The sequence below is a fragment of the Streptococcus cuniculi genome, assembly GCF_001921845.1.
Taxonomy (GTDB): Bacteria; Bacillota; Bacilli; order Lactobacillales; family Streptococcaceae; genus Streptococcus; species Streptococcus cuniculi.
The window spans coordinates 1-230,686 of the sequence record NZ_MSJM01000003.1 but is presented as its reverse complement, the minus strand read 5'-3'; the positions used below and the strand labels follow the sequence as shown (position 1 = coordinate 230,686).

The 230,686-nt window shown below is 44.0% G+C and carries 225 protein-coding genes, 1 pseudogene and 1 riboswitch (1 of these 227 cut by a window edge); of the genes and pseudogenes, 192 read left to right on the top strand and 34 right to left on the bottom strand.

The features are described from left to right. From ftsL to der, 15 genes are all read left to right on the top strand, one after another. A protein-coding gene (ftsL, locus tag BU202_RS04465) for a cell division protein FtsL (protein WP_075104602.1) crosses the window boundary here: on the top strand, nucleotides 1-19 show its 3' portion. 305 nt of this gene lie to the left of the window's left edge; the window shows 19 of its 324 coding nt (coding positions 306-324); the start codon falls outside the window, past its left edge; the stop codon is at nucleotides 17-19. Beyond that, entirely contained in the window at nucleotides 19-2,277 is a 2,259-nt protein-coding gene (gene pbp2x, locus BU202_RS04460) for a penicillin-binding protein PBP2X (protein WP_075104601.1), read from the top strand. Before ftsL ends, pbp2x begins: the two co-directional genes overlap by 1 nt. A gap of 1 nt (nucleotide 2,278) precedes the next feature. Further along, complete coding sequence (gene mraY / locus BU202_RS04455) at nucleotides 2,279-3,277, top strand: phospho-N-acetylmuramoyl-pentapeptide-transferase (RefSeq protein WP_075104600.1); 999 nt, start codon at nucleotides 2,279-2,281, stop codon at nucleotides 3,275-3,277. 78 nt (nucleotides 3,278-3,355) lie between these two features. Further along, nucleotides 3,356-4,699: a DEAD/DEAH box helicase gene (locus BU202_RS04450; RefSeq protein ID WP_075104599.1), complete on the top strand. Its 1,344-nt coding sequence runs from the start codon at nucleotides 3,356-3,358 to the stop codon at nucleotides 4,697-4,699. Nucleotides 4,700-4,727: 28 nt separating this feature from the next. Next, nucleotides 4,728-4,952 (top strand): DUF4059 family protein, encoded by a 225-nt coding sequence (locus BU202_RS04445; RefSeq protein WP_075104598.1) that lies wholly within the window; start codon nucleotides 4,728-4,730, stop codon nucleotides 4,950-4,952. A gap of 16 nt (nucleotides 4,953-4,968) precedes the next feature. Further along, the gene (trxB, locus tag BU202_RS04440) at nucleotides 4,969-5,886 is read left to right on the top strand and encodes a thioredoxin-disulfide reductase (protein ID WP_075104597.1); all 918 of its coding nucleotides are present in this window, start codon (nucleotides 4,969-4,971) and stop codon (nucleotides 5,884-5,886) included. A 9-nt stretch (nucleotides 5,887-5,895) separates the two neighbouring features. Next, the gene (locus tag BU202_RS04435) at nucleotides 5,896-6,432 is read left to right on the top strand and encodes a YceD family protein (RefSeq protein WP_075104596.1); all 537 of its coding nucleotides are present in this window, start codon (nucleotides 5,896-5,898) and stop codon (nucleotides 6,430-6,432) included. A gap of 87 nt (nucleotides 6,433-6,519) precedes the next feature. Continuing rightward, nucleotides 6,520-7,944: an NADP-dependent phosphogluconate dehydrogenase gene (gene gndA, locus BU202_RS04430; RefSeq protein WP_075104595.1), complete on the top strand. Its 1,425-nt coding sequence runs from the start codon at nucleotides 6,520-6,522 to the stop codon at nucleotides 7,942-7,944. Nucleotides 7,945-7,947: 3 nt separating this feature from the next. Beyond that, nucleotides 7,948-8,640 carry a response regulator transcription factor gene (locus BU202_RS04425; protein WP_075104594.1) on the top strand — a complete coding sequence of 231 codons (693 nt, stop codon included), beginning with the start codon at nucleotides 7,948-7,950 and terminating at the stop codon, nucleotides 8,638-8,640. Nucleotides 8,641-8,918: 278 nt separating this feature from the next. Next, nucleotides 8,919-10,052 carry an AI-2E family transporter gene (locus BU202_RS04420; RefSeq protein WP_075104593.1) on the top strand — a complete coding sequence of 378 codons (1,134 nt, stop codon included), beginning with the start codon at nucleotides 8,919-8,921 and terminating at the stop codon, nucleotides 10,050-10,052. 99 nt (nucleotides 10,053-10,151) lie between these two features. Then, entirely contained in the window at nucleotides 10,152-10,619 is a 468-nt protein-coding gene (gene nrdR, locus BU202_RS04415) for a transcriptional regulator NrdR (RefSeq protein WP_075104592.1), read from the top strand. A gap of 8 nt (nucleotides 10,620-10,627) precedes the next feature. After that, the gene (locus BU202_RS04410; protein WP_075104591.1) at nucleotides 10,628-11,776 is read left to right on the top strand and encodes a replication initiation and membrane attachment family protein; all 1,149 of its coding nucleotides are present in this window, start codon (nucleotides 10,628-10,630) and stop codon (nucleotides 11,774-11,776) included. Continuing rightward, entirely contained in the window at nucleotides 11,777-12,676 is a 900-nt protein-coding gene (dnaI, locus tag BU202_RS04405; RefSeq protein WP_075104590.1) for a primosomal protein DnaI, read from the top strand. Continuing rightward, nucleotides 12,673-13,386 carry an NADPH-dependent oxidoreductase gene (locus tag BU202_RS04400; RefSeq protein WP_075104589.1) on the top strand — a complete coding sequence of 238 codons (714 nt, stop codon included), beginning with the start codon at nucleotides 12,673-12,675 and terminating at the stop codon, nucleotides 13,384-13,386. Before dnaI ends, BU202_RS04400 begins: the two co-directional genes overlap by 4 nt. 13 nt (nucleotides 13,387-13,399) lie before the next feature. Next, nucleotides 13,400-14,710: a ribosome biogenesis GTPase Der gene (gene der, locus BU202_RS04395; protein WP_075104588.1), complete on the top strand. Its 1,311-nt coding sequence runs from the start codon at nucleotides 13,400-13,402 to the stop codon at nucleotides 14,708-14,710. A gap of 62 nt (nucleotides 14,711-14,772) precedes the next feature. Here the strand turns inward: der and BU202_RS04390 are convergent, their stop codons facing one another. Next, a complete protein-coding gene (locus tag BU202_RS04390; RefSeq protein WP_244149019.1) occupies nucleotides 14,773-15,081 on the bottom strand; it encodes a TM2 domain-containing protein in 309 nt (102 codons plus the stop codon). A 161-nt stretch (nucleotides 15,082-15,242) separates the two neighbouring features. Between BU202_RS04390 and BU202_RS04385 the strand changes: the two genes are divergently transcribed. The 6 genes from BU202_RS04385 to greA all read left to right on the top strand — a co-directional run bounded on the left by BU202_RS04385 (nucleotide 15,243) and on the right by greA (nucleotide 23,064). Beyond that, entirely contained in the window at nucleotides 15,243-18,332 is a 3,090-nt protein-coding gene (locus BU202_RS04385; RefSeq protein ID WP_075104587.1) for a pilus expression-regulating Snf2 family helicase, read from the top strand. Nucleotides 18,333-18,437: 105 nt separating this feature from the next. After that, nucleotides 18,438-19,112, top strand: coding sequence for a divisome accessory protein ZapJ (zapJ, locus tag BU202_RS04380; protein WP_075104586.1), 675 nt, complete (start codon nucleotides 18,438-18,440; stop codon nucleotides 19,110-19,112). Next, complete coding sequence (gene murC, locus BU202_RS04375) at nucleotides 19,109-20,440, top strand: UDP-N-acetylmuramate--L-alanine ligase (RefSeq protein WP_075104585.1); 1,332 nt, start codon at nucleotides 19,109-19,111, stop codon at nucleotides 20,438-20,440. Before zapJ ends, murC begins: the two co-directional genes overlap by 4 nt. 55 nt (nucleotides 20,441-20,495) lie before the next feature. Continuing rightward, nucleotides 20,496-20,981, top strand: a complete 486-nt coding sequence (locus tag BU202_RS04370) for a GNAT family N-acetyltransferase (RefSeq protein WP_075104584.1) — start codon at nucleotides 20,496-20,498, stop codon at nucleotides 20,979-20,981. 73 nt (nucleotides 20,982-21,054) lie between these two features. Continuing rightward, a complete protein-coding gene (mltG, locus tag BU202_RS04365; protein ID WP_083605754.1) occupies nucleotides 21,055-22,494 on the top strand; it encodes an endolytic transglycosylase MltG in 1,440 nt (479 codons plus the stop codon). 87 nt (nucleotides 22,495-22,581) lie between these two features. Next, nucleotides 22,582-23,064 carry a transcription elongation factor GreA gene (gene greA, locus BU202_RS04360; RefSeq protein ID WP_075104583.1) on the top strand — a complete coding sequence of 161 codons (483 nt, stop codon included), beginning with the start codon at nucleotides 22,582-22,584 and terminating at the stop codon, nucleotides 23,062-23,064. 143 nt (nucleotides 23,065-23,207) lie between these two features. Here greA and yidC read toward each other — a convergent pair whose 3' ends face one another. Next, nucleotides 23,208-24,128 (bottom strand): membrane protein insertase YidC, encoded by a 921-nt coding sequence (gene yidC, locus BU202_RS04355; RefSeq protein ID WP_075104582.1) that lies wholly within the window; start codon nucleotides 24,126-24,128, stop codon nucleotides 23,208-23,210. Between the two features lie 65 nt (nucleotides 24,129-24,193). Beyond that, nucleotides 24,194-24,478: an acylphosphatase gene (locus BU202_RS04350; protein ID WP_075104581.1), complete on the bottom strand. Its 285-nt coding sequence runs from the start codon at nucleotides 24,476-24,478 to the stop codon at nucleotides 24,194-24,196. Nucleotides 24,479-24,549: 71 nt separating this feature from the next. Here BU202_RS04350 and BU202_RS04345 point away from each other — a divergent pair, with 71 nt between their 5' ends. The 4 genes from BU202_RS04345 (at nucleotide 24,550) to BU202_RS04330 (ending at nucleotide 27,278) form a co-directional block, all read left to right on the top strand. Further along, nucleotides 24,550-25,290, top strand: a complete 741-nt coding sequence (locus tag BU202_RS04345) for a TrmH family RNA methyltransferase (RefSeq protein ID WP_075104580.1) — start codon at nucleotides 24,550-24,552, stop codon at nucleotides 25,288-25,290. A 46-nt stretch (nucleotides 25,291-25,336) separates the two neighbouring features. Next, a complete protein-coding gene (locus BU202_RS04340) occupies nucleotides 25,337-25,816 on the top strand; it encodes an HDIG domain-containing metalloprotein (protein WP_075104579.1) in 480 nt (159 codons plus the stop codon). 29 nt (nucleotides 25,817-25,845) lie between these two features. Continuing rightward, nucleotides 25,846-26,541 carry a Bax inhibitor-1/YccA family protein gene (locus BU202_RS04335; protein WP_075104578.1) on the top strand — a complete coding sequence of 232 codons (696 nt, stop codon included), beginning with the start codon at nucleotides 25,846-25,848 and terminating at the stop codon, nucleotides 26,539-26,541. Nucleotides 26,542-26,621: 80 nt separating this feature from the next. Next, nucleotides 26,622-27,278 carry a CBS and ACT domain-containing protein gene (locus tag BU202_RS04330; protein ID WP_075104577.1) on the top strand — a complete coding sequence of 219 codons (657 nt, stop codon included), beginning with the start codon at nucleotides 26,622-26,624 and terminating at the stop codon, nucleotides 27,276-27,278. A gap of 624 nt (nucleotides 27,279-27,902) precedes the next feature. On the opposite strand, the gene BU202_RS04320 is transcribed toward BU202_RS04330, so the two are convergent. Further along, complete coding sequence (locus tag BU202_RS04320; RefSeq protein ID WP_075104575.1) at nucleotides 27,903-28,766, bottom strand: YitT family protein; 864 nt, start codon at nucleotides 28,764-28,766, stop codon at nucleotides 27,903-27,905. Between the two features lie 165 nt (nucleotides 28,767-28,931). Here BU202_RS04320 and tmk point away from each other — a divergent pair, with 165 nt between their 5' ends. From tmk to BU202_RS04265, 11 genes are all read left to right on the top strand, one after another. Then, complete coding sequence (gene tmk, locus BU202_RS04315; protein WP_075104671.1) at nucleotides 28,932-29,564, top strand: dTMP kinase; 633 nt, start codon at nucleotides 28,932-28,934, stop codon at nucleotides 29,562-29,564. A 3-nt stretch (nucleotides 29,565-29,567) separates the two neighbouring features. Next, nucleotides 29,568-30,473, top strand: a complete 906-nt coding sequence (locus BU202_RS04310; protein WP_075104574.1) for a DNA polymerase III subunit delta' — start codon at nucleotides 29,568-29,570, stop codon at nucleotides 30,471-30,473. A 3-nt stretch (nucleotides 30,474-30,476) separates the two neighbouring features. Beyond that, complete coding sequence (yabA, locus tag BU202_RS04305; RefSeq protein ID WP_075104573.1) at nucleotides 30,477-30,794, top strand: DNA replication initiation control protein YabA; 318 nt, start codon at nucleotides 30,477-30,479, stop codon at nucleotides 30,792-30,794. A 2-nt stretch (nucleotides 30,795-30,796) separates the two neighbouring features. Next, entirely contained in the window at nucleotides 30,797-31,663 is an 867-nt protein-coding gene (gene rsmI / locus BU202_RS04300; RefSeq protein ID WP_075104572.1) for a 16S rRNA (cytidine(1402)-2'-O)-methyltransferase, read from the top strand. 153 nt (nucleotides 31,664-31,816) lie between these two features. After that, nucleotides 31,817-32,908 carry a 3-phosphoserine/phosphohydroxythreonine transaminase gene (gene serC, locus BU202_RS04295; RefSeq protein ID WP_075104571.1) on the top strand — a complete coding sequence of 364 codons (1,092 nt, stop codon included), beginning with the start codon at nucleotides 31,817-31,819 and terminating at the stop codon, nucleotides 32,906-32,908. Further along, complete coding sequence (locus BU202_RS04290) at nucleotides 32,908-33,468, top strand: GNAT family N-acetyltransferase (protein ID WP_075104570.1); 561 nt, start codon at nucleotides 32,908-32,910, stop codon at nucleotides 33,466-33,468. Before serC ends, BU202_RS04290 begins: the two co-directional genes overlap by 1 nt. 56 nt (nucleotides 33,469-33,524) lie before the next feature. After that, complete coding sequence (locus BU202_RS04285; protein WP_075104569.1) at nucleotides 33,525-34,706, top strand: phosphoglycerate dehydrogenase; 1,182 nt, start codon at nucleotides 33,525-33,527, stop codon at nucleotides 34,704-34,706. Nucleotides 34,707-34,708: 2 nt separating this feature from the next. Then, on the top strand, nucleotides 34,709-34,912 hold the full coding sequence (locus BU202_RS04280; RefSeq protein ID WP_075104568.1) for a DUF6440 family protein: 204 nt from the start codon (nucleotides 34,709-34,711) through the stop codon (nucleotides 34,910-34,912). After that, nucleotides 34,899-35,411 carry a methylated-DNA--[protein]-cysteine S-methyltransferase gene (locus BU202_RS04275; RefSeq protein WP_075104567.1) on the top strand — a complete coding sequence of 171 codons (513 nt, stop codon included), beginning with the start codon at nucleotides 34,899-34,901 and terminating at the stop codon, nucleotides 35,409-35,411. The genes BU202_RS04280 and BU202_RS04275 overlap by 14 nt, the downstream gene beginning before the upstream one ends. Next, a complete protein-coding gene (locus BU202_RS04270; RefSeq protein ID WP_075104566.1) occupies nucleotides 35,395-35,748 on the top strand; it encodes an arsenate reductase family protein in 354 nt (117 codons plus the stop codon). The genes BU202_RS04275 and BU202_RS04270 overlap by 17 nt, the downstream gene beginning before the upstream one ends. Before the next feature lie 20 nt (nucleotides 35,749-35,768). Beyond that, complete coding sequence (locus tag BU202_RS04265; protein ID WP_244149017.1) at nucleotides 35,769-36,257, top strand: GNAT family N-acetyltransferase; 489 nt, start codon at nucleotides 35,769-35,771, stop codon at nucleotides 36,255-36,257. A gap of 215 nt (nucleotides 36,258-36,472) precedes the next feature. Here BU202_RS04265 and BU202_RS04260 read toward each other — a convergent pair whose 3' ends face one another. Then, on the bottom strand, nucleotides 36,473-37,300 hold the full coding sequence (locus BU202_RS04260; protein WP_075104565.1) for an exodeoxyribonuclease III: 828 nt from the start codon (nucleotides 37,298-37,300) through the stop codon (nucleotides 36,473-36,475). Between the two features lie 195 nt (nucleotides 37,301-37,495). Between BU202_RS04260 and metG the strand changes: the two genes are divergently transcribed. The 13 genes from metG to BU202_RS04195 all read left to right on the top strand — a co-directional run bounded on the left by metG (nucleotide 37,496) and on the right by BU202_RS04195 (nucleotide 51,348). After that, nucleotides 37,496-39,490 carry a methionine--tRNA ligase gene (metG, locus tag BU202_RS04255; RefSeq protein WP_075104564.1) on the top strand — a complete coding sequence of 665 codons (1,995 nt, stop codon included), beginning with the start codon at nucleotides 37,496-37,498 and terminating at the stop codon, nucleotides 39,488-39,490. Between the two features lie 391 nt (nucleotides 39,491-39,881). Next, nucleotides 39,882-40,841: a competence protein CoiA gene (locus BU202_RS04245; protein ID WP_075104562.1), complete on the top strand. Its 960-nt coding sequence runs from the start codon at nucleotides 39,882-39,884 to the stop codon at nucleotides 40,839-40,841. Nucleotides 40,842-40,897: 56 nt separating this feature from the next. Then, the gene (gene pepF, locus BU202_RS04240; RefSeq protein ID WP_075104561.1) at nucleotides 40,898-42,703 is read left to right on the top strand and encodes an oligoendopeptidase F; all 1,806 of its coding nucleotides are present in this window, start codon (nucleotides 40,898-40,900) and stop codon (nucleotides 42,701-42,703) included. Between the two features lie 89 nt (nucleotides 42,704-42,792). Continuing rightward, complete coding sequence (locus BU202_RS04235; RefSeq protein WP_075104560.1) at nucleotides 42,793-43,512, top strand: O-methyltransferase; 720 nt, start codon at nucleotides 42,793-42,795, stop codon at nucleotides 43,510-43,512. 61 nt (nucleotides 43,513-43,573) lie between these two features. Continuing rightward, nucleotides 43,574-44,569, top strand: coding sequence for a peptidylprolyl isomerase (locus BU202_RS04230; protein WP_075104559.1), 996 nt, complete (start codon nucleotides 43,574-43,576; stop codon nucleotides 44,567-44,569). A 683-nt stretch (nucleotides 44,570-45,252) separates the two neighbouring features. After that, nucleotides 45,253-45,747, top strand: a complete 495-nt coding sequence (locus BU202_RS04225; protein ID WP_075104558.1) for an LURP-one-related/scramblase family protein — start codon at nucleotides 45,253-45,255, stop codon at nucleotides 45,745-45,747. A 21-nt stretch (nucleotides 45,748-45,768) separates the two neighbouring features. Continuing rightward, nucleotides 45,769-48,387 carry an alanine--tRNA ligase gene (gene alaS, locus BU202_RS04220; RefSeq protein ID WP_075104557.1) on the top strand — a complete coding sequence of 873 codons (2,619 nt, stop codon included), beginning with the start codon at nucleotides 45,769-45,771 and terminating at the stop codon, nucleotides 48,385-48,387. Nucleotides 48,388-48,545: 158 nt separating this feature from the next. After that, nucleotides 48,546-48,749, top strand: coding sequence for a helix-turn-helix transcriptional regulator (locus BU202_RS04215; protein ID WP_075104556.1), 204 nt, complete (start codon nucleotides 48,546-48,548; stop codon nucleotides 48,747-48,749). Between the two features lie 38 nt (nucleotides 48,750-48,787). After that, entirely contained in the window at nucleotides 48,788-48,988 is a 201-nt protein-coding gene (locus BU202_RS04210) for a hypothetical protein (RefSeq protein ID WP_075104555.1), read from the top strand. Next, complete coding sequence (locus BU202_RS10545; RefSeq protein ID WP_167364741.1) at nucleotides 48,985-49,161, top strand: hypothetical protein; 177 nt, start codon at nucleotides 48,985-48,987, stop codon at nucleotides 49,159-49,161. Before BU202_RS04210 ends, BU202_RS10545 begins: the two co-directional genes overlap by 4 nt. Nucleotides 49,162-49,174: 13 nt before the next feature. Further along, nucleotides 49,175-49,381, top strand: a complete 207-nt coding sequence (locus BU202_RS04205; RefSeq protein ID WP_075104554.1) for a hypothetical protein — start codon at nucleotides 49,175-49,177, stop codon at nucleotides 49,379-49,381. Then, nucleotides 49,378-50,121, top strand: a complete 744-nt coding sequence (locus BU202_RS04200) for a DUF3169 family protein (RefSeq protein ID WP_075104553.1) — start codon at nucleotides 49,378-49,380, stop codon at nucleotides 50,119-50,121. The genes BU202_RS04205 and BU202_RS04200 overlap by 4 nt, the downstream gene beginning before the upstream one ends. Nucleotides 50,122-50,679: 558 nt before the next feature. Next, nucleotides 50,680-51,348, top strand: a complete 669-nt coding sequence (locus tag BU202_RS04195; protein WP_075104552.1) for a CPBP family intramembrane glutamic endopeptidase — start codon at nucleotides 50,680-50,682, stop codon at nucleotides 51,346-51,348. Nucleotides 51,349-51,390: 42 nt separating this feature from the next. On the opposite strand, the gene nrdF is transcribed toward BU202_RS04195, so the two are convergent. The 4 genes from nrdF to nrdH form a co-directional block, all read right to left on the bottom strand. Beyond that, on the bottom strand, nucleotides 51,391-52,350 hold the full coding sequence (gene nrdF, locus BU202_RS04190; RefSeq protein ID WP_075104551.1) for a class 1b ribonucleoside-diphosphate reductase subunit beta: 960 nt from the start codon (nucleotides 52,348-52,350) through the stop codon (nucleotides 51,391-51,393). A gap of 30 nt (nucleotides 52,351-52,380) precedes the next feature. Continuing rightward, nucleotides 52,381-52,767, bottom strand: coding sequence for a nuclear transport factor 2 family protein (locus BU202_RS04185; RefSeq protein WP_075104550.1), 387 nt, complete (start codon nucleotides 52,765-52,767; stop codon nucleotides 52,381-52,383). A gap of 118 nt (nucleotides 52,768-52,885) precedes the next feature. Continuing rightward, entirely contained in the window at nucleotides 52,886-55,045 is a 2,160-nt protein-coding gene (nrdE, locus tag BU202_RS04180) for a class 1b ribonucleoside-diphosphate reductase subunit alpha (protein WP_075104549.1), read from the bottom strand. 45 nt (nucleotides 55,046-55,090) lie between these two features. Continuing rightward, nucleotides 55,091-55,309: a glutaredoxin-like protein NrdH gene (nrdH, locus tag BU202_RS04175; protein WP_075104548.1), complete on the bottom strand. Its 219-nt coding sequence runs from the start codon at nucleotides 55,307-55,309 to the stop codon at nucleotides 55,091-55,093. A gap of 334 nt (nucleotides 55,310-55,643) precedes the next feature. Between nrdH and BU202_RS04170 the strand changes: the two genes are divergently transcribed. The 7 genes from BU202_RS04170 to BU202_RS04140 all read left to right on the top strand — a co-directional run bounded on the left by BU202_RS04170 (nucleotide 55,644) and on the right by BU202_RS04140 (nucleotide 64,144). After that, nucleotides 55,644-55,907 carry a phosphocarrier protein HPr gene (locus BU202_RS04170; RefSeq protein WP_018378296.1) on the top strand — a complete coding sequence of 88 codons (264 nt, stop codon included), beginning with the start codon at nucleotides 55,644-55,646 and terminating at the stop codon, nucleotides 55,905-55,907. 4 nt (nucleotides 55,908-55,911) lie between these two features. Beyond that, a complete protein-coding gene (ptsP, locus tag BU202_RS04165) occupies nucleotides 55,912-57,642 on the top strand; it encodes a phosphoenolpyruvate--protein phosphotransferase (RefSeq protein ID WP_075104547.1) in 1,731 nt (576 codons plus the stop codon). Between the two features lie 125 nt (nucleotides 57,643-57,767). Then, nucleotides 57,768-59,417, top strand: coding sequence for a sensor histidine kinase (locus BU202_RS04160; protein ID WP_075104546.1), 1,650 nt, complete (start codon nucleotides 57,768-57,770; stop codon nucleotides 59,415-59,417). Next, complete coding sequence (locus BU202_RS04155) at nucleotides 59,410-60,189, top strand: response regulator transcription factor (RefSeq protein ID WP_075104545.1); 780 nt, start codon at nucleotides 59,410-59,412, stop codon at nucleotides 60,187-60,189. The genes BU202_RS04160 and BU202_RS04155 overlap by 8 nt, the downstream gene beginning before the upstream one ends. Nucleotides 60,190-60,351: 162 nt before the next feature. Next, entirely contained in the window at nucleotides 60,352-61,392 is a 1,041-nt protein-coding gene (locus BU202_RS04150) for an ABC transporter substrate-binding protein (protein WP_075104544.1), read from the top strand. A 12-nt stretch (nucleotides 61,393-61,404) separates the two neighbouring features. Then, the gene (locus BU202_RS04145; protein ID WP_075104543.1) at nucleotides 61,405-62,484 is read left to right on the top strand and encodes an ABC transporter ATP-binding protein; all 1,080 of its coding nucleotides are present in this window, start codon (nucleotides 61,405-61,407) and stop codon (nucleotides 62,482-62,484) included. Between the two features lies 1 nt (nucleotide 62,485). Then, a complete protein-coding gene (locus tag BU202_RS04140) occupies nucleotides 62,486-64,144 on the top strand; it encodes an ABC transporter permease (RefSeq protein ID WP_075104542.1) in 1,659 nt (552 codons plus the stop codon). Nucleotides 64,145-64,676: 532 nt separating this feature from the next. Here BU202_RS04140 and BU202_RS04135 read toward each other — a convergent pair. Then, nucleotides 64,677-66,164: a DUF1846 domain-containing protein gene (locus BU202_RS04135; protein ID WP_075104541.1), complete on the bottom strand. Its 1,488-nt coding sequence runs from the start codon at nucleotides 66,162-66,164 to the stop codon at nucleotides 64,677-64,679. Between the two features lie 270 nt (nucleotides 66,165-66,434). On the opposite strand from BU202_RS04135, the gene BU202_RS04130 reads away from it, so the two are divergent. The 19 genes from BU202_RS04130 to BU202_RS04045 all read left to right on the top strand — a co-directional run bounded on the left by BU202_RS04130 (nucleotide 66,435) and on the right by BU202_RS04045 (nucleotide 80,769). Continuing rightward, nucleotides 66,435-67,691, top strand: a complete 1,257-nt coding sequence (locus tag BU202_RS04130; protein ID WP_075104540.1) for an MFS transporter — start codon at nucleotides 66,435-66,437, stop codon at nucleotides 67,689-67,691. A 9-nt stretch (nucleotides 67,692-67,700) separates the two neighbouring features. Continuing rightward, nucleotides 67,701-67,865, top strand: coding sequence for a hypothetical protein (locus BU202_RS10540; protein ID WP_167364740.1), 165 nt, complete (start codon nucleotides 67,701-67,703; stop codon nucleotides 67,863-67,865). A 4-nt stretch (nucleotides 67,866-67,869) separates the two neighbouring features. Next, on the top strand, nucleotides 67,870-68,736 hold the full coding sequence (locus tag BU202_RS04125) for a winged helix-turn-helix transcriptional regulator (RefSeq protein ID WP_142354763.1): 867 nt from the start codon (nucleotides 67,870-67,872) through the stop codon (nucleotides 68,734-68,736). Nucleotides 68,737-68,972: 236 nt separating this feature from the next. Continuing rightward, nucleotides 68,973-70,220: a diaminopimelate decarboxylase gene (locus tag BU202_RS04120; RefSeq protein ID WP_075104539.1), complete on the top strand. Its 1,248-nt coding sequence runs from the start codon at nucleotides 68,973-68,975 to the stop codon at nucleotides 70,218-70,220. 117 nt (nucleotides 70,221-70,337) lie between these two features. Next, the gene (locus tag BU202_RS04115; RefSeq protein ID WP_075104538.1) at nucleotides 70,338-70,919 is read left to right on the top strand and encodes a hypothetical protein; all 582 of its coding nucleotides are present in this window, start codon (nucleotides 70,338-70,340) and stop codon (nucleotides 70,917-70,919) included. Between the two features lie 132 nt (nucleotides 70,920-71,051). Next, nucleotides 71,052-71,288, top strand: coding sequence for a YneF family protein (locus BU202_RS04110; protein ID WP_075104537.1), 237 nt, complete (start codon nucleotides 71,052-71,054; stop codon nucleotides 71,286-71,288). Nucleotides 71,289-71,407: 119 nt separating this feature from the next. Beyond that, nucleotides 71,408-72,202 carry a glutamate racemase gene (gene racE, locus BU202_RS04105; RefSeq protein ID WP_075104536.1) on the top strand — a complete coding sequence of 265 codons (795 nt, stop codon included), beginning with the start codon at nucleotides 71,408-71,410 and terminating at the stop codon, nucleotides 72,200-72,202. Then, the gene (locus BU202_RS04100) at nucleotides 72,199-72,579 is read left to right on the top strand and encodes a hypothetical protein (protein WP_075104535.1); all 381 of its coding nucleotides are present in this window, start codon (nucleotides 72,199-72,201) and stop codon (nucleotides 72,577-72,579) included. The genes racE and BU202_RS04100 overlap by 4 nt, the downstream gene beginning before the upstream one ends. A 33-nt stretch (nucleotides 72,580-72,612) precedes the next feature. Then, the gene (locus tag BU202_RS04095; RefSeq protein ID WP_075104534.1) at nucleotides 72,613-73,602 is read left to right on the top strand and encodes a nucleoside-triphosphate diphosphatase; all 990 of its coding nucleotides are present in this window, start codon (nucleotides 72,613-72,615) and stop codon (nucleotides 73,600-73,602) included. Further along, nucleotides 73,572-74,102: a metallophosphoesterase gene (locus BU202_RS04090; protein ID WP_075104533.1), complete on the top strand. Its 531-nt coding sequence runs from the start codon at nucleotides 73,572-73,574 to the stop codon at nucleotides 74,100-74,102. Before BU202_RS04095 ends, BU202_RS04090 begins: the two co-directional genes overlap by 31 nt. Further along, nucleotides 74,099-74,545 carry a cyclic-di-AMP-binding protein CbpB gene (cbpB, locus tag BU202_RS04085; RefSeq protein WP_075104532.1) on the top strand — a complete coding sequence of 149 codons (447 nt, stop codon included), beginning with the start codon at nucleotides 74,099-74,101 and terminating at the stop codon, nucleotides 74,543-74,545. Before BU202_RS04090 ends, cbpB begins: the two co-directional genes overlap by 4 nt. Nucleotides 74,546-74,554: 9 nt before the next feature. Continuing rightward, on the top strand, nucleotides 74,555-75,289 hold the full coding sequence (gene xerD, locus BU202_RS04080) for a site-specific tyrosine recombinase XerD (protein ID WP_075104531.1): 735 nt from the start codon (nucleotides 74,555-74,557) through the stop codon (nucleotides 75,287-75,289). Then, nucleotides 75,279-75,998 (top strand): segregation/condensation protein A, encoded by a 720-nt coding sequence (locus tag BU202_RS04075; RefSeq protein ID WP_075104530.1) that lies wholly within the window; start codon nucleotides 75,279-75,281, stop codon nucleotides 75,996-75,998. Before xerD ends, BU202_RS04075 begins: the two co-directional genes overlap by 11 nt. Then, a complete protein-coding gene (gene scpB, locus BU202_RS04070) occupies nucleotides 75,982-76,557 on the top strand; it encodes an SMC-Scp complex subunit ScpB (protein ID WP_075104529.1) in 576 nt (191 codons plus the stop codon). The genes BU202_RS04075 and scpB overlap by 17 nt, the downstream gene beginning before the upstream one ends. Beyond that, the gene (locus BU202_RS04065) at nucleotides 76,544-77,275 is read left to right on the top strand and encodes a pseudouridine synthase (protein ID WP_075104528.1); all 732 of its coding nucleotides are present in this window, start codon (nucleotides 76,544-76,546) and stop codon (nucleotides 77,273-77,275) included. The genes scpB and BU202_RS04065 overlap by 14 nt, the downstream gene beginning before the upstream one ends. After that, nucleotides 77,272-77,514, top strand: a complete 243-nt coding sequence (gene yidD, locus BU202_RS10665; RefSeq protein WP_425274621.1) for a membrane protein insertion efficiency factor YidD — start codon at nucleotides 77,272-77,274, stop codon at nucleotides 77,512-77,514. The genes BU202_RS04065 and yidD overlap by 4 nt, the downstream gene beginning before the upstream one ends. Before the next feature lie 912 nt (nucleotides 77,515-78,426). Continuing rightward, nucleotides 78,427-78,969 (top strand): tRNA (cytidine(34)-2'-O)-methyltransferase, encoded by a 543-nt coding sequence (locus BU202_RS04055; protein ID WP_075104527.1) that lies wholly within the window; start codon nucleotides 78,427-78,429, stop codon nucleotides 78,967-78,969. Nucleotides 78,970-79,310: 341 nt separating this feature from the next. After that, a riboswitch (FMN riboswitch) is annotated at nucleotides 79,311-79,423 on the top strand. A 114-nt stretch (nucleotides 79,424-79,537) separates the two neighbouring features. Beyond that, complete coding sequence (locus BU202_RS04050; protein WP_075104526.1) at nucleotides 79,538-80,095, top strand: ECF transporter S component; 558 nt, start codon at nucleotides 79,538-79,540, stop codon at nucleotides 80,093-80,095. Nucleotides 80,096-80,118: 23 nt separating this feature from the next. Continuing rightward, nucleotides 80,119-80,769 carry a phosphatase PAP2 family protein gene (locus BU202_RS04045; RefSeq protein WP_075104525.1) on the top strand — a complete coding sequence of 217 codons (651 nt, stop codon included), beginning with the start codon at nucleotides 80,119-80,121 and terminating at the stop codon, nucleotides 80,767-80,769. 45 nt (nucleotides 80,770-80,814) lie between these two features. On the opposite strand, the gene BU202_RS04040 is transcribed toward BU202_RS04045, so the two are convergent. The 3 genes from BU202_RS04040 to BU202_RS04030 all read right to left on the bottom strand — a co-directional run bounded on the left by BU202_RS04040 (nucleotide 80,815) and on the right by BU202_RS04030 (nucleotide 83,565). Continuing rightward, complete coding sequence (locus tag BU202_RS04040; protein WP_075104524.1) at nucleotides 80,815-82,644, bottom strand: acyltransferase family protein; 1,830 nt, start codon at nucleotides 82,642-82,644, stop codon at nucleotides 80,815-80,817. Further along, nucleotides 82,634-83,062: an MORN repeat-containing protein gene (locus BU202_RS04035; RefSeq protein WP_075104523.1), complete on the bottom strand. Its 429-nt coding sequence runs from the start codon at nucleotides 83,060-83,062 to the stop codon at nucleotides 82,634-82,636. The genes BU202_RS04040 and BU202_RS04035 overlap by 11 nt, the downstream gene beginning before the upstream one ends. A gap of 83 nt (nucleotides 83,063-83,145) precedes the next feature. Next, entirely contained in the window at nucleotides 83,146-83,565 is a 420-nt protein-coding gene (locus BU202_RS04030; protein ID WP_075104522.1) for a low molecular weight protein-tyrosine-phosphatase, read from the bottom strand. A 166-nt stretch (nucleotides 83,566-83,731) separates the two neighbouring features. Between BU202_RS04030 and BU202_RS04025 the strand changes: the two genes are divergently transcribed. The 16 genes and pseudogenes from BU202_RS04025 to BU202_RS03950 all read left to right on the top strand — a co-directional run bounded on the left by BU202_RS04025 (nucleotide 83,732) and on the right by BU202_RS03950 (nucleotide 97,067). Continuing rightward, nucleotides 83,732-84,247, top strand: coding sequence for a Dps family protein (locus BU202_RS04025; protein WP_075104521.1), 516 nt, complete (start codon nucleotides 83,732-83,734; stop codon nucleotides 84,245-84,247). A 193-nt stretch (nucleotides 84,248-84,440) separates the two neighbouring features. Beyond that, on the top strand, nucleotides 84,441-85,325 hold the full coding sequence (locus BU202_RS04020) for an ABC transporter ATP-binding protein (RefSeq protein WP_075104520.1): 885 nt from the start codon (nucleotides 84,441-84,443) through the stop codon (nucleotides 85,323-85,325). Further along, nucleotides 85,322-86,050, top strand: a complete 729-nt coding sequence (locus BU202_RS04015; RefSeq protein WP_075104519.1) for an ABC transporter permease — start codon at nucleotides 85,322-85,324, stop codon at nucleotides 86,048-86,050. The genes BU202_RS04020 and BU202_RS04015 overlap by 4 nt, the downstream gene beginning before the upstream one ends. A 1-nt stretch (nucleotide 86,051) precedes the next feature. Continuing rightward, a complete protein-coding gene (locus BU202_RS04010; RefSeq protein WP_142354762.1) occupies nucleotides 86,052-87,158 on the top strand; it encodes a sensor histidine kinase in 1,107 nt (368 codons plus the stop codon). Then, nucleotides 87,139-87,736: pseudogene (locus BU202_RS04005) on the top strand (response regulator). Before BU202_RS04010 ends, BU202_RS04005 begins: the two are co-directional and overlap by 20 nt. Nucleotides 87,737-88,316: 580 nt before the next feature. Beyond that, nucleotides 88,317-89,657, top strand: a complete 1,341-nt coding sequence (gene xseA, locus BU202_RS04000) for an exodeoxyribonuclease VII large subunit (RefSeq protein WP_075104517.1) — start codon at nucleotides 88,317-88,319, stop codon at nucleotides 89,655-89,657. Then, entirely contained in the window at nucleotides 89,635-89,847 is a 213-nt protein-coding gene (locus BU202_RS03995; protein WP_075104516.1) for an exodeoxyribonuclease VII small subunit, read from the top strand. The genes xseA and BU202_RS03995 overlap by 23 nt, the downstream gene beginning before the upstream one ends. After that, on the top strand, nucleotides 89,844-90,719 hold the full coding sequence (locus BU202_RS03990; protein WP_075104515.1) for a polyprenyl synthetase family protein: 876 nt from the start codon (nucleotides 89,844-89,846) through the stop codon (nucleotides 90,717-90,719). Before BU202_RS03995 ends, BU202_RS03990 begins: the two co-directional genes overlap by 4 nt. After that, nucleotides 90,712-91,527: a TlyA family RNA methyltransferase gene (locus BU202_RS03985; protein ID WP_075104514.1), complete on the top strand. Its 816-nt coding sequence runs from the start codon at nucleotides 90,712-90,714 to the stop codon at nucleotides 91,525-91,527. Before BU202_RS03990 ends, BU202_RS03985 begins: the two co-directional genes overlap by 8 nt. Then, nucleotides 91,520-91,951, top strand: a complete 432-nt coding sequence (locus BU202_RS03980) for an arginine repressor (protein ID WP_075104513.1) — start codon at nucleotides 91,520-91,522, stop codon at nucleotides 91,949-91,951. Before BU202_RS03985 ends, BU202_RS03980 begins: the two co-directional genes overlap by 8 nt. A gap of 6 nt (nucleotides 91,952-91,957) precedes the next feature. Next, the gene (gene recN / locus BU202_RS03975) at nucleotides 91,958-93,619 is read left to right on the top strand and encodes a DNA repair protein RecN (RefSeq protein WP_075104512.1); all 1,662 of its coding nucleotides are present in this window, start codon (nucleotides 91,958-91,960) and stop codon (nucleotides 93,617-93,619) included. Between the two features lie 7 nt (nucleotides 93,620-93,626). Next, nucleotides 93,627-94,358: a metallophosphoesterase gene (locus BU202_RS03970; RefSeq protein ID WP_075104511.1), complete on the top strand. Its 732-nt coding sequence runs from the start codon at nucleotides 93,627-93,629 to the stop codon at nucleotides 94,356-94,358. Nucleotides 94,359-94,461: 103 nt separating this feature from the next. Continuing rightward, a complete protein-coding gene (locus tag BU202_RS03965; protein ID WP_075104510.1) occupies nucleotides 94,462-95,295 on the top strand; it encodes a DegV family protein in 834 nt (277 codons plus the stop codon). Continuing rightward, nucleotides 95,288-96,130: an SGNH/GDSL hydrolase family protein gene (locus tag BU202_RS03960; protein WP_075104509.1), complete on the top strand. Its 843-nt coding sequence runs from the start codon at nucleotides 95,288-95,290 to the stop codon at nucleotides 96,128-96,130. Before BU202_RS03965 ends, BU202_RS03960 begins: the two co-directional genes overlap by 8 nt. Then, nucleotides 96,099-96,701 (top strand): YpmS family protein, encoded by a 603-nt coding sequence (locus BU202_RS03955; RefSeq protein ID WP_075104508.1) that lies wholly within the window; start codon nucleotides 96,099-96,101, stop codon nucleotides 96,699-96,701. The genes BU202_RS03960 and BU202_RS03955 overlap by 32 nt, the downstream gene beginning before the upstream one ends. 90 nt (nucleotides 96,702-96,791) lie before the next feature. Then, nucleotides 96,792-97,067, top strand: coding sequence for an HU family DNA-binding protein (locus BU202_RS03950; protein ID WP_067086181.1), 276 nt, complete (start codon nucleotides 96,792-96,794; stop codon nucleotides 97,065-97,067). Between the two features lie 130 nt (nucleotides 97,068-97,197). Here the strand turns inward: BU202_RS03950 and BU202_RS03945 are convergent, their stop codons facing one another. Continuing rightward, nucleotides 97,198-97,470 (bottom strand): YiaA/YiaB family inner membrane protein, encoded by a 273-nt coding sequence (locus BU202_RS03945; RefSeq protein WP_075104507.1) that lies wholly within the window; start codon nucleotides 97,468-97,470, stop codon nucleotides 97,198-97,200. A gap of 144 nt (nucleotides 97,471-97,614) precedes the next feature. On the opposite strand from BU202_RS03945, the gene BU202_RS03940 reads away from it, so the two are divergent. Next, entirely contained in the window at nucleotides 97,615-98,076 is a 462-nt protein-coding gene (locus tag BU202_RS03940; protein WP_075104506.1) for a GNAT family N-acetyltransferase, read from the top strand. Nucleotides 98,077-98,092: 16 nt separating this feature from the next. Here the strand turns inward: BU202_RS03940 and BU202_RS03935 are convergent, their stop codons facing one another. From BU202_RS03935 to BU202_RS03925, 3 genes are read right to left on the bottom strand one after another with little or no spacing between them, the layout of a single operon-like run. Next, a complete protein-coding gene (locus tag BU202_RS03935; protein WP_075104505.1) occupies nucleotides 98,093-99,370 on the bottom strand; it encodes a hydroxymethylglutaryl-CoA reductase, degradative in 1,278 nt (425 codons plus the stop codon). A 55-nt stretch (nucleotides 99,371-99,425) separates the two neighbouring features. Further along, the gene (locus BU202_RS03930) at nucleotides 99,426-100,586 is read right to left on the bottom strand and encodes a hydroxymethylglutaryl-CoA synthase (RefSeq protein WP_075104504.1); all 1,161 of its coding nucleotides are present in this window, start codon (nucleotides 100,584-100,586) and stop codon (nucleotides 99,426-99,428) included. A 3-nt stretch (nucleotides 100,587-100,589) separates the two neighbouring features. Further along, on the bottom strand, nucleotides 100,590-101,774 hold the full coding sequence (locus BU202_RS03925; protein ID WP_075104503.1) for an acetyl-CoA C-acetyltransferase: 1,185 nt from the start codon (nucleotides 101,772-101,774) through the stop codon (nucleotides 100,590-100,592). A gap of 433 nt (nucleotides 101,775-102,207) precedes the next feature. On the opposite strand from BU202_RS03925, the gene BU202_RS03920 reads away from it, so the two are divergent. The 4 genes from BU202_RS03920 to BU202_RS10655 all read left to right on the top strand — a co-directional run bounded on the left by BU202_RS03920 (nucleotide 102,208) and on the right by BU202_RS10655 (nucleotide 105,339). Next, nucleotides 102,208-102,900, top strand: a complete 693-nt coding sequence (locus BU202_RS03920) for a phosphoglycerate mutase (protein ID WP_075104502.1) — start codon at nucleotides 102,208-102,210, stop codon at nucleotides 102,898-102,900. Nucleotides 102,901-103,101: 201 nt separating this feature from the next. Next, entirely contained in the window at nucleotides 103,102-103,182 is an 81-nt protein-coding gene (locus tag BU202_RS10770; protein ID WP_279626015.1) for a putative holin-like toxin, read from the top strand. Between the two features lie 283 nt (nucleotides 103,183-103,465). After that, nucleotides 103,466-103,849 carry a lactoylglutathione lyase gene (gene gloA, locus BU202_RS03915; protein WP_067086165.1) on the top strand — a complete coding sequence of 128 codons (384 nt, stop codon included), beginning with the start codon at nucleotides 103,466-103,468 and terminating at the stop codon, nucleotides 103,847-103,849. 92 nt (nucleotides 103,850-103,941) lie between these two features. Next, a complete protein-coding gene (locus tag BU202_RS10655; RefSeq protein ID WP_075104501.1) occupies nucleotides 103,942-105,339 on the top strand; it encodes a polysaccharide deacetylase family protein in 1,398 nt (465 codons plus the stop codon). Nucleotides 105,340-105,527: 188 nt separating this feature from the next. On the opposite strand, the gene BU202_RS03905 is transcribed toward BU202_RS10655, so the two are convergent. After that, nucleotides 105,528-106,610: a DEAD/DEAH box helicase gene (locus BU202_RS03905; RefSeq protein ID WP_075104500.1), complete on the bottom strand. Its 1,083-nt coding sequence runs from the start codon at nucleotides 106,608-106,610 to the stop codon at nucleotides 105,528-105,530. Beyond that, nucleotides 106,588-107,589 (bottom strand): Gfo/Idh/MocA family protein, encoded by a 1,002-nt coding sequence (locus BU202_RS03900; RefSeq protein WP_075104499.1) that lies wholly within the window; start codon nucleotides 107,587-107,589, stop codon nucleotides 106,588-106,590. The genes BU202_RS03905 and BU202_RS03900 overlap by 23 nt, the downstream gene beginning before the upstream one ends. 130 nt (nucleotides 107,590-107,719) lie before the next feature. On the opposite strand from BU202_RS03900, the gene udk reads away from it, so the two are divergent. The 20 genes from udk (at nucleotide 107,720) to BU202_RS03800 (ending at nucleotide 126,833) form a co-directional block, all read left to right on the top strand. After that, nucleotides 107,720-108,349 carry a uridine kinase gene (gene udk / locus BU202_RS03895; protein WP_075104498.1) on the top strand — a complete coding sequence of 210 codons (630 nt, stop codon included), beginning with the start codon at nucleotides 107,720-107,722 and terminating at the stop codon, nucleotides 108,347-108,349. A 280-nt stretch (nucleotides 108,350-108,629) separates the two neighbouring features. Then, nucleotides 108,630-110,186, top strand: a complete 1,557-nt coding sequence (locus BU202_RS03890; RefSeq protein WP_075104497.1) for a 2-isopropylmalate synthase — start codon at nucleotides 108,630-108,632, stop codon at nucleotides 110,184-110,186. A 14-nt stretch (nucleotides 110,187-110,200) separates the two neighbouring features. After that, the gene (gene leuB / locus BU202_RS03885) at nucleotides 110,201-111,235 is read left to right on the top strand and encodes a 3-isopropylmalate dehydrogenase (protein ID WP_075104496.1); all 1,035 of its coding nucleotides are present in this window, start codon (nucleotides 110,201-110,203) and stop codon (nucleotides 111,233-111,235) included. Next, nucleotides 111,232-111,501 carry a DUF1294 domain-containing protein gene (locus tag BU202_RS03880; RefSeq protein WP_075104495.1) on the top strand — a complete coding sequence of 90 codons (270 nt, stop codon included), beginning with the start codon at nucleotides 111,232-111,234 and terminating at the stop codon, nucleotides 111,499-111,501. The genes leuB and BU202_RS03880 overlap by 4 nt, the downstream gene beginning before the upstream one ends. A 1-nt stretch (nucleotide 111,502) precedes the next feature. Then, nucleotides 111,503-112,885: a 3-isopropylmalate dehydratase large subunit gene (gene leuC, locus BU202_RS03875; protein ID WP_075104494.1), complete on the top strand. Its 1,383-nt coding sequence runs from the start codon at nucleotides 111,503-111,505 to the stop codon at nucleotides 112,883-112,885. Between the two features lies 1 nt (nucleotide 112,886). Next, complete coding sequence (leuD, locus tag BU202_RS03870; protein ID WP_075104493.1) at nucleotides 112,887-113,534, top strand: 3-isopropylmalate dehydratase small subunit; 648 nt, start codon at nucleotides 112,887-112,889, stop codon at nucleotides 113,532-113,534. Nucleotides 113,535-113,573: 39 nt separating this feature from the next. Beyond that, nucleotides 113,574-114,071, top strand: a complete 498-nt coding sequence (locus BU202_RS03865) for a GAF domain-containing protein (protein WP_075104492.1) — start codon at nucleotides 113,574-113,576, stop codon at nucleotides 114,069-114,071. Then, nucleotides 114,071-115,747 carry a DNA polymerase III subunit gamma/tau gene (gene dnaX, locus BU202_RS03860; protein ID WP_075104491.1) on the top strand — a complete coding sequence of 559 codons (1,677 nt, stop codon included), beginning with the start codon at nucleotides 114,071-114,073 and terminating at the stop codon, nucleotides 115,745-115,747. Before BU202_RS03865 ends, dnaX begins: the two co-directional genes overlap by 1 nt. 179 nt (nucleotides 115,748-115,926) lie before the next feature. Then, a complete protein-coding gene (locus BU202_RS03855; RefSeq protein ID WP_167364739.1) occupies nucleotides 115,927-116,847 on the top strand; it encodes a nucleoside hydrolase in 921 nt (306 codons plus the stop codon). A 27-nt stretch (nucleotides 116,848-116,874) separates the two neighbouring features. Then, the gene (locus BU202_RS03850; protein ID WP_075104490.1) at nucleotides 116,875-117,735 is read left to right on the top strand and encodes a carbohydrate ABC transporter permease; all 861 of its coding nucleotides are present in this window, start codon (nucleotides 116,875-116,877) and stop codon (nucleotides 117,733-117,735) included. After that, nucleotides 117,735-118,553, top strand: a complete 819-nt coding sequence (locus BU202_RS03845) for a carbohydrate ABC transporter permease (RefSeq protein ID WP_075104489.1) — start codon at nucleotides 117,735-117,737, stop codon at nucleotides 118,551-118,553. Before BU202_RS03850 ends, BU202_RS03845 begins: the two co-directional genes overlap by 1 nt. Nucleotides 118,554-118,601: 48 nt before the next feature. Beyond that, nucleotides 118,602-119,981, top strand: coding sequence for an ABC transporter substrate-binding protein (locus BU202_RS03840; RefSeq protein WP_075104488.1), 1,380 nt, complete (start codon nucleotides 118,602-118,604; stop codon nucleotides 119,979-119,981). 49 nt (nucleotides 119,982-120,030) lie between these two features. Next, nucleotides 120,031-120,837, top strand: coding sequence for an HAD family hydrolase (locus BU202_RS03835; protein ID WP_167364738.1), 807 nt, complete (start codon nucleotides 120,031-120,033; stop codon nucleotides 120,835-120,837). A 10-nt stretch (nucleotides 120,838-120,847) separates the two neighbouring features. Next, the gene (locus BU202_RS03830) at nucleotides 120,848-121,723 is read left to right on the top strand and encodes a sugar phosphate isomerase/epimerase family protein (RefSeq protein ID WP_075104486.1); all 876 of its coding nucleotides are present in this window, start codon (nucleotides 120,848-120,850) and stop codon (nucleotides 121,721-121,723) included. Beyond that, on the top strand, nucleotides 121,724-122,728 hold the full coding sequence (gene add, locus BU202_RS03825; protein WP_075104485.1) for an adenosine deaminase: 1,005 nt from the start codon (nucleotides 121,724-121,726) through the stop codon (nucleotides 122,726-122,728). Nucleotides 122,729-122,800: 72 nt separating this feature from the next. After that, nucleotides 122,801-123,592 carry a DeoR/GlpR family DNA-binding transcription regulator gene (locus tag BU202_RS03820; RefSeq protein WP_075104484.1) on the top strand — a complete coding sequence of 264 codons (792 nt, stop codon included), beginning with the start codon at nucleotides 122,801-122,803 and terminating at the stop codon, nucleotides 123,590-123,592. Between the two features lie 27 nt (nucleotides 123,593-123,619). Beyond that, the gene (locus tag BU202_RS03815; protein ID WP_075104483.1) at nucleotides 123,620-125,077 is read left to right on the top strand and encodes a hypothetical protein; all 1,458 of its coding nucleotides are present in this window, start codon (nucleotides 123,620-123,622) and stop codon (nucleotides 125,075-125,077) included. Nucleotides 125,078-125,088: 11 nt separating this feature from the next. Further along, the gene (locus tag BU202_RS03810) at nucleotides 125,089-125,865 is read left to right on the top strand and encodes a hypothetical protein (RefSeq protein ID WP_075104482.1); all 777 of its coding nucleotides are present in this window, start codon (nucleotides 125,089-125,091) and stop codon (nucleotides 125,863-125,865) included. Between the two features lie 31 nt (nucleotides 125,866-125,896). Further along, on the top strand, nucleotides 125,897-126,574 hold the full coding sequence (locus BU202_RS03805; RefSeq protein ID WP_075104481.1) for an MgtC/SapB family protein: 678 nt from the start codon (nucleotides 125,897-125,899) through the stop codon (nucleotides 126,572-126,574). Between the two features lie 64 nt (nucleotides 126,575-126,638). After that, nucleotides 126,639-126,833 (top strand): DUF3272 family protein, encoded by a 195-nt coding sequence (locus BU202_RS03800; protein WP_075104480.1) that lies wholly within the window; start codon nucleotides 126,639-126,641, stop codon nucleotides 126,831-126,833. On the opposite strand, the gene birA is transcribed toward BU202_RS03800, so the two are convergent. Then, on the bottom strand, nucleotides 126,772-127,749 hold the full coding sequence (gene birA, locus BU202_RS03795) for a bifunctional biotin--[acetyl-CoA-carboxylase] ligase/biotin operon repressor BirA (protein WP_075104479.1): 978 nt from the start codon (nucleotides 127,747-127,749) through the stop codon (nucleotides 126,772-126,774). The two genes, BU202_RS03800 and birA, sit on opposite strands and share 62 nt — an antisense overlap. Nucleotides 127,750-127,829: 80 nt before the next feature. On the opposite strand from birA, the gene BU202_RS03790 reads away from it, so the two are divergent. Continuing rightward, complete coding sequence (locus BU202_RS03790) at nucleotides 127,830-128,864, top strand: M42 family metallopeptidase (protein ID WP_075104478.1); 1,035 nt, start codon at nucleotides 127,830-127,832, stop codon at nucleotides 128,862-128,864. An 81-nt stretch (nucleotides 128,865-128,945) separates the two neighbouring features. On the opposite strand, the gene BU202_RS03785 is transcribed toward BU202_RS03790, so the two are convergent. Continuing rightward, nucleotides 128,946-129,788: a DUF975 family protein gene (locus tag BU202_RS03785; protein WP_075104477.1), complete on the bottom strand. Its 843-nt coding sequence runs from the start codon at nucleotides 129,786-129,788 to the stop codon at nucleotides 128,946-128,948. Between the two features lie 233 nt (nucleotides 129,789-130,021). On the opposite strand from BU202_RS03785, the gene tgt reads away from it, so the two are divergent. Further along, nucleotides 130,022-131,161 (top strand): tRNA guanosine(34) transglycosylase Tgt, encoded by a 1,140-nt coding sequence (gene tgt, locus BU202_RS03780; RefSeq protein ID WP_075104476.1) that lies wholly within the window; start codon nucleotides 130,022-130,024, stop codon nucleotides 131,159-131,161. Nucleotides 131,162-131,163: 2 nt separating this feature from the next. Next, a complete protein-coding gene (locus tag BU202_RS03775; RefSeq protein ID WP_075104475.1) occupies nucleotides 131,164-131,802 on the top strand; it encodes a uridine kinase family protein in 639 nt (212 codons plus the stop codon). A 321-nt stretch (nucleotides 131,803-132,123) separates the two neighbouring features. Here the strand turns inward: BU202_RS03775 and BU202_RS03770 are convergent, their stop codons facing one another. Continuing rightward, entirely contained in the window at nucleotides 132,124-132,891 is a 768-nt protein-coding gene (locus BU202_RS03770) for a MerR family transcriptional regulator (RefSeq protein ID WP_075104474.1), read from the bottom strand. A 150-nt stretch (nucleotides 132,892-133,041) separates the two neighbouring features. Then, a complete protein-coding gene (locus tag BU202_RS03765) occupies nucleotides 133,042-133,683 on the bottom strand; it encodes a TetR/AcrR family transcriptional regulator (RefSeq protein WP_075104473.1) in 642 nt (213 codons plus the stop codon). A 134-nt stretch (nucleotides 133,684-133,817) separates the two neighbouring features. Here BU202_RS03765 and BU202_RS03760 point away from each other — a divergent pair, with 134 nt between their 5' ends. Then, nucleotides 133,818-134,909, top strand: coding sequence for an NADH-dependent flavin oxidoreductase (locus BU202_RS03760; protein WP_075104472.1), 1,092 nt, complete (start codon nucleotides 133,818-133,820; stop codon nucleotides 134,907-134,909). Between the two features lie 175 nt (nucleotides 134,910-135,084). Here the strand turns inward: BU202_RS03760 and icd are convergent, their stop codons facing one another. Genes icd through acnA form a run of 3 tightly spaced genes read right to left on the bottom strand, consistent with a single transcriptional unit; the run spans nucleotide 135,085 to nucleotide 140,069 of the window. Then, entirely contained in the window at nucleotides 135,085-136,266 is a 1,182-nt protein-coding gene (gene icd, locus BU202_RS03755) for an NADP-dependent isocitrate dehydrogenase (RefSeq protein ID WP_075104471.1), read from the bottom strand. Next, nucleotides 136,259-137,386 (bottom strand): citrate synthase, encoded by a 1,128-nt coding sequence (locus BU202_RS03750; RefSeq protein ID WP_075104470.1) that lies wholly within the window; start codon nucleotides 137,384-137,386, stop codon nucleotides 136,259-136,261. The genes icd and BU202_RS03750 overlap by 8 nt, the downstream gene beginning before the upstream one ends. Before the next feature lie 16 nt (nucleotides 137,387-137,402). After that, nucleotides 137,403-140,069: an aconitate hydratase AcnA gene (acnA, locus tag BU202_RS03745; protein ID WP_075104469.1), complete on the bottom strand. Its 2,667-nt coding sequence runs from the start codon at nucleotides 140,067-140,069 to the stop codon at nucleotides 137,403-137,405. Nucleotides 140,070-140,315: 246 nt separating this feature from the next. Here acnA and BU202_RS03740 point away from each other — a divergent pair, with 246 nt between their 5' ends. The 6 genes from BU202_RS03740 to BU202_RS03715 all read left to right on the top strand — a co-directional run bounded on the left by BU202_RS03740 (nucleotide 140,316) and on the right by BU202_RS03715 (nucleotide 144,345). Next, nucleotides 140,316-140,768 carry an Rrf2 family transcriptional regulator gene (locus tag BU202_RS03740; RefSeq protein ID WP_075104468.1) on the top strand — a complete coding sequence of 151 codons (453 nt, stop codon included), beginning with the start codon at nucleotides 140,316-140,318 and terminating at the stop codon, nucleotides 140,766-140,768. Continuing rightward, nucleotides 140,765-140,971 (top strand): hypothetical protein, encoded by a 207-nt coding sequence (locus tag BU202_RS03735; RefSeq protein ID WP_075104467.1) that lies wholly within the window; start codon nucleotides 140,765-140,767, stop codon nucleotides 140,969-140,971. The genes BU202_RS03740 and BU202_RS03735 overlap by 4 nt, the downstream gene beginning before the upstream one ends. A 148-nt stretch (nucleotides 140,972-141,119) precedes the next feature. Beyond that, the gene (locus BU202_RS03730) at nucleotides 141,120-141,749 is read left to right on the top strand and encodes an NAD(P)-dependent oxidoreductase (RefSeq protein ID WP_075104466.1); all 630 of its coding nucleotides are present in this window, start codon (nucleotides 141,120-141,122) and stop codon (nucleotides 141,747-141,749) included. Between the two features lie 230 nt (nucleotides 141,750-141,979). Beyond that, entirely contained in the window at nucleotides 141,980-142,411 is a 432-nt protein-coding gene (locus tag BU202_RS03725; RefSeq protein ID WP_075104465.1) for an Rrf2 family transcriptional regulator, read from the top strand. A gap of 80 nt (nucleotides 142,412-142,491) precedes the next feature. Continuing rightward, nucleotides 142,492-143,499, top strand: coding sequence for an NADP-dependent oxidoreductase (locus tag BU202_RS03720; protein WP_075104464.1), 1,008 nt, complete (start codon nucleotides 142,492-142,494; stop codon nucleotides 143,497-143,499). Between the two features lie 9 nt (nucleotides 143,500-143,508). Next, the gene (locus BU202_RS03715; protein WP_075104463.1) at nucleotides 143,509-144,345 is read left to right on the top strand and encodes an alpha/beta fold hydrolase; all 837 of its coding nucleotides are present in this window, start codon (nucleotides 143,509-143,511) and stop codon (nucleotides 144,343-144,345) included. A 499-nt stretch (nucleotides 144,346-144,844) separates the two neighbouring features. Here the strand turns inward: BU202_RS03715 and BU202_RS03710 are convergent, their stop codons facing one another. Beyond that, entirely contained in the window at nucleotides 144,845-145,369 is a 525-nt protein-coding gene (locus BU202_RS03710; RefSeq protein WP_083605752.1) for a GNAT family N-acetyltransferase, read from the bottom strand. After that, on the bottom strand, nucleotides 145,362-146,444 hold the full coding sequence (locus BU202_RS03705) for a M24 family metallopeptidase (protein ID WP_075104462.1): 1,083 nt from the start codon (nucleotides 146,442-146,444) through the stop codon (nucleotides 145,362-145,364). Before BU202_RS03705 ends, BU202_RS03710 begins: the two co-directional genes overlap by 8 nt. Nucleotides 146,445-146,688: 244 nt before the next feature. Here BU202_RS03705 and ccpA point away from each other — a divergent pair, with 244 nt between their 5' ends. The 9 genes from ccpA (at nucleotide 146,689) to BU202_RS03660 (ending at nucleotide 155,448) form a co-directional block, all read left to right on the top strand. Then, the gene (ccpA, locus tag BU202_RS03700; protein ID WP_075104667.1) at nucleotides 146,689-147,690 is read left to right on the top strand and encodes a catabolite control protein A; all 1,002 of its coding nucleotides are present in this window, start codon (nucleotides 146,689-146,691) and stop codon (nucleotides 147,688-147,690) included. A 99-nt stretch (nucleotides 147,691-147,789) separates the two neighbouring features. Beyond that, nucleotides 147,790-148,788, top strand: a complete 999-nt coding sequence (locus BU202_RS03695) for an LTA glycolipid anchor biosynthesis glycosyltransferase, IagA/BgsA family (protein WP_075104461.1) — start codon at nucleotides 147,790-147,792, stop codon at nucleotides 148,786-148,788. Then, entirely contained in the window at nucleotides 148,789-150,105 is a 1,317-nt protein-coding gene (locus tag BU202_RS03690) for a glycosyltransferase family 4 protein (RefSeq protein ID WP_075104460.1), read from the top strand. A gap of 50 nt (nucleotides 150,106-150,155) precedes the next feature. Continuing rightward, on the top strand, nucleotides 150,156-150,497 hold the full coding sequence (locus tag BU202_RS03685; RefSeq protein WP_075104459.1) for a hypothetical protein: 342 nt from the start codon (nucleotides 150,156-150,158) through the stop codon (nucleotides 150,495-150,497). A 292-nt stretch (nucleotides 150,498-150,789) separates the two neighbouring features. After that, the gene (locus tag BU202_RS03680; protein WP_075104458.1) at nucleotides 150,790-151,203 is read left to right on the top strand and encodes a hypothetical protein; all 414 of its coding nucleotides are present in this window, start codon (nucleotides 150,790-150,792) and stop codon (nucleotides 151,201-151,203) included. 73 nt (nucleotides 151,204-151,276) lie between these two features. Further along, the gene (locus BU202_RS03675; RefSeq protein ID WP_075104457.1) at nucleotides 151,277-151,870 is read left to right on the top strand and encodes a DUF1349 domain-containing protein; all 594 of its coding nucleotides are present in this window, start codon (nucleotides 151,277-151,279) and stop codon (nucleotides 151,868-151,870) included. A 47-nt stretch (nucleotides 151,871-151,917) separates the two neighbouring features. Then, nucleotides 151,918-153,867 carry a threonine--tRNA ligase gene (gene thrS, locus BU202_RS03670; protein WP_075104456.1) on the top strand — a complete coding sequence of 650 codons (1,950 nt, stop codon included), beginning with the start codon at nucleotides 151,918-151,920 and terminating at the stop codon, nucleotides 153,865-153,867. A 137-nt stretch (nucleotides 153,868-154,004) separates the two neighbouring features. After that, entirely contained in the window at nucleotides 154,005-155,024 is a 1,020-nt protein-coding gene (locus BU202_RS03665; protein WP_075104666.1) for a DUF3114 domain-containing protein, read from the top strand. A gap of 55 nt (nucleotides 155,025-155,079) precedes the next feature. Continuing rightward, on the top strand, nucleotides 155,080-155,448 hold the full coding sequence (locus BU202_RS03660) for a nuclear transport factor 2-like protein (RefSeq protein WP_075104455.1): 369 nt from the start codon (nucleotides 155,080-155,082) through the stop codon (nucleotides 155,446-155,448). A 173-nt stretch (nucleotides 155,449-155,621) separates the two neighbouring features. Here BU202_RS03660 and adhP read toward each other — a convergent pair whose 3' ends face one another. Then, entirely contained in the window at nucleotides 155,622-156,638 is a 1,017-nt protein-coding gene (gene adhP, locus BU202_RS03655) for an alcohol dehydrogenase AdhP (RefSeq protein ID WP_075104454.1), read from the bottom strand. Between the two features lie 484 nt (nucleotides 156,639-157,122). Here adhP and BU202_RS03650 point away from each other — a divergent pair, with 484 nt between their 5' ends. The 5 genes from BU202_RS03650 to BU202_RS03630 all read left to right on the top strand — a co-directional run bounded on the left by BU202_RS03650 (nucleotide 157,123) and on the right by BU202_RS03630 (nucleotide 163,606). Further along, entirely contained in the window at nucleotides 157,123-157,698 is a 576-nt protein-coding gene (locus tag BU202_RS03650; protein ID WP_075104453.1) for a restriction endonuclease subunit S, read from the top strand. A 1-nt stretch (nucleotide 157,699) separates the two neighbouring features. Beyond that, nucleotides 157,700-160,759, top strand: coding sequence for a type I restriction endonuclease subunit R (locus BU202_RS03645; RefSeq protein WP_208604245.1), 3,060 nt, complete (start codon nucleotides 157,700-157,702; stop codon nucleotides 160,757-160,759). 66 nt (nucleotides 160,760-160,825) lie between these two features. Beyond that, entirely contained in the window at nucleotides 160,826-161,455 is a 630-nt protein-coding gene (locus BU202_RS03640; protein WP_075104452.1) for a restriction endonuclease subunit S, read from the top strand. Between the two features lie 16 nt (nucleotides 161,456-161,471). Then, nucleotides 161,472-163,091: a type I restriction-modification system subunit M gene (locus BU202_RS03635; RefSeq protein ID WP_075104451.1), complete on the top strand. Its 1,620-nt coding sequence runs from the start codon at nucleotides 161,472-161,474 to the stop codon at nucleotides 163,089-163,091. After that, on the top strand, nucleotides 163,067-163,606 hold the full coding sequence (locus tag BU202_RS03630) for a restriction endonuclease subunit S (RefSeq protein WP_083605751.1): 540 nt from the start codon (nucleotides 163,067-163,069) through the stop codon (nucleotides 163,604-163,606). The genes BU202_RS03635 and BU202_RS03630 overlap by 25 nt, the downstream gene beginning before the upstream one ends. Nucleotides 163,607-163,627: 21 nt before the next feature. Here the strand turns inward: BU202_RS03630 and BU202_RS03625 are convergent, their stop codons facing one another. Next, on the bottom strand, nucleotides 163,628-164,560 hold the full coding sequence (locus BU202_RS03625) for a site-specific integrase (RefSeq protein ID WP_075104449.1): 933 nt from the start codon (nucleotides 164,558-164,560) through the stop codon (nucleotides 163,628-163,630). Next, nucleotides 164,554-165,018, bottom strand: coding sequence for a restriction endonuclease subunit S (locus BU202_RS03620; protein ID WP_244149015.1), 465 nt, complete (start codon nucleotides 165,016-165,018; stop codon nucleotides 164,554-164,556). Before BU202_RS03620 ends, BU202_RS03625 begins: the two co-directional genes overlap by 7 nt. Nucleotides 165,019-165,216: 198 nt before the next feature. On the opposite strand from BU202_RS03620, the gene yycF reads away from it, so the two are divergent. From yycF to BU202_RS03550, 13 genes are all read left to right on the top strand, one after another. Continuing rightward, the gene (gene yycF, locus BU202_RS03615; RefSeq protein WP_075104447.1) at nucleotides 165,217-165,921 is read left to right on the top strand and encodes a response regulator YycF; all 705 of its coding nucleotides are present in this window, start codon (nucleotides 165,217-165,219) and stop codon (nucleotides 165,919-165,921) included. Beyond that, a complete protein-coding gene (gene vicK, locus BU202_RS03610) occupies nucleotides 165,914-167,263 on the top strand; it encodes a cell wall metabolism sensor histidine kinase VicK (RefSeq protein WP_075104446.1) in 1,350 nt (449 codons plus the stop codon). The genes yycF and vicK overlap by 8 nt, the downstream gene beginning before the upstream one ends. Nucleotides 167,264-167,269: 6 nt before the next feature. After that, entirely contained in the window at nucleotides 167,270-168,073 is an 804-nt protein-coding gene (locus tag BU202_RS03605) for an MBL fold metallo-hydrolase (protein WP_075104445.1), read from the top strand. A gap of 151 nt (nucleotides 168,074-168,224) precedes the next feature. After that, nucleotides 168,225-170,300: a penicillin-binding protein PBP2B gene (pbp2b, locus tag BU202_RS03600; protein ID WP_075104444.1), complete on the top strand. Its 2,076-nt coding sequence runs from the start codon at nucleotides 168,225-168,227 to the stop codon at nucleotides 170,298-170,300. Between the two features lie 240 nt (nucleotides 170,301-170,540). Then, on the top strand, nucleotides 170,541-171,137 hold the full coding sequence (gene recR, locus BU202_RS03595; RefSeq protein ID WP_075104443.1) for a recombination mediator RecR: 597 nt from the start codon (nucleotides 170,541-170,543) through the stop codon (nucleotides 171,135-171,137). 52 nt (nucleotides 171,138-171,189) lie between these two features. Then, entirely contained in the window at nucleotides 171,190-172,236 is a 1,047-nt protein-coding gene (locus tag BU202_RS03590; RefSeq protein WP_075104442.1) for a D-alanine--D-alanine ligase, read from the top strand. Nucleotides 172,237-173,152: 916 nt separating this feature from the next. Beyond that, nucleotides 173,153-174,226 (top strand): FtsX-like permease family protein, encoded by a 1,074-nt coding sequence (locus tag BU202_RS03580; protein ID WP_075104441.1) that lies wholly within the window; start codon nucleotides 173,153-173,155, stop codon nucleotides 174,224-174,226. A gap of 10 nt (nucleotides 174,227-174,236) precedes the next feature. Beyond that, nucleotides 174,237-174,905, top strand: coding sequence for an ABC transporter ATP-binding protein (locus BU202_RS03575; RefSeq protein WP_075104440.1), 669 nt, complete (start codon nucleotides 174,237-174,239; stop codon nucleotides 174,903-174,905). A gap of 113 nt (nucleotides 174,906-175,018) precedes the next feature. Then, nucleotides 175,019-176,386: a UDP-N-acetylmuramoyl-tripeptide--D-alanyl-D-alanine ligase gene (locus BU202_RS03570; RefSeq protein ID WP_075104439.1), complete on the top strand. Its 1,368-nt coding sequence runs from the start codon at nucleotides 175,019-175,021 to the stop codon at nucleotides 176,384-176,386. Nucleotides 176,387-176,410: 24 nt separating this feature from the next. Further along, complete coding sequence (locus BU202_RS03565; RefSeq protein WP_075104438.1) at nucleotides 176,411-177,106, top strand: YwaF family protein; 696 nt, start codon at nucleotides 176,411-176,413, stop codon at nucleotides 177,104-177,106. Between the two features lie 124 nt (nucleotides 177,107-177,230). Then, nucleotides 177,231-178,775 (top strand): peptide chain release factor 3, encoded by a 1,545-nt coding sequence (locus tag BU202_RS03560; RefSeq protein ID WP_075104437.1) that lies wholly within the window; start codon nucleotides 177,231-177,233, stop codon nucleotides 178,773-178,775. Between the two features lie 25 nt (nucleotides 178,776-178,800). Further along, a complete protein-coding gene (locus tag BU202_RS03555) occupies nucleotides 178,801-180,342 on the top strand; it encodes an SEC-C domain-containing protein (RefSeq protein ID WP_075104436.1) in 1,542 nt (513 codons plus the stop codon). Nucleotides 180,343-180,381: 39 nt separating this feature from the next. After that, nucleotides 180,382-180,762, top strand: a complete 381-nt coding sequence (locus tag BU202_RS03550) for a PH domain-containing protein (RefSeq protein WP_075104435.1) — start codon at nucleotides 180,382-180,384, stop codon at nucleotides 180,760-180,762. Nucleotides 180,763-180,792: 30 nt separating this feature from the next. On the opposite strand, the gene BU202_RS03545 is transcribed toward BU202_RS03550, so the two are convergent. Beyond that, the gene (locus BU202_RS03545) at nucleotides 180,793-181,575 is read right to left on the bottom strand and encodes a hypothetical protein (RefSeq protein ID WP_075104434.1); all 783 of its coding nucleotides are present in this window, start codon (nucleotides 181,573-181,575) and stop codon (nucleotides 180,793-180,795) included. Nucleotides 181,576-181,706: 131 nt separating this feature from the next. Between BU202_RS03545 and BU202_RS03540 the strand changes: the two genes are divergently transcribed. The 6 genes from BU202_RS03540 to BU202_RS03515 all read left to right on the top strand — a co-directional run bounded on the left by BU202_RS03540 (nucleotide 181,707) and on the right by BU202_RS03515 (nucleotide 187,287). Beyond that, on the top strand, nucleotides 181,707-182,615 hold the full coding sequence (locus BU202_RS03540) for a magnesium transporter CorA family protein (RefSeq protein WP_075104433.1): 909 nt from the start codon (nucleotides 181,707-181,709) through the stop codon (nucleotides 182,613-182,615). 263 nt (nucleotides 182,616-182,878) lie between these two features. Further along, entirely contained in the window at nucleotides 182,879-184,438 is a 1,560-nt protein-coding gene (gene cshA, locus BU202_RS03535; protein ID WP_075104432.1) for a degradosome RNA helicase CshA, read from the top strand. A gap of 657 nt (nucleotides 184,439-185,095) precedes the next feature. After that, entirely contained in the window at nucleotides 185,096-185,374 is a 279-nt protein-coding gene (locus BU202_RS03530; RefSeq protein ID WP_075104431.1) for an autorepressor SdpR family transcription factor, read from the top strand. Then, complete coding sequence (locus BU202_RS03525) at nucleotides 185,361-185,963, top strand: DUF1648 domain-containing protein (RefSeq protein WP_075104430.1); 603 nt, start codon at nucleotides 185,361-185,363, stop codon at nucleotides 185,961-185,963. The genes BU202_RS03530 and BU202_RS03525 overlap by 14 nt, the downstream gene beginning before the upstream one ends. Nucleotides 185,964-186,103: 140 nt before the next feature. Then, a complete protein-coding gene (locus tag BU202_RS03520) occupies nucleotides 186,104-186,619 on the top strand; it encodes an isoprenylcysteine carboxyl methyltransferase family protein (protein ID WP_089503438.1) in 516 nt (171 codons plus the stop codon). Nucleotides 186,620-186,876: 257 nt separating this feature from the next. After that, complete coding sequence (locus tag BU202_RS03515; RefSeq protein ID WP_075104428.1) at nucleotides 186,877-187,287, top strand: GNAT family N-acetyltransferase; 411 nt, start codon at nucleotides 186,877-186,879, stop codon at nucleotides 187,285-187,287. An 8-nt stretch (nucleotides 187,288-187,295) separates the two neighbouring features. Here the strand turns inward: BU202_RS03515 and BU202_RS03510 are convergent, their stop codons facing one another. After that, nucleotides 187,296-187,607, bottom strand: a complete 312-nt coding sequence (locus BU202_RS03510) for a GIY-YIG nuclease family protein (RefSeq protein WP_075104427.1) — start codon at nucleotides 187,605-187,607, stop codon at nucleotides 187,296-187,298. Next, complete coding sequence (locus tag BU202_RS03505; RefSeq protein ID WP_075104426.1) at nucleotides 187,558-188,307, bottom strand: tRNA1(Val) (adenine(37)-N6)-methyltransferase; 750 nt, start codon at nucleotides 188,305-188,307, stop codon at nucleotides 187,558-187,560. Before BU202_RS03505 ends, BU202_RS03510 begins: the two co-directional genes overlap by 50 nt. A gap of 95 nt (nucleotides 188,308-188,402) precedes the next feature. On the opposite strand from BU202_RS03505, the gene BU202_RS03500 reads away from it, so the two are divergent. The 33 genes from BU202_RS03500 (at nucleotide 188,403) to BU202_RS03340 (ending at nucleotide 230,493) form a co-directional block, all read left to right on the top strand. Beyond that, nucleotides 188,403-189,149, top strand: coding sequence for a lysophospholipid acyltransferase family protein (locus BU202_RS03500; RefSeq protein ID WP_075104425.1), 747 nt, complete (start codon nucleotides 188,403-188,405; stop codon nucleotides 189,147-189,149). A 177-nt stretch (nucleotides 189,150-189,326) separates the two neighbouring features. After that, nucleotides 189,327-191,216 carry a BglG family transcription antiterminator gene (locus BU202_RS03495; protein WP_075104424.1) on the top strand — a complete coding sequence of 630 codons (1,890 nt, stop codon included), beginning with the start codon at nucleotides 189,327-189,329 and terminating at the stop codon, nucleotides 191,214-191,216. Further along, nucleotides 191,203-191,661 carry a PTS sugar transporter subunit IIA gene (locus tag BU202_RS03490; RefSeq protein ID WP_075104423.1) on the top strand — a complete coding sequence of 153 codons (459 nt, stop codon included), beginning with the start codon at nucleotides 191,203-191,205 and terminating at the stop codon, nucleotides 191,659-191,661. The genes BU202_RS03495 and BU202_RS03490 overlap by 14 nt, the downstream gene beginning before the upstream one ends. An 11-nt stretch (nucleotides 191,662-191,672) precedes the next feature. Then, nucleotides 191,673-191,987 carry a PTS fructose transporter subunit IIB gene (locus BU202_RS03485; protein WP_075104422.1) on the top strand — a complete coding sequence of 105 codons (315 nt, stop codon included), beginning with the start codon at nucleotides 191,673-191,675 and terminating at the stop codon, nucleotides 191,985-191,987. 19 nt (nucleotides 191,988-192,006) lie between these two features. Next, a complete protein-coding gene (locus BU202_RS03480; RefSeq protein WP_075104421.1) occupies nucleotides 192,007-193,053 on the top strand; it encodes a PTS fructose transporter subunit IIC in 1,047 nt (348 codons plus the stop codon). Nucleotides 193,054-193,063: 10 nt separating this feature from the next. Then, nucleotides 193,064-194,341 carry a class II D-tagatose-bisphosphate aldolase non-catalytic subunit gene (locus tag BU202_RS03475; protein ID WP_075104420.1) on the top strand — a complete coding sequence of 426 codons (1,278 nt, stop codon included), beginning with the start codon at nucleotides 193,064-193,066 and terminating at the stop codon, nucleotides 194,339-194,341. Nucleotides 194,342-194,746: 405 nt separating this feature from the next. After that, nucleotides 194,747-196,477 (top strand): ABC transporter ATP-binding protein, encoded by a 1,731-nt coding sequence (locus BU202_RS03470; RefSeq protein WP_075104419.1) that lies wholly within the window; start codon nucleotides 194,747-194,749, stop codon nucleotides 196,475-196,477. Further along, the gene (locus tag BU202_RS03465) at nucleotides 196,474-198,216 is read left to right on the top strand and encodes an ABC transporter ATP-binding protein (RefSeq protein WP_075104418.1); all 1,743 of its coding nucleotides are present in this window, start codon (nucleotides 196,474-196,476) and stop codon (nucleotides 198,214-198,216) included. Before BU202_RS03470 ends, BU202_RS03465 begins: the two co-directional genes overlap by 4 nt. Before the next feature lie 228 nt (nucleotides 198,217-198,444). Then, the gene (locus BU202_RS03460; RefSeq protein ID WP_075104417.1) at nucleotides 198,445-199,842 is read left to right on the top strand and encodes a glycoside hydrolase family 1 protein; all 1,398 of its coding nucleotides are present in this window, start codon (nucleotides 198,445-198,447) and stop codon (nucleotides 199,840-199,842) included. Nucleotides 199,843-199,850: 8 nt separating this feature from the next. Continuing rightward, nucleotides 199,851-200,945 (top strand): DUF871 domain-containing protein, encoded by a 1,095-nt coding sequence (locus tag BU202_RS03455; RefSeq protein WP_075104416.1) that lies wholly within the window; start codon nucleotides 199,851-199,853, stop codon nucleotides 200,943-200,945. A gap of 229 nt (nucleotides 200,946-201,174) precedes the next feature. After that, nucleotides 201,175-203,157, top strand: coding sequence for a BglG family transcription antiterminator (locus BU202_RS03445; RefSeq protein WP_075104414.1), 1,983 nt, complete (start codon nucleotides 201,175-201,177; stop codon nucleotides 203,155-203,157). A gap of 15 nt (nucleotides 203,158-203,172) precedes the next feature. Then, nucleotides 203,173-203,484: a PTS sugar transporter subunit IIB gene (locus BU202_RS03440; RefSeq protein WP_075104413.1), complete on the top strand. Its 312-nt coding sequence runs from the start codon at nucleotides 203,173-203,175 to the stop codon at nucleotides 203,482-203,484. Between the two features lie 3 nt (nucleotides 203,485-203,487). After that, a complete protein-coding gene (locus tag BU202_RS03435) occupies nucleotides 203,488-203,817 on the top strand; it encodes a PTS lactose/cellobiose transporter subunit IIA (protein WP_075104412.1) in 330 nt (109 codons plus the stop codon). Next, nucleotides 203,818-204,258, top strand: coding sequence for a DUF3284 domain-containing protein (locus tag BU202_RS03430; protein ID WP_075104411.1), 441 nt, complete (start codon nucleotides 203,818-203,820; stop codon nucleotides 204,256-204,258). After that, nucleotides 204,259-205,602, top strand: a complete 1,344-nt coding sequence (locus BU202_RS03425; protein WP_075104410.1) for a PTS sugar transporter subunit IIC — start codon at nucleotides 204,259-204,261, stop codon at nucleotides 205,600-205,602. It abuts the gene before it with no gap. Nucleotides 205,603-205,689: 87 nt separating this feature from the next. Then, the gene (locus BU202_RS03420) at nucleotides 205,690-206,403 is read left to right on the top strand and encodes an HAD family hydrolase (RefSeq protein WP_075104409.1); all 714 of its coding nucleotides are present in this window, start codon (nucleotides 205,690-205,692) and stop codon (nucleotides 206,401-206,403) included. 71 nt (nucleotides 206,404-206,474) lie between these two features. Next, entirely contained in the window at nucleotides 206,475-206,972 is a 498-nt protein-coding gene (ybeY, locus tag BU202_RS03415) for an rRNA maturation RNase YbeY (RefSeq protein WP_075104408.1), read from the top strand. Next, nucleotides 206,953-207,354: a diacylglycerol kinase family protein gene (locus BU202_RS10650; protein ID WP_244149014.1), complete on the top strand. Its 402-nt coding sequence runs from the start codon at nucleotides 206,953-206,955 to the stop codon at nucleotides 207,352-207,354. The genes ybeY and BU202_RS10650 overlap by 20 nt, the downstream gene beginning before the upstream one ends. A gap of 9 nt (nucleotides 207,355-207,363) precedes the next feature. After that, complete coding sequence (gene era / locus BU202_RS03410; protein ID WP_244149013.1) at nucleotides 207,364-208,263, top strand: GTPase Era; 900 nt, start codon at nucleotides 207,364-207,366, stop codon at nucleotides 208,261-208,263. Nucleotides 208,264-208,408: 145 nt separating this feature from the next. Next, nucleotides 208,409-208,840: a GNAT family N-acetyltransferase gene (locus BU202_RS03405; protein ID WP_075104407.1), complete on the top strand. Its 432-nt coding sequence runs from the start codon at nucleotides 208,409-208,411 to the stop codon at nucleotides 208,838-208,840. A 10-nt stretch (nucleotides 208,841-208,850) separates the two neighbouring features. After that, entirely contained in the window at nucleotides 208,851-209,675 is an 825-nt protein-coding gene (mutM, locus tag BU202_RS03400; protein ID WP_075104406.1) for a DNA-formamidopyrimidine glycosylase, read from the top strand. Next, entirely contained in the window at nucleotides 209,672-210,268 is a 597-nt protein-coding gene (gene coaE, locus BU202_RS03395) for a dephospho-CoA kinase (protein WP_075104405.1), read from the top strand. Before mutM ends, coaE begins: the two co-directional genes overlap by 4 nt. A 4-nt stretch (nucleotides 210,269-210,272) precedes the next feature. Further along, entirely contained in the window at nucleotides 210,273-211,475 is a 1,203-nt protein-coding gene (locus BU202_RS03390) for a multidrug efflux MFS transporter (RefSeq protein ID WP_279626013.1), read from the top strand. Then, nucleotides 211,475-211,624: a 50S ribosomal protein L33 gene (rpmG, locus tag BU202_RS03385; RefSeq protein ID WP_075099873.1), complete on the top strand. Its 150-nt coding sequence runs from the start codon at nucleotides 211,475-211,477 to the stop codon at nucleotides 211,622-211,624. Before BU202_RS03390 ends, rpmG begins: the two co-directional genes overlap by 1 nt. Before the next feature lie 45 nt (nucleotides 211,625-211,669). Beyond that, a complete protein-coding gene (secG, locus tag BU202_RS03380; protein ID WP_075104403.1) occupies nucleotides 211,670-211,903 on the top strand; it encodes a preprotein translocase subunit SecG in 234 nt (77 codons plus the stop codon). A gap of 320 nt (nucleotides 211,904-212,223) precedes the next feature. Then, a complete protein-coding gene (rnr, locus tag BU202_RS03375) occupies nucleotides 212,224-214,557 on the top strand; it encodes a ribonuclease R (protein ID WP_089503433.1) in 2,334 nt (777 codons plus the stop codon). Nucleotides 214,558-214,559: 2 nt separating this feature from the next. After that, the gene (gene smpB / locus BU202_RS03370) at nucleotides 214,560-215,027 is read left to right on the top strand and encodes an SsrA-binding protein SmpB (RefSeq protein WP_075104402.1); all 468 of its coding nucleotides are present in this window, start codon (nucleotides 214,560-214,562) and stop codon (nucleotides 215,025-215,027) included. 202 nt (nucleotides 215,028-215,229) lie between these two features. Beyond that, entirely contained in the window at nucleotides 215,230-222,030 is a 6,801-nt protein-coding gene (locus BU202_RS03365; RefSeq protein WP_075104401.1) for a YPDG domain-containing protein, read from the top strand. 125 nt (nucleotides 222,031-222,155) lie between these two features. Then, a complete protein-coding gene (gene tehB / locus BU202_RS03360; RefSeq protein ID WP_075104400.1) occupies nucleotides 222,156-223,016 on the top strand; it encodes an SAM-dependent methyltransferase TehB in 861 nt (286 codons plus the stop codon). Between the two features lie 137 nt (nucleotides 223,017-223,153). Beyond that, nucleotides 223,154-225,631 (top strand): heavy metal translocating P-type ATPase, encoded by a 2,478-nt coding sequence (locus BU202_RS03355; RefSeq protein WP_075104399.1) that lies wholly within the window; start codon nucleotides 223,154-223,156, stop codon nucleotides 225,629-225,631. A gap of 209 nt (nucleotides 225,632-225,840) precedes the next feature. Next, nucleotides 225,841-226,332, top strand: coding sequence for a thiol peroxidase (gene tpx, locus BU202_RS03350; protein ID WP_075104398.1), 492 nt, complete (start codon nucleotides 225,841-225,843; stop codon nucleotides 226,330-226,332). A gap of 90 nt (nucleotides 226,333-226,422) precedes the next feature. After that, nucleotides 226,423-227,124 (top strand): ABC transporter ATP-binding protein, encoded by a 702-nt coding sequence (locus BU202_RS03345; protein WP_075104397.1) that lies wholly within the window; start codon nucleotides 226,423-226,425, stop codon nucleotides 227,122-227,124. 9 nt (nucleotides 227,125-227,133) lie between these two features. Continuing rightward, nucleotides 227,134-230,493, top strand: coding sequence for an FtsX-like permease family protein (locus tag BU202_RS03340; RefSeq protein ID WP_075104396.1), 3,360 nt, complete (start codon nucleotides 227,134-227,136; stop codon nucleotides 230,491-230,493). The last annotated feature ends 193 nt before the right edge of the window (nucleotides 230,494-230,686 follow it).

Here is a 230,686-nt window from a genome sequence, read left to right as displayed (position 1 = left end):
TGTTGGAGTAGCAGAATAATGTCAAAACGCAAACAACAATTGTTACGGTATGTTTTAAAGAAACGCTATATTCCGTCACAAAATCGTCGCAGAGTGGGGCAAAGTCTCATTCTGCTGACGGTTTTCATCTTTTTCATCTTCTTGATTAATTTTGCCATTATTATCGGAACAGATAAAAAATTTGGGGTTGATTTGTCAGAAGGGGCAAGAAAAGTTCACCAGACCGAAGTGACAGTCCAAGCTAAGCGGGGGACGATTTATGACCGTACGGGTTTGCCGATTGCTAAGGATTCGACGACCTATACGGTTTACGCCATTATTGACAAGGAATATGTTTCTGCTCTGAAAGAGATTTTATATGTTGAACCTCGTCAATTTAATCAGGTCGCACAGATTTTTAATAAACATTTGGGGCTGGAGACAGACTATGTGTTGCAGCAATTAAATCAGCCTAAGCTCAAGCAGGTCTATTTTGGAACATTGGGAAAGAATATTTCCTACAGCACCATGACGGCGATTCAGCAGGAGATGGAAGCTGCAGGTATAAAAGGGATAGCCTTTAACACCAACCCAGGTCGCCTTTATCCAAATGGGAATTTTGCATCGAGTTTTATTGGATTAGCCAATCTGGTCGAAGACGAGAATGATGGTAGCCAGCGCTTGGAAGGTCAACGGGGGATGGAGTATGCCCTCAATAGTATCTTGGCTGGTCAAGATGGAAAAATTGTCTATGAAAAAGATAGCCGCGGACGAATTGTTCCGGGAACAGAAAATGTCAAAGAAGCACGAGTAGATGGTCAGGATATTTATACCACGATTTCGGCGGATCTCCAGCGTTCCCTTGAAACCAATATGGATATTTTCTTTGGCAAAACCAAAGGAAGATATGTCAATGCGACCCTCGTTGCTGCTAAGACAGGTGAGATTTTAGCCACTACGCAACGACCGACCTATAACCCAGATACCAAGGAGGGGGTTGACGACAAGGATATCTTGCAACGCTCGCTCCTCTATCAAGAAAACTTTGAGCCTGGTTCTACTATGAAGGTTATGACCGTGGCTGCCGCCATTGATAATGGAACTTTTTCACCAAATGAATATTACAACCGCTCTGAAATCAAGATTGTCGATGCCACTATCCGGGACTGGGACGTCAATGCGGACGACCTATTTGCTCCGTTGAGTTTGACCCATGCCCAAGGTTTTGCCCTTTCAAGTAACGTTGGAATGGTCATTCAGGAACAAAAAATGGGAGATGAGCGTTGGTTGAATTATCTGGAGAAATTCCGCTTTGGCTACCCAACCCGTTTTGGAATGGAGGGGGAAGAAGCAGGGCTTCTGCCAGAAGATAATGTGGTGTCTGTCGCCATGACCTCCTTCGGTCAAGGGATTCTGGCCACTCAAACCCAGATGTTACGCGGCTTCGGTGCTATTGCTAATGATGGCATCATGCTAGAGCCGAAGTTCATCACAGCTCTCTATGATGGGAATACGGATTCGGTGCGCCTGTCGCAGCCAGAAGTAGTTGGAAAGCCTGTCTCGGCCAAAGCTGCTGCGGATACCCGCCAATATATGATTGGGGTTGGAACAGACCCGCAATTCGGAACCTTGCGAGCATCTGATGGTCCTTTGATTCAGGTAGATGGGTACAACATTGCTGTGAAGTCAGGGACTGCTCAGATTGGTAAGGAAGATGGAACCGGATATATGGAAGGACCCAACGCCACCATCAACTCTGTTGTCGCTATGATTCCCGCTGAAGACCCAGAATTTATCATGTATGTGACGGTTCAACAACCAGAAAGTTGGACAAGTGCCTACTGGAAAGATATTTTCAATCCAACCCTCAAAGAAGCTATGCAATTAAAGGATAGCCTCAATCTGACGACACCGGCTCCAACTCTTGCTGCTGTTTCAAAAGAAACAGAGTATAAGTTGGGTAAGATTATCGGCAAACAGCCAGGAGTGACGGCTGGAATCTTGCGTCAGCAATTGGTGCAACCGATTATTTTGGGAAATGGAGCAGAGATTAAGAAAGTCTCTGTTGAGATTGGCTCAAATCTCTCTGCCAATCAGCAGATTTTGCTCTTGACAGATCGTTTTACAATGGTGCCTGATATGTATGGCTGGACGAAAGAGAATGTGGATATTTTTTCTGATTGGACAGGAATTGAGATTGAATATAGTGGTTCTGGAACGAAGGTCGTCAGCCAGAATGTTGCAATCGGAAGCGATTTAGAAAAGACGAAAAAAATAAGAATTAACCTAGGAGACTAATATGTATTCTGTAATCATAGCAGGACTGGTAGCCTTTGTGGCGACTGTCCTATTGATTCCAAGATTTATCAGATTTTACCAAGCAAAGCGCATCGAGGGGCAACAGACCCATGAAGATGTCAAGCAACATCAGTTTAAAGCAGGAACCCCAACCATGGGAGGAACCGTCTTTCTAGCTGTTGCCATTGTGGTGACCTTCTTTGCTGCCCTATTTTCAAATAGACTGACAGGGGCGGTTCTTGCCATCCTCTTCATCCTCTTGCTATATGGAATTGTCGGCTTTTTGGATGATTTTTTAAAGATTTTCCGCAAGGTCAATGAAGGATTGAATCCCAAGCAAAAATTAGCCTTGCAGCTTCTAGGTGGGGTTGTCTTTTATCTCGTTCACATGCAGGGGACAGGAAATGGTACGCTGAATGTACTGGGGTATCCACTGCATCTAGGGATTTTCTATGTCGGCTTTGTCCTTTTTTGGCTGGTTGGTTTTTCCAATGCGGTCAATCTGACCGACGGAATTGACGGGTTGGCTTCGATTTCAGTGGTGATTAGCTTGTCAGCTTACGCAGTCATTGCCCTTGTGGATAGTAAATTTGATATTTTATTGGTCTGTGTGACCATGATTGGAGCTTTGCTCGGATTTTTCTACTACAATCACAAACCAGCGAAAATCTTCATGGGAGACGTGGGGAGCTTAGCGCTCGGAGGAATGCTCGCGACCATTTCTATTACTCTTCACCAAGAATGGACCCTGCTTTTGATTGGCTTGGTCTATGTGGTGGAGACCTCTTCTGTCATGCTTCAAGTCAGCTACTTCAAATACACCAAGAAAAAGTTTGGCGAAGGCAAACGCATTTTCCGCATGACCCCTTTCCATCACCATTTGGAATTGGGCGGTCTAACTGGTCAGGGTGAAAAATGGAGCGAATGGAAGGTCGATTTCTTCCTGTGGGTAGTTGGGCTCATCATGAGCTTGCTGACTCTTGCTATTTTATATCTTTAATCTTTAGTGAGTATCAAACAGCAGTCAAATGCTGTTTTTTCTGATATAATAAAAGGAAGTAGAAAAAAAGAGGATGCTATGAAATTTACAGAATTTACCTTAAAACCTTATATTCAAGAAGCATTGAAGGAGATAGGCTTTGTCACGGCGACAGAAGTTCAGGAACGCTTGATTCCGATTGTCTTGTCAGGGCGTGATTTGGTCGGTGAATCAAAGACAGGATCTGGCAAGACCCACACGTTTTTGATTCCGATTTTCCAGCAGTTACAAGAAGAAGTCGAACAGGTGCAGGCAGTGATTACCGCTCCGTCGCGTGAGTTGGCAACGCAGATTTACCAAGCAGCGCGTCAAATAGCCATGTGTTCCAGTACGGAAATTCGTGTGGTCAACTATGTCGGAGGAACGGACAAACAGCGTCAGATTGACAAGTTGCAGACTAGTCAACCCCACATCGTGATTGGAACCCCAGGCCGTATCTATGACCTCGTCAAATCAGGTGATTTGGCTATTCACAAGGCGACAACCTTTGTAGTCGATGAGGCAGACATGACCCTTGACATGGGCTTTTTGGAAACGGTGGACCGCATCGCGTCTAGCCTGCCCAAGAATTTGCAGTTCCTCGTCTTTTCAGCTACCATTCCGCAGAAATTACAGCCATTTTTGAAAAAATATCTGACCAATCCTGTCATCGAGCAGATTAAGACGCAGACCGTGATTTCAGATACGATTGATAACTGGCTCATTTCTACCAAGGGACGGGATAAAAATGCCCTCATCTTGGACATTACCAAGCTGATGCAGCCTTATTTGGCCATGATTTTCGTCAATACCAAGACGCGGGCGGATGAATTGCACAGCTACTTGAGCGCAAATGGCTTGCGGGTAGCGAAAATCCATGGAGATATTCCACCGCGGGAACGCAAACGGATCATGAACCAGGTCAAGAATCTGGAATTTGAATACATTGTTGCGACCGACTTGGCGGCGCGGGGGATTGATATTGAGGGCGTCAGCCATGTCATCAACGATGCCATTCCGCAGGACTTGTCCTTCTTTGTCCATCGTGTCGGACGGACAGGGCGCAATGGTCTAGCAGGTACAGCGATTACCCTCTATCAACCGAGCGATGATGCCGACATTCGCGAGCTTGAAAAACTCAATATCCGCTTTGTTCCAAAGATGATGAAGGATGGAGAGTTCCAAGATACCTATGACCGAGACCGCCGTGTCAACCGGGAAAAATCAAGGGAGAAATTGGACCTTGAGATGATTGGTCTGGTCAAGAAGAAAAAGAAAAAAATCAAGCCGGGCTACAAGAAGAAGATTCAGTGGGCTGTCGATGAAAAACGGCGCAAGACGAAGCGGATTGAGAATCGGGCCAAGGGACGGGCAGAGCGAAAAGCCAAACGCCAGACCTTCTAGGCTGATGGAGAGATGAATAGGAAAACAGATGTTACAAACGATATTAGGTCTTTATGTGAAGAGCCTGTTGATTGCAGCAGTCGTGGTGGTTTTTCTCAGCATCAGTTGGTTTTTACTCCGTCTGGTGAAGAAAAAAGACAAGACCATCCAAGAACGCCAAGAGGTTCTCTTTGATTTGTTGATTATCAATGTGATGACCATTCCCATTTTGTCTTTTGGGATTGTGGGCATTTTACTCATGTTAAGAGTATAAGAAAGAAGGAAGAAAGATGTACGATACCATTATTATTGGAGCAGGTCCTGCTGGAATGACCGCAGCTTTATATGCTGCGCGTAGCAATCTAAAAGTTGCGCTTTTAGAACGAGGTATTTACGGTGGTCAGATGAACAACACCGCAGAGATTGAAAACTATCCGGGCTATGACCATATCAGCGGTCCTGAATTAGCTGAAAAAATGTTTGCGCCACTCGATAACTTTGGGGTAGAACACCTCTTTGGTCAGGTGGTGCGCGTGGAGACAGATGGTCCTGTCAAACGGGTGGTGACAGAAGATGAAACCTTAGAAGCTCATACTGTTGTGCTTGCCATGGGGGCAAAACACCGCTTATTGGGAGTGCCTGGAGAAGATACCTATAACAGCCGTGGAGTTTCTTACTGCGCGGTCTGCGATGGTGCTTTCTTCCGTGGTCAAGATTTGCTTGTCGTGGGTGGTGGCGATTCTGCCGTTGAAGAGGCGCTCTTTTTGACCCAGTTTGCGAATACCGTGACCATCGTGCACCGCCGTGATGAATTGCGTGCCCAAAAGGTAATTCAAGAACGCGCCTTTGCCAATGAAAAAATTCGCTTCATCTGGGATAGCGTGGTCGAAGAAATCAAGGGAGACGACATCAAGGTGCAGGAAGTCTTGATTAAGAATGTCAAGACAGGTCAAGTAACAGCCCATGCCTTTGGCGGTGTCTTCATCTACGTAGGGCTTGATCCGATGACAGATGCAGTCGCAGACCTAGGCATTACCGATGAGCAGGGCTGGGTGGTGACCGATGAGCAAATGGCGACCAGCCAAGCGGGTATCTTTGCTATCGGTGATATCCGTCAAAAGCAATTGCGCCAAATCACGACTGCGGTAGGTGACGGAGCAATCGCTGGTCAGCAGGTCTACCATTATCTAACGGAACATCTGAATTAAGGAGAAGCCATGTTTCATATCAATGATATTCAGAAAAAATCAGACGGCATTTCCTTTGAAGAGACTCTTCAACTCTCTGATGAGTTAATGGCTCGCAATGCAGATATTCTAGCGGTTTCACCGATTCAGGTAGCAGGTCGGGTCAGCTTTGAAGCAGGATTCTTCCTCTTAAATTATCAAATGACCTACGACATTACCCTCGCCTCCAGTCGTTCGATGCAACCTGTCGTACTTTCAGAAAGCCTCCCAGTCCATGAAATTTTCGTAGCAGACGAGCAGGCCTTGAAAGACCAAGACATGGTCGAAGAAGACTTGGTGCTTGTCGTCGAAGAGGATGTGATTGTTCTTTCAGAAAGCGTGGCGGACAATATTCTCTTGAATATTCCCCTCAAGGTCCTGACACCAGAGGAAGAAGCAGGACAGGACTTGCCGTCAGGTAATCATTGGACCGTGCTGACAGAAGAGGGTTATGCAGCCGCAGCTCAAGAGAAAAAGGAAGCAAACAGTCCCTTTGCCCAATTACAAGGACTTTTTGAGGAAGAATGAAATTGACAGAAAATTGGAAAAATCTTGTCAATAGGGCGATTTCATTGTATAATGAAAAGGATATTAAGAAATAGGAGTAGAACATTCATGACAAAAGCAAATTTTGGTGTTGTAGGAATGGCCGTTATGGGGCGCAACCTTGCGCTTAACGTAGAATCAAGAGGCTACACTGTTGCGATTTACAACCGTTCAGCAGATAAGACAGAAGATGTCGTTGCAAGCAACCCAGGTAAAAAATTAGTTCCAAGCTACGATGTAGAAAGTTTTGTACAATTCATTGAAAAACCACGCCGTATCATGCTCATGGTGCAGGCAGGTCCTGGTACAGATGCGACCATTCAAGCCCTCTTGCCACACCTTGATGAGGGAGATATCTTGATTGACGGTGGAAATACCTTCTACGAAGATACCATTCGTCGTTCTAAGGAATTGGCAAACTCTGGCATCAACTTCATCGGAACAGGGGTTTCTGGTGGTGAAAAAGGAGCGCTCGAAGGCCCATCTATCATGCCAGGTGGACAAAAAGAAGCCTATGAATTAGTGGCAGATGTTTTAGAAGAAATCTCTGCCAAGGCTCCTGAAGACGGTGCACCATGTGTGACCTATATCGGTCCAGACGGTGCAGGTCACTATGTGAAAATGGTCCACAATGGTATCGAATATGGTGACATGCAGCTGATTGCAGAGAGCTATGATTTGATGCAACACTTGCTCGGTCTTTCTGTGGACGAAATGGCTGAAATCTTCACCGAATGGAACAAGGGCGAGCTGGATAGCTACTTGATTGAAATCACGGCAGACATCTTGAAACGCAAGGACGATGAAGGTCAAGACGGACCGATCGTTGACTACATTCTTGATGCCGCTGGCAACAAGGGAACTGGTAAATGGACCAGCCAATCCTCACTTGATTTGGGTGTGCCATTGTCACTCATTACAGAGTCGGTCTTTGCCCGCTACATCTCAACCTACAAAGAAGAGCGTGTACATGCCAGCAAGGTCTTGCCAAAACCAGCTGCCTTCCAATATGAAGGAGATAAGGCAGAGTTGATTGAAAAAATCCGTCAAGCCCTTTACTTCTCAAAAATCATGTCATATGCCCAAGGATTTGCCCAATTGCGCGTAGCGTCTAAGGAAAACAACTGGAATCTTCCGTTTGGCGAAATCGCAAAAATCTGGCGTGCAGGTTGTATCATCCGCGCTCGTTTCTTGCAAAAGATTACCGATGCCTACGGTCGTGACGAAGATCTTGCCAACCTCCTCTTGGATGAATACTTCCTTGATGTGACTGCCAAATACCAACAAGCCGTGCGCGATGTGGTGACCTTGGCAGTACAAGCAGGTGTTCCTGTGCCAACCTTCTCAGCAGCGATTACCTACTTCGATAGCTACCGTGCTGAAAATCTGCCAGCCAACCTCATCCAAGCACAACGTGACTACTTTGGAGCCCACACCTACGAGCGTAAAGACAAAGAAGGAATCTTCCATTACTCATGGTACGATGAAAAATAATCTATGGTAAAAAAAATCTTAATTGCAGGCCGAGAGCGCAATCTATCTCACTTTGTGTCCATGGAGTTGCAAAAAAAAGACTACTTGGTCGACTATACTTCTACGGGAAAAGAAGCGCTTCAGCTTGCCCATGAGACAGATTTTGATTTGATTCTCATGAGCTTTCAGCTGTCGGATATGTCTAGTAAGGATTTGGCGGCAGAACTGATAAAAATCAAGCCGACAACCGTCATGATTGTGGTGGTAGATAGTGAGGACGCGGCAACCTACGGTGCTGACATCCAGCGCTATGCGGTTTCCTACATCATCAAACCCTTTGTCATCAGCGACTTGGTCGATCAGGTGACCTCTATCTTTAGAGGGCGGGATTATATCGACGAGCATTGTAAGCAGGTCAAGCTCCAAGCGGCCTACCGTGATTTGAACATTGATTTTCAAAATCGGACGGTCACCCGTGGACCTGAGTTGATTAACCTGACCCGCCGTGAGTATGACCTCCTTGCGACCTTGATGAACAGTCAGGAAACCTTGACGCGGGAGCAGCTCTTGGATCGGGTTTGGAAATACGAAGCAGGCGCTGAAACCAATGTTGTCGATGTCTATATCCGTTATCTGCGTGGGAAATTAGACTTGCCAGGTCAAGAATCCTATATCAAAACCGTCCGCGGCGTAGGCTACGCCATGCGGGAGGAATAACATAAAAAGAGTGAGATGCAAGTGCTTCACTAGGCGTGCATATTCTCACTTTTTTTGTTGAGTTTGGGCAATCAATGTGGTTGCTAAATAAGAAGGCAAAAAGAAAGTAGTATGTGCGAATCTCTTTTCTCGTGAATAAGGGCATCTCTTTTTTAGGGATAGGGAAGAATGGGGTCTGCCTATTCTTTTTTTGATAGAATGATAGGGCTACCATTTTTTGACTTTTTCTCTCAATTATGCTATCATAGATAGAGTTAGAATGAAAAGGAGATGAGAAGATGAAGAAAAGTTCGTTTAAAGAGAAACTCTTGCTGATTAGTTTTGCGGCCGTGGTCTTGCTTGCGGTATTGAATTATTCAGATATTTATAGTACGCTCAAGGTCTTGCTGTCCAGTATGAATGCCTTGTTTATCGGGGCGATTTTTGCCTTTATTTTGAACGTTCCGATGAAGAAGTTGGAAGATTTGATTGAAAAGGTGCCCTTTTTACGCAAAAGCAAGCGTTCCTTAGCGATTTTTGGTGTCTTGATTGCCTTTGCTTTGATTGTCACGGGAGTGGTCGTGATTATCCTGCCGACCTTGGTATCAACAGTGTCTGAATTGGTATCGGTGACCAATCAAGCCATTCCTAAGCTGATTCGGACCTTGCAGGATAGTGGCTTCTTGTCTAGTAAATTAGGCAGTCGCTTGAACAGCTATGTGAGCCAGTTTACAGATTGGTCGAAGCTGTCAAGTTTTGCGACAGCCTTCCTTGCGGGGCTAGCCACTAATGTGACAGGAATCTTTTCAAATGTTTTGACCTTGGTCATGGCCTTCTTTTTCACCTTGAGCATTCTTGGGAGCAAGGAGCATTTGCAGAGCATGACGGGTAAGCTCCTCCGTGCGACTTTCCCGGAAAAAGTGGTGCGGGTCATTGCCTATATCGGTGAAGTCATCATTGAGACCTACGATCGCTTCTTGATGAGCCAGATTGTAGAAGCGGTCATCATCGGTGTGTTGGTCTTTGTCAGCTACTCGCTCTTCTCCATTCCTTATGCTGGGATGGCAGGGATTTTATCAGGGGTCCTATCCTTTGTTCCTTACATTGGTCCTCTTTCTGCTTGTATCATCAGCGCCCTTTTTATATCGGTGCATAATCCTTGGTTGGCCTTGTGGTCCATCGTCTTGTTCCAGATTCTCCAGTTGATTGAGGGCAATGTCATCTACCCTCGTGTAGTGGGACAATCTGTTGGTCTGCCAACGCTTTTCACCTTGGCTGCAGCCTTAATCGGTGGGAATTTATTTGGCTTGCTGGGCATGGTCTTCTTTACACCCATTTTTGCGGTCATTTATCGCTTAGTGCGGGAATGGACTTACGCACGGCTTGCAAAGAAACAGAAGTTGTACAGCGATACTAATCAAGAGCAGAACTAGTTCTGCTCTTTTCTTTTGCGCTGCTCCGATCATGCTCCCTTTTATTCTCCTCTGAAATATGGTACAATGAAGTGATAATGATAGAATGGGAGAAATAGTATGCGTTGCCCCAAATGTACCAGTATAAAATCAAGTGTGGTCGATAGTCGTCAGGCTGAAGACGGAAATACCATTCGCAGAAGAAGAGAGTGTGAAAACTGTGGTCATCGCTTTACCACTTATGAACGTGTTGAAGAAAAAACCTTGGTGGTCGTGAAAAAAGACGGCACTCGGGAACAGTTTTCTCGTGAGAAAATTTTCAACGGGATTATTCGTTCTGCCCAGAAACGTCCAGTATCTAGTAGTGAGATTGAAGAAGTGGTCAATCGGATTGAGCAAAAGGTTCGGGCCCATAGCGATAGCGAGGTCGAAAGTGATTTGATTGGCAATTTGGTCATGGAAGAATTGGTCGAATTAGATGAGATTACCTATGTCCGCTTTGCCTCTGTCTATCGTTCCTTTAAAGATGTGGGCGAATTGGAAAACTTGCTCAAACAAATCACCAAGGGCAGCAAGACCAGGAGATAGAACAAGACATGAAACCAAACGATCTCTATTCTTATATGCGAAAGAATGCTCTCAGTCCCAACTGGCTTAGCTTTATTCTCTGTTACCAACCGATTATCGGACAGGATGCGGCTGCGGTCTATCAATTCTTGTGGGCTGGCTATGACCATGGTTCGGGGCAGTATGCCATTAGCCGTATTTTAAATCATGTCAATATGGGCATGGGGCGCTTGGAACAGGCGCTTGATGTACTCGGTGCTATGGGCTTGCTTGCCATTTATCAAAAGGACGAAAAAATCGTGTTTCGCTTGGCAGAACCCTTGTCAAAAGAGGCTTTTTTGAGCAATCCCTTATATCAAAAACTGTTGACCAAGAAAATTGGAGAACCGGCAGTTGAGGAATGGACCGTTGCAAAACCAGTATCAGACACCGAAGTGACGAAGAAATTTTCAGATATTTTTACTAGCCTAGGTGAGGTTCCGCTTGCTCCTCTAGCAGCTCCGAGCTTTGATTTGCAGGCCTTTCAGACCATGATGGCACGTGACCGTCTGCGCTTTCAGAATGAGACGGACGATGTCATTGCTCTCTATCATCTGGCGGAAAAAAATGGCTGGGATTGGATGCAGGCCTATAAGGTCGCAAAAGAAACAGCCAGCGGTCAAGTGATTTTAGTCAAGCGCATGGAACAAAAGGTGGCAGCAAGACCTGTCACCGCTAGTTTGACCAAGCAGGAGCAAGCCATCGTTCGGGAAAGTCAGTCCAAGACAGCACTTGAATTTTTAACCCTTTTAAAAGAAGCCCGCAAGGCGACTGTCACCATGTCAGAACGCAAGTGCTTGCAACAGTTGGTGGACTTGGGCTTGCTTGATGAGGTCATCAATGTGATTGTCCTTTATACCTTCAACAAGGTGGACTCGGCCAATTTACAAGAAGCCTACGCTTTGAAATTGGGGAATGATTTTTCCTACAAGGAGATTCGAAGTGCAGAGCAGGCAGTCTATCACTTACGAGATAGCAAGGCCGTGAGCCGTAAGAAAGACAGCAGTCAAGCTAAGAAGAGCAATGTACCTGAGTGGAGTAAGCAGGAAGTCAAGACCGAGCAAACCGAAAAAGGTCAGGCAGAACTGGCTGCGCTCTACCGTGAATTAGAAGCTATGGAAACGAAAGGAGAGGGATAGATGAAAGCTGTAGAAAGCAAGGTGCCACAAGGCGCTGCATCAGGAAGAAAATCCTATCAAGAACTCTATCAGGAAATCGTTCAAGATAAGGAAGTAGCTGATTTTATCCGTCAGCACCAATTGACAGAAGAAGAAATGACCCGCTCCATTTCCAAGTTTTTTGAATATGTGACCGAGCGCAAGAAATTTCTCGACCAAGATGAATCCTACATCGCAGTGGGCTATCAGCCTGTTCTCATCATGAATGAGGGCTACGCCGATATCTCTTATTTAGAGACGGCTGAATTGATTGAGTACCGCAAGGCAGAAGCGATTAAAAATCGTATCCAGCTGATTAATCTGCCGGCTAATCTGAAAAATATTACGATTGCAGATGTCGATCTCAATGATGAAAATCGGGTAGAGGTCATGAAAGCCATTACTGAATTTGTCAAGCAGGCAGGTCAGGACAATAAGGGCTTGTATCTCTATGGCAATTTTGGGGTTGGAAAGAGCTATCTCATGGCCTTTTTAGCCAATCTCTTATCCAAGACCCACCAGATGTCAACTACCCTGCTTCATTACCCAACCTTTGTCGTTGAAATTAAAAATGCCATTGGCGAAGGTCTAGTCAAGGAAAAAATCGATGCCATCAAGACAGCACAAGTCTTAGTCTTAGATGATATTGGTGCGGAGCAACATAGCTCTTGGGTACGCGATGATGTCCTACAGGTCATCTTGCAACACCGCATGCAGGAAAATCTGCCGACCTTCTTTACGTCGAATTTTTCCTTTGCCGACTTGGAACGCCATTTTGCGGCGGGTCGTTCAGGTGATGAGACTTGGCAGGCTAAGCGGGTCATGGAACGCATTCGATTTTTAGCTACTGAATTACAGTTAGGAGGAGTGAACCGTCGATGAATGAAACCATTGAGCTAATGCTCTCTCACAGCTCTGTCCGCAGATTTACCGAGGAGCCGATTGCGGACGAGGATTTGCAGGCGATTATTAGCGCAGGGCGCGCAGCTTCGACTTGGAAGAATTTCCAGTCCTATTCGATTATCGTTGTGCGTTCAACAGAGAAAAAAGAAGCGCTACATGCCCTAACACCGCAACCTGCTATTTTACAAGCAGATACGATTTTGCTTTTTGTAGGAGATCACAACCGAGCGAGCAAGGCCGCTGAACTACATCAGGCACATTTTGATGCCAAAGGGACAGAGAATCTCTTGATTTCGTCTGTTGATGCCTCACTTGCGGGACAAAATGCCATGCTAGCAGCGGAGAGTCTGGGCTATGGTGGTGTCTTTATCGGTATGATTCGCCATGCAGCAAGAGAGATTGCTGACTTGTTTAGACTTCCAGACTACACCTATCCACTCTTTTGTATCGCTTTAGGCAGACCCAACCAGCATTTTCCGGTCAAGCCGCGCCTGCCTCATGAAGCAGTAGTCTTTGAAGAGGAATACCAAGAGCAAGGTGTGGAGACCATTATCGCCTATGACCAAGTTCAGTCCGATTATGCGGGAGCTAGACAGAAAGAAACGTGGTCTGAGCGCTTAGTTGCCCAATTTGGTCAGGCAGAATATCCAGAAACCAAAGCACTTTTGAAAGAAAAACAGTTACTATAGAAAAGGAGGAGCAATGGCTCTACCAACTATTGCCATCGTGGGGCGTCCCAACGTTGGAAAATCAACCTTATTTAACCGGATTGCGGGCGAGCGCATTTCCATCGTAGAAGATGTGGAGGGTGTCACTCGTGACCGTATTTATGCCACAGCTGAATGGCTCAACCGTCATTTTAGCATCATTGATACAGGGGGGATTGATGATGTTGATGCGCCCTTTATGGAGCAAATCAAACATCAGGCAGAGATTGCCATGAGTGAGGCAGATGTCATCGTCTTTGTCGTATCAGGAAAAGAGGGCGTGACTGATGCTGATGAGTATGTGGCAAGGATTCTCTACAAGACCAACAAGCCCGTCATTTTAGCGGTGAATAAGGTCGATAACCCTGAGATGCGTAGCGATATTTATGATTTCTATGCCTTGGGCTTGGGCGATCCTTACCCAGTATCGTCTGTCCACGGGATTGGAACAGGAGATGTGCTGGATGCGATTGTGGAAAATCTGCCGGCAGATGTCGAAGAAGAAAATCCAGATATGATCAAGTTCAGCTTGATTGGTCGCCCCAATGTTGGGAAATCAAGCCTTATCAACGCTATTTTGGGTGAGGAGCGCGTGATTGCCAGTCCCGTTGCAGGAACGACTCGCGACGCGATTGATACGGTCTTTACCGATAGCGATGGGCAAGAATTCACCATGATTGATACCGCTGGGATGCGCAAGTCTGGGAAAATCTATGAAAATACCGAGAAATATTCCGTCATGCGTGCCATGCGTGCCATTGACCGTTCCGATGTGGTGCTGATGGTCTTGAATGCCGAAGAAGGCATCCGCGAGTATGACAAGCGGATTGCAGGATTTGCCCACGAAGCAGGAAAAGGGATGATTATTGTCGTTAACAAGTGGGACACCCTTGAAAAAGACAATAAGACCATGCAGAATTGGGAAGCAGACATCAGAGATCAATTCCAGTATCTCGCTTACGCACCGATTATCTTTGTGTCAGCTCTGACCAAGCAACGCCTGCATAAGTTGCCTGCCATGATTAAGCAGATTAGCGAAAGTCAGCAGACACGGATTCCATCTGCGGTCTTAAACGACGTGATTATGGACGCAATTGCAATCAATCCAACGCCGACCGACAAGGGCAAACGTCTCAAGATTTTCTATGCGACCCAAGTGGCGACCAAGCCTCCAACCTTTGTCGTCTTTGTCAATGAAGAAGAACTCATGCACTTCTCTTACCTCCGTTTTCTTGAAAATCAAATCCGCAAGGCCTTTGTCTTTGAAGGAACACCGATTCACTTGATTGCCCGTAAGCGGAAGTAGGTTTTCGAGTATTTTCTGACAATTACTAAAACCGAGCTGGTTTCGACCAACTCGGTTCTTTTTTATAGATAGAGGATATCGCCGTGACGACTAGGTTTGCTAAGAACCATCAAGCCTTCAATGATGGCAAGGATAGAGGGAATGCCCGTCCAGCACAAGAAGAGGTAGGCTAGCCCTAGGGCAGTCCGCTGGCTGTAGAATTTATGGGCACCAAGTCCGCCTGCAAAGAGAGCTAAGAGGAAATAGTAGACCTTGTTTACAGGAACAGGAGTTGTCGTTTTTTTGCTTTTTTGATACCCAACAAAGCGGCAGCAGATTGAGGTAATGATTAGCATCATCATGATAAATGGAATACCACTCAATAGTGCCATGAGCTTCCCTCCTTTTTATAAAAACACTTTCTTTTATGATTAGTATACTGGATTCTGATAGGCTAGGCAAGTAGAACGAGGGCTATTGTAAAAGAAAAACACTTCCATTTCGGTATCTAAAAAAATATGCTATAATGAAGAGATAAGGTAAAGGAGTATGTATGGGTCGATTAATGCCGGGGCGGATTCGCCAAGAGGGAATCCTGCTCTATGAAAGAGGACAAGTAGAGGTCAAACAGCTAAAGGATAGACAGCTCTTTTTGACGATTGAAGAAGAGGAATTTTGCTATGCGCTAGAAGAAGCTAGCCTGGCTTGTAGCTGTCAGGTCTTTTCACAGAAAGGCTATTGTAAACACCTAGCTGCGGCTGAATATTTTTTGAAAAATGATGCAGAAGGCAAGGTCTTAGAAGAGCAGCTTTCTGCTGATGAAGAAGAACACGAGGAAACAGTGCGCAGAACCTATGCTGGTGGGTTATTTCTTGATGATTTGTTAGAGAGCAGGAAGGAAGTCGGTATCCGTTACCGTCTGGCTGCGGAAGGGCAGATGATGCTCTTTGACCATAATATCGACTGGACCTTGAAAATTCAGCGTGGCGCTGATCCACGGACCTATGTCATCCGCGATATTGGCGCATTTTTACAGATTTTGAAAAAGGGTGGCTACTTTCAAATTGGCAAGCAATACTATGAGCGGATTTCCTTTGAGCAGTTTGATGTGGCCAGTCAAGAGCTGGTGGCCTTTTTGTGGCGGTTAATTCCTGATAAGAAGGTGGGCGATTTGGAGATTCTACTCCACTATGGGCGTCATCTGCGCTTGCCGCTTGCTAATTTTGAAGAAGGGCTAGATGTCTTAATGCAGCTAGAATCCTTTGAGTTTCAGTACGATATGAATACCTATACGAATCTGCAATTACTGGCTTTTGATGCTCGGGCTGAGCGTTATTTCTTTGAAGTCGTGGTCCACCAATACATGATTGAGTTACGGGTGGAAGAGCGGCCTTTTCGCGAACTCTTTAACGGTCGTTATCTATTAGTAGACAATCGTCTTTACTATCTGGACAGGAAACAGGAGCAGATTATAGCTGCGCTTAAAGGGCTTGTTCCAAATGAGAGAGGAGAAAAAGCAGTCCAATTTGACTTTCAAGATCAAGAACGCTTGGCACTTAGTTTGTTGGAGCTGGAATTGGTTGGAAAGGTCAAGGCGCCCAAGCGTTTTGTCATTTACGATTTCCGTCCTCGGTTTGACTTTTTCTTGCGAGCTGAAGGGGAGATTGAATTGCGTCTCACGCTGGAATTTGACAAGAGACAGGTAGCGAGTAGGGAAGACTTAAACCTTTTACCATTTTCGTATCATTTTCAACATTTGGAGCAGGTCGAGCAGGTCATCCGAGAAGCAGGCTTTAGAGGAGACTTTATTGCGTATCACCCACCGCTTGCACCAGCAGAATGGTATGGATTTTTCAGCCAGACCTTGGCAAGATTTCGCACCTTGGGTCAGGTGGAGTTGTCCAAAGAATTAGAGGACATGCTCATCGAGGTTCAACCAAGTATCACCGTTGAGACAAGGGGTTCTCTGCTAGATATCTCCTTTGACTTTGCAGGGATTGGTGAGGACGAGATTGACCAAGCTATGACGGCTCTCTTAGAGGACGCCACGCATTTTACTAGTCAGACAGGAAAGGTTTTGGTCTTTGATGAGGAAACGAGACGACTTAGCAAGACCTTGCAGGAGTTGCGGGCTCGCTATCAATCATCAGGTCATCTGTCCCTTGACCGCCTAGCCTCTTACCAACTAGCCGAGACTTGGGCTGGCAACGATTCGGTGCAATTTTCCAAGGATTTCCAGCAGTTGGCCTATGATTTGGCACATCCAGAATCATTTGAGTTACCGGAATTGCGAGTGACGGCTGCCTTGCGTGACTATCAGCGCCTCGGTGTGAAATGGCTGTCCATGCTTGACCACCATGGTTTTGGTGGGATTTTGGCAGATGACATGGGACTGGGGAAGACCCTCCAAACCATTGCTTTTTTGAGCAGTCATTTGGAAAAAGATGCTAAGGTCTTGATTTTAGCACCATCCAGCCTGATTTATAATTGGCAGAGCGAATGCCAGACCTTTGCGCCTGATTTAGATGTGGCCGTAGCCTATGGAAACAAGGAGAAGCGGGAGGAGCAGATTCTTGCAGGACATCAGATCATCATTACCAGCTACCACTCCTTCAGGCAGGATGTAGAGCTCTATCAGCAACAGCGCTATGACTACCTGATTTTGGACGAAGCGCAAGTTATGAAAAATGCCCAGAGCAAGATTGCACAGCTCTTGAGAGAATTTGAAGTGGGCAATTGCTTTGCCCTTTCGGGAACGCCAATTGAAAATCGTCTGTCAGAATTATGGTCGATTTTCCAGATTGTGCTACCAGGGTTATTGCCAGGAAAGACAGAATTTGCCAAGTTGTCAGCAGGCGAAGTCGCACGGATTATCAAACCCTTCGTTTTACGCAGGAAAAAAGAAGATGTGCTACTAGAATTACCGGATTTACTGGAAGTCAATGTCCTAAACGAATTGACCGATGAGCAGAAGGTCGTCTACCTAGCCCAGCTCAAACAAATGCAGTCAAGTATTATGGATGCAAGCGATACCGAAATTCAGCGCAAGAAAATGGAAATTCTCGCAGGCATTACCCGTCTCCGTCAAATCTGTGACACACCGAAACTCTTTATGCCAGACTACAAGGGAGAAAGTGGGAAGTTTGAGAGTTTGAGAGAATTGCTGGTTCAGCTAAAAGAAGGGAACCACCGCATCTTGATTTTCTCTCAATTCCGCACCATGCTTGACATGATTGAGGAAGAGTTGGAAGTGTTGGGATTGACCAGCTACAAATTGACAGGCTCGACCCCAGCCAATCTCCGTCAAGAAATGACGACCGCCTTTAATGCAGGAAGCAGGGATGCCTTTCTGATTTCGCTGAAAGCAGGTGGCGTGGGACTCAATCTGACCGGGGCAGACAGTGTGATTCTGGTCGACCTCTGGTGGAATCCTGCCGTAGAAGCCCAGGCCATCAGCCGCGCCCACCGTATGGGGCAGACCGAGAAAGTCGAGTGCTACCGCCTGATTACCCGAGGCACGATTGAAGAGAAAATCCAAGCCCTACAAGAAAGCAAGAAGCATCTGGTGACGACCGTGCTTGACGGTAATGAAAGCAGGGCCAGCATGACGGTCGATGATATCCGAGAGATTTTGGGTATTTAACACTCTCAAATCAGTTGTTAGAGGCCTTTGCCAGCTGGCTCTAAGGAAAAATGATAGTCAAAGCGCGCAAGGTATGGTATAATAATCGTTTGAAAGGAAGATCGTATGGTGAGAATGCAGACAAGATTTCCCCTAGTAGCTGATGATGAGTTAATCGTGGGAGAAAATCCTGAAATGAGATTATACGATGAGGGGGACTTGATTAGTAATATCAAGGGGCCTTATCAGGACAGAGAATTTGGGCAAGAAGTAGCGAACCCAGCTGCTCCTCAATATCGAGAGGAACGTGGGGCAGAAGAGGCCCTCTTGCCACCGCTTTTTAAAGCAACTCCGAGTCCGTACTCTCGCAAGGAACGCTATCAAAAGCTAGCATCTCCTGTTCCTCCCGCTCCGCAAGTGAAAACACAGGGGCAGTTGGCACGAGAGATAGCGCGTGAAGACTTGAAGAAAAAACGTTCGGCCTCTTATCTTCACCAAGAGAAGAAGCGCCCTATTCTACCAGAACAGCATCAGGTGACCGCACCCTTGGTCAAAAAGCCAGTGCCTCACTTGACCGCCTTGGCCAATCGCTTACAACAGACAGACTATATTTTGGCGGACATGCCAGCAGTTTATTCACTGCAAAAAGAAGATCGGGAACAAGAACAACCAGTCAAGAAAAATTCCTATGACTTTTTGAAGAAAAGTCAGGTCTACAATTACCCAGAGCGCAAGGTACAACGTGAGCGTCGTCTGGCACAAGAATTAAATCTAACACACATGGAAGAGGGATTGGAATGACAAAAACCTATCATTTTATTGGAATTAAGGGCTCAGGAATGAGTGCCTTGGCTTTAATGTTGCATCAAATGGGGCACAAGGTACAAGGAAGTGATGTGGAGAAATACTATTTCACGCAACGTGGGCTTGAGCAAGCAGGGATTGAAATTCTCCCTTTTAGTGAAGCAAACATTACGACAGATGTCGAATTGATAGCAGGAAACGCCTTCCGTCCAGACAACAATGTCGAGATTGCCTATGCGGATACAAATGGCTTCACCTATAAACGCTACCATGAATTTCTCGGCCAATTCATGCGTGATTTCACGAGTTTTGGTGTAGCAGGAGCGCATGGAAAAACATCGACAACTGGACTCCTTGCGCACGTGATGCGCAATATTACGGATACCAGCTACTTGATTGGGGATGGGACAGGTCGTGGTTCGGAAAATGCCCAGTATTTTGTCTTTGAATCAGACGAATACGAGCGCCATTTCATGCCGTATCACCCAGAATACAGCATCATTACCAATATTGACTTTGATCACCCAGACTATTTCACCAGTTTGGAGGATGTCTTCCATGCCTTTGATGACTATGCCAAGCAGGTGCAAAAGGGCTTGTTTGTCTACGGTGAAGATGAGCAACTCCGCCATATTACAGCAACTGCACCGATTTACTACTATGGTTTTAATGAGGACAATGACTTTGTAGCTTATGATTTGCAGCCGTCAACGACTGGTTCGCAGTTCAAGGTCCGCCATGCAGGGCAGGAATTAGGTCAGTTCCAAATCCCGACCTTTGGTCGTCACAATGTTCTCAATGCGACAGCAGTTATCGCCACTCTCTTTATCGCAGGGTTTGATTTGAACTTGGTAGCCGAACACCTCAAGACCTTTGGAGGCGTGAAGCGCCGTTTCACGGAGAAGATTGTCAATGACACGGTGATTATTGATGACTTTGCACATCATCCGACAGAAATTATTGCAACCATTGACGCTGCTCGTCAAAAATACCCAAGTAAAGAAATCGTGGCTATTTTCCAACCGCATACCTTTACACGGACCATTGCCTTGTTAGATGAATTCGCCCTCGCCTTGAGTGATGCAGATGCGGTCTACCTGGCACCAATTTACGGATCAGCCCGCGAGACAGACAATGGTCAGGTTAAAGTTGAGGACTTGGCAGCCAAAATCAGTAAAAAAGGTGGGATCGTATCGCTTGAAAATACATCGCCACTCCTTGACCATGACAATGCAGTTTATGTCTTTATGGGAGCAGGAGACATTCAATCCTACGAATATTCATTTGAACGCCTACTTTCAAACTTATCCAATAACGTTCAGTAAGAAGGACAGGAGACAGCGGATTTTCCACTGTCTCTGCTAATTTTAAGGAGAACACATGCAAATTCGACACGCACGATTCGCAGACCTTGAAGCGGTTAATCGCATTGAACAAGACAATTTCAGCCAGGAAGAACAGATTGCAAAAGAAGTGCTAGCTTTTTATTTAGAACATGAGCAGAAGACCTGTCTGGTGATAGAAGATGAGGGAGTCGTGGCAGGTTACATCTTGGCACTTCCAACAGAGCAAGCGACAGTTACGGACGACTTGTTTGAAAGACTTGAGCAGGTGGATGGTCCCCGACCATATCTAGCAATTGTCAGTCTATCCGTAGCGGATGCCTATAAGGGTCAGGGTGTGGGAACTTTGCTGCTTGCCGCAATCAAGGAAATCGCAGTCCAAGGAAACTATCAGGGCATCAGCCTAACCTGCAAGGATTATCTCCTGTCTTACTACGGCATGTATCAGTTTGAAGAGTTGGGTGTTTCAGAATCCCAGTTCGGAGGCAAAATTTGGTACGATATGTACTGGAAATGTCCTTGACATAGTAACCCTGCTTGATTTTGTAACACTTTTAAGATATAATGGCTTGTAACTGTTTGAAAGGAGCTTTATTGTGACAAAAGATGCACGTGAAAAGGATGGGAAGCCTTCTAGTTTTCGTGATAAAATTTTACGCGATTTAGAAGACATCAAAGCAACATCTGCTTCAGAAAAAGCTGATTTTCTTTCTGACACTTCAGACCATCAATGGATGGAAGAGGATTTAACCGATACGGTTGCTCTTCATCGCCCATCATTGACTGAAACTGTTAGCGAAGACGAAGGATTATTGGAAGATACGATTATCTCTCCTGATACTAGTAGAATTTCTAGGGATATGCAACCTAACATGCGACAAAGACGAAACCGAAATCGGAAAACGCAAGACAATGTGGCAAAACGGATTGTCAAATTTGTGATGACAGCCGTTATCCTCTTGTTAGTGATAACAGGAATTTCCGTCTGCTTCTATATCAAATCAAGTTTAGAACCAGTCAATACGCAGGCAACGGAAATGGTTCAAGTAGAGATTCCAGAGGGCTCTTCGACAAAAGAGATTGCGCGCATTCTCGAGAAAAATCATTTAATCAAAAATGCAACGGTTTTCAATTATTACGCAAAACTAAAAAGCTATAACAATTTTCAAAGTGGATTCTACAATTTGAGCCAGTCTATGTCAGTAGACGAACTTGCAAAAGCCTTGCAAGAAAGCGGAACGCCGACAGCGCAAGAGCCAGTTGCAGGAAAAGTCCTTGTCGTAGAAGGACTGACAATCAAACAAATCGCTCGGGCAATCACAGACAATGTTCACACAGCTGATAAGGAAGATAAAACCCCATTCACGGAAGAGGCCTTTCTTGAAACTGTTCAAAATGAGGACTTCATTAATCGAATGGTAGCAGCCTATCCAAAATTATTGGGCAGTCTGCCTGCGGCAAATAGCGGGGTCAAGTACCGCTTGGAAGGTTATCTCTTCCCAGCGACGTATGACTATTCAACAGAGACAACGATGGAAGAGCTGATTGAGCAGATGCTTGCAGCCATGGATAATCGCTTGCAGCCTTACTATGAACAATTAGCGGCAAAAGGCCTCAACGTCAACGAGCTTTTGACCTTGGCATCACTGGTTGAGAAAGAAGGTTCAACTGACGAAGATCGACGCAACATTGCAAGTGTATTTTTCAACCGTCTCAATATTGGTATGCCACTCCAGTCGAACATTGCGATTTTATATGCAATGGATAAGCTGGGTGAAAAGACGACCTTGAAAGAAGACACAACGATTGACACCAACATTGCTTCTCCTTATAATATCTATGTCAACACTGGCTTGATGCCTGGTCCAGTAGATAGCCCAAGTCTCTCTGCAATTGAAGCAACCTTCGCTCCAAACAAAACAAACTATTATTACTTTGTAGCAGATGTTACGACAGGTGCGGTCTACTTTGCCCAGACAGGTGAAGAGCACAATCAAAACGTTGAAAAATATGTCAATAGCAAAGTAAACAATTAGAGCAATAGCTCGGATAAAATTATGTGGTTTTCCGCATAATTTTGTTTTCATCACAGAATTTTAAATGTAAAGGAAGAAAAAAAGAACATGGCTGAAAAAACATATCCAATGACGATTGAAGAAAAGGAAAAATTGGAAAAAGAATTAGAAGAGTTAAAACTCGTTCGTCGTCCTGAAATTGTTGAGCGTATCAAGATTGCTCGCTCTTACGGAGACTTGTCTGAGAACTCTGAGTACGAGGCAGCAAAAGATGAGCAAGCCTTTGTCGAAGGTCAAATCTCAATGATTGAGACCAAAATTCGCTATGCAGAGATTGTCAACAGTGATGCAGTAGCAGCAGACGAAGTCGCAATCGGTAAAACTGTGACGATTCAAGAAGTGGGTGAGACCGACGAAGAAGTCTACATGATTGTAGGAGCGGCAGGAGCCGATGCCTTTGCTAATAAAGTCTCAAATGAAAGTCCAATTGGTCAAGCCCTTATCGGCAAGAAAACAGGCGACATTGCGACTGTTCAGACACCTGTTGGTAGCTACGATGTCAAGATTTTGAAGGTTGAAAAAACCAAATAACGGATTATAGTATCATGATTCCATTTTATCGAGAGATAAAGTAGATTTTTTTGGCACTTTGTCACCCACTACAGTTGACAAAGTGCCAAAAAGAAAACTCTATTTCTAGTATGAGGCTTCATACCAAGAAATAGAGTTATTTTTTATCTCGAACGTTGTTTTCCAGCGTTGCGGTTTTTCTTTTTCGATGATGAGGTTGTAATGGCGCTATCCATCGTAGGGGTCACATCTTTGACACGGGTACTTGTGTGGAGTGGTTTGGGTGGGTTTTGCTCAAACTCTTCTGCAATCTGTCTGCGGAGTTTTGGTTTGAGGAAGAAGTTGGTAATCACTTGTTGAATGATTCCGACAACTCCACCGACTACCCAGTAGAGGGTCACACCAGCTGGAGAGCTCCATGAGAAGAAGACAATCATGAGCGGGTTCATCAGCATCATGGACTTCATCTGTTTCTTTTGCTCTTCTTCCAGACCAACTTGCATGAGAAGGGACTGGAAGAAGTAGAGGACACCAGCTACAGCTGTTAGGATGAGGCTTGGTTTACCAAGAGCAATGCCCATAAAGCTAGCATCAGCAATCCCTTCTGTATAGCGAGCTGCGTAGAAGAGGGCTGAGAAGAAAGGCATTTGAATCAGTAGTGGAAGACATCCAAATCCACCAAACATGCTGACACCATACTCTTTTTGAGTAGCAAAGAGTTCTTGCTGGGCAGCGAGTTGTTCTTCTTGCGAGCTAGCATTTTTCATCCGTTCTTGGATAGGTCCAAGAATCGGTTTGAGATAGTGCATCTTCTCAGATTGGTAGGTTGCTTTCCAAGACTGGTAAATACCCAGTGGCAAGATGAGCAAGCGGACACAGATGGTCACAACGATAATGGCAACCCCAAATCCGAGTCCCTGATTTTCAGCAAAGAACTGGATAACATTTCCCATCGGTTCAACGAGGAGTTTATAGACCCAACCTTCTCCAGTTGGGACACCATTTTTGGTCTCTACACAGCCCGATAGGAAGAAGAGCATAGAGAGGGCAAGCCCTGACAATAATATACGGTTTGATTTTTTCACGTTCTCATTTCCTTTTTTACATGATACACTCTATTTTACTTGTTTTGGAGAAAATATACAAGTCTTTAATGCCACTGTTTGACCTGAAAATCACTAAAGGTTTCAAAGTTGGCAAGGGTGACATCCAGATAGGTGACCTTGGCCATACGTGATGGTCCTTTTCTGATTTCTTGGATAAACTGGCTAAGTTTGGCAGAGTTCTCAGACTGAGCGAGAATGGTGACGGTTCCGTCCTCGTTGTTCCAGACCCGGCCATAGATACCTCCGATTTCTGCTGCTAGATATTGGACGGACCAGCGAAAACCAACTCCCTGTACCCGACCAGAGGCAATCATTTTGACTTTTTGCATGCGCTTCTCCTTTTGACAAGACCTTTACTTTATTATATCATTGATGGTAATGAAAGAAAATGGGGAATCATATGGAAGTTATTCGTTCCAAGTCCAATCGACTGATAAAGGACACAAAAAAATTACACCAAAAGAAATACCGCAAGCAGTCCTATCTGATTGAGGGCTGGCATTTGTTTGATGAAGCCTGTCAGGCTAAGGCTGGCATTGAGCGGGTTTTTATCCTAGAAGAATATGTGGATAGGGTAGTAGGAGATGTTCCTGTGACGGTGGTTAGCCCAGAGATTTTGCAGGAGTTGGCAGACAGCCAGACCCCGCAGGGGATTGTCGCGCAGCTAGCCCTGCCACAGGCCACCATTCCTGATACTGTGACGGGGAAATACTTGGTGCTAGAAGATGTTCAAGATCCAGGCAATGTCGGGACCATGATTCGGACGGCAGATGCCGCAGGTTATGATGCTGTCTTTATTTCGGACAAGTCCGCAGACATTTACAGTCTAAAAACCCTACGTTCTATGCAGGGCAGCCATTTTCACCTTCCTGTCTATCGGGTGGCCATGGAAGAATTGCTAGCGCAGTTGAAAGAGCAGGGGATACGAATTTTAGCGACCACCTTGTCAGCACAGTCCATCGACTACAAGGAGGTGGAAGTCACAGGCTCATTTGCCCTGATTATGGGCAATGAAGGGCAAGGTATTTCACCCCTAGTCGAGAGCCAGGCAGATGACTTGGTCCACATTTCTATGCCAGGTCAAGCAGAGAGTTTAAACGTTGCGGTGGCAGCGGGGATTCTTCTCTTTAGCTTTATTTAAGCTAGAAAGGCTAAACTGTGATATAATAGAAAAACGAGGTGATTGAATGACAGTTTATACAGAAGATGAAGAGTACATGGCCTATGTGGGGCATTTGATTGAAAAGCCCAAGGTGCAAAAACTCGGGACAATCCCTCATCACTATCACTCGACCCGTCTGGAACACTCAATCAATGTATCCTACACCAGCTACAAGATTGCAAAGAAATTGGGCTGGGATGCGAAATCAACGGCTAGGGGCGGTCTCTTGCATGATTTGTTTTTTTATGATTGGCGCAATACCAAATTTAAAAAGAGTCATGCTTGGGTTCATCCACGGATTGCCAAGCGCAATGCGGAGAAGTTGACCACGCTTAACAAGGTCGAAGAAGATATTATTGTCAAGCACATGTTCGGTGCAACCATTGCACCACCGCGCTACAAGGAATCGTGGATTGTAACCTGTGTGGACAAGTATTGGGCGGTAAGGGAGGCAACCCTGCCCTTACAAAAAATGTGGAAACAAGGCAGTTTTTACTTTCGTTAACATCGTTTATATATTAAAGGAGGATTAGGATGAATCAAGAACCTTATATTATCAATCAAGTGGACAATACCGCTTTGAATCGTTTCTTTGGTAAAATTTATGGCTTTGTGGCAGCAGGAATTGGACTTTCTGCCTTGGTAGCTTATCTGTCATTGACTACCTTTTGGGAAATGACGCGTAGTCTCTTGCTAGGTGGCTCATTCGCCATCTGGCTCGTCATGTTGGCTGAAATTGGTCTGGTATTTGCGGCGTCTCGTATGGCAGCGCAAAATAGCCCCTTGGCCTTGCCCATGTTTTTAGCTTACTCGGTCATGAATGGTTTTACGATTAGTATCGTCCTTCTGGCCTACACTCGGGAAACTGTCTTTACAGCCTTTCTGACAGCAGCCTTGATGTTTGGTGTAATGGCTGTGATTGGGATGACTACGAAGAAAAATCTTTCAGGCATGGCGCAGGCCCTCTACGCAGCCTTGATTGGTGTGATTATTGCAAGTGTGGTCAATCTCTTTCTCGCAAGTTCAGGCATGAGTTTTATTATTTCAATCATCTCTGTCTTCATTTTCTCAGGCTTGATTGCCTATGACAACCAACGTATCCGCTATGTCTTTGAAGAAACAAATGGCGAAGTTGGGCAAGGATGGGTCGTTTCAATGGCCTTATCTCTCTATCTCGATTTTGTCAATCTATTCTTGAATCTGTTGCGTATCTTCGGCTCAAGAGATTAAGAAAGAAAATAACTCGCTGCTATAGTGAGTTTTTTTCTTTTGTGGTATAATAACCTTACAATAGACTAGGAGGATTGCACATGGCAGTTAAAGATTTTATGACCCGAAAGGTGGTCTACATTTCACCAGATACAACGATTGCGCATGCAGCTGAATTGATGCGTGAGCAAGCGATTCACCGTCTACCTGTTATTGAAGATGATAAATTGGTCGGTCTTGTGACAGAAGGGACCATTGCAGAAGCGAGTCCTTCAAAGGCAACGAGCTTATCCATCTATGAGATGAATTATCTCTTGAATAAGACCAAGGTTCGGGATGTGATGATTCGTGATGTCATTACCGTTTCTAAATTTGCCAGCCTAGAAGATGCCGTTTATCTGATGTATAAAAACAAGGTCGGTATTTTACCTGTTGTGGACAATGACCAAATGGCGGGTGTCATTACGGATCGTGATGTCTTTGCAGCCTTCCTCCATGTCTCTGGCTATGGTGAGGCTGGTGTTCGTGTCCGCTTCTTGGTCGAAAATAAGGCTGGTGAGCTAGGGAAGATTATCCGCTTGATTTCAGAACAAGGCTATAATATCATTAGCACTGTTCAGATTGCCGACAAATCAGGTAGCGTCGTCATCGAAGTCCAGATTGAAGGCAAGGTGGACAGCCAACACTTATCAGAGATTTTTGAGCAGGCTGGAATCAAAGTGGACAGCCTCGTGCCCACAGAAACCAAAAAAATTTAGGGAGTGGGACAGAAATCGGTAACTCGTAAGAGTTCGATTAGCCTCACTCCTTTATTTCTAGGTTCGGGCTAAAATAATCCACTGGATTATTTTACTCCCACCCCCGCACAGTTGATTAGATTATCTTTGGAGCCTGAAAGCGAACAAAGATATCAATCAACCATTGCGTCAACCTGCTCAAATTATAAAAATAAGGAGGTTGGGCTAAATGTCCCAGCCTCTTTAGAACGTAGACTAACTCCAAGAACTATTTAAACCAGTTCAAAAGCCTTGCTAACTGAACATTCGATTTTCGCGAGCGGAGCGAGCCTCATCAGATACTTTTCGCTGTGGTAAAAGCAGGGAGTGGGATAAAAATCGTGATTTCGTAGAAATCGATTATCCTCGCTCCTTTGTTTCTGGGCTCGGGCTAAAATAATCCACTGGATTATTTTACTCCGCAGGAAGTCGCTACCGTCCGCACCACCTAAGAAAAGTATCATAAAAGAATTTTTTCTTCAAATTAAAAAGAGCATTTGCTCTTTTTAGTTTGGTCTTGCACAAGCGAGGGAGTTCTGTTGAAAGGAAGGTCTGAACTGCGGACAAGAGAAAAGCCATTCACCTTGAGTGGTGAATGGCGCATTTTTATTTTTCAAAAGGTTGTTTATTGCTATCAAGGGTAAATCCTTCGCCTAAAACCTCGTGGGCATCGGTGATGGTGATAAAGGCGTGGGGGTCAATGCGGTGGATTAAGTCCTTCATTTCTTGTAATTGGCTCTTATAGATGACAGAGTAGACCATGTCAATGTTTTTACGACTATAGAAGCCTTGGGCCTTGATGAGGGTGATACCACGCTCGATATTTTCATCAATGGCCTGTGCCAACTCTTGAGATTTTTCAGAGACAATCATGACCCCCTTGCTTCCGTAGTTTCCATCTGTAATGAGATCAATCACACGGGAGACGATGGTGACCATCATCAGTGTATAGAGGACATTGCGCAGGTCATGAAAGACGACAATGGTCAGCGTAAGAACCAAGACATCGATGGATAAAATAATTTGTCCGATGGTAAAAGAGGTGTATTTATGGCCGATTCGAGCGAGAATATCGCTTCCTCCTGTGGTTCCACCAGCCTTGAAAATAATCCCCAGTCCCGCACCCATAAGGATTCCCCCAAGAATGGATACCAAGATTAAGTCTCCTTCTAGCGGAATGGTGATGGGAATGTGTTCAAACAGGGCTAGCCAAGCAGTCACACCAACAGTACCGATGATACTGTAGTAGAGGGTCCGTTTGCCCAGGATTTTCCAGCCGAGGATAAAGAGAGGAATATTGATGAGGATATTCATAATCCAAGGTTGAATGCCTAAAAGATAGTAGAGAATCAGATTGATTCCCGTTGCTCCGCCCTCGTAGAGGTGGTTGGGGATAATCAAGTAGTTGAGCCCAAAAGAAAAAAGCCCAGCTCCCAGTATCACAAAAAAGAGGTTTTTAAATCTTAGCATTCCCTGCTCCCTTCGGTTGGTCTATTCTCATTCTAACAGATTTAAAGCGGATACACAAGACAAATAAAGAGTGCTTTTTCTCTGTTTTTTTGGTAAAATAAGAGGAAATACGATTGAGAAATGATATCAGATTTTTACCGAGTATCAAAAAAACAGGGGATTCACATGACACAAGGAATATTTATCACATTGGAAGGACCAGACGGTGCAGGTAAGACCACGGTTTTACAAGAATTAGTACCGCGTTTAGAAGCACTAGGAAAGCAGGTCACAATGACCCGTGAGCCAGGAGGCGTTGCGATTGCAGAAGACATTCGCTCGGTCATCTTAAATCCTCAAAATACAGCAATGGATGATAAGACGGAGTTGTTGCTCTACATTGCAGCACGACGCCAGCACTTGAAGGAGCGCATTTTACCAGCCTTGGAAAGTGGCCAGCTGCTCTTGGTTGACCGCTTTATCGACTCTTCTGTCGCCTATCAAGGTTTTGGTAGGGGATTGGACATTGCAGCGATTGATTGGCTCAACCACTATGCGACAGATGGGCTAAAGCCAGATTTGACACTCTATTTTGATATTGATGTGGAAGAAGGCTTGGCGCGGATTGCTCGCAATGCTGATCGGGATGTTGACAGGCTTGATATGGAGGCTCTAGACATGCACGAGCGTGTCAGAACAGGCTATCTGGCGATTTTAGATAAGGAAGCAGAGCGTGTCGTGAAAATTGATGCTTCTAAATCCGTGGAGGAAGTGGTAGAGGCAGCTTTTACTGCTATCTATGACCGATTTTTTAAGTAATACATGAAAAAAGAAGAATTACAAGGGTTACAGCCCCAGCTTTACCAGTCTTTTCAGACCGTTTTGCAGCAAGGACGCTTGGCGCATGCCTATCTTTTTTCGGGCGATTTTGCTAGCTTTGAAATGGCTGTTTTTCTCAGTCAAGCGATTTTTTGTGAAGATAAGGTAGCAGAAATTCCTTGTGGACAGTGTCGCTCTTGTCGGTTGATTGAACAGGGCGAATTTACCGATGTGACCGTGGTCAGTCCCCAGGGCAATACGATTAAGACCGAGACGATTCGCGATTTGGTCAAGCAGTTTTCCCAGTCAGGTTTTGAGTCGAACCAGCAGGTCTTCATCATTCGGGATGCAGAGAAGATGCACCCTAATGCGGCGAATTCTCTCCTGAAAGTTATCGAAGAACCTCAAAGTGATATTCGGATTTTTCTGTTGACCAATCAGGAACATGCCGTTTTAGCAACCATTAAAAGCCGAGTTCAAATTGTAGCCTTTCCGAAAAATTTGCCTATTTTAGAACGATTGCTGGAAGAAGAAGGTTTATTGAAAACGCAGGCGCAGCTGATTGCTAGACTCGTCGCAAGCATCGAAGAAGCCAAGCAATTAGCGAGCCAAAAATCCTTTTTAGACCTGATAACGGTCGCAAAAAAGTGGCTCGATATCCTGTTGAAACAGCCCAACAAGGCTTATGTACAGGTGGGAAACTTGGTGCGCCTTGCCCCAGAAAAACTGGATCAATCCCGCTTGTTTGGGTTACTCACGCTCTTATTGGCAGATCAGATGACAGAGCCTAGGGTCTTGACTTATTTAGAGAATTTACAGCTGGCACGCCAGCAATGGCAGAGCAATGTTAGCCTGCAAAATGCCTTAGAATACTGGCTATTATCAACAGAAAAACAAGTGAAAGGATAGTGCATGGATAAGAAAGAGATTTTTGATGCCTTAGATGGTTTTTCTCAACAGCTGCTGGTCACACTGGCAGAAGTAGAAGCCATCAAGAAACACTTGCGCGGTGTGATTGAAGAAAATACAGATTTACGCTTGGAAAATTCCAAATTACGGGAGCGCTTAGAAAAAGATGACCGTGAACAGAATCGGACGGCGAATTTTGGGAAGGAAAATTTGGAAAATATCTACGAGGATGGTTTTCATATCTGTACTTTTTCCTATGGTCAACGCAGGGACAATGATGAGCCATGTCTGTTTTGTGAAGAATTATTGAATAGAGAGTAAGCATGCAGATTCAAAAATCAGTTAAACATTCCTTACCTTTCGGCACCCTGTATCTTGTTCCGACACCGATTGGCAATCTTCAAGATATGACCTTTCGGGCGATTGAGACCTTAAAAGAGGTGGATAGTATTGCAGCAGAAGACACGAGAAACACGGGGCTTTTGCTCAAGCATTTTGGAATTGAGACACGTCAGATATCCTTTCATGAGCATAATGCCTATGAAAAAATTCCCGTTTTGTTAGAGATGTTGCGGGCAGGTCAGTCGATTGCGCAAGTATCAGATGCGGGTTTGCCGAGTATTTCTGACCCGGGTCATGACTTGGTACAAGCTGCGATTGCTGAAAATATTCCAGTCGTTGCGCTTCCGGGGGCATCAGCAGGAATTACGGCCCTGATTGCATCAGGGTTAGCGCCGCAACCGCATATTTTTTACGGATTTTTACCGCGGAAAGCTGGTCAGCAAAAAGCCTTTTTTGAGGAAAAAAAGCACTACCCTGAAACACAGATTTTCTACGAATCACCGCATCGGGTCAAGGCGACCTTGGAAAATATGCAGGCGGTGTACGGCGACCGCTCGGTTGTTGTCGTGCGAGAATTGACAAAGCTGTACGAAGAATACCAACGCGGGCATATCAGTGAAATTGTGGCCTTTATCGCAGACCATCCCCTCAAAGGTGAATGCCTCATCATCGTATCAGGACATGATGGAGAAGAAGTAGCTGGGACTGAAGAAGTAGACTTGAAAGCAGAGGTCGACATGCTCATCGCAGCAGGTCACAAGCCCAACCAAGCCATCAAGGAAGTCGCCAAACGCTACCAACTCAAAAAACAAGAAGTATATGATCAGTATCATGGACTGGGGAAATAAATCTCCAGTTTTTTTATCCTTATATTTATCAAAAAGGAACATGCAGTAGGTGGTAAAACCCGAATAAATATACTATAAGAAAGTGAAAAAGATGGAATAGTCTGAAAATTTGTGATATAATAAACAAAATCTTGTTAATTTTGGAGGGTTATGATGACAATCTATAATTTTTCTGCGGGTCCTGCAGTATTGCCAAAACCTGTCTTAGAAAAAGCGCAGGCTGAATTTCTGGATTATAATGGCTCAGGCATGAGTGTATTAGAGATGTCGCACCGCTCCAAAGAGTTCGATGATATTATAAAAGGTGCTGAAAGCCTCTTGCGAGAGTTAATGGCCATTCCAGATAACTATAAGGTCTTGTTCTTACAAGGGGGAGCATCGCTTGAATTTACCATGATTCCGCTCAATTTTGCCCGTGGCAAGAAGGCCTACTATCTAGCAGGTGGTTCATGGGGGAAGAAAGCCTATACCGAAGCGGTTAAACTCTCAAAAACGATTCCGTTTGAACCGATTTTGCTAGGGTCAACAGAGGACATTACCTATGCAGAGTTGCCACGTTTTGATAAGGATACGATTGATCCTGAAGCAGCCTATGTCCACTTGACAACCAATAATACTATTGAGGGAACAGCACTCTACACCATTCCAGATACCAATGGTGTCCCCGTCATTGCAGATATGTCGTCTAACATTTTAGCAGCCCGCTACAATGTGGAAGACTTTGCCATGATTTATGCTGGCGCTCAGAAAAATATTGGACCAGCAGGTGTGACCGTCGTGATTGTCCGTGAGGATTTCTTGAGTGACAAGCCAGTCTTGTCCAGCATGTTGGACTACCGCATTCAGGCAGAGAATGAATCGCTCTACAATACACCGCCAGCTTACTCCATCTACATTGCCAAACTAGTCTTTGAATGGGTTAAGGAAATCGGTGGGGTGGATGAAATGGAAAAACGCAACCGCGAAAAGTCAGGTCTTTTGTATGATTACATTGACCAATCTGATTTTTACACAAACCCTGTTCGTAACGTTGAAGAACGCTCGGTAGCCAATATTCCATTTGTGTCACCAAGTCCAGAATTGGATGCAAAATTCGTCAAAGAAGCGACCGCAGCAGGCTTTAAAAATATCAAGGGGCACCGCTCTGTTGGTAGCATGCGTGCCAGCCTTTACAATGCCTTTCCACGCCAAGGTGTGCTTGATTTGATAGCCTTTATGAAGAAATTTGAAGAGGAGAATGCCTAATGGAAATTCGGCTTGCCCACCCCAATGAAGTGAATGCGATTTGCCAGATTTTTGAAGAAGCACGTGCCTTTTTAGCCCAAGCAGGCAGCAGCCAGTGGCAGGGTGTTTATCCGAATGAGGAAGATGTTTTTGAGGATATTTTATCAGGTCGCGGTTACGTTGCGATTGTAGAAGGTAAAGTGGCAGCTTATGCAGCTGTGCAAATTGGCAATGAGCCTGCTTACAATGACATCTATGATGGCAAATGGCAGCACAATAATTTTCTGTATACGACCTTCCACCGAGTCGCAGTGGCTGGAGCCTTCCGTGGTCAGCAGATTATTCAAACGTTTTTGCAAGGTTTGATTGAAGGACAGAAAGGCCCAGATTTCCGCTGTGACACCCATGAAAAGAATGTAGCCATGCAGCATATTTTGGAGAAATTAGGCTTTATCTACTGTGGAAAAGTTCCGATTGACGGAGAACGTTTGGCCTATCAGAAGATTAAAACCAAGCGAGAAACCAGCCTCTATCAAGAGATTGCTGAAGATGACCGCTGGATGCTCGGTCGAAACGATTAAACTAACAATAGAAAGAGGAGGGATTGGCTAAGAACCACTCCCTTTTAGGAAATAAGATGGTATTTAGTGTACGAACCTTTAATAATATTAACCAGATTGGCTTGAAAGAATTGGGAAATAAGTTTCAGATTGACGGAGACCAGGCAGTAAATCCAGATGCCTTTATCATCCGCTCTGAAAATTTGCATGGTGTTGATTTTCCTGAAAATCTCAAAGCCATTGCCCGTGCAGGTGCAGGCACCAACAATATCCCAATTGAGGAAGCAACCGCTCAAGGCATCGTGGTCTTTAACACGCCAGGTGCCAATGCCAATGCGGTAAAAGAAGCGGTCCTTGCTTCCATCCTATTATCTGCGCGTGATTACATTGGGGCAACTGCTTGGACCAATACCTTGTCAGGTGATGATGTGCCCAAGCAGGTCGAAGCAGGGAAAAAGCAATTTGCAGGGACTGAAATCACAGGCAAAACCCTTGGTGTTATTGGACTTGGTGCGATTGGTGCACGGATCGCCAATGATGCTCGTCGTTTGGGCATGAATGTCTTGGGCTATGACCCCTATGTCTCTGTGGAAACTGCTTGGAGTATTTCTAGCCATGTCAAGCGTGTGGACGATTTAAAGGACATTTTCACCCAGTCAGACTATATCACGGTTCACGTCCCTCTCAACGATAGTACGCGGGAATTGTTCAATGCGCAGGCCTTTGCGCTGATGAAAAAAGGAACCACCATTATCAATTTTGCCCGCGGTGAGTTGGTCAACCATCAAGACCTATTTGATGCGATTGCAACAGGGGTTGTGGGTCACTATGTGACGGACTTTGGAACAGAGGACTTGCTCAATCAGCCACACATTACGGTCTTTCCACACGTTGGAGGCTCAACAGAAGAGGCAGAGCTCAACTGCGCCATTGCGGCAGGTCAAACCATCCGCCGCTTTATGGAAACTGGTGAAATCACGAATTCGGTCAATTTCCCCAATATGCATCAGGCACTTTCAACACCATTTCGCATTACGCTCATCAATAAAAATGTGCCAAATATGGTCGCGAAGATTTCGACAGCGGTTTCTAGCCTTAATATCAATATTGACAATATTTTGAATCGTTCAAAAGGAGACTATGCCTATACCATGCTTGACTTGGATGAGTCAGACAAGGAAAAAATCACGGCACTTGCGGAGCAATTTGAAGCCGATGAGAATATTGTCAAAGTGCGAATCATCGAAAGGATAAAATAAGAATGGACAAAAAAGAACGAAAAGACTACGTGAAGGAATTAAAAGAACGATTTGAGGTCTTTCAAATCAATCTTGTCACAGCACTCTGGGTTGACAGAGAAACGGGTGTCGAGTATATCCGTATCAATGATAGTGATTTACGCCCGCTTTTTGATTCAGAAGGAAAGCCAAACATCAACAAAAAATTCAAAGATGACTTGCTATAAATGCAGCTATTCCTCACCATTGGGAGAATTGTCCATTGTCGCAACTGATACAGGCCTGCGAGGAATTTGGTTTGAGAACCAACGCTATTTTGAACGCGGTGTGACAGAAGCGCAGCTAGTCACAGACCACCCTGTCCTGCAGCAGACAGTTTCCTTGTTGGATGCCTATTTTGCAGGTCAGGCGGTTGATGTATCGAGCCTGTCGCTTGATTTTTCTGCCACACCTTTTCAGCAAGCAGTCTGGCAGGTCTTGCAGGAGATTCCTTTTGGAGAGACGATGACCTACGGTCACATTGCTCACCGCCTAGGAATGGCTTCTGGTCAGGCAGTAGGTGGAGCTGTCGGGAAAAATCCAGTTTCTATTTTAATCCCCTGCCACCGAGTGGTCGGCAGCAAAGGACAACTGACAGGCTATGCAGGCGGGCTAGAAAAAAAGCGCTGGTTATTAGCGCATGAATCATCAATGAAGAAAGAGGAAGAAAATGTTACTATTTTATGAATATCCAAAGTGTTCGACCTGTCGGGCTGCCAAGGCTGAATTACAAGCTCTAGGGCTCGAATTTGAAGCGATTGACATTAAGGCCAATCCGCCACAAGCTAGCCAGTTGAAGGCATGGATGGAAGCGACAGGGCTTGAACTCAAAAAATACTTCAATACGTCAGGTAATAGCTACCGTGCTCTTGGCTTAAAAGACAAATTTGACCAGCTGACGGTGGAGCAAGCCTTGGACTTATTGGCAAATGACGGTATGCTGATTAAGCGGCCACTCCTCATTCAAGATGGGAAAGTCTTGCAGATTGGCTACCGAACAGAGTATAAAGAGCTAGGATTGTAAGAGAAGAAAGATAGGAACTAATGATGGTGACACTATCCTTGTATCATGAAGTTGAGCATGGCCATTCATTGCAGGCTTATTCTTTAAGTGATAGTACGCATACGGATACTCCTCAAAATATTATTGAAACATCTAAAAAAGATAGGGATAGGTATCCGATAGCAATACTTGATCATGAAGATGGTCACCTCATTGGCTTTTTTTGCCTGCATGTAAATGCTGGTCCTAAAGAGTATGGCTATTATCAACAGGATTATGCACTTGTTAGGGGCTTTTCTATTGATGACAATTTCAGAAATCAAGGCTATGGCTCTCATGCTCTGAATGACATCTTTACCTTCATCGATTCAACTTTACAATTAGAAGTAAATCATATTATCCTAGCTGTAAATGAAAAAAATATCCTTGCCCAAAAAGCGTATAAACATTCAGGATTTTTTGTTGTAAAAAGAGATGTAGAAGGCCAAAAAGGAAAATTGATGATGATGGAGAAAAAGAGAGACGAGTAAGAAGCAGTTATTTTCTGTAATGTGGCTGTGACCGAAGAAGTAGCTACTTATAGCGTTTAGTTGAAAATAATTTGAATGAGTAAATAAAAACACTTGAAATCAAAGTCATTTCAAGTGTTTTTTATCTGCTATCTGTGAGTAGCTTCTCTTACTGCAATATCATTTCCCTCATAATCTGTAAAGGTAAAAACCATTGAGCATAGTTGCTTTGTACCTTATAGGTCAATTTCCATCACGATTGGTGTGTGGTCTTGGCGGGCGCCTGAGTCGATCATCTCTGACTTGGTCACCTTGTCGGCTACGCGATTACTGGTCAGCCAGTAGTCAATTCTCCAGCCTGTGTTGTTGATTTTGCTGGTCTTGCTGCGCTGCGCCCACCACGTGTACTGGTGAGGCAGGTCGCCGTGCAAGTGGCGGAAGGTATCGGTGAAGCCCTTAGCAAGTAGATTGGTAAAACCAGCCCGCTCTTCATCGGTAAATCCAGGCGATTGGCGGTTGCTGGCAGGGTTAGCAAGGTCGATTTCGTGGTGGGCAACATTGTAGTCACCTGTCGCAAGGACAGGTTTTTCTTGGTCTAGTGTTGCCAGATATTCAGCATACTTTTCGTCCCAAACTTGGCGGTCACTCAAGCGTTTCAAGCCGTCCCCTGCATTTGGCGTATAGACTTGGGTAACAAAAAAGTTATCAAACTCTAGGGTGATGATGCGTCCTTCCAAGTCCATGGTCGTGGGCGCTCCGATTTCTGGGAAGGTGATGGTTGGGGTCAAGCCTTTTTTGTAGAGAAACATGGTTCCTGCATAGCCCTTGCGAGCTGGCTCGACAGATGAGCGCCAGGTATTTTCATAGTCTGGAAAAAGTTGGTCTAGGATTTCCAAGTGTTTCTTGGTCGGACCTTTGGCAGATAATTTAGTTTCTTGAATTGCGATAATATCGGCATCTTCAGCAACTAAGGTCTGTAAAACAGCCTGTGACAATTGCGCACGAGCAGAATCGCTGGTTAAAGCGGCATTGAGCGAGTCAATATTCCATGAAATGAGTTTCATAATGTATCCTTTTCTTTTTGTTCTTTTTCTATTATATCAAAAAGAGAAGAGACTAGGCGTCTTTCTAGCTCAAACTTCCACGATACCTCGGTCAATCTGCCCTCATTCAGCGGATAATTTGTGTGTTATCAGGCTCCTTTTTGTGATATAATGATAGGATAGAACTGGGTTTCATTTGCCCTGAAAGGAAAGAATATGACAGAAAAGAACTTTTACATTACCACACCGATTTACTACCCTTCTGGTAAACTCCATATTGGCTCTGCCTACACGACCATTGCCTGCGATGTTTTGGCACGCTACAAGCGCCTCATGGACTATGATGTCTTTTATTTGACAGGACTTGACGAGCACGGTCAAAAGATTCAAACCAAGGCAGAAGAGGCAGGAATCACGCCACAGGCCTATGTAGATGGGATGGCTGTTACGGTTAAGGAACTTTGGGAACTCTTGGACATTTCCTATGATAAATTCATCCGCACGACGGATGATGACCATGAGAAAGTGGTGGCAGAAGTTTTTGAACGCTTATTGGCGCAAGATGATATTTATCTTGGGGAATACTCTGGTTGGTACTCGGTTTCAGATGAGGAATTCTTTACGGAAAGCCAGTTAGAAGAAGTCTTTCGTGATGAATCAGGTAAGGTCATCGGAGGGATTGCTCCTTCTGGTCACCAAGTGGAATGGGTGTCAGAAGAATCCTATTTCTTGCGTTTGAGCAAATACGCTGACCGTTTAGTCGAATTTTTCAAGGCGCATCCAGACTTTATTCAGCCAGACGGACGGATGAATGAAATTGTGAAAAACTTTATCGAGCCAGGACTTGAAGATTTGGCAGTCAGCCGCACCTCCTTTACCTGGGGAGTGCCTGTACCGTCCAATCCCAAGCATGTGGTCTATGTCTGGATTGATGCGTTGTTGAACTATGCGACGGCACTTGGCTATGGTCAGGAAAATCATGCGAATTTCGACAAATTCTGGAACGGAACGGTCTTTCACATGGTTGGAAAAGATATTTTGCGTTTCCACTCCATTTACTGGCCAATTCTCCTCATGATGCTTGATTTACCATTGCCAGAGCGGTTGATTGCCCACGGTTGGTTTGTCATGAAGGACGGCAAGATGTCGAAGTCCAAAGGCAATGTCGTCTATCCGGATATGTTGGTAGAGCGTTATGGACTGGATCCCCTACGTTACTATCTCATGAGAAGTCTCCCAGTCGGATCAGACGGGACGTTCACACCAGAGGATTATGTGGGGCGGATTAACTATGAACTCGCCAATGACCTTGGAAATCTTCTGAATCGTACCGTAGCCATGGTCAATAAATACTTTGATGGACAAGTACCTGCTTATGTAGAAAATGTCACCGCTTTTGATGCGGACTTGGCAAGCGTAGCAGCAGCATCCATCGCCGACTACCACAAGCAGATGGATGCGGTAGATTATCCGCGTGCCTTAGAAGCGGTATGGACCTTGATTGCCCGCACCAACAAATACATCGACGAAACTGCGCCATGGATATTGGCAAAAGAGGAAGAAAAACGCGCTGAACTGGCTGCTGTCATGAGCCATTTGGTGGCGAGTCTTCGTGTGGTAGCCCACTTGATTGAGCCGTTCATGATGGCAACAAGTGCTGCAATCTTAGAGCAATTGGGCATGGAAACCGTAAGCAGTCTAGAAAATCTAGCTCTTGCGGACTTGCCAGCAGGTTTGAGCGTGGTGGCAAAAGGTCAGCCAATCTTCCCACGCCTTGAGATGGATGAGGAAATTGCCTACATCAAGGAACAGATGGCAGCAGGTAAGCCAGTTGTAGAAAAAGAATGGAAGCCAGAAGAGGTCAAATTGACCCTGAATCGCAAGGAAATCAAGTTTGACGACTTTGAAAAAGTTGAAATCCGTGTCGCAGAGGTCAAGGAAGTCAAAAAAGTCGAAGGTAGTGATAAATTGCTCCAATTCCGCTTGGATGCAGGTGATAGCGAAGACCGTCAGATTCTTTCTGGTATTGCCAAATACTATCCAAACGAGCAAGAATTGGTCGGCAAAAAAGTCCAAATCGTAGCCAACCTCAAACCGCGCAAGATGATGGGGCATATCAGCCAAGGCATGATTTTATCAGCAGAACATGGCGACAGTTTAACCCTCTTGACGGTTGACCCTGCTGTGCCAAATGGTAGCCTGATTGGGTAAATACTTATCAGAAATAAAACATATTATCGCAGTAGTGTCTGTTAGTATCGTTATTAAATGGCTGCTCCACGCTTACATTTCTAGGTTTGGGCTAAAATTTTACTTCTCTAACTATATTGGGAAGAATGTGAACGAAGTGAGCTTAAACCGATATTTTCTTTGTGGTGGAATTCTTAGCGACAGTGAAGTAGTTGCTAAGAACGGCATTTTTGAGATCTTAGGCTCAAAAATGAGTAATGAAACTCCGAAGGAGGTTTTACGTTCGCACTACCAAGAAAATATCAAAAAGAGGAAATGGTGATATTTATTGAGTAGTAGAAAAAATATCAAAAAGTTGAACAATCTTTAGATTGTTCAACTTTTTTTGCGAATAAGATAGATAGGAGGGCTTATGTTAGTTGCACAAAATGAGCAGGGGCAGTCGGTTTGTTTAGTGGAACATCAGGCAGTTGTAGGTCAGAAATTTTTCTGTCTGGGGTGTGGTAGTCCTGTTCGTTTGCGAAAAGGACAGGTTATTCGAGCCCATTTTGCGCATGTTTCACTCAAAAATTGTCAGTATTTTTCAGAAAATGAGTCAGCCCAGCATCTTCAGTTAAAAACGGGTTTGTATCAGTGGGCCTTGAAATACAGTAAGGCGGAGCTAGAAAAGCGCCTGCCTGAAATAGAGCAGATTGCAGATATTTTATTAGGGGAAAAACTTGCTCTGGAAGTTCAATGTTCGAGTTTGGCGATTGAGCGCTTGCAAGAGCGAACCCGCTCTTATCAACAGGCAGGCTATCAGGTGTTATGGCTTCTCGGAGAGGATTTGTGGTTGAAGACCCGCTTGACCAATCTGCAAAAGCAGTTCTTATACTTTAGCAAATATGTCGGTTTTTTCCTCTGGGAATTGGATGCAAGGTCTCAAAAATTGCGCCTTCGTTATCTGATTCATGAGGACTTGCATGGCCGTGTGCAATGCTTGAGCAAGGAATTTCCCTTGGGAGTGGGCAGCTTGTTGGCACTTTTACGTTTTCCGTATCGGAGACAAAGAGGGCTAGTTTTTAAGGGGAAACACGATGTACGGTTACAGGACTATATCGCCCGAAAGCTCCGTTACCAGTCTCCCAAATGGATGGCAGTCCAAGCCCAGCTTTACCAGGAAGGGAGAAATTTACTCACTCAAAGCCTCGATGACTTTTATCCCCAAATTCGCCCGCCCCAGTCAAGAGCTGGTTTTGTTCAAGTTCAGCAGGACGTGACAGATTACTATGCTAATTTTCAGACCTATTACCAGCAATTAGCGCGTAAAGATGAACAGTATCTTTACCCGCCAATCTTTTATCAGACCATTCTCAAGAAAAATCTGATCTAACGTTAGAACCTGCCTTGAATTTGTGGTAGAATAAGGGATACGGAGGTAAACCAATTATGACAATACAACGCAATGAAATTGACGAAAAATACCAGTGGGATTTGACCACGATTTTTCCAACGGACGAAGCATGGGAGGCAGAACTTGCAGCTCTTCAAGCAGATGTAGAAGCAACAGCTGGTTTTGCAGGGCATTTGCTGGACTCGGCAAAGAATTTATTAGAAATCAGTGAAACGCAGCTGGGTCTGATGCGCCGCATGGAAACCCTATATGTCTATGCTTCTATGAAGAATGACCAAGATACCCGTGAAGGCAAATACCAAGAATTTCAGGCTAAGGCCTTGGGACTCTATTCAGCCCTTTCGCAAGCCTTTGCTTTCTATGAGCCAGAATTTTTAACTGTGACAGAAGAGCAGTTGGCAGCTTTCATGGAAGAAGAGCCAGCCTTGAAGCAATACAGCCACCAGTTTGAGAAATTATTGGCAGGAAAAGCTCATGTCTTGTCACACGAAGTCGAAGAAGTGCTAGCCGCAACAAGCGAGGTCTTTGATGCGCCGTCAGAAACCTTTTCTGTCCTTGATAATGCCAGCATCCGCTTTCCAGAGATTACCAATGAAGAAGGCGAACTCGTACCGCTTTCGCATGGTAGCTACATTTCCTTCATGGAATCAAGCAACCGTGAGGTGCGTAAGGATGCTTATGAGGCGATGTATAGTACCTATGAGCAGTTCCAGCACACCTATGCAAAAACATTGCAGTCAAATGTAAAAGTGAACAACTTAAAGGCTCGCTTGCGCAAATACGACAGCGCCCGTCATGCTGCCTTGTCTGCCAACTTTATTCCAGAATCGGTCTACGATACCTTGGTAGCAGCCGTGAACAAGCATTTGCCGCTCCTACATCGCTATATTAACTTGCGCAAGAAATTGCTCGGTATTGACGATTTGAAGATGTATGATATGTATACACCGCTTTCTGATGTGGATTACAAATTTACCTATGAAGATGCCTTAGAAAAGGCGGCAGATACCTTGACTATTTTTGGTGGTGAGTATAGTGCGCAGGTCAAAGAAGCCTTTGAAAATCGCTGGATTGACGTGCATGAAAATGAAGGAAAATGCTCTGGAGCTTATTCAGGTGGTGCCTATGATACCAACGCCTTCATGCTCTTAAACTGGCAGGATACGCTAGACAACCTCTATACTCTTATCCATGAGACGGGGCATTCGCTTCATTCTATGTTTACACGTAAGAATCAGCCTTATGTTTATGGCCATTATTCTATTTTCTTGGCGGAGATTGCCTCAACCACCAATGAAAATCTTTTGACGGAAAAACTCTTGTCAGAGGTAAAAGATGACAAGACCCGCTTTGCCATTTTGAACCACTACTTGGACGGTTTCCGTGGAACAGTCTTCCGTCAAACGCAGTTTGCTGAATTTGAACAAGCAATCTACAAGGCAGACCAAGCAGGAGAAGTCCTAACAGCTGATTTCTTAAATCATTTGTATGCAGAAATCAACGAGAAATACTACGGTTTGTCAGCTGAGGAAAATCCACAAATTCAATTTGAGTGGGCTCGCATTCCGCATTTCTATTACAATTTCTACGTCTATCAGTATGCGACAGGATTTGCAGCAGCATCTGCCCTCTCTCACAAGATTGTCCATGGTAGCCCAGAAGACAAGGAACACTATCTCGATTATCTCAAAGCAGGTAGTTCAGACTATCCGCTCAATGTCATCAAAAAAGCTGGTGTTGACATGACCAAGGAAGATTACTTGAACGATGCCTTCAAGGTATTTGAAGCTCGCTTGACAGAGCTAGAGGCCTTAGTTGAAAAAGGTGTTCATTTATCATAAATAGCAGAGCTAGCAGCTTGCTAGCTCTTTTTGACGAGTATCAGAAACCGATTCTTGACCGTCTAAATCCCTTATGATATACTGAAAAAATGGTAGAATCATACAGTAAAAACGCAAACCACAATATGCGCCGTCCGGTTGTCAAGGAAGAGATTGTGGAGATGATGCGAACACGTCAGGCGCAAAACACAGGCTTTTTAAAAGAGTTAGAAGAATTTGCTCGCAAGGAAAATATTCCCATTATTCCTCATGAGACAACGGCTTATTTCCGCCTCTTGATGCAGATGTTACAACCTGCATCTATCTTAGAAATCGGAACTGCAATTGGTTACTCTGCTCTCTTAATGGCAGAAAATAGCCCAACATCAACGATTACGACCATTGATCGCAACGAAGAGATGATCGGTTTTGCCAAGGACAATTTCACCAAGTATGATACGCGTCACCAGATTACCTTGCTTGAGGGCGAGGCCATGGAGATATTGCCGACCTTGCCAGACGACAGTTATGATTTTGTCTTTATGGATTCGGCCAAGTCCAAGTATATCGTCTTTTTGCCAGAGGTTTTAAAGAAGGTGAAGGTCGGAGGCTTGATTATTCTGGATGATATTTTCCAAGGGGGAGATGTTGCACGAGACATCCTGGAAGTTCGTCGTGGGCAGCGAACCATTTACCGAGGCTTACAACGTTTGTTCGATGCGACCTTGGATAATCCTGATTTGACAGCTAGTTTGGTGTCCATGAGTGACGGCTTACTCATGCTTAGAAAAAATGTAGAAACTGTCCACTTAAGTACAGAAGAAATTTAAGTAATTTTTAAGCAATTATGGTATAATGGTACAGTTAATAAAAAAGGAGAAATAATTCATAATGAAGACTAAAAAAATTCTCGCAGGAGCTGTAACCTTGTTTGCAGCAGTAACGCTTGCAGCTTGTTCAAACGGGTCTAATAAAGATATCGTGACCATGAAAGGTAACACCATCAACGTATCAGAGTTTTACGACCGTGTAAAAACCAACCAACAAGCTCAACAAGTGCTATTATCAATGGTCATCAGTGATGTTTTCGAACAGCAATATGGCAAGGAAGTTTCTTCAAAAGATGTGGACAAAGCCTATGATGAGATGGCGAACAGATTGGGAGACTCCTTTGCAGGGGCCCTATCTTCAGCAGGTTTGACAGAAGAAACCTATAAACAACAAATTCGTACCAACAAATTAGTTGAATTCGCCGTAAAAGAAGCAGCTGAAAAAGAATTAACAGATGATGCCTACAAAGCTGCCTATGACGCTTATACACCAGAAGTAACTGCTCAAATCATTAAATTAGCAGATGAAGCAAAGGCAAATGAAGTCTTGGCTCAAGCACAGGCTGAAGGTGCAGATTTTGCACAATTGGCAAAGGATAACTCAACCGATGCTGAAACCAAAGCAAATGGTGGAACAGTTAAATTTGACTCGACTTCTACAACAGTACCAAATGAGGTGAAAACAGCTGTCTTTGCCTTGAACGATGGCCAGGTAGGAGCTTCAGTTGTCAAGAGCGTTAACCTTTCAAACTATCAAGTTAGCTACTATGTCGTGAAATTGAATTCCAAATCAGAAAAAGCTGCTGACTGGAAAGAGTACAAAGATATCTTGAAAGATAGCTTTATCAAATCAAAACAAGCTGATGCAGCCTATGTGAAAAATGTGATTTCAGAAGCCTTCAAAAAGGCCAATGTAAAAGTGAAAGACCAAGCCTTCCAGAGCATCTTGTCACAATACATCACAACTGGAGACGCATCAAGTTCTTCAAGTTCAGAAGCATCAAGTTCAGAAACTTCAAGCAGTTCTGAAACTCAAGAATCAAGTTCAGACAAATAGTGCTCTATAAAAATCAAAATCTAACTAGCTTTCACAATTGAGAATGGTGAAAGGCTTGGAGATAAGGCTAGCCTTGCTAGCCTCCTCGAAACCTCGGGCATAACTTAGGTTAGCTGGGGAGTGGGACAAAAATCGTGATTTCGAAGAAATCGATTTTGTAGTCCTCGCTCTCTAGTTTCTAAGCTCGGGTATCAACAGTCACTCCCCTGACTGTTGATACCCCGCAAGTTGACTAGCTTCCACAATTGAGAATTGTGGAAGGTTGGAAATAAGGCTAGCGAAGAATTGTTAGCTAGCCTCTTCTAAATAGAATGTTGATTTATCAACGTTTTACAAACCAGACAACTACTGCGCCAAACTGTTAAAACTATGAAACGTAACGAGGTAAGGGACTTTTGTCCCACTCCCTATTTCCAACCTCCAACAGTCTCCCGGATTGTTGGAGCAAGGTGAGTGAACAAGGTTAGAGTTTGATGTTTGACGAGTATAAGATTAGGAATGGATATTCAGTCCCTTATAACAGAGAAATGGCGGTCGGTGCGAGCCATATAAGGTCGAATATCTTGCTACTTAATCGGAGACAATTGCATAAAAATGAGAATGACAAGTTCATTGAATGAAGGTGGTACCGCGGTTTTTCGCCCTTCGTTAGTGTTCTTGTTTTTTCTTTTAGGAGGTCTAGGATGAAACAATTTCAGATTAAACAACGGTTTTGGTCTTGGGGTGGCAAGTTTGATATCAAAGATGATCGCGGTCAACTCTGCTATCAGGTAGAAGGTAGTGTGCTCAAATGGTTTAAAAACTTTGAGATTCACGATGCTACTGGACAGGTCGTCAGTACCATCCAGCAAAAATTCTCCTGGTTTTTATCCCGCTTTGAGGTAAATGTCTTAGGACAAGTCCCTTTTATCATCCAACAGAAATTTTCCTGGTTCAAGCCTCGTTATGAGATTGAGAACTTAGGGCTTGAAGTGATTGGTGATTTCTGGGATATGAAGTTTGACTTGCTCCATAATGGTCTTGTAGTTGCCCGAATTGACCAAGAATGGTTTCGGATGACCTCGACCTATCAAGTCACAGTTTATGAAGAGGCTTATGCAGATGTCACGATTGCTCTCGTGATCGCCATTGATTATGTGAAGGAGATGCGGAGTGCTTCAGCAGCTACCGCAACGTAAATGGAAAGGAAATAGGAAAAAATGAAACAATTATCTAGTGCACAAATTCGTCAAATGTGGTTGGACTTCTGGAAGTCTAAAGGACATGCTGTAGAGCCGTCTGCCAATCTTGTCCCAGTCAACGACCCAACCCTCTTGTGGATCAACTCTGGGGTGGCAACCTTGAAAAAATATTTCGACGGCTCCGTGATTCCTGAAAATCCACGGATTACCAATGCTCAAAAGTCTATTCGGACCAACGATATTGAAAATGTCGGAAAAACAGCCCGTCACCATACCATGTTTGAAATGCTCGGAAACTTTTCAATCGGAGATTATTTCCGCGATGAAGCAATTGAGTGGGGCTTTGAACTATTGACCAGCCCAGAGTGGTTTGGTTTTCCAAAAGAAAAGCTCTACATGACCTACTATCCGGACGATACCGATTCTTACAACCGCTGGCTGGCTCTTGGTGTGGACCCAAGTCACTTGATTCCGCTGGAGGACAACTTCTGGGAAATTGGTGCAGGACCTTCTGGACCAGATACGGAAATCTTCTTTGACCGTGGAGAAGCCTTTGACCCAGAAAATATCGGAATCCGTCTCTTGGAAGAAGATATTGAAAATGACCGCTACATCGAGATTTGGAATATCGTCTTGTCTCAATTCAATGCCGACCCAGAAGTACCGCGTTCGGAGTACAAGGAATTGCCAAATAAAAACATTGATACGGGCGCAGGTTTGGAGCGCTTGGCAGCGATTTTCCAAGGGGCTAAGACCAACTTTGAAACAGACCTATTCATGCCGATTATCCGTGAAGTGGAAAAACTTTCTGGAAAAACCTATGATCCAGATGGGGACAACATGAGCTTCAAGGTCATTGCGGACCATATTCGTGCCCTTTCCTTTGCGATTGGTGATGGGGCTCTTCCTGGAAATGAGGGGCGTGGCTATGTCCTTCGTCGCTTGCTGCGCCGTGCGGTCATGCATGGTCGCCGTTTGGGTATCAATGAGTCATTCTTGTATAAATTGGTCGTGCCAGTCGGTCACATTATGGAAAGCTACTATCCAGAAGTGCTTGAAAAGCATGAATTTATCGAAAAGATTGTTAAGCGTGAGGAAGAAACCTTTGCCCGTACCATTGATGCAGGTTCTATCCACCTAGATGAATTGCTAGCTGAACTGAAAGAAGCTGGAAAATCAACCCTTGAAGGAAAAGATATTTTCAAACTCTATGACACCTACGGATTCCCGGTTGAATTGACCGAGGAATTGGCAGAAGACCAAGGCTTTGCCATTGACCACGAAGGCTTTAAAGCAGCCATGAAAGAGCAGCAAGAGCGGGCGCGTGCTTCTGTTGTCAAAGGTGGTTCAATGGGTATGCAAAATGAAACCCTTGCAGGGATTACCGAAGCATCAACCTTCATCTATGGTGCAGATGAATTGACCGCAACCTTGGCGGTGATGATTGCAGAGAATGAGCGTGTCGATAGCCTATCAAGTGATGAGGCCTTGCTTGTCTTTGATCAAACGCCTTTCTATGCAGAAATGGGTGGACAGGTTGCTGACCACGGAGCTATTCTCGATGAAGCTGGTCAGTTGGTAGCCCGTGTCAAAGATGTTCAAAAAGCACCAAATGGTCAGCCGCTTCATACTGTTGAAGTGCTTGGAGAATTGCGCACAGGTACAACGTATACACTTGCCATTGACACCCTTCGTCGCCACCGCGTCATGAAAAACCATACAGCAACTCACTTGTTACATGCAGCTCTTCACCAGGTCATCGGTGAGCATGCGACGCAGGCAGGTTCGCTCAACGAGCAAGAATTCTTACGTTTTGACTTTACTCATTTTGAAGCGGTAACAGCTGAAGAGCTTCGTCGCATCGAAGAAGAAGTCAATGCTCAAATCTGGGCAGCTCTTCCAGTCGTAACGGTAGAGACTGATATTGAGACTGCAAAAGAAATGGGGGCTATGGCTCTCTTTGGTGAAAAATATGGCAAAGAAGTCCGCGTTGTAACGATTGGAGATTACTCTATCGAATTGTGTGGTGGTACGCATGTGGCAAATACCGCTGAAATTGGACTCTTCAAGATTTTGAAAGAAGAGGGAATTGGTTCGGGCACACGTCGTATCGTAGCGGTAACCAGCCGTGAAGCCTTCCTCGCTTATCGTGAAGAAGAAGAATTGCTCAAAGCTGTCGCTGCAACCATTAAAGCACCTCAAATCAAAGAAGTACCAAACAAGGTCGCAAGCCTGCAAGAACAATTGCGTGAATTGCAAAGAGAAAATGCTGCCTTGAAAGAAAAAGCAGCAGCTGCAGCAGCTGGTGATATTTTCAAAGATGTCAAAGAAGCAAATGGTCTGCGCTACATTGCTAGTCAGGTAGAAGTATCAGATGCAGGAGCACTACGCACCTTTGCCGACAACTGGAAACAAAAAGATTATTCAGATGTCTTAGTCCTAGTTGCTGCTATTGGTGAAAAAGTCAATGTCCTTGTCGCAAGCAAGACCAAGGATGTCCATGCTGGAAATCTGATTAAGGAACTCGCACCAATCGTTGCTGGTCGTGGTGGTGGTAAGCCAGACATGGCCATGGCAGGAGGAAGCGATGCAGCTGCCATCAATAAACTTCTGGCAGAAGTCGGCAATCAGTTATAAGAGAGTGAAAGAATCGAGTTAGCCTCGGTTCTTTTTGTATCTTATCCTGTTCAAAATGAAAAATATCATAAAAAATTTGACAAATATGGTTGTCAAAAAGAAAAAGATGTGTTACAATGAAAACAAGTTAAGCAAGATGATTTAGAAAGGAGTTCTTTATGATATTAAAAAATAGGCTCAAGGAATTGCGGGCTAGAGACGGCTACAACCAGACGGAACTGGCAAAACTAGCGCAAGTTTCGCGCCAGACCATCAGTCTGATTGAGCGGGGAGAATATACCCCCTCTGTCATTATTGCCTTAAAAATCGCACAGATTTTCAACGAACCCTTGGAGCAAGTCTTTCGCTTAGAGGAAGAGTGACAAAGGCATAGGGATAAGAGAGATAAAGGAGCAGAAAGATGAAAAAGCAACAGACGAATCTAGTAGGAAAAGAAGTGTCATTTAAAGTGCTAGTTATCCTTTTCATGTTTTTTGAAATTGGATATGTTGTTGGAAAACTTCTTGCAGGAAATCAAGATGTGACAGTAGAATTGTTTCTCCTATTACCTGCATTTTGGTGTTTGATGATGGAAGAAGAAAGTAAAGGAGATAGAAAATGAAGAAAAATGAAATCGTCATTACAGGGAGAATGGTTCTAAGGTTCGTTTTTGCACTTGCTATCATTGCTATGATGGTAAGATTGTTGCTAAAACAAACCTTGGAGACGGAAGATGAGATCATCATTGCCCTGCTTGTATCTAGTGTGAGTTTAAGTTTTACTACAAAGAAATAGGAGGTAAAAGAGTATGAAAAAGGAAAGACGATTATTAAACACAATGATTCTCATGGCTCAAGTAATCACAGGATTATCAGTCTTGTATTATCTAGGATACTTGTTTGGAGAATCTTTAGCAGGTGTAAGTGTTCTAGAGCTATCCTGGGTAAACTTATGGATTAGTATTGGTCTTGCAAGTGTGATGTTCGCTATTCGAATGGGAGGAAGAAAAAGATGAAAAAAAGAAGAGGATTGAAAGGATTTCTATTTTTATTCATGTGTGGTTTCGCTAGTTACTTTGTCGGATCAGCAGCTGCGGCAGGAACCATGCCGAAGGACTTAATCCAGCAATTATTGACCTTAGATGTGTATGTATATCTGGCTCAAGGAGCTAGTCTTTTGCTGGCAGGTATGACTTTTTATTTATTACATCATAGTCGCAAAGATACGCTTGCCTATCAAAAAGCGGAAGATAGTGATGACGAAGAAGGTATGGAGAAGTTTTATAAAAAAGCTCATAGAAACTTAGAATATGGAACAATTGCTTATAATATTTGTTTTGTCAGCATACTTTTCTCACTCCTTGGTGCTTTCTATATGGTTGCGGTAAATGCTGCACAAATCAAGTTTTTACTGTTAGCTTCCATGTTCTATATTCCAGTATTTTTCTTGACAGGCTATTATCGTAAAACATTGAAGATGGTTCGTCATTATGATTTTCCAAAATTTGCTATGCCCGAAGATGCTTTGGCTTTTGTGCGGAGTTACGATGAGGGAGAGCGAGAAGCGAATTATGAAAATAGTTTTATGACCCTATTTCATCTGAATCAGATTATATTACCTGCTCTCTATATTATCTTGGATGTGATTTCCTTCGCCCTCCAAGAGTTTCAGTTGACAGCTTTCCTAATTGTTGTCTTTATCCATGGTTACATCAACATTCGATCAATTTCGATAGTTAAAAAATATTTCAAGTAAAAAGGCGAGAGAAATGAAAAGGAACAAATTCATTCGCGGACTGATTTTAGCTAGCTCTAGGAGTGCTTTCATGTTTTGGGCTGACCTTGCTAGATTGGATGTATCTTAGAATGTTTAATGCTCCTATTTTTCTAACTGGTTTAGCGATTTTATAACTTGTATTGTCAGACAAAGAATAAAGGAGTTTGATATGAAGAAGAAATGTTCAGATGATATTGCCGTTATATAGTGGATTGAGAAAGGAATAGGACAAGGCAAGGAGCTGCAGATAGAACTGGCGTTCATCAAAGCGACTTAACGATGTCCTAACCTTTATTCAATTCACTATAATGATTGCGATGAGGGCTTGGATTGGCTTGTTTATTGGGGTAGTCATCGGTTTAAAATAGGATGTTTGGCAGAAACGTATTGGAAAAAGTTGATGTATGAACGCATAAACAGATAGCTCTTGTTGTTAATCTGGTCAGTATTCCACCTTGGATACTCATGATTGGACTATGTACGATGTTTGCTGAAAGGTTAAGGCAGGCGATTTATAAACAGTAAAGGAGAAAATCAATGAAAAAATTAGTCGCGAATATTGGCTTGTGGCTAGCTGGAATGCTGGGCTACTTGCTTGGAGGTGGTTTTTTAGCCGCGGGCAGTCAATTATCTGCGAGACCAGATATTCCTGCGGAAATTCTTCCGACCATGATAACTGTTTTTGGAATCTTTGGTCTCCTCTATCTGACGGCACTTTCCTATCTTCATTGGAATCGGGTCTATGACAAGACAAAAATACAAATCGAGTTGCCTAAGCCTTGGATGACCAATATCCTATTTCCACTAGGTTTGTTTGCTCTACTGATTGTTGTTCAAATGCTTCTGCCAATCCCTCCAAGCAATAATCAAGAAATAGTGGTTCAAAATGTTTTGGCGCAGCCTTTCTTTTCCTTCTGTGCAGTAGTGATTTTTGCCCCAATCATGGAAGAATTGCTCTTTAGAGGCTTGTTTGCAGGTTATTTCTTCCCAAATCTGACCAAAAAACCCAGTCTTATCCTCTATTTCCTATTGACCAGTACCCTCTTTTCCCTCGCACATGGACCACGGACTGTACCGCATTTTCTGATTTACTTTACCATGGGAGCGAGTTTGTGCTGGCTCTATCTGGCAAAACGTGACCTGCGGTATTCAGTTGGTCTGCATGCTGCCAACAATCTGTTAAGTTTTGTGACGATTTTCCTCTAAAAAAACAAAAGCAACTAAGCCCAGCCTAGTTGCTTTTTAATATTATAAACCGTAGAGGTAGTCATCGTCTTTCATGGCTTCTACGCTACCGAGAAGGTAGCCATTTCCGACTTGGGAGAAGAAGTCATGGTTAGAGGTTCCGGTTGAAATACCGTTCATGACAATCGGGTTGACGTCATCGGCAGAATCAGGAAAGAGTGGGTCTTGTCCTAGGTTCATGAGGGCCTTGTTGGCATTGTAACGAAGGAAGGTTTTCACTTCCTCGGTCCAGCCGACACCATCGTAGAGGCTTTCTGTATAGCCTTCTTCGTTTTCGTAGAGTTGGTAGAGCAAATCATACATCCAGTCGCGGAGTGTTTCTTGCTCGCTTTCTGACAATTCATTGAAACCAAGCTGGAATTTGTAGCCGATATAGGTACCGTGAACAGATTCGTCACGGATGATGAGTTTGATGATTTCAGCGACATTGGCGAGCTTGTTGTTTCCGAGGTAGTAGAGCGGTGTGAAGAAACCAGAGTAGAAGAGGAAGGTTTCAAGGAATACGCTGGCTACTTTTTTCTCTAACGGTGTGCCTGTTTCATAAATTTCATTGATGATTTTTGCCTTGCGTTGGAGGTATTCGTTGCTGTTGGTCCAGTCGAAAATCTCATCGATTTCAGATTTGGTATTGAGAGTTGAGAAAATAGATGAGTAGGATTTGGCGTGTACTGATTCCATGAACTGGATATTGTTGTAGACAGCTTCCTCATGCGGTGTCCGAATGTCTTGACGAAGCGCTTGAACCCCTGTTTCTGATTGGAGGGTATCCAGAAGTGTCAATCCACCAAAGACTTTTCCCACCAAGTCTTTTTCTTCTGCGCTTAATTTGCGCCAGTCATCCAAGTCATTAGAGAGTGGGATACGAGTATCAAGCCAGAATTGCTCGGTCAATTTTTCCCAAGTTGACTTGTCAATGACATCTTCGATTGCGTTCCAGTTTATGGCTTTGTAGTAGGTGGTCATTTGTTTCTCCTCAGTTTAATTTGATTAAATTTAGTACATGGTTCTACCAGATTTGGTATCTGTTATCACTTCTTGGATACTGTCCCAGTGCTCGACGATTTTACCGTTTTCATCAAAGCGGAAAAAGTCCATGGTGATGTATTCTTTATTGTCAGGTTCTCCCCAGGTTTGATGAGTATGGAGGGCAACGAGGTCGTCCTGAGCGACCGCACGGACAAACTCAACAGATTTTTCTGGATATTCTGCCTGCATGCGCTCAAAATAAGCAATGAAACCGCTAGGACCATCTGCCACATGGGGATTGTGTTGACGGTACTCATTTCCTACGTATTCTGTCACAGCTTTTGCGGGATTGCCCTTAAAGGCTGTTTTATAGAAGTTGATAGCAGCTTGTTTGTTCTTTTCTAATTGAGACATAGCTTCCTCCTAGATTTTTCAATCACTTTCATTATACCATATTTTACAGTTAATAGTGGAAATGTTGATGGCATAAAAAGAGGGGAGTGGGCCTGAGCCTAGCTCCCATCTTTGGCGATTAAATCACACAGCTTTCGCATTGGTTTGCGCCAACCTCTTCGCCGTCATCTGTAAAGGTACGGACGTAGTAGATGGATTTAACGCCTTTATTGAAGGCATAGTTTCGCAAGATTGACAGGTCACGTGTGGTCTGTTTGTTTTCGGTTTTCCACTCGTAGATGCCTTGTGGAATATCACTCCGCATGAAGAGGGTAAGGGACAGACCTTGGTCAACGTGTTCTGTTGCAGCAGCGTAGACATCGATGACTTTTCGCATATCCATGTCATAGGCTGATTTGTAGAATGGAATGGTTTCTGTCGCAAGTCCAGCCGCTGGATAGTAAATCTTCCCAATTTTCTTTTCTTGGCGTTCTTCAATCCGTTGTGTAATCGGGTGAATCGAAGCAGACACATCGTTGATGTAGCTGATAGAGCCGTTTGGTGCCACTGCTAGGCGGTTTTGGTGGTAGAGACCGTCTGCCTGTACCTTATCACGAAGGCTAGCCCAATCTTCTGCACTCGGCATAAAGATGCCTTCAAAGAGTTCTTTGACACGGGTAGATTGTGGTTGGTAGTTGCCAGTGATGTATTTGTCGAAGTAAGACCCGTCCGCGTATTTTGATTTTTCAAAGTTATGGAAGGTCATCTTGCGTTCACGGGCAATGTTGTTTGACTCCACCAAAGTCCAGTAGTTGAGGAGCATGAAGTAGATGTTGGTAAATTCAACGGCTTCTGCTGATCCATAATCAATCAAGTTTTGAGCAAGGAAGCTGTGTAGTCCCATTGCTCCAAGACCGATGGAGTGAGCCTGGCTATTTCCGTGTTCGATAGACGGTACAGCTGAAATGTGTGAGTGGTCTGTCACATAGGTCAGAGCGCGTGTCATGGTACGGACAGAGCGACCAAAGTCAGGGGATTTCATGAGGTTGACAATGTTGGTTGAACCAAGGTTACATGACACATCTGTCCCCATTTTAAGGTATTCTTGTGAGTCGTTCAATTCGCTTGGAACCTGTACTTGGAGGATTTCCGAGCAGAGATTCGACATGATGATTTTACCGTCTACAGGATTGCTGCGGTTGGCAGTATCAATATTGATGACATAAGGGTAGCCAGATTCTTGTTGGAGTTTTGAAATCTCGGTTTCCAAATCGCGGGCCTTAATCTTAGTCTTGCGAATTTTTGGATTTGCGACCAATTCATCGTATTTTTCAGTAATGTCGATGTAGCTGTATGGGACACCGTATTCACGCTCGATAGAGTAGGGACTAAAGAGGTACATGTCCTCATTCTTGCGTGCCAATTCGTAGAATTTATCTGGAATGGTAATTCCAAGCGAAAGGGTTTTGACACGTACTTTTTCATCGGCATTTTCTTTCTTAGTCGAAAGGAAGGCAATGATGTCTGGATGGAAGACATCGAGGTAGACAACCCCAGCTCCCTGACGTTGTCCTAGTTGGTTCGAGTAAGAGAAGCTATCTTCAAAGAGCTTCATGACAGGCACAACCCCAGATGCTGCTCCCTCGTAACCTTTAATCGGTGCGCCTGCCTCACGCAGGTTGCTAAGGGAGATTCCGACCCCGCCACCGATACGAGAGAGTTGGAGGGCAGAGTTGATGGAACGCCCGATAGCATTCATATCATCTGTCACTTGGATGAGGAAACAAGAGACCAACTCTCCGCGACGTGCCCGTCCAGCGTTCAAGAAACTTGGAGTCGCAGGCTGATAGCGGAGGTGAATCATTTCATTTGCCAAATCCATGGCTAAGTCTTCGTTGCCTTCTGCAAAGTAGAGGGCATTGAAGAGGACACGGTCTTCCATGCTTTCCAGATAGTAGGCACCATCGTTTGTCTTGAGGGCATACTGGTTGTAGAATTTATAGGCTGCCATGAAAGACTTGAAGCGGAAGTTCTGGTCTTTCAGGAATTGCGCTAATTTCTCAATAAAAGCAGGGCTATATTGCTCCAAAAAGGCCTGTTCCAGATAGTTTTCTTCTAATAAATATTGGATTTTATCGGTAATGCTCGCAAATGGTTTGGTGTTTGGGAGCACATTTTCCTTGAAGAAGGCCTTGAGGGCTTCTTGGTCCTTGTGAAGCGGAATTTGTCCATTGACTGGACGGTTGATTTCATTGTTCAGACGGAAATAGGAAACATCCCCTAATTCTTTCAAACTCATACAGTAACTCTTTCTATATTGTTTTTCAATGGTAGATTGGTGGGCCTAGACAAGATTTTTTAATTTTCCGGGTTGGAAGCCAGAAAAGGTCTCGGTCTCAGTCTCGATGACAGGTGCCGCGGCAAATCCGAGGCTCTTGACATGTTCGATGAATTCGGGTTGCTCATCGAGGCTGATTTCCTTGAATGGAACCTGATGCTGGTCCAAGAAACGTTTGGTCATCTTGCATTGCACGCAGTCATTTTTTGAATAAACAGTAATCATACAGTTCTCCTTTTTTTAATCACCCATATAGGATACAATGAAATCATCAAATTGTCAACTCAAAAAAACTAAATATAGTGTCAGAAAGGAAAGAGAAACACTATATATAGTGTAAACCTTGCTGTTATGCCATTTGAGAGGTTTTTCGTATGACTTACAAACTATTTTCATATTTTTGCACAATGACGATTCTACTGTTTGCTCCTGTCCTAGGAGGATTTTTGAAAGGAAGATAAAAAATTCTTGAAAATGATTTCAAGAAATGGTATAATGTCCTTTGTAAGGGTTATCACAATTAACCTTCAATATTGAAAAAATAAAGGAGAATCCAAATATGGCTTCAAAAGATTTCCACATTGTGGCAGAAACAGGTATCCACGCACGTCCAGCAACATTGCTTGTGCAAACAGCTAGCAAATTTGCTTCAGATATCACTTTGAACTACAAAGACAAATCAGTAAACCTTAAATCTATCATGGGTGTGATGAGTCTTGGTGTTGGCCAAGGTGCTGATGTAACCATCACAGCTGAAGGTGCTGACGCTGACGATGCAATCGCAGCAATCACTGAAACAATGGACAAGGAAGGTTTGGCGTAAGAGTATGACAGAAATGCTTAAAGGAATTGCAGCATCTGACGGTGTTGCGGTTGCGAAGGCATATCTACTCGTTCAACCAGATTTGTCATTTGAAACTGTTACAGTTGCAGATACAGATGCAGAAGAAGCTCGTTTGGATGCTGCTTTAGAAGCGTCACAAAACGAGCTTTCTGTGATTAGAGAGAACGCAGTAGCTAGCCTTGGTGAAGAAGCGGCAGCCGTTTTTGATGCCCATTTGATGGTTCTTGCTGACCCAGAAATGGTCGGTCAAATTAAAGAAACGATTCGCGCGAAAAAAGTCAATGCTGAAAGTGGATTGACAGAAGTAACAGATATGTTCATTGCCATCTTTGAAGGCATGGACGATAATCCATACATGCAAGAGCGTGCAGCAGATATTCGCGATGTGACCAAGCGTGTCTTGGCGCACTTGTTGGGTGTTCGCTTGCCGAACCCAGCAGCGATTTCAGAAGAGTCTATCGTGATTGCACATGACTTGACACCTTCTGATACAGCACAATTAGATAAAAACTTTGTAAAAGCATTTGTGACCAATATCGGTGGTCGTACTAGTCACTCAGCCATCATGGCGCGTACACTAGAGATTGCAGCGGTCCTTGGTACAAATAACATCACAGAAATTGTGAAAGACGGCGATGTTCTTGCGGTAAATGGGATTACTGGTGAAGTCATCATCAATCCTTCAGACGAAGAAATTGCTACATTCAAAGCAGCTGGTGAAGCATACGCGAAGCAAAAAGCAGAGTGGGCACTTTTGAAAGATGCACAAACTGTTACAGCTGACGGCAAGCATTTTGAACTCGCTGCCAACATCGGTACACCAAAAGACGTTGAAGGTGTAAACGATAATGGTGCAGAAGCAGTCGGTCTTTACCGTACGGAGTTCCTTTACATGGACTCACAAGATTTCCCAACAGAAGATGAGCAGTATGAAGCATACAAGGCTGTTCTTGAGGGAATGAATGGTAAGCCAGTTGTGGTTCGTACAATGGATATCGGTGGAGATAAGGAGCTTCCTTACTTCGATCTTCCGCATGAAATGAACCCATTCCTTGGTTTCCGTGCTCTTCGTATCTCGATTTCAGAGACTGGTAATCAAATGTTCCGTACGCAGTTGCGTGCCCTTCTTCGTTCTTCTGTTCACGGTCAATTGCGAATCATGTTCCCAATGGTAGCCTTGATTACTGAATTCCGTGCAGCAAAAGCAATCTATGAAGAAGAAAAAGCGAAATTGATTGCCGAAGGTGTAGCGGTAGCGGATAACATCCAAGTGGGAATCATGATTGAGATTCCAGCAGCTGCAATGCTTGCAGACCAGTTTGCAAAAGAAGTTGATTTCTTCTCAATCGGAACCAACGACCTTATCCAGTACACCATGGCTGCTGACCGGATGAACGAGCAAGTGTCATACCTTTACCAACCATATAACCCATCTATCCTTCGCTTGATCAACAACGTGATTAAAGCAGCGCATGCAGAAGGCAAATGGGCTGGTATGTGTGGAGAGATGGCAGGAGACCAACAAGCAGTACCACTTCTAGTCGGTATGGGCTTGGATGAGTTCTCAATGAGTGCTACTTCTGTCCTTCGTACACGTAGCTTGATGAAACAATTGGACACTGCGAAAATGCAAGAATATGCAAACCGTGCATTGACAGAATGTGCAACAGCAGAAGAAGTCCTTGAATTACAAAAAGAATACGTTAATTTTTAATAAACGAATAAAATGAGAAAGAAGTCCGAAAGGGCTTCTTTTTCGTCCCTCCTATAACCTTTTTCAAAAGGCTTAAAATTTGATATAATAGATAAAGCGTTTTCAAGGAAGAAAGTAGAGGAGATATGGCAGGTTCATTTAAACAATCGTTGCAAAAAGAGATTATCACCAAAAGCAGTTGGTCGGCCTTGCTCACGACCGGTGTGTTGATGATTCTTCTAGTCTCTTCTTCCTATGTTTTGCAGTATTACCAGCTGGTTCGAGATACGGAAGAAATCGTGCGTCATACGCAAGATGGTATTGCCAGTAATGAGCAGGTCTTGCGGGAATTGGACCAGGGGATTGTAAAAGAATTTTTAAAAGGCAATCGGACAGAGCGGGAACTCTATACTTCTTTTTATGAAAAACGAGCGCAAACTGAACTGGTTTCCGATTTGATGGTGTTGGACAAGGCGGGGAATATACGTTTTACAACGAACAGGGCGCACAATGGGCTCATGATTCCGGCCTATTATTTGCAGATTTTGATGGAGCAGTCAAGAGATGAGCGGATTAGACCCAAGGTGATTATTTCAACCAACCACCAGCATTATCTGCTCTTTATTCACCCTGTGATAGAAGGGGGTGAGCAGATTGGTTACAGTATCTTGTTTATCAACGACCACGATTTTGTGTCCTATGATGATATTTTATCCGCCAAATACATTTTGACAGATAAATATGGAAATATTTTTGCTAAAAATTCCAATTATTTTACGGTTTCTTCCTTGGAAAAATTAGATGAACATCTGTTACGCAAGCAAACGGTATTTAATGCGGAACAGCCTGTGTTGACCCACGAGGCGGAAATTGGGAAAGACTTGCATATCTATACCTTTCAAGCCTTCTTTCCGCTCCAATTTTTAGCGATTTTTTCTCTAGCAGTTACGGTGGCCGTCTTAACAGTTTATTTGATGCAGGCCCGTAAAATTGCCCATAAGATTGCAGCCTATAATGCGATTCCAATCGAATCATTAGTGGAGCAGATGAAGCTCATTATTGCAGACGATAAAAAGAAGGTTCAGTTGGAGACAGGTGATGAATTTGAGTTTATGGCTGAGCAAATCAATCAGATGCTGGAAGAATTAGACCTCTTGCATGAGCAAAAATTACTTTTAGAACGTGAAAAACTGCTCTTTGAACGCAAGATGCTAGAGGCTCAATTTAATCCGCACTTCCTCTATAATACCTTGGAAACAATCAAGATTACCCATGAATTGGATCGTTCCCTGACCAATCAGCTGATTCAGAATTTAACCAGTATTTTGCGCTACAGTGTCGCCCAGCTGGATCACGATACTTCCTTGGGAGAGGATTTGGAGATTATTCGTTCTTATTTGGAAATCCATGCGGTCCGCTATGAGGGCTTTACCTATGAGATTATCTGTCCTGAAACGCTCAAGGGACAATCCATCCCTCGTTTGTTCTTGTTACCCTTGATTGAAAATGCTATGAAATATGGTCGAAAATACAGGATTGATTTGCATATTCAGGTGCGGATTGAGCAGCGAGATTCCCACTTGTATTTTACCGTAATTGACAATGCAGGTGGTTTGACCAAGCAGGAACGCCAGAAAATCTTAGAGTCGCTAGACAGCAATCAGACCCAGCATGGGGTGGTCAATAGTTACCGGCGTTTGAAAGACTTTTTTGGAGATATTCAGTTTGATTTGGGCGTGAATCGTAAGGGTGAGACTTGGATTCAATTTGTGGTAATGGAGGTGGAAGATGTATAAACTCATCATTGTTGAAGATGAGCATTTGATTCGGAAGTGGTTATCTTTGGCGGTTGATTATGCCATGTTGGGGATTGAGGTGATCGGTCTTGCCAGCCATGGCCAGGAAGGGATGGCGCTGATTCGGAAGTTGGAGCCAGATATTGTCCTAACCGATATTACGATGCCGATTATGGATGCCTTTATGATGTTTGAGGTGACGGCTGATATAGCGTATGAAAAGATTATTCTGTCTGGCTACAATGATTTTGACAATGCCAAGCGAGCCATGAAGTTTGGCGTGTGTGATTTTATCAGTAAGCCGATTGATGCCAAGGAGTTGGAAACCTGTCTCCAGACAGTGGTCGAGCGCTTGAATGTAAAGTCTGTGGCAGCAAGCCCAGACTACCAACGATTTTTGCAGGAGTTCAATACCATTCATAGCCAGAACAAGATTATCCAACAACTGCTGGGCTGGGTTCAAGAGCATTATCAGGAGCATTTTACGATTGCAGAGCTGGCAAAGGAATTTGGCTATAGTGAGAGCTATGTCTACCGTTTGGTCAAGGACAATCTAGCCATCACCTTGAACGAATACATTTTACAATACCGCTTGAAACAGGCGATTGAGATGATGTATCGTTATCCAGAGATGAAAATCTATGAAATTGCAGGGAAGGTGGGCATTTCGGATTATAAGTATTTTGGCAAATTGTTCAAAAATTATTTTGGCGTCTCTCCAACGGAATTTAAAGAGACGGGACAGATTGAAAAGATTGATCGGAGAAGCTGAATGGGGTGAAAGTGACCATCCAGCTTTTTCTTTTTGGGGAAATAACCTTGAACATTTTCTCACAATGTAGATAATTTTCCCCTATTTTGGATAGAATAGGTGGTATGATAAGCGTTTTCAAAGAGATATAATAAAGATGATAAAAAAGAGGAGGTATCCATTATGACAAAGAAATGGATGAAATATATAGCAGGTAGCCTTGCGGCAGTAGGCGTCTTCGCTCTGGCAGGTTGCTCCAACAATAGTGCTTCAGAAGAAGGTGGAAGCGATACGCTTGTCGTCTATTCTCCTAATTCAGAAGGTCTCATCAATGCGACCATTCCAGCTTTTGAAGAAAAGTATGGTGTCAAAGTCGAGTTGATTCAAGCAGGAACAGGCGAGCTGTTTAAAAAGTTAGAATCCGAAAAAGAAGCGCCCGTAGCGGACATTATTTTTGGTGGTTCTTACACGCAATATGCGACACACGGCGAGTTGTTTGAAGAGTATACTGCTAAGGAAAATGACCAAGTGATTGAGGAATACCGTAATACGACAGGCTACTCTACGCCTTACACCCTTGATGGAAGTGTCTTGATTGTCAATCCAGATTTGACCAAGGGAATGAAGATTGAGGGCTATAGTGACTTATTGAAACCTGAATTGAAAGGGAAGATTGCAACTGCTGACCCAGCCAATTCATCGAGTGCCTTTGCTCAATTGACCAATATGCTAGTAGCAGAAGGTGGCTATAGCAATGACAAGGCATGGACTTATGTGAAGGATCTGTTTACCCTTATTGATGGTAAAATCGGTTCTAGCTCATCAGGTGTTTACAAAGCAGTAGCAGATGGAGAGATGGCTGTCGGTCTATCCTATGAAGACCCAGCGGTGAAATTGCTCAACGATGGTGCCAATATCCAAGTGGTGTATCCAAAAGAAGGAACCGTCTTCTTGCCAGCAAGTGCAGCCATTATCAAAAATGCTAAAAATATGGACAATGCTAAAAAATTTATCGACTTCCTTGTGTCGCAAGAAGTGCAAGATACCTTGGGAACAACTACCACCAACCGTCCTGTGCGGAGAGATGCTAAAACAAGTGAAAATATGAAGCCGATTAAAGACATCAATACCGTAACAGAAGACTACGATTATGTCATCAAGAATAAGGCAGATATTGTCAAACGCTATAACGAAATCTTTACAGATATTCAGTCTGGAAAATAATGGAGGAAAATGATGAGTGAAATTAGGATTATCGATGCTAAGAAAGTTTACCATGACGTACCCGTTATCGAACATCTGAATGTGACGATTCCCAAAGGTAGTTTGTTTACCCTCTTAGGTCCGTCAGGTTGTGGCAAGACCACGCTCCTACGGATGATTGCTGGTTTTAACAGTATTGAGGGGGGAGAGTTCTATTTTGGTGATGTGAAAATCAACAATATGGAGCCAAGCAAGCGCAATATTGGGATGGTCTTTCAAAATTATGCGATTTTCCCCCATCTGTCTGTTCGGGACAATGTGGCCTTCGGTCTGAAACAAAAAAAGGTTTCAAAAGAAGAATTGGAACGGGAAACGCAGAAATATTTGGAATTAATGCAGATTAATCAGTATGCTGACAGAAAACCAGATAAATTGAGTGGTGGTCAGCAGCAACGGGTCGCCTTGGCGAGGGCCTTAGCTGTTAATCCTAGTGTTTTGCTCATGGATGAACCCTTGAGTAATTTGGATGCCAAGTTGCGCCTAGATATGCGCCAAGCCATCCGTGAGATTCAGCATGAGGTAGGGATTACAACGGTGTATGTGACCCATGACCAAGAAGAAGCCATGGCGATTTCGGATCAAATTGCGGTCATGAAAGATGGAAAAATCCAGCAAATCGGTCGTCCCAAAGAACTCTATCACCGCCCTGCCAATGAATTTGTAGCGAGCTTTATCGGTCGGACCAACCTCATTGATGCCCAATTGGAAGATCGAGACGGCAAGGCCTATCTAGTCTTTGGCGGTAGCTATACCTTGCGTGTTCCAGCCTTGGATGGTGTGGCAGCACAGGCTGTCCGCGTCAGCATTCGTCCTGAGGAATTCTTGCGAGATGAGGCAGGCGATATTCGTGGGCAGATTACAGATAGCGTTTATCTTGGTTTGAATACGGAATACTTTATTCAGACGGAGTTTGCAGAGAAGATTCAAGTCAGCGAAGAATCAACGTTTGAAGAAGATTTAGTCAAAGGGGATAGCGTCACCTTGAGAATCAATGTGCAAAAACTCAATGTCTTTACGGCAGATGGTTCTCGTAATTTGATGAAGGGAGACTAGTATGGAACGCAAAAAAGTGACCATTTGGACCAGTTCATCCTTTCTCATTTTCATTACCTATCTCATCTTTCTGGTCTACCCAATTGTAACGATTTTAAAGCAGGCTGTGATTGCAGATGGGAAATTTTCCTTCAGTCATTTTGCAACCTTCTTTGAAAAATCCTACTATTTTGATACCTTGGTCAATAGTTTTAAAGTGTCCTTGACCGCAACGCTTACGTCTTTGATTGTGGGGACAGTCTTGGCCTATCTATTTTCCATGTATGAGTTCAAGGGTAAGAAACTGTTGCAGATTTTGGTGATTATTGCTTCCATGTCTGCTCCCTTTGTCGGTGCCTATTCTTGGATTTTGCTACTGGGAAGAAATGGGGTCATTACCAAATTCTTGAGTGCGGCCTTTCATTTGCCAGCGATTGACATCTATGGCTTTAAGGGAATTGTGTTGGTCTTTACCTTACAGCTCTTTCCATTGGTCTTTCTCTATGTGGCAGGAACCATGAAGAGTATTGATAATTCGGTCTTAGAAGCGGCTGAAAGCATGGGAGCGGTTGGTTTGCAACGGATGTTTAAAGTGGTTTTGCCCCTCCTTGTACCGACCTTGCTCGCAGCAGCCCTCTTGGTCTTTATGAGAGCTTTCTCTGACTTTGGAACGCCGATGTTGATTGGTGAGGGCTATCGAACCTTCCCAGTCCTTATCTATACGGAATTTATCAGTGAGGTTGGTGGAAATGCAGCCTTTGCCTCTGCTTTAGCGATTATGGCGATTGCGATTGCTTTGAGTATCTTTTTGGTTCAAAAATACATTGCCAACCGCTTTAGCTTTAGTATGAACTCGCTCCATCCGATTCAACCGAAAAAGACAACGCTAGGAAAAACGATTGCCATTTATACAACAGTTTATGGGGTGATTTTCTTAGCTATCTTGCCACAATTGTACTTGATTTACACTTCATTTTTAAAAACCTCTGGTATGGTCTTTGTCAAAGGCTACTCGCTCAACAGCTACAAGACAGCCTTTGATCGGATGGGGTCAGCGATTTTCAATACGATTCGGATTCCTTTGATTGCCTTGGTCTTGGTGGTTATCTTTGCGACCTTTATTTCCTACTTGGCAGTTCGGAAACGCAATATTTTTACGAATCTGATTGATAGTTTGAGTATGGTACCGTATATTGTGCCGGGAACGGTGATGGGGATTGCCTTTATCTCTTCTTTTAATACAGGCTTGTTTGGTAGTGGTATTTTGATGATTACAGGAACGGCGTTCATCTTGATTGTTTCCCTTTCTGTTCGTCGCTTGCCTTATACCATTCGTTCGTCTGTCGCTAGTCTGCAACAGATTGCACCAAGCATTGAAGAAGCAGCAGAGAGTTTGGGCAGTAGTCGCTTGAATACCTTTGTGAAGATTACAACGCCGATGATGGTATCAGGGATTATCTCGGGAGCCATTTTGTCTTGGGTGACCATGATTTCTGAATTGTCCACGTCTATCTTGCTCTACAATGTGCGGACACGGACGATGACGGTAGCGATTTATACAGAAGTTCTGCGTGGCAACTACGGCGTTGCAGCAGCGCTGTCAACCATTCTCACGATTATCACCGTGGCCTCCCTGTTAACCTTTATGAAAATCTCAAAAAATAATAGCATTACACTATAAAAAGGAGCTGGATTTCCAGCTCCTTTTAGAACGTAGATAAAGCTAAGATCTATAGTCAAATGAATGAACTTTCATACAAGGAACTGAGAGATGCGGACAGTAGTTGAGTACGGCAAGTCGAAAGTGGCGATGTATCCAAGTTCATTCAAAAGACTATATTTAAATAAGTAAAAAGCTCTGTTAACTTACCATTCGATTTGCCGATTTTCGCGAGCGAAGCGTGCCTCATCAGATACTTTTCGCTGTGGTAAAAGGAGCGTCATTACTAGTAGTGACGCTCCTCGGAAATTTTGAGACCCTGGGCTCAAAATTTATAGTGGATTGAGAAAGGAATAGGACAAGGCAAGGAGCCGCAGATAGAACTGGCGTTCATCAAAGTGACTTAACGATGTCCTATCCTTTATTCAATTCACTATAGGTATGGAATTCCGCAGGAAGTCGCTACAGTCCGCACCACTTAAGAAAAGTATCACACAGGAACTTTTTCTTCAATCTAAAAGGAGCTGGATTTCCAGCTCCTTTTTATAGTGTCTTACGACTTATGATAAAACTTGTTGTGTTGGTAATTGGGATCGAAAGTGACGTTGATGCCGAGTTTGCGTAGGACGTTGCGGTCTTCTTCTGGCAGGGTCACGGTTGAATGGCATTCGCTGCCTTTCAAGTTGCCCAATTGCTTCATGGCAAGGTCTGCTTCTGGCTTGTTCATAGCAGTAATGGCAAGGGCAATTAATAGCTCGCTTGAGTGGAGCCGTGGATTGCGGTTACCGAGGTGATTGATTTTGAGGTTCTGAATCGGTTTGACATATTCAGGCTCAATCAAGTGGGTTTTCTTGTCAATCTTGGCTAGGTTTTTAATGGCATTGATGATGACCGCAGCAGATGGACCAAAGAGGTCAGAGGTTTTCCCTGTGACAATCTCGCCATTTGGCAGTTCAATGGCAAGCGCTGGTTGGCCGGTTGCTTCTGCTTTTTCACGCGCAGCAATGGTCACCTTGCGGTCACTTGCTGAAACGCCTACTTCATTCATCAAGAGTTCAATCTTTTTCACTGCTGATTCTGGGACACGCTCGGCCTTGAAATCAACCAAGGTTTGATAGTAGCGGCGAATGATTTCTTCTTTTGATGCGGCAATGGCTGCCTCTTCATCGACAATCGAGTAGCCCACCATGTTAACCCCCATGTCTGTCGGTGACGCATAAGGAGACTTGTTCAAGATGCGCTCAAAGGTTCGGTTGAGAACAGGGAAGACTTCGATGTCACGGTTGTAGTTGACCGCAGTTTTGCCATAGGTTTGCAAGTGGAATGGGTCAATCATATTGAGGTCATCTAGGTCAGCAGTTGCTGCTTCATAGGCAAGGTTGACAGGGTGATGAAGCGGTAGATTCCAGACAGGGAAGGTTTCAAATTTAGCATATCCTGCCTTAATCCCGTGCAATTGGTCATGATAGAGCTGGGAGATACAGGTTGCGAGCTTCCCAGAACCAGGACCAGGTGCTGTCACGACAATCAGATTGCGACTGGTTTCGATATAGTCATTTTTCCCCACGCCTTCAGGCGAAATGATATGGTCAATATCAGATGGATAGCCCTTGATAGGATAATGCAGATAGGACTTGATGCCATTTTTTTCCAACTGATGACGGAAAGCGTCAGCGGCTGGCTGATTGGTGTACTGGGTAATGACGACAGAGCCGACATAGATGCCCAAGTCATTGAAGGTATCGATTAGGCGCAATACTTCCTGGTCGTAGGAAATGCCTAAATCGCCCCTCGCCTTGGAATGTTCGATGTTGCTAGCGTTAATGGCAATCACAATCTCGACCTGCTCCTTTAATTCCTGAAGGAGCTTGATTTTATTGTCAGGCTCGTAACCAGGGAGAACACGGGCTGCGTGGAAATCTTCTAGCATTTTCCCGCCGAATTCCATATACAATTTTCCATCAAATTGCTGGATGCGTTCTAAAATGTGGTCACGCTGTAATTGTAAGTATTTCGTTGAATCAAAAGCAATTTTTTTCACATTTTTCACCTCTTTTAAGATTATAATAAAAAGTTTTCAAAAAGAAAACGATTTACCGTTATTTTGGTAAAAATATATATTTAAATAAATATTTAATTTTTGTTAAATAAAACGTTGACTTTTACAAAAACTATCTACAAAGTCATGTCTATGATGCAGGTAACTAAGAATTTCTGACCACTTACTGGAGGATGCTTACCACTTGCTGAAATAGCCTTGTTTTTGGGGAATTTAGGACTATAATAAAGCTATAAAAAAAGGAGAATATGTATGAAAAAGATGTTGAAAAACCGACTATTTATGCTGTCATTTGTAGCTGATATGGTGTCTAATTTTGGGGATGTCCTCTACTATTTGGCCATGATGAACTATGTTTTGCTCCTGCCAGATACCAAATTAGCTCTTTCCATGATTACCCTGTCTGAAACCCTGCCGATTTTGGCTGGTCTCTTCATTGGGATGTGGGCCGATCAGACGAAAAATAAGCTGGATACGATTGTGGGAACCTTGGTTGTTCGGGTCTTGTTCTACGGGATTGTTGGTCTTGTCATGGGCTTTTCACCGGCCTTGTGGATTGTAGCCGTGGTCTGTATCATCAATCTCCTATCTGATATTGCTGGGCAATACGAATCCTATCTCTTTATGCCAGTAAGTCTGCGGGTGATTCCAAATGAAGATCGTGAAGCGGCTTCAGCCTTTCGTCAAGGGATTGGGGCTATCTTACGCATCGTCTTTCAGTCTAGTGGTGCGGTCTTAATCGGAGTGATGACCTATCAGCAGTTAGCCTTTTTCAATGCAGGGACGTTCTTGGTCAGTCTCTTGATTACCTTGAGTATCCGCCCTGCTTTGAAGAAATTACTAGCTGACAATCCCTTGAAGCAAGAGGTCAAGAAGGAGGGGTCTAGAAATCTCCTTTCAAATATGAAACAGAATTTCCTTGCTTCTTATCAAGCCGTCCAAGGAATCCCTGTATTGAAGGCGGTGATTCTGGTACTAACTGCTTTGAACGCTCTCTTTGTCGCTTTGACCCCTTTGATGATTTTATCCATAAAAGAAATGCCAAATTTTGTCATCTTCAACGGGGCAACGACCATTGCGGCTGTTTCCATTACCTATCTCGTCGGATCGATTTTAGGGAGTTTGCTGACGACCAGTTTATTTAAAGAGATGACGATTACCAGACTGACAAAATGGGTGATCTATGTTCCCGTACTTCTCTTTGTGAGCTTTTACTTCCGTTTTGTCTATGGTGTTTTCGCCTGCATGTTTGTGACAGCAATCCTTGCAGGTGTGATGAACCCCAAAATCAATGCCCTTATCTATCGTGCCTTGCCAGAAAATCAACTGGCAACGATTGCTGCAGGGATTACGACCTTCGTTCAGCTAGGCATGGTGGTGATGCAAGGGGTGATGTCTGTCTTGATTGTGCTTTGTGCTGCTAGAAGTATTGCGATGATTTTTTTCTTGCTTTCTCTTGCCCTTTTGGTCTATACTATAAGAAATGTAGCATCTATAGTAGAAGAATAGGATTATCGTATGGAATTACTGTATAGCAAACATCGTAGTGAAATTGTGGAATTGTTAATGGCTCCTTTCTATGTTCAAAAGGACCAAATAGGAGGATCAGAGGAGCGAAGCCAGAAGGAAAAAGAGATTTTAAAAGAGGCGCTCTTAGTACAGCAGCAACTGCAATCAGTTTGAGGCCATGAATGAGCGTTTGTCCGCGTACTTGTTTGAAGCCAATTTTAGTTTTCTCCATTATCTGTATTTTGAATTGTTAGAAGTAGGACAAGATCCCCAAACGTTAGAAGAGGCTTGCCAGCTGCTAGCTGGGCTTTCGCAAGAGACGGTGGAGCGGGCCATCCGTCTTGCCTTAATCGCAATCAATCGAGGGGAGAATAATCAAGAGGCGGATTTGTTAGAGCTACTGGAGCAGACGGACCTAAAGGCGGAGGACAAGTGGAAGTGGTTTCAGGCTATTCGTAAGCCGTTAGAGACAGTCCGTGAGCAAGTGGATTTGGTGGCAGAAGTAGCGTCCTTGTACCGCCCCTATTACGAGCAGTTTCAAGAGCAGAGAGAGGCATTTGCGGCTACTTTTTCCTACGAGGAGATTTATGGCGAAGACGGTTTGTATAAAACAAGCGGTGTCGAAGATTTGGGATATAACCGTCTTCAGTTTGTCGTCTTGAGTCCGTGGCTGGTTCATTTTTCCTATATGTACAATCCTCACTATCACACCTGCCCGATTATCTTGTGTGCATCGGTGGATATTGACAAACTCCTCTTGGCCGATCGGTTGATGGATGAGGATGTGCTGACGACGACCTTAAAGGTGATGAGTGATGAGACGCGCTACAAGGTCATGGTTGCTTTGACCAAGCCACATGCCAAGAGTAAGGACATTGCAGAGCAGTTGAGCATTACAGGAGCAGCGGTGTCCTTTCACACCCAAAAACTCATCAATGCTAAGCTCTTGCTCTTTAATACCGAAGACAAGACAGTCAAGTTTGATGCCAATAAGAGTTTGCTGCGGGAAATGATTGAGAAGCTAACAGAAGATTTTGATTTGTAAGATAGTTGAAGGGTTGAACCATACGGTTTAAGCCCTTTTTAAGTATAGTGAATTGAATAAGGGTTAGGACATCGTTCAGTCGCTTTGATGAAGGCCAGTTCTATCTGCAGCTCCTTGCCTTGTCCTATTCCTTTCTCAATCCACTATAATAGGTAAGTTCAATTCAATAGGCAAGTTCCTTGTTTACTCCCCCTGAAAGTATGGTATAATAGTAAAAAATTTGACGAGGTAGAGCGATGACAAAAGAACCATTTATCAGTAAAGAAGCACTAGAAGTGATTACAGCAGCCTTTCCCACTCCTTTTCATCTGTATGATGAGAAAGGGATTCGTGAAAAAGCGCGTGCCTTGTATCAGGCCTTTTCATGGAACAAGGGTTTCAAGGAGTATTTTGCGGTCAAGGCCACTCCGACCCCTGCTATCTTGAAGATTTTACAAGAAGAAGGCTGTGGGGTCGATTGTGCGACCGATGTCGAGGTCATGATGAGTGAAAAGCTAGGTTTTAAAGACATCATGTTTACGTCAAATGACACCCAAGGATCAGAATTTGTCTACGCTAGAGAAGTGGGGGCGATTATTAACCTAGATGCTTATGAACATATCGCGTTCTTGAAAGAAGTGGCGGGGATTCCAGAGGCGGTATGCCTGCGTTACAATCCTGGCGGGGTCTTTTCACTGGGGACAGACATCATGGATCATCCAGAAGAGTCAAAATTCGGCATGACCAAGGAGCAATTGCTACAAGGCTACAGAGAGTTGAAAGAGCTTGGAGTGAAAGAATTTGGTCTCCATGCCTTTTTGGCCTCCAACACCGTGACCAATGACTATTATCCGACCTTGGCTCGACAATTATTTGAACTGGCGCTGGAAATCCGTGAGCAGACAGGTGTGACCCTCGACTTTATCAATCTGTCTGGCGGAATCGGTGTCAACTATCGTCCAGAGCAAGAGGCCAATGATATTGCTGTTATCGGTGAAGGAGTGCGTAAGGCTTACGAAGAAGTCTTGACACCTGCAGGCATGGGCGAGGTGAAGATTTATACGGAATTGGGCCGCTTTATGTTGGCTCCGCATGGCCATTTAGTGACCAAGGTTCTCCACCGCAAGGAGACCTACCGCACCTATATTGGAGTAGATGCTTCGGCAGCCAATCTCATGCGCCCTGCCTTCTACGGGGCTTACCACCATATCACCAATATCAGCCGTCCTGATGCTCCCCTTGAGGTCGTAGATGTAGTGGGTTCTTTATGCGAAAACAATGACAAATTTGCCGTCCAACGGGACTTGCCACAGGCAGAAGTGGGCGATACCTTGGTCATTCATGATGCGGGGGCACACGGTTTTTCCATGGGCTATAACTACAATGGTCGCCTGCGTTCGGCAGAGATTTTGCTCCAAGAAGATGGAAGTGCGCGTATGATTCGTCGGGCAGAAAAGCCAGAGGATTATTTTGCGACTTTGTATGGTTTTGATTTTGAGAAATAATACTCGTCAAAAATCAAAGTCTGACGTCGTTAACTCATCTTGCTGAACTTCAGTTCTAGCTACGATTTCGTTGCCTAGTCAGATTTTGATTTTTATAGAGTATAAAGAGGCTCTAACATGAAAAAGAAGAATTGGTTATGGGTATTCCCCTTGATTGCTCTAATCGGTCGTGGCGTTTACTACTATCAGCGAGAAGCAGCACGAGAAAGAGAAGCAGAGAGAGTGCGGCAAGCGCAAGTTGTTCGACAATTTAACGAAGAACAACAAACAGCACAGCGCAAGCAGGTATCAGAAGGGCTGGCAAAAATCGTCGGTGATACCTATTTGAATGGCTATCAGTTGGAGAAAGACGGGGAGACCTATACGCTGAAAGATTCGTCAGGTACAGTTGTTTTAGATCAGATTGAAGAGTATGAAAATACCCAGAGTTCTTTATTTGTATTTGTAAAAGAGGACGGTATCTATGCGGTGAATACGAAAACAAATGCCCAATATGGTCCATACCGCAGTGCCTCAGTCGTCCAGTTGGTAAAAGGTGAGCAATCCTTGTCTGAAAAGGGACTGGCTTATCGAGAAAATGATCGCATTTATGTGTTACGGCAGGATGAGCAAACGGAAGTCAAAGGCACGGAAGGAAACTTTGAGACAGCCACAACTTTCACCTACATGATTGATAGTGGCATGTTGCGGGGTGAGTAGTTCTAAAAACAAATCCGATCTTTTTGTTCTCTTTTAGTCGTGAAGAACTTTTAAGATAAATCTTGGAAATTCCCCGTAAATTTGGTATAATAGGGAGAATTGATTTTGTAATTTAGAAAATAGGAGATAGATATGGATCTAGTTCTTGCAATTGTATTGATCATCGTAGCCTTTGCTGGCGGTGTTGCTTTAGGAATTTACCTGTCACGTAAACAGGTGGAAAACTACATCGCTGATAAGCCTGTTTTAGATGAAAATGCCCTCCGTGCTATGATGAGCCAAATGGGTCAAAAACCAAGCGAAGCCAAAGTACAACAAGTGCTTCGTCAAATCAAGAGTCAGCAAAAAATCGCGACTAAGAAAAAATAATCAAGTGGGGGAAGTGGGACACCAGTCGAAATGTCGGAAACATCGACTGTCCTCACTCTCCCATTTTTTAATTAGTGTGAGCTTCTCTTATGAGGAGTTGCACTCAATAAGGAAACATTATGGATAATCGACCTATTGGATTTTTAGATTCGGGTGTGGGTGGTTTGACCGTTGCGCGTGAATTGATGCGCCAGCTGCCTCACGAAGAAATCGTGTATATTGGGGATTCGGCCAGAGCTCCCTATGGTCCGCGCCCTGCTGAACAAATCCGAGAGTACACTTGGGAATTGGTTCAGTTTTTACAAACAAAAAATGTCAAGATGATTGTCTTTGCCTGTAATACAGCAACGGCAGTTGCTTGGGAAGAAGTCAAGGCCAAGCTAGACATTCCTGTTCTCGGTGTGATTTTGCCGGGAGCATCATCGGCTATCAAGGCTTCAAAGACAGGAAAAATCGGTGTACTAGGCACTGCGATGACCATCCAGTCAGACATCTATCGGGAAAAAATTCAGGCCCTATCTCCCGATACACAGGTGACCAGTCTTGCCTGTCCGAAGTTTGTTCCCTTGGTGGAGTCAAACAATTACCAGTCAAGTCTAGCAAAAAAAGTGGTCTATGAAACGCTTCAAAGCATGAAAGGTAAAGCCGATACGGTCGTGCTAGGCTGTACCCACTATCCCTTGCTCCGTCCCATCATCCAAAATGTCTTGGGGCAGGATGTGACTTTGATTGATAGTGGGGCAGAGTGCGCACGGGACATCTCTGTCTTACTCAATTATTTTGAAATCAACCACAGCAGAACCGCAGAGCAACCGCAACATTTCTTTTATACGACAGCTAGTCCAGCTGCCTTTCGGGAAATTGCGGAAAACTGGCTCGGAAAAGACATACAGGTGGAGCATGTAAGCCTATGACAGAAAAGATTTACGAATACAAGGACGATCAAGATTGGTATGTCGGGAATTGGCAAGGGCATAATCTTATAGCTGGTATGGGTGATTTGCGTATTCATGATGTGTTACCAGGGTTCTCCTCTGTTGTAGACGGAGATGCAGATCCCTTTTCAGAAGAGGCTTGGAATGCTGGAGGATATGATGTGATGGTCATCCGTTATTCTTCAGTCCTTCGATTGGTCAGCTTTATCATCGACATCATCAATGACAATACCGAGCGCAATCTTGAAGTGGTCGAACACCAAGGTGCGGTTTTGGTAGTGGAAAAGGGGTGTCTGCTCTATCTCCATTTACCTAAGGGAGGAATAGAGTTAGAAGAATTTTGGCGCAGACCGTAACAAGTATTTGAGGAAAACTGGAGTGTAGAAACGATGACAGAAAAAATCTATGAATACAAAGATGCCAATGATTGGTATCTTGGGACATGCGGGGAGTTTAACTACCTGACGTGTTTTGGAGATGATGACCACTACGAAGGTGCTCGGAGACGTTTTTATCAGTTGCTAGAACGACTATCTCTTGAGGGCTTGCAGGTTCATGTTGTGAAATATGGATCGGCTTTCTCCTTTTTGAACTTTCTCGTTCAAATCATCAATGAAAAGTTCGGGCGCAAGTTGTCGGTTGTCCAGCACAAGGGGGCGGTCCTCATGATGGATGGGCAGCAGATTGTCGATATTCATCTGCCACAGGATGGTGTAGTAGCAGAGACTTTCTTTGGTCAGGGAGATTTGCCAACAGCGGTTGGGGATACTATTTTAATTGCGACCCAAAATGAAGGAAAGACGGCTGAATTTCGTCAGTTCTTTGAAAAATTGGGCTACAAGGTAGAAAATCTCAATGACTATCCTGACCTGCCAGATGTGGCTGAAACAGGCGTGACTTTTGAAGAAAATGCCCGTCTGAAAGCAGAGACGATTGCCAATTTGACGGGGAAAATGGTGCTGGCAGACGATTCGGGTCTCAAAGTTGACAAACTCGGTGGTATGCCGGGTGTCTGGTCAGCCCGCTTTTCCGGTCCTGACGCGACCGATGCAAGAAACAATGCCAAATTGCTCCACGAGTTGGCTATGGTCTTTGAACCAAAAGATCGTTCAGCTCAATTCCACTGTACCTTGGTTGTCGCAGCACCAAATGTCGATAGTCTCGTTGTTGAAGCGGATTGGGACGGCTATATTGCAACGGTTCCGCAAGGGGAAAATGGATTTGGCTATGACCCGCTCTTCTTGGTAGGAGAAACAGGTCGGACAGCAGCCCAGTTGAGCTTGGAGGAAAAAAATAGCCAGTCTCACCGTGCTCAAGCACTCAAAAAATTATTGGAGGTATTTCCAGCATGGCAAGAACAGAACCTCAAACACTTTTAGTCATGAGTGATTCGCACGGCGACCGTGCCATTGTCCAAGAAGTAAAAGAACGCTATCTAGGAAAGGTCGATGCGATGTTTCATAATGGTGATTCAGAGCTAGATGCCAAGGATTCTCTCTGGGATGGCATTTATGTGGTCAGGGGAAACTGTGATTACGACTCTGCTTATCCTAACCAACTTGTGGTTCAACTGGGAGATGTGACAATTGCACAGACCCACGGGCATCTGTATGGCATCAACTTTAGTTGGATGCGGCTGGATTACTGGGCAGAAGAAGTGGAGGCTGATATCTGTCTCTACGGACACCTGCATGTTCCTGATGCAACAGTGCGGGGTAAGACCCTCTTTGTCAATCCAGGCTCCATTCGTCAACCACGTGGGATGATAAAAGAATGCCTCTATGCGATTCTTACGATTTTTGAGGATCATATCCACATCGAATATTACAACCGCGACCATCAGGTCTACGCGCCACTAACAAAGGATATTCCCAGATGATTACACGTGAATTTGAAACCTTTCTCCTAGCGCAGGAAGAAACCTTTTTGACTCCGGCGAATAAATTGGCGGTGATTATCGATACCCATAATATCGATCATGCCAAGCTCTTACTTAGCCACATGACCTACTCACGCGTCCCTGTAGTTACCGAAGACAATCAATTTGTCGGCACAATCAGTCTGCGGGAAATTGTTAAATATCAATCTGAAAATGAATTGACAGATGACCAGCTGCACATGGATATTTCCCTCATTGTGGAAAAGGATGTCGCAACCGTTGGAGCCTCTTATCACCTAGAAGAAGTCATGCGAAAATTGGTGGATCAAGCATTCTTACCAGTCGTTGGTGAACAAGGAGAATTTCTAGGCATTATCACCCGCAAGTCCATTTTAAAGGCTGTTAATGCCCTACTTCACAACTTCACACTCGGGTCAAAATAGGTGAAGGAAATGATACAGTACATTCAGGATTTTCTTGCGACGAAAAAGCTATCTGAAAACTCAAAAACGGCCTATCTCTATGATTTAGAGCAGTTTAGCAAGCAGTGCGTAAGACCAAATCCGACGACCTTAGCGCTCTATCAAGCCTTTTTACAGGATTTAAAACCAGCTGCTCAAAAGCGCAAGCTGTCTGCTGTCAATCAGTTTTTATTCTATCTTTATGAAAACGGCATTTTGGACCGTTATTACAAGATGAAAGCCCCTCAACAGGTGTTGTCGAAGCCTGTAGGTGCGAGCCTGGAAGATTTGAGCTTTTTATGGGCGGAGACCAAGTATAAAGACGGACAGAAAATCGCACTCTTGATTGCTTATCTAGGGCTTTTACCGAGTGAGTTAGCTGTTATGAAACAAGCAGATATAGACCGAAATTTTCAGGTCTTGGCTATTCAAAAGTCGGATCAGAAGCGGATTATCCCGATTCCAAATCAGTTGCTTCCACTTTTAGAAGTGGAAAAGGGGATGTATCTGTTTGATAAGAATGGAGCGTCTTATTCCCGCCAATGGTTTTTTAATCGCTTGAGCGAATTTTTAGAGGAACAAGGAAAGTCGGAATGGAATGCCCAGAAGTTGCGGGAACAATTTATCTTGGGCCAATTGCAGGCTGGCAAAGAGTTGGCAGACATTGCCAAGTTCTTGGGCTTAAAAACCACCATTAGTCTAGAAAAATACAAACATGGATATTAAACTAAAAGATTTTGAAGGACCGCTTGATTTGCTCCTTCACTTGGTGTCCAAGTACCAAATGGACATCTACGAAGTGCCGATTACCGAAGTCATCGAGCAATACCTTGCCTATATCGCGACCCTACAAGCCATGCGTCTTGAGATTGCTGGCGAATACATGGTTATGGCCAGTCAGCTGATGCTAATTAAGAGCCGTAGGCTCTTGCCCAAGGTCGTGGAGCAGGAGGATGTTACAGACGATCCCGAGCAGGAATTGCTGTCACAATTGGAAGAATATCGTACCTTTAAAGCGATCAGTGAAAAATTAAAGGAACAGCACGAGGAACGCGCCCATTATTTTTCCAAACCCAAGTTGGAATTGGTCTATGATGATGTGACCTTGGCGCAAGACAAGTCGGTGATTGATATTTTCCTCGCCTTTTCAAAAGTCATGGCTGAAAAGCAGGAAGAATTGCGGATGAGCCATACGACCATTGCGCGCGATGAATACAAAATCGAAGATATGATGGAGCAGGTTCGCAGGCAGTTTCAAAGAGGAAAACGCTTGGTCTTGCGGGAATTGTTTGTCCAAAGTCGGGATATGAATGAAGTGATTACCATTTTTTTGGCAACGCTTGAAATGGTCAAAAGTAAGGAAATCACTATGGAACAGACCGAAAATTTTGGAGAGATTTACTTGATAAGGAGTGAAGATGAGCCGATTAGCTGATATTGAAGTGCTCTTATTCGTAGCAGGAGAAGAGGGCTTGACGGTACGCAATATGGCTGAAATGCTGGATTTACAGCCGTCAGCTATTATACAACAGCTCGAAAAATTAACTGAAAAATACCAGGCAGATGATCAGTCAGGGCTTGCTATTTTGGAATCGTCTAGTCGCTACAAACTGGTCACGAAAAAAGAGTATGCAGACCTCCTGCGCACCTATGCCAAAACACCGATTAACCAATCCATGTCACGTGCTCTGTTGGAGACCCTGTCTATTATCGCCTACAAACAGCCGATTACAAGGATTGAGGTCGATAGCATTCGCGGGGTCAACTCAAGCGGTGCCATCAGCAAATTGCAGGCCTTTGACCTGATTCGGGAAAATGGCAAAAAAGAAGTGCTGGGACGGCCGAATTTATATGTTACGACGGATTATTTCCTTGATTACATGGGCATCAACCACTTGGAGGAATTGCCTGATGTGTCAGACCTTGATTTGGTCGATGAAGAAACCGAATTGTTCGTAGAAAGAAAAGAGATAGAAGAAGATGAGAATCAATAAATACATCGCTCACGCTGGCGTGGCTAGCCGTCGAAAGGCCGAAGAGCTGATTAAGCAGGGCTTGGTTACAGTCAATGGGCAGGTCGTGCGTGAGCTTGGAACGACCATTAAGTCTGGAGACAAGGTCGAAGTGGAGGGACAACCGATTTATAATGAAGAAAAGGTCTACTACCTCCTCAATAAACCTCGTGGGGTGATTTCAAGCGTATCAGATGACAAGGGTAGAAAGACAGTCATTGACCTTTTGCCCCATGTCAATGAACGGATTTACCCTGTCGGGCGTCTGGACTGGGATACTTCGGGTGTCTTGATTTTGACCAATGATGGGGATTTCACCGATGAAATGATTCACCCGCGTAATGAGATTGATAAGGTCTACGTGGCGCGTGTCAAAGGAATTGCCAATAAAGAAGTCTTGCGCCCCTTGACCCGTGGTGTGGTCATTGACGGAAAGAAAACCAAGCCAGCCGTGTACAATATCTTGAAAGTAGACACCGTGAAAAACCGCTCGGTCGTTGAATTGACCATTCATGAGGGACGCAATCATCAGGTCAAAAAGATGTTTGAAGCTGTTGGTTTGCAGGTGGACAAGCTATCTCGGACCCGCTTTGGCAATCTCGACTTGACGGGGCTTCGTCCGGGAGAATCCCGCAAATTGAACAAGAAAGATGTCAGCAAGCTCCATACTCTTGCTGTCACGAAGAAACAGAAAAAATGACGGCTATCTTGATAGGACTGGTACGCTTCTACCAGCGCTTTATCTCGCCCCTTTTCCCGCCTAGTTGCCGCTACCAACCGACCTGCTCAAGCTACATGATTGAGGCGCTACAAAAGCATGGACTAAAAGGCTTTCTCATGGGAATGGCGCGCATCCTGCGCTGTCACCCCTTTGTGCCAGGAGGCAAAGACCCAGTACCAGAACATTTCAGCCTCAAGCGCCAGCAGGCAGATGAATAGGTGCTGTTTCAACTGATTCCAAAACAATCAGAGAGGCGATTGAGAAGTTTGATAAGTTTTAGAGCTGTGCTGATTCACCTGATTCCAAAACTTCTTCTCGCGACCCCCATTTTCTAATAGGGTTTTAGAGCCGTGCTGTTTCGACTGGTTCCAAAACAAGAGATTGATTACTGGGTCAATGTCGCAAGTTTTAGAGCCGTGCTGTTTCGACTGGTTCCAAAACATCATCTTTTTACTCCAATCTATGTTATAAGTTTTAGAGCCGTGCTGTTTCGACTGGTTCCAAAACTGCTGTAAGACACACCGTCACGCTTTTCTTGTTTTAGAGCCGTGCTGTTTCGACTGGTTCCAAAACTTAGTTGCTTTTCTGCTATGTAGTTGTTCAGTTTTAGAGCTGTGCTGTTTCAACTGATTCCAAAACTTTTGCATTATCAAAGATAGATAACCCTAAGTTTTAGAGCTGTGCTGTTTCAACTGATTCCAAAACTGCAATACTTTCTGCTTGAATATTCAAAGCGTTTTAGAGCTGTGCTGTTTCAACTGATTCCAAAACTCAAAGAATCGGACGTGTGGACGTTATCTGGTTTTAGAGTTGTGCTGTTTCGACTGCTTCCAAAACAATGTTTCAGGCTTCAAGGATTTCCAGATTGTTTTAGAGCTGTACAGTTTTACCTGCTTCCAATCATCATGAGAAAAAATTGAAAAAAATCAGGAATTTTCAACCATATTGCTTGACGCTTCTAACTGCTTGCGTTATAATAGTAACAAGATTTTCATTGATTTAAATCAAACCTGTTGTGATTTAAGTGAATGAAATCATCATTCACCATGCTGTTTGCTGAGCTTGACTCCGGGCAGTGTGGCTATTTTTTTGCATTGAATGTATGACCTGAAAGAGTATGAGGAAAGCTGATGAATATTGAAGAACTATCCTACCAAGAAGTAGAATCTCGCAACCATGTGGTCTTGTTTGAGCCACAGATTCCGCAGAACACGGGCAATATCGCTCGGACCTGTGCAGCAACCAACAGTCCGCTTCATATTATCAAGCCCATGGGCTTTCCCATTGATGATCGCAAGATGAAACGGGCAGGTCTGGATTATTGGGATAAGCTGGATGTGCGCTTCTATGATAGTTTGGAAGAGTTTATGGAGCAGGTAGGCGATGGGAAGGTTCATCTCATTTCCAAGTTTGCGGAAAAGACTTATTCGGATGAGGCGTATGATGATGGTTGTCACCATTATTTTATCTTCGGGCGTGAAGACAAGGGACTGCCAGAAGATTTTATGCGACGTTATCCCGAAAAAGCGCTACGAATTCCAATGAATGACGAGCATGTCCGCAGTCTCAATGTCTCGAATACCGTCTGCATGATTGTCTATGAGGCTTTGCGCCAGCAAGCATTTGCAGGCTTGGAATTAGTCCATCAATATGAAGCGGATAAGTTGAAATAAGAAGAGCGTAAGCGGACGCTTATAGCAGAGACTTGCATCAGCAAGTCTTTTTTGGTATCATGGTAGGTAGTTAGTGGAAATATTCACTAACTGTTACTGAACAAAAATCAAGAGAAATATTGCTTTCGTTTTGAAAACTTCTTAGCAGTCCTTTCTTTGGGTACAGCAATTGCTTACTTGACTGTATCCCCTAAGTTTGGAGGAATAGCGAACGAAGTGAGCTTAAAACCGATAGTTTAGCCGTAGTGAAATGCTTAGTAACAACGAAGGAGGTTGCTTATGGCCGCACTACCTAAGAAACTATCAAAAAGAGTAAATAGATTTTGATAGTTGTTTCAGTATAAAGTCTTCGGGGCAGGGTGCAATTCCCTACCGGCGGTGATAGTCCGCGAGCGCAAGCTGATGTGGTGCAATTCCACAACCGACAGTATAGTCTGGATGGGAGAAGACGGAGAAAGATTGATTTGCAGCTGAAAGTAGGGGTGTACACCAAGTATTTTCCCATGTGGAGGTGTGCGATGACATCAATTTCCCACTTCTCTAATTTGTTAAAAATTGGAGGAAGAAGATGACAAATACACGTAAAATGGCTTGGATTGCCATTCTCTCAGCAGTTTCTTTTCTGCTCATGTACCTCAAATTTCCCTTGATTCCAGCAGCGAGTTTCTTGGAAATTGATTTTTCGATTGTTCCTATTTTAATAGGAATGTTGCTGTTAGACCTAGGTTCGGCCTTTAGCATTCTCTTGATACGGACCGTACTCAAGTTTGTATTAAATAACAATGGTCCGTCAACAGTGATTGGTCTGCCGATGAACATTGCAGCTCTCGCAGTCTTCATGCTTGCCTTGTATGTGATGTGGAGCAAGAAGCAGACGCTTAAAACCTATTTTATTGCATCTTTTGTGGGGACAATTGGTATGACCTTGGTGATGCTGGCCTTAAACTATGTTTATGCTATCCCAGTCTATGCAGCTTTTGCGAACTTTGATATTAGACAGATTCTAGGGGTAAACAACTATTTATTTGGCATGGTCTTACCCTTTAATCTCTTGCAAGGTGTGATATTTTCACTTATATTCTACCTTGTGTATCGTGCAGGTCGACCGATTTTAAGGAAATTATAAAAAAATCAGATTATACTGCTTGTATGAAAAACAGACAACTTTACTTTCGAAATGCTTCGTTTGCAGCCCTCTTCTTTGTTATTTTAGGATATGTGGTGAAATTTTATCCTCAGCAATTGGTGGGCTTTGATAGCAGCATTCAAACAGCTCTGCGTGGGGATTTTCCTGCGTTTGCGACCTTGTTTTGGACCAATATTACCTTACTTGGTAATGCGACAGTCCTCTTACCTATCTGTTTGGCAGTAGCCTTTTATTGCTACCAGAAGCGGTGGAAGATAGAGAGTTACTTTATTCTAGCTAGTTTTGCGGTGATGGGAGTCCTATCAACAGCCCTGAAATATGTCTACCAACGCCCGAGACCTAGCATTGAATGGCTAGTGGATACACCTGGCTACTCGTTTCCAAGCTGGCATGCTGCCTCTACCTTGATGGTGGCAGGTGTCATGGTCATTTTGGTTCAACAACATCTTAAAACCACTATCACAAAACGGATTGTGCAGGCAGGCTTGATTATCCTTGCCATGCTGGTTGGAATTTCACGAGTTTACGTTGGGGTCCATTATCCAACAGATATTATCGGTGGTTGGTTACTAGCAACCACTCTGTTACACATTCTCTTTCCATTCTATGACCGCTTGCGGTTTCAGTGGAGATTTCAAGGAAAACAAAAATAAAAGGAGTCTGTTAAGACTCCTTTTATTTTTGTTTGATAAATTTTATTATTCACTAGTCCCGACATTTTTGACAGGTTGTGTTTCCACTTGTTCTAGTGCAGATTTAATGGCTTGTGCAAAGAGTGTCGCCCCTTCAACAGTGGTTTCGTGAGTGCTGCCATAATGGATGTTATCAGTTCCAGTCCAGATTTGTGGATTATTTCTGGCAACCGTATTCCAATCAGCAATTGCAATAAAATCGTATTTTTTAGCTAATTCACGAACATGGTTTGCATATTTTTCAGCGACAGGATCGCTATACTGGGCTGAGTTACCGTCATAAGGTGTGACAAGAATTAAATGATGGCCATTCGGAAGAATTGAGATGATTCTCTCGAGGTCTTCTTCATAACTATAGATCACATTAACCCCTGTAGCAATGACAACATTTTTCATGAGAGCATGATTATCAATGTTGTTTTGAAGAATATCGGCTGCCTGATTCACATTTCGGCTTCCTTGAGCATCGATAAATGCATCTGGGAAGAAGGCATTTAATTGTTCAGTTGAACGTAAGGTAACAGAATCGCCAATAATGGTTAAGCCTTCGGTCACTTCAAAAGAAGAGGCTTTTCCTCGTTGAGCGAGTTGCTTGGTTTGTCCCATGCGGTTATCAGCCTGGTATAAATTATTCACCAGCGATTCCCGCTCAAAATTTCCTAAGCGGGGTGCAAAGAGGCTGATTCCAATTGTCGCAACTAGAAGGGTCGCAGCAGTAGCCCAAATCCATTTTGCATAAGGTTTGAGATCCATCTCAAGTCCCAGTAGTTTACCCGTTCTTCCGGCCAGATACGGCTCGATGAGGTAGAAAGAAAGAGTCGCAAAGACCGTAGAGAAGATAAGGGTAAAAAGGACGGCTAGGGTATGGTTGAGTAACTGTGAAAAGATGGTGTAAAAAGGCCAATGGAAGAGGTAAATGCCGTAGGAAATATTCGAGAAAAAGAGTAAAATGGCAGGTTCTTGAATATTTTCTGTCTTTTCATGGAGGACTCGAGCGCCATAAATCATGATAGCTGTCGCTGTACTTGACAAAAGAAAACCAAAAAGATAGGTCAAGATACTGTCAAATTTGAAGAAGAAAAGGAGTAGGAGTTCTACGACTAAGCCACCTACAATGACAGATAGGGTTTGTTTTAAGTCCCATTTGGCCATCACTTTTTCAAACGGTCGAGTCAGGGTTTTCAGACCAGTCAGGCTAGCAAGCATACTCCCCAAGAAGAAGGGGAAGATATGGGTCCATGTTGCAAAATAAATGGTTGAGAAACTCTTGACAAAGAAACTCGAGATGAACATGGCAAGAAAACTGATGAGAAAGAGACCGCTAGAGGTAAGAAAGACCGTTCCGCGGAGCTGGCCAAGTGTTTTTACACGTTTCGTTATGCCCCAAATGATCAATGCCCAGAGGATATAAAAATGCACTTCAATGGCAAGACTCCAAGTGTGGAGGAAAAGGTGCGGTGTAAATTGATTTTCGTAAGAATTGCCTGACAGGATTTCAAAGAAGTTGGTCATAAAGCCGAGCGCAGCCATGACTTGACGACCAATCCCAGCGATAAAATCATTACGGACTAGCAGGGCAAGAGGTGTCGTCACCAGTAGCGTCAGGACAACGGGCGGGAAGATGCGGTAAAAACGTCGGTTAAAAAAGCGTTTAAAATCAATGGCCTGATGCTTAGCGTATTCGTCTAAAAATAGGGCCGTTGTCAAATAACCCGATAGGGTGAAAAAGAGGTCGACTCCGACAAAACCACCAGGGAAAAAGGAGATATAAAAGTGATAGAGTAGGACAAAGAGCATGCCCAGCACTCGGATTGTTGAAAACCATTTAATTCGCATGTTGATAAATTCCTTGTTTGAATGTTCCTTCGTAGACCACCTTTGCTTCGGTGGTCAGCTTTCCCTTACCGTCAGCAATCCCATTTTTAAATTCCCCTTCATAGGTCCAGCCACTAGCAGAGGTAAAGGTTCCTTTACCGTTAAAAATGCCATTTTGAAACTGGCCTTCGTACTTGTCACCATTTTCAAAGGTTAGGTTCCCTTGACCAGACATTTTATTTGCGACCACGGTACCGTTATAAGTCATCTTTCCATTATCAAGGGTCAAGGTCTGTTTGCTTGGAATGCGACCGAGAAAGACGGACAGGGCGCAGACAGCCATCAAGCCGATACAGGCTTTTTCGATAGTAGAACGTGTCAGGTAGATTTTGGTATCTTTTAAGTCAATCGTTTGCAGATAATGAATTAATTTGTTCATCTTTTTCTCTTTTCTTGTAGTCCCTTTCATTTTATCATTTTTCAAGTGTGATGACAAAGATAGTTTCCCTAAAAATGGAAAGACTATACTAGGCGATTTTTCCAAGCAAGACAGCCTTCAGTGACCATGCGATAGGTTTCCTCAAAGTCCCCTGTATACCAAGGATCTGGCACACTTTCTTCAGCGAAAGGATAGATTTTAGTATGGAGTCTGCTAGGTAGCATTTTCTTTAAATCAGCCACATTCTGGCTATCCATGCCGATGATATAGTCACATTCTTCAGCCGTCTCAAGGTTCATTTTCTGCGATGTTTTATGGCTATCATAGGGAATTTGATACTGCTTGAAAATCTGCTGGGTACCTCTGTGAATCGGATTGCCATGCTCCCAAGCTGACGTTGCCCGACTTTCTACAATTACTTGGTCTGTGAGGTTTTTCATGACAAATTCAGCCATGGGACTGCGGCAGATATTTCCAAGACAGACGAAGACGATTTTTTTCATTGTTGGCTCCTTATCGATATTCATTTCTATTATACCGTATTTTGCTCTAAAATGACCTTGACATTTTCTGTGAATGTTGAAACTTTTCTCATAAAAGTCGAAATAGTTGCAATTTTTCTTATCTTTATTTATAATGATTATAAATAAGAGAAAGAAGGTAACCCCTATGATGAATCAACTCTATCAATCTCCAGCAGAAATTGCGAGCTTTGCAAAACCCCAAGCTGAACCAGAAACAAAGGCTCTCTTGAACCAAGCAGTGGCGGACTTGTCAGTAGCCCACTCCATTCTCCACCAAGTACACTGGTACATGCGCGGACATGGCTTCCTTGTGTGGCATCCAAAAATGGACGAGTACATGGAAGAATTGGACAGCTATCTTGATGAAATGAGCGAACGCTTGATTACCTTGGGTGGCGCTCCATTTTCTACCTTGAAAGAATTTAGCGACAACAGCCAATTGAAAGAAGTGCCAGGCGATTACAGCCTGTCAATGGACGCACAATTAGGCCGTGTTGTAGAAGTCTTCCGCTACCTTGTAGGCTTGTTCCAACAAGGACTAGACGTGACAGATAAAGAAGGAGACGATGTGACCAATGACATCTTCAACGGCGCAAAAGCCAGCCTTGAAAAACACATCTGGATGCTTCAGGCGGAGCTAGGTCAAGCACCAGGCTTGTAAGCTCTTGTACTAGAAAGAACGAAACCAGCACCTTTAAGGTGCTGGTTTTTGTATGCTTCCAAATATGACATTTGTCATTTCTTCTAGTGACAAACCTATCTAGTGAGGGAAGGGGGAAAAGGCTATACTGGATACAAAGAGAAAAGGAGAATATCATGAAACAACTGATGGAATTTCAAAAGGAGGCTAAAAAATGACCATGATTGATGTGAGAAACATTTCAAAGAGTATCAAAGGAAAGCAGATTTTACGGGATGTGTCCTTTGAAATCGGTGCGGGTGAGTGTGTGGCGCTGATTGGGCCAAATGGGGCTGGAAAGACGACCTTGATGTCCTGTTTATTGGGGGATTGGTTTGTTACGAGTGGCAGCATTACCATTCAGGGGCGTCAGGTGACAGATGCGAGCTTGAAGCAGATGGTTGGAATTTTGCCACAGGAAAATGCGGTGCCTGCCAACCTCAAGGTGAAAGAACTGATTGCTTTTTTCCAAGCGATTTATCCTCATTCCTTGTCAGATCAAGAGGTGGATGATTTGCTTCACTTTTCTTCCGAGCAAAAACAGCAGTTGGCAGAAAAATTATCGGGTGGACAAAAACGGCTCTTGTCCTTTGTCTTGACCTTGATTGGTCGCCCGTTCATCCTCTTTTTGGATGAGCCAACGACCGCTATGGACACGTCAACTCGCCAGCGTTTCTGGGAAATTGTCAATCGCTTAAAAGAAAGCGGTGTAACCATTGTCTATTCTTCCCACTATATCGAAGAAGTCGAGCATACAGCAGATCGCATCTTGGTCTTGCACAAGGGACAGCTCTTGCGGGATACGACACCTTTTAAAATGCGCTCGGAAGAACAGGAAAAACAATTCATCATTCCAAGAGACTATGAGCAGCTTGTGAAAAGCTGGAAAACTGTCTATGACATAGAGGTCAGTCATGACCGTCTGTCGTTTATGACTCGAGAAGTCGAGGCAGTCTGGCAGGCTCTGCAGGAGGTGGATTGTCCGATTGCTGAGATTGAAATGACCAATAAAACGCTCTTGCATACCCTATTTGATACGACCAAGGAGGACGAAAAATGAAAGCTCTACTAAGGATTGAATACCTGTTAACCAAGCGAAATGTATTTGGCTTTGTCCTAGGAATTGGCATGCCTGTACTCTTTTTCCTCCTTTTCTCGTCCATGTTTGACACTTCCTATGGCGATGCGGCTTTGCTGACGAGAAATTACTTGCTGACCATGACGGCTTTTAGTATGAGTAGTTTTGGGCTATTTAGCTTTCCGACGATGTTGGAAGAAGATGTAAAAAGTCGCTGGCTCTTGCAAATTCAACATTCGCCCCTTCCCTTGTACCAGTATTATACGGTTAAGGTCATGAGTGTTTTTGTGTCCTTTATCCTGTCGATTGCCATCAATTTTACAGTCGGTGTCCTCTTTCGTGGGGTGAGCATGACGGTAGAAGAGTGGCTCATGTCCGCTTTCTTGCTTCTAGCGACCAGTCTGGTCTATTTGGCCATAGGCCTAGCCCTCACTCTGTTTGACAATAAGCAGACCATGAGCGTTCTCGCAAATATCCTCTATCTGGTTTTAGCGATTTTTGGTGGTAGCTGGATGCCTTATGAAGTCTTGCCTACATGGATGCAGTCTATGGCTCACTTTACTCCGTCTTACTATGCCAATCAGTTAGTGCTTCGCTATATCAATGAGGGGCACTTGCAAGTTCAACCTTTACTAATGGTCTTGCTTTATACTATAATAATAGCAGGCCTAACCCTAGTGCTGAAAAAGAAACAGGAAGTGAGATAAGGTGAAATTACTGAACAATCTCAAGCAAGTCCACACCATGTACTATGTATCCTTATTGTACTTGGTCTTTCCGCTGTATTATTCCTTAAGTGGAGATTATCCATTTTATGTGTTTCCCATGACAGTGATGTTTGCGGTTGCCTATCTTTGTCTCGTGCTAACCAAGCATCCTTTATGGGACAATTTATTTTGGTTCTATCTCTGTTTTTATGTGTCGTTTGTCACATTGATGGGAAGTCCAATGATGTCCATGTTTGCCTTTTTCTTATCCAATCTTCTGACATGGCGGTTTTCAGAAGATAAGGTAACGAGCTTTCGTTATTGTACCTTTTATCTAGTGTTACTTGCGACCTTATATCCTATTTTGGTGTCTGCGGATGTTTCCACACAGATCTTTCTGCTGACAATGGATATGGTCTGTTTAGGGATGATGTATGCCATGAGGCAGTCCATTAAGAGGGCAAAGATTGAAAATGAATTAAACGAAAAAAATGCCTCGATCAACCTCCTTCTAGCTGAAAATGAACGCAATCGGATTGGGCAGGATTTGCACGATACTTTGGGGCATGTGTTTGCCATGATGAGTGTTAAGAGTGAACTGGCATTGACCCTGATGAAGCACGAAGCCTATGACAAGGCTCAAAACGAAGTGCAGGATTTGCATGATATTACCAAAAATGCCATGCAGGAGGTGCGGCAGATTGTCCAAGCCTTGAAAGTTCACAGTTTGGAAGAAGAATTGCAGATTTTAAGCAATATGCTGGAGCTAGCAGGGATTGACTTGACGATTAAAAGAGAAGAGATGGCGATGGGGAAAGAGCAAGAAGCTGCGCTGACCATGGCCTTGCGGGAATTGGGCAATAATCTTATCAAGCATAGTCAGGCTAGGAGTTGTCGTATTGAGTTGACGGAAAAAGACGGCTGGATTCGGGTTCTGGTCGAAGATGATGGGATAGGTTTTGAGCAGGTGACAGGGGAGGAATTGCATTCCATTCGTGACCGCCTGATTCGTTATCAAGGCAAGGTGGCGATTGTCTCTGCCAAACAGCCTACGCAGATTCAGCTGGATATTCCGAAAGGAGAGAAATATGAAGATTCTAGTCGCTGAAGATCAAAGCATGTTACGTGATGCGCTCTGCCAGCTCTTGGAATTGCAGGATGGAGTAGCCCACGTCTTTCCAGCCAAGAATGGCTTAGAAGCGCAAGCTATTTTACAAAAGGAAAGTGTGGATGTCGCGATTTTAGACATTGAAATGCCAGAGATGACAGGACTTGATGTCCTTGAATGGGCAAAAGCAGCTCTTCCTAGCCTTAAAGTCATCATGGTGACGACCTTTACGGCCAGGTTATTTTGAGCGTGCCGTACGAGCAGATGTCGATGCCTATGTCTTGAAAGAACGCAGTATTGCTGAGCTGATGAGGACAATCGAGCGTGTCTTACAAGGCCAAAAAGAGTATTCGCCTGAGCTGATGGAGAGTTTTTTCACGACGAAAAATCCCCTGACTAATCAAGAACAAATCCTCCTGCAAAAAGTCGCTCTAGGTCTCTCAAACCAAGAAATTGCCGACCAGATGTACCTCTCAAACGGCACCGTCCGCAATTACATGTCCACCATCCTCAGTAAACTAGACGCCGAAAACCGCACCGAAGCCGCCAACATCGCCAAAGAAAATGGGTGGCTCTAACAATCCAGTGGATTGTTAGAGGTTGGAAATGAGAGAAACGAAGTTTCTTTCATTGCAGTCCGGGGGAGTGTTACAAGTTGGAAATGAAGGAACCGCAGGTTCTGTCATTGCAGTTCAGTGAACTATTACAAGTTGGAGATAGGAGAAACGAAGTTTCTTTCATTGCAGTCCAGTGGAGTGTTACAAGTTGGAGATAGAAGAAGCGTAGCTTCTATCTCTATACTCCAGTGGATTGTTAGAGGTTGGAAATAGAGGAACCGCAGTTTCTTTTACTGCCCTCTAGATGTAGTTTGACGTTTTTAGCCAATGCTCCGTTTGACGTTTTTCTATGATTCGAAACACTTAGTGAACTAGGTGTTTTTTGTTGAACAAAAAAGTGAAAAGGTCCTAGCTATGATTATCTTCCTTCTTGCTTGAAGTGCTTCTTGCTTGGCGAGTGATAAAGGAGCGAGATGTTGCTTTCCTAGTCTTTTTACGCTCTTTTTGGTATAATAAGGGACATAAAAGACAAGATACTTGTATTGCATTGTGTTGAGGATTATGTCAGAAAAGACCATGTTCGAATGGATGAGGGAGTGGTATGCCAGATTATTTGTCGGTGTCGTCGTTGACGAAGTACTTGAAGTTGAAGTTTGACCGAGATCCTTATTTGGAGCGAGTTTATTTGACGGGTCAAGTGTCCAATTTTCGTAAGCGTCCGAGTCACCAGTATTTTTCGCTCAAGGATGAAAAGGCGGTGATTCAGGCGACGGTGTGGGCAGGAGTCTATCGGTCTCTCGGTTTTGAGTTAGAAGAGGGTATGAAGGTCAATGTTATTGGACGTATCCAACTTTATGAACCAAGCGGGAGTTACTCCATTATCATTGAAAAAGCTGAACCAGACGGAATTGGAGCGCTTGCGATTCAATTTGAACAGTTGAAAAAGAAATTGGGTGATGAGGGGCTTTTTCAGGATCAATTTAAACAGCCCTTGCCACAATTTGCGCAAAAAATCGGCGTGGTGACAAGCCCTAGCGGTGCGGTCATTCGTGATATTATCACAACGGTTAGCAGGCGTTTTCCGGGTCGAGAGGTAGTGCTCTATCCGACCAAGGTGCAGGGGGACGGAGCAGCAATAGAAATTGCGCAAAATATCCGAAGAGCTAATGAGCGGGAAGATCTTGACGTGCTGATTATCGGGCGTGGGGGTGGCTCTATTGAGGATTTGTGGGCTTTTAATGAAGAAGAAGTGGTGCGAGCCATTTTTGAATCCCGCATTCCGATTATCTCTAGTGTCGGACATGAAACAGATACGACCTTGGCAGATTTTGTGGCAGATAGACGGGCAGCAACGCCAACGGCTGCGGCAGAACTGGCAACGCCTGTGACCAAGTTAGATGTGGTATCTCATCTCAAGCAGCAGGAAAATCGGATGAGTAAGGCGGTGGGCAATCGCTTGCTCCATCACCGTGAACGCCTAGAGAAATTAGCACATTCCGTGATTTTTAGGCAGCCAGAACGGCTCTACGATGCCTATTTACAAAAATTAGACCACCTGCAGTTGCGCATGAAGCAATCCATTTCCGAATATAGAAATGAAGGGCAAAGGCGTGCTCAGGTCTTGGAGCAGCGCTTGCTGGCTTGTTCGCCGCTTCAAAAAATTGCCCTGTATCAGGAAAAGGTCGCCCAGCAAAAACGCTTGTTGCGTAGCAACACCGCGGTGATTTATGACCATAAAGTGGCAGAAGTCAAGCGCTTGGCAAATAGTCTCTTGATGCTCGATACCAGCCGTATTGTGGCGCGAGGCTATGCGATTGTGGAGCAAAACGGACAGGTGATTGACAGTATTCACAAGGTTCAAACAGAAGAAAGTGTGACCATTCAGCTACGAGACGGTCACTTAGAAGTTGAGGTAAAAGATGTCAAAGCAAAAGAAATTTGAGGAAAATTTAGCAGACTTGGAGCAGATTGTGCAACACCTGGAGAGTGGCGATGTGGCTCTTGAAGATGCGATTGCCGAGTTTCAAAAAGGAATGAAACTTTCAAAAGAACTCCAAGATACCCTAAATCAAGCAGAAAAGACCTTGGTCAAGGTCATGCAAGCAGACGGAACAGAAACGGATATGGAATGAAGCAAGTGGAACGATTGAATTGGATTGAGAAAGTCATTTTAGAGTTTTACGGTGAAAAGCCTGTTGCGCCTCGTTTGGTCGAGACCATTCTCTACTCCGTTCAAGCGGGTGGCAAGCGCCTGCGTCCGCTCCTTTTGTTGGAGCTTTTGGAGGGATTTGGCGTAACTCTGACAGAAGCCCACGTTCAGGTGGCGGCTGCTCTTGAGATGATTCACACGGGTAGTTTGATTCACGATGATTTGCCTGCCATGGATAACGACGATTATCGCCGTGGTCAGCTGACCAGCCACAAGAAATTTGGGGAGGACATGGCCATTTTGGCGGGGGATAGCCTCTTTCTGGATTCCTATGCCTTGGTGGCAATGGCAGAGCTTCCTAGCCAGATTCGGGTGAAATTGATAGCTGCCTTGTCTAAAGCTGCTGGAACCTTTGGCATGGTTGGCGGACAGGTGCTGGATATGGAAGGAGAATCACGCAGTCTGAACCTGACGGAATTGCAGACCATTCATGCCCATAAAACAGGAAAGCTCCTCGCCTATCCCTTTGTGGCAGCAGGACTGATGGTTGAAGCAGACAACACTATTCAGGCAATCTTGCAAGAAACGGGTGAATGGCTCGGTCTTGCTTTTCAAGTGCGAGATGATATTTTAGATGTGACAGCTAGCTTTGAAGAACTCGGAAAAACACCGAACAAAGACCTTGTAGCAGACAAGTCCACCTATCCTGCTCTGCTTGGTTTAGAAGAGTCCAAATCCTATTTAGCAATGAGCTTAGACAAGGTAGAGGAGGGACTTGCGGCCTTGGAAGAGCAATCCGCCTTTCAGGCAGACAAGATTCGAGAAATAGTAGAAAGTTTACGATTACATGGCTAAGGAAAGAGTAGATGTGCTGGCTTACAAGCAAGGCCTCTTTGATACACGAGAGCAGGCTAAACGTGGCGTCATGGCAGGCCTAGTAGTCTCTGTTGTGAATGGCGAGCGCTATGATAAGCCGGGTGAGAAGATTGATGAGAACACCGAATTAAAATTAAAAGGTGAAAAGTTGAAATATGTCAGCCGTGGCGGTTTAAAACTGGAGAAGGCTCTTCAGGTATTTGATCTGTCTGTTGAAGGGAAAACAACCCTCGATATCGGGGCTTCAACAGGTGGTTTTACCGATGTCATGTTGCAAAATGGGGCGGATTTGGTCTACGCTGTTGACGTTGGCACCAATCAATTAGCTTGGAAAATTCGTCAAGATGAGCGTGTGGTCAGCATGGAACAGTTCAATTTCCGTTATGCGACCCCAAGTGATTTTGCACGAACGCCGCAGTTTGCCAGCATCGATGTCAGCTTTATCTCGCTGAGTCTGATTTTGCCAGCCCTTTCAGCTATTTTGGCAGATGAGGGAGAGGTCGTTGCCCTTATCAAGCCGCAATTTGAGGCAGGGCGTGAGCAGATTGGCAAGAACGGCATCATTAAGGACAAGGCTGTTCATCGGATGGTCTTGGAAAAGGTGACTGCTTTTGCGGTAGAAGCAGGATTTACGGTCAAGGCGCTTGATTTTTCCCCCATTCAAGGTGGGCATGGCAATGTGGAATTTTTAAGTTATTTGAAAAAGGAAAGTCCAGCTGAAAATCAAGTTGCAGCTGCTATTGAAGCCATTGTAGAACAAGCGCATAAGGAATTTAAGGATGAGTAAAAAAGAACGCTTAGAGAAAATTAGAAAATTTGTAACGGATTTTGAGATTGGTAGGCAGGAAGAAATTGTCGAGCATCTTCGGAAATCTGGATTAACGGCAACTCAGGCAACGGTTTCCCGTGACATCAAGGAATTGGGGATTGTGAAAACACCGTTGAAAGACAATAGCTATATTTATGAGCTGCCAAAAACCAAGAGTGCGAGTCTAAAGTTGGTTGAAAAAAATGTCTTGTCATCGGAAATTTTGGACAATATGCTAAATTTAAAGTTGGTGCCAGGAAGCACAGCTTTTGTGAAAAATCAGATTGTTGAGGCTTTTTCAGAGGTTATTTTTAGCATTGTTTCAGATGATGATACGATTTTGATGATTGTACGGGATAAGGCTAAGGCGCCAGAGGTCTTAGAAACGATAAAAAATTGGTAGGTTGTCATGTTACTTGAAATTTCCATTAAAAATTTTGCCATTATTGAGGAAATTTCCCTTCATTTTGAGCAGGGAATGACCGTTCTTACAGGAGAAACTGGGGCTGGGAAATCCATTATTATTGATGCCATGAATATGATGTTGGGTAGCAGAGCGACCACAGATGTCATTCGACATGGGATGCAAAAGGCTGAGATTGAGGGCTTGTTTTCGATTGAGCAGAACCTGCACCTGCGTGAACTCTTGGAAGCGCAAGGTCTAGAAGTGTCGGACGAGTTGATTATTCGCCGTGAGATTTTGCAAAATGGTCGCAGTATTAGTCGTATCAATGGTCAGCTGGTGAATTTGTCAGTGTTAAAAGCTGTCGGTCAGCATTTAGTCGATATTCATGGGCAACATGATCAGGAAGAGCTGATGAGACCGCAACACCATATCGCCATGTTGGACGAATTTGGTGATGATACCTTTTTCCAGCTAAAAGTAGATTATAAAGCTGCCTTTGACGCCTATAAAACCCTGCGTAAGCAAGTCTTGACCATTCAGAAAAATCAAGAGGAAAATAAGGCGCGTATCGAGATGCTTGAGTACCAAATGGCTGAAATTGAAGCGGCAGATTTGAAAGCGGGTGAGGACAAGGAACTGCATCAAGAGCGGGAGCGCTTGCTCAATCACAAGCAGATTGCTGATACCTTGGCCAATGCCTATGCTATGCTTGATAATGAAGACTTTTCTAGTCTAGGAAATGTCCGCTCTGCCATGCATGATTTGGAATCGATTGAAGAATTTGACCCAGGCTACAAGGAATTGGCTTCTAGTCTTTCTGAAACCTACTATGTTTTAGAAGATGTGACCAAGCGTCTTGAGGGGATTATTGACGGGCTTGATTTTGACGGCAATCGTCTGTTAGTGGTAGAAAGTCGACTGGACTTGATTTATAGCATCACCCGCAAATATGGTGGCACGGTCGATGATGTCTTGGATTATCTTGACCAAATCACCAAGGAATATCACCTCTTGACAGGATCAGATATTTCGTCTGACAATCTTGAAATAGAACTAAAAAATCGTGAAAAAGACTTGGTGCGCTTAGCAGGTGAATTATCAAATGCTCGGCATCAGCTGGCAGACGGTTTGGAGCAAGAAATTAAGCAAGAATTAAAAGACCTCTACATGGAAAAGGCGGATTTTCAGGTTCGTTTTAGCAAGGCCAAGTTCGGTCGTGAAGGCAATGAACAGGTGGAATTTTACATTTCAACCAACCCCGGTGAGGATTTCAAGCCTCTTGTCAAGGTAGCAAGTGGGGGAGAATTATCCCGCCTGATGCTTGCGATTAAGTCTGCCTTTTCTCGCAAGGAAGGCAAGACCAGTATCGTCTTTGACGAGGTGGATACTGGAGTCTCTGGTCGTGTGGCGCAAGCCATAGCTCAAAAAATTTACAAGATTGGCTCTAACGGTCAGGTCTTAGCGATTTCTCATCTACCACAGGTGATTGCGGTTGCAGATTACCAGTTCTTCATTGAGAAAGTGAGCGATGATCACTCTACTGTTTCTCGTGTTCGCCTGTTGACAACTGAGGAGCGGATTGAGGAAGTCGCAAAGATGTTGGCTGGTGAGAATGTAACGGAAGCCGCTCTGACTCAAGCAAGGGAATTGCTCAAGAAAGGATAGGAAATAGATGTCGCGTTATTTTGTCATCGGAGATGTCCATGGAAAAGCTGGAATGTTGGATAGCCTACTCAAGGCTTGGAAGGAAGAAGACCAGCTCATCTTTTTAGGGGATTTGATTGACCGTGGAGAAAATGGACGAGCTGTTTTGGAGCGGGTCAAGGACTTGGTCGAGCAAAAAAATGCTATTTGCTTATCTGGCAATCACGAATACATGTTTCTTGCCTGGCTAGACAATCCAGAAGAACGATATGACCATTACAGACGAAATGGTGGCGATACAACGATTAACTCGATTTTGGGGCGTCCCTTGGATGCTCCTGTGGACGGGATTTGTGATGCCAAGCGTGTGATAGAAGAAGCAGGCGACTTGGTTGCCTTTATCCGTCAAATGCCCTTTCACGTGGAGACCGAGCACCTGATTTTTGTCCATGCGGGTCTTGATTTGACATTGGACAAGTGGCAGGATACGACCGATTATCAAAAGGTCTGGTTGCGGGCACCTTTTCACGAGGCAGAAAATAAGACTGGCAAAGGCATTGTCTTTGGCCATACCCCAACGACCTATCTGACAGGCGAGCCTATGGAAAGCTCGAAACTATGGCAGACAGCTGACGGTAAAATCGGAATGGATGGTGGGGCTGTTTATGGTGGTGTGCTGCACGGCATTCTCTTTGAAAATGGGGAAATTGCAGAGCATTACGCTATTTGCAATGACGGCTTTGTTGCCAATGATGATTAAAAATGTTCCACTAGGGAGCATTTTTTAGTACCTGCTGTCATTAGCCCAAAAGAGAAAAATTTGATATAATAGAAGGAATAGATACGAAAGAATAGGAAGAGATATGAGTACGATAAAAATTGTGACAGATTCAAGTACAACGATTGAACCCTCACTCGTTGAAGAGCTAGGCATTACAGTAGTTCCCCTATCCGTTATGGTGGACGGTGTCGTCTATTCTGATAGTGACCTTGCAGAAGGACAGTTCTTGCAATTGATGCGGGATAGTAAAAATCTGCCCAAAACAAGCCAACCTCCGGTAGGATTATTTGCCGAAACCTTTGCCAATTTAGCAGCAGATGGTAGCCAAATCATTGCCATTCTCTTGTCACATGCCTTATCTGGTACAGTAGAGGCAGCACGGCAAGGAGCGACTCTATCAGGTGTGGATGTCACCGTGATTGACTCTGGCTTTACCGATCAGGCAGCAAAATTCCAAGTCGTCACCGCAGCACGTTTGGCTCAAGCTGGCGCAAGTAAGGAAGAGATTTTGGTCGCGGTTGAAGAAGTGCATCAAAAAACAGAGCTCTACATTGGGATTTCAACCTTGGAAAATCTGGTCAAGGGTGGTCGGATTGGCCGTGTGACAGGGTTACTCAGCTCGCTTCTGAATATCCGCGTGATTATGGAGATGACAGACCACCAATTGCATCCGATAACGAAAGGGCGCGGAGCTAAGACCTTTAAAAAATGGCTGGATGAATTTGCTACAGGTTTGGTAGATAAAAAGGTGGCAGAAATTGGTATTTCCTATGCAGGGGCGCCTGATTTTGCTCAGGAAATGAAGGCCGTCTTACAGCCCTTTGTGGTAGAAGACATCTCTGTCTTGGAAACAGGATCTATTATTCAAACTCATACAGGAGAAGATGCCTGGGCCGTTCTAGTACGCTATGAATAGTCGAATCGTTTTACATCATTTATTAGTGTTTTTTCTCAGCTTGCTGGGATTTCTCTTTTTATTTCAATGGTTGATTCCAGCGGCTGCACCCCGTCTTGAGCAGGGGAGAAATGTAAGCGGGGAGACTAGAGCATTTTACTATGTAGCTTTGGGAGATTCCTTGACCCAAGGGGTAGGAGATAAGACCGGTCAAGGAGGCTTTGTTCCGCTACTTGCCCAGAATCTCGTCAATGATTATGGTTATCAAGTCACCTATGATAATTATGGGGTGTCAGGCAATACTAGCCAGCAGGTGTTAAAACGGATGGATGAAGCAGAGATTGTGAATAGTCTTAAAAAAGCTGACATGATGACCTTGACGGTTGGGGGCAATGATCTTCGCCATGCCATTTTAGACAATATTACCAACCTTGAAATTTCAGTCTTTGACAAGCCAGCGCAGGAATATAGCAAACGGTTACTCAAGATTATTGACAAGGCTCGAACTGATAATCCAAACCTACCGATTTATGTAATTGGGATTTACAATCCCTTTTATCTCAACTTTCCTGAATTAACAGAGATGCAGACGGTTGTGGATGATTGGAATCAAGTCACAGCCTCTACGGTTGATCAGTTAGATGGAGTGTACTTTGTTCCTATCAATGAGTTGCTTTATAAGGGCTTGGATGGGGAAAAAGGAATCAGTCAGGCTTATAGCACGCCTAGTCGTGTCGCCAACAATTTATTGGCAGAAGAAGATAGCTTTCATCCCAATAATACAGGCTATGAGATTATGAACAAAGCAGTTATGGAGGCCATTCGTGAAACAAAAGAGCAATGGAAACATCAATAAATGGAAATGGGCCTTTTTAGGTCTGGTGGCTGCCCTACTAGCGCTCACGTTAGTAGTAGTGGCACGTATCTCCTCTACTCGAGAAGACACAACTGTTCTGACTGCTTCAGCCAATTCATCGCATGATGAAAAACTAGGAACCTTTACGACCAGTACAGAACAGTTAAATACCATGCTTGAGACCTACTTAAAAGACTACCAAACGGAGACGTTTTCTTATAAGGTAACGGCAACGAATCAATTTCTCTTATTTGAGGGGACCTATAATATCTGGGGTTTGGATATTCCCTTGTATGTCTACTTTCAGCCCAACAAACTCAATGACGGCAGTATCTTGCTGACGGTGTCTGAAATCTCTGCGGGAACCTTATCGCTTCCTAAGGAAGAGATTCTATCGTATATTAAGAAACAGTCGCAGTTACCAGCTTTCGTGAAGATTGATCCTTCCAAGGCTAGCGTGACGATTCAACTGACTGAAATCGAAAATACTCAAAAAATCTATGTCAAGGCCAATACGATTGATTTATATAATCATCAGCTCATTTTCGATATTTACAGAAAAAGCTTATAAATCGTGCTAAAAGCTTGACCAAATGGATAAAATTCGGTACTATATTAGGGTGAGTAATAACTCAGAAAATTAATTGGAGGATTTAGCAAAATGGCTAATAAACAAGATTTGATTGCAAAAGTTGCAGAAGCGACTTCATTGACTAAGAAAGATTCAGCAGCAGCAGTTGACGCTGTATTTGCAGCAGTAGCTGACTACCTTGCAGCTGGTGAAAAAGTTCAATTGATCGGTTTTGGTAACTTTGAAGTTCGTGAGCGTGCAGCACGTAAAGGTCGCAACCCACAAACTGGTAAAGAAATCACAATCGCAGCTTCTAAAGTTCCAGCATTCAAAGCTGGTAAAGCTCTTAAAGACGCTGTTAAATAATTCAGCGATAAAAAGCCTATTGTATCAAGCTTTCTAGCTTGTGCAGTAGGCTTTTTTATCTTTAAAGGGGCGAGTAGGAGGAGAAACTACAGCTAAAAAGCACTCGTTAGCCGTGAACGAGTGCTCTTTTTTACTTGTTAGTATCATCTTCTGCAGCTGCTTTTTGTAGCAATAGGTTGTAGTTGTCCTCATCTTCTTGGTTGTCACGGACAACTTTTGAAACGGTGAAGGATGAGGAAATCAAGCCAACAGATCCCATAAGGTAGTAGCCTTTGACCATAAGAGGTTCTTTTAGGGTATACAAGCCGATTAGAATCAAAGCCACGAAGAAGGCAAATGAAGCCCAAGCCATGAGGGTAAAGGCAGGTGTATTACGATAGATTTTCTTTTTCACTTTATTCATTTTAGGATTCTCCTTTAATTTTTTACCAGTATATCATGATTTTATCTGAAAAGCAATGACTATTCCCTATCTCACTGTGACAGCGGATGAAATCGGAATCTTGGCAGAGGTGTGCTATAATAGAAAAAAGGAAAGGAGTTTGACATGATTCGACCAGCAACTGTAGCAGATATTCCAGCTTTAAATGATTTATTACAAGAAATTTTGAGCGTTCATCATGAGGTGCGACCTGACTTGTTTAAGGCGAGGGGACAAAAGTTTTCCGCTCTGGAATTGGAAGAATTGCTCCATAATCCCAGCAAGCCGATTTTTGTCTATGAACTAGAGGGGCAGGTCGTCGGTCACTTATTCTGCGAATTAGTAGAAGAGGACCATGCTGTTTTGCAAAAAGTAAAGACCTTATTTATCGATGATTTGTGTGTCAAGCAAGGTGTCAGAGGACAATCGATTGGGAAACAATTGTATGAGTACGCTCTTGATTTTGCTAAGGAAAAAGGCTGTTACAATGTGACCCTTGATGTCTGGAATGATAATCAAGCTGCGCTTGCCTTTTATCAGCGCCTAGGCATGACCCAGCAGAAATTACGGATGGAGACGCTATTATAAAAACATCCGCAGGAGATTATTCCTGTGGATGTTTTGCTTCTTTGCGTATTTGTTCCAGAATAGACTGGGCTGTTTCTAGATTGGTGTGCGGTGCTTGGCGCAAGAGAAATGCAACCTGGTCGATTTCGTGCTCAAGAGCGCCTGCCAGCATGGCAAGAGACTTGGCATGGAGTTTCATGTGTCCTTGTTGGATACCTGCGGTTACAAGGGCACGGAGGGCTGCAAAGTTCTGGCAGAGGCCGACAGATGCGATGATACCTGCAAGTGTTCTGGCCTTGGGCTGCCCCAGTATGTCAAATGCAACTTGAACCTTGGGATTGAGACCGATTGAACCGCCAACTGTTGCAATCGGAAGGGGAAGGGTTAGTTGTCCGACTAGGTCATTACCAACGATTTCCCAAGTGGAGAGACCTCGGTAGTGACCTTCCTTGCTAGCATAGGTATGAGCTCCTGCTTCAATGGCGCGCCAATCATTCCCAGTGGCAAGCACAATGGCATCAATCCCATTGAAAATCCCCTTGTTGTGGGTCGCAGCGCGGTAGGGGTCAACTTGTGCGAGTTGACTGGCTTTCGCAATGTTTTGTGCGGTTTTGAGGGCGACTTGAGGCTCTACATGCAGTTGCTGAATCGGGATTCGGCAACTAGCTGTCACGAGAGATTCGGTCGCATAGTTGGACAAGATTGCCATGAGTGCGGTGCCGTGCGTCAATGCTGCTAGTTCATCCTTAATGGCTTCTAGCATATTGTTGAGAATATTAGCCCCCATTGCTTCTTGGACATCAACATGGAGGTAGACGATGAGGAAGTCTTCTTTTTGCTCGACCGTGAGCTGACGCGCTCCGCCCCCTCTTTTGACAATCGACGGGTGTGCGCTATTGGCATGAGCAAGGATGTCATCCTGTTGAGCGAGAATAGCAGTTTGAGCCACAAGCATATCAGGGACATCGTAGAGGGCTACTTGCCCAATCATGAGACGCTCTGAAATCTGGCTAGTAAATCCGCCTGCCTTGGCAATGATTTTAGCACCAAAAGAGCAGGCTGCGACAACAGAAGGCTCTTCCGTCACCATGGGAATGCTGTATTCCACGCCGTTCACGACCAGTTGGGGAACAAGAGAGAAGGGAAGGGCAAAGGTTCCAAGGTGATTTTCAGCCATTTTTCCCGCGATGGATTCGGGGATATTGTGATCCTTTAAGAGAATGTCCTCGCTATCTTTGGATAGCTGACGAGTTTCAGCTGTAATAGCGATTCGTTCTTCCCTTGTTTTTTTATAAAATCCTGAAAAAAGAGACATGTCAACTCCTTATAAAAAAGCACCTCTTGGCCCTGCCAAGAGGATGCCGTTTCCTCTAATTTTTACGGTAAATGCGCTTGTGCTGATCAACTTGTTGAAGGGCAAATGGACAATCATCTGCTGGCAAATCAATCGCGTTACCTGCTTCGTCTAATGCAATTTCTTCAAAGAAGATGGCTTCGTATTCTGCAACGCTAAGACGTTTGCGTTCTTTTAGCTGGTCTAGTCGATTTTCTACTAGTTGTTTGTGGTAGCCTTCAACCAGCGTTCCGCTGAAGATTTCACAAACAGCCCCGCTACCATAGCTATAAAAGAGGACAGAATCCCCGGCTTTCAGGGTTTGGCTATTTTCCAAGAGCGAAAGCAGGGACAAGAAAATCGAGCCTGTATAGATGTTTCCGACTACTTGATTGTAGACAATCGCCTCATGGAAGCGTTCAGTCAAGCGACTCAAGGTTTTCTCATCATTTTGGCAGATAGCTTGCAGGCCTTTAAGACCTTGCTTTGAAAAAGGAATGTGCAAGCACATGGCAGCAAAATCTGCTAAGCTCTTACCTGTTTGTTTGACATAATAATCAAAGGTAGTGGTCAAGCAATCCGTATATTGTTCTGTTGAGAATTTGCCGTCCACTCGTGGATATTTGTCGTAATTAGGACGCCAAAAATCCATAATATCGCGGGTCTGACAGACATTATCATTGTTGAGTACCATGATACGTGGCTCTGCAGAGACCAGCATAGCAACAGCGCCTGCTCCTTGGGTTGGCTCACCGCCTGAAGCAATTCCGTACTTGGCAATATCGCTTGCAATGACCAGCACTTTTGAGTTAGGAAACTGGGCGATGTGGCTTTTAGCAAGGCTAAGGCCAGCAGTTGCTCCGTAGCAGGCTTCCTTTATTTCAATCGAACGGGCAAAGGGTTGAATGTCCAAAAGCTGGTGAATGAAGACTGCAGCAGCCTTACTTTGGTCAATGCTTGATTCGGTCCCTACAATGACCATGTCAATGGCAGCCTTGTCGTCTTCTGATAAGATGGCAGCAGCAGCTTGGGCCCCTAGAGTCACGATGTCTTGGGTAATAGGAGCGACAGCCATTTCACTTTGGAGCAATCCAATTTTAAATTTATTAGGATCGATTTGTCGCGCGAGCGCTAGATCAGCTAGGTCCAGGACATAGCTAGGCGCTGCAAAACCGATTTTATCAATACCAATATTCATACTTTATCCTTTTTGTACAGTTGAGATAATCAGGGCAATCCCTTGTCCTCCTCCGATACAGAGGGAACAAAGTCCCAAGTGGTCTCCACGTTTTTGTAATTCGTGGATTAAGCTAACGAGAATGCGACTACCGCTGGCTCCGATTGGGTGGCCAAGGGCAATAGCGCCTCCGTTGACATTTACCTTTTCACTATCTATTCCTAACTCTTGAATGACAGGAATGGATTGTGCAGCAAAGGCTTCGTTGAGTTCAAATAAGTCAATGTCAGCGATGGTTTTATTTATTTTAGCGAGTGCCTTTTGGCTGGCTGAAATAGGACCAAGGCCCATGTAATCAGGATTTAGTCCACTTGTTGCATAGCTTTCGATGTAGGCAAGAGGTGTCACACCAAGTTCTTGGGCCTTGTCATCAGACATTAAGACCAGCATGGCACATCCGTCATTGATTCCAGAGGCATTAGCGGCTGTGACTGTGCCGTCTTTTTTGAAAGAAGGGCGTAAGGTAGCCAATTTTTCAAGCGAGCTAAGACGCGGGTATTCATCGACTTCAAAGACGATAGTGCCTTTGCGCGTCTGAAGCTGGATCGGTACAATCTCATCGGTAAACCGTCCTGCTTCAATCGCAGCAGCAGCTTTTTCTTGACTGGAAAGAGCAAAGCGGTCTTGCGCTTCGCGGCTGATGCCGTACTTTTCAGCGATATTTTCAGCAGTGATGCCCATATGTTCTTGGCTAAAGGCGTCTGTTAAGCCGTCTGTTAAGAGGGCGTCTTCTAATTGTAGGTGTCCGAGTTTGCCACCGAATCGGCTCTGTTTGGATAGATAAGGTGCCTGGCTCATGATTTCAATTCCACCAGCGACAACGATATCATTGTCTCCAAGCAAGATAGATTGGGCTGCTAGTAGGACTGATTTTAGTCCAGAACCGCAGACCTTATTGACATTGTAGGCAGAAACAGTCTCTGGTAGACCTGCTTTGAGAGCGATTTGACGGGCAATATTTTGCCCGTGTCCGCTACTCAAGACATTGCCCATAATCACTTCATCAATTTGTTCAAGGGGGATATTGACCGCAGTTAGGGTCTTCTGTAAAACTTGCGCCCCTAAATCTGCAATGTGAATATCCTTTAGACTGCCTCCAAAACTACCGATAGCAGAACGGTAGGCAGATACGATTGCGACTTTTTTCATGCGAACTCCTATACATCTATAGTCTTTCATTAGGTTTAAAATGAAGTGAGCCGAGCTCACATTGCTATAAACCAGCAATGAAATGAATAATAGTGGTTTCGCCTTGATTTAGTGCTAGGCAACGAGTCGCAGGTATAACTAGGACATTTCCAACCTCCAACAGTCTCCTAGACTGTTGGAGCAAGGCGAGTTAACGACGTAATAAATGAAAGCGAAACGGCTATATAATCGTGAATGTGTCGTATTCAGCCTTACTATTATACCATTTTTTAAGCCAAATAATAGCAATAAATCTCAGTCTCAAGGCTGATTTTCTATTGCTTGAAAATGAAAGCGTAAACAGATTTAGATGGGGCTAGCTTTTTTTTCGCTTTTTGTGTAGAATAGAAAGGTAGAAGAGGGAGACCTCAAAAACAAAAGGAGAAACAAACAAATGGTAAAATTAGTGTTTGCTCGCCACGGTGAGTCTGAATGGAACAAAGCCAATCTTTTCACAGGTTGGGCAGATGTTGACTTGTCTGAAAAAGGGATACAACAAGCAATCGATGCTGGTAAATTGATTAAAGAAGCTGGTATTGAATTTGACCAAGCCTACACTTCAGTCTTAAAACGTGCGATTAAAACAACCAACCTTGCTCTTGAAGCAGCAGACCAATTGTGGGTTCCAGTTGAAAAATCTTGGCGTTTGAACGAGCGTCACTACGGTGGCTTGACTGGTAAAAATAAAGCAGAAGCAGCTGAGCAATTCGGTGATGAGCAAGTACACATCTGGCGTCGTTCTTATGATGTCTTGCCTCCAGCGATGGCAAAAGACGATGAGTATTCAGCACACACTGACCGCCGTTATGCCTTGCTTGATGATTCAGTTGTTCCAGATGCTGAAAACTTGAAAGTAACGCTTGAGCGTGCTCTTCCATTCTGGGAAGATAAAATTGCGCCAGCGCTTAAATCAGGTCAAAATGTCTTTGTAGGAGCACACGGTAACTCTATCCGTGCCCTTGTAAAACACATCAAAGGCTTGTCAGATGATGAAATCATGGATGTGGAAATTCCAAACTTCCCACCACTTGTCTTTGAATTTGACGAAAAATTAAACGTAGTAGCTGAATACTACCTTGGAAAATAATTTCGAAGGAAAGCTGGACACTAGTCCAGCTTTTTTGTATGGCTCATTAGCAAGGGAAAAATAGTAAAATCACCTTGAAAATCATAGGTTTTATGATATACTAAAGTAGGTAACAAAGTTGAGACGGTTGCCGTTGCCTAGTCTGGAGGTGGTGCTTATGTATGTAAGTCACGAAATCCGACGGAAAGGAGACGGTAGAGCTTGTCCGTTTATGAAGTGCTCTCTCTGATGATTGCCTTTGGTGGTCTGATAGTAGCCATTATGAACAGCAAGAACAAATAAAAAACCGTCCCACACTTTAGCCAGTCGTGGACGGTTTATAGAAATATAAATAAATACGGCAACGGCTACCGTCTTAAACGGTGTTACCGAGGGGGCTGTTTCCGCAGCTCCCTTTTTCTATCTCTATTATAACTTTATTTTATGCTATTGTCAATTTCCTTGGGACTGGCGACTTGATTTCTGGTAGGGTTATCTATTCTCTTTGAATTTTACACTTTTCATAGAAGAAAAAAATGCCCGTTTATGATATAATGTGGGTGATAGAAGAGAAAAGGAGTTTGAAATGGCTAGTAAGAAAATGTTGCACGCTTGTCTGCGTGTTGAGAACTTAGAAGCATCTCAGGAATTTTATGAAAAGGCTTTTGGTTTTAAAGAAACACGCCGTAAGGATTATCCAGAGCACAAGTTTACCTTGGTGTATCTAGCGCTTCCCGGAGATGAATTTGAGATTGAATTGACCTATAACTATGATCACGGACCCTATGTAGTTGGAGATGGTTTTTCACATTTGGCACTTTCTTCGGATGATTTAGAAGGAGATAATGCCAAACATAAGGCATTAGGCTATCCAACGACTGATTTATCAGGTTTACCAGGCAATCCAGGACGTTATTACTTTGTAACAGATCCAGACGGTTACCGGGTGGAAGTGATTCGCGCGGATTAGAAAGTATGGGCAAGAATCGAATAGAATGGATGAGACTTGCCTTTTTTTGTCGAAAAATGCACGATTGAGAAAAGAAAAGTATGAGGTGAAAAATGAAGAAGGGGATTGTTCTCGTTGTCGTTAATGTAGTCCTAATAGGACTTGCTATTATTTTAGGAGTCAAGGCATTTGCCTATTTTCAAGATCAAAAGGTCACGAGCTTTATTGCTGAAAAGCAGAGCCAGTTATTTGATCAGCAAGCTCAGGTCATCCAAAAAGGAAATATTGGTTCGACTCATGTTGAAGCAGGGATTCCTAAGGATAAAAATGGGCAAGAAAATGCTGTTTTTAAAGAAAAAATAGAATCTTACATTGGGGAGAAGGTTGGTACTGAAAAGCCGAGTGGCAAAACCAAGGAACTCTTTTTTGTATCACTTAAGGATGGTGTAACCAACTTTTCGGGTGTTCATGCCAAGCAAATTCAGTCAGAACGCTATCAAGTAAAGACTTTTTCGCTGTCTTCTGGCGAAAAAGAAACAGGAGCTACCTTGTTAGTCACTCAAGATGGGCAACCTTTTACACTTGAAACGTTTGTGGCAGATAGTGGTGCTTTGAAAGCAGCTTTTAGTACACAGTTGAAGGCTGATTTGGCAGCTAAGCAAGTGGCAGAAGCGGAAATCGAAAAGATTGTCAGTCAATTTGAAGCCAGCAATCTAACAGACTATCCTTTTTCCTACAAGGAGAGCCAGTTGAGCCTAGATGTTCCAGAAAAAGAATTTCAAGTCAAGCAGATAGCACTTCCGATTGCTTCTATTTTTGGAATTGTCAAGGGAGAGTATCTAGCAAGTGGAGATCAGGAGGCCTATGCGGCCTATCAGGCTGAAGAAGAAGCTAAGAAGCATCAAAAGAGAATCGCTCTTACCTTTGATGATGGTCCAAGTGCTGTGACGACACCGCAGGTACTGGATATTCTGAAGAAGTACAATGTCAAGGCGACCTTCTTTGTCCTCGGTCAAAATATTGCAGGCAATGAAGAAATTCTCAAACGGATTGTTGCTGAAGGTCATGAAGTAGCGAGCCACACTTGGGATCATGCCAACCTTGTCACCTTATCAGGCGATCAAGTCAAGCAAGAGATGGATCGGACTCAAGAGGCGATTCAAAAAGTGACAGGACAAGCTCCTACCATGATGCGTCCGCCGTATGGTTCTGTCAACCAATCTGTTATGTCCATCATGCAGTTACCTGTTATCTACTGGTCTGTCGATTCAAAAGACTGGCAGAGTCGCAATCCTGTGGCCATCCTAGGTGAGGTGAAGGCCTGCACCTATCCGGGTAGTATCATCTTGATGCACGATATTCATCAACCGACGGTTGATTCTCTGACCTCGGTCCTTGATTATCTCGTGGGACAAGGTTATCAACCGGTGACAGTCAGCGAGTTGCTTGGAAAGAATCTCAATCCACAATTGATTTACTATGATCAGCAGTCAGCTAGACCTGCACAATAAGAAAAGAGGGAGTGGGACAAAAATCGTGATTTCGTAGAAATCGATTTTGTAGTCCCACCCCCGCAAGGTTGACGTGGCTTGTAGAATATTGATTTATCAATGTTTTACAAGCCCGACAACTACTGCGTCAACCTGTTAAACCTATGAAACGTAACGAGGCAAGGGACTTTTGTCCCAGCCTCTTTCGTTTACTCTACATATAACATCTGATTTTTGAGGAACAGTTGGCGGACGGTGGCGTATTTCTTGAGCGATTTGAGCTCTTCTGGGTGGCTGATGAGGGTAATGACAAATCCGTCTTTTCCCATGCGACCAGTCCGTCCTGCGCGGTGGGTATAGGTTTCTTTGTCTCGTGGCACATCATAGTTGACGACGCATTCAAGCAGTTCAATATCAATGCCCCGCGCAACCAAGTCTGTTGCAAGTAGCAAGGTGAGGGCATGGTTTTTAAATTTTTCCAAGATAACCTTGCGGAATTTGACATTAACGTCGCTGGCAAGAGAAACGGCTTCAATACCACGGTACTGCAATTTTTCCTCGGCACTTCCGAGGTCGGACAGGGAGTTAAAAAATACGAGGCCACGGAAATCTTCAACATGAGCGAGTTTGCGAAGCAGCTCAACCTTTTCCCGTTTGTCCACTTCGAGATAAAAGTGTTGAATGTTGGTCAACTCCATATTGTCAATGGCAATCGTGCGGGTATGGGGAGCTAGTTTGTCTGGATCAACTTGACTGGTTGCACTCATGTAAATCAACTGATGATCACGTGGCGCGTAGCGACAAATTTTATCGACAAAAGGATATTGAGAATCGCTGAGCAACTGGTCAAATTCATCTAGGACAATGGTGTGGACATTCATCATCTTGACTTTCTTGAGTTTAATCAGCTCAAAAATCCGCCCCGGAGTACCAATCAAGATTTCAGGCCCTTTTTTCAAGCGTTCGATTTGGCGTTTTTGGCTAGAGCCAGATAGGAATAACTGCGCCTGAAGTCCAATCGATTCGGCCCAGGTTTTACACACCTCAAAGATTTGTCCTGCCAGTTCAGTATTCGGTGCTAGAATCAGCAACTGCTGGGCCTTTTTTGGCTGAATGGTCAAGAGGGTCGGGAGCAGATAAGCCAAGGTCTTACCAGTCCCTGTCGGGCTGATTCCAAGGACTGTTTCTCCTGCATGAATCGGCTCAAACATCTGTTCTTGAATAGGGGTAAAACTGGTAAAGCCAGCCTGGTCTAGCTGGTCTTGCCAACTAGCGGGAAGTGTCGTTTTCATTCACATCTCCTTCAAAATGGATATGGGCAGTCTGCCGCATGTGGTAAAGTGTGTTGTGGACTGCCTGAGCAGCTGCTAGCCAGTTTTCATAGTGTTCAGGTTGCGGGCTTGCAATCATGTCCGCAAATCGTTCCACTTCTTCTAACATGGTATGAGGCGCTTGCTGGATAGAAAGAGGAATAGCTTCTCCTTTTAGCGGGTGGAAAATAGCAGAACTGATATGCTCGATTGTGTCCAAGACAAGTGTTCCCTGATTAGTATAGATTTCAGCAGGAAGCGAGCTGTTGATATCTTTTCCTGTTTGAATGGTTACTTGGAAGTCAGGATAAATCAACTGACCAGAGCCGTTCAAATCCACGCTATTTGGCAGTTGATGAGCGAAATAGTGGGCATCCATTGGCTCACCAAAAAGGCGAATGCTGGCATAGATAGGATAAATTCCTAAATCCATGAGAGCACCACCGGCAAACTGACTAGAAAAGACATTTGGTGTTTTTCCAGTAAGAAGGTCAGGCATTTTGGACGAATATTTAGCATAGCTAAAATGCGCACCCCAAACCTCCTTGTCCGCTAAAAAATCAGCAATGATAGTAAAAGCCTGTTCGTGGTAATTGCGGGCTGCTTCAAAGACGAAGACGGATTGTTCTTTTGCTGTATTCACCAGGTCAGTCCATTCCTCTGGTCGTGTGACTGCTGGTTTTTCGATGATGACGTGTTTTCCGGCTAGAAGCGCAGCTTTTGCCTGCCCGTAGTGGAGGGAGTTAGGACTGGCGATGTAGAGAACATCAAAGCTGCTTGCTAGAAATGCCTCCATATCTGCGTAGAGCTGAATATCTGTGTCATAGCGTTCTGCGAATGTTCTTGCGCTTTCCATGGTCCGTGAGTAGACGGCTACCAGTTGGTATTTTTTTGTTTCATGAGCTGCTGCGATAAAATGATGCGCAATTGCTCCTGTTCCAATAATGCCTAATGTTAACATGATGCTTCCTTTATTGATTTGATAAGACTATTATACCATGAATGAAGAGAGAATGTCGGAAGTAGAAATTGTTTGACACGGGAAGCTCATTTTATGGTACAATAGGTTGAATACAAATGAGGAGTGACCCATGGCACAAAAACCGATTATTATTGGCGTAACTGGTGGATCAGGAGGTGGAAAAACCAGTGTTTCACGCGCCATTTTAAATAATTTCCCCAATGCCCGCATTTCGATGATCGAACACGATTCCTACTACAAAAATCAATCGCATTTGACCTTTGAAGAGCGGATTTTGACCAACTATGACCACCCCCTAGCCTTTGATACAGATTTGATGATTTATCATCTCAGCGAATTGTTGGCAGGACGTGGAGTGGATATTCCGATTTATGATTACACCCAGCATACCCGTTCAGACAAGACCTATCATCAAGAACCGCAAGATGTCTTTATCGTAGAGGGCATTCTTGTCCTAGAAGACAAGCGTCTGCGCGATTTGATGGACATTAAGATTTTTGTGGATACAGATGATGATGTGCGGATTATCCGTCGGATTAAGCGGGATATGGAAGAGCGGGGTCGTAGCTTAGATAGCGTGATTGAGCAGTATCTCGGCGTAGTCAAACCCATGTACCATCAATTTATCGAGCCAACCAAGCGCTATGCGGATATTGTCATTCCAGAAGGTGTGTCCAATGTCGTTGCTATCGACTTGATCAATACCAAGGTTGAGAGCATTTTGCGTAGCCGTGGTTAGTAGAGATAGGAGGCGGATATAATCCGTTTCTTTTTAAGAATGAATTATCAGATAATTAAAACAATACAGAAAATTGTTGCAATAACAGCTAAAAAATGGTATGATAGGTTCATTCATCTAAAAGGAGAAAGTCAAATGAAACTCGTTTCGTCTATGAACTTATTGTTGCGACGAGGGGGCTAGTGCATACCAGCATTAGTCCTGTTTGGCTTACCAAGCGGGCAAACATCTCGCTTGGTCAAGTGAGATGTTTTTATTTATGGAGAAAGAGGAGTAGATTATGCGTACAGTTGAATTTCTTGATACCAGTCTTCGCGACGGCGAGCAGACCCCGGGAGTGAATTTTTCGATTAAGGAAAAGATTGCCATTGCCAAGCAGTTAGAAAAATGGGGCATTTCAGCCATTGAGGCAGGTTTTCCAGCAGCCAGTCCAGATTCCTTTACAGCGGTCAATGAGATTGCAAAAGCCATGAAAACCACAGCTGTAACAGGTCTTGCGCGCTTGGTCAAATCAGACATTGATGCTTGCTATGAAGCTCTAAAAGATGCCAAATACCCGCAGATTCATGTCTTTATCGCCACCAGTCCCATTCACCGTGAGTTTAAGCTGAAAAAGACCAAGGAAGAGATTCTTGAGAATATCAAAGAATACGTCAGCTATGCTCGGTCTAAATTTGACATTGTCGAATTTTCACCTGAAGATGGAACGCGGACGGAGCTGGATTTTCTTTTAGAGGTTGTTCAGACTGCGGTGGATGCGGGAGCGACCTACATAAACATTCCTGATACGGTCGGCTTTACCACGCCTGAGGAATATGGGCAGATTTTTAAGTATCTAATCGAGCATGTCACGTCAGACCATGAGATTATCTTTAGCCCTCATTGTCACGATGACCTTGGTATGGCGGTGGCAAACAGTCTTTCAGCCATTAAAAATGGGGCAGGTCGTGTGGAAGGCACGATTAATGGAATCGGTGAGCGGGCAGGAAATGCGGCTTTAGAAGAAGTAGCTGTGGCCCTTAATATCCGTGCGGACTACTATCAGGTAGAGACGGACATTGTCCTCAATGAAACGATTAACACTTCTGAAATGGTGTCACGTTTTTCTGGTATTGCCATTCCGAAGAACAAGGCTGTGGTCGGTGGGAACGCCTTTTCGCACGAGTCAGGCATTCACCAAGACGGTGTCCTTAAAAATCCCCTTACTTATGAAATCATTACACCAGAATTGGTCGGTGTCAAGAGCAATAGCCTACCGCTTGGCAAACTCTCTGGTCGCCATGCCTTTGTGGAGAAATTAAAAGAATTGGCGCTGGAATTTGACGAGGCAGAAATCAATGAACTCTTCAGCAAGTTTAAGGCCTTGGCGGATAAGAAACAAGAGATTACCGATGCCGATATTCGGGCCTTGATTGCAGGTGTGACGGTGGAAAATCCAGAAGGCTTCCACTTTGATGATTTGACCCTTGCGGTGGACGGCGAGCAGATGATAGCGATGGTTCGCTTGGTCAATACTGACGGTGAGAAAGTCGAATGTCAGGCAACTGGCAAAGGGAGTGTTGAAGCGATTTTCAATGCCATTGATGACTTTTTCCATCAGGAAGCCAAACTCTTGTCTTACAATATTGAGGCTGTGACCGACGGAATCGACTCGCAGGCGCGTGTCTTGGTGACGGTTGAAAATCAGGCAACAGAGACGATTTTCAATGCTTCAGGGCTAGATTTTGATGTCTTGAAAGCGAGCGCTATTGCCTATATCCATGCCAATATCTTCGTTCAAAAAGAAAATGAAGGAACGATTGGCCAAACGGTGTCCTATCGTGATATGATGGAATAGTCAAGGAGGATAGCATGAAAAAAACAATCGTTGCCCTTGCAGGAGACGGAATTGGTCCTGAAATCATGCAGGCAGGTTTGCGGGTGTTAGAAGCGGTTCAATCAAGCCTTTCGTTTGAGTATGAAGTTGTAGAAAAAGCCTTTGGTGGTGCAGGAATTGATGCCAAGGGGCACCCGCTTCCCCCAGACACCTTGGAGGCTTGTCAAAGAGCAGATGCGGTGCTTCTTGCTGCGATTGGCAGTCCTCAGTACGATAGCGCTCCTGTTCGGCCAGAAGAAGGCTTGCTGGCCCTTCGTAAGGAATTGGGGCTCTATGCCAATATTCGTCCTGTTACCATTTTCCCTGCTTTGAAACATCTCTCGCCTTTGAAAGAGGAGCGAATTGCCGATGTGGATTTTGTGGTGGTGCGCGAGTTGACAGGCGGGATTTACTTCGGTCAGCATGAGTTACAAGAAGATGTGGCGCGTGATGTCAATGAGTATCAGGCCTTTGAGATTGAGCGGATTCTGCGTCAGGCCTTTGAATTAGCCAGAACACGGAAGAAAAAAGTGACCAGCATTGACAAGCAAAATGTCCTTGCGACCTCAAAATTGTGGCGAAAAGTGGCGGATCGCATTGCCCAAGACTATCCCGATGTAGTCTTGGAGCACCAATTGGTCGATAGCGCAGCCATGGTGATGATTACCCATCCTGCTCGATTTGACGTACTGGTGACGGAAAATCTCTTCGGTGATATTTTGTCAGATGAGGCTAGTGTCTTGTCTGGGACGCTGGGGGTCATGCCGTCTGCCAGTCACGGAACGGGAGCTAGTCTCTACGAGCCAATTCATGGCTCTGCTCCTGATATTGCGGGGCAGGGGATTGCCAATCCCGTCAGCATGATTTTGTCCGTTGCTATGATGTTGCGTGAGAGTTTTGGAGAAAGTGCAGTCGCTCAAAAGATAGAAGATGCTGTTGCAGCCAGTTTTGCGGCGGGCATCTTGACAAGAGATTTAGGAGGAAATGCCTCTACCCTTGAAGCGGTAGATGCAATTATAAAACACTTATGACAATCAAACAAATGGTAAGTATGGCCCTCGTGGTCTGGAATTTAATCGTCTTTGTCACCTATGGCTTGGACAAGGGAAAAGCGCGGCAACAAGCCTATCGAATCCCTGAGAAAACCTTGCTTGCAATGAGTATTCTGGGAGGTGGTCTTGGTGCCTGGGCTGGTGGAACCCGTTTTCATCATAAGACGAAGAAATGGTATTTTCAATTGGCTTGGTTCCTTGGGTTAATCATTGACGGAGCAATCATTTACTGGATTTGGAGGTAGAATGGCTGGAAAATCGATTTTAGATAAGGTCTGGGAGCGCCATGTCATTACAGGCAAAGAGGGGCAACCCCAGCTCATGTACGTTGACCAACATTATATCCATGAGGTGACGAGCCCTCAGGCCTTTCAAGGCTTGCGTGATGCAGGTAGACGCCTGCGGAGACCTGATTTGACCTACGGAACCTTTGATCATAATGTACCCACGGTCAATATCTATGATATTCGGGATGTGATTTCAAAAGCACAGATGGACAAATTGGCGGAAAATGTGGTCGAATTTGGTATTGACTGCGCTAATCATGGCTCTGAACTCCAAGGCATTGTCCACATGATTGGGCCAGAAACAGGGCGTACACAACCAGGGAAGTTCATCGTCTGCGGAGATAGCCATACGGCAACGCACGGTGCCTTTGGTGCCTTGGCTTTTGGAATTGGAACGAGTGAAGTCGAGCATGTCTTTGCGACCCAGACCATCTGGCAAGTTAAGCCTAAAAAACTCTTGGTCGAATTTGTCGGTCAACCCCCAAAAGGAGTCTATGCCAAGGATTTTATTCTCGCCTTGATTGCGCAGCATGGTGTTGGCTTGGGGGTTGGCTATGCAGTGGAATACCGCGGTGATGCAATCGAGCGCCTCAGCATGGAAGAACGCATGACCATTTGCAATATGTCCATTGAATTTGGCTCAAAAATTGGCATGATGAATCCTGACCAAACGACCTATGAGTACGTGAGACAAACTGCCAATGCTCCTCGTGACATTGAAGCTGCGATTGCGGATTGGCAAACCTTGGTTTCAGATGACGATGCCGTTTACGACAAGGTCATTCGCATGGATGTCTCACGTCTAGCACCTATGGTAACATGGGGTACCAATCCCTCTATGGGGGTTGAGGTTGATGAACCATTTCCAGCTATCAAGGACATGAATGATGAGCGGGCTTATCAATACATGGGAACCCGTCCAGGGCAGAAGATTGAAGAAATTGAACTGGGCTATATCTTCATCGGCTCCTGTACCAATGCGCGCTTGAGTGATTTGGAGCTGGCAGCCAAATTTGTCAAGGGCAAGAAAATCGCGCCCCATTTGACAGCCATTGTCGTGCCGGGGAGCCGACCGGTCAAGCGAGCAGCTGAAAAATTGGGCTTGGATAAGATTTTTCTCGAAGCAGGTTTTGAATGGCGAGATCCGGGCTGCTCCATGTGCTTGGGCATGAATCCAGACAAAGTGCCAGACGGTGTCCATTGTGCCTCAACCAGCAATCGGAATTTTGAAGACCGACAAGGTTTTGGAGCTAAGACCCATCTGTGCAGTCCTGCCATGGCAGCTGCGGCAGCCATTGCTGGGCGCTTTGTGGATGTGAGACAACTGGCGGAGGTGGAGTAGGATGGAAAAATTTACCACTTATACAGGAACGACGGTTCCGCTGATGAATGACAATATTGATACCGACCAAATTCTACCCAAGCAGTTTCTCAAGCTCATTGATAAAAAAGGGTTTGGCAAGTATCTCATGTACGCTTGGCGGTATCTGGATCATGCCTACACGGAAAATCCTGATTTTATCTTTAATCAGGACGCGTATCGAAGAGCAACTATTCTAGTGACAGGGGATAATTTTGGTGCGGGTTCGTCACGGGAACACGCAGCTTGGGCCTTGTCAGATTATGGTTTTAAGGTCGTGATTGCAGGTTCTTTTGGAGATATTCACTACAATAATGAATTGAACAACGGCATCTTGCCCATTGTCCAGCCAAGGGAAGTCCGTGAGAAATTAGCAAATCTTTCCCCTGATGATGAGGTGACGGTTGATTTAGAAAAGCAGACCATCAGCTCACCCGTGGGCGAATTTCACTTTGACATTGACAGCGAGTGGAAATACAAGCTCTTAAATGGTCTGGATGATATTGGTATTACGCTCCAGTATGAGGAGTTGATTGTTGCTTATGAACGCAATCGCCCTGCCTATTGGAGAAAAGATGAAGAGGAAAAAGCATCAGGCAAAGAAAGAATTTCATCAGAAAAGAGGGGCTAGGACCCTCTTTTTGCCCGCTTTTGTGCTATAATATGAACTATGTTAGAACAAGAAAAAAAATCAACCTATGACTTACTCTTAGCCCAGTTAGCAGGGCTTCTTGACGGCGAACGCAATGCTTTGGCCAACCTGTCCAACAGCGCAGCCCTCCTTAATCAGACTCTTCCTAATTCTGTCTTTACAGGCTATTATCTCTTTGATGGGACAGAATTGATTTTAGGGCCTTTTCAAGGCGGCGTTTCCTGTGTCCATATTGCACTTGGAAAGGGTGTTTGTGGCCAGTCTGCCCAAGAAAGCAGAACCATCATCGTAGACGATGTGCGGACCCATGCCAACTATATTTCCTGCGATGCGGCAGCTCTGTCTGAGATTGTCGTGCCCATGATAAAAGAGGGGCAATTGCTGGGCGTACTTGACTTGGATTCGCACTTGGTCGCAGATTACGATGCCATTGACAAGGAATATCTTGAGCGATTCGTAGCTCTCTTGGTTGAGGGAACGGATTGGAATTTTGCCATGTTTGGAGAGAGAAACTAATGTATCAAGCCCTTTATCGGAAATATCGTAGCCAAACCTTTGGCGAAATGGTTGGGCAAGAAGTGGTTGCAACCACCCTCAAGCAGGCCATTGAACAAGAAAAAATCAGTCATGCCTATCTCTTTTCTGGACCTCGTGGAACAGGAAAGACATCTGCTGCAAAAATCTTTGCCAAGGCCATGAACTGCCCCCATCAAGTAGGTGGGGAGCCTTGTAATGACTGCTACATCTGTAAAGCCATTACGGAAGGCAGTTTGGAAGATGTGATTGAGATTGATGCAGCTTCAAATAACGGGGTCGATGAAATCCGTGATATTCGGGATAAGTCTACCTATGCGCCGAGCCTTGCCCGTTACAAGGTTTACATTATCGATGAGGTCCACATGCTCTCAACAGGGGCATTTAATGCCCTCTTAAAAACCTTGGAAGAGCCGACTGAAAATGTGGTCTTTATCCTTGCAACGACAGAACTCCATAAGATTCCAGCGACGATTTTGTCACGGGTACAACGCTTTGAATTTAAGTCGATTAAGATAGGAGACATCACGCGCCACTTGGCAACTATCCTTAAGCAAGAAGAAATCGGCTTTGATGATCAGGCTATTTCCATGATTGCCCGTCGTGCTGAAGGTGGGATGCGGGATGCCTTGTCTATCTTGGATCAGGCCCTTAGCCTTAGTGCAGACCATGATTTGACCCTTGAGGTGGCAGAAGAGATTACGGGTTCGATTGGTCTCAAGGCCCTCGATGCCTATATGGAAAGTATCCGTGAAGAGGATGCTCCGACAGCCTTACAGCATTTACAGACCATTTTTGATAATGGAAAGAGTATGATTCGCTTTACGACAGATGTTCTCTATTATTTGCGGGACTTGCTGATTGTGCAGACAGGTGGGGAAAATCCTCATACCAGCACAGTTTTTGCAGACAATCTCCAAATGGGACAGGAACGGATTTTCACCATGATTGAGACGGTTACCCGTGCCTTAACGGATATCAAGACGAGTCCCCAGCCCAAGATTTATGCGGAAATGATGACCATTCGCTTGGCAGAAGATAAGCACCAAGAGGTCAAGCAAGGACAGGAGGCCATTCCAGACAATCTGCGGGAACAGCTTCAAGCCCTCCAAGCTCAAGTTCAATCCCTGCAACAACAACTAGCCAGTCTTGGCAAACAGCCACTAGAGGTCAAGCCAGTTTCACGTAAACCACAAGCCAATAAAAAATACCGTCCAGATACCAATAAGGTGCATGCAATTTTACAAGAAGCCATGGAAAATCCAAGTCTGGCACGGGAAAATTTAACCCGCCTGCAGAATGCTTGGGGAGAAATTATCGAAAGTTTATCTGGGGCGGACAAGGCCTTGTTGGTTGGTTCTCAACCTGTTGCGGCCAATGAACACCATGCTATTCTTGCCTTTGAATCAGCCTTTAATGCCGAACAAACCATGAAACGGGAAAATTTAGATGCCATGTTTGGTAATATCCTAAGTAAGGCAGCAGGCTTTTCACCCCACATTCTAGCCATTGCCCACGAAGATTGGCTAGCCATTCGGGCGGAATTTTCTGCCAAAGCCAAAGGACAAAAAGAAGCGACACCAGCAGTCGAAGAAGAGCCACTCGTCCCAGAAGCCTTCCAATTCCTAGCCGATGCGGTCACGATTGTGGAGGATTAGTTCGGATTTATTTAGATGCGTTATTTCTTGCACTAGTGAGAAATAACGTTTTTTTATATAAAAGTTGTCTAAAACCAATTATTTGTTTAAAAAGTTGTAAAAAAGCATATTTTTTCTTGACAAAGCGAGAAGAAAGGAGTAGGATATAAAATGTAAACGCTTACCAAAGGAGATGGATAATGATTGACAATGTAAAAATTTTGCAACAACTAGAGAAGCCAAAGGGGAAGGTCGATGTTGTACTAGATACAGATACCTATAACGAAATTGATGATCAGTTTGCTTTGGTCTATCTGATACAATCTAGTGAAAAATTATCGCTGAAAGCTGTGTATGCTGCACCTTTTTTTAATCACCATTCAGTTAGTCCAGAAGATGGCATGGAAAGAAGCTATCAAGAGATTTTAAATGTGTATAAATTGATTGATAATTATGATTATCAAGAAGTTACCTATCGTGGATCAACAGATTTTTTAAAAAATACAGTTACTCCCCAGCATTCTGCTGCTGTAGATGATTTAATTGAACGAGCGATGCAGTATACAGCGGAAAATCCTCTCTATGTCATTGGTATTGCTGCAGCGACCAATATTGCGTCAGCTATTTTATTAGAACCTAGCATCATCGATAAAATCGTTGTACTGTGGCTTGGGGGATTGAGTTATGACTGGCATGATAATACCTCCTTTAATTCTGGACAAGATGTAGCCGCTGCAAGAGTATTGCTAGATTCTGGAGTAGCATTGGTTCAATTTCCTGGAAAAGGTGTAATTGACCATTTTACTACAACAGGACCAGAATTAGAATACTGGCTAAAGGGTAAAAATGATTTTTGTGACTACATGATTTCAAAGACGGCTGAAGAGGCAAGGATTACCTATGGTGGGAAAGTCTGGTCTAGGGCGATATGGGATGTTGTACCTGTTGCGTGGCTATTAGATGGTGATTTTATGTTGGATAAACTTGTAACTAGTCCGATTATGCAAGACAACCATTACTATAGTTATGATCCCCGCAGGCATTTTATCAAGTATGTCTATAATGTCAAACGAGATAATTTGATGCAAGATTTATTTGATAAAATTTCGAACATTTCCTAGTAGAGGTAGAGTAGGAGAGTAAACGGCATGAAAAAGATGGCGAAGAAGATGGAGCCTTTTCTCTATTTATTTCCTTCAATGCTTTTGTTGGCAAGTTTTACATATTTTCCCTTTGTTCAAAATATTATTGATAGTTTATTTATTGTCAATGCATCAGGTGTTAGAAAGGCATTTGTTGGATTTGAAAACTATCTTCTTCTATTTAAAAATGAACAATTTATACAAGCTGTTTTTAATACAATCAAATATGCCTTGATTACCATTCCTTGTTCATTAGGAATCGGATTGTTACTTGCAATCATAGCTCGTAAAAAAACAAAGACTTCAATAATCTACGAAGCGCTATTTTCTCTCCCTATGGCAGTTTCCTTATCTGTTATAGCAATGATTTTTCAACTGATGCTCAATCCGAACCTTGGTATTGTTAACAAAATATTAGGATTAGATATCAATTGGCTTAAAGAAAGATTGACAGCTCTTCCGTCTCTCATTGCAATGGAAATCTGGCTGAATATTGGGTTTAATTTTCTCTTTATGTTGACAGCGATTCGCAGTATTCCAGAAGAAATACTGGAAAGTTCAATTATTGATGGTGTCAACAAGGTGCAGTTAGTCTATAAAATTATCATTCCTTGTATTTCGCCAACTCTCTTGTTTTTACTAGTATCATCTATTGCCAAAACAATGATTACAAGTGGCTTAACCTTGATTTTAACGCATGGTGGACCAAATGGGACAACCGAAACGATTGTATCCTTTATCTACCGCACAGCGATTGTGAATCAAAATTATAATGTTGGGTACGCTGCTTCAGTAGTTGGATTTTTCATCACATTTCTATTTGTCATGATTAGCTTTGTTTATGAAAAGAAAGGTGTGAATTATTGATGAACCACATTAAATCAGTTGCCTATCAAGCAATGTGTGTAGGGCTCGGTCTACTTGTGATTTTACCGATACTATATGCCCTTTCTATTTCATTCATGAATTCAGATGAGATTTTGACTAGAAAAATTGTGCTCTTTCCAAGCACGTTCTATCTACAAAATTACATTTCAGCATTTACGAATGCCCCACTCGCTCGCTTTTTATTGAATTCATTTCTTATTACAATTGGCGCTTCTTGCGTTCGTCTTTTTACAGCAAGTACAGCAGCTTTTGCCTTTTCTTTTTTTGAATTTAAAGGGAAAAAATTATTGTTCATGCTATATTTGGGAACAATGATGATTCCCGCTGATCTGTTGATTATTAAAAATTACCATACAGTTGCCAAGCTAGGCTTGATTAACACCTATCTTGGTATGATGATTGTCTTTTTTGTAACAGTAGTCAATGTTTTTGTGATGAGGCAGTATTTTATGTCCTATTCTAAATCGATTAGAGAAGCAGCGATGATGGACGGATGTAGTAATTTCATGTTCTTTATGAGGGTGTTACTTCCTTCCTCAAAGCCAGTGCTTGTCACCACATTTATCTCATCTTTTGTGGGAGTATGGAATCAGTACCTATGGCCACTACTTGTTACGAATCAAAATGAAAAACGAACAGCTCAAGTAGCTGTGACACTCTTAAACTTTCCGGATGCCAGTCCTCATGGTATTATCATGGCAGCTGCAATTATCATTTTATTACCATCTGTGATTGTATTCTTGAGTTTCCAACGCTATATAAAGAAAGGAATGATGTCAGGTGGTGTAAAAGGATAGAATGTTGTCGCAATAGGTCAGTTAGAAGGATCTCAGAAGGAGAAAAAAATGAAGAAGACATTTCAAATGGCAAAAATGGGCTTTGCACTATGTGCTTCCATGCTACTAGTGGCTTGTGGATCAAGTGGGGAAAGCAGTAAAGAATCATCAGAATCAACTAATTCGGTAACACTTATGGATGAGGTGAAACCTGTTGATATTACATTTTGGCATGCCATGAAGGGGCCGAATGCGGATGCTTTAGAAAAAATTGTAGCGGATTACAATGCAACGGTTGGAAAAGAAAAAGGGGTGACTGTTACACCAGTCTTTCAAGATACGGGAATTGCTAGCAAAGTCAAGATGGCTGCGTCGACCGATGATATAGAAAATGCTCCTGATATTATTCAAACAGTAGGAAGCGATATTCCTAGTTTATCTGCTCTAGAAGAAATTGTACCAGCACAAGAATTTTTTGATTCAAAAAATGCTGGCATTACTACGGATGACTATTATCCACATTTATTGCGGACCTTTACCTATAAAGAAAAAATTATGGGAGTTCCAATGAATGTTTCAACCTTGTTATTGTATTACAATGAAGATTTACTGAAGAAAGCTGGGCATACTGAAGCACCTGCTACTATTGCAGAATTAGCACAGTACAGTACCGATTTGGGTAAGGTAGATGGAGTAACAGGTTTAAATACAGAAATTGCCCGTTACCAGCTTGCCAACTTTATTGTAAGTCAGTCAGAAAAGAGTTTCATGGGAGATAATGAAGGTGGGCGTCTTCAGCCAATGACAGAGTATACTATGGGAAAAGATGGTACCTTAAAGGCATTTTTGACTGAGTGGGAAAAGGTGGTTCAATCAGGAAGCTATAAATATTTGGAAGATAATCCAAATGAAGAATTTGCATCAGGATTAAATGCTATGGTCCTCTTATCTTCTGCTCGATTAGGAGCAATTAACCACTTGGTTGGAGATAAATTCCAATGGAAGACCGCCTTTCTTCCAAAAGTGAACGAAAAAGATACTAGTGGTGCTAGTGTCGGAGGAAGTGCTCTTGTTATGTATAATCGTGGGGATAATAATAAGTTAGCTGCTGCCTGGGATTTTATTAAGTATGCAACATCACCTGAAGTTCAGGCGACTTGGTCCCAAGCGACAGGTTACATACCAGTAAATAAAAATACTGAGAAACTCGATTCTATGGTTGAGTTCTATGCTAAGAACCCTAATTATAAAGTGGCCTTAGAACAGATGAAGGCATCAAGTCCAATGGCGCAAGAACCGTTTGACTTGGTGAACTGGGAAGTGAATGATATTGTCAAAGATACCATGGGAAGATTTGCCCAGAAACAACTATCGGTTGATGAAGCGGTTGAAGAATTGAGCACGAAGAGCAATGAGGCTTTGGCTGAATATATTCGGGTAAATGAATAAAAAATTACTCCTTATTTCAGTCAACTGGAATAAGGAGCTTTGCGTTAAGATGGAAAAAATGAAAACGATAAAAACAGTGGTTTGCGATATTGATGGAACCTTGCTTGAAAAAGGAGAAATGCTACCTAGCAAGGTGGTTACAAGAATCAAGCTTTTGAAAGAATATAAAATCGACTTTGTATTCGCTTCAGGGCGCTTGCCTAGTAGAATCCATCCTTTAGTGGTACAGCTTCAACAAGAGGATATGTTTGTTGTTGCTTGTAATGGAGCACTGGTTTATCAAGGAGATACTATCATTTTTGAACATGTATTTCCAGTAAAATTACTAGAAAGTTTAGTAAGGTTGGCTGATTCTTTTGACATGACAGTATTGTACTCACTTGGTGGCGTTGAATACTGCCATCGAGAAACAGCCGCATCCAAGCGTAAGCGCAGGGAGCGAGGGGATTATTTTGCTATTCAGCCACTTGATTTTGCGACGATGCAATTGATAAAGGTGAATATATTGACAGAAAATGCCTTGTATCTACTAGATGAGGAATTACAAAAGTTAGAGGGGCTTGTAAATATCACACGTTATGGCAATCAAGGCGTGGAAATTGTACACAAAGACGTGAGCAAAAAAACAGGAATAGATCATTATTGTCGCCTGAAGAAGAGGGAGTTTTCTACTATAATGGCGATTGGAGATAATGAGAATGATATTGCGTTATTTAAGGCATCTGGAATTGCAGTAGCAGTAGCAAATGCGAGCTCAGATGCTAAGCGGTCTGCTCAGATAGTAACGAGTCTTTCTTCGGCAGATGGTGTGGGAGAAATACTTGCACAGCTATTAGATACACAAGAAAGGAAGTGAGGAAGAAATAATGGAATTATCAACATCGACAAATATTTTATTTGAAAGGCGAGATGGGGAGCTGATTCCTCAGGAAAAGGTTATTCGACTCTGTGCAGAAGCGGGCTACACCATTTTAGACTTTTGTTTTCATGATTTAATTACTTATGAGAGTCCTTTAAAAACAGATAATTGGGAAGACTATTTTCATTTTATCAAGAAAGTTGCTACAGATTGCAATATTCGCTTTCAACAGGGGCATGCCATTGTCTATGATTTTTGTCGGACGGATATTGATCATCGGCTGTACGACGAATTATTTAGAAGATGTATTGTCGGAGCGAATATTTTAGGAATAAAATGGCTAGTGGTACATCCTTCAACAGTTCGGGACGAGGTGCTTTTTAAAGCAAAATCCAAGAGGAAAAACATCGAATTTTTCCAGAAATGGGTTGCAGTTGCAAAAAACTATCAGGTGAGTTTTGCAGTGGAAAATATGTGGGATTTGCATATTCAGCCTATTCGCCAGTATTGTGTTGAAGTAGAAGAATTGATAGAACTAGTAGATGCGGTTCCTGGTCTAGGTGCTTGCTGGGATTGCGAGCATGCAGAAATTATGCAAATTGACCAAGGGCAGGCTTTAGAGGCACTGGGTCATCGCTTAAAGGCTCTTCATATCTCAGATTACACAAATGAAAAAGACATTCACTTATTGCCGTATTTGGGAAATAGTAACTGGGATGCTATTTTTACGGCTTTACGAGGCATCCAGTACGATGGCTTATTTAATTTTGAAATTCACAAATATCTCGTTAATATGCCCCACGAACTAATACCAGAAGCTATGAAATTTAGCGTTTCAATAGGTCGGTATATGATTGAACAGATTAAAAGAGGGGGAAAGTAATTGGATGAAGCGCAACTAAGAAGACTTCCAAAAGTTGAATTGCATTGTCATTTGGATGGCTCTATTAGTCTAGATTTTTTAAAGAAAGTCTATAATAAGACTGAACATGATGCCATTAAAATGCTTGCAGATTTGGTGATTGCTCCTGATAAATGTCAAAATTTAACGGAATATTTACGGTGTTTTTCTTTGTTAACAGGAGCTCTTAAAACGGAGCATTCTCTACAGCTTGCTGTCTTAGATGTTGCCCAACAAGCTATAAAAGAGAATATCATTTATATGGAGTTACGATTTGCTCCAGAATATGTAGCAAATGAAGCTATGTCTATGGAGCAGGCGGTGTTGGCAGTAGTAGAAGGAATACGGCTAGCCCAAAGCCTCTACAAAATCAAAATAGGTTTGATTTTATGTATGATGCGAGGCAAAGATAACCAGCAGATCGTTCATCTTGCTTCAAAATACTATCAAAATGGTGTAAATGGTTTGGATCTGGCAGGAAATGAAGTAAAATATGGTTTTTCAGCGCTTGATCAAACATTATTTGCACGAGCAAAGAGTGAAGGGGTTCCTTTTACGATCCATGCTGGAGAAACTGGGAGCGTAGAAAATGTCTTAATGGCTGTTCAGCTAGGAGCATCTCGAATAGGACATGGCATTGCTCTTTCAAACAGCAAGGTAGCAACTGATTTTATCAAAGGTTTCCCTGTTACACTAGAGCTATGCCCAATCTGTAATATTCAAACAGGGGCGAGTCCAGCTTGGTCTCAGTACCCTTTTCAGTCTTTTATAGATGATGGTATTCAGGTGACCTTAAATACGGACAATAGAACAGTATCGAATACGAGTTTGACTAAAGAATTTCTAACGATTTCGCATCATTTTAATCTGACGAAAGAAACTGCAAAGAAATTAGTAGAAGATGCCATAGATGCTGCGTTTGTAGCTCCAGATGTAAAACAGGAATTGAGACGACAATGTGCTGAATTTGACTGTGAAAATGAGTAGTGACAGTAGGCCTATTTTCAAAAAAATGCGATAATAGAAAAGAAGATTGAAATAAGCCAAGGAGATATACACATGAACAAGGCAGAGAAAAGGCGTGCAACCATTTTAGATATCTTATCAAAAGTACCGGCTTCTTCTATTGCGATACTATCTGATAAGCTAGGTGTTTCTACAGAGACGCTTAGAAAAGATTTACAGCAACTAGCTGCGGAAGGGAAAATTATCAAAAGACATGGCAGTGTCTTACTGAAGGATAGTTCCAAAAATTATCTACCATTTGATTTGCGTCGTAAGATGAACCGAGCCTATAAATCTAAAATCGGGGCTAAGGCCAGTGAGTTGGTGGAAGAAGGAGATGTCATTCTGCTAGAAAATAGTACAACTTCTTTAGCGATGATCGAAGCGCTACTTGGGAATAAAGACTTGCTTCAAACTCTAACCATTATCACAAACTCGTTTTCTATTATTGCATTGATTGAAAAAGAACAGGTCAAAGGTTGCTTCTTTTTAGGAGGATGGATTGACTTTTCACAACATGCTACAACAGGCAGTATAATGGAAGAGTTTTTTAAAAATATCTATGTTGATAAGGCTTTTTTAAGTGCAGCGGCAGTTGATGATGAGGGGAACTTATCTAGTTATTATGAAAGTGACACGATTTTTCAAAAAATAGCCTTGCAACAGGCAAAACAGAAAGTGTTGATGATTGGAAAAGACAAGTATCCCAAGCAGGCCTTGTTAAAAGTTGCCAATATCTCGGAATTTTCGCATATCATAACAGCTACCCCGCTGTCTGAAAAGCTGATTGAGAAAATTGGAGAATGTGGTCAATTAAGCAGTGAAAACGGGATTATTAGTGTTTAGTCTTTATATAGAAAAAGGGTATGAAATATGAAAAAAAGAATCATCTGTTGTATAGTATTGATTGGTTGCCTTGTAGGGATACATGTTGCAGCAGATACTATTGAGATGGAGATTACAACTCCGTCCATCAGTCAGTCTCGAATCGCTCCAGAGAGAGACTTTTATGTTATCGGTAAGTTAAATGGGACAGTTCCTCAAGATGCTACGCTGTCTGTAGAACTTTATAAGGCAGGAGCGACTACCCCGATTCGTGTAGTGGAAACGCGGGGAAAGAGCAATCAGTCAATGAATGTGAATTATCCGTTATTATCCTACTATGCCTCTGATGATAGAACTCCATTATATAGCGCAATGATGCCAGATTTGGTCTATGATGCTGAGGATTCTAGTTCAATCCAAGCGATATGGAACAAAGCTTATTTTACTGATAGAACCTTTACGGCTCTGTTAGCAGGAGGTGAGTATTCAACGGATGTAAATCTTATAGACAAAAATGGGCGACCAATTGAAAAATTAAAATCAGGCCAATATCTTTTGGTAGTAACAATGAGGGATACCAATGGCAATATTCAAGGAAGGACACAGAAAAATATAGCCATTGATCATGCTAAAGATAGAATGCTAGCTCGTTTTAGTCCTTCTAATCATTTTGAGAATATTAAAGAATTTTCTGAACAGCGTGGATATGAATTATTTTTAGATCCGTTTCCAGGTTACTGGTCACCGAGTAATTATATTCCAGAGTTATCAGGTTCGCCTATATTTGCAGAGATTTTACCGAAATGGCGTTTAGCTGATGCACAAGAGTATCAAAGCGGTGTCGCTCATTTTGTCATCTATAATGTTTCTGACACTAGTGCAACTTATAATGTAGAAGTAGGAACATTACAACATCAAGGTGTTATTAATGATAATAAGAGAATGCAATCGTACTATTACTCATTCGGTGAACCACTATTGCCAAATGGGGTAAAAAGTACAATCGTTAAGTTTGAGCAAGGAGATAAGTTACAGATTACTCGAGTAGATAATACAGGGCAGCTATCTGTTAAAGATAACTATATGGACGCTAATACGTTTAATCAATTAGTTTCTTATGACATAGATATGGCAGATGGTACAGTTATACATGATGGAGATAAGCTATCCTTTAATGGAGTTGTTACACCTATTCAAAACTCTTTGAGTGATATAGAAAAACGTGGCGATGGAACATATGTGATGCAAAATAAAATTTTAAGTGTTGACTATAAGATTGTTGATACAGCTAGTGGAACTGTGTATGCTTCGCAATCTAAGAATGTAGGTATAGATCGAATGATTGACAATAAGGTTAGAAATTCTATTTTTGAATTTAGACATGAAGTACAGTTCCCTAAAGGTCTAGTTGGCAAGAACATTAGTGTGTTGATAGAGGCTAAAGATATATACGGGCAAACAGTTTCTGGAACTCAAGAAAAAATACCTGTAGAGGTATTACGATAAGGAGAGAATCGTTGATAAATCAAGATATATTAGGATTGTTTGATAATTTTAAAAGAAATTTAATGCTTGAACGATGTATTTCTCAATTTATTCATCTAGGTTTTATATCAGATAATGATTCTGCAGTAGACGTGTTGGAACAGCGACTAATAAATGTTTTTGAGGGGAAAGAGATTCCAAATAGACATGAGGCATTGCAGTATCTCTCCCTCTTTTCCTTTGACTTAACAATTAGTCAAGTTAACATATTGTTAGAAAATCTTTTTGATGGAGTACAGCTATTATCAAATAATGATCCTATAGATTTGTTATATTATCAACATTATAAGAATAAATTTCAGAATCATTCAGAGTTTTTATCTATATTATCAGCGATTCAGTTTGCTTATATGGCTAATCAAGAGGAAATTGAGTTTTCTCTTTCTAGTCAAGTGTTATTAGGTGAGCTGATAGTTGCAATGGGGAGTAGTTGGAGTGAGTGGATACAAACTTTAAAACGATATTTATTGTATAATCATAGCCATTTAGAAGAAGTATTGTTTTTTACGGAACGGTATATGATACAATGTGTTGATAAGGAGAATCCGATTGATGCGGTGACATATAAAGAGTACAGGAAAAATTATTTGGCTGTGAAAAACAAACAAATATTTATTCCCAGATTATTCATTATTATTTATTCTTTAATGAAATATCCAATGATGGAAGAGCTTAAGAATTTATACAATATAAATAGATATCAGACAGTAGTAGAACAACGTATAAAATTTAATATTTATGCGCGCTGAGTTGTAAAGATATAAATGAAAAGGAGGCAATGTGGCAATACAGGATATATTCATTCGTTTAGTATTTGCAATCGTATTTTCAGGAATTATTGGATACGATCGGCAGCGTAAGAGTCGACCAGCCGGTCTTCGAACCCATCTACTTGTGTGTATTGGTGCTACGACTATTGCCTTGATTCAGAGTGCGGTGTTTTACGAGAAAATACAGAGTCAGCCGCTGATAGAAGTGGATCAAGTGCGCCTTTTAGCGCCAATTGTAAGTGGAATTGGTTTTTTAGGAGCGGGAACAATTGTAGTGACAAAGCATAGGGTCGCTGGTTTGACGACAGCGGCTTCACTTTGGACAGTTGCAGGAATTGGGATCGCATTAGGAATGGGATATTATAGCATTGCCTTGCTTGCTTTTCTAGCAGTTCTATTTTCGCTGATGATTGTCAGCTATATTGTACCTTCTCCTGAAATCAAGCGACTGGAAGTTCATTTTATCCATCGTCAGGAGACAAAAGAATTTTTAACAGAATTTTTTGCAGAACATCATATTGAGTTAAACAATGTATTGTTTGATGTCCAAAATGTAGACGGTCGGAAGATTTATCGCAATATTTTTACCTTGCAACTTCCCAAAGAAGTTTCTTTAGTAGAGATTATTGAAGAATTAGCCATTCGTTCCAATATTTTGAAGGTTCGTCTTATCTCTGTTGTTGAATAGTGAAGTTTCATAGCAACAGCACAAAAAATCAGCCTTGGAGCTGATTTTTTGATATACTAGAAATATGAGAGTCACACAATTTATCTTTCTTGCCATTACCACAGCCCTTGCGACCTACTGGATGAATGAGGCGCTTTTTGCGCGTGAATATTTTTGGGCGACCATTTATGGAATCTTTGTCTTACGGAATCTTCGGTTTAGTTATCGGGTGAGCAAGGTGATTCAGGTCTTGGAGCATCTGACCAAGAAGAAAGACTGATTTCCCCACTGGAGAGGGTTTTTAGCGAGCCGTCTTCTAGTTTGACTTGTAAGGCTCCGCTATCGGTAATAGCGCAAGCTACTCCGCAATAGTGCTGGTGTTGTTGTGAAAAGGTCACTTGTTTTCCTAGGACAAGTGATTTTTCTTTGTATAAGGCCAGCAACTCTTCTTCACTGGTGGTGAAAAAGATGCGCCAAATTTCTGTAATCAACTGACTGCGCGTGATAGGAGGTCTTTCTGTAAAAAGGCTGGTTGCGGTTTGCTTTAGCTCTGCGGGTAAATCAGGCAGGTGAAAATTCAGTCCCACCCCAATCATCATGTCGGTCACCACTTGAGCTTCAATAGAAGAGACAGCTTCGGTTAAAATACCCGCGATTTTCTTGCCATTGAGGTAGATGTCGTTGACCCATTTAATCTCGACAGCAATACCAGTCAGTTGGTTAATCGCTTTGACAATGGCTGCCGCAACAAGGAGAGTATAGGGTTTCAAGTCTTGAAAGCTAGCTTCGGGGCGCAAACGCAGGGTCATGTAAATCCCCCCTGTTTCAGCTGCAAAAAAGGCTCTGCCAAACCGCCCCTGAGCCTTGGTTTGAGAAGGTGCTAGGTAGAGGGCAGGACTGTCATCTTGTCGATCAATGCCACGTTTGGCATCCAGCTGGGTCGAGGCGCTGTCTTTGTTTAAATGAACAGGGATGTTCAGTGCTTGTTCAATCTCTTCAGCAAGCAACAGGTCGCCCTGTTCCAAACGATAGCCACGATTGGGTCCTGCTTTGATAACAAGACCTTGCTTTTCTAATTGCTGAATGCCTTTCCAGACAGAGGTTCTTGAGATGCCGAGTTCCTGGGCCAATTCTTCCCCACTAACGTAGTCTGTCGCCTTTAATAGAATCGTATAAATTTTTTCGTAGGTTTTCATATTGTTATTATATCAAAAAATGTTGGCAAGCATGGTATAATAAAGAAAGTAAAAAGGATACAAAGCAAAAGGAGCAGTAAATGAATACAATTGATTATCTTGTAAGGTTAACCAATACCCCATCCCCAACAGGCTATACAACAGCGATGATGGACTATATCCAGTCTGAAATGGCAGGTTTTGGCTACCAAGCGGTGAAAACGGCAAAAGGTGGCGTCATGGTTAGTGTCGCAGGAGCAGATGAAAGCAAACATCGGGTGGTGACAGCGCATTTGGATACCTTGGGAGCGATGGTGCGGGCCATTAAGCCAGACGGTCGCTTGAAGATGGATCTCATCGGTGGCTTTGGCTATCCTTCGATTGAAGGGGAAAATTGTCTAATCCATGTCGCTAAAAATGGCAAGACCTACACGGGGACCATTCTCATGCATCAGACGTCTGTCCATGTCTATGCTGATGCCAAAACGGCAGAGCGCAATCAGACCAACATGGAAATTCGCCTCGATGAAAAGGTGACTTCTGCCGACGAAACACGCGCCTTGGGGATTGAGGTAGGAGATTTTATTTCCTTTGATCCGCGGACCGTCATCACCGAAAGTGGTTTTGTCAAGAGCCGTCACTTGGATGATAAGGTATCGGCAGCCATTTTGATGAACCTGCTCAAGGTCTACAAGGAAGAAGGCGTTGTCCTACCTTATACAACTCATTTTTATTTTTCAAATAACGAAGAAATCGGCTATGGGGCTAATTCTAGCTTGCCTCAAGAGGTAGTGGAATACTTGGCAGTTGATATGGGCGCTATGGGAGATGACCAGCAGACCGATGAGTACACCGTCTCTATCTGTGTCAAAGATGCTTCAGGGCCTTACCATTACGAGTTGCGCCAGCATCTGGTTGCCCTTGCGGAAGAGCATGCCATTCCCTACAAACTAGACATCTATCCTTATTATGGCTCGGATGCTTCAGCTGCCATGCACGCAGGAGCAGATGTCAAGCATGCCCTGCTCGGAGCAGGGATCGAATCCAGTCACTCCTACGAGCGTACCCATATCGACTCCATTCAAGCAACGGAGAAAATGGTCGATGTGTATTTGAAATCGCCTATGGTGGAGTGAGGCTCCTTGTGTGAGAGATGTTTTATTGAAAGAATACGAATATAAAAACGTATGAAAAAATTTTCATACGTTTTTAGTCTATTATGGTATCACACCTTTAAAAAAGTTTTCTTTCATAGCGCGGTCTTCAAGGACTGCTTGGTAGAAGTAGATGTGGCTAGTACGGTAGTAAGGTATCATGTAGATTCCGACAATGCCAAAGGTGAGGGCTGTAAGGATGGCCCAGCCAATAAAGGACAGGCTTAAGACGAACCCTTTCATTTTATAGCCTTTCATCAAGCGGCGGCTTTCTTTAATGACCGCAAATGGTCCAGTATAAGTATCCTGTGCCAACTGTTCAAATAGAAGTGGTTCTACGAGGAAGTAAGCATAGAATTGTGGAAGAAAGAGAGCGACTCCTGCGATTCCAATGAGGAGTCCGACAAGAATCATGACACCTGCTACAACCATAATATCTTCGGTTGCTTGATTCAGAAGGGTTGCTATAGCGCTCATCATAACACCACCAACCATGATGGAAAATCCAATCATTGCAATCAAGCCCCAGAGGAAGAGAAAAAGTGTCTTTAACAAGTAGGTAGCCAAGATACTACCAAAACGTCCGTGGTTAAACATAGTAAAAGCGTCTTTGAAGCTGACACTGTCGCGGTAGTGATAAATCACTTGGAAAAGAGCCAACGAGATGGATAAGCCCATTAAATCAGCCAAGATTCCATAGACAATCGGAAAGGCTGTTGAGTTGACAAGGTAAGATGCGGGGGTAGGGCTATTCAATAGCTGAAGAGCTAGGGTATTGGATTGTGCGTAATTCATCGTTTGAATCACGACACCGATAATAACGGGAATGAGGGCAATCAGATAAGCCCCTGGCGTTTCTGCAAGTTTTTGGCGTGCTTTAGCACGAATTTGTTGAATTGAAAACATAAAAACCTCCTTCCTATAGTGTAGCATAATATGAGGTGACAAGCCAGCCTTTTTTTGATAGACTAGAGAGGCTTGCACGGTTTCTTTTTGCAGAAATGCTTTATTTTATAGAGCATAATCGTCTTTCAGTTTTTATTTCGTACTAGATAAGACGAGAGACGAACTGGTTATAAGAGAAATCCTTTCGTCAAGACAAATAACCTAGGACTGTTTTTCCTAGTGGGAGGTAGAAAATGACATCACCGATTCAATATCGATTGATCAAGAAAGAAAAGCACACGGGTGCGCGTTTGGGCGAGATTATCACGCCACACGGCACCTTTCCAACGCCCATGTTTATGCCTGTTGGGACACAAGCAACGGTCAAGACCCAGTCGCCAGAAGAACTCAAAGAAATGGGTTCAGGGATTATCTTATCCAACACCTATCACCTCTGGCTTCGTCCGGGCGATGAGCTGATTGCGCGTGCGGGTGGTTTGCACAAATTCATGAACTGGGACCAAGCTATTTTGACAGATAGTGGCGGTTTCCAAGTCTATTCCTTGGCGGATAGCAGAAATATCACAGAAGAGGGGGTGACCTTTAAAAATCACCTCAATGGCTCAAAAATGTTTTTATCACCTGAAAAGGCGATTTCTATTCAGAACAATCTGGGAAGCGACATTATGATGAGCTTTGACGAATGTCCGCAGTTCTATCAGCCCTATGATTATGTTAAAAAATCAATTGAACGCACCAGCCGTTGGGCAGAGCGTGGTTTGAAAGCCCACCGCCGTCCGCATGACCAAGGCTTGTTTGGGATTGTACAGGGAGCTGGTTTTGAGGATTTGCGCCGCCAGTCAGCGCATGACTTGGTTAGCATGGATTTTCCGGGCTACTCTATCGGAGGTTTGGCTGTTGGAGAATCCCACGAAGAGATGAATGCGGTACTTGACTTCACAACGCCCCTCTTGCCAGAAAATAAACCGCGTTACCTCATGGGGGTTGGGGCGCCTGATAGCTTGATTGACGGCGTTATCCGCGGGGTGGATATGTTTGACTGTGTCTTGCCGACACGGATTGCCCGCAACGGAACCTGTATGACCAGCGAGGGACGTTTGGTGGTGAAAAATGCCCAGTTTGCTGAAGACTTTACACCGCTTGACCATGATTGTGATTGCTACACTTGCCGTAATTATACGCGGGCCTATCTTCGTCACTTGCTCAAGGCAGATGAGACCTTTGGTATCCGCTTGACCAGCTACCACAACCTGTATTTCTTGCTCAAACTGATGCGCAATGTCCGTCAAGCCATCATGGATGACAATCTCTTAGAGTTCCGGGAAGATTTTGTGGAGCGGTATGGATACAATAGTTCAAAACGGAATTTTTAATCATGGAAAAAGAAATCTTTCTAAACTCCCTCTACCAGGAAATGGATAAGGGAAATCTACAAACTCTTGGGATTTATGGCCATGGAGGTTCAGGGAAAAGCGTGCTTGCGCAGGAACTTTGGACCTTGATTGGCAAAAATAGGGCCAATCTGTTAGAGACGGATGTCTATGTCCTAGATGGTTCGGTACGTGATTTGGTTGCGCCTCGGAGTTTTCTAGATCAAAAAGTGACAGCCTGTATGCCTCTTGCTCATGAATTGGGGAGTTTAGAGCGTGATATCAAAGCTCTGCAAGCAGGTTTGGATATTTTGACGATTGAAAGAGACTGGCAACAGAGCAAGCGTTTGTCAGGAGAAAAGCCAATTCTCATTGTGGAAGGGATGTCTGTTGCATTTTTACCCTCTGCCTTGTTTGATGTGAGAATTTGCCTCTATACGGACGAAGCAACATCCCTAGCAAGAAGACTTACGAGAGATGTTGCTCACCGTAATCGTAGTCAAGACTTTGTTAAAGCGATGGAGAAAGAACGACGAGACCAGTATCGTGCTTACTATGAGGCGTATCAAGCCCAAGCGGATATTCTTATTAACCAATCACAGAACCAGTTTGTAATAGAAAGAAATACTTATTTCTCAGATTGAAGAACAAGGAACAGTCTATTTTGAACAAGGAAAAAGAGTGGGACGGTTTTATTTGCCGTCGGCACTCTTTTTAGCTATTCTCATATAGCAACCGGCCAGTCTTTTGCTGGTTTTTTTCTTGAAAAATTGTCTTCTCAAGTCAGAATCTGGCATTTTTCGCTGAAAAATTGAACTCTCAGCTCGGAGACTTGAATTTTTCACCTGAGAAAATGTTTTCTCCGCTCTGTGATTAGGATTTCTCGTTGAGGAAGGCCTTTCCTTGGCATCGAAACATTGATTTTTGATGCGCTAAGCATGCCATTGCATAAACGGATGAGTTGATTAGTCAATCAAACCCGCCCAGTGCTCAATGCTTGCGGTTAGAAAGGCTGCGCAACCATCAATCTTTTCATCATAGGTTGCGGTAAAGCGCTCGTCAGCCGTGTAGAGCTGGGCGATGCCGATGTGTTTTTCGACAGCATAGTGCTTATCTACGATTTGGAGCCAGTCTTTGTGGAGTTGGACGATTTCTTTGCTCTTATCGTCTGTTGGTTGCCAGTTTTCTGTCACTGCTTGATGAAGCAAGGTTTTAATCCTTTGATCCAAGGCTTGCCAGTCTTGGTAGCTTTCCTCGCTCATATTGGCAAAATGTTGATTGGCTTGGTTCATTGTTTCATCTCCATATTTTTCACGGACTTCTTTTCCGTATGTTGCTTCGTTTTCCTGAATGAGTGTTTCCTTAAAGGCTTGGAATTTTTCTTCTGTTGTCATGGTAATGTGTCCTTTCTGTGCTTGAATCGTACGCGTCAGGTTTTCAATCATGGTTTCGATTTTTTCCTTTTTGGCGTGTAGGTCCGCCAAATGCTCTTCTAAGCGGGTCAGTGTATCAAGGTTTGTCTGGCTTAGGAGTTCCTTGATTTGCTTGAGCTCAAATCCCCGCTCCTTGTAAAAGAGAATCTGTTGAAGGGTGTCTACTTCCTGCTCACCATAGAAGCGGTAGCCACTGTCATTTTTATGGGCTGGTAGGAGTAATCCCACCTCTTCGTAATAGCGCAGGGTGCGGGTGCTGACACCGGATAGGTTTGCCAATTGGCGAATCGAATAAAGCATGTTTGTCTTCCTTTTTTCATCATCTTGCAAGAGAAGGAATGAGAACGACGCTCCTTTCTCACTCACACTCCCATTATACAAATTAACGTTACGGCAATGTCAAGTGTTTTTCGGAAAAATTATAAAAATGCCCCAAAAGGCATTTTTCGTTTATGCTTCTAAGGATTGGCAGAGTTGTAACAGGGTCTGCTTATAAAATTCTCTAGGATCAAGGAGAGGAGTAGTCCCAAAGATGTTGAGTTCTTGCATGACCTTTGCTTGGTCGGCAGGAATTGAGCTATATTGGTAGGCAGTTGTCATCAGCAAGTGAAATTGAATCATAAATTGGGTGCAGGCTGCTTCAGAAGTCTTGGGGAATTGTTCTTGGATGCATCTTTCTAGAGTATGAAAAAAGTCTTGTGTGTCTGTTTTGAACTGGTACATGCGTTCATAGCCTAATTTTTCTTCCATGGCCGCGGCATGTAGCGACAGCAATTTGACAAAAAGCGGGCGGTCGAAAATGTTAGTGACCAACAAGCTGATAAATGCTTCGGTTGTCAGCTGTCCTTGCGCAGCCTGTTTGAGACTTGCTTGGCACAGTAGATACTCGCCTTTAAGGAGTGCCAAAAAAATCTCTTCCTTGGAGGTAAAGTAGTTATAAAGCGAGGGTCTTGAAATCTGCAAATCCTTGGCAATGCTGACGAGGGTGATGTCTTCATAGCGCTGTTCCAAGAAAATGCGTTCGGTTTCCTGCAAAATAGCTTCTTTGCGCTGGGCAATCTCTTTGGGATTGCGGGCTCGTTGTTTTCCCATGCGTTATCTCCTTCCCTTCACAAATTATACCTTTTTTTATAAAAAATGTAAAGATATAGTTGACACGGTGTTTGTTATATGATAAACTCTATTTTGTTGACACGTTGTCAGATAAATAGAAATGAGGAATAACTATGTTTGAATCAGTAACGTTAAAGCATACTACTTTAAAAAATCGTTTGGTCATGGCGCCGATGACGACATGGGCGAGTCAGGATGATTATAGTGTATCAGAGGAAGAGTTAGCTTATTATGGTCTTAGAAATGCTGGGGTAGGCTTGGTGATTACTGGTTGTGCCCATGTTCAGTCAAACGGCATTGGCTTTACCAATGAATTTTCCGTAGATAGCGATGACTTTCTACCGGGCTTGAGGGCTCTTGCAAAGACAATAAAGGCAAATGGTGCCAAGGCTATTCTTCAAATCAATCATGCAGGAAATAAGGCCTTGCCATTTTTGACTGATGATGTGGTCAGCAGTAGCCCTGTGGAAACGCCTAAAACTGCCTTTGTCGATAGCTTAATTCCGCGGGAATTGACAGATAGTGAGATTGTAGAGGTCATCAAAGCCTTTGGACAGGCAACCAGACGCGCCATTGAAGCAGGATTTGACGGAGTGGAAATTCATGGCGCACATGGTTTCTTGATTCAAAATTTCCTGTCGCCTTACTTTAACAAGCGGAACGACCGCTGGGGTGGCTCTTTAGAAAATCGCATGCGCTTTGCGCTTGAGCTTGTCAAGGAAATTCGCCAAACGATTAAACAATCTGGGAATGTTGAATTTATCTTGGGTTATCGCTTATCACCAGATGAGCCGATGGAGGCCGGCTTGAAGGTAGCCGATACTTTGGTCTTAGCCGAACGCTTAGCAGAAGCAGGGGTCGATTATCTCCATCTGTCCTTGGTCGAGGCGGGTACGTCAAAACCTGATGGCTTTGATAAGACCTATGTCTCCCTTTTTGCTGAAAAAGTGGCAGGCAAGCTCACCTTAATGACCACAGGGGCTATCCAGTCCAAAGCTGCCATTGAACAAGCGCTAGCAGAAGGTGCGGACTTGGTTGGGATTGGGCATACCTTGGTGACAGACCCAGACTTTGTCGAAAAAATCGCAACCAACAGTCCTGTCAAGCTCAGCATTTCAAAGGCACATGTCGATGAATTGCAATTGCCACCTAAAATGTGGACAACTATCCAAGCCATGGGCGATTGGTTTACGATTGAAGAATAGTCCTTACATAGAAGAAAAAATCTAGTCTTTGGCTAGATTTTTTGGGGAGGAGTATTATAGTCAACTGAATGAACTTTTAGACAAGGAACTGAGATGCGGATAGTACTGGAGTACAGCAAGTCGAAAGTGACGGTGTATCAACGTTCATTCAAAAGACTATAGAAGAATTTGTCATCTATAGATAGGTAATTAAACGCTTAGCAAACTGGCTGGTGCTAAGGGCTTTTACCTTAGAGGCTTGTGCTAAGTCAGCGGTCATTTCTTGGTTTTCTAAGGCTTTTTCAATCGCTCCTTGAATACGGTCGGCCACCTCCTGCCAGCCGATATAGGCAAAGAGCATGGCACCAGAAAGAAGGATGGAGCAAGGGTTTGCCTTGTCTTGGCCTGCAATATCTGGCGCGGTGCCATGAGTAGCTTCAAAAATCGCGTGTCCTGTCTGGTAATTGATATTGGCGCCGGGTGAGATGCCGATGCCACCTACTTGAGCGGCAAGGGCGTCGCTTGCATAATCACCATTGAGGTTGGTCAGGACGACCACATCAAAGTTTTCAGGGTGGAGCAGGGCCTGCTGGAAGAAATTATCTGCGATGATGTCGTTGATTTGCAGTTGTCCACTTTCCAAGTATGCCCCGTATTCGCGCTGGGCTAGTTCGTAGCCCCATTTGCGAAAGCCACCTTCGGTAAACTTCTGGATATTTCCCTTGTGGACGAGGGTGACGTGAGAGAGCTTATGTTTCAAGGCGTATTCAATCGCAGCACGCACAATCCGTTCGCTTCCTTCGATTGAAATCGGTTTGATACCGATGCTGCTGGTGGCTGGGAAGCGAATCTTGTCTACCTTCATGTCAGTTTGAAGAAACTCAATTACGCGTTTGACGTCTGCCGTCTTAGCCTCCCATTCAATCCCTGCATAGATGTCCTCGGTATTTTCCCTAAAGACGGTGATATTGGTCTTTTCCGGGTCTTTGAGGGGGCTATCGATTCCCTTAAAATAGCGAATCGGTCGCAGGCAGGCATAGAGATCCAGTTCTTGACGTAGGGCGACATTGAGCGAGCGGATGCCACCACCGACAGGGGTCTCAAGTGGTCCTTTGATGGCAACGAGATGGTCTTTAATGCGTGTCATGGTTTCTTCTGGTAGCCACTGTCCTGTTGTATCATAGGCTTTTTTACCAGCCAAGACTTCTAGCCATTTTACTTTTCTGCGTCCTTGATAGGCTTTTTCGACTGCATAATCAAAGACAACTTGTGCTTGGGACCAGATGTCTTGTCCAACTCCGTCACCTTCGATATAAGGGATAATAGGGTGGTCAGGCACGATGAGTTTGCCATTTTTTAGGGAAATAAAATCAGGCATGGGCTCTCCTTTCTAGGGGGACATAGGTCAGTTTTTCGGGTCCGAGATAGTGGGAACGAGGGCGCATCAGTTTATTAAAACGCTGTTGTTCCTGAATATGGGCAATCCAACCAGCGACCCGACTCATGGCAAAAATCAGTGTAAAGATGGAACTATCAATACCAAGGACATGGTAGACCGTTGCCGAATAGAAATCCACATTTGGAATCAAGCCCTTGCTGTGTTTCATGTATTCTTCGATTTCCCGTGAGAGGTGGTACCAGATTTCATTTTCTGTGCCGAGGGTCAATTCTTTTGCCATTTGGCGGAGGTAGCTTTCTCTAGGGTCTTGTCTCTTGTAGACGCGGTGGCCAAAGCCCATGATTTTTTCCTGCGAATCCAATTTTTGTTGGAGATAGGATTTAGTATCACCGTGTTCACGGATTTCCTGCAACATATCAAAGACACGTTCATTGGCTCCACCGTGGAGCGGGCCTTTCAAGGTACCGATAGCGGTCGTAACGCAGGAATAAATATCAGACAGGGTTGAAGCGCAGACACGGGCTGCAAAGGTGGAAGCATTGAGTTCGTGATCGGCATGTAAAATCAAGGCCTTGTTGAGGGCTTCGATTTCAAGTGCAGAAGGGGTTTTTCCTGTCAACATATAGAGGAAATTTTCTGCAAAACCTAAATCCTTGCGCGGTGCAATTGGTGTCTGTCCATTTCGCAAGCGAGCAAAGGTGGCAATAATCGTAGGAATCTTTGCCATTAACTGAATCGACTGCTCGTAGGTGGCCTCAAACGACTGTTCTTCTGCATTGACATTGTAGACACCTAAGAGGCTGACGGTGGAGCGCAGGACACTCATGGGGTGGAGGTGCTTGCGCGACTGAATGAGGATACATTGTTCGACGGCATCGCTGATGTCATAGTTAGCCCGCAATTCGTCTGTGAAGTTTTGGTATTCTCTTGCAGATGGCAGCCGCAAGTTCCAAAGGAGAAAAATGGTCTCTTCAAACGTAGCCTGATTGTTCATCAATTCTGCGATATCATAGCCTGCATAGGCCAGATGGTCATCGACAATCGAGCTGATGCGGGTATGACAAGCAATTAAATCCTTTAATCCATTTTCTTCTACCATAGGCTTTCCTTTCTATCTAGGGATGAGATGCAGCCAGTTTCTTGCGGACGACCATGGGGAGAATGCCGCCGTTTTGGTAGTAGCGAATATCTGCAACTGCATCAAAGCGCAACAAGGCTTGAAAGGCGATGTCCCCTTTCTCTCCGTGTGCGACAATGTCCACGACTTCTTGAATAGTGGGCGTTTCAGGAAGATGAATATCATAGCGTTCCAAACCAGTCAAACCAAGACTATCTGCTGTCTGTCCTTCTAAAAACTGGAGTGGCGCAATCCCCATCATGACGAGGTTAGAGCGGTGGATGCGCTCAAAACTTTCAGCTAAGACTGCCTTGACACCGAGCAGGGCAGAACCTTTTGCAGCCCAGTCACGGCTTGAGCCCATACCATAATCTTTTCCAGCGATGATCAAGGTGCCGACTTTTTCTGCCTGATAGGCCATGGCTGCATCGTAAATCGGGATGATTTCTCCTTTATAGGAAGTATAACCACCTACTCTGCCGTTTGCCAATTCATTTTTGATACGGATATTGGCAAAGGTGCCGCGCATCATGACCTCATGATTGCCCCTGCGGCTGCCGTAGGAATTAAAGTCCATATAGTCCACGCCGTGTTCGCTTAAATAGCGGGCGGCAGGGCTGATGCGAGCAATATTTCCAGCTGGTGAAATGTGGTCTGTCGTGACACTATCACCGAATTTTGCAAGAGGCTGAAGGTTGAGCAGAGGGCGAATCGCTAAGTCGTCATCTAACTGGTCAAAATAGGGCGGATTTTGAATGTAGGTGGATTGAGCATTCCAGTGGTAGTTCTGGCTTTTGGTGACAGGAATCTGGTTCCACTTCTGGCTATCTGAAAAGACGTGTTCGTACTCTTTTTGAAAGAGGTCACGGGTGACATACTGGTCAACGTAGGCTTCGATTTCCTGTCTTTTGGGCATGATATCCTCCAGATAAACAGGCTGATTGTCAGCGTCAAGTCCTAGTGGGTCACGGGTTAGGTCAATGGTAGTCGTTCCTGCGAGAGCGTAGGCGACCACGAGCGGTGGGCTAGCGAGGAAATTGGCTTTGACAAGGGGATTGATGCGTCCTTCAAAATTTCGATTGCCAGAGAGGACAGCAGAAGCGAGTAGGTCCTTGTCTGCAATGGCTTGTGCCACTTCGGGACGGAGATTTCCGGAGTTTCCGATACAGGTGGTGCAGCCGTAGCCCACAACTTGAAAGCCCAGATTGTCTAGGTAGTCTTGGAGGCCTGACGCTTTCAGATAGGCAGAGACGACCTTGGAACCTGGAGCGAGCGATGTTTTGACGGTTGGCGCAACCCTCAACCCTTTTTCGACTGCATTACGGGCAAGAAGTCCTGCAGCCATGAGGACGTAGGGATTGGAGGTGTTGGTGCAAGAGGTAATCGCAGCGATTGCCACATGCCCTGTTTTGATTGGGAAAGCCTGCCCATCAATCATAACGGTAGCGGTTTTGTCCAGTTCTTCTGGGGTCAAACCAAATCCCTGTGTCCCTGCTTCTCGACTGATACTTGCTTCAAAGGTGGACTTGGCATCTGCTAAATCAATCAAATCTTGCGGTCGTTTTGGACCTGCGATACTGGGACGGATACTGGATAAGTCAATCTCGATAACCTTGCTGTAGCGAGGCTCGATATCTGGATTGTAGAAGAGGTCGTTGAGTTTGGCATAGTGTTCGGTGAGGCCAATGTGGTCTTCGTCTCGATTGGTCAGGCGCATGTAGTTTAAGGTTTCCTGATCAATAGGGAAGTAACCGCAGGTTGCACCGTATTCAGGCGCCATATTGGCAATGGTTGCGCGGTCTGCTAAGCTCAAATGAGCAAGCCCTGGACCTATGTATTCGACGAATTTCCCAACCACCTGCTCCTTGCGCAAGACTTGTGTGACGGTGAGCGCCAAATCGGTTGCCGTTGCAATCTTGGGGAGCTGACCTGTGAAACGCACGCCGATGACTTCTGGTACAGGGAAATAAGAAGCCTCTCCCAGCATGGCAGCTTCTGCTTCAATACCGCCCACACCCCAACCAAGGACCCCAATTCCGTTGATCATAGTGGTATGACTGTCTGTTCCAAACATGGAATCAGGATAGAGTAGCCCTTCTTTTTCGATGATGACATCGCTCAAAAACTCAATATTGACCTGATGAATAATCCCAGTTGCAGGGGGAACAGCACGGTAATTGTCAAAGGAGTTTTCAGCCCATTTGAGAAATTCATAGCGTTCATTATTTCGCTCAAATTCTAATGTAACATTCTCTTCCAAGGCTGTATCGCAGCCGTAGGCATCTACCTGTACACTGTGGTCAATGACCAAGTCGACTGGAATTTCAGGGTTAATCAAATCAGGATTTCCACCGTGAGCAATCATTGCTTCACGCATAGAAGCAAGGTCGACCACAACAGGAACACCAGTAAAATCTTGGAGAATCACGCGGCTTGGTTTGAAAGGAACTTCACCACGAGGAGCTTGTGCATCATAATTGATTAGGTTTGAAATGTGATGTTTTGTAACATCTTCTTCGTCATAGTTCCTGACTAAACTTTCAATTAAGATACGGATTGTATAGGGAAGGTGTGTGATATCCTTGCCTTCTTGCTCTACTGCATATCGGATACTGTAGTAGCTAAATTCACGATGATTGAACGACGATTTACTGGTCTTTTTCATCTCAATACCTCCGTATATTTTTCCAATTTTGACAATTATTATACAGCTGCTAACTGGATTCGTCAATGAGAAAAAGAGTTTTGTGTAAGGTTTTGTAACATGGATTTGGAGATAAGAATGAAAAAATGATTGACGTAAGAACCTGTATTCATAAGTTCCTAATTAGAGTTGCTAAGCTGTGAATACAGGTTCTAAGGGTTGATGTTACAATGGAAATTCGTTATACTAAAGAAAAAGGAGGATGACATGCAGATTTCAAGCCGTTTTACCATTGCAACCCATATCTTGGTGGTCTTGGGTCTTGAGGGAGAGGCGACCAAGGTGACGAGCGACTATTTAGCAGGTAGCGTAGGGGTCAATCCTGTGATTATTCGTAATGTCCTGTCTCAGCTTAAGGCAGCAAAGCTAGTCGCGGTTGCTAGGGGGACGGGAGGAGCAAAGATTGTCCAGCCATTTGATCAGATTAGCCTCTATGATGTCTATGAAGCAGTCGATAGTTTGGGAAAATCGGGTCAGCTCTTTGGTTTTCATGACAATCCCAATCCCGATTGCAATGTCGGACGAAATATCCATGCTGTCTTAGATGGTCGCTTGGAGGAAGCTCAAAAAGCCTTAGAACATCAACTTCAACAAACAACACTGGCTGACTTAGTCCGTGAAGCGCAAGAAAAAAGTCATGTAGAAGGAGAAAGAATATGAAAAAAGAGAAAAATGATAACCACCTAGCTATCGGAATCATCCTTGGTTCGTCTTTTGGGGTCTCTCTAGGCTTTGTTATCGGTAGTTTGATAGATAATCTTCCAATTGGCCTTGCAATGGGACCGGCGTTTGGTATGCTACTTGGCATCATCATTGCTAGCCTCATTGCTAAGTCAAAACAGGATGAGAAAGATGAGGTGTAGTGATTGCTATATAGAAAGGACTGGTTGAGCTAGTCTTTTTTTGTTCAGAGGGTCATTTTTAAATCCGAGTTGTAACGATTGACATTACAACAAATAGGTGATAGAATTATGTTGTAACAAAAATAATTACAACGATTGGAGAAAACAAATGAAACTAGCAGTAATTGGTGCAAATGGACAGGCAGGACAAGCGATTGTAGCAGAAGCGGTGGCGCGTGGGCATGAGGTGACAGCCATTGTCCGCTCCAGCAATCAATCGCAGGCGCAAGAAGTCTTGCAAAAAGATTTATTTGCCTTGGAAGCAGCTGACTTGGCAGGATTTGATGCGGTGGTTAGTGCTTTTGGGGCATTTACACCCGAAACATTTCCGCAACACACGACTTCTTTGGAGCATTTGACCGCCATTTTAGCAGGAAGTGGCACACGCCTCTTGGTCGTTGGTGGAGCAGGGAGCTTGTATGTGGATGAGAGCCTAACGACTCAACTCTACCAGACACCAGATTTTCCAGCAGACTATTTCCCCTTGGCAGAGGCCATGAGCAAGGGCTTAGCAGCTCTTCGAAATGTCAAAGATGTCAACTGGACCTATATCAGTCCAGCAGCGGACTTTGAAGTAGCCTATCCAAAAACGGGTGACTATATCCTTGCAGGCGAGGTCTTTACGGTAAATGAAGCAGGTGAAAGCAAGATTAGTTATGCAGATTATGCCATCGCTATGGTTGATGAAGTAGAAGCGGCTGCTCACCCTCAAGCACGCATTTCAGTCCTTGGAAAGTAGGTTGGTATGAGTTATCCATACCATAGTCAGATACAAACCAATATTTGAATTGTGGAGTATTCAAACCAATGATCAAACGCAATTTCTCGTGACAAGAGAGTTGCGTTTTTTTATCTGTCGGTACAATGGACACAGTAATGGAGTATTTTTTGAGCAAAAGTCTTGTCAAGAGCATTTCTTTATGGTAAACTTGTTCTTGTATCAGATACAGGAATAAAAAGGAGCCTTCTATGGATACAAAATTTTCTGTTGCCCTTCATATTCTAGCCATGATTAGCGAAAGCAAGGAAGTGTTAAGTTCTCAAGCCTTGGCGACAAGTGTTGGGACAAATCCGAGTTACATACGGAAAGTCATTGCCCTGTTGAAAAATGCTGAACTGATTACCTCCCACCAAGGGAAGTCGGGCTATCAGCTTAGCAAGTCTCCCAAGGAAATATCTTTGCTAGAGATTTACTATGCGACGCAGGAAGTGGACCACATCCGTCTCTTTCAAATGCATCAACATGCCAATCAGGAATGCCCGGTTGGACAGCATATCGAAGGAGCAGTAGCCCCCATTTTTACAAGTGTGGAGCAACAACTTGAAAAAAACTTGGCAGACCAAACGTTAGAGCAGGTGATTGACAATCTCTATCATGCAGCCAAGCAAGCTCGTATCTGACGAATCCGTCAGATTTTCTTAAGGCAAACATAGACTTGATTCAGATACAAGTACATCGAAATAAAGAAAAGGAAGAAAACATGAAAGCAGCACAACATACAACTTATAACAAAAACAATATCGCACTAACAATGGTGGACATTGCCAAACCAACAATTGCCCAACATCAAGTGCTTATCAAGGTCAAAGCAGCAGGGGTTAATCCACTAGATAATATGATTAGCCGTGGTGAGGTGAAGATGATTGTTCCTTATAAATTGCCACAGACGGCGGGAAATGAGGTCGTTGGTGTGGTGGAGCAAGTAGGCTCAAACGTCAAGCAATTTGCAGTGGGCGACCGCGTCTTTGGGCGTTTGCCGCTTGATCATATCGGTGCCTTTGCCGAGTATGTCGCAGTAGACGCTAAGGCCCTTGCGAAGGTGCCAGAGTATTTGACAGATGTGGAGGCAGCCGCTGTTCCTCTTACGGCTCTAACCATCATGCAGGCGCTTGACTTGATGCAGGCTCAAGCAGGCAAGACTATCTTCATTTCTGGGGGTACTGGTGGTGTCGGTGGGATGGCGATTCCTATCGCAAAAGCTAAAGGCTTAACCGTCATGACCAACGGTGACGGAGCCAATGCGGAGCGTGTTCTAGCTCTAGGGGCGGATCGCTTTATCGACTACAAGACAGAAGACTATACCAAGCTCATCAAGGACGTCGATTATGTCTTGGACACACTTGGCGGGGCAGAGACTGAAAAGCAAATGTCTATTATGAAAAAAGGTGGGCACTTGGTATCCCTTCGTGCCATGCCAAATGGTGCTTTTGCAAAACGCATGAAGTTACCAATAGCAAAACAACTTTTGTTTGAAGCAGCAGGTCATAAGTTTGACAAGATGGCTACGAAATACGGTGTGCATTATCATTTCATCTTTGTGGAAAGCAATGGTCAGCAGTTACAAGAAGTGGCGGATATTTTCACGAAACTTGAAATCAAGCCGTCCATTGATACCGTTTATCCATTTGAAGAAGTCAATGCAGCCCTTGATAAGGTAGCCAACGGTCGTTCACGTGGGAAAACAGTTCTCAGTTTTGACAAGCATTAAGGAGAAAATATGTCCTATATCACAACGAAAAATCACTATATAGAAGTAGCTGGTGAGAAGATTGCTTACCGAGAGCTTGGCAAGGGAACATCAGACTTGCCACTTGTGATGTTGGTGCATTTGGCAGCAACATTAGACAACTGGGATCCCAAATTGCTGGATTTGATTGCGGAAAAGCAACACTTGATTGTTTTGGATTTGCCCGGTGTCGGCGCCAGTCAAGGCAAGGTTGCAGCGACCATTCCTGGCATGGCAGAGCAGGCGCTTGCCATTGTGAAGGCCTTGGGTTACGAGCGGATTAACCTACTTGGACTGTCGATGGGCGGGATGATTGCGCAGGAAATGGTTCGTCTAGATAGTCACTTGGTCAATCGCTTGATTTTAGCAGGGACAGGCCCTCGCGGTGGAAAAGAAGTCGATAAGGTGACTGGAAAGACCTTTCGCTATATGCTAAGAGCAGCTCTTGAGCGGACTGATCCGAAACGTTATATCTTCTACAATCATGATGAACAAGGTCGCATCGAAGCAGAGAAGGTCTTGGGACGCATGGGAATGAGAAGTGATGCTCATGCAGATAAGGAGATGAAGGTGCCTGGTTTCCTCACACAGCTAAAAGCCATTAAGCGCTGGGGGAAAGCTGCTGCGGATGACTTGAGCTATATCACGCAACCGACCTTGATTGTCAATGGGGACAAGGATATGCAGGTTCCGACTGAAAATTCTTATGATATGCATGAGAAAATTAAGGGAAGTAAACTGATAATCTATCCCAATGCAGGTCATGGCTCTATTTTCCAATATGCCGATGAGTTTTCAAAAGAATTGCTTGCCTTTTTGGAGGCTTAACTGGGAAAAACGGTCATCTGGTCTAAGTGAGAGAATGACACAAGATGAAAAAACTCCGAATGAGACAGTTCTCGTTCGGAGTTTTGTTTATACTCTATAAAAAACAAAATCTGATTAGCTTCCACAATTGAGAATTGTGGAAGGTTGGAAATAAGGTTAGCGAAGAATCGTTCGCTAGCCTCTTCTAATAGAATGTTGATTTATCAACGTCATGGATAAGTTGCTCACAACTTTCTGTTCTCTTCAATGCTCCACTGGAGCATTGAACCCAGAGACAAGCCTCGCTTTCGGATTTCTAGGCTCAGGTATCAATAGTCACTTCCCTGACTGTCTTCGCTTTCTAGTTTCCGAACTCAGGTATTAACAGTCCACTGGACTGTTAATATATACGTCAACCTGTTAAAGCTATGAAACGTAATGAGGTAAGGTACTTTTGTCCCAACCTCCAACAGTTCAGCAAGGTGAGTTAACGACGTCAGATTTTGATTTTTGACGAGTATTAGATGGTTTTCCTAGCAATTACTAAACAAAGTGGTCCTTGCTGGGCTTCGCGGCCTGTTGGCTGAAAGCCAACTTTTGTCCAGAAATGGGCAGCTTCTGGGTAGGTTTTGACGTAGGCGAGTTGTAATTCATGATAATGAGCTCTTGCGAGGCAATCCTCCAAGAGGTGAAATACTTGAGTGCCAAAGCCGGTTTGCTGATAGTGGCCATGAATCATAAAGAGGCCAATCCAGGCAGTCTCGTCTGTCGGATAATCCAGTACCACATCCATCACAGCAACTAGCTCTTTTCCCTTCCAGCAACCGAGATAATATTTCTTATCAGGGCTACTAGAGGTTGGATAGTTGGTCATATCTTCTTTTACACTTTCCTGACTAGGCTTTGGTGGACAATGCTGAAAATAGAGCGGATTGGTCTGATAGAGGGCGAAGACGTCGTTCAGTTGCTCTAAGGTGACCTGCGCGATATAAAACTCGGGTCCGAGTCTAGAACAGTCCAGTGTTTCAAATATAGTTCTATCCAAAATACAACAACTCCTTGCTGGTGTCGGTAAAGACTTCAAAGCCGTTTTCGGTTACCACACCGCAGTCTTCGATACGGACACCGACCTTGCCAGGGATATAGATACCCGGTTCCACAGAGAAGCACATGCCTTCTTCAAGGACGAGGTCGTTTCCTTCCATGATGGATGGAAATTCATGAACATCCATGCCGATTCCGTGTCCTAAGCGGTGGTTGAAATACTCGCCGTAGCCAGCTTTTTCAATCACTTCACGAGCTGCGCGGTCCACATCGTGAGCTGTCACACCAGGTTTAATCATCCCAAGCGCTGCCTGCTGGGCTTCAAGGGTTAGGGCGTAGATGTCTTTTTTGAACTGGTCAGGCTGACCAACCGCAACCGTTCTCGTCATATCGCTGGCGTAGCCGTTAGCCATAACGCCTAAATCAAAGAGGAGAAGCGCATCATTTTCGACCTTGTGAGGGCCAGGAATCCCGTGTGGGTTAGCAGCGTTAGTGCCTGTTAAGACCATGGTTTCAAAGCTCATTTCAAGCCCTTCGCGCTTCATGGCAAATTCAATCTCTGCGATAATGTCGGTTTCTGTTTTGCCGAGCGAAATGGCCTCAAAACCTAACTGCACAGCCTTGTCTGCCCATTTTCCTGCAATCATCATTTTTTGAATTTCATCAGCGGACTTAATCAAGCGCATGCGGTTGATGATAGGTGTGAGATTGTCAAATGTAGCCTGTTCAAAGACGGTTTTCAAGCCTTGGTATTTGGTGAGGATGAGGTTGTCAAACTCAAGCCCAATGCGCTTGTAGTGTTTCTCTGGCAGGGCTGCCTTGATTTTTTCCCAAGGATTTTCAGAGTCGACATAGCCTACCACCGCAAAGTCGACGCTCTTTTTCGCCCGTTCTGCGTCCAAGGCTGGCACAAAGAGAAGCGGTGCATCTTCTTGGCTGACAAAGAGGAACATTTGGCGTTCGTGTGGGTCGCTGTAAAAGCCTGTGAGATAGGAAATGGAAACAGGATCTGAAAAGACGGCCATGTCCAATTCTGCTGTTTGCAATTGTGTGCGAATAGCTGTGATTTTGCTCATTAAAGTACCTTCTTTCTATTTGTTTCATTGTGTCAGAAAAGAGAGAAAAAATCAAGAGCTTATTGCAGAAAATCCGCGTATCTGTCCAGTCTTTTTTCGATTTGCAATCATTTTCCCTGATTTCTCAAAATTTTTCAAAAAAATGTGGGATATCGCTTGAAAGGGATTTCAAAAAATGATACACTATAAAGAGGGTGAAAGCGTAATTTTCATAAAAAAGAAATTGAAAGGAATTTACGATATGTTGAATACGGATGATACAGTAACCATTTATGACGTTGCTCGTGAAGCGGGTGTTTCGATGGCAACGGTCAGCCGAGTGGTGAATGGCAATAAGAATGTGAAGGAAAACACGCGTAAAAAAGTATTGGAAGTGATTGATCGCTTGGATTATCGTCCAAATGCTGTGGCGCGTGGTTTGGCAAGTAAGAAAACCACAACCGTTGGCGTTGTGATTCCAAATATTGCCAATGCTTATTTTGCAACCTTGGCTAAAGGAATTGACGACATCGCAGACATGTATAAGTACAATATTGTCCTAGCAAACAGCGATGAAAACGATGAAAAAGAAATCAATGTGGTCAATACCCTGTTTTCAAAACAGGTGGACGGGATTATTTTCATGGGCTACCACTTGACAGACAAGATTCGTGCCGAGTTTTCTCGTTCACGGACACCGATTGTGCTTGCGGGAACGGTTGACTTGGAGCACCAGTTGCCAAGTGTGAACATCGATTATGCAAAGGCAAGCAAGGATGCGGTGAACTTGCTAGCAAAACACAATGAAAAAATCGCCTTTGTTTCAGGTCCACTAGTGGATGACATCAATGGCAAAGTCCGTTTTGCAGGCTACAAAGATGGCTTGAAAGAAAATGGCTTGACCTTTAACGAAGGCCTTGTCTTTGAATCCAAATACAAGTACGAAGAAGGCTATGCCCTCGCAGATCGTATCTTGAATGCAGGTGCAACTGCAGCCTATGTAGCAGAAGATGAAATTGCTGCAGGCTTGTTAAATGGGATTGTTGACAAGGGCATCAAGGTGCCAGAAGACTTTGAGATTATCACAAGTGACGACTCATTGGTTACAAAATTCACCAATCCAAACTTGACCTCTGTGAGCCAACCTTTGTATGACATCGGTGCGATTGCCATGCGGATGTTGACAAAAATCATGCACAAGGAAGAATTGGATACACGTGAAGTCATCTTGAACCACGGTATTAAAGAGCGTAAATCAACGAAATAAAAAATAGAAGAGAGAAGCTAAGCGAGCCTTGGCTTCTTTTTCTATTCTCTCTACAGTTTAGGAGCATGGAAACAATAGATTGTGTGGTATAATAAGGGCATGAAAGTACTATTGTATCTAGAAGGAAAGACAGTTTTAGAAAAATCAGGAATTGGGCGGGCACTCCACCATCAGATGGAGGCGCTTGATTTGGCGGGCATTCCCTACACCACGGACCTCTTAGGAGACTACGATGTCGTCCATATCAATACGTATGGACCGCGCAGTTGGCTCTTGTTGCGGGCTGCCAAGCGCCGTGGGAAAAAGGTGATTTTGCATGGACATTCGACCATGGAAGATTTTCGGAATTCCTTTATCGGCTCCAACCTCTTGGCTCCTCTAGTGGGCAAATACCTGGCCAGCATGTACCAACAGGCTGATTTTGTGATTACGCCGTCTGAATACTCCAAGAAGTTGATTCAAGGGTATGGCGTGACAACCCCGATTGTTGCCGTCTCAAATGGAATTGACTTGAGGAAATATCAAAAAGACCCTCGCAAAGAAGCTATTTTTCGCGAGCATTTTGGAATTGAAGAAGGCCAACCTGTGGTGGTCTGTGCAGGTCTTTATTTCCGCCGCAAGGGAATCGAAGACTTTGTCAAGGTAGCAGAGCGCATGCCCCATGTTCGTTTTATTTGGCTGGGAAGTGTCAACAAGTGGATTATCCCTTCGTATATTCGTAAAATTGTCGAAGGCAATCATCCAGCAAATGTATCTTTTCCTGGCTATTTCAAGGGAGCTGTCTTTCAGGGAGCGATGAGTGGAGCAGATGCCTTTTTCTTCCCTTCCTATGAGGAGACAGAAGGGATTGTGGTCCTAGAAGCTCTTGCTAGTCACCAACAGGTCGTGCTCCGTGATATTCCTGTCTATGAGGGCTGGGTCGATGAGACTAGCGCAGAATTAGGGCGGACGGTGGATGATTTTGTGGCTTCTATCCAGAAGATTTTGGATAAACAAGTGGACAAGAGAGAGGCTGGTTACAAGGTAGCAGAAAGTCGCTCAATGGATAAGGTATCGCATCAATTGGTCGATGCCTACCGTCAAGTAATGGAGTTATAGATGAGAATTGGACTATTTACAGATACCTATTTTCCGCAAGTATCAGGCGTAGCGACCTCGATTAAGACGCTCAAGACCGAGCTAGAAAAGCAGGGACACCGCGTCTTTATCTTTACGACGACTGACAAGGATGTCAATCGCTATGAGGATTGGGATATTATTCGGATTCCGAGCGTGCCCTTTTTTGCCTTTAAGGATCGTCGGGTGGCCTATCGTGGATTTGCTGATGCCCTGAAAATTGCAGGGCGTTATGATTTGGACATCATCCACACCCAGACAGAATTTTCCTTGGGGATTTTGGGGAAAATGATTGCGCGGGAACTGGATATTCCCGTGGTGCATACCTACCACACCCAGTATGAAGATTATGTCCGCTATATTGCCAAGGGAAAATTGATTCGTCCCAGCATGGTCAAGTATCTGGTTCGTGCCTTTTTGAACGATTTGGACGGGGTGATTTGTCCCAGCGAAATTGTTGAAAATCTTCTGACAGAATACAATGTCCTGATTTCCAAACGGGTGATTCCGACAGGGATTGAACTCGCCAAGTTTGACCGCCCAGAGATTACCAGCGAGGCCATCTTAGAACTACGAGAGCAGTTGGGCATTCAGCCAGATGAGACCATGTTGCTCAGCCTGTCACGGATTTCCTATGAAAAAAATATTCAGGCCATCATCGCGGCTATGCCGCGCATTCTCGCTGAAAATGAAAAGGTTAAGCTGATTATTGCAGGTGGTGGACCTTATGCTGAAGAATTGGCGCAGCAGATTAAAGACTTGCAGTTGGAGGAGCGGGTCGTTATGACGGGCATGATTGCACCGAGCGAGACGGCTCTCTATTATAAGGCGGCGGATTTCTTCGTTTCAGCCTCTACTAGTGAAACGCAGGGCTTGACCTATCTTGAAAGTCTGGCTTCTGGCACACCCGTCATCGCGGAGTGGAATCCTTACTTGGAAAATGTCGTGACTGACAAGATGTTTGGAACCTTGTACAAGCATGAGGCGGAGCTAGCCGATGCTGTTTTGGATGCTATTTTAGTGACCCCCGACATGAGCCCGCATCACCTAGCGAAAAAGTTGTATGACATCTCGGCTGAAAATTTTGGTCGTAGGGTCTATGAATACTATCTGGACTTGAAAATTTCCTATGATTTTAGGCGTGAACATATCAATGACGATAGCACAGCCGAAACCTTGTTGAAAGAGGCTATTAGCTTGCCTAAGCGCGCCTTTGTCAAATCGTCTGACACAACAGCTACTATCGTTAAAAAATCCGTTGAGCAGGTCAAGTCTATCCGGAATTATTTTGAGGAGTAAAAAAGACGGGAAATGCCGTTCGCCACGAATACACAAGAGGAGGTGCAGCGATGAAGATTCTAAAAAGAGATAGCTTATTTCTATGTTTGATAGCCTTTATGTATATCGGTTTTCAATTTCTCATTCCCTATCTGAGTTCGAATGAGCTGGTACAAAAAGCACACTATGTCAACCTTGTCGTGCTCTACATTCCGCTGGTTGTTTTTCTAACGAGTTTTGCATATGGGGTGCGGTTTGGATTTCACATTCGCTATGCGCTCTATGTCTTTCTACTCTTTCCCTTGACAATCGTGCTATTTCAAGAGTGGATTTTCCTCTATCAAGTCGCCTATACCCTTTTTGCTCTTTTGGGAAATGGTATCGGCCACCTCATCTATCGCTTGAAACGATAGTCACAGAAAAATCAGAAAAAATACTTGAAATTTTACCTAAAGGTGCTATAATAACAATCAGAGACACGTCTATTAGGAACTTTTTTCAAGAGAGTGCGTGGTTGCTGCAAACGCATAAAAAGCCTGATGAGATACTCCTCTCCCTGTTTTTATGAAAACATAAAACGGTTGCTACGATATAGCTAATTCGAGGTGTTTTCTAGTGTTAAGCTAGGTAAGCACGAATGAAGGTGGAACCACGTTACGACGTCCTTTTGAGGATGTCGTTTTTGTTTTTTGATGAGGGAATATATTGAAAACGATTTTAAAATGGCTTAAAAAAATTCTCTTAGTCTGTCGGAATGTTGTCTATTTCAGTGTCTTTTTTGTCTTGTTTATCATTAGTTATATGGTTTTTCTTTGGCTATTTCTCTATGTGATGAGCTGGAATAAGCCAAATGTTGCCGAGGAAACTTCTCCCGATGGTAAGTATCGTGTAGTCTTTCAGGAGAGAGAGGCACCCGATTGGCCATTCGGGTCAGCTCATGCTAGGGTAATCCTCTATGAGGGTTCTCAAGTCATTGAACGATTTGATGAAGACTTTGCCAATGATGGAGGCCATTTTAGTGAGTATAATTATTCAGTATATTGGAAAGAAGATGAGGTGGCCATCAATTTTTTCGGTGAGGGAGACCCCATTCAGCGAGTGATTCCCCTTGAGGACTGAATTCGTTTCCGTCTACCATTGGTGTAGAAGGAGAAAAAAGCGCTTTGTGATGTGATGAAAAAAGGAGGAGATAATGGAAAATTTTACAGCTGATAAGCTCAAATGGACACGAAAGCCTGCTAGTTACAGCGTGTCGGATGAGGAAATTTTGATGACGACCCTGCCCCACACCGACCTCTGGCAGCGGACCTATTACCATTTCCGCAATGACAATGCCCCAGTATTGCAAATGGAAACGGATGAGGAATTCTTTTCCTTTGTCGTGAAGACAGAGTTTGACAGCCAGCACCGTTTTGATCAATGCGGGGTTGTGGTCTATCTGGATAGTGAAAACTGGCTCAAGGCTTCGATTGAGTATGAAAATGAAACCATTCAGCATTTGGGCAGTGTCGTGACCAACCACGGTTATTCCGACTGGGCAACGACCGAGATTGCAGCGAACATCAAGGAAATGTGGTACCGCCTCAGTCGCCGCGGACAGGATTTCCGTATCGAATGTTCGACAGACGGCAGGCAGTTTCAGCAGATGCGCATCTGCCATTTGCACGAAGCCAAGGCAACCATTTCCTTTGGCATCTATGCTTGCAGTCCAGAGGATTCGTCCTTTACCGCTCGCTTTACGAATCTGTCCCTCGGAGAATGCGTGTGGCAGGCCCACGACGGGTAGGCACCTGATGACTTGGACTAAGATATTATAAAATTAAGGAGATAAATATGATTAAGATTACTTTCCCAGACGGCGCTGTGCGCGAATTTGAGTCTGGTATTACAACCTTTGAGATTGCGCAGTCTATCAGCAATTCCCTCGCTAAAAAGGCTCTTGCTGGTAAATTCAACGGCAAATTGATTGACACTACGCGTGCCATTACAGAAGATGGCTCGCTTGAGATTGTCACTCCAGACCATGAAGATGCCCTTGACATCTTGCGCCATTCAGCAGCTCACCTGTTTGCCCAAGCGGCTCGCCGCCATTTCCCAGACATTCACTTGGGAGTTGGTCCTGCAATTCAAGACGGTTTCTACTATGATACGGACAATGAAGCAGGTCAGATTTCAAATGAAGATTTGGCAGCCATCGAAGAAGAGATGAAAAAGATTGTCAAGGAGAATTTCCCAAGCATTCGTGAGGAAGTGTCAAAAGATGAGGCACGTGAGATTTTCAAGCATGACCCTTACAAATTGGAACTGATTGAAGAGCATTCAGAAGACGAAGGTGGCTTGACCATCTATCGCCAAGGGGAATATGTCGATCTTTGCCGTGGTCCTCATGTGCCATCAACAGGTCGCATTCAGGTCTTCCAATTGCTCAACGTAGCAGGTGCTTACTGGCGTGGCAATAGCGACAACGCAATGATGCAACGGGTCTATGGTACGGCTTGGTTCGATAAAAAAGATTTGAAAAAATACATTCAAATGCGGGAAGAAGCCAAGGAGCGTGACCACAGAAAACTCGGTAAAGAGCTAGATTTGTTCATGATTAGCCAAGAAGTAGGACAAGGCTTGCCATTCTGGTTGCCAAACGGGGCGACAATTCGCCGCACCTTGGAGCGCTACATCACCGATAAGGAGCTAGCGTCTGGCTACCAACACGTTTACACACCACCGCTTGCCTCTGTTGAGTTGTATAAGACGTCAGGCCACTGGGAGCACTATTCAGAAGATATGTTCCCAACCATGGACATGGGAGACGGCGAAGAATTTGTCCTTCGTCCAATGAACTGTCCGCACCACATTCAAGTCTATAAAAATCATGTCCGTTCCTACCGCGAATTGCCAGTCCGCATTGCGGAGCTTGGAATGATGCACCGCTATGAAAAATCAGGTGCCCTTTCAGGTCTTCAACGGGTGCGTGAAATGACCTTGAATGATGGCCATATCTTCGTTGCCCCAGAGCAGATTCAAGAAGAGTTCAAACGTGCGCTCCAATTGATTATCGATGTGTATGCAGACTTCAACTTGACCGATTACCGCTTCCGTCTGTCTTACCGCGACCCAGCAGATAAGCATAAATACTATGACAATGACGAGATGTGGGAAAATGCCCAACGCATGTTGAAAGGTGCCATGGATGACATGGAATTGGACTACTTTGAAGCAGAAGGAGAAGCAGCCTTCTACGGTCCAAAATTGGATATTCAGGTGAAAACAGCCCTTGGAAATGAAGAAACACTTTCAACCATCCAGCTTGATTTCTTGTTGCCAGAGCGCTTTGACCTCCACTACATCGGAGCAGACGGCGAAGAGCACCGCCCAGTCATGATTCACCGCGGGGTTATCTCCACCATGGAGCGCTTTACTGCGATTTTGATTGAAACCTATAAAGGAGCTTTCCCAACCTGGCTTGCTCCAACCCAAGTAACGCTGATCCCCGTTTCCAATGAAAAACATGTGGACTACGCTTGGGAAGTAGCCAAAGAATTGCAAAATCGTGGTGTTCGTGCCGTTGTTGATGAACGCAATGAAAAAATGCAATACAAGATTCGCCAAAGTCAAACCGGTAAAATTCCATACCAATTGATTGTCGGAGACAAGGAAATGGAAGACCGCGCCGTCAACGTCCGCCGCTACGGCCACAAGGAAACGCAGACGGTCAGCCTTGCAGACTTTACCGAGCAAATCCTAGCAGACATCGCCAACTACTCGCGCGTGAAAACAGAAGAGTAGGACATACTAGTAGGGGTTGAGTGTTACTTAGCTCCTATTTTGCTATGGAGCTATGGTTTATCAAATAGCAACAAAAAGGAAAGAAGAAGTTGCAGGCATCATGCTTGATGCAGTGGAGCATTGGAAAGGAGGAAGCCATGTGGCAAATTCTCGCAAAACGCAAGTGGAGTTTTACCCAGCACGGGCTAGTTGAGCACTATCGTGTGGCACGTCAGCTTTTGGCCCTCAAGGCGCAGGGCTGGTCTGATGCTAGCCTAAAAAGCGCAGTAGCATGCAGACTGGACTTGGGTGACAGTCGGATTGGCTCCTCGCTTTTTGGCAAGCTGTGGCAGCTAGAGAAAAACTCTAAATCTCCCAGACAGCTCTTGGAGTTATTGGTTGCGATTGTCGGCATGCCAGAGGATGTGTCAGGGGACTTGGCAGAACATCAAGCCTTGGTGGCGCGGTTTCATCCAGACCTAGCTCCCCATGATTCCTTTTGGTGGGAGCTTTCCGCGCTGGTTGACCAAGCCTTTCCAGGACAGACCATGGCAGAAAGAGACTTGCTAGCAAGGCAACTTCACCAGCTCCGCTATGTCATTTCCAGCCAGCAGGCAGAATATGTCCGCCTGCATTTCAAAAAAACAGGGGAGACGGACAGCCAAGCCCTTGCTCGTTATTTGAGAAAAACCTATCCATGGTGGCGCTGGAAAAAAGATTATGCGATTGGTACCTCGGCTCGTCTCCATAACAAGCTCAAGTTTGAAAGTGGAAAGAAAATCTATCCGTCTCACTATCCGTCCTTTAATATCAAGATTCTGCTTCATTTTCATACGGAATTTATCCTTGATAGTCAAGGACATTTTCTCAATGAAATGGACGCGCAGGAGCTAACCGAAATCGGTGTGGTCAACGGAGCCAGCTTCAACTATGGCAAGGCTGGCAAACGCCACTGGGACTTGGATGTGGACACGGTTGGTCCGCACGATCCCGCCTTTCGCAATCAGGCGACTAAAGGCTTTCGCGCCCCAAATCGTAGTCACAAGCTAGAAGATGACTATGAGCGCAGCTATTTTAATCCCCAAGGACTCTATGCCCAAGATGGCTTGTCCAGTTATCAACAGACCAAGTTGGTCGTGCGAGCTTTTAAAAAGCTGCTGTGGAAAAAGTGCTTGTAAATCGGGGCGAAATCCTGTAAAATCAAGATATATAAACGTTCGTGAGGTGGTAAAAATGGAAATTCCATCATTTGTAGATGCTGTCTTAAAGCAGGATGAGGGGAAACTAAGAACCTTTTTTGCGGAGAATGCCGTGATTCGCTGGCACTGCACCAACGAGTGTTTTTCTGTGGACGAGTATCTTCGAGCCAATTGTGACTATCCTGGAGACTGGGATGGGGAAATCGAGCGCATAGAGGAAGCAGGAGATACCACCATCGTGGTGCTTCGGGTCTTTCCTGTGGACAAATCGTTTTCTGTCCATGCTGTGAGCTTTATCAAAACACAAGAGGACTTGATTGTGGCGCTTGACGAGTATTGGGCAGATGATGGAGACATTCCCGACTGGAGAAAGGCCATGCGACTAGGCAAGCCGATTGTGTAAACGATGAAACCCGCTGAAGAACTGTGTTTCTTCAGCGGGTTTTTGCTTCTAGTTAAGTGTATAGTGGACGGAGAAAGGAATAGGACAAGGCAAGGAGTTGCAGATAGAACTGGCGTCCATCAAAGAGACTTAACGATGTCCTGACCTTTATTCCATTCACTATAGAAAATCGATTAATGAGTAAAGTCCAGTACCATACGTCCTTGAATGGTTCCAGCAGCCATTTCGTCAAATACAGCAGGAGCATCCTCTACTGGACGAGTTTGAACAACTGGGACAACCAAGCCTTCAGCGCCAAATTGGAAGGCTTCTTCAAGATCTTTACGTGTTCCAACGAGTGATCCAACCACTTGGATACCATCCAGTACGGTCTTGACAATGCTTAGGTCCATCATTTCTGAAGGAAGACCGACAGCAACGACACGACCACCAGCACGGACACTATTAACAGCTTGGTTAAAGGCAACTTTTGATACTGCTGTTACAACAGCGGAGTGAGTTCCGCCTGTCTTTTCTTGGATAAGGCCTGCTACATCTTCAACTTCAAGTCCGTTGATGACGATGTCAGCACCAACTTTTTTAGCTAATTCGAGTTTATCATTGTTAATATCAATTGCTACAACATGGGCATTGAAAACTTTTTTCGCATATTGGACAGCCAAGTTTCCAAGTCCCCCAGCACCAAAGAGGGCAATCCATTGACCTGGTTTTAGTTGAGCCTCTTTAATTGCTTTATAGGTTGTAACCCCTGCGCAAGTGATAGAGCTAGCTTGGGCTGGGTCAAGATTTTCAGGAACTTTAACAGCATAGTCTGCGGTTACAATACATTGCTCCGCCATTCCCCCATCAACAGAGTAGCCAGCATTTTTAACGGTGCGGCAGAGAGTTTCGCGACCTGTATTACAGTATTCACAAGCACCACAGCCTTCAAAGAACCAAGCGATGCTGACACGGTCGCCGACTTTCAAATTTTTCACATCTGGCGCAATTTCTTTAACAATCCCAATTCCTTCATGGCCTAGAGTGCGACCAGGAACTTTGCCAAAGATTCCATGGACAATGTGCAAGTCGGAGTGGCAGACACCACAGTATTCCACTTCAACGAGAGCTTCACCGCTCTCAAGTGGACGAAGTTCTTTTTCAACGATCTCTACACCAGTAGATTCAGAATTTACAACAACAGCTTTCATAAAACTGCCTCCTATTATGTTTTTTCTCGTTCATTATCTCACAAATTCCACAGAAAATCAATCAACTGATTACATTTTAAAGAAATTCTTGTGGCGCTTGACGAGTATTGGGCAGATGATGGAGACATTCCCGACTGGAGAAAAGCCATGCGACTAGGCAAGCCGATTGTGTAAACGATAAAACCCGCTGAAGAAACACGGTTCTTCAGAGGGTTTTTATCGCGTCATTTATTTTCCAAGTGGTTGCCCAGCGGATATTTGAAAGCCCGACTGTTCTTCATGCTAAAGTTAGTTTAGGAAATGGGCAAGGGGAGGGATTTTCAGGGATTGCCTAGCAGAATTTGAAGTTGGTTTAGTGATAGTATGAAATAGTGATAGTTAAAAAACAATTTTTAGAAATATAAAAAAATTACAAAACCACTTGACGGGATAGTTCTTTTTGTTTATAATATAACTATATTACAAAAAATCGGAGGTGAGTTCTTTGAAAAAAAGAAAAATCAGTGATTTTGTAACCTTTGTACCTGGTGTAAATCCAACAAGGATAGAAAAACAGTATGATATGAAAGAACTTGTTTATTACGACCAAACTGCTTTTGAACAAGACTATAACCATATCGAGGAGCAGATTGAAGAAAATAATAGAGAAACTTTGCCGGATATTTTGCCACTTCAAACAGGAGATGTGATTATTAGCAATTCTCTTCAAAGAGCAGCAATTGTGGGGCCTGCAAATGCAGGAAAAATTCTTTCGCTTAACTTTACAAAGGTAAAATTCCAATCGGTGGATCTTGATAAAGACTATTTTCTTTATTTGTTTAATGCCTACCGAGATGTGCAACGTCAAAAAGAGCGAGAGCTTCAAGGAGCAACTATTTTGCGAATTCCTATTAAAGCCTTGAATCAATTAGTGATTCCAGTTCTAGATTTAGAGGAGCAGGTCAAAATAGGCAGCGCTTATCGCGAAGTTGTAAAACTGAGAACACGATGCAATCGGTATGGAGAACTGCTGGAACTTTTCGCCAGCCAAGTATTTGAAGAAAATCTAAAGGAGGAATAAGATGATAAAAAGTCAATCTGAATTGGCATTTGAGAAAGAGGTCATCGAATATCTGACCAAAATCGGTGGCGTCAAGCAGTGGGAATATAAGAAAGAAATAAAAACGACGGATGATTTGTGGAAAAATTTCAAGCAAATCTTGGAGCAAAATAATCGTGCTCGTTTAGAGGATCCTTTGACAGAGACAGAGTTCAATCAAGTCAAAAAAGTCATTTCAAGTCTTGATACTCCTTATAAAGCTGGTCAATTCCTCTATGGAGTGAATGGGTTTTCACAAGTTGAAGTGGATTTGGATAATGGTCAGCACGTCTTTCTCACTATTTTTGATCAAGAACAAGTTGGTGGTGGCAATACTGTTTATCAAGTAGTCAATCAGATTGAGCGTCCTAAAGTGGTGGATGGCAAGAGCAATCGCCGTTTTGATGTGACCTTACTGATCAATGGTCTGCCAATGATTCAAATTGAGCTCAAAAAGGAACTCCACAGTGCGACAGAAGCCTTAAATCAAATGGAGCAGTATATCGCTGAAAAGCAGTATAGTGGGATTTTTTCTACTCTGCAAATCCTCATTGCGATGACGCCTCATGAAATTCGCTATATGGCCAATACGACTTTGGATAAGTTCAATCGTGCTTTCGCATTTCATTGGCAAAATGAAGAAGATGCTCATCGTGTGGGAGATTGGAAGGTTTTTGCCGACAAGGTTCTATCCATTCCAATGGCTCATGAGCTATCAACTCGTTATATGGTACTTGATGGTACCAAAAACAAGGAAAGTATCAAAGTCATGCGTCCTTACCAAGTATATGCGACCAAGCGAGTGTTAGATAAGGTGCGTGCCTTTGATTTCCAATATGATGATGGCAAGCTGGGGTACATCTGGCATACAACTGGTTCGGGAAAAACCATTACCAGCTTTAAAACAGCATGGCTTGCGAGCCGTTTATCAAATGTCGACAAAGTGATCTTTTTGGTCGATCGAATTGCTCTTACCAATCAAACAGTGGATGCTTATCAAGCCTATGATCCTGTGTCAAGTTTTGAGGGAAAGACAGGTGTTGTCAGTGATACAGCCAATATAGCCGACTTACATCGGAAGTTGACCAAGAAGAGTGATAAGAATATCATCGTAACCAGTATCCAAAAAATGTCGCGTTATGTTGCAAAAGAGCGTTTCAAGCCTGTGTCAGACCATATCTTATTTATTGTAGATGAAGCGCATCGTTCTACTGGAGATGGAAGTGAAAATGAAGGGATGCTTGAATCCATTCGTAGAGCTTTCCCGCATGCTGCTTGGGTTGGCTATACAGGCACTCCAAAATTTCCTGAAACACCTACCATTTTTGGTGATCTCCTGCATGCCTATACGATTAAGGAAGCGATTGCTGATAAAAATGTATTGGGCTTTAAAGTAGAATTTAAGGAGACGATTGAGGCACCAGAAAATCCGACAGAAGAAGAGATAGATGATCGGATTCGCGCAAGTGTCTATGATGATAGTCCTGAACATGTTGACTTAGTCGTAAAAGACATTTTCGAACATTGGGAGGATCGTTCGAATAATCGTAAATACAATGCTCTATTTACAGTACATGTCGGAGGTAGCAGAGCCAGCACCCCACGGGCAATGGAGTATTTTGATAAATTTGCAGAAATCAATGAGACCAAGAGCGATGAAGACAAATTAAAAGTTGCTATCAGTTTTTCAGCAGATACATCAAATGGTGCGAATCAATTGAAAACAAATGAGAATCTTCATCGAGCGATCAAGGCCTACAATCAGCTATTTGGTACAACTTTTGATATGACCAGTGTCAAGCAGTATGCGGAAGATTTGGCTCGAAGGTTAAATAAAACGGCAGATGATGGGAAGTATTTGGATCTTGCGATTGTCGTGGATCAGCTCTTAACAGGCTTTGATGCTCCAGAGATGAATACCTTATATGTGGATCGGACATTAAAAGGTGGAAATCTCATTCAGGCTTATTCTCGGACCAACCGCATGCACAATTTGCTTGATAAGCCACAGGGAAATGTGGTGAACTATCGTTGGCCTAAGCAAAATGAATACGAGATGAACAAGGCTTTTGCCATTTATTCTAACCGTTCTTCTGCTGATGAGCAATTATCCCTCGATGAGCTAAAAAAAGGCAACGAAGAGGCAAATATTATTTCAAAACCGTTTGGTGCTGTTCAGGTGGAGATGCAAGAGGTGGTTCAACACTTATCGACCTTAACCAATGCTTTTATGCAGTTGCCACCGAGCGAAAAAGCGCAAGATGAGGTATTTGAAGAATTGAAAGAGTATAATCGCTTGCTTAGTCAGCTAAAACAATACACAGAAGATGAAGAAGGGCAGACAATTTCAGCTTATGAAGATCCAGAGACGTTTTATCAGCGGATTGGAATAACGAGAGAGCAAGAAATCAGGCTCACGACAGTTATTGCTGGGGAATTAAAAGAAAGACGTGCCAAGCGGGACAATATTGATATTTCTCAAGTAAACCTAGCTATGGTTCATATTCATGATGTCAAAATCAATTATGACTATTTGGTGGACTTGATTGCCAAAATGGCAGATGAAATTCATGCGAATCAAATGGAAAAGGCAAAACATACACATCAGGAAATTCAGGTTGAAATTGCTAAATCTGACAATGAGAAAGAAAAATCCAAGATGCGCCATTTTGTTGAGAGGATTTTTGACAGAAGTTTCGTCTTTGATACCTATCCCGCTCCTCGTGATGTTGAGACGATGAATGCAGCTATGGAGAGAGTTCAAAAAGAAAGTCATCTCAAGTTAGTAACGGAATTTATTCGTAAGTGGGGCTTGGATAATAGCACAAATCCACGAGAGTTGATGAAATTGATTGGCAAACACCAGTTCGGTCAAGAAGATATGGACAGACAAGGAGAGCTTACGTCTCTCATGAATGAAGCGCGTGCAGATTACAAGGAGATCGCAGAAGAGGGAGTGGCTCAATTATCTTGGGTGAGATACCGTATTGACTTACGCAAGGCATTTTATGACATAGCGGATAAGATTAAGCAGGGAGAATAAGGAATATTTGCTTGGGGAAATATGGAAATGGTGCTAAAATGAAAAAATATACAAAAGGAGAGCAAGATGAATGAAAAAATAAACAAAGAACCTTTACTTCGCTTTAAAGGATTTACGGACGCTTGGGAACAGCGCAAGTTGGGGGAGTTAGGGGAAATTAAAAGGGGATTAACCTATAAGCCTTCAGATGTTCAAGCCCAAGGAGTACGTGTATTAAGATCTTCTAACTTACATAATGATGAGTTCATACTGCATAACGATGATATATTTGTTAGAAAATCAGCAGTTAAGATACCGGAAGTTCAAAACGGTGATATTTTAATCACAGCTGCTAATGGTTCATCAAGGTTAGTTGGTAAACATGCGATTATTCATAGTTTGGAAGGTCAAACAGTTCATGGCGGATTTATGCTGATTATGCGAAGTAATAATCCAAAGTTTGTTAATTCTTTAATGAGTTCAAATTGGTACCATAAATTTATTTCTATATTTGTTTCAGGTGGAAATGGAGCAATTGGAAATTTAAATAAATCGGATTTAGAAAAAGAATTAGTATATATTCCAAGTAAAATCCCCGAACAAACCGCCATCGGCACCTTCTTCTCCACCCTAGATACGCTTATCACCCTTCATCAACGTAAGTGTGAATTGCTGAAAAAATTGAAAAAAACACTCTTAAAACAAATGTTTATTTAAGGAAAGGAAATAAATTATGGCAAATGCGAACGAAATCACATCAAAATTATGGGAAATGGCCAATAAATTACGCGGAACCATGGACGCAAGCGAATATAAGAACTATATTCTCCCCTTTATGTTCTACCGTTATCTATCAGAAAATCAAGATGACTATTTGAAGGCCAATCATTTAGAAGAATTTTATGAAGTCACAGATTCCGAGGAAAAAGAAGAGTATCTTGAAGAGATCTCAAAAGGCATTGGCTATGCTATTGATCCAGATTATATTTGGGAAAAAATGGTCTCAAAAATCGAACATCATAAAATCAAGGCTAGTGATTTTCAGGATATGTTTGATTCCTTCAATACGAATGCCAAGCGCAATCCAGTAGCAGCAGATGATTTTGCCAATGTTTTTTCAGATGTCAATCTGGGAGACACGCGTCTGGGATCTTCTACAAATGAGCGTGCGAAAGCCTTAAACGATATTGTCTTGATGATTCATGAGTTTGATTTTAAAGATGAGTCAGGAAAAGACATCTTAGGAGATGTCTATGAATACTTGATTGGACAATTTGCTGCCAATGCTGGAAAAAAAGGAGGGGAGTTCTATACCCCTCACGAAGTCAGCAAAATTCTAGCAAAATTAGTCACCATGGATGCCGGACAATCGGACGAACAATTCCATGTCTATGACCCAACAATGGGATCCGGTTCGCTTCTTTTAACGGTTCAAAAAGAACTACCAAATGGAAGTGAAAAAGGATCAGTTGATTTCTATGGGCAGGAGTTAAATACAACGACGTATAACCTTGCTCGTATGAACTTGATGATGCACGGAGTTAATTATCGAAATATGACCCTCAAACGTGCCGATACCTTAGATGCTGACTGGCCTTTTGATGAAAAAGATGGTGTCCAAATCCCTTTGAAATTTGATGCAGTCGTGGCTAATCCTCCTTACTCTCAAAATTGGGATATTAAAAATATCGATCGTGAGAAAGATATACGCTTTAAAGGTTTTGGTGTAGCTCCAGCCTCAAAAGCAGACTATGCCTTTATCTTGCATGGTTTATACCACTTAGAAAAAACAGGGACAATGGCGATTGTCTTGCCACATGGTGTGCTGTTTCGTGGTGCGTCAGAAGGGAAAATTCGTAAAAATATCATCCATGAAAATTTGTTGGATGCCGTGATTGGCTTACCAGCCAACCTCTTTTACGGAACCAGTATCCCAACCTGTGTCCTCGTCTTTAAAGGCCGTGAAGCGCGTGGGAATAAGAAGGATATTCTGTTTATTGACGCGTCTAGAGAGTTTGAGAAAGGAAAAAATCAAAACAAGCTATCTAGCGAAAATATTAACAAGATTATTGAAACCTATCGCAACCGAGAAGATGTTGACAAGTATGCACATGTAGCAACGCTTGATGAAATCAAAGAAAATGACTATAACTTAAACATTCCACGTTATGTCGATACCTTTGAAGAGGAGGAAGTACCACCATTATCAGAAGTAGCGCAGGAGTTACAACAGGTACAAGCAGAAATCGAGCAATCTTCCCGTGAGTTATTCGAGCTCCTAGGCTCACTCAAAGGCACAACAGATGAAGCACAAGAAGAATTGACTAAATTTATCAATTTATTTGGGAAATAAGGAGCGTTAAAAGGAGCAAGAGAGATTTTCTTGCTCCTTTTACTTCCGCTTGGGAACAACGTAAGTTGGGGGAGGTGCTACAAAAGCAAATCAAAGGAAAAGCACAGTCCGAAAAACTTTCAATCGGAAATGTAGAATATTTAGATGCTGCAAGATTGAATGGGGAAAATATATTTTTATCTAATGGGATTAGAGATGTTAATGCTGATGATATTTTAATTATGTGGGATGGAGCTAGTGCAGGAAAAGTTTATATTGGTTTTGAGGGGGTACTAGGCTCTACCTTAAAGGCTTATACCACAAAAAAAGAAGTGTCTTCTAAATTTGTTTATCAATATTTATCAGCAAATGAAGACGAAATTTTTAGAAAATACAGAACACCAAATATTCCCCATGTTATTAAAAATTTTACGGATATTTTTAATATTCCAGTTCCATGTTTAGCCGAACAAACCACTATCGGCACCATCTTCTCCACCCTTGACACGCTCCTCACCCTTCATCAGCGTGAGTAAAATGTACTAAAAATTTAGCAATTAACTTAGGCTAGATAGTGAACGCATAACCAAGTCAACATCTTGATTTTCTAATTCTTGAATGATGTGTAGATAAGTTTTTTGAGTCGTCGTCATACTTGCATGTCCAAGCCTTCTGGCGACACTTGCAATAGATACTCCAGCGAACAATAATAACGACGCATGCGTATGTCGTAATCCATGTATAGAAATGTTCGGGATATTTGATTTCTCGCACAATCGTGTAAGGACACCATTTACAGTAGAATTATAAATTTTCTTAGAAGAGGATACAAAAATTGGTTGATCTTCGGGAAGATTTTTGACTAATTCAGAGAACTGAATGACGGTCTGCCAATCTATCTGAATTTTTCGAATAGATGAACGATTTTTAGTTGGTAAAAAGCCCCCTTTTCCCTTATAATCCCAAGTTTTTGAAATGGATAACATTTGGTGAGAAAAATCAAAATCTTTAGGAGTTAATGCAAGTGCTTCTGAAAATCGCATTCCTGTTTTTGCAACAAGCAGAATAAACCAATCCCAATTTATTTCATTGGTTAAATGGAGATTCGTAAGCAACGTATGCAATTCAAACTGATTTAGGTATTTTATTTTTTTCTCCCGAGGCGTTTTCCCTTTTATAATGGCTTTTCTGGTCGGATCTCGATCAATGAGACCCTCATCCACGGCATCTAGTATTGCTCCTTTTAGTTGATGATGAAAATCCATGGTTGTTTGCCGCTCATGCTCTTGAGCATAATCATTGAGAAGTTGTTGATAGGATATTCGTGTTAATTCTTGGATAGTTAAATGAGGAACCAATGAAACTAACCATTTATGAGTCATCAAATATTTTGCCATTGTTACATTTCGAATCGCTCCTTCTTTATAAATTGTTATCCACCTCTTATAATAAACATGAAACAAATCATTTTTCGTAATTTCATTCAACATAGTTCTTTCCCTCCATAAATAAAATTAGGCAGACACTCACGCTGATGAAGGGTGATGAGCGTGTCTAGGGTGGAGAAGAAGGTGCCGATAGTGGTTTGTTCGGGTATGACAGGGAGTAAAATTCTAATATTAGATAATTGTGGTACAGTTAGTTGTGGAACTCCTGTCGATTCTATAAAAATATGTTGTTGGTTTATTGCATTAGCTAAAAAATCTGAATCACATTGAGATTTCAGAGCCAAAAGTCTTACAACTGGAGTAAAATTTACTTTTCTTGCAAAAGCAACGCCTACTTCCCCACGACCTGTAACAGTAACCGCTGGTGCTTCAATTCTATAGTCTTCAGAATAGTAACCAACAATTCCTTCATTGTTCAGTGAATTAGCAATTACAGGATAAGCGCCACTAGCTAACAATTTATTTTTAGCAATATCACCACCTGCTACAATGTCCGCCACCTCCCCCAACTTACGTTGTTCCCAAGCGTCCGTCTAATTGTCACTAGCGCAAGTTATTTGGTGTCTATTATTGGTAATAGATGTTTTTTCGGGTATTGTCAAGTGAAAAACACTCTTCATCCACTTCCCCACACTTCCTCCATGCGAATTTGGCAGACTTTTGGTATAATGGGCATTAGAATGACGAGGTGAGAAAAGATGAAAAAAATCTTGATTGTTGATGATGAGAAGCCGATTTCGGATATTATCAAATTCAATATGACACGAGAAGGGTATGAAGTGGTGACGGCTTTTGATGGTCGGGAGGCCTTGGCCTTGTTTGAAGCAGAATTTCCAGACATCGTGATTTTGGATTTGATGCTGCCAGAGATTGATGGGCTTGAGGTGGCACGGACCATTCGCAAGACCAGCAATGTGCCGATTTTGATGCTCTCTGCCAAAGATAGTGAATTTGACAAGGTCATCGGTCTTGAAATCGGGGCAGATGATTATGTGACCAAGCCCTTCTCTAATCGGGAATTGCAGGCGCGGGTTAAGGCCCTGTTGCGCCGCAGTGAATTGTCTGAAACCCAGATTGATATGGAAACCACTGGAACGCCTGAGTTGACCATTCGGGATTTGGTTATTCTTCCAGATGCCTTTGTGGCCAAAAAGCATGGCAAGGAGTTGGAGTTGACCCATCGTGAATTTGAGTTGCTCCACCATTTGGCTAAGCACTTGGGACAGGTCATGACGCGAGAGCATTTGCTGGAAACCGTGTGGGGCTATGACTACTTCGGAGATGTGCGGACGGTTGATGTGACGGTTCGTCGTCTGCGTGAGAAGATTGAAGATACACCGAGCCGTCCAGAATACATCTTGACACGGCGTGGTGTGGGATATTATATAAAGGGAAATGATTAATCAATTACGGTATTTAATAACGACACCTGAGTTTTGGTTTGTAGTCATCTTGATTGGTTTTGTCATTGCATTGACAGTCTTACTGATTGAAAATCACCGGGATAATCAGCAAATCAAGGAACTCAATAAAAAGGTCAAGCGCCTGATTGAGCTGGACTATTCCGATGTTCTGGATATGCGCGGTAGCCCTGAAATTACAGAGATGGCCAATTCGCTCAACGATTTGTCTGAGGTGATTCGCCTGACCCATGACCATTTGGAGCAGGAAAAGACGCGTCTGTCCTCCATTCTCGCCTACATGAGTGATGGGGTGATGGCGGCAGACCGCATGGGGCGGGTTATCATGGTCAATGAAACAGCCCAAAAGCAGTTGGGACTTGCTTCTAAAACGGCCGAACAGCGGGATTTGTTGGACATTCTGGGCATTCGTGAGGACTACAGTTTTCGGGATTTGCTAGCGCAGACGCCTGAAATCGTCATCGAACACGATAATGAAAATGGTGAATTTCTGACCTTGCGGGCCAATTTTGCGACCATTCGTAGCGAAAGTGGCTTGATTTCAGGTCTCGTTGTCGTCTTGCACGATATGACCGAGCAGGCCAAGGAAGAGCGGGAGCGGCGCTTGTTTGTTTCAAACGTTAGCCACGAATTGCGGACCCCGCTGACTTCGGTCAAATCCTATCTGGAAGCCCTTGATGATGGTGCCTTGACCGAATCGGTCGCACCGAGTTTTGTCAAGGTGTCGCTCGATGAAACCAATCGCATGATGCGGATGATTTCAGACTTGTTGAGCCTATCACGCATTGACAATCAGGTCAGTTCAGCTGATGTGGAGTTGATAAACTTTACGGCCTTTGTGACCTTTATCTTAAACCGTTTTGATCAGATGAAGAGCCAAGAAACAGGCAAGGAATATACCATTGTCCGTGATTACCAGATTACACCGATTTGGATTGAGATTGATACGGATAAGATGACGCAAGTCATGGATAATATTTTAAACAATGCCATTAAGTATTCACCAGACGGTGGGAAAATCACCTTTAGCATGAAAACGACAGATACTCAGTTGATTGTGTCCATTTCTGATGAGGGCTTGGGCATTCCCAAGGCTGATTTACCACGGATTTTTGACCGCTTTTATCGGGTGGATAAGGCGCGTTCCCGTGCGCAAGGTGGTACAGGACTTGGTCTCGCCATTGCAAAAGAAATTGTCAAGCAACACAAGGGCTTTATCTGGGCTAAGAGTGAATATGGACATGGTTCAACTTTCACCATTGTGCTACCATACATTAAAGATATGACAGCTGATGAGTGGGAGGATGCAGAAGAGGAAGAATAGGAGTGTATGGGAGAAACAGGATTTCGATATAGTATTTTAGCCTCTGGTTCGAGTGGAAATTCCTTCTATTTAGAGACAGAGAAGAAAAAGATTTTAGTAGATGCTGGCTTGTCCGGCAAGAAAATTACGAGTTTATTAGCAGAAATTGGCCGCAGACCCGAGGATTTGGATGCCATTTTAGTGACGCACGAGCATAGTGATCATATCCATGGCATTGGCGTTTTAGCCCGTAAATACGGCATGGACATCTATGCCAATGAGGCAACTTGGCAGGCCATGGAGGGAAAGGTAGGCACGATTGCCCTTGAGCAAAAGCATATTTTTGAGTTGGGGGTGACCAAGACCTTTGGCGATTTGGACATTGAAAGTTTCGGGGTCAGCCATGATGCGGCTTGTCCGCAATTTTATCGTTTTATGAAAGACGACAAGAGCTTTGTCATGCTGACGGATACGGGCTATGTCAGCGATCGTCTAGCAGGCATTGTGGAAAATGCAGATGGCTACTTGATTGAGTCCAATCATGACGTGGAAATTCTGCGGGCGGGTTCTTACTCATGGAACCTTAAGCAACGTATTTTGTCCGACAAGGGACACCTTTGTAATGAAGACGGGGCAGATGCCATGATTCGCTCTCTTGGAAATCGAACCAAGAAGATCTATCTAGGCCACCTCAGCAAGGAAAATAATATCAAAGAGTTGGCCCACATGACTATGGTCAACCAACTGGCCCAAGCGGATTTGGGTGTCGGAATTGATTTTCAAGTCTACGATACATCGCCAGACACCGCAACACCCTTGACGACGATTTAATTGGAAAAAACCATATAGATTTTTCAGAAAATCTGTATGGTTTTTTCGTTCGGATAGAGGAGAAAATTCACCAGAATTCACCCGTCCAAACAGAAAAAAATAGGTCTAGTGTGATATAATAGAAAAGAATTTTCTAGAATGAGGTGTTAGAGTGACGAAACATGTACCTTCCCGCAAGGGGCGCGAGGATGCCTTTATTCCTCGACGATTGAATATTTTATTTGCCATTGTCATTGTCCTGTTTTCGGTCTTGATTTCGCGCCTGGCCTATATGCAGATTATCAATAAAGATTTCTACACTGATAAACTCGCCAAAGCCAGTCAAAAAGTGATTACGAATAGCTCCGTTCGTGGACAGATTTATGATGCCAAGGGCCTTGCTTTGGTGGAAAATCAGGTCGAGCAGGTCGCAACCTTTACCCGCTCCAATAAAATGACCGCCCGCCAGATGAAAGAAATTGCAGCTAAACTTTTGCAATGGGTGACCTTGACCGATGTAGATGTCACACCGCGGGAGCGAGCGGATTATTATCTGGCAGACCCAGAAGTTTATGCGGAAGTCGTAAAAACATTACCCAAGGACCAGCGTTTGGACACAGACGGCAACAGCTTAGATGAAACGGTCATCTATAACAATGCTGTTGCCAGCTTGACAGAAGAGCAGACGGCTTATTCAGAAGAAGAATTAAAGGTCGTAGAACTCTTTTCGCAAATGAATGCTGCTGCTTATTTTGAAACGGTCAATCTCGTTACCGATCCGCTGACAGCTGAGCAGATTGCCATGATTGCCGCAAATGAAGCAGATTTACCAGAGATTTCGACCGCAAGTAGCTGGAAACGAGTGGTAGCGCCAACCTCGCTTGCTTCCATCATCGGAACCGTCACGACGCAACAGGTAGGTTTGCCAGAAGAAGATGCCAAAGAGTATTTGGCCAAAGGCTATTCGCTCAATGACCGAGTGGGAACAGCCTATCTGGAAAAACAATACGAAGAAGTGTTGCAGGGTCAACGGGAGAAAAAAGAAATCAACCTCGACCGTAATGGGAATGTCGAAAACATCACGACCATTCAGGAAGGTAGCAAGGGAAAAAATGTTAAATTAACGATTGATTTAGCCTTCCAAGACGGAGTCAATGCTATTTTGAAGCGTTATTTTGATAGTGAACTAGCGACAGGCAGCGCCCGCTATTCAGAAGGAGTCTATGCCGTTGCGCTTGAGCCCGAGACAGGGGCAGTTCTTGCCATGGCAGGCTATAGCCATGATACCAAGACCAATGAAGTTAAGGAAAATGCCTTGGGCACCATCACCAATACCTTTGTACCGGGGTCCATTGTCAAGGGAGCGACCCTGACAGCAGGATGGGAGGAAGGAGTGATTGCAGGCAATCAGGTGCTGCTAGATCAGCCGATTCAATTCGCAGGTTCTGCTCCCATTACTTCTTGGTTTACCCTGTATGGCAACCGCAACATTAACGCAGTCGAAGCCCTGCAATATTCATCCAATACCTATATGGTTCAGATTGCTCTTGACATGCTAGGACAACCCTATGTTCCTGGAATGATTTTAAAGGAAAATGACTCCCTCAATACTTCTATGGAAAAATTGCGCACGACCTTTGGAGAATACGGTCTCGGTGCACCAACAGGAATTGACCTACCGCTTGAATCAACTGGGTTTATCCCGAAAGAGTATTCAATTGCAAACTATCTGACCAACTCTTTCGGACAGTTTGACAACTATACACCGATGCAGATGGCCCAATATGTAGCTACAATAGCAAATGGTGGTCGGCGAGTGAGTCCACATATAGCAGAAGGGATTTATGCCAACAATGCAGAGGGAGGTCTCGGTGAGAAGATTGAGGCTATTTCTGGAAAAGAGTTGAATCAGGTTAATCTTTCAGCAGAAGAGATGGCGCTTATCCAGCAAGGATTTTACATGGTGGTGAATGGCGGAAGCGGTCTGACGACAGGAAGAGGCCTTGCAGAAGGTGCTAGCGTATCCATCAGTGCCAAGACTGGTACGGCCGAAACCTTTGTCACAACAGAGACAGGCCAAGTCTTGAACGCAGTTAACACCAACATTGTTTCTTATGCACCAAGCTCCAATCCTAAAATCGCAGTAGCGGTTATTCTGCCGAATTTGACGGACTTAAATTCAGCTGCAAGTAAATACATCACGACAGAGATTATCAACCTCTACCAATCCCTTCACCCGATGAATTAGGAAGAAATAGTTAAGTTTTAGGTGATTCGTTGCAAATCTCCATCTTAAGACCGATGTCAGAGCATCCAGTTTGGAGTATACTATAGTCAATCCTAAAATTTTTCATAATCTCCGAAAATAACCAGCCGTCAAGGCTGGTTGTTTTTTTGTTGGATAAGGTCATTTTGTGATATAATGGAGGATAGAAATAGCCTAGAGCTTCTAGCGAATTGAATGATAGTAGAAAGATAGAAACCAACATTGTTATACCCAACACCCATTGCGAAATTGATTGAGAGTTATTCAAAACTCCCTGGAATTGGTATCAAAACAGCGACTCGTCTGGCCTTTTATACGATTGGTATGGAAGAAGATGTGGTCAATGAATTTGCGAAAAACCTCCTAGCAGCCAAGCGTGATTTGGCCTATTGTCAGATTTGCGGCAATCTTGCTGAAGAGGAGACCTGTGCGATTTGTCAGGATCAGACGCGTGATGTATCAACGATTTTAGTGGTAGAAGACAGCCGTGATGTATCTGCCATGGAAAATATTCAGGAATACCACGGCTTGTACCATGTTCTCCACGGCCTGATTTCCCCCATGAATGGGGTTGGTCCAGATGATATCAACCTCAAGAGTTTGCTGACGCGCTTGATGGAAAATGAGGTGACCGAAGTCATCATTGCCACCAATGCAACAGCCGATGGTGAGGCAACTTCCATGTATATTTCAAGAGTGTTAAAACCTGCCGGAATCAAGGTGACCCGTTTGGCGCGGGGACTCGCAGTCGGATCGGATATTGAATACGCAGATGAAGTCACCCTCCTGCGAGCGATTGAAAATCGTACCGAGTTATAGTTTTAGAAAACAAGCATTATCAAGAATTAGTATAGAAAGTTAGGGAAAATTCATGTCAAAAGAAACCATTATCCTCCTGTATGGCGGACGTTCTGCCGAGCGTGAAGTGTCGGTCTTGTCTGCCGAAAGCGTTATGCGGGCAATCAATTATGACAAGTTTTTTGTCAAAACCTACTTTATTGCGCAAAATGGTGATTTTATCAAGACGCAGGAATTTGATAGCACACCGTCTGCCGATGAACGCTTGATGACCAATAGTAGCATTGTTCCAAGTCAAGGCATTCGTCCGAGCGATATTTATGAGGAAAATGCAGTGGTCTTTCCAGTGCTTCACGGTCCCATGGGCGAAGACGGCTCTATCCAAGGTTTCCTAGAAGTCTTGCGCCTGCCTTATGTGGGGACAAATGTTCTGGCTTCTAGTGTGGCCATGGATAAGATTACGACCAAGCAGGTTCTCGCTTCAGAAGGTATTCCCCAAGTGGCCTTTGAAACAGTCATTGAGGGCGAAGATGTCGAAGCAAAAATCCGTGCGGTAGAAGCCAACTTGACCTATCCAGTCTTTGTCAAACCAGCCAATATGGGCTCAAGTGTCGGGATTTCAAAAGCAGAAAATCAAGCTGAGTTGCGAGCTGCCATCGCACTCGCTTTCCGCTACGATAGCCGCCTTTTGGTGGAGCAGGGGGTCAATGCGCGTGAGATTGAAGTCGGCATCCTAGGCAATACAGATGTACAGACGACCCTGCCTGGGGAAGTCGTCAAGGACGTTGCTTTCTATGATTACGACGCTAAATACATTGACAATAAAATTACCATGGCGATTCCAGCGGAAATCCCAGCTGCTACTGCGGAGCAAATGCGCTCTTACGCAGCTAGTGCCTTTCGTGCCATTGGTGGGGGCGGTCTATCGCGCTGCGATTTCTTCCTGACAGAGGAAGGAGACATTTTCCTCAACGAGTTAAACACCATGCCAGGCTTCACCCAGTGGTCAATGTACCCCCTCTTGTGGGACAATATGGGTCTTGCCTATCCTGATTTGATTGAAACCTTGGTAACTCTAGCCAAGGAAACCTTTGCTAAACGCGAACAACATTTGATTTAATAGAGTAGAAGATAGAAGTGAGGGGAGTTGGCTTTCCTCCTTTTTTCTAGATTTCTTACTAGAACAGGAAAACATTGCTATCCTCAACAAGATGCTGTCTTAATCACTAAACATATGGTATAATAAATAGAATATAAGGAATCGGTTGGAACGAGAGTCTAGTTGGGACGAATGGCGCGATTACGAAATCTAGCAGAAAATTTTCTAGTTTTAGAGCCATGCTGTTTCAACTGATTCCAAAACGAGCCGTATGACATCGAGGACACCGTGAAAGTTTTAGAGCCGTGCTGTTTCACCTGGTTCCAAAACAGCAACGAACTAAGCTACTATGAGTTCAAAGTTTTAGAGCCGTGCTGTTTCAATTGGTTCCAAAACCGTTATTTATATAGAGGGCGATGGTTTAGTTTTAGAGCCGTGCTGTTCCAATTGGTTCCAAAACCGTTATTTATATAGAGGGCGATGGTTTAGTTTTAGAGCCGTGCTGTTCCAATTGGTTCCAAAACTTTCTTTTGGCAGACCTGAAATAGTTTCGTGTTTTAGAGCTGTGCTGTTTCAACTGGTTCCAAAACTGAAGAGCTAGAAACAGATGCTGTCGCAAAGTTTTAGAGCTGTGCTGTTCCAACTGGTTCCAAAACTTTTCTTAATGTTTCCATTACTGAAATAATGTTTTAGAGCTGTGCTATTTCACCTTATTCCTATAGTATTAACATGAATGACCATTCGGTCATTCATTTTTTATACCCAGTGAGCAAAATTCTTGCAATTTGTTCTCATAAGAACTAAAATGGTTCTCATGAGAATTAAAAAGAGAGGATAGGATGATGTGGCAGTTATTTGAAAGACCGACCTAGTCGTCAATATAGGATAAAAAGAGAAAATATCAGAATGAATTTGTAATGAATAGAAATGAGGATATATGTTTTTAGCAATTGAAGAAATGCGCCAGAGCAAGCTCCGTTATGGCTTGGTCTTGGGCTTATTGGTATTGATTGCCTATCTCGTCTTTTTCTTGACGGGCTTGGCTTATGGCTTGATGCAGCAGAACCGAGCTGCGGTTGATAAATGGCAGGCAGACTATGTCTTGCTCTCGTCTGAGGCTAATAAATTGATGAGTGCATCGCATGTCGATAAGAAACTCGCAGATGAAGTGACAGCAGATGAGGTGGCTCTTATCAAGCAACAAGCAGGTGCTGCTTGGGTTAAGGACGAAGCGACCTCTGATGATAAGCAAAAAATTAGTGTCTTTGCCATTGAAAAAGGGACGTTTGTAGAGCCGAATATTGTCGAAGGTCGTTTGTTTGAACAAGCACACGAGGTGGTAATTGACAAAACTCTCGGGGAGAAAGAAGGATTTGAAATCGGAGAGACCGTTCATCTATCTGTTTTTGATGAGCCCGTGACCATTGTCGGCTATACAGAAAATGCGGCTTTTAGCGTGGCACCTGTTGTCTATATGGACTTTGACGATTTGGATACGACAACCAAGATTCCAGGTCAGGACGATGTGACCTCTATCAGCGGGGTGATTGTTCGTGGCGATGTGGCAAGCTATCCTGAAGACGACTTGGAAAAATTAACAGTAGCTGATTTCATCGAACACTTGCCGGGCTATCAAGCGCAAAACTTGACCTTTGCCTTTATGATTGGCTTTTTGGTGGTGATTGCAGCCATCGTGATTGCGATTTTCATCTATGTTTTGACCACCCAGAAAGCGCCAATTTTTGGGTTGATGAAGATTCAGGGCTTGTCAAATGGCTTTATTTCAGCTAGCGTTGTGGCACAGACCTTCTTGCTCTCTAGCCTTGGAACGCTCCTAGGCCTCTCGCTGACCTACCTGTCTTCTATCGCCCTACCAAGTGCTGTACCGTTTGAGAATAACTGGTTCTTCTATGGAGGTGTCAGCCTTGCCTTAGTGGTCTTTGCCTTGCTTGGCGCGAGCTTCTCTGTTCGCTCCATCTTCAAGGTTGACCCATTGCAAAATTTGTCCTAGGAGGAAGAACATGAGCACCTTAGTATTTGAAAATATCAGTAAACAATTCAAGGACGGAGACCAGACAATTACCGCACTCAAGCCCACCAATTTTAGTGTGGAGGCTGGAGAATTTGTCGCCATTATCGGGCCGTCTGGGTCTGGGAAAAGTACCTTTTTGACCTTGGCTGGAGGTTTACAAACACCGTCAGCAGGTCGCATTACCATCAATCAGGCTGATTATTCAGACCTGCCTGAAAAGAAACGGGCCCAGCTTCGCTACAAGGATATTGGCTTCATCCTACAATCTTCCAATCTGATTCCCTTCTTGACGGTGGAAAAACAGTTGGAATTAGTGGATCGTGTCAACAGACGCTCCAACAAAGAAAAGCAGAAAGAGCTGCTCGCAGACCTAGATGTGGCGCATTTAAAAACCAAGTTTCCCAAAGATTTATCTGGAGGAGAGCGCCAGCGAGTGGCGATTGCCCGCGCCTTATACAATGATCCAGCTCTTATTTTGGCCGATGAGCCGACAGCGAGTTTGGACACGGATCGCGCCTTTGAGGTGGTAGCGCTCCTTGCCAAAGAAAGCAAAGAACGCAACAAGGCTATCATCATGGTTACCCATGATCATCGCATGATTGAGCAGTGTGACAAGGTCTATGAGATGAAAGACGGTGTCTTGACACAGGTTCGATAGGATACTGGCTTAAAAATATGATATAATAAAAAGAGCATACGCTCTTTTTGTTTTGCTTCAAGCTAAAAGGGGAAGTATCCCCCTAATCGACAAGAGCGTTTTTGGAGAAAAAGATGAAATTAACAGTATATGAAGTTGCTCAGGTTGTCGGAGCGAAAAACGACGTGACCATATATGAGAATCAGGCCCTACAAAAGGTGGAATTTGATAGCCGTTTGATAGCAGAAGGCGACCTCTTTATCCCGCTCAAGGGAGCACGAGATGGGCATGCGTTTATTTCCGTGGCTTTTGAAAATGGCTGCGCGGTCACCCTATCAGAAAATGAAGTGCCTGTTCCCCATATCCTAGTGGATGACTGCCTGCTAGCCTTTCAGACCTTAGCTGCCTATTACCTAGAGAAAATGCAGGTAGAGGTCATCGCCGTGACAGGTTCAAATGGCAAAACGACCACCAAGGACATGATTCACGATGTTTTGGCCACAACCTTTGCCACCTATAAGACCCAAGGGAATTACAATAATGAAATCGGGCTGCCTTATACGGTGCTGCACATGCCAGATGGTACAGAAAAACTAGTCCTTGAAATGGGGCAGGATCACCTAGGTGACATTCATCTTCTGTCAGAAATCGCAAAACCAAGTTTAGCTGTGATTACCTTGTTTGGCGAAGCTCATCTGGAATTTTTCGGTTCACGGGAGCAGATTGCCCAAGGAAAATTGCAGATTGCAGATGGGATGTCAGAAGGAGCAACCTTATTGGTACCCAATGACCCGATTGCAGCTACTCACCTACCAAGTCAGCAGCAACTGCTACGCTTTGGTGAGGGGGGCGATTTGCAGGTGACGAGCCTAGTAGAGAGCAAGGACAGCCTGACCTTTCAGGTCAACTTCATGGACGGAGATATTTTCTTACCTGTTACAGGCAAGTACAATGCGACCAATGCCATGCTAGCTAGCTATGTAGGCAAATGCTTGGGTGTTTCAGATGCCGCCATTAAGGAAGCGCTGGCGCATCTACAGCTGACCCGCAATCGAACAGAGTGGAAAAAAGCAGGAAATGGTGCGGATATATTAAGTGATGTCTACAATGCCAATCCGACAGCCATGCGCCTGATTTTAGAGACCTTCTCCAGCATTCCCGCAAATGAAAATGGCAAGAAACTGGCTGTGTTAGCGGACATGAAAGAATTGGGAGAGCAGTCGGTTGCCCTCCATCAAGAGATGATTACGAGCCTGTCGCCCAATTGTCTGGACACCCTATTCTTTTACGGACAGGATATTGAGGGCTTGGCCCAATTAGCTGCTCAGATGTTCCCGCTCGGCAAGGTGTATTTCTTTAGAAAAAATGATGCAGAAGATCAGTTTGAGGAGTTAGTTGCCCGTGTCAAAGCCTGTGTCAATCCGCAGGACCAGATTTTGCTAAAAGGCAGCAATTCCATGCACCTTGACCAGCTGGTCGCAGCTTTGGAAGCTATGGCGTAAGAAGTAGCACAAAAGGAAAAAACAATGAAAGAATTTTTTAGTAATCAGCCTAGTTTTCCACCAGAGCTCGGTGTTGCTGGGCATGTATGTCTCCTGCTCGGTCTGGTATTGATAGTGATTGGAGCAATCAAATACCATGAAAACAAGGCCTGGCAGCAGACTTTTAAAGGAATACAGATTCTCCAATTGATACTGCTTTACGGCTGGTATCTGGCCATTATGGCACCAATTTCCCAATCGCTACCGCTCTACCATTGCCGTATGGCCATGTTTGTGCTCTTATTAGCTCCAGATGATTCACCTTACAAGGAGTATTTTTCCCTGATAGGGGTATTCGGCTCCATGTGCGCCTTGATTTATCCCGTCTTTGATCCTTTTCCTTGGTTTCATGTGACCATCTTTTCCTTTATCATCGGCCATCTGGCCCTTTTAGGAAATGCCCTGAACTACCTCTTGCGTCAACCGTCTTACCAGTTAAGTCTAGGAAGGATTGCGGCGATTACCTTTGGAGTCAATACCTTCATCTTGCTGGTCGATGTGGTGACAGGTGGCGATTATGGCTTTTTACGAAAGTTGCCACTCTTAGGCGATTATGGTCTCTTTTGGAATTATCTGATAGAAACAATCCTGTTTACAGTCATTCTAACAGCTTTCTTAAAACTCTTCCAAGTGCTACAGGAATCTCGACAGGTTGAAAAACAGGAATACGAAAGGAGCTGACGAGCTTCTTTTTTATCACTCTGATTTGAAAAATCTAGCTCTTTTAGTTATAATAATAAGGATACGGGAGGGTAGACAAGGTGTCTGCTCTGCCATTTTATAGAACAGTAAAAAAGGAATCAAGATGACACTACAAGATGAAATAAAAAAACGCCGCACCTTTGCCATTATCTCCCACCCGGATGCGGGGAAAACTACGATTACAGAGCAGTTGCTCTACTTCGGTGGAGAAATTCGTGAGGCTGGTACGGTCAAGGGGAAAAAGACTGGAAACTTTGCCAAGTCTGACTGGATGGACATTGAAAAGCAACGGGGAATCTCGGTGACTTCTTCGGTGATGCAGTTTGACTATGATGGCAAGCGCGTCAATATCCTTGATACCCCAGGGCATGAGGATTTCTCGGAAGATACCTATCGGACCTTGATGGCGGTGGATGCTGCGGTCATGGTGATCGACTCAGCAAAGGGGATTGAGGCCCAAACCAAGAAATTATTTGAGGTTGTCAAACACCGCAATATCCCCGTCTTTACCTTTATTAACAAATTGGACCGTGATGGTCGTGAACCGCTTGACCTCTTGGAAGAATTAGAAGAAGTCCTTGGCATTGCAAGTTTTCCGATGAATTGGCCAATCGGTATGGGGAAATCCTTTGAAGGTTTGTATGACCTGCATAACAAGCGCTTGGAACTCTACCGCAGTGAGGAGCGCTTTGCCAGTTTTGATGAAGGCGAAGCCCTCTTTGGCAACAATCCTTTTTACGCGCAGGTCTTAGAAGATATTGAACTCTTGAGTGAGGCAGGAAATGAATTTTCAGAAAGCGCGATTTTGGATGGAAAGCTAACGCCCGTTTTCTTCGGGTCAGCCTTGACTAATTTTGGGGTGCAGACCTTCCTTGAAACCTTCTTGCAATTTGCTCCAGAACCGCATGGACATTTGAAAACAGACGGGGAAATAGTGGAGCCTTTATCCAATGATTTTTCAGGGTTTGTCTTTAAAATCCAAGCCAATATGGACCCTCGCCACCGCGACCGTATTGCCTTTGTCCGTATCGTTTCAGGCGAGTTTGAGCGCGGAATGGATGTCAATTTGACGCGGACGGGCAAGAAAGCGAAGCTGTCCAATGTCACCCAGTTCATGGCTGAAGCGCGGGAGAATGTCGAAAATGCCGTGGCAGGTGATATTATCGGGGTCTATGATACAGGGACCTACCAAGTAGGGGACACGTTGACTGTTGGCAAGAACAAGTTTGAATTTGAACCGCTACCAACCTTTACCCCTGAAATCTTCATGAAAGTTTCTGCTAAAAATGTCATGAAACAGAAATCCTTCCACAAAGGCATTGAGCAGCTAGTGCAAGAAGGAGCTATTCAGCTCTACACCAACTACCAGACAGGCGAGTATATGCTGGGGGCCGTTGGTCAGCTCCAGTTTGAAGTCTTTAAACACCGCATGGAAAATGAATACAATGCAGAAGTGGTCATGACGCCAATGGGGAAAAAGACCGTGCGTTGGATTGCTCAGGAGCAGTTGGACGAGCGGATGTCGTCTAGCCGCAATATCCTTGCCAAAGACCGCTTTGATCATCCTGTTTTCCTCTTTGAAAATGACTTTGCCCTGCGCTGGTTTGCAGACAAGTACCCAGATGTGGTGCTGGAAGAGAAGATGTGAGAATAGTATAGAAGTTTAATAAAGTATGAGTATCAATAGAAATGATAAATGTCCTTGTGGTTCAGATAATAAATATAAAAAGTGTTGTATGAGGATATTGCCAGTTTCCTCAAAAGATTATCTAAATAATAATTTTGAGATGATTAACTTTTATAAAAAACTGTATCAAGATGAAGTGAATATTGATTGGATTACTAGACAATTGACATCGGGTATTTTTTCATCTTTATTGTTACGAGATTTATTTAGGTATAGAGTTTTTATTGATTCTCTAATGTTACTTTTCAATAAAGAAAAATTAGAGAAAAAGTATTTTAGAAGAAAAATTATTTATAAGGACTTTTTTGAACATCTAAATAGTAGTGACCATGAAATGAAAGACTTTTTGGACCTCTATAGAAGATTTTTGAGAGAGAAGGTTGGGCGTCTTGTACCAATGAACTCATTTTATGTTCCTTATAGTTCTGAAGAGACAAGGCCGTATGATCAGTTAGCACGTGTTAGAAATGCTTTTGCACACATGAATTATGGACATTTTGAATTTTTATCACATGGAGAATATGGAACAGAATATTTGATTGGTTATAGTATCTATAACAAGGATAAAGAAACAAATAAATCAAAATTCCATGGATTTATATTAGAACCAGTTTTACATTATTTTATTCAATCATATTTTTCAAACTATACTTCTTATGGAATAGTTTATAAACATACTTGGTTTAGTTTGAGTTCTATGTCTGAATACCAATATAGTTCGGTTATAAATGAGTATACGGATATTAAAGTAAATGTTTTAACTTATGCAAAAGATGAAAAATATACAGGAAATTCTTCTCATGAAATGATTTCGTTTACTAAAAATTTCAAGCAATTAAATCATGAAGAGATAATGGGTTATATTAAATCTCATAGTGCAGAATTTAAACATTCTATTTATACGATTTCAAAAGAAGAATTTGATGAAAAATTAAAATTTGTTCAAAGTGAGGTAGGCAGAGAAGTAACTGCTGAGGAGTTTTGTTATAGTATAAAATTTCTATATGATTTTGAAACAGAATTTTCAAACTTTTTAGTTCATTTGATGCAATTAAATGATCGGATTATTGATTATATTTCTCCATGGATAGAAAATAGCTTTGAGAATAAGGATAATATATTATCAAGTATTGAAGAGCTAAAAGAGGATAAATATAGCTGGTTAGCGTTTAAATATATGTTTCCTATTCTTAGTGTAATCAATATTTGTTTGAGATTTGAAGACGATGATTTATTTGAAATCAATCCTAAAAACGTTGATATAGAAGGGTTTGTAATAGATAATACTAACCTTGAAAGATTTATGGAGAAACATCCAGATATTGAGGAAGAGCACAAGAAAAATGTTTATATTTTAGAAAGGTTAAGAAATTCTGTTGCGCATGGTCATATTCATCTTACACTAAAGGATAACAGTATGAGCTATCAATTTACAGACATTTATAATAATCGAAGTGAACAGATATCGATTTCATATTTTGCATTAAATCAATTTATAGATCAATCTGTTTTTAAGCAACGTGACTAAAGTTGAGAATCTTATATTAGGATGTAAAAAGGAGCTATCATGGGAATTTTTTCAGGCTTAATGGGCAATGCCGCCCAAACAGATACGGCAAAAGTAGAAGAACAGCTAGAGGCAGTGTTAGTTGCAAGCGAGCAGGTGACGTCAGCCTTTAGCCTGGTTCGTGACTTAATCGTCTTTACCGACAAACGCTTGATTTTGGTGGATAAGCAAGGAATGACAGGAAAGAAAACCTCCTACAAATCTATTCCCTATCGTTCTATTTCACGCTTTGAAGTCGAAACATCTGGGCATTTTGACTTGGATGCAGAGTTGAAAATCTGGATTTCCTCTAGCATGGAGCCTGCCGAAACCCTGCAATTCAAGAGCGATAAGAGCGTGATTGCCATTCAGCAGGCATTAGCCGAAGCAGTATTACAATAAAAAGGATTGAGAGAATTCTCTCAATCCTTTTTATTTCATTGCTTTAAATGGATATTCTTCGGCACCGACAAAGGTTAGGGTATCACCGTTATGTGTGTATAACAGGACATCTCCTACTTTAAAGCTAGATGCCGCTGATGCAAAGGCAGATCCAGTATTGACCTTGGTTACTTTGATAGTGTGAGTGAGTGGGCTCACTTCCCCTTCAAAGTAGACAGCAGAGAATTTACCAGTTGCAGAATCATACTGGCCCTTGCTAGTATCTGCTACTTCTTTGGTCATCATGTCATCGAATTGTTTTTCGATTTCTTCACGCTTAGGGAAGCTTTTCTTGATTTCCGCTTCATAGTTTTCACCAAATGCTTCTTTTAGCAAATCTTCCTTGCTGATTCCATACTTTTGCGCTTCTTTTTCTGCTTCTGTAACGACTTTAGTATATTCTTCTTGGATCGCTTTATCAAAAGCAGTTAGAAAGGCTTCTTTATTGATGGTAGAATAGGTCGTAGCGACTGCTTTGTTGTCCTTGACTTCAAATGTTACGCCTGTTTCTCCAACAACTTCTTCGGGATCAAGTTTCAAGCCCTCAAAACCATTTCCAATCTCCTGAATAGCGGATTTCCGTATTTCCGCAGCAAGATTTGGATTTTCCCAATCACCTGCAATATTTCCATTGCGGTAGAAGAGGAATCCAGCAACGGCAGCTACTAAAAAGAGGCCTCCGATAACTCCGAAAACGATTTTCAAGACACGCTTACGCTTTTTCTTGTTGGTTTCGACCATTGTTGCAAGAGGGTCTAACTGTTGATTTTCCATAAAAACTCCTTTTTTTTGATACCTAAATATTGTACCGCATCCCCCCTTTTCTGTCAAATATCGTCTTTGGAAAGTACGATTAGAGGAGATTTATAGTATAATAAGACAGAAGAAAAAAGTGGAGGTGGAGAATGTTCATTGAGAAAAGTTTGAAAAATGGCATGTCTTGGATTAACCTAGATGCCGAGAGTTTGCACCAAACGCCAGAACTATATAAAAAATACCATATTGATACGGAAACGGTCGAATATGCGCTGGATAAAAATGAACGTGCCCACATGGACTACAATCGTGAAGACGGGACAGTTGTCTTTATTTACAATGTCCTTGATTTGGAGCGCGAAAAGGACTACTATGAAACCATTCCCATGACCTTCATTGTCCAAAAAGACCGTCTCATTACCATTACCGACCAGGATAGTGCCTATGTGACGCGTAATATGGTCCGCTATATTGAACACCATGAGCCTGTCACAGTCTATAAATTCCTCTTTGCCAGTATCGAGTTGATTAGTAATTCCTACTATCCTGTCATTGAAAAAATGGACAAGACCAAGGATGAAATCAATATGCTGCTGCGCCAAACGACAACTAAAAAGCACTTGTTTGCCCTGTCTGACTTGGAAACCAGTATGGTCTACCTGCTTGCTGCAGCCAAGCAAAATCTGATGTTGCTTGAGCATATCAGAGGACATGCTATTTACCGCGGCTTTGATGAGATTGAAAATGAACAATTTGACGATGCGATGATTGAAGCCAGACAGTTGGTTGCCATGACTGATTTGGTTTCTCAAGTCTTGCAGCAGTTGTCCAGTTCTTACAATAATGTCTTGAACAACAATCTGAATGACAACTTGACACTCTTGACCATTATTTCCATTTTACTGGCTGTTATTGCCGTTATTACAGGCTTTTTCGGCATGAATGTCCCACTTCCTTGGACCGATGATAACCGTGCTTGGATTTATATCATTATCCTTAGTGCTGTCTTGTGGGTTGTCCTTGCCCAGATTTTAAAATGGGTGGCGAATAAACGATGAAAAATGATCTTTTTGGTCATTTTTTCATTTTTAAAACTTTCTTAAAGAAAATCAAAAATGTATTTGTGAGAAAAATAATGACTTTCACTATCTTTTGCCCCTTCTTTGTGATATACTAGATAAGTTGCATGCAACAAAATTGTATATATGGGAAACAAGCTCCACTTCTTTTACTAGGGTGATGTCTAAAAAACCTGTCCTGCTTAGACGGTTTTTCTTTTTTAGACGAGGGCTGAAATCCCACTCCTTAGAAAGAAGGATAGATGAAATTTAATGAATTACAGTTATCTGCTGACTTGCTAGCAGAAATCGAAACAGCCGGCTTTGTGGAAGCCAGTCCAATTCAGGAGAAGACGATTCCCCTTGCCCTTGAAGGTAAGGATGTCATCGGTCAAGCCCAGACAGGAACAGGAAAAACAGCAGCCTTTGGTCTACCAACTCTTGAAAAAATCCGCACCGATGAAGTGCAAATCCAAGCCTTGGTCATCGCCCCAACGCGGGAATTGGCCGTGCAAAGTCAGGAAGAGCTTTTCCGCTTTGGGCGTAGTAAGGGCGTGAAAGTCCGCTCTGTCTATGGCGGTTCAAGCATTGAAAAACAAATCAAAGCGCTCAAGTCTGGCGCTCATATCGTTGTCGGAACGCCTGGTCGTTTACTTGATTTGATCAAACGTAAGGCCTTGAAACTCAATCATGTAGAAACCCTCATTCTGGATGAAGCCGATGAAATGCTCAATATGGGCTTTTTAGAGGACATCGAGTCCATTATCTCTCGCGTTCCAGAAGACCGCCAAACCTTGCTCTTTTCAGCGACCATGCCAGCTCCGATTAAACGCATCGGTGTTCAGTTCATGAACAATCCTGAACATGTACAGATTGAGGCAAAAGAATTGACGACTGAACTGGTCGATCAATACTATGTCCGTGTCAAGGAGCAGGAAAAATTTGACACCATGACCCGTCTTATGGATGTGGAACAGCCAGAATTAGCGATTGTCTTTGGTCGGACCAAACGCCGTGTCGATGAATTGACCCGCGGTCTGAAAATCCGTGGTTTCCGTGCAGAAGGTATTCACGGTGATTTGGATCAAAGCAAGCGCCTGCGTGTCTTGCGTGATTTCAAGACAGGTGGTCTAGATGTCCTCGTTGCGACAGATGTTGCGGCCCGTGGATTGGATATTTCAGGTGTGACCCATGTCTATAACTATGACATTCCGCAGGATCCAGAAAGCTATGTTCACCGTATTGGTCGGACGGGTCGTGCAGGTAAGTCTGGTCAATCCATTACCTTTGTCTCACCAAATGAAATGGGCTACCTCAAGATTATTGAGGATTTGACCAAAAAACGCATGACCGGCATGAAGCCTGCGACAGCAGAAGAGGCTTTCCAAGCCAAGAAAAAGATTGCGCTGAAGAAAATCGAGCGTGATTTTGCAGATGAAAGCATCCGCAAGAACTTTGATAAGTTTGGCAAAGATGCCATTAAACTGGCTAGCGAATTTTCACCAGAAGAATTGGCGATGTACATCTTGAGCTTGACGGTTCAGGATCCAGAGTCCATGCCAAAAGTAGAAATTGCGCGTGAAAAACCATTGCCGTTCAAATACATCCCAGGTGACAAAGGTGGTCGTGGCAAGTCTGGTAAAGGTGGCAAATCATCAGGTAATCGCAGAGGTGATGACCGCCGGGGTGGCCGTCGTGATTACAAGGAAAAACGCCACACCAACGACCGCGACCGTTTCGGAAAAGACAACAAAAAACCACGCAAACGCATCTCAAGCGAGAAAAAGACAGGCTTTGTCATCCGCAATAAGGGAGATAAGTAGGGAGTGGGACAAAAATCGTGATTTCGAAGAAATCGATTTTGTAGTCCTCGCTCTCTAGTTTCTAGGCTCGGGTATCAACAGTCACTCCCCTGACTGTTGATACCCCGCAAGTTGACTAGCTTCCACAATTGAGAATTGTGGAAGGTTGGAAATAAGGCTAGCGAAGAATTGTTCGCTAGCCTCTTCTAATAGAATCTTGATTTATCAACGTTTTACAAACCAGACAACTACTGCGCTAAACTGTTAAAACTATGAAACGTAACGAGGTAAGGGACTTTTGTCCCAGCCTTTAGCCCGAGCCTAGAAATTCGAAAGCGAGGTTAATCCAGTGGATTATTTTAGCCCGAGCCTAGAAACTAGAGAGCGAGGTTACTCCAGTGGACTTCGTCAGCAGTTGACGTGACCAGTTCAGTTTATCTACAACTAGTAGTTAATCTTCAGCAGCTGACACATCCAGTTTATCTGACATTGGATGTTTGTCTTGGCTGAACTGAATCGCCTTATCAAATAGATAGTAGCGTAAGTCCCAGCTAAAATAGTTGGGACTTTTTTTATATTCTATTTCGATGTTTTTCTAAATAGTTCTTGACAAGTTGTCACAAAAGGAGTAGTATTCTATTTAGAAATATTTCTAAATAGAAAGTGAAAGGAGACAAGATGGGCTTATCAGAAACCTTAAAGGCGATTTCGGCGCCGATTCGGAGACAGATTTTGGATAGTTTAAAGGCGGGTCCCAAGTCGGCAGGCGAGATTGTGGAGCTCTTTCACTTGAGCGGTGCCACCGTCTCGCATCATTTGTCTGTTTTGAAAAAGGCAGGCTTGATTTTAGAAGAAAAGCAGAAGAATTTTATTTACTATCGCCTGAACTATACCGTATTTGAAGAAGTGCTGGTCTGGATTGCCAGCTTTGGAGGAGAAAAAGATGAAACAAATTGATTGGAAAATGCTCGCTATGACAAGTTTAATTTTCTTGATACCACTTGTTCTCGTTGCCATTTATTACGGACAGTTGCCAGAGATTGTGCAAACACATTTCGGCATTGATAATGAAGCCAATGGGACAGGTAGCAAATGGTTTACCCTTGTGGGCACGCCTTTACTAGCCTTGGCCTTTCATATCTTTTTGTGTGTGGCGCTTGATGTGACCAAAAGTGGTCGGATTCCTGCTGTAAAAGTGATGAAATGGGTGATGCCTATCGTTACTACACTTGTAATGACTAGTATTTTACTGGTGAATTTAGGAAATGAGTTAGATATTCGCCGACTAGTCGTTGCTTTTTTAGCAGGAGTGTATCTGATTATGGGGAATTACATGCCAAAAGATGTGGCAGGTATGACAGCTCCTCAATCCTTATCAGATCGTAAGAAAATAGCTTATCTCTTTATCGGTGGAGGATTTGCGCTTCTCATCAGTCTGTTCTTTGAGCCGCTTGTATCGGTGATTGTTTTAGTCGGCTTTACCGCTTTAGCCATCATCTGGAGCATTTGTGTTGGGGCGAAGGGCTATAAAGTGACCAACAAATAAGGATGAAGCAAGAAGTACACAAACTACAGATTATCTACGTTTTCTCTCCTTAATATGTAAAATCCGCAGAAGCTATTGACCCTAGAATTTCTGCTCTATATAATAAGGGACGTAATTGATTAACATAAGGAGAAAAGATGATGGTGATTGGTATTGTGGTCGCTGTATTTCTGTTGCGTTTGTGGTTTTTAAAGATTTCGGTTCAGCATGAACGAATGATTTTGAAAAATGGTGGAAGAGAATATGGGGTGAAAAACACAAAATATTTAACCCTGTTGCATATTTTATTTTACGTGTTTTGTGTCGTAGAAGCGCTCATCAGGCATACTTCTATGGATGCTAGGGGAGTTGTCGGGGCATTATGTATTCTATTTTCTATGTGCATGCTCTACCTTGTTCAGTCGATTTTAGGAGATATATGGACAGTCAAGCTGATGATTGCTAAGAATCACACTTATAATGACCACATTTTATTTCGTTTGGTCAAACATCCCAACTATTATTTGAACATTGTGCCAGAATTAGTTGGTCTGACCCTCTTATGTCACGCATGGCTGACCGCTTTGATTCTCGGTCCATTTTATGCTGTGGTACTATGGCGCAGGATTAGGGAGGAAGAAGACTTGTTAGAAAAGGTCATTATTCCAAATAGCTAGTGACATTTGAGTTGTCTTATTTTTGCAGAGGTTGACATGATTTCTTAGATTGGTGTATACTATTATCAATCAATGAGGAGGTGCCTATGGGTATTAGGAATTTGACTATATAGTCTTTTGAATTAACTTTGATACATCGTCACTTTCGACTTGCCGTACTCCAGTACTGTCTGCGTCTCAGTTCCTTGTCTGAAAGTTAATTCATTTGACTATAGACTTATCTTTTTAAACCATTCAAACAGGAAAAGGAGAAAATGATGATTACATACGTGAAACGAGCAAAACTAGACATGGCGGCAGTCCTTGAACTGTACGAAGCGGTTGAGTGGAGCAATTATACACGCCAACCACAGATGTTAGAGCAGGCCTTGGCAAATAGCCTGTTAGTCATTGCAGCATTTGATGGAGAAAAGCTCGTAGGCTTGTTACGAGCTGTGGGGGATGGGTACTCGGTTCTCTTTGTGCAGGATATTTTGGTCCTGCCAGCCTATCAGCGAATGGGAATTGGCCGTCAGCTGATGGAGTTGCTTCTTGCCAGCTATCCTAATATCTACCAACTGCACCTCTTGACAGACCGAGAAGAAAAAACGAAGGCCTTCTATGAATCCTTGGGATTTCGGGCGGTTGATACGATAGATTGTGTAGCCTATACTTATATAGAAAGATGAAAAATGCCTCACTCCTTAGGAGTGAGGTTTTCTGCGATATAAGCTAATTTTTGCTGGCGCGTTTTGCGTTTGAAGAGGGCTTCTGCGGACATGGCGCTAGGTTTATCAGAGAAGGTTTCGTGGTAGAGCAACTCAACTGGTCTGCGGCTCTGGGGGCGGGTGTACTTGGCGCCTTTTCCGCTGTTGTGGGTCGCAATTCGCTTGTCAAGGTCGGTCGTATAGCCGGTATAGAGGCTGTCGTCTGCGCACTTGAGCACATACATGTAATGTCTAGCCTTTTCCAAAGTAAATTTCCTCGATTTCTGCTGTATAGTTTCCATTTTCTTGGTGGACAATCAGCGGTGGTAAAATCTTCAACCCTTCTAAAGAACCGTCTTTAATGGCCTCAATCAACAACATATTGGCTTCCTTGCCTGCCTTGGGGTGGATAAATTGGATCCGTTTGGGAGCTAGATTGTGGGCTTTCATGGTATCGATAATTTCAAGGAAGCGCTCTGGTCGGTGTACCATAGCCAGACGACCATTTGACTTGAGGGCGTGACGACTGACGGCGCAAATTTCTGCCAGATTGGTTGTGATTTCATGGCGGGCAAGGAGATAATGTTCGCTAGCTTTCAGATTGGGTTGTTGTTCGACCTTGAAATAAGGTGGATTGCAGAGAATCAAGTCGACCTGCGAACGCGGGACATAATCCAGCAAGTGCTTGAGGTCATCGCAAATCATCTCGATTTGTTCCTCCAACTGATTGAGGGCAATCGAGCGCTTCGCCATATCCGCCAAGCGTTCTTGGAGTTCAATGAGGGTAATCTTAGCCTTGGTCTGGGTGGAGGCAAAGAGGCCAACGGCCCCATTTCCACTACAGAGGTCTACGATAAGCCCCTTTTTGGGCATTTTGGGAAAGCGCGACAAAAGAACACTATCGATGGAATAGCTAAAGACTTCTTTGTTTTGAATAATCTTGACATCGGTGGAGAAGAGCTGGTCAATGCGTTCTCCGACTTCTAATACTGGCTTGTTCATAGACCTATTATAGCACATTGTGACGGCGGATGAAAAATCTTTGCTAGCTTTCAAAATATGGTATAATAGTAGGGAAATCAGTAAAGGAGAGTCACATGTTTTATTCCTACTTACGTAGTTTATTAGTTTTTTTATTGTGGGCCGTAAACGGCAATATTCACTATCATGACAGGGAGAAAATTCTGCCTCAAGATGAAAATTACATCTTGGTAGCCCCGCACAGAACCTTCTGGGATCCAGTCTTTTTAGGCTACGCTTCAGCGCCTAAACAGTTTATTTTTATGGCGAAAAAAGAACTGTTCAAGGACAGAGGATTTGGCTGGTGGATTAGCAAGTGTGGTGCCTTTCCGATTGACCGTGAAAACCCAGGAACAGCAGCCATCAAATACCCTGTTAAAATGCTGAAAAAGAGCAATCGTTCCTTGGTCATGTTCCCGTCAGGGAGCCGTCATTCCAGTGAATTAAAGGGCGGTGTTGCGGTCATTGCAAAGACTGCTAAGGTGAAGATCATGCCTGCTACCTATATCGGACCGATGAGCCTCAAAAATCTATTGTTGGGAGACCGAATCGACGTTGCCTTTGGTAATCCGATTGATATTTCAGATATTAAACGCCTAGACGATGCAGGAATCGCAGAAGTCACCCACCGCATTGAGTCAGAATTCAATCGCTTGGACGACCTTGCCCGTGCTGCTCAGACAGGCAAGAAACGCTTGCCTTACTGGACCTTCATTTACCGTGTGCCAGCCCTAGTCCTTGCTGCCCTAGTCTTAGGTTTGACCTACCTCTTTAGCTATCTAGCTAGTTTTGTCTGGAAACCAGATACGAATTTGGATAAATAAGTGAAGAAAGCTCGTTTTGTACGAGTTTTTTTGATAGCGGACTTCAAGTCATATTTTATAACCGGTGTCTGATTTGCTGCAAGAAGTTCTTGCAGCTTTTTGTTATTTACAAAGACATTGATAGCGGTTACAATCTATATATAAGCAAGTAATGCTGAATGATCATGGAGGTGAGAAATGCTTACCCAAAGACAGATAAAATTAGTGAGAATGATGAAAGGAGAACGAAGTCCCAAGCAAGCAGCTTATTTTGCAAATAAGCTAGGTGTTTCGGTGAGGACAATCCATAAAGAGATTCGTAATCTAGAACAGAGGGGAATCGTATTTGAAAAACGGAGAGGCGTAGGAATCTCCCTAGTGAGCTATGAAGATTTACTTGAGGGAGTAGATGCTCATGATTGTCAAGTTACGCGTCGGATTGACATCATGCAAGACTTGTTATTTCAAAACAAGCAAACAAGTTTTAATGATTTAGCAGAGCGATACTTTGTCAGTAAGAGTTCCATCAAGCAAGATCTAGAAACTATTACCTTGATTCTACTTCGTGGAACGAGTGGCGAGCTGTTAAGTAATCATCATGGAACTCGATTGGTCTTTCCGACGACAGAGGACAAGATTACAGCATTTGTGAATTTTAACCAATATATCATTGAACAAAATGCCTTTGCAAACGGGGCGAAGACGCCTGATATTATCGATAGTCTACTTCCCTATTATACTAGAGATATGATTCAGGTTTGTTCCAATGTACTCTATACCTATGTTAGGGAAAATATCCATGCCATCTCAGAAGTTTATATCCAGCATTGTCTAACCTTTCTAATTGCTCAAGTTTATCAACTGAGCCAAGGTGAACATAGTGTAGGAAATGCCTCCTTGTTTCATCAGAAGGCAGATGCCTTTTACATGGATAGTGCAGTAAAGATTCTCCATAAGATTTCTCTCAGATTGGATTTAGAATATACCAATGAAGATGTGGAGTATCTTTCTCAAAAATTGCTACTCTATCGCTTTGAACCCATGCCAAGGCAGTATGTAGATAGTAACCTAGTGACGGGCTTGATTGAACAGGTCTCTCAGGCTTTAAATGTCGATTTTTCAAATGATACGACTCTGCTAGAACAATTGACAGTGCATATTCCACCCATGTTATCACGCTTACGCTCTCATACTCTTGTCAAAAATCCCTTTACCGAGCAGATAAAACTGGAATTTTCGATTGTCTTCAATGTCTTATGGCTGGCTGTTTCAGATTTTAGCGAAACGATTGGTCAGGAATTTAATGAAGATGAGATTGCCTTTTTGACCATTTACTTCCAATTAGCCTTGGAAAAAATTGGAGTGAGTCGCAAAATCCTAGTGGTCTGTTCAACTGGAATTGTCACTTCTGAATTATTGATTCATCGGATAAAAAATAATCTACCATCGCTTGACAAGGTGGAGGTAGCTTCATCGATGGAGGCGGCCCAGTTGGACTTGGAAGCCTATGATGTCATTCTGACAACGATTCCTTTACAGCAGAAAGCATCGCATATTTATTTCGTTTCGCCCTTAATCAGTGAGCAGGAATTATCAAGGCTTCTGAATGCTCACACGACAAGAACATCCGTCAGTTCAAAAAGAAAGCCTTCCAATTTAGCTGCCTATCTGTCAGAGGATCTTGTTTTTTATCACGATCATTATCATTCTTCGGCAGAGGCCATTCAAGCCTTGAGCAATACCTTAGCAGATAGAGGCTTTGTAACAGAGGGCTTTCAACAGACCATGTTAGACCGAGAAGAATTTGGCAATACAGATTTGCCGATTGGCGTTGCGATTCCTCATGGAAAACCGCAAGAGGTACAGCAGACATTTGTTGCGATTGCAAAGAGTTCAAAAAAATTTAAGTGGAAAGATTATTTTGTGGATTTGATTTTTATTATTGGGATTAGCCCCAATGATATGTCCAAGACCAAATCAATCATCTCTGGTATTTATGAATTGATTCATACAGATGAAAGGCTGACTGCTTTGCGCCATGCTAAAAATAGAACGGAGGTTTTAAAAATTGTGTATGAAAGAGCATAGTATTCTACATGAAGAATTGATTTTTATGGATGAGGAGTTGGCAACGAAAAAAGGAGTGATTCAAGCGATTACAGATCAGGCACATCAGCTGGGATATGTGACAGACGCAACTATATTTATGGATGCTGTGCTGGCGCGTGAAGAAGAGGTGCCGACAGCGATTGGATATGGGATTGCCATTCCTCATGGGAAAACAGATGCAGTTGCAAAACCTTTCATTGCTTTTTTAAGGACAAGAGCACCCTTTGAGTGGACACAAGGACACGAGGAAGCAGTCCAACTCATCTTTCTCATCGGAGTTCCTCAGATGGGAACGGAAAAATTACACTTGCGCTTTATTTCGCAAGTAAGTAAAAAATTGCTAGACGAAGACTTTCGTCATCAATTACTAAGCATTGGTAACAAAACAACTCTCTTCGAGCGATTGCGTTCGATAGACATTTAGGAGGAAACATTATGAAAGTCGTTGCTGTAACAGCCTGTCCGACAGGCATCGCCCATACTTATATGGCTCAAGAAGCAATTGAAAAAGAGTGTCGGAAGCGGGGGTATGAGGTCCAAGTAGAGACACAAGGAGGCATGGGCATCGAGCAGGAATTGGAGCAAAATCAGATTGACCAAGCAGATGTTGTGATTTTAGCCATCGCAGTTGAAATTGAAGGTCAGGATCGCTTTGATGAAAAGCGTGAGGAAGGCAAGGTGTTGCTGGTTGATCCAGGCGAAGCCATCCGTCATCCAGATCAGGTCTTAAATCAAGCAGAAGCACTATAAATACAAAAGGAGAATAACCATGGAGAAGACGTTGTGGAAAGACTTACAAAAAGCCTTTAATACTGGGGTATCGTATATGCTACCATCGGTTGTCGTAGGTGGGGTCTTTATCGCCCTATCCTTAGCGACAGGAAAGCCTGGCGAAGGAGGAATGGAAGTTAGCAGCCAATTCATGCAGGATTTGCTGGATTTAGGGGTGGCAGGATTTTCCATCATGATTCCGCTACTTGCAGGCTATATCGCCTATTCTATCGCAGGCAAACCTGCTCTTGCACCTGCCATGATTTTGGGTTATGTTGCCAATAATCCAATCGGTTCTGCTCAAGTTAAGACTGGTTTTTTAGGAGCTATGTTGCTAGGTGTGCTGACGGGTTACTTTGTAAAATGGTGTAAAACCTGGAAAGTAACACCAACCATTCGTACCTTGATGCCTATCTTAATCATCCCGATTCTAACAGTCTTTTTATTGGGAATGCTCTACATTTACGTCATTTCTGTTCCGATTGGTGCAGCGATGACATGGCTAGTCGCTACTTTGGGTGAATTACAAGGTGGCAGTGCCATTGTGCTTGGGCTCATTATCGGAGCGATGACTGCTGTTGATATGGGAGGCCCAATCAATAAGACAGCGACAGCTTTTACACTTGCTCTGATGGCAGAAGGTATCTATGCACCAAATGGAGCTCACCGAATTGCAGTAGCGATTCCACCGCTTGCGGTTGCCATCTCAACCTTTATTGATCGGAAAAAATATACCAAAGAAGATCGAGATTTGGGGATGTCAGCCTTCTTTATGGGACTCATTGGTATTACAGAAGGAGCGATTCCTTTTGCAGTCAAAGATATGAAACGGGTATTGCCAGCTATTATCATCGGAAGTGCTGTGGGTGGTGCCTTGGGCATGATTAACAATGTCGAAGCACTGGTACCGCACGGAGGCTTGATTATTTTGCCAGTTGTCAACGGGAAGTTGTGGTATTTCCTTGCCATGCTGATTGGAACGCTGGTATCTGTTGCAATTATCCACTTCACAAAACCAAATCTAGCAGATGAAGAAGTAAAATAAGGAGAAAACTATGTCGAAATTGTCCATTAAATCAGTCGTAGAAGGCTTGCTAGCCTTGCAAAGTCAGGGAGAATCCGCTACCTTGTTAGGGATTGGACCTATGTCACGCAATTGTGTGCAGGCAACGCTCGAATTATCAAAAGAAGATGACTACCCTGTCATGTTTATCGCTAGCCGAAATCAGGTCGATTTGGATGAATTAGGCGGAGGCTATGTCAATGGCTGGAACCAGTTTAGCTTTGCCAAAGCGGTAGAAGAAGTGGCAGAAGAAATTGGCTATGATAATCTCTATTATCTTTGCCGAGACCATGGTGGTCCTTGGCAGCGGGATAAAGAAAGAAATGACCATTTACCAGTAGAAGAAGCCATGCGCCTAGGCCAGCAGTCCTACGTAGGAGACATTGAAGCAGGCTTTGATTTACTGATGATTGACCCGACTAAGGATCCTTTTGAAGTTGGAAAGGTGATTCCACTTGAAGTCGTATTGGATCGGACGGTTGACTTGATTGCCTTCTGTGAAGAGGAGCGTAAGAAACGCGGATTGCCAGAAATTGGCTACGAGGTTGGAACAGAAGAAACAAATGGTGGTTTGACTTCTACGGAGACCTATGAAACCTTCATTCAACAGTTGCAGGAAGAATTAGGGAAACGCCAGTTGCCGATGCCAACCTTTATTGTTGGTCAGACAGGAACCTTGACACGTAAGACTGAACAAGTTGGTCACTTTAATTTTCGAAATGCCTATGATTTAGCACAGATGGCCAAGAAATATGGTGTTGGTTTGAAAGAGCATAATGGGGACTATCTCGATGATGTTACCTTGCTAGAGCATATCCCATCAGCGATTACCGCAACCAATGTAGCCCCTCAATATGGTACGGAGGAAACTCGTGCGTATCTCAATCTAGGAAAAGTCGAACAAAAATTAGTCGAGCAAGGCTTGGTTTCTGAACCGTCTACCATTCGTCAAACCCTTCTCCTACATGCCATTAAAAGTGAGCGATGGAGAAAGTGGATGATGGGAGACCAGAAAGATTTGACGGTTGAGCAAATCTTGGAAGGAGGCAATCAGGAGTTGCAAGAAGAAATCCTAGACATAGCAGGTCATTATACCTTTAACGACGAGGAAGTCAAGGAACAAATCGAGAAACTATATGCCAATTTAGCAGCCTATCATATTGACGGGAAACGGTATGTCATTGACCACATTAAGCGTCCAATTCGGGATTATGCGGAGTGTTACAATCTAAAAGGTGTAACGAGCCGTATCCGAGACTTACAAAAATAAGTTAGAGAGAAGTTGGGACTTTCCTGACTTCTTCTTGCTTGTCCTGCAAAAAAATATTTTCCAAAAAATCCAAGTATTTCTTGACATCCTTACATATTCTGTTAAAATGATAGATATATCACGATTGAAAGGAGAAAAAACAATGAACAACAATGTAGTATTGATGAGTAATGTTGTAATGGTCAACAATGTTGGAATGAACAGTTGTGTTTTTCAGAATAGCCTCCTTTCTAAGTATCAGTCTTAGTGTCTTTTTGTGGACTTGAGGGACTCGAGATGGAGCTATTCTATCTCGGGTTTTTTGTATGCTTTCGAGTCTTTTCGTTTTGATTTGCTACGTCGTTCATGCGTCTTGATTCATACAAAATCAAAACAGAAAGACTGTGGGATTTTAAGGAGGAGAAAATGATAGGATTGATTTTTCGCTATGTAAAGCAGCACAAGTGGCTGTATTTACTAGTTGCGATTACGTTGATTGTTTATGATGTGTGTTTGTTGATACCGACCAAGATTATTCAGGGCTTGGTGGACAAGATTGGTCAGGGGAGCTTGACGAGAGCGGGCTTGATGCAGGATATGCTGCTGTTGCTCGGAGTGACCATTTTGACCTATGTGATGGCCTACATTTGGCATTTGAAGTTGTTCCAGTCATCGGTTCAGTTTAAATTTGATATGCAGCAGCGTTCTTTTCGGAAATTGGTAGTCATGCGGACGCCGTTTTATGAAAAATTTCGCTCGGGCGATGTAATGACCCGCTTTTCAACGGATGTGGAAGGCTTGATGGACATGGTGGGCTATGGGCTCATGATTGTCGTCTATGCTGGTGGGATGATTGCCTTTATCATTCCGACCATGTTTTTCATCTCTTGGGAGATTAGCCTTGTGGCCTTGATTCCGATGACGGTCTTGGTTGCAGCCATTTACTTTGTCGGTCAAAAGCAGGACAAGGCTGTTGAAGTCAACCGTGAAGCGGTAGCTGGCCTCAATGATGAGGTCCTAGAAGTGGTCGAAGGAATTCGAGTGACAAGGGCCTACAGCAAGAAAGAACGACAGGAGCGTAAGTTCCAAGAACGCACGCGCACGCTTGCGCGTGGTGGCGACAATATCATGGCGTTGCAATCTTTGTACAATCCCCTAGCGACCATTTTACTAGGACTTGCGACCATAGCAATTTTAGGGATGGGAGCGATCTTTTTAGAGCGGGGACAGGTATCGCTCGGTCAGGTGATTGCCCTGCAACTCTACACGGTGTCACTCTTAGAGCCTTTTTGGATGCTGTCGGACTTTATCTTGGTCTATCAGACAGGCAAGACCTCTTTTGCGAAATTGCAGGAGTTGGTGGACACGGGTGATGACATGGAAGAAGATGGCAACGAGTGGTTGGCAGGCTTAGATGAGATTGTCTTTGAAAACTACGATTTTTCCTATCCGCAGGCAGAGCGCAATAGTCTGACAGGCATTTCCTGGACTTTGAAGGCAGGTCAGACAGTCGGGATTGTCGGAAAGACAGGTTCGGGAAAAACGACCTTGGTGCGTCAGTTCTTACGTCAATACCCTGTCGGGACAGGAGGCTTTACAATCAATGGCCAATCGGTGCTTGATTTCAAGCGGGATTCCATTGAGAAGAAGATAGGGTATGTACCGCAGGAGCATGTGCTCTTTTCAAAATCCGTTCGGGAAAATATTGCGCTTGGCAAGGTCGGCAGTCAGCTAGAGGAGATTGTTCAAGCCATTGAAACAGCAGACTTTACCAAGGACTTGGAGCGGATGTCAGAAGGCATGGAGACCATGATTGGGGAGCGAGGTGTGTCGATTTCAGGCGGACAAAAACAGCGGATTTCGATTGCGCGAGCCTTTTTGAGAAATCCAGACCTGCTCATCTTGGATGATTCCTTGTCAGCTGTTGATGCGCGAACAGAGCGGCAGATTATTGAAAATATCCAGCGGGAGCGAATGGGCAAGACCAATATCATCGTGACCCATCGCCTGTCTGCGGTGCATCATGCGGATTGGGTCTTGGTGCTAGAGGACGGACGCATCGTCGAAGAAGGAACACCCGCCCAGCTCTTAGCAAACGAAGGCTGGTATTATGAGCAATACCAACGGCAGCAACGTCAGGAAGGAGGAGAAGCATGAGAATCATCATCACCCTATTAAAAGAAATTCGTCATGTCAAGGGCTTGTTTGGCTTTGGAGTGCTCATCTATCTTGGTGCGTCAACTCTGGTACGCCTTTCACCGATTCTCTTGCAACGAATCATTGATGGACCGATAACGGATTTGAGCAAGGGCTTGGCCTTTGATCAAGCAGCTTTTCTCTGGCAATTAGCAGCCTATATGGGCTTAAACATTGTAGGTAGCCTCTTCTTTTATCTGTCAACGCGCATCTTGATGCACTGTGCCAATCGGATTGCGGAAATCTTGCGCAATCGTGCCTACGATCAGATGCAGCGACTGCCGATTTCTTATTTTGATGACAAGCCAGCAGGGAAAATCGCAACGCGGATTGTCAATGATACCGAGACCCTACGCAATCAATTTTATGCGACCTTGGTCTATATCTTTAATAACTTGGTACGCTTGCTCTTTACCTACGGCATCATTTTCTATATGAATGTGACCCTCGGACTGGTTCTGCTAGCCTTATTGCCAGCATTTTATGGGTTGCAGGTCTTTTACAAACGCTTGACTGACCAGCCCATGAAAGAGTTTTATGATGCGAGAAGTGACATCAATACCAAGGTCAATGAAACCATGAATGGGGCAAGCCTGATTCAGCTCTATGGTCAGGAAGAGACTGTAATGCAGGATTTTGAACAGACTGCCAACAAGATGAGGGCAGCCGAAAATCGGATTATCTGGGCGCAGTCTATTGCGACTTGGAACATGACAGAGCTCATCAAATACTTGGTGATTACCCTAGTCCTAACCATTGCAGGTCAGCGTTTCCTAGCAGGTCAGTGGCAGTTGACAGCGGGGATTCTCTTTGTCTATATCAACTATACCGCAGATGTGTTTGATGCGATGGGGCGTCTAGTCCAGCAATTTCCTAATATGCTGCGTTCCTTGGAGACAGGGAAACGCTTGTTGGCCTTGTTGGAAGAGCCTGTAGAAGAAGATGGTGAGGCAGAATTGGCCGTGACAGCAGGTCGTGTGGTCTTTGACCATGTCCAGTTTGCCTATGAAGAAGGCAAGCCCATTTTGCAGGATATTTCCTTTGAGGTAGAAAAAGGCGAGACCATTGCGCTTGTCGGTCATACTGGATCGGGCAAGACCTCCATCATGAACCTCCTCTATCGCTTTTATGATCCGCAAGAAGGTGGTGTCTTTATTGATGGGCAAAATATCAGAGACTATGCGCGTGAAAGTGTCCGCAGTCACATGGGGATTGTCCTTCAAGACCCCTATCTCTTTACGGGGACCATTGGGAGCAATGTCAGCATGAATGACGAGGAGATGGATCGTCAGAAGATTTTGGAATCTCTGGAAAAGGTTGGGGCCAAGGACTTGCTAGGACGGCTTGAAAAGGGGATTGACGAGCCTGTTGTCGAAAAGGGAGCAGCCTTTTCAAGTGGCGAGCGGCAGCTGATTGCTTTTGCTCGTACCCTCTACTCGGATCCTAAGATTTTGATTTTGGATGAAGCGACCTCGCACATTGATACAGAGACCGAAGAAATCATCCAGCATGCCATGGAAGTGGTGAAGGAGGGACGGACAACCTTTATCATTGCCCATCGGCTTTCTACGATTCAAAATGCAGACCAGATTTTGGTACTTGATAAAGGGCAGATTGCCGAGCGAGGTAACCATGAGGAGCTTTTAGCTCTCGGAGGAATCTACGCTCACATGCACGCTATTCAGCAAAAAGTGGGGTAGAGGGCATTGCCTGTTGATAGTTGAGCTGAGAAACTAGGATACAAAATGTAGTTTCAAACGGATAAACAAAGGAGTGATAACAGTCGATTTCATTGAAATCACGACGGCTGTTTTGCTCCTTTTTATCTATTTTCCTTAAGAATGTGGAAAAATATCTTTTTTGAAAGCATTTACAGGGGAGGCTGGAAGGATTATACTAGAGTTAAAAACAGGTGCAAAGGAGAAACTATGTCAGAAAAAACACTATATCGTTTTCCAGAAGGATTTTTGTGGGGGAGTTCGACTTCTGGCCCGCAGAGTGAGGGGATTGTAGCAGGAGACGGTAAGACTAAAAGCAACTGGGACGCTTGGTATGAAAGGGAGCCAGAACGCTTTTTTGATCAGGTAGGTCCTGAAAACACCTCTACCTTCTATCAGCATTTCCGAGAGGATATCCAGCTTCTGAAAGAAACAGGGCATACGGTTTTTCGGACTTCCATTCAGTGGTCACGTTTGATTGCAGACGGGACAGGCGCGGTCAATGAGCAGGCAGTTGCCTTCTACCGTCAGGTCTTTAAGAGCATTGTGGATGAGGGAATCAAGCTGATTGTCAATCTCTATCATTTTGATTTACCATACGCTCTTCAGGAGCGTGGCGGCTGGGAAAACAAGGAGACAGTCTATGCCTATGAGCGCTATGCAAGGACCTGTTTTGACCTGTTTGGCGACATCGTGGATACTTGGATAACCTTTAATGAGCCGATTGTTCCTGTCGAATGTGGGTATTTAGGAGATTTTCATCTACCTGGTGTAATCGATGCCAAGGCGGCCGCCTTGGTGGCCTATCATACGCAGTTGGCAAGCTCATTAGCTGTCAAGGCCTGTCATGAAACGCATCCAGACCATCGGATTTGCATTGTCTTGAATTTGACTCCAGCCTATCCACGCAGTGACAGCAAAGAAGACCAAGATGCCGCACGGATTGCTGAATTGTTCCAAACCAAGAGTTTCCTAGATCCATCTGTTCTAGGTGTTTACCCGCCTGAATTGGTGGACATCTTAAAGAAACATGATATCCTACCGTTAGCAACGCAAGAAGAATTGACCATCATCAAGGAAAACACGGTTGATTTTCTAGGGGTGAACTACTATCAACCTCTGCGCGTGCAAGCTAGAAGCAGTCAGCCAAGTGAAGACGAGCCTTTGACACCGCATTATTACTACGAGCCTTACGATATGCCTGGCAAGAAAATTAATCCGCACCGTGGCTGGGAAATCTATGAAAAAGGCATTTACGATATTGGCATGAACCTCAAGGAGCATTATGGCAATATTGAATGGCTGGTGACGGAAAATGGTATGGGAGTGGAAGGTGAGGACAAATTCCGCGAGAAGGGCGTGATTCAAGATGACTACCGCATTGACTTTATCGCCGACCATTTGGTGGAGCTCCACAAGGCGATAGAAGCTGGGGCTAACTGTAAGGGATATATGCTGTGGACCTTTATCGATTGTTGGTCTTGGCTCAATGCCTATAAGAATCGCTATGGTCTAATTGAACTGGATCTAGATACCCAAGAGCGGACGATCAAAAAGTCAGGTCATTGGTTTAAAGAACTGAGTCAAAACAACGGTTTTGAGAGATAGGAGGCGCTATGCTAGCACTTGGATTTTCGCTCTATCCTGAGAAATACGACATCAAGCAGTCCTTGGCTTATATCGATTTACTTGCCAAGTATGGAGCTAAGCGGCTTTTTATGAGCCTCTTGCAGCTCACAGATGGTATGGACGACTATAGCTCGTTCTATCAGGACATTATTGCCTATGCTAATCGCAAGGGCATTCGAGTGATTGCAGATGTCAGTCCGGCCTTTTTAGCGGCCAATGGCTGGCACGATTGTTTGGTGGAAAAATGCCGGGAATTTGGTTTAGCAGGTGTTCGCCTGGATGAGGCGTTGCCACTAGATGAGATGGTACTCTTGACGCAGAATACGGCTGGTCTCAAAATCGAACTCAATATGAGTACGGATAAGCACTTGCTGACAGAATTATTAGAAGCAGAGGCAGATGTGGAGAATATCATTGCCTGCCACAATTTTTATCCCCATGAATTTACAGGGCTTTCGCGCCAGCACTTCTTAGACATGTCACGCTTTTACCACGAAAGAGGGATTGAAACGGCTGTCTTTCTAAGTTCCAATACGGCGCAAGAAGGACCATGGCCTGTGACAGAGGGGCTTCCCACTTTGGAAGAAATTCGGCATGCTCCCTTGACGGTGCAGGCGGAAGTGATGAAAGCAACAGGCCTGTTTGATACAGTCCTGATTTCCAATCAATTCATCGCAGAAAGCGAATTGGCAGGTCTTGTCAAGGTTTTGGAGCAAGACAGTATTGGGCTCACCTACGAGCCTTTGGTAGAGTTGACCGCTGTAGAACAGGCTGTCCTTGATTTTCCGCATCGGTATCGGGGAGATGTGTCTGACTTTGTCATTCGCTCGACCGAGCCTCGTGTGCGCTATCAGGAGGCCAGTATTCCGCCACGCACGCAGTCCAAGGAGGTTACAAGAGGGACGATTGTGATAGATAACGATGCCTACCTGCGCTACAAGGGGGAGTTGCAGATTGCCCTCAAAACCTTTACCGTCAGCGAGAAAGCCAATATTGTCGCCCGACTTACACCGTGGAGCTTGCTGATGTTGGATTATCTGCAACCCTGGCAGGACTTCACCTTGAAAGAAACAGCGATGTGATAAATGATCGAAAAGCTAGGCCAAGGGCCTGGCTTTTTCTCTGTCTAGGACAAGGCAAGGAGCTGCAGGTAGAACTGGCGTTCATCAAAGCGACTGAACGATGTCCTAACCTTTATTCAATTCACTATAAATTTCATCAGTATTGCGGAAAAAAGGAGTGTGAAGGCTTGATGAATATTTGGTACAATAGAAAGTAAGAAAAGGCTTACAAAAGGATCGGAGGTGAGAAATGCTAACGAAAAAAGAGGCAGCGATTGTGCAGGTCTTGCTAAGGCATGAGGGAACCTATATTTCCAGTCAAAAGATAGCAGCAGCCATTGGAATGAGCGACCGCACCGTCCGAAAATATCTGCAAATCATCGAGGATAAAATTGCCAAAAGAGGGGCAGAGCTGATTTCCAAATCAGGCTATGGCTACCAGTTGTCCTTTCGAGATGAGGAGCAGTTTCAGCTCTACTGGCAGGAATGGCAGCAGTCGGATAAGTTGGTCAAGGACGTAAGCCAACTGGAGGAAGCGACAGACAGGCGTCACTACATTATTCACAAACTCTTTTTGGAGGCGGGCTGTCCCACGATTTTGGACTTGTCGCAGGAATTGTACCTGAGTAAGACCAGTGTCTCGCAGCTGTTGACGGAAATTAAGGACTTGGTTCGCCCCTATGGACTCGAGATTCAGATTAGCAGAAAAGGCATTCAGGTCGTAGGAAGCGAGCCTGCTATCCGCCACTTTATCAAAGATTATTTCTTTATGGATAGCTTCCAAAATTCTGTTTTTTCTCTACTCCAGCACGATGTTCTTGAAGAAAGTCATTTTTCGGATATTATCATGATTGTCATCGATGAATGCCGAAACGGTCAGTTGCAATTGCCTGACTTTGTCTTGCATAATCTAGTGGTTCACTTAGCTTTAATGATGAGTAGGATTCGTCTGGGCAATCCAGTCCAGCTGGTTTCCCATCAAGAGGATAGAAAGAGTCCAGAATACCAAGTGGCAACAAGGATTTTAGGACGCTTAGCAGAACGCTTTTCCATCGAATTTCCGGAGAAAGAAGCAGCTTATATCTCCATTCACTTGCATGGAGGAAAAGAAGAAACAGGTAGCAATCAAACAGCAGATAGCGTGACAAGACACCTACGAGAGCGCTTGGAAAGACTGGGTCAGCAGCTAGCTACTCCCTTAGAGCTGGATGTACATCTGCTCGATTCATTGAAGGTGCATTTTATTCCCTTCCTGCATCGGATTCACAATGACATTCAGCTAGTCAATCCCTTGACAGAAGAGATTGCAGCCCAGTATCCCGAGGTTCTTGCGACAGTCAAGGAAGTGTTCTCTTCTATGCCTGAATTACAAGGTCAAGCCATCACAGATGATGAATATGCCTATATTAGTTTGCATGTCTTGGCGTCTTTGGAGAAAATGAGCGGACAGGTCCGCTACCGTGTCCTAGTCGTTTGTGCAAGTGGCTACGGAAGTGCTAGGATGTTGAAGCATCGACTGGAAAATGAATTTCCAGCAGAATTAGACATTGTAGAAGTTGCGAGTTATCTCGATTTGACCGAGCAAGACTTGACAGGCATTGATTTTATCATCTCCTCGGTGGACTTGAGTAGTGTGGTCTTTCTCGTTCCAGTGGTCAAGGTCAGCGTTTTGTTGCAGCAGCAAGACATTACCCGTATTCGTAGCCACATGACCAAGAGGGTCTGGACGAGGGAAGAGCCAGCTGTGACCAAAAGGAGCCTAGAAAAGAAGGCTGGTCCGCTAGGAGATGTAGCCCAATTATTTCAGGAAGCGCAATTCTTGTATCTTGATCAGCAGGTGGACAAGGAGACGGTCTTATCCCAGATGATTCACTGCCTGGAAGAAGGGGGAGACCCACACTTTCGACAGGATTTCCGCAAGCAGATTGCGATTCGGGAAAATCTTAGCTCCGTTGTCTATGAGGAAGTCCTCGCCTTTCCGCATCCGCCAAAGGCGCTGACCCAAAAAGAACAGGTAGTGATAGCTGTTTGCCGTTATCCGATTTACTGGGATAAGGAACATGACCAGGTGCGGTTTGTCTTTCTGCTATCTCCCTCAACAGGGAAAAATGAGCGGATGAAGCTGGTCACACCGGTCCTCGCATCCTTTGTACATGCCCCTGATTTGCAAGAAACCTTGCAGAAAAACCCAACCGTTGAACAATTCAAAGAACTATTTATCCCTTTACTATAGGGAAGGAGGAAAACAATGAAAAATATCATGTTAGTATGTAATGCTGGTATGTCTACTAGTATGTTAGTAACCAAAATGCTCAAAGCAGCAAGCGACAAAGGCGTAGAAGCAAGTATTTGGGCTGTTCCGATTTCTGAAGTTGCAGATGAGGTAGCTAATAAAACAATTGATGTCTTGCTAGTCGGACCTCAGGTCAAATTTATGTTGGACGAGTACAAGGAAAATTACGAGCCAAACATCAAGGTTGGCGACATCAATATGATGGATTACGGCACTATGAATGGGGCCAACGTCTTGGACTTTGCCTTGAAATTACTAGGAGAGTAGCCTATGGGAGAACCAGCAAATCTTGAAGCGATTATGGGGCTGATTATGCACGGGGGCGATGCTAAGGGCAATGCGGTCGAAGCCATTCGTGCAGCTAAAAAAGGGGATTTTGATGCAGCAGCAAGTTTCCTTGAAAAAGCCAACCATGCTCTGAACATTGCCCATAAATCACAAACGGCCTTATTAGCAGAAGAAGCAGCCGGACAGTCAATCGAAGTTTCCCTTTTAATGGTCCATGGTCAAGACCACTTGATGAATGCCATTACCTTCTTGGATATGGCCAAGGAAACGATTGATTTATACCGCAGGATAGAGGAAATCGGAGGACAGTAGATGGAAGCTCGTCTGACAGTAACAGGTCAACTTGAAGCCTTTTATGCCTTATACCTAGAATTGTTTCAGGAGGACTATCAAAGAGCAACAGGCAAGTCCCTTCCGCTGTCTGAGATAAGAGAGGGCTTGAGTTACGTCAAGCGTTTCGGAAAAAAAGAGGAGCAGTCCGTCAAAGTGACCTTGCAGCAGTTGGTGGAAAAGGAGTGCTACGCCGTTGCGATTCAATCAAACCGCGGTGTGCAGTTTTTGACCTACCGCTTGGAAGAGGTGGGAGATAATCAGGTAGAAATTGTCTACACCGAAGATTATCTGCCAGAAGGGCGCTGGAACAAGCTCAACTATAAATTATTGCTTCCTCTTATGAAACGGAGTTTAGAGAAGCGTATGCTTCTTCAAATTAAAAAATTTGCAGAATTTGCAACAAAAAAGGAGGTTCATTAAATGGACACATTTATGAAAATTTCAGGCAAACTGGGCTCGCAGAAGCACCTAGTTGCCATTCGGGATGCTTTTCTTGCCATGTTTCCGCTGACCATGGCAGGGGCGATTGCAGTCTTAATCAATGTCTTGGTGCGTGACATTCCAAACAGCATGGGCAATACCGGCTTTGCAGAAAGCATGCAGCCCCTCATCACCTTAAATGGTTGTGTTTACTTTGGAACGATTGCCATTATGGCGCTAGCCTTCGTCTTTGCCCTTGGTTACAATCGAGCTCAACATGAAAAGCTCAATCCGATTGCAGGGGGCTTGGTTTCTTTTGCAGCCTTCATCTCGACCATTCCACAGACAGTGACCATTATCACAGACGTGGCAGGTCTTGATAAGTCTATTGTCAAAGCCTTGGCAGATTTTGGTTTGACCATCTCAGAAAGCGGTTTGGAAACTTCTGACTGGGGTGCCATCAAGGTTGCCTATGCAGGTGCGACTGGCTTGTTTACTGCTATGATTATCGGTCTACTTTCAGCAGAAATTTACTGCTTCTTGATGAAAAAGAAAATCATCATCAAGATGCCAGATACGGTACCGCCAGCTGTTAACAAGGCCTTTGCTTCCATGATTCCAGGGATTGTAGCCATCTACGTTTCAGCCTTTATCGGCTTTATGGCAGTACAATTATCTGGTCAATCCTTGAACGACTTGGTATCAGCCTACATTCAAAAACCATTGCTTGGTCTATCTCAAGGCTGGTTCAGCGTTGTCTTGCTTTCTTTCCTTGTACAATTGTTCTGGTTCTTCGGACTTCATGGACACAATGTATTGGGACCTGTCTTGGATGGTATCTACCTACCTGCTCTCCTTGAAAATACAGCAGCCCACGAAGCTGGCAAGGCTCTTCCTTACATCTGGACTCGTGGATCTTTCGATGCTTACGGGCAAATGGGTGGTTCAGGTGTGACCATTGCCTTTATCATTGCAGTCTTCCTCTTCTCAAAACGCCAAGAATACCGTGCAGTTGCGAAGCTCTCTGCACCAATGGGAATCTTCAATATCAATGAGCCAGTAACCTTTGGTATTCCAATGGTCTTGAATCCACTCTTTGTGATTCCGTGGTTGATTGTTCCGCCAATCTGTTGTGGTATTGCCTATGCAGCGACAGCTCTTGGCTTGATTCCACCAGTCTACGTAGCCATTCCATGGATTACCCCTCCAGGTCTTTATGCCTTCCTTGCAACAGGTGGGAATGTCTTGGCAGGTATCATTTCCTTATTCAACGTCTTTATCGCCTTTCTCATCTGGACACCATTTGTTATTGCAGCAAATAAGGTAGAAGTAGGAGAAAATTAAAATTAGGAAGCTAGCTCGGCTAGCTTCTTTTTGCTTCTTACCAAGCTCATTTCAGCAATAAATTCGGATTTTTGCTAGAATAGAAGTATGAAAGCATTGATTTTTGATTTGGACGATACCTTGTATAATCAGGAGCAGCCCTTTAAGCGAGCGGTTCAGGCACATTTACCTGTTCAAGATGAGCAAATGGAGGCCTTGTATATTGCCTTTCGCCTCTATGCGGATGAAGTGTTTGAAGCGGCAACGGCAGGCGATATGCCACTTGAAGCTAGCCACATCTATCGCATGAAACGGGCCTTGGCTGATTTTGGCTATGAGGTTTCAGATGATTTGGCTCTCACCATTCAAAAAGCCTATCAAGAAAACCAAGGTCAGCTCATCCTCAGTCCAGAATTTCCAGCCATTTTTGACTATTGCCACCAGCACAAGATTCATCTAGGCATTATCACCAATGGTCCCCATCTCCACCAGTTGCGCAAGTTGCAGTCTTTGGAAATGACCAACTGGATTGCAGAAGATATGACGATCATTTCTGGTCAGGTGGGTGTTACCAAGCCCTCGAAGGCGATTTTTGATATGATGGCAGAGCGATTGCAACTCTTACCCGAGGATATCTGCTATGTTGGCGATTCCTTTGAAAATGATGTTGTCGGTGCAAAGGGAGCAGGCTGGAAAGCCATTTGGCTCAATCACCGCAGGCGGAAAGCTCCCCAAAGTCCCTATCAAGCCGATGCGGTGGTGGAAAAGCGGAACGACTTGCTTGGTGTGATTGAGGAGCTCACTTCTAGCTCAATCAACTAACTTGGAGGGCCCTTTTTTTCCTTTCCTCCTAGTTTGTGATATAATAAAATCAAGAAAGAATGTGGTGAGACATGTATATTGAAATGGTGGATGAAACCAAGCAGGTGACGCAGGAGATGCAAACGCAGATCCGAGACTTGCTGGAGTTTGCGGCTCAAAAGATTGGCAAAGAGCAAAAAGAAATGGCCGTGACTTTTGTAGACAATGCGCGTGTTCATGAGGTGAATCTGGAATACCGCGGTATCGACCGTCCGACAGATGTGGTGAGCCTAGAGTATAAGCCAGAAACAGAGATTGTCTTTGATGAGGAAGACCTGCTTGATAACCCCGAGTTGAGTGAGATGTTGGAGGATTTTGATGCCTATATTGGAGAATTGTACATTTCCATTGACAAGGCACATGAGCAAGCAAAAGAGTATGGCCATAGTTTTGAACGCGAAATGGGCTTTTTAGCTGTGCACGGTTTTCTGCATATTAACGGCTATGACCACTATACGCCTGAAGAAGAAGCAGAAATGTTTGGGTTACAAGAAGAGATACTGACAGCTTATGGACTTACACGAGAATAATCCACAAAAAAAATGGAAAAATAGAGATCTGGTTGCCAGCCTTGAATTTGCGGTGACAGGTCTTTTTACGGCTTTTAAAGAAGAGCGCAATATGCGCAAACATCTCGTATCTGCGATTTTGGTCGTGATAGCGGGATTTATTTTTCAAGTATCGATGACCGAGTGGCTATTTTTGCTCTTGAGTATTAGCCTGGTTATCGCCTTTGAAATCGTCAATTCTGCTATTGAAAATGTGGTGGACTTGGCGTCAGGTTATCACTTCTCCATGTTGGCCAAAAATGCCAAGGATATGGCAGCAGGTGCGGTTTTGTTTGTATCAGGTTTTGCTCTCTTGACGGGGCTACTGATTTTTCTTCCAAAAATTTGGAATTTAATTTTTTAAGAGGTATGTATGACATTTAAATCAGGCTTTGTAGCCATTTTAGGACGGCCGAATGTTGGGAAATCAACCTTTCTCAACTATGTAATGGGACAAAAAATTGCCATTATGAGTGACAAGGCGCAGACGACGCGCAATAAAATCATGGGGATTTACACGACAGAGACCGAGCAGATTGTCTTTATTGATACGCCCGGTATCCATAAGCCCAAGACAGCCTTGGGGGATTTTATGGTGGAATCTGCCTACAGCACCTTGCGCGAAGTGGACACGGTTCTGTTCATGGTGCCAGCAGATGAGCCACGTGGCAAGGGCGATGATATGATTATCGAGCGCTTGAAAGCAGCTAAAGTCCCTGTGATTTTGGTAGTCAATAAGATTGACAAGGTGCATCCAGATCAGCTCTTGGAGCAGATTGATGACTTTAGACAGCAGATGGACTTTAAGGAAATTGTGCCGATTTCTGCGACCCAAGGAAATAATGTCAACCGTCTCATGGAAATCTTGAAAGACAGCCTTGACGAAGGGTTCCAATATTTCCCTGCAGACCAGATTACAGACCACCCAGAGCGCTTCTTGGTCTCTGAAATGATTCGGGAGAAAGTCCTTCACTTGACCCGCGAGGAAATTCCGCATTCGGTAGCTGTGGTCATTGACAGCATGAAACGAGACGAGGAGACGGATAAGATTCACATTCGGGCAACGATTATGGTCGAGCGTGACAGCCAAAAAGGTATCGTCATCGGAAAAGGCGGCGCTATGCTCAAGAAGATTGGCTCCATGGCCCGCCGTGACATCGAGCTGATGTTGGGGGATAAAGTCTATTTAGAAACCTGGGTCAAGGTCAAGAAAAATTGGCGGGATAAGAAGTTAGACTTAGCAGACTTTGGCTATAATCAGAAGGAGTATTAGGTGGCCGATACTCGTCAAAAATCAAAGGTAGGGGACTTATTCGCCTGACTTTGATTTTAGAGACGATGGTTTTCGTACAGAACAAACGGGCAGGACAACGGCCCGTTGACTTTTGTACAGATTAGGAGCGTTGGAGGCTTGGCGAATGAGTGGAAGAATTGTCTTAGCGCGAGAAGACGAGGTAGAGATTTGGCTAGGCTTTGCGAGGCAGGTGTGGTCTAGTGATGCAGAGCGTTTGCGGACAGGATTTCTAAACCACCAGTTTCCGTATGAATTCTTGTACTGGAAGGCAGGCGAAGCCCTTGCTTGGCTCAGTCTCTCCATCCGAAAAGAATACGTGGAGGGCTGTTCCAGCCTACCGATTGCCTACTTGGAGGGAATTGCTGTGCTACCGCACGCCAGAAAACAAGGAATCGCAGGAGAATTGCTCACGTTTGCCAAACGATGGGCTAAAGAGCAGGGATGCTCTCAACTAGCTTCAGATTGTGCCTTAGAAAATAATTCTAGTCAGGAATTTCATCGCAAGATTGGCTTTCGTGAAGTAGGCCGAAGTATTCATTACATCGTAGAAATATGAAAGGAGCCTTATGCCAGAATTACCAGAGGTTGAGACGGTCCGTCAGGGGCTAGAAAGACTGGTTGTCGGAAAAAGAATTCAAAAAGTGGAGATTGCCTATCCACGTATGGTGCTGACAGGGGCAAAGCTATTGAATGAGGCCTTGGTTGGGCAAGAAATCTGTGAAATCAAGCGACGCGGGAAATATCTCCTGCTCTACTTGACCGATTTTGTCCTGATTTCGCATTTGCGCATGGAGGGTAAGTACCATTATTTCCGTGACCAAGTGCCAGAAAATAAGCATTTTCATGCCTTTTTCACCTTCACAGATGGGAGCCATTTGGTCTATCAAGATGTGCGGAAATTTGGCACTTTGGAATTGCTGGGCAAGGAGCAGGTGGAGGATTATTTCCTCTCTAAAAAATTAGGGCCAGAGCCGACAGCCGAAGACTTTGTCTATGAAGCCTTTTGCGCCCAGCTTGCCAAGTCGAAAAAGCCGATTAAGGCGCATCTCTTAGATCAGACCTTGGTCGTGGGGCTGGGCAATATCTACGTAGATGAAGCCTTATTTCAAGCAGGTATTCACCCAGCAAGGAGCAGCCACAGCCTATCAAGAGCAGAAAGCAAGGCCTTGCACCAAGCCATTATTGCTGTCTTGCAATTAGGTGTTGAAAAGGGTGGCTCGACCATTCGAACCTACAAAAATGCGCTCGGTATGGACGGCACCATGCAGGATTATCTACAAGTCTATGGAAAGCAGGGACAGCCTTGCCCCCGTTGCCAGACTGAAATTCTGAAATTTCAGCTATCTGGTCGGGGGACACATGTTTGTCCTCGATGTCAGGTGGCGCCATGACACAGGTAATCGGGATAACAGGTGGAATTGCTTCGGGAAAATCCACGGTGACAGCCTATTTGCGAAAGTGTGGCTATCAGGTGATTGATGCGGACCAAATCGTCCATCAATTGCAACAAAAAGGTGGGAAGCTCCATCAGGTTTTAGTAGAAGCATTTGGGAGCAATATTTTAGCAGAAGATGGAGAACTAAACCGAGAGCAGCTCGGGCGTTTGGTCTTTGAGCAAGCTGAAATACGAGTACGCCTCTCGCAGTTGCAAGATAGGATAATCCGCGAGGCCTTGCTTGCGGAACGCGATCGGCTAGCCAAAACGCAGGAGGTGTTCTTTATGGATATTCCTCTGCTCTTTGAGCTCGGATATGAGGATGTAGTCTCTGAAGTCTGGCTCGTCATGCTGGCACCAGATGTACAGTTGGAGCGACTGATGGAGCGCAATCAGCTAGATGAGGAGGCGGCGAAACAGCGGTTAGCTGCGCAAATGCCTCTGGAAGAAAAGAAAAAGCGAACCCCTTATCAGATTGATAATGGTGGAGAAAGGCTTGCAACTTATGTACAAGTTGACCAGCTTTTACAGCGTATAGAAAGAAGATGATGGTATTTTAAGTCAGGATGTTTGGAAGCAAAATTTAAAAATTGCTTGGGTAGGAAATTTTTTAACAGGGGCTAGCTTTTCGATGGTCATGCCCTTTATCTCTGTCTTTGTCGAGGAATTGGGAACTCCCAAAAATCAGGTAGAATTTTACGCAGGTCTTGCTGTATCGACAACGGCTTTAGCGTCAGCCTTGATGTCGCCAATCTGGGGAAGCCTTGCAGACCGCTACGGACGAAAACCAATGATGGTGCGAGCTAGTTCAGTCATGGTTCTCAGTATGGGAGGCTTGGCCTTTGTGCCCAATGTCTTTTGGCTCATTCTCTTGCGGATTCTGACAGGGGTGTTTGCAGGCTACGTGCCAAATTCTACAGCCTTGATTGCCAGTCAAGTACCGAAAGAAAAAACGGGCTATGCCCTTGGGACCTTGTCAACTGGCCTGGTGGCAGGAACCCTGATTGGACCGATGCTAGGAGGCTTCTTGGCAGAAGTCGTTGGCATGCGACTGGTCTTTCTGATTGTAGGGATTTTGCTCCTGCTGGTAACGATTGTGACCTTCTTTTATATCAAGGAAGATTTCACACCGATTAAGGCGGGTCAGGAAATGAGCCTTCAGGAGGTTTTTCATCAAATCAAGGACAAGCAGATTGTGCTTAGCCTATTTGTCACTAGCATGATTATTCAAATGGCAGCCCAGTCAGTAGTGCCGATTTTGACCCTCTATATTCGCCATTTGGGGCAGACAGAAAATCTCTTGTTTGTTTCTGGAATGATTATTTCTGCCTTGGGGATTTCCTCCATGTTTAGCTCGCCACAGTTGGGAAAATTAGGAGATCGGATTGGCAACCATCGGCTCTTGCTTGCAGCCCTTTTCTACAGTTTTGTGATGAACTGGCTCAATGCTCATGCTACCACTCCCCTACAACTGGGGATTTTCCGATTCTTATATGGCTTTGGGACAGGAGCGCTCTTGCCATCTGTCAATTCGTTACTGGCAAAATTAACGCCTAAAGAGGGCATTTCACGGATTTTTTCATTTAACCAAACCTTTATGTATATGGGGTCTGTACTGGGACCTATGTTGGGGTCAGGAGTAGCGACCTATCTCGGTTATCGTTGGGTCTTTTATGTGACCTGTAGCCTTGTCATGGTCAATCTGGTCTGGTCTCTCTTTAGCTTTAGAAATTACTTGAAAGTAAGGGAAATTTAGTGAGAGTTAAAATCAATTTACAATGTTCAGAATGTGGCAGTAAAAATTACCTGACCAGTAAGAACAGCAAAACGCATCCGCAGAAAATTGAAGTGTTAAAATATTGTCCAAAAGAGAGAAAAGTAACGCTACATCTTGAAACCAAGTAAATTTTGTGGTATACTGTGGGGAGTTCTAAAAGAAAGAGAAAAAATATGTATAACGCTTTATTAACCATTCTTTTAATTTTATCTGCTATTATCGTGATTGCAATCTTTATGCAACCAGCTAAAAATCAATCTAGCAACGTATTTGATGCCAGTTCAGGAGCCCTCTTTGAACGGACAAAGGCGCGGGGCTTCGAGGCTGTGATGCAGCGTTTGACCGCTATTCTCGTCTTTTGCTGGATGTTGATTGCGCTGGCCTTGGTAATTATTTCAAGTAAGTAAAAAGACTGGGACTTTGTTCTTGGTCTCTTTTTTATCATGTGCTATAGTCGTTTCGTTTTCATTTATAACGTCGTTAACTCGTCTTGCTCCAACAGTCTAGGAGACTGTTGGAGGTTGGAAATAAGGATTAAGCATAATCCTCAATAGTCCCAGTTATGTCTGCGACTCGTTGCCTAGTACTAAATCAAAACGAAACGACTATAGCAAGCTGAGAGTATCTATGTTTGAAAGACTATAAAATTCTACTAGCTAAAAAATATCAAAAAGAGCAGTTGATACATATCAATGTATATTACATATAACATAACGAAAAGAGAAACATGAAAAAAGAAATCATTGATTATATTGAAACAGTTGGTCCTGTGACCATGGATCAACTAGCAGACCATTTTCAAGCAAGGTCTGCCAAAGAATTTACAGCCTTGGTCAAGCAGGTGTCCAGTATGGAGGGACGCCGGCAATTACGTTTTGACGATCAGGGGAGAATTGCCTTGCCAGAAAAGAAGAAAAAGAATCGCGTGACCTTAACAGGTATTTTCCGTGCCAATAAAAATGGCTTTGGCTTTGTCACGGTCGATGAGGCAGAAGATGACCTCTTTATCGGGCGTAACGATGTCAACCATGCCATTGAGGGCGATAGGGTTGAAGTAGCGATTAAAAAAGTTGCTGACCGCCTCAAGGGGACGGTGGCCGAAGCAGAAGTGATCGATATCTTAGAGCATAGTCTTAAGACAGCTGTCGGTCAGGTCATCTTTGATGAGGATAAAAAGGAATACGCAGGCTACATCAAGTCGAAAAATCAAAAGATTAGCCAGCCGATTTACCTGAAAAAATCAGCCCTTGTTTTAGACGGGACAGAGATTGTCAAGGTCGATATCGAGCAATATCCTAACAAAAAACGGGATTATTTTGTAGCGACAATCCGTGATGTCATCGGACATAAGGACGATGTTGGGATTGATGTTCTGGAAGTGCTCGAATCCATGGATATTCTCTCTGAATTTCCAGATGAGGTCTTGGCAGAAGCCAATCAAATCCCAGACCAGCCGTCAGAAAAGGACTATGAAGGACGCTTGGATTTGCGTCAGGAGATTATTTTTACCATTGACGGAGCAGATGCCAAGGACTTGGACGATGCGGTTCATATCAAGCAACTAAAAAATGGGAATCTAGAGCTCGGGGTTCATATCGCAGATGTCTCCCACTATGTGACAGAAGGTTCAGCGCTTGATCAAGAAGCCCTCCATCGTGGGACATCGGTCTACGTGACAGACCGTGTGGTGCCTATGTTACCGGAGCGTTTGTCAAATGGCATTTGTTCCCTCAATCCCCATGTTGACCGCTTGACCCAGTCTGCCATCATGGAGATTGACCGAAAAGGGCGCGTGGTCAAGCACTGGCTGGGACAGACGGTGATTAAGACGACCTATCGCATGACCTATGCGGATGTCAATCGGATGATTGCAGGGGACAAGGCGAAATTAGAAGAATTTTCAAAAATTGTACCGAGTGTGGAGAAGATGGTTCTACTCCATAAAACCTTGGAAACGATGCGGCTCAAGCGCGGAGCGCTTAATTTTGATACCCATGAAGCCAAGATTATCGTCAATAAGGACGGTCTCCCAGTCGACATTCAACTGCGCCAGCGTGGCATTGCAGAGCGCATGATTGAGTCCTTTATGCTGGTCGCAAATGAAACGGTTGCGGAGCATTTTAGCAAGTTAGACCTGCCTTTTATCTATCGGATTCACGAGGAGCCAAAGGCGGATAAATTGCAGAAGTTCATCGATTACGCCAGCAGCTTTGGCCTTGGAATTGGAGGGACAGCGAGCTCCATTAGCTCCGAGGCCTTGCAGGATTTGATGGCGCGCGTAGCCAATGAGCCTTATGCGGATGTCCTTAATATGATGCTTCTGCGCTCCATGCAGCAGGCTCGTTATTCAGAGCAAAATCATGGTCACTATGGACTAGGTGCGGATTACTACACGCATTTTACCAGTCCGATTCGTCGCTATCCTGACCTCTTGGTTCACCGCATGGTGCGGGAATATGGCAATCTTACGCCAGAAGTGGTGGCGCATTTTGAAGCTGCCATTCCTGCCATTGCCAAGCAGACATCGAGCTTGGAACGCCGTGCGATTGATGCCGAGCGCGAAGTGGAAGCCATGAAAAAAGCCGAATACATGCAGGAATTTGTGGGGCAAGAATTTGACGGTGTGGTGTCTAGCATCGTCAAGTTTGGTCTCTTTGTCGAGTTGCCAAATACGGTTGAGGGCTTGATTCACATTCAAAACTTGCCTGAATTTTACCATTACAATGAAAGAACCTTGACTCTCAAGGGGGAAAAATCAGGACGTGTCTTTCATGTGGGTCAAAGCATTCGCATCAAGCTGACGCGGGCAGACAAGCTGACAGGTGAGATTGATTTTGCCCATGTACCGTCTGAACTGGATGTACTAGAGCCGCCGCTCAAAGCAGTCCGCAAAAGCAAGAGCCATGCCAATCGGGATCGTTCCGATAGAACAGGTCGAGGCAAAGGCAAGGGACGCAAGCAAGAGGGAGCGCTCCATTCTTCCAATAAAAAAGGAAAAGACAAGAAAAAGAAGCCATTTTATAGGGAAGTGGCGAAACCAAAACGCAAAAAAAGGAGATAGAGATGGCAAAGGGTGAAGGAAAGGTCCTCGCACAAAATAAGAAAGCCCGTCATGACTATAGCATTGTGGATACCATTGAAGCAGGGCTGGTCTTGACTGGGACGGAAATTAAGTCTATCCGAGCAGGTCGAATCAATCTCAAAGACGGCTTTGCCCAGATTCGAAAAGGCGAGGCCTGGCTCAACAATGTCCACATCGCCCCTTACGATGAGGGCAATATCTGGAATCAAGATCCGACCAGAACGCGCAAATTGCTCCTACGTAAGAAGCAGATTACAAGCCTTGAGCAGGAGATCAAGGGAACAGGAATGACCCTTGTGCCCCTCAAGGTCTACCTCAAAGACGGCTTTGCCAAGGTCTTAATTGGCCTTGCCAAAGGAAAACACGACTATGACAAGCGCGAGTCCATCAAACGCCGCGAACAAAACCGCGACATTGCCCGCACGATGAAGGCAATCAATGCGAGGTAGAGGCCCTATTCTCTGTTAACCAAGGTTAGCAGGGATTTTTTATTTGTAGGAAAATAGTAGTTACCAAATGATACTACAGATAATTAATATATAGAACATAGATTGGAAGTGGAAAAAAAGGGGTATAATATGGGGGAGTGCGCTTCTTTGAGGTGCCGAATCCATGTATTATATATTAAAAATGATAAAGGGGTGTTTACTTGTGAGAAAGACGAAGAAAAACAAGTTTGACTGGTATGGTTTGAGCCAACGTTTTTCAATCCGCAAATACCATTTTGGTGCTGCTAGCGTTCTTCTTGGAACAGCTATGATGGTGAGTTTGGCAACAACTGTATCAGCAAATGATTTAGATACAGTAGTTTCAACTCCTTCAACAACAGAAATTCATGATCCTCTTCCTATGAGGACAGGTCTCCGTAAGGTAACAGATGGTGTCTATACAAATGCGATTGCAACGATTAATGGCCTTAGTAACCTGAATGATGTTGAAAAATCCTATTATATTGGGGAAGTTGCTAAGCAAACCAAAGGGATTATTAACCATGATGCCGAAGTAGCTAACATTATAGCAGAAGCTACGGCCCACGACACGCGTGTTTCTGTAAATCGTGGTACTTCTGAAGCAGATGCAATTGAAAGTAAAGCGAACAAGTCCGATAAGCATACTATTAGTGGTGATGTCCGCCTTAAGTATGGTGGGAATTCAAACGATAATACTGCTACCACAGCAACTGGTCTAGGAGGCGTGAAGGTCTATGCCCAATGGTATGAGAAAAATGGACTTAGTTCACCAATCTATACAACAACTACGAACGAGGACGGTAGTTTTGCTATTGGTATGGCTCCCTTTATTGGTGCTGATGGTAAGAAATGGACATTTAATGCTTATGCTTCATTAGGAGCTGGAGATGCCAATGCTGAAAAATGGCGTATTTGGTCTGTCAACCCTGACACGAATCAGTATGAGCTTCTTTATTCTTATGGAGAAGAGCAAATTGCTCCAGAAGGATCTGCGCTTGATACAACGAATGGTGCAGGAAATGATACCATCAATGGCCGTCTAACAGATGTTGAAATTCAATATGCTTATAAAAACTCCGATATTTGGAAACAAGATGCGAAGCAAACTCCAGCTTCTCCAGATAAGAGTGAAGGCGGAACAGTATCAGGTGAGGTGTATTGGAATAACAATAACCCACAAGGAGCGCTGACTTGGAATGGTTTAATCAGTCGTCAAAAAGAAGATATTGGGATAGCTGGTATCAATGTTTATGCCTCCTATTTGAGTGACTATGCAGTTGCAGAATTGAATAAACTTGATGTATTACAACAATTTGTTGCAGATGGTTCTTCTTGGACACCAAAAGTAAACAAGGACAAGTCTTCCAATATTCGTGGTGCGAACTGGTCACGTGAGAATGAAGAGAAACTACGTGAGTATCTCATTGCTCAGATTAAAGCAGATCGTTCTAAATGGATCGCTGAAACGGTTGTAGCAAAGACAGATGCTAAAGGTGAGTACAAGATTCAGTTTAATGGAACCTTTGGACAAGCATGGAACAATCCAGGATTTGATGGCGTCATCAATAATCGTGATTCTGTCTTACGCAGCGATCAAAATGTTACAAATGGTTCAGGTGTGACGAAAAAAGGAACTGAATGGATGGGGACGGTTGCCGACAGTCCATCTTACGGTAAATTTGGAAGTAGAGGAACAGATTCAGGCTTAGACCTCAATAAAGCACCAAAACATATCAACTTGGACTGGTTGATGGTTGTGGCTGACTTAGAGGGTATTTCATTTACGACACCATTCTACGGTGATGTTCCACGTGCTGCTAATGCAGGCGCATGGGGAGATACCTTACCTACTTTCTGGAATGTTGGATATAATATTGGCACACTTGAAATTCCAGGCAATAACAATGTGACAAACGTTCGATTTGCAGCCTTCCACAATGATGCAAAATTGGATATTGTAAATTATGATTCCTACTCTAACTATGCTGTACCTGGTGATACAGCGATTGCGAAGATAACAGGGGTTAAGCCAGGAACAGGTGAGTATTACAAGGTTATCTGGAAAGATGAAGATGGTAAGGTTGTAGCTGAAGGTACAGCAGTTGAAGCAAATGCAGACGGAACCTTGCCAGATTCAACGTATACAGTACCAAGCGACCTGAAGAAAACCACTACCTATTTCGCAGAATTATATGCAGTCAATGCAGACGGTTCTCTTCCGCCTTATCCAATCCAAAAAGATTCATTTACGGCAGTTTATCAACTCATTCCGAAGTATGAAGTCACTTACGCGGATCAAGGGGCGACCAATACAACATCTACTAAGCCAACGTTCGATGTCGCACATACAAAGGATAAAGAAGAAACACTTGCTGCACCAGACGGAGCAACATTCTCATTTGTTTCGACCGATGGTAGCGATGCCGCACCTACTAACTTCTCTATCGATGCGAAGACAGGTGTGATTACATGGAAGAATGCCACAGAAGATACGACTGTTGATGTCCTAGTCACCTATAAAGATGGAACGACTTCGACTGTAACGGCTGAATTCAAGCTCAACCATCCTGAAACAGAAACTGATAAGTACACTCCTGCTTATACAGATACAGAAGTGAAAGCTGGTCAATCAGCAACATCAGCTGCTCCAACCTTTACGGATAAAGACGGTGCTAGCGCAACTCCAGCTGCATCAGTAGCTTACAAACTGGGAGATACTAGTGGACTTCCAGCAGGAGTGACAGCAACTATTGATTCAGCAACAGGTACCGTAACGGTAAAAACTCCAGATGATCTTGCCGCAGGTACAGAAATCAATGTTCCAGTGGTTGTGACTTATAAGGATAAGTCAGAAGATACTGCGACTGCCAAATTCACCGTTGTTGAGTCTGACAAGGACAACTATACCCCGACTTATGAAGACACGCACGTTAAAGCTGGAACAACCGCTACTTCTAAAGTACCAACTTTCACAGACAAAAATGGTGCAGCTGCAACTCCAGCAAACGTGAAGTATGAATTGGGGGAAGAACCTCCAGTAGGTGCAGCGGTAGATCCAACTACCGGTGTTGTGACTCTTCCAATTGGGGATAGCGCAGGATTTGGTACAGAATTTACTGTTCCAGTTAAAGTGACGTATCCAGATGGTTCAAGTGAAGAAGTAAAAGCTAAAATCATTGTAATCGAGTCTGATAACGACAAGTACACCCCTGCCTATACAGATGTAACTGGTAAACCAGGTGAGACGGTCACAACAGCAGTTCCAACCTTTACACCAGAATTGCCAGCGGATGCCAAAAAACCAACCTATGCGATTTCAACAGAGCAACCTGACGGAACCACTCCGCTTCCAGCAGGTACTAAAGCGACAGTTGATGCAGATGGCAAGGTGAGCGTAACGGTTCCTTCTGGTGCAACTCCTGGAACAGATTATACAATCCCTGTTGAAGTGACTTATGGAGATGGTTCTAAAGAAGTTGTTCCAGTTAAAGTAACTGTAGCAGAGCCAGATAAAGATACTACCAAACCAACCATTGAGCCAATTGAGGATCAAACAGTTACCGAAGGCAAGGACATCACTCCTATCACCGTTACTACAAATGATGATTCAGGAACCAAGCCGACCGTCACCGTTTCAGGTCTTCCAGATGGTGTGACCTATGACTCGAAAACGGGTGTCATCTCAGGTAAACCTACGGTAGAAGACTGGGGCGACGCTGAAGAGAAAGAATTCCCAGTAACTGTTAAGGCGACAGATGAAGCAGGAAATGAAACAAGCGAGACCTTCGTGATTAAGGTGCAGCGTGATACAGACAAAGATGGCACTCCAGATGTCACCGACCCAGACGATGATGGGGATGGATTTACTGACGAGGACGAGAAAAAGGCTGGTACGGATTCCAAAGACCCAAACAGCAAGCCAAGCGCAACCATCGATGGTGTATCAGATAAAACAGTTGTTGAAGGCCAGCCAATCGACGCAATGACCGTGACAACGGCTAACGTTCCAGAAGGTGGCACAACAGAAGTGACAGGCCTTCCAGATGGTGTGACCTATGATCCGAAAACAGGTGTGATTTCAGGCACCCCAACTAAAGTGACGGATTGGGGCAAAGACGAGGAAACACGAGAGTTTTCTGGTAAAGTTGTTGTGAAGGACAAAGACGGAAAAGTCATCGCTGAAAAACCATTCACGATTACTGTTCAACGTGATACAGACAAAGATGGTGCTCCAGATGTCACCGACCCAGACGATGACGGGGATGGATTTACTGACGATGACGAGAAAAAAGCTGGTACGGATTCCAAAGACCCAGACAGCAAGCCAAGCGCAACCATCGATGGTATATCAGATAAAACAGTTGTTGAAGGCCAGCCAATCGACGCAATGACCGTGACAACGGCTAACGTTCCAACGGGTGGCACAACAGAAGTGACAGGTCTTCCAGATGGTGTGACCTATGATCCGAAAACAGGTGTGATTTCAGGCACCCCAACTAAAGTGACGGATTGGGGCAAAGACGAGGAAACACGAGAGTTCCCTGGTAAAGTTGTCGTGAAGGACAAAGACGGAAAAGTCATCGCTGAAAAACCATTCACGATTACTGTTCAACGTGACACAGACAAAGATGGTATTCCAGATGTGACCGACCCAGATGATGACGGGGATGGATTTACTGACGAGGACGAGAAAAAGGCTGGTACGGATTCCAAAGACCCAGACAGCAAGCCAACTAGTCTTACAGTAACCACCACCCCAACGAAAGTGATTGAAAAAGCTCCAATTCCAGATGGAATCCAAGTGGTTACACCAAACAAAGATGGTTCAACCATTACTTCAACTCCAACCAACGGCCTATCTGTTGATGCAAATGGCAACTTGACAGGTACCCCAACGGTAGGTGATTGGAAAAAAGACGAGGAAGAACGTGTAGTTGAGATTCCAGTAACTGTTACCAATGGCAAAGAAACGAAAGACGTAACTGTATCAATTACTATTCAACGTGATACAGATGGTGACGGAATGCCAGATGTCCTCGACCCAGACGATGATGGAGATGGAGTTACTGACGACGCAGAAAAGGCAGCAGGAACAGATCCGAAAGATCCAAACAGCAAGCCAGCGCCTGATACGGATAAGGATAAGGACACCACGAATCCAACGATTACTCCTATCAGTGATCAAACCGTTGTTGAAGGCAAGGGTATCACACCAATTACTGTCACAGCAACAGATGATTCAGGAAAAGCTCCAACCATCACCGTTTCAGGTCTTCCAGATGGTGTGACCTACGATTCAGCAACTGGTGTGATTTCAGGCACTCCAACTGTGAGCGACTGGGGCACAGATGAGGAGAAAACCTTTACTGTCACTGTTAAGGCGACAGATGAAGCAGGTAATGAGACAACCGAGACCTTCGTGATTAAGGTGCAGCGTGATACAGATAAAGATGGTGATCCAGATGTGACCGATCCAGATGATGATGGTGACGGCTCTACGGATGCAGAAGAGAAGAAAGCAGGCACGAATCCGAAAGATCCAACGAGCAAGCCAGCGCCTGATACGGATAAGGATAAGGATAAGGACACCACGAATCCAACGATTGCTCCTATCACTGATCAAACCGTTGTTGAAGGCAAGGGTATCACACCAATTACTGTCACAGCAACAGATGATTCAGGTAAAGCTCCAACCATCACCGTTTCAGGTCTTCCAGATGGTGTGACCTATAATCCAGCAACTGGTGTGATTTCAGGCACTCCAACTGTAGGAGACTGGGGTACAGATGAGGAGAAAACCTTTACTGTCACCGTTAAAGCGAAAGATGAAGCAGGCAATGAGACAACCGAGACCTTCGTGATTAAGGTGCAGCGTGATACAGACAAAGATGGTGATCCAGATGTGACCGATCCAGATGATGATGGTGACGGATTTACGGATGCAGAAGAAAAAGATGCTGGTACGGATCCAAAAGATCCAGCTAGCAAGCCAAGCGCAACCATCGATGGTGTATCAGATAAGACGGTTATTGAAGGACAACCAATTGAACCGATTACGGTGACAACTGCCAATGTTCCAACAGATGCTACAACAGAAGTGATAGGTCTTCCAGATGGTGTAACCTATAATCCAGCAACCGGTGTAATTTCAGGCACTCCAACTAAAGTGACGGATTGGAGTAAAGATGAGGAAACACGTGAGTTCCCAATTACAGTGGTCGTGAAGGATAAAGATGGCAAGGTCATTGCTGAAAAACCATTCATTATCACTATTCAGCGTGATACAGATGGCGATGGGAATCCAGATGTCACGGATCCAGACGATGACAATGATGGATTTACTGATGACGCAGAAAAGGATGCAGGAACAGATTCGAAAGATCCAAACAGCAAGCCGGCCTCTGATACGGATAAAGATACCACAGCCGACAAGCCAAGTGTGACGGCTAATGAAGACGGTTCAGTAACTGTCAAGGTAGGTGAGGATAACACAACAGGTACGATTGATTATACTGATGAAGACGGCTCCCAGCAAACCGTAACCATTGTGAAAGACCCTACGACAGGTGAATGGACACCGAAAGGCACGCTGCCAGATGGTGTCATGGTTGATAAGGATGGAACAGTTACAATCCCAGCCGATAAAGTTGCAGATGGGTCAACTGTCACAGCAACCGGTAAGGATGCCAAGGGAAATGTCGCAAAAGGTTCAGCGGTTGCTAAACCAAACCAAACGACCGACCCAGGTCAAACACCACCGACTCAGCCAGGAAAACAAGGGACCGACCCAGGAGCTGGTCAGCCTCCAATGCCAGGTCAGTCAGGACCAGCACAAGCAGGTTCAACTACTGTGAAACCATCTAAAGGAGCACTTCCTAGGACAGGTACGGAAACTTCAACCATAGGAGTTTACGGCCTAATCGCTCTTGGTCTGGCAGGCTTCCTTGCACTTGGTAAAGGTAAGAGAGAAGACAAAGAATAAAAGTTTCCTCTTATCTACCGTTAAACGCTTAGAAAGACATTTCTAGGCGTTTTTCTTTTGAAAATACTGGAAATAGTTGCATTGACGTTCATAATTTCCTACAATAGAAAGAAAGGAGAACAGATATGTCAGACTTAGTAGCCTACAAACGGATGCCTGTTTGGACCAAGGAAACGGTCCCCACAGAAATCACTCATAAGCACAATACCAAGGTTGGAACATGGGGTAAGATTAAGGTCTTGAGTGGTGAACTCAAGTACGAAGCCATCTCAAACGACAATGAGATTACTGCCACCTATCATTACCGAGCGACAGACGATATTCCCATGGTCGAGCCCCAGGCTTGGCATCGGGTGACCTTGATGACAGACGATACCAGCTTTTTTGTGGAATTCTTCTGCCAGCCAGAGGATTACTTGGCTAAAAAATATGGCTTTACGAGAACACATTCAGAAGTGATAGAGGCACTTGAGACCATTACCGAGCCGTGCAAGGTCTTGGATTTGGGATGTGGACAGGGGCGCAATGCGCTTTATCTGGCTCAAAAAGGCTTTGATGTGACGGCTGTAGATCATCATGTACCTAGTCTTGAGACCCTATTAACCGTCATGGAAGCGGAAGATTTGGACTTGCAGGTCGGTCAGTACGACATCAATCAGGCTAGCCTCGAGCAGCGATACGACTGGATTATTTCAACGGTAGTTCTGATGTTTTTAGAGCGCGAGCGGATTCCTGCGATTATTGACAATATGCAAGCCCAGACCAATAGCGGTGGCTACAATCTGATTGTCGCTGCCATGAGTACAGACGATGCGCCGTGTCCCATGAACTTTTCCTTTACCTTTGATCGAGATGAGTTAAAGCAGTACTACAAGGATTGGGAGCTCATCAAGTACAACGAGGATTTTGGTCAACTTCATCGCCGAGATGAGCATGGGAATTTCTTGCGTTTTCGCTTTGCGACTATGCTGGCCCGTAAACCGTAAACCTGCAAATAAGGATAGAGAAAGTAGGAAATTTAGCATGTTCCTGCTTTTTAAAATCATTTTTGTTTACAAATGTAGTCGGAAAATGCTATACTAGATAACAAAGATTACAAATGTAGACGAAAGGGGAGAAGAAAATGAAGAAAACCTATGCGGTAGAGGGCATGAGTTGTGCTTCCTGTGCGATGACGGTTGAAAAAACACTCCAATCCCTAACAGGTGTGACAGCAGCCAACGTCAATCTAGCTACGGAGCAGGCAACAGTTGCCTATGAGGCAGGAGAGGTGGGAGAAGCGGATTTGATCGGTGCCGTGGCAAAGGCAGGGTATCGCTTGCGCTCAACTGCTGTCGAGCAGACCTATCAGATTAAAGGCATGAGCTGTGCTTCTTGCGCCATGGCTGTTGAGCGTAGTGTTGCAGGTCTTGACGGAGTAGAAGAAGCTGCGGTCAATCTGGCAAGAGAAAGCCTCTATGTCCGCTATGATGCCACTTTGCAGTCTACTTCCACCATTCAGCAAGCGGTGGCAAAAGCAGGTTACGAAGCCTTTTTAGAAGAAGCGGGGCAGCAGGTAGATAGGGCAGCGGAGCAAGAAGAGCAGGCTAAAAAACTGTGGCAACGCTTTATCTGGTCAGCCGTCTTTGCACTTCCCTTGGTCTATCTAGCCATGGTTCCGATGTTGCCTTGGGGGGATGTTCTTCTACCAGCGATTTTCCATGAGGCGCCTGTGTCTGCTCTGATTCAGCTTATCTTAGTTCTGCCGATTGTCTATCTGGGTCGTTCCTTTTATCAAAAGGGGGTGAAAACCTTGTTAAAGGGACATCCCAATATGGATTCCTTGATTGCGATTGGGACAGGTGCGGCCTTGATTCAGGGGATTGTCATGACAGGTCTATTGTGGTCAGACAGGGTTGAGGTAAACCACGGCGGTCATGCGGAACTGTATTTGGAGTCGGTGGCGGTCATTTTGACCTTGATTACGCTTGGGAAATACCTCGAAACCGTATCAAAAAGTCGGACATCAGCAGCCATTCAGCATTTGATGGCCTTGACTCCTCCGACAGCCCGTGTCATTCGAAATGGGCAAGAAAGGGAGGTTGCGCTTGACCTAGTCATGGTAGGGGAGCAATTAGTGGTACGTCCCGGGGAAAAAATTCCTGTTGACGGCGAGTTGCTAGAAGGGCAATCAACGGTAGATGAGTCTATGCTGACGGGAGAAAGTCTCCCTGTGTCAAAAGCAGTAGGTGATGCTGTATTTGGTGGCTCTATCAATAAAAATGGAGCCTTTCACATGAGGGCTACCAAGGTTGGAAAAGACACGGCTCTGGCACAGATTATCCGCTTGGTCGAAGAAGCGCAAGGATCGAAAGCTCCAATTGCAAAGCTAGCAGATCAGGTAGCTGCGGTCTTTGTTCCGGTGGTCATGCTCCTTGCTCTTAGTGCGGGTATCTTCTGGCTCATAGCAGGAGAATCATGGGCCTTTTCGCTCTCCATTATGATTGCGGTCTTAATCATTGCCTGCCCCTGTGCCTTGGGACTTGCGACACCGACAGCCATTATGGTAGGAACTGGAAAAGGCGCGGAACACGGCATACTCATTAAGTCAGGTGAGGTGTTGGAGCGGGCGCAGAAGCTCGATACGATTATTGTCGATAAGACAGGGACATTGACGGAAGGCAAGCCACGGGTGACAGATAGGGTAGGTTATCATGGAAAATCTGAGGATATCATCCTGCAAGTAGCAGCGAGTCTGGAGCATTATTCGGAGCATCCTCTGGGTGAGGCTATTCGCTTTTCTGCTCAAGAAAAGGGACTTGCTCTCTCGCCAGTTGCTGATTTTCAGTCTCTTTCTGGAAAAGGCCTTGTTGGAACAGTCGATGGACAAGACGTGCTCCTTGGCAATTTGGCCTTAATGACAGCCTATGAAGTAGACTTGGGACAGGCAGAAGAAGATGGCCGTCTTCTTTCTCAAAATGGGAAAACACCCGTCTTTCTGGCCATGGAAAAACAGGTGGTCGGTGTTCTTGGAATTGCAGACAGAGTAAAGAAAACCAGTCCTCAAGCCATGAAGGAGCTACAAGACATGGGACTCGAAGTGGTCATGCTGACAGGAGATACCAAGGAGACGGCGGAAGCCATTGCAGCTCAAGCTGGAATTCAAGAGGTCATCAGTCAGGTCTTACCAGAAGATAAGGCAGCTGTTGTCAAAGAATGGCAGGAAACAGGCAGGAGGGTGGCCATGGTCGGTGATGGAATCAATGACGCCCCAGCGCTGGCCCAGGCCGATGTCGGTATTGCCATCGGCTCTGGCACAGATGTTGCCATTGAATCAGCGGATATTGTGCTGGTGCGTAGCGACTTGCTTGATGTGGCGCGCACGATTCAATTCAGTCAGGCCACTATGCGGGTCATCAAGCAAAATCTGTTCTGGGCCTTTGCCTATAATGTCATCGGCATTCCGATTGCCATGGGAGCCTTACACCTATTTGGTGGTCCCTTACTCAATCCTATGTTGGCAGGAGCAGCCATGTCGCTCAGTTCGGTATCGGTCCTAGCCAATGCCCTACGCTTGAAACATTCCCGCCTGTCAAGATATGGTGAATTGAATAACCGTTAGGACATCGTTACGTCGCTTTGATGAAGGCCAGTTCTATCTGCAGCTCCCTGCCTTGTCCTATTCCTTTCTCAATCCACTATAAACAACCAGAACAGGTAGAGCAGGTTTTGAACGATTATTTTGTAAAAGAATCGTAAAACTCAATCAAAACACTAGCATTTTAGAGGCAAAACGCTTACAATAGAGGTATTAGAATAAAGGAGCCTACTATGACAACATTTATCGGAAAACCAGTGACTCTTGTCGGACCTCACTTACGCGTAGGAGATCAAGCCCCTGATTTTGTCCTCATGGCAAATGATTTGACTCTTAAAAGCCTCAATGATTTTGGGAAAAAACGCAAGGTAATCAGTGTCGTTCCATCCATCGATACAGGCATTTGTGACACGCAGACCCGTCGCTTCAATCAAGAGCTGGCAGATACAGACAATATGGTTGTCATTACTGTTTCAGCAGACTTACCCTTTGCTCAGGCTCGTTGGTGTGGCGCAGCAGGACTGGATGGCGCAGTGACCCTATCAGACTATTATGATCATGCTTTTGGAAAATCCTACGGCCTCTTGATGCGGGAATGGAATTTACTAGCGCGTGCAGTCTTTGTTCTCAATGAAAGCAACGAGATTGTCTATGTGGAATACCTTGACAATGTCAATGAACATCCCAATTACGATGCCGCTCTAGCAGCCGCTAAAAGTCTTTAGAAAGTAGAAAAACGAGTGAGGAAATCTTACTCGTTTTCCATTGGAAGCGAAAACATGGTATAATAAAGGGAAGAAGAAAAGAGGTAGGATATGGCTTATATAGAAGTACGAAACAGTTCGAAATCCTATACTATGGGCAACAATCGTATTGTGGCCAACAAGGATATTTCCTTTGAGATTGAAAAGGGAGAATTGGTCATCATTCTGGGATCTTCTGGTGCTGGAAAGTCAACCTTGCTCAACATTTTAGGCGGTATGGATACCAATGATGAGGGTGTGGTTCAAATCGATGGGGTGGATATTGCCCAGTTCAGCGCCAAGCAGTTGACCAAGTACCGCCGAGAGGATGTCGGCTTTGTCTTTCAATTTTATAACTTGGTGGCCAACCTCACCGCAAAAGAAAATGTGGAACTGGCTTCTGAAATCGTGCGCGATGCCATGAATCCGATTGAGGTCTTGGAAAAAGTGGGCTTGGGCCATCGCTTAGATAATTTTCCGGCCCAACTGTCAGGAGGCGAGCAGCAGCGGGTTGCCATTGCGCGTGCAGTGGCTAAACGCCCTAAGATGCTCTTGTGTGATGAGCCGACTGGCGCACTCGATTACCAGACAGGCAAGCAGGTCTTGCAAATCTTGCAGGATATGTCCAAAAAAGAAGGGGCGACCGTTGTGATTGTGACCCATAACGCAGCTCTAGCCCCCATCGCAGACAAGGTCATTCAGATGCGCGATGCCAGTGTACACTCCATTCAGGTCAATCCCCATCCACAGGACATCATGACCTTAGAATATTAGGAAGACAAGATGAAAAAGAGGATTTATTGGAAAACCATTCGCCAATCCTTGCTGTCCTCAAAGGGGCGTTTTTTCTCTATTTTTAATCTGATGCTGATTGGATCGATGGCCTTTATAGGACTAAAAGCAGCAGCGCCCAATATGGAAAAAACAGCCCAGCATTATATTGACCAAGGACAGATGATGGATTTGGCAGTCATGTCAGACCTCGGTATCAGTCAGGCAGACAAGGCAGAATTGGACGGCCTAACAGGTGCCACGATTGAATATGCCTATTTCAAGGACGTGACCCTTGGGACAGGGACGCAGGCTATTCGCCTATTTTCGATTCCTAAGACCATTTCCCAGTATCAGCTAAAACGGGGCAAGGCCCCTACATCCGCCAAGGAAATCCTCCTGTCGACCAATCTTGACGGGGAGTATCATATCGGCGACAAGATTAGGGTCAAGGAGGGACATAAACAGGCTTCAGTTTTAAAAGAGACAGAGTTTATCGTGACAGGTTTTGCGGATTCGTCTGAAATCTGGGGAAAAATCAATCTCGGACCAGCTAGTACAGGGACTGGACAGCTAGCTGCCTATGCCTTTGTACCAGAAGAGGCTTTTGATTCTGAAGTCTACATGATCGCCCGTATTCGCTATGATGATGTGGCAGCCATTCCCTACTATCAGGCAGCCTATAAGCAAAAAATCCTTGCCCACCAAGACAAACTCAATCAGCTCTTGGCAGACAACGGCAAGGAACGCTTAGCGACTATTAAAAAGGACGGTAACACAAAGATTCAGGATGCCGAGCAAAAGATTCAGGATGCCCAGCGGCAACTGGAAGAAGCAGACAGCCAGCTCACCGCCAATGAAGAAGGTTTGCAGCAAGCCAAAGAGCAGCTGGAGAAAGGGCAGGAAGAGCTTGAACTGCAAGCCACCAGCCTAGAGTTGACTGCAACAGATCTGGCAACTGCCAAAAAAGAATTGGACAGTCACTACAGTCAATTGCAGGTAGCCAAAAAAGAACTGGATAGTAACCGTGCTAGTTTGGACAAAAGCAAGCGGGAATTGGAGCAGGCAGAAGCAGGGCTTCTTGCAGCCCAGTCCACTTTAAAAGCCCAAGAAGAGGAATTAGCACAATTAGCTGCCGGAATCGAACAAGCAAGAAGCGATTATGCAGCAACGATTCAGGCTATTCAGGATCAAATTGCCTTTGCAGCAGCTACAGGCCACGAAGGTGAAATTCCAGAACTGGTTGAACTCGAGCATCGCTTAAGGCAATTAGAAACCGACATTGCCACCATGCAGCAGGCCTATCAGACAGGGCAAGTCGCCTATGAAACAGGAAAGGCTCAATACCAGCAACAAGAAGCTACCTACAGAATTGCTAAGGAGCAGTATGAATACGGAGTGGCGCAGTACCAAACAGCCTTGGATCGCTACCAAGAGGGGAAAACTGCCTATGAGACAGGCCTTGCTGAATATGAATCTGGTCGTCTTGCGTATGAAAATGGGCAGGCGCAACTAGAGGAAGCACGAGCTAGTTTGGCGGAGAAAGAGGCAGAGCTAGCTAGAGGCCAAACAGAACTACAACAAGGTCGGAAAGATTTTGAGACCAAGCGCGTGGAGGTCGAAAAACAGGTGAAGACTGCAAGGAAAGAACTCCAAGTAGCTCAGGCTGACCTAGCCCGTCTCAATACGCCAGAATACAGGAGTTATACTAGAGATAGCCTACCTGGGGGAAATGGCTATGCCAATTATGACAGTAGCACCAAGAGTGTCTCAGCTGTAGGGAATATTTTCCCAGCAGTCCTCTATCTAGTAGCAGCTCTTGTGACCTTTATGACCATGACCCGCTTTGTGGATGAAGAACGCTCAAACGTAGGCATTTTCAAGGCGCTCGGCTACACCGATGAACAGATTCTGATGAAGTTTGTCATCTATGGCTTGACTTCTGGTCTTTCGGGGACGATTGCAGGGATTCTCTTAGGGAATTTCCTCCTTGCTCCGATGATTAGTCGGATTATTACAGATACAACGGTCATCGGTCAGAGCCAGTTGCATCTCTATCCTTTCTGGATGATTCTTGCCGTCTTCTTTTCTCTGCTTTCTTCAGTTTTGCCAGCCTATTTGGTGGCACGTCGGGAATTAAGAGAAAAGCCAGCCCAATTGTTGCAACCAAAACCTCCTGTGTCAGGGGCCAAGATTTTCTTGGAATTTTTCCCTTTTATCTGGAGACGCTTGAGCTTCACTCAAAAGGTGACAGCACGCAATATCCTGCGCTATAAAAAACGAATGCTGATGACCATTGTGGGCGTAGCAGGTTCGGTTGCCCTCCTATTTGCAGGGCTAGGGATTCGCTCCTCGATTTCGCGGGTCATCAATCAGCAATTTGGACAGCTTCTCCATTATCATCTGGTCGTGGTCGAGCAAACCAGAGCCAGCAAGCAAGAAAAGGCCGAGGTAGAAGCAGCGCTCCACTCAAGAGACATCAAGAAGACCCTTCCTGTCGCCTACTATGGCTTAAATGAGACTGTCAAAGGGCAGGAAGAAGCCCTTGCCATTAGTCTTTTTGTCAGCCCAGAAAAGGACCTGTCTTCCTTTGTTGCCCTGCGCAATCCTGCAACGGGTCAATCCCTGTCACTCCCAGAAAAGGGAGCCGTTGTCTCTGAAAAATTAGCCCGACTTTACCAGGTTGAAGTTGGAGAAAGGATGACTGTTAAGGTCAATCAAGAGCCCATCACCATTCAGGTAGCAGGCATTGCAGAGATGTATGCAGGGCATTTCATCTATCTGTCCGCCGCAGCCTACCAAGAGGCAGCAGGTAAGGCCTATCAACCAAATGCAGCTCTCGTAGTTTTAGCTGATGACCAGACAGCAGCGCTTGAAAAGGTCGCGACAGACTTTCTTGCCATGAAAGGAGTGGTAGCAGTTGTCCAAAACACCTCCTTGATTGCCTTGCTTGAAACCATCGTCCAGTCGCTCCAGTCTGTCATGATTATCTTGATTGTTCTGTCGGTTCTCCTTGGAATCGTGATTCTCTACAACTTGACCAATATCAATATGGCAGAGCGGGTTCGGGAATTGTCTACCATTAAGGTTCTCGGGTTTTATGACCGAGAAGTGACCTTCTATATCTACCGAGAAACCATGATGTTATCCGTCTTGGGGATTATCCTAGGCTTGGTGGCAGGATTCTTCCTCCACCGTCTGCTGCTCATCGTCATTGCCTCTCCTGCTATCCTCTTTGCTCCGACTGTATCGATCAGTGTCTATCTGGTGCCAATTGGTGCGGTTCTCGGCATCCTAGCCATCTTGGGCTGGTATGTCCATCATCATTTAAGTAAACTCGATATGCTAGAGGCTCTTAAATCTGGGGAATGAAAATCTGCAAACACTTGCTATATATATGAAAATATCCTGCAATAAAGCAGGATATTTTCATATATTTTACCTGCATTTTTTGGTGTATAATCCTTGACAAATAGGCAGGGGTGGGGTATTATAAAATATAATTGTATACTTCTTAAAACTATCGTATACATGTAATTTTTGAAAAGGGGAAAATCATTATGAA

Excerpts from the sequence above, each read along its gene's own strand:
- pbp2x (WP_075104601.1), top strand. The coding sequence starts at position 19 with ATGTCAAAACGCAAACAACAATTGTTACGGTATGTTTTAAAGAAACGC.
- mraY (WP_075104600.1), top strand. The coding sequence starts at position 2,279 with ATGTATTCTGTAATCATAGCAGGACTGGTAGCCTTTGTGGCGACTGTC.
- BU202_RS04450 (WP_075104599.1), top strand. The coding sequence starts at position 3,356 with ATGAAATTTACAGAATTTACCTTAAAACCTTATATTCAAGAAGCATTG.
- BU202_RS04445 (WP_075104598.1), top strand. The coding sequence starts at position 4,728 with ATGTTACAAACGATATTAGGTCTTTATGTGAAGAGCCTGTTGATTGCA.
- trxB (WP_075104597.1), top strand. The coding sequence starts at position 4,969 with ATGTACGATACCATTATTATTGGAGCAGGTCCTGCTGGAATGACCGCA.
- BU202_RS04435 (WP_075104596.1), top strand. The coding sequence starts at position 5,896 with ATGTTTCATATCAATGATATTCAGAAAAAATCAGACGGCATTTCCTTT.
- gndA (WP_075104595.1), top strand. The coding sequence starts at position 6,520 with ATGACAAAAGCAAATTTTGGTGTTGTAGGAATGGCCGTTATGGGGCGC.
- BU202_RS04425 (WP_075104594.1), top strand. The coding sequence starts at position 7,948 with ATGGTAAAAAAAATCTTAATTGCAGGCCGAGAGCGCAATCTATCTCAC.
- BU202_RS04420 (WP_075104593.1), top strand. The coding sequence starts at position 8,919 with ATGAAGAAAAGTTCGTTTAAAGAGAAACTCTTGCTGATTAGTTTTGCG.
- nrdR (WP_075104592.1), top strand. The coding sequence starts at position 10,152 with ATGCGTTGCCCCAAATGTACCAGTATAAAATCAAGTGTGGTCGATAGT.
- BU202_RS04410 (WP_075104591.1), top strand. The coding sequence starts at position 10,628 with ATGAAACCAAACGATCTCTATTCTTATATGCGAAAGAATGCTCTCAGT.
- dnaI (WP_075104590.1), top strand. The coding sequence starts at position 11,777 with ATGAAAGCTGTAGAAAGCAAGGTGCCACAAGGCGCTGCATCAGGAAGA.
- BU202_RS04400 (WP_075104589.1), top strand. The coding sequence starts at position 12,673 with ATGAATGAAACCATTGAGCTAATGCTCTCTCACAGCTCTGTCCGCAGA.
- der (WP_075104588.1), top strand. The coding sequence starts at position 13,400 with ATGGCTCTACCAACTATTGCCATCGTGGGGCGTCCCAACGTTGGAAAA.
- BU202_RS04390 (WP_244149019.1), bottom strand. The coding sequence starts at position 15,081 with ATGGCACTATTGAGTGGTATTCCATTTATCATGATGATGCTAATCATT.
- BU202_RS04385 (WP_075104587.1), top strand. The coding sequence starts at position 15,243 with ATGGGTCGATTAATGCCGGGGCGGATTCGCCAAGAGGGAATCCTGCTC.
- zapJ (WP_075104586.1), top strand. The coding sequence starts at position 18,438 with ATGGTGAGAATGCAGACAAGATTTCCCCTAGTAGCTGATGATGAGTTA.
- murC (WP_075104585.1), top strand. The coding sequence starts at position 19,109 with ATGACAAAAACCTATCATTTTATTGGAATTAAGGGCTCAGGAATGAGT.
- BU202_RS04370 (WP_075104584.1), top strand. The coding sequence starts at position 20,496 with ATGCAAATTCGACACGCACGATTCGCAGACCTTGAAGCGGTTAATCGC.
- greA (WP_075104583.1), top strand. The coding sequence starts at position 22,582 with ATGGCTGAAAAAACATATCCAATGACGATTGAAGAAAAGGAAAAATTG.
- BU202_RS04350 (WP_075104581.1), bottom strand. The coding sequence starts at position 24,478 with ATGCAAAAAGTCAAAATGATTGCCTCTGGTCGGGTACAGGGAGTTGGT.
- BU202_RS04345 (WP_075104580.1), top strand. The coding sequence starts at position 24,550 with ATGGAAGTTATTCGTTCCAAGTCCAATCGACTGATAAAGGACACAAAA.
- BU202_RS04340 (WP_075104579.1), top strand. The coding sequence starts at position 25,337 with ATGACAGTTTATACAGAAGATGAAGAGTACATGGCCTATGTGGGGCAT.
- BU202_RS04335 (WP_075104578.1), top strand. The coding sequence starts at position 25,846 with ATGAATCAAGAACCTTATATTATCAATCAAGTGGACAATACCGCTTTG.
- BU202_RS04330 (WP_075104577.1), top strand. The coding sequence starts at position 26,622 with ATGGCAGTTAAAGATTTTATGACCCGAAAGGTGGTCTACATTTCACCA.
- BU202_RS04320 (WP_075104575.1), bottom strand. The coding sequence starts at position 28,766 with ATGCTAAGATTTAAAAACCTCTTTTTTGTGATACTGGGAGCTGGGCTT.
- tmk (WP_075104671.1), top strand. The coding sequence starts at position 28,932 with ATGACACAAGGAATATTTATCACATTGGAAGGACCAGACGGTGCAGGT.
- BU202_RS04310 (WP_075104574.1), top strand. The coding sequence starts at position 29,568 with ATGAAAAAAGAAGAATTACAAGGGTTACAGCCCCAGCTTTACCAGTCT.
- yabA (WP_075104573.1), top strand. The coding sequence starts at position 30,477 with ATGGATAAGAAAGAGATTTTTGATGCCTTAGATGGTTTTTCTCAACAG.
- rsmI (WP_075104572.1), top strand. The coding sequence starts at position 30,797 with ATGCAGATTCAAAAATCAGTTAAACATTCCTTACCTTTCGGCACCCTG.
- serC (WP_075104571.1), top strand. The coding sequence starts at position 31,817 with ATGACAATCTATAATTTTTCTGCGGGTCCTGCAGTATTGCCAAAACCT.
- BU202_RS04290 (WP_075104570.1), top strand. The coding sequence starts at position 32,908 with ATGGAAATTCGGCTTGCCCACCCCAATGAAGTGAATGCGATTTGCCAG.
- BU202_RS04285 (WP_075104569.1), top strand. The coding sequence starts at position 33,525 with ATGGTATTTAGTGTACGAACCTTTAATAATATTAACCAGATTGGCTTG.
- BU202_RS04280 (WP_075104568.1), top strand. The coding sequence starts at position 34,709 with ATGGACAAAAAAGAACGAAAAGACTACGTGAAGGAATTAAAAGAACGA.
- BU202_RS04275 (WP_075104567.1), top strand. The coding sequence starts at position 34,899 with ATGACTTGCTATAAATGCAGCTATTCCTCACCATTGGGAGAATTGTCC.
- BU202_RS04270 (WP_075104566.1), top strand. The coding sequence starts at position 35,395 with ATGTTACTATTTTATGAATATCCAAAGTGTTCGACCTGTCGGGCTGCC.
- BU202_RS04265 (WP_244149017.1), top strand. The coding sequence starts at position 35,769 with ATGATGGTGACACTATCCTTGTATCATGAAGTTGAGCATGGCCATTCA.
- BU202_RS04260 (WP_075104565.1), bottom strand. The coding sequence starts at position 37,300 with ATGAAACTCATTTCATGGAATATTGACTCGCTCAATGCCGCTTTAACC.
- metG (WP_075104564.1), top strand. The coding sequence starts at position 37,496 with ATGACAGAAAAGAACTTTTACATTACCACACCGATTTACTACCCTTCT.
- BU202_RS04245 (WP_075104562.1), top strand. The coding sequence starts at position 39,882 with ATGTTAGTTGCACAAAATGAGCAGGGGCAGTCGGTTTGTTTAGTGGAA.
- pepF (WP_075104561.1), top strand. The coding sequence starts at position 40,898 with ATGACAATACAACGCAATGAAATTGACGAAAAATACCAGTGGGATTTG.
- BU202_RS04235 (WP_075104560.1), top strand. The coding sequence starts at position 42,793 with ATGGTAGAATCATACAGTAAAAACGCAAACCACAATATGCGCCGTCCG.
- BU202_RS04230 (WP_075104559.1), top strand. The coding sequence starts at position 43,574 with ATGAAGACTAAAAAAATTCTCGCAGGAGCTGTAACCTTGTTTGCAGCA.
- BU202_RS04225 (WP_075104558.1), top strand. The coding sequence starts at position 45,253 with ATGAAACAATTTCAGATTAAACAACGGTTTTGGTCTTGGGGTGGCAAG.
- alaS (WP_075104557.1), top strand. The coding sequence starts at position 45,769 with ATGAAACAATTATCTAGTGCACAAATTCGTCAAATGTGGTTGGACTTC.
- BU202_RS04215 (WP_075104556.1), top strand. The coding sequence starts at position 48,546 with ATGATATTAAAAAATAGGCTCAAGGAATTGCGGGCTAGAGACGGCTAC.
- BU202_RS04210 (WP_075104555.1), top strand. The coding sequence starts at position 48,788 with ATGAAAAAGCAACAGACGAATCTAGTAGGAAAAGAAGTGTCATTTAAA.
- BU202_RS10545 (WP_167364741.1), top strand. The coding sequence starts at position 48,985 with ATGAAGAAAAATGAAATCGTCATTACAGGGAGAATGGTTCTAAGGTTC.
- BU202_RS04205 (WP_075104554.1), top strand. The coding sequence starts at position 49,175 with ATGAAAAAGGAAAGACGATTATTAAACACAATGATTCTCATGGCTCAA.
- BU202_RS04200 (WP_075104553.1), top strand. The coding sequence starts at position 49,378 with ATGAAAAAAAGAAGAGGATTGAAAGGATTTCTATTTTTATTCATGTGT.
- BU202_RS04195 (WP_075104552.1), top strand. The coding sequence starts at position 50,680 with ATGAAAAAATTAGTCGCGAATATTGGCTTGTGGCTAGCTGGAATGCTG.
- nrdF (WP_075104551.1), bottom strand. The coding sequence starts at position 52,350 with ATGACCACCTACTACAAAGCCATAAACTGGAACGCAATCGAAGATGTC.
- BU202_RS04185 (WP_075104550.1), bottom strand. The coding sequence starts at position 52,767 with ATGTCTCAATTAGAAAAGAACAAACAAGCTGCTATCAACTTCTATAAA.
- nrdE (WP_075104549.1), bottom strand. The coding sequence starts at position 55,045 with ATGAGTTTGAAAGAATTAGGGGATGTTTCCTATTTCCGTCTGAACAAT.
- nrdH (WP_075104548.1), bottom strand. The coding sequence starts at position 55,309 with ATGATTACTGTTTATTCAAAAAATGACTGCGTGCAATGCAAGATGACC.
- BU202_RS04170 (WP_018378296.1), top strand. The coding sequence starts at position 55,644 with ATGGCTTCAAAAGATTTCCACATTGTGGCAGAAACAGGTATCCACGCA.
- ptsP (WP_075104547.1), top strand. The coding sequence starts at position 55,912 with ATGACAGAAATGCTTAAAGGAATTGCAGCATCTGACGGTGTTGCGGTT.
- BU202_RS04160 (WP_075104546.1), top strand. The coding sequence starts at position 57,768 with ATGGCAGGTTCATTTAAACAATCGTTGCAAAAAGAGATTATCACCAAA.
- BU202_RS04155 (WP_075104545.1), top strand. The coding sequence starts at position 59,410 with ATGTATAAACTCATCATTGTTGAAGATGAGCATTTGATTCGGAAGTGG.
- BU202_RS04150 (WP_075104544.1), top strand. The coding sequence starts at position 60,352 with ATGACAAAGAAATGGATGAAATATATAGCAGGTAGCCTTGCGGCAGTA.
- BU202_RS04145 (WP_075104543.1), top strand. The coding sequence starts at position 61,405 with ATGAGTGAAATTAGGATTATCGATGCTAAGAAAGTTTACCATGACGTA.
- BU202_RS04140 (WP_075104542.1), top strand. The coding sequence starts at position 62,486 with ATGGAACGCAAAAAAGTGACCATTTGGACCAGTTCATCCTTTCTCATT.
- BU202_RS04130 (WP_075104540.1), top strand. The coding sequence starts at position 66,435 with ATGAAAAAGATGTTGAAAAACCGACTATTTATGCTGTCATTTGTAGCT.
- BU202_RS10540 (WP_167364740.1), top strand. The coding sequence starts at position 67,701 with ATGGAATTACTGTATAGCAAACATCGTAGTGAAATTGTGGAATTGTTA.
- BU202_RS04125 (WP_142354763.1), top strand. The coding sequence starts at position 67,870 with ATGAATGAGCGTTTGTCCGCGTACTTGTTTGAAGCCAATTTTAGTTTT.
- BU202_RS04120 (WP_075104539.1), top strand. The coding sequence starts at position 68,973 with ATGACAAAAGAACCATTTATCAGTAAAGAAGCACTAGAAGTGATTACA.
- BU202_RS04115 (WP_075104538.1), top strand. The coding sequence starts at position 70,338 with ATGAAAAAGAAGAATTGGTTATGGGTATTCCCCTTGATTGCTCTAATC.
- BU202_RS04110 (WP_075104537.1), top strand. The coding sequence starts at position 71,052 with ATGGATCTAGTTCTTGCAATTGTATTGATCATCGTAGCCTTTGCTGGC.
- racE (WP_075104536.1), top strand. The coding sequence starts at position 71,408 with ATGGATAATCGACCTATTGGATTTTTAGATTCGGGTGTGGGTGGTTTG.
- BU202_RS04100 (WP_075104535.1), top strand. The coding sequence starts at position 72,199 with ATGACAGAAAAGATTTACGAATACAAGGACGATCAAGATTGGTATGTC.
- BU202_RS04095 (WP_075104534.1), top strand. The coding sequence starts at position 72,613 with ATGACAGAAAAAATCTATGAATACAAAGATGCCAATGATTGGTATCTT.
- BU202_RS04090 (WP_075104533.1), top strand. The coding sequence starts at position 73,572 with ATGGCAAGAACAGAACCTCAAACACTTTTAGTCATGAGTGATTCGCAC.
- cbpB (WP_075104532.1), top strand. The coding sequence starts at position 74,099 with ATGATTACACGTGAATTTGAAACCTTTCTCCTAGCGCAGGAAGAAACC.
- xerD (WP_075104531.1), top strand. The coding sequence starts at position 74,555 with ATGATACAGTACATTCAGGATTTTCTTGCGACGAAAAAGCTATCTGAA.
- BU202_RS04075 (WP_075104530.1), top strand. The coding sequence starts at position 75,279 with ATGGATATTAAACTAAAAGATTTTGAAGGACCGCTTGATTTGCTCCTT.
- scpB (WP_075104529.1), top strand. The coding sequence starts at position 75,982 with ATGAGCCGATTAGCTGATATTGAAGTGCTCTTATTCGTAGCAGGAGAA.
- BU202_RS04065 (WP_075104528.1), top strand. The coding sequence starts at position 76,544 with ATGAGAATCAATAAATACATCGCTCACGCTGGCGTGGCTAGCCGTCGA.
- yidD (WP_425274621.1), top strand. The coding sequence starts at position 77,272 with ATGACGGCTATCTTGATAGGACTGGTACGCTTCTACCAGCGCTTTATC.
- BU202_RS04055 (WP_075104527.1), top strand. The coding sequence starts at position 78,427 with ATGAATATTGAAGAACTATCCTACCAAGAAGTAGAATCTCGCAACCAT.
- BU202_RS04050 (WP_075104526.1), top strand. The coding sequence starts at position 79,538 with ATGACAAATACACGTAAAATGGCTTGGATTGCCATTCTCTCAGCAGTT.
- BU202_RS04045 (WP_075104525.1), top strand. The coding sequence starts at position 80,119 with ATGAAAAACAGACAACTTTACTTTCGAAATGCTTCGTTTGCAGCCCTC.
- BU202_RS04040 (WP_075104524.1), bottom strand. The coding sequence starts at position 82,644 with ATGCGAATTAAATGGTTTTCAACAATCCGAGTGCTGGGCATGCTCTTT.
- BU202_RS04035 (WP_075104523.1), bottom strand. The coding sequence starts at position 83,062 with ATGAACAAATTAATTCATTATCTGCAAACGATTGACTTAAAAGATACC.
- BU202_RS04030 (WP_075104522.1), bottom strand. The coding sequence starts at position 83,565 with ATGAAAAAAATCGTCTTCGTCTGTCTTGGAAATATCTGCCGCAGTCCC.
- BU202_RS04025 (WP_075104521.1), top strand. The coding sequence starts at position 83,732 with ATGATGAATCAACTCTATCAATCTCCAGCAGAAATTGCGAGCTTTGCA.
- BU202_RS04020 (WP_075104520.1), top strand. The coding sequence starts at position 84,441 with ATGACCATGATTGATGTGAGAAACATTTCAAAGAGTATCAAAGGAAAG.
- BU202_RS04015 (WP_075104519.1), top strand. The coding sequence starts at position 85,322 with ATGAAAGCTCTACTAAGGATTGAATACCTGTTAACCAAGCGAAATGTA.
- xseA (WP_075104517.1), top strand. The coding sequence starts at position 88,317 with ATGCCAGATTATTTGTCGGTGTCGTCGTTGACGAAGTACTTGAAGTTG.
- BU202_RS03995 (WP_075104516.1), top strand. The coding sequence starts at position 89,635 with ATGTCAAAGCAAAAGAAATTTGAGGAAAATTTAGCAGACTTGGAGCAG.
- BU202_RS03990 (WP_075104515.1), top strand. The coding sequence starts at position 89,844 with ATGAAGCAAGTGGAACGATTGAATTGGATTGAGAAAGTCATTTTAGAG.
- BU202_RS03985 (WP_075104514.1), top strand. The coding sequence starts at position 90,712 with ATGGCTAAGGAAAGAGTAGATGTGCTGGCTTACAAGCAAGGCCTCTTT.
- BU202_RS03980 (WP_075104513.1), top strand. The coding sequence starts at position 91,520 with ATGAGTAAAAAAGAACGCTTAGAGAAAATTAGAAAATTTGTAACGGAT.
- recN (WP_075104512.1), top strand. The coding sequence starts at position 91,958 with ATGTTACTTGAAATTTCCATTAAAAATTTTGCCATTATTGAGGAAATT.
- BU202_RS03970 (WP_075104511.1), top strand. The coding sequence starts at position 93,627 with ATGTCGCGTTATTTTGTCATCGGAGATGTCCATGGAAAAGCTGGAATG.
- BU202_RS03965 (WP_075104510.1), top strand. The coding sequence starts at position 94,462 with ATGAGTACGATAAAAATTGTGACAGATTCAAGTACAACGATTGAACCC.
- BU202_RS03960 (WP_075104509.1), top strand. The coding sequence starts at position 95,288 with ATGAATAGTCGAATCGTTTTACATCATTTATTAGTGTTTTTTCTCAGC.
- BU202_RS03950 (WP_067086181.1), top strand. The coding sequence starts at position 96,792 with ATGGCTAATAAACAAGATTTGATTGCAAAAGTTGCAGAAGCGACTTCA.
- BU202_RS03945 (WP_075104507.1), bottom strand. The coding sequence starts at position 97,470 with ATGAATAAAGTGAAAAAGAAAATCTATCGTAATACACCTGCCTTTACC.
- BU202_RS03940 (WP_075104506.1), top strand. The coding sequence starts at position 97,615 with ATGATTCGACCAGCAACTGTAGCAGATATTCCAGCTTTAAATGATTTA.
- BU202_RS03935 (WP_075104505.1), bottom strand. The coding sequence starts at position 99,370 with ATGTCTCTTTTTTCAGGATTTTATAAAAAAACAAGGGAAGAACGAATC.
- BU202_RS03930 (WP_075104504.1), bottom strand. The coding sequence starts at position 100,586 with ATGAATATTGGTATTGATAAAATCGGTTTTGCAGCGCCTAGCTATGTC.
- BU202_RS03925 (WP_075104503.1), bottom strand. The coding sequence starts at position 101,774 with ATGAAAAAAGTCGCAATCGTATCTGCCTACCGTTCTGCTATCGGTAGT.
- BU202_RS03920 (WP_075104502.1), top strand. The coding sequence starts at position 102,208 with ATGGTAAAATTAGTGTTTGCTCGCCACGGTGAGTCTGAATGGAACAAA.
- gloA (WP_067086165.1), top strand. The coding sequence starts at position 103,466 with ATGGCTAGTAAGAAAATGTTGCACGCTTGTCTGCGTGTTGAGAACTTA.
- BU202_RS10655 (WP_075104501.1), top strand. The coding sequence starts at position 103,942 with ATGAAGAAGGGGATTGTTCTCGTTGTCGTTAATGTAGTCCTAATAGGA.
- BU202_RS03905 (WP_075104500.1), bottom strand. The coding sequence starts at position 106,610 with ATGAAAACGACACTTCCCGCTAGTTGGCAAGACCAGCTAGACCAGGCT.
- BU202_RS03900 (WP_075104499.1), bottom strand. The coding sequence starts at position 107,589 with ATGTTAACATTAGGCATTATTGGAACAGGAGCAATTGCGCATCATTTT.
- udk (WP_075104498.1), top strand. The coding sequence starts at position 107,720 with ATGGCACAAAAACCGATTATTATTGGCGTAACTGGTGGATCAGGAGGT.
- BU202_RS03890 (WP_075104497.1), top strand. The coding sequence starts at position 108,630 with ATGCGTACAGTTGAATTTCTTGATACCAGTCTTCGCGACGGCGAGCAG.
- leuB (WP_075104496.1), top strand. The coding sequence starts at position 110,201 with ATGAAAAAAACAATCGTTGCCCTTGCAGGAGACGGAATTGGTCCTGAA.
- BU202_RS03880 (WP_075104495.1), top strand. The coding sequence starts at position 111,232 with ATGACAATCAAACAAATGGTAAGTATGGCCCTCGTGGTCTGGAATTTA.
- leuC (WP_075104494.1), top strand. The coding sequence starts at position 111,503 with ATGGCTGGAAAATCGATTTTAGATAAGGTCTGGGAGCGCCATGTCATT.
- leuD (WP_075104493.1), top strand. The coding sequence starts at position 112,887 with ATGGAAAAATTTACCACTTATACAGGAACGACGGTTCCGCTGATGAAT.
- BU202_RS03865 (WP_075104492.1), top strand. The coding sequence starts at position 113,574 with ATGTTAGAACAAGAAAAAAAATCAACCTATGACTTACTCTTAGCCCAG.
- dnaX (WP_075104491.1), top strand. The coding sequence starts at position 114,071 with ATGTATCAAGCCCTTTATCGGAAATATCGTAGCCAAACCTTTGGCGAA.
- BU202_RS03855 (WP_167364739.1), top strand. The coding sequence starts at position 115,927 with ATGATTGACAATGTAAAAATTTTGCAACAACTAGAGAAGCCAAAGGGG.
- BU202_RS03850 (WP_075104490.1), top strand. The coding sequence starts at position 116,875 with ATGAAAAAGATGGCGAAGAAGATGGAGCCTTTTCTCTATTTATTTCCT.
- BU202_RS03845 (WP_075104489.1), top strand. The coding sequence starts at position 117,735 with ATGAACCACATTAAATCAGTTGCCTATCAAGCAATGTGTGTAGGGCTC.
- BU202_RS03840 (WP_075104488.1), top strand. The coding sequence starts at position 118,602 with ATGAAGAAGACATTTCAAATGGCAAAAATGGGCTTTGCACTATGTGCT.
- BU202_RS03835 (WP_167364738.1), top strand. The coding sequence starts at position 120,031 with ATGGAAAAAATGAAAACGATAAAAACAGTGGTTTGCGATATTGATGGA.
- BU202_RS03830 (WP_075104486.1), top strand. The coding sequence starts at position 120,848 with ATGGAATTATCAACATCGACAAATATTTTATTTGAAAGGCGAGATGGG.
- BU202_RS03820 (WP_075104484.1), top strand. The coding sequence starts at position 122,801 with ATGAACAAGGCAGAGAAAAGGCGTGCAACCATTTTAGATATCTTATCA.
- BU202_RS03815 (WP_075104483.1), top strand. The coding sequence starts at position 123,620 with ATGAAAAAAAGAATCATCTGTTGTATAGTATTGATTGGTTGCCTTGTA.
- BU202_RS03800 (WP_075104480.1), top strand. The coding sequence starts at position 126,639 with ATGAGAGTCACACAATTTATCTTTCTTGCCATTACCACAGCCCTTGCG.
- birA (WP_075104479.1), bottom strand. The coding sequence starts at position 127,749 with ATGAAAACCTACGAAAAAATTTATACGATTCTATTAAAGGCGACAGAC.
- BU202_RS03790 (WP_075104478.1), top strand. The coding sequence starts at position 127,830 with ATGAATACAATTGATTATCTTGTAAGGTTAACCAATACCCCATCCCCA.
- BU202_RS03785 (WP_075104477.1), bottom strand. The coding sequence starts at position 129,788 with ATGTTTTCAATTCAACAAATTCGTGCTAAAGCACGCCAAAAACTTGCA.
- tgt (WP_075104476.1), top strand. The coding sequence starts at position 130,022 with ATGACATCACCGATTCAATATCGATTGATCAAGAAAGAAAAGCACACG.
- BU202_RS03775 (WP_075104475.1), top strand. The coding sequence starts at position 131,164 with ATGGAAAAAGAAATCTTTCTAAACTCCCTCTACCAGGAAATGGATAAG.
- BU202_RS03770 (WP_075104474.1), bottom strand. The coding sequence starts at position 132,891 with ATGCTTTATTCGATTCGCCAATTGGCAAACCTATCCGGTGTCAGCACC.
- BU202_RS03765 (WP_075104473.1), bottom strand. The coding sequence starts at position 133,683 with ATGGGAAAACAACGAGCCCGCAATCCCAAAGAGATTGCCCAGCGCAAA.
- BU202_RS03760 (WP_075104472.1), top strand. The coding sequence starts at position 133,818 with ATGTTTGAATCAGTAACGTTAAAGCATACTACTTTAAAAAATCGTTTG.
- icd (WP_075104471.1), bottom strand. The coding sequence starts at position 136,266 with ATGCCTGATTTTATTTCCCTAAAAAATGGCAAACTCATCGTGCCTGAC.
- BU202_RS03750 (WP_075104470.1), bottom strand. The coding sequence starts at position 137,386 with ATGGTAGAAGAAAATGGATTAAAGGATTTAATTGCTTGTCATACCCGC.
- acnA (WP_075104469.1), bottom strand. The coding sequence starts at position 140,069 with ATGAAAAAGACCAGTAAATCGTCGTTCAATCATCGTGAATTTAGCTAC.
- BU202_RS03740 (WP_075104468.1), top strand. The coding sequence starts at position 140,316 with ATGCAGATTTCAAGCCGTTTTACCATTGCAACCCATATCTTGGTGGTC.
- BU202_RS03735 (WP_075104467.1), top strand. The coding sequence starts at position 140,765 with ATGAAAAAAGAGAAAAATGATAACCACCTAGCTATCGGAATCATCCTT.
- BU202_RS03730 (WP_075104466.1), top strand. The coding sequence starts at position 141,120 with ATGAAACTAGCAGTAATTGGTGCAAATGGACAGGCAGGACAAGCGATT.
- BU202_RS03725 (WP_075104465.1), top strand. The coding sequence starts at position 141,980 with ATGGATACAAAATTTTCTGTTGCCCTTCATATTCTAGCCATGATTAGC.
- BU202_RS03720 (WP_075104464.1), top strand. The coding sequence starts at position 142,492 with ATGAAAGCAGCACAACATACAACTTATAACAAAAACAATATCGCACTA.
- BU202_RS03715 (WP_075104463.1), top strand. The coding sequence starts at position 143,509 with ATGTCCTATATCACAACGAAAAATCACTATATAGAAGTAGCTGGTGAG.
- BU202_RS03705 (WP_075104462.1), bottom strand. The coding sequence starts at position 146,444 with ATGAGCAAAATCACAGCTATTCGCACACAATTGCAAACAGCAGAATTG.
- BU202_RS03695 (WP_075104461.1), top strand. The coding sequence starts at position 147,790 with ATGAAAGTACTATTGTATCTAGAAGGAAAGACAGTTTTAGAAAAATCA.
- BU202_RS03690 (WP_075104460.1), top strand. The coding sequence starts at position 148,789 with ATGAGAATTGGACTATTTACAGATACCTATTTTCCGCAAGTATCAGGC.
- BU202_RS03685 (WP_075104459.1), top strand. The coding sequence starts at position 150,156 with ATGAAGATTCTAAAAAGAGATAGCTTATTTCTATGTTTGATAGCCTTT.
- BU202_RS03675 (WP_075104457.1), top strand. The coding sequence starts at position 151,277 with ATGGAAAATTTTACAGCTGATAAGCTCAAATGGACACGAAAGCCTGCT.
- thrS (WP_075104456.1), top strand. The coding sequence starts at position 151,918 with ATGATTAAGATTACTTTCCCAGACGGCGCTGTGCGCGAATTTGAGTCT.
- BU202_RS03665 (WP_075104666.1), top strand. The coding sequence starts at position 154,005 with ATGTGGCAAATTCTCGCAAAACGCAAGTGGAGTTTTACCCAGCACGGG.
- BU202_RS03660 (WP_075104455.1), top strand. The coding sequence starts at position 155,080 with ATGGAAATTCCATCATTTGTAGATGCTGTCTTAAAGCAGGATGAGGGG.
- adhP (WP_075104454.1), bottom strand. The coding sequence starts at position 156,638 with ATGAAAGCTGTTGTTGTAAATTCTGAATCTACTGGTGTAGAGATCGTT.
- BU202_RS03645 (WP_208604245.1), top strand. The coding sequence starts at position 157,700 with ATGATAAAAAGTCAATCTGAATTGGCATTTGAGAAAGAGGTCATCGAA.
- BU202_RS03640 (WP_075104452.1), top strand. The coding sequence starts at position 160,826 with ATGAATGAAAAAATAAACAAAGAACCTTTACTTCGCTTTAAAGGATTT.
- BU202_RS03635 (WP_075104451.1), top strand. The coding sequence starts at position 161,472 with ATGGCAAATGCGAACGAAATCACATCAAAATTATGGGAAATGGCCAAT.
- BU202_RS03625 (WP_075104449.1), bottom strand. The coding sequence starts at position 164,560 with ATGTTGAATGAAATTACGAAAAATGATTTGTTTCATGTTTATTATAAG.
- yycF (WP_075104447.1), top strand. The coding sequence starts at position 165,217 with ATGAAAAAAATCTTGATTGTTGATGATGAGAAGCCGATTTCGGATATT.
- vicK (WP_075104446.1), top strand. The coding sequence starts at position 165,914 with ATGATTAATCAATTACGGTATTTAATAACGACACCTGAGTTTTGGTTT.
- BU202_RS03605 (WP_075104445.1), top strand. The coding sequence starts at position 167,270 with ATGGGAGAAACAGGATTTCGATATAGTATTTTAGCCTCTGGTTCGAGT.
- BU202_RS03590 (WP_075104442.1), top strand. The coding sequence starts at position 171,190 with ATGTCAAAAGAAACCATTATCCTCCTGTATGGCGGACGTTCTGCCGAG.
- BU202_RS03580 (WP_075104441.1), top strand. The coding sequence starts at position 173,153 with ATGTTTTTAGCAATTGAAGAAATGCGCCAGAGCAAGCTCCGTTATGGC.
- BU202_RS03575 (WP_075104440.1), top strand. The coding sequence starts at position 174,237 with ATGAGCACCTTAGTATTTGAAAATATCAGTAAACAATTCAAGGACGGA.
- BU202_RS03570 (WP_075104439.1), top strand. The coding sequence starts at position 175,019 with ATGAAATTAACAGTATATGAAGTTGCTCAGGTTGTCGGAGCGAAAAAC.
- BU202_RS03565 (WP_075104438.1), top strand. The coding sequence starts at position 176,411 with ATGAAAGAATTTTTTAGTAATCAGCCTAGTTTTCCACCAGAGCTCGGT.
- BU202_RS03560 (WP_075104437.1), top strand. The coding sequence starts at position 177,231 with ATGACACTACAAGATGAAATAAAAAAACGCCGCACCTTTGCCATTATC.
- BU202_RS03555 (WP_075104436.1), top strand. The coding sequence starts at position 178,801 with ATGAGTATCAATAGAAATGATAAATGTCCTTGTGGTTCAGATAATAAA.
- BU202_RS03550 (WP_075104435.1), top strand. The coding sequence starts at position 180,382 with ATGGGAATTTTTTCAGGCTTAATGGGCAATGCCGCCCAAACAGATACG.
- BU202_RS03545 (WP_075104434.1), bottom strand. The coding sequence starts at position 181,575 with ATGGAAAATCAACAGTTAGACCCTCTTGCAACAATGGTCGAAACCAAC.
- BU202_RS03540 (WP_075104433.1), top strand. The coding sequence starts at position 181,707 with ATGTTCATTGAGAAAAGTTTGAAAAATGGCATGTCTTGGATTAACCTA.
- cshA (WP_075104432.1), top strand. The coding sequence starts at position 182,879 with ATGAAATTTAATGAATTACAGTTATCTGCTGACTTGCTAGCAGAAATC.
- BU202_RS03530 (WP_075104431.1), top strand. The coding sequence starts at position 185,096 with ATGGGCTTATCAGAAACCTTAAAGGCGATTTCGGCGCCGATTCGGAGA.
- BU202_RS03525 (WP_075104430.1), top strand. The coding sequence starts at position 185,361 with ATGAAACAAATTGATTGGAAAATGCTCGCTATGACAAGTTTAATTTTC.
- BU202_RS03520 (WP_089503438.1), top strand. The coding sequence starts at position 186,104 with ATGGTGATTGGTATTGTGGTCGCTGTATTTCTGTTGCGTTTGTGGTTT.
- BU202_RS03515 (WP_075104428.1), top strand. The coding sequence starts at position 186,877 with ATGATTACATACGTGAAACGAGCAAAACTAGACATGGCGGCAGTCCTT.
- BU202_RS03510 (WP_075104427.1), bottom strand. The coding sequence starts at position 187,607 with ATGGAAACTATACAGCAGAAATCGAGGAAATTTACTTTGGAAAAGGCT.
- BU202_RS03505 (WP_075104426.1), bottom strand. The coding sequence starts at position 188,307 with ATGAACAAGCCAGTATTAGAAGTCGGAGAACGCATTGACCAGCTCTTC.
- BU202_RS03500 (WP_075104425.1), top strand. The coding sequence starts at position 188,403 with ATGTTTTATTCCTACTTACGTAGTTTATTAGTTTTTTTATTGTGGGCC.
- BU202_RS03495 (WP_075104424.1), top strand. The coding sequence starts at position 189,327 with ATGCTTACCCAAAGACAGATAAAATTAGTGAGAATGATGAAAGGAGAA.
- BU202_RS03490 (WP_075104423.1), top strand. The coding sequence starts at position 191,203 with ATGAAAGAGCATAGTATTCTACATGAAGAATTGATTTTTATGGATGAG.
- BU202_RS03485 (WP_075104422.1), top strand. The coding sequence starts at position 191,673 with ATGAAAGTCGTTGCTGTAACAGCCTGTCCGACAGGCATCGCCCATACT.
- BU202_RS03480 (WP_075104421.1), top strand. The coding sequence starts at position 192,007 with ATGGAGAAGACGTTGTGGAAAGACTTACAAAAAGCCTTTAATACTGGG.
- BU202_RS03475 (WP_075104420.1), top strand. The coding sequence starts at position 193,064 with ATGTCGAAATTGTCCATTAAATCAGTCGTAGAAGGCTTGCTAGCCTTG.
- BU202_RS03470 (WP_075104419.1), top strand. The coding sequence starts at position 194,747 with ATGATAGGATTGATTTTTCGCTATGTAAAGCAGCACAAGTGGCTGTAT.
- BU202_RS03465 (WP_075104418.1), top strand. The coding sequence starts at position 196,474 with ATGAGAATCATCATCACCCTATTAAAAGAAATTCGTCATGTCAAGGGC.
- BU202_RS03460 (WP_075104417.1), top strand. The coding sequence starts at position 198,445 with ATGTCAGAAAAAACACTATATCGTTTTCCAGAAGGATTTTTGTGGGGG.
- BU202_RS03455 (WP_075104416.1), top strand. The coding sequence starts at position 199,851 with ATGCTAGCACTTGGATTTTCGCTCTATCCTGAGAAATACGACATCAAG.
- BU202_RS03445 (WP_075104414.1), top strand. The coding sequence starts at position 201,175 with ATGCTAACGAAAAAAGAGGCAGCGATTGTGCAGGTCTTGCTAAGGCAT.
- BU202_RS03440 (WP_075104413.1), top strand. The coding sequence starts at position 203,173 with ATGAAAAATATCATGTTAGTATGTAATGCTGGTATGTCTACTAGTATG.
- BU202_RS03435 (WP_075104412.1), top strand. The coding sequence starts at position 203,488 with ATGGGAGAACCAGCAAATCTTGAAGCGATTATGGGGCTGATTATGCAC.
- BU202_RS03430 (WP_075104411.1), top strand. The coding sequence starts at position 203,818 with ATGGAAGCTCGTCTGACAGTAACAGGTCAACTTGAAGCCTTTTATGCC.
- BU202_RS03425 (WP_075104410.1), top strand. The coding sequence starts at position 204,259 with ATGGACACATTTATGAAAATTTCAGGCAAACTGGGCTCGCAGAAGCAC.
- BU202_RS03420 (WP_075104409.1), top strand. The coding sequence starts at position 205,690 with ATGAAAGCATTGATTTTTGATTTGGACGATACCTTGTATAATCAGGAG.
- ybeY (WP_075104408.1), top strand. The coding sequence starts at position 206,475 with ATGTATATTGAAATGGTGGATGAAACCAAGCAGGTGACGCAGGAGATG.
- BU202_RS10650 (WP_244149014.1), top strand. The coding sequence starts at position 206,953 with ATGGACTTACACGAGAATAATCCACAAAAAAAATGGAAAAATAGAGAT.
- era (WP_244149013.1), top strand. The coding sequence starts at position 207,364 with ATGACATTTAAATCAGGCTTTGTAGCCATTTTAGGACGGCCGAATGTT.
- BU202_RS03405 (WP_075104407.1), top strand. The coding sequence starts at position 208,409 with ATGAGTGGAAGAATTGTCTTAGCGCGAGAAGACGAGGTAGAGATTTGG.
- mutM (WP_075104406.1), top strand. The coding sequence starts at position 208,851 with ATGCCAGAATTACCAGAGGTTGAGACGGTCCGTCAGGGGCTAGAAAGA.
- coaE (WP_075104405.1), top strand. The coding sequence starts at position 209,672 with ATGACACAGGTAATCGGGATAACAGGTGGAATTGCTTCGGGAAAATCC.
- secG (WP_075104403.1), top strand. The coding sequence starts at position 211,670 with ATGTATAACGCTTTATTAACCATTCTTTTAATTTTATCTGCTATTATC.
- rnr (WP_089503433.1), top strand. The coding sequence starts at position 212,224 with ATGAAAAAAGAAATCATTGATTATATTGAAACAGTTGGTCCTGTGACC.
- smpB (WP_075104402.1), top strand. The coding sequence starts at position 214,560 with ATGGCAAAGGGTGAAGGAAAGGTCCTCGCACAAAATAAGAAAGCCCGT.
- tehB (WP_075104400.1), top strand. The coding sequence starts at position 222,156 with ATGTCAGACTTAGTAGCCTACAAACGGATGCCTGTTTGGACCAAGGAA.
- BU202_RS03355 (WP_075104399.1), top strand. The coding sequence starts at position 223,154 with ATGAAGAAAACCTATGCGGTAGAGGGCATGAGTTGTGCTTCCTGTGCG.
- tpx (WP_075104398.1), top strand. The coding sequence starts at position 225,841 with ATGACAACATTTATCGGAAAACCAGTGACTCTTGTCGGACCTCACTTA.
- BU202_RS03345 (WP_075104397.1), top strand. The coding sequence starts at position 226,423 with ATGGCTTATATAGAAGTACGAAACAGTTCGAAATCCTATACTATGGGC.
- BU202_RS03340 (WP_075104396.1), top strand. The coding sequence starts at position 227,134 with ATGAAAAAGAGGATTTATTGGAAAACCATTCGCCAATCCTTGCTGTCC.